This is a genomic window from Pyxidicoccus sp. MSG2, from assembly GCF_026626705.1.
Taxonomy (GTDB): Bacteria; Myxococcota; Myxococcia; order Myxococcales; family Myxococcaceae; genus Myxococcus.
On record NZ_JAPNKC010000001.1, the window covers coordinates 5,281,241 to 5,511,926 of the forward strand.

Sequence of the window (230,686 nt, forward strand, 5' to 3'; positions counted from 1 at the left end):
GGTCCGGTACTGGCGCTCGTGGCGGGGGCGACCGTCCTGGAACTCGCCCACCTCGAGGATGCCCCTCGGCCTTCCGTCCGGGGCCACTCCGGAGAACCGCCACCCCTTCCACGTCCCCACCGGCCCCTGCTCCGCGTCCACCGTGCCGGCCACCCACTGCTCGCGTGACGGAAGCCAGACGGCTTCGGCCGGAAGGAACGCTGGCCGTGGCGGCGCGGCGGGCGGCTGGAAGGGCTCACCGGGCGGCATCGAGACAATCCGCTTCGCCAGCTCCGGCTGGCTCGCGAGCGCGGCTTCCAGGGCGGCACCGGGCTCATGTCCGAAGCCCAGGGCGAGGAGCGCCTCGACGGCCTCGGTGTCGCCCTGCTCCGACGCATGGACCAGCACGTCGCCCTCACGCCGGAAGTCAGGCGAGCGGCTGCCCGTGCTCCGCCGGTTTCCCGCGTGGTACGTCACCGCGACGAGCTCGCCCTCCAGCGTCCAGCGCCGGTGAAGCCCCTCGGGCAGGCCTCCGCTCTTGAAGAGGCCCGTCCCCCACGCGCGCGCATCGTCGGTGAGCCAGGCGTCTTCCGGAAGACCGGCGGGCCGCGCCGGCGCCGGCTCGCCCCGCGGCGTCAGGGACTGGCCTGCAGCATCGAAGAGCGGGGAGGGGCCGTTCGGCGGAGGGGCGGGGAGCGACATGGTGGAGCGTGGTTGGAGCCGCCCGAAGTATAGGCCGGATGGGAGCCCTGTTGAGGATGACGGGAGGGTGAAGAGGGACCAACAAGGGCCGGAGGCGGGCCTTGACGAACATATGCACCATGGTGCATATACACGCCAATGCAACTCGATGTCTTCCAGACGCTCGCGGACCCGACGCGCCGCCGCATCATCGAGGCCCTTCGCGCTGGCGAGCAGCAGGTCAATGACGTCGTCGAGAGGGCCGGAATCCACCAGTCCGGTGTCTCGCGGCATCTGCGCATCCTCTCCGAGTCGGGCTTCGTCTCGATGCGCCCGGATGGGCAACGTCGCCTCTACGCCTTGAAGCCAGAGCCGTTCCGGGAGCTCGAGGCGTGGCTCACCCAGTACCGGGAGCTGTGGGAGGCGCGACTCGACCGCTTCGGGGCCGCACTGGAGAAGAAGCAACAACAACAGACTCGTCGAGTCAGAGAGCGGAGCAAGCAGAAATGAGCAACGCGAACGCGTCACGCAGTGAGGCGAAGGTCGTCATCGAGCGCACCTGGCGGGCGGACATCCAGGACGTATGGGAGCTCTGGACCACAAAGGAGGGCTTTGAGTCGTGGTGGGGACCGCAGGGCTTCCGCGCCGAGGTTCAAGAGCTCGACGCGCGCACGGGCGGTCCCCTTCGATACGAGATGATTGCCGACTCGCCGGAGATGATTGCCGCGATGAAGCAGATGGGCCAGCCGACCTCCCACGCAACCCGCTCCCGCTTCACCGAGGTGAAGCCTCGCTCGCGGCTCGTCCTCACGAACGTCATCGACTTCATCCCCGGCGTCGCGACCTACGAGAGCAAGATCGCCGTGGACTTCTTCCCCAGCGGCGACCGCGTTCGCATGGTCGTCACGATGGACGCGATGCACAGCGATGAGTTCACGAAGATGCAGCAGGAGGGCTTCACGAGCCAGCTCACGAAGCTCGACTCGCGGTTCGCTTGAGCCACCGGGTGGGCATGCCGGTGGGCGGGAACCACGAACCGGCGTGCCCAACGTGGCGGCGGCGCTGACCGAGGACGCCCTCGTCGCGGCCCTGGCCTCCCGGCTGATGCCCGTGGTGGAAGCGCGCGCGGAGTGAGGCGTCTCCGGGCGGCGGGATGGATGCGTCCCGCCGCTCGGGAGCACCGGGCTGTGGACCGGTGACGCCGTCGCTGGGAAGGTAGGCCCTTCGCGTCCCCGCTCGGACGCACGAAGGGAGCTGACGATGCAGGGGTACTCTGCCGAGCACACCCGAGGACGCGTGGCGTCCCGGTGGGTGGCGTTGCTCATCACCGGATTCGTTCTCACGCTGCCCGGCATCGCCGCCGCCCAGGCGTACGAGGGCAGGGCCTGTACGGCGAAGGGAAGCCTCTCCCTGAAGGGGCTCCAGGTGGGCGCGAGCCTCTCGGGCGGAATCTCCCATGGCCTCACGGGGGACTTCTCGGACTGGGCGTCATCGACGCTGCTGCCGAAGGGCAAACCTCCCGCCTGCGAGGACTGTCCACCCCAGGCCGAGGACGACCTCCGCGAGCGGGAGATGACCGCGCACGAGTGGACGTGTGGCTATTCGGCGGAAAAGGCGATGGACGGCAAGCCGGACACGGCCTGGTGCGAAGGCGCGAAGGGAACAGGCGTGGGAGAGGTGCTGCTGGCGAAGGTGGAGCCGGGCAGGCCGGTGAGCATCTGGGCGGGCTTCGGCAAGTCGGCCCAGCTCCATGCGGCGAATGCGAGGCCACGCAAGGTCCGGCTCGCCGTGCTCCAGGCGCGGAGCGCGACGGCAAGTCAGTCGAGCATCGACTACGGAGGGCTCACCGTGGCCGCCATGGGAGAAGTGGAGCTGAAGGACGTCAACGACTACCAGGAACTGAAGCTCCCCGCGTTCAAGCCCGACTCAAACGCCGCGGGCACCTTCGTTGCCATCGAGGTGCTGTCCGTCTACCCGGGCAAGAAGTTCACGGACCTGTGCATCAGCGAGGTGCGTGCCTCGGACAGGCCCTGAGGGAGGGCGCCCAGGTGGAGCTGGAGTGTCGGGAGCGACTGCTACTTTCGGAACGCAGTCCCAACCGAAAGCGGCTCCTCATGAACCCGTCGATCAAGTGTGTGTTGCTCCAGGGTGTCCTCCTTCTCTCCATCGGCGTGCTCGGGGCGTGTGGCCCCGTCGATGAAGACGGCGCGCCGGCCCTGGAGCAGGCGTCCGAGGTGAGCGCCGCAACCAGTGCCTGCTGCACCGCCCTACCAGGGACGTCCCAGGGCTTCTGTGACGGCCTTCCGCAGACCCTGGACCGGTGCAACTCGGCCAACGGCGGCACGTCCTGTCAATGGACGTGCGGGACGCCGTGCTGTCAGGCGTTGCCCGGAACTCCTCAGAGCTTCTGCAACAGCCTTCCGCGGACCCAGTTCGGGTGCAACGTGGCCAACGGTGGCAGCGCCTGCAACTGGACCTGCGCGGGTCCTCGCTGGTAGTGGCTGGACCTCACCCACGCGCATACGAAGAATGGAAGAGCACCTCATCGCGATGAATCCGTCGCGCCGCCCTCCGGGGGAAGGAAGGCGAACACCCGCGCCGGGGCGCCGCTGCCATCCTTCACGGACAGCGGAGAGACGACGAGGAAGGCCCCCACGGGTGGCAGCGCGGAGAGATCCGCGAGGTTCTCGATGTGGTAGCCGCCCCCGGGCAGGAAGTCCTTGTGCTGTTCGAAGGAGGCATTGGGCCCCGGGTCCGTGGAGAGCGTGTCGATGCCAATGGCTCGCACCTTGCGCTGGCGCAGCACCTGGCTGGCGGCCACGGAGAGTCCGGGGAAGTGCAGGACACCCGCCGCGTCCGCGTTGCGGTAGCGCTGCTCGTCGGGCCAGCGCGAGGCCCAGCCAGTGCGGATGAGCACCAGGTGCTGCGGCTGGAGTGGGCCATGGGCGCGCTCCCATGCCTCGATGTCCGTGGGGGACACCGCGTAGTCCGGGTTGCCCGCCACCTGCGCGGTGACGTCCAGCACCGCGGCCGGGCCACTCAGCATCTCGACAGGGAGTTGGTCCACGGATGCCGTGCCCGCTGCAAAGTGGGCCGGCGCATCCACATGGGTTCCCCCGTGCTCGCCGAGCTCGAGCTGCCGGATGTAGTACCCGTCACGCTCGACGGTGCCCAGCACCCTGGCATTGAAGCGCGTCCCGCCCGGGAAGAGAGGCATCTCCGGAGTGATGGGATGGCCGAGGTCAATGACACGCGCACGTGAGAGCCAGGCAGCAGGTGACTGCGCCTCGTGGCCACCAGCGCCCGAAGTGGCGCAGGCGCCCGACAACAAAGGCAGAGGGAGCAGCAGGAGCTTCCAATATCCATTCTTCATGCTGAAGCACCTCGTCAGTGGATTGAACCCGAAGCGAGGGTACTCCAGGGACACGAGACCTGGCCCGATGCATGGAGAGGCCACCCTGCCCTCGTGCTCCCCACACGCAGGCAAGTCGAACGCACGCACGGAAGCTGTTCCGGCTCACGAGGTGAGCTTCACGCCGGTCCACTCTGCGTGCTCACCCCCGAGGATGAGGGCGCCGCCCGCACGGTACACTGCCGCGCCGTGAGAGCCCCCCTGAGAGAGCTCCTCGGCCGCGCGCTGGGGGCGTTCGAGTGTCATGCCGACGAGGTCGCCCTGGGGCACCTGCTGGAGGCCTGGCGTCACTCTCGCGACGCGCGTATCGCCTCGCTCGTGGAGGGATTGTCGGAGCGGCTCACCCGGAGGCTGTCTCCGCTGGACTGTGGCCCGGGCTCCGAGTCGATGAACTGGCGCCGGCCGTTGGACCTGCCGCGGCTGCTCGCCAGCCTGCGGGAAGGCGCGGACCGTGGCTACCCCGGCTCGCTGCGCCGGGCGCTCCGGGGCTTCCGTGAGTGGCCGGAGGACCCTCGCTTCACCTCCGTGCTGCTGGAGATTGTCCGCATGCCCATCGCCACGGACGTGGGCGTGCCCGATGTGCTCTGTGAGTTGCTGGCGCACGTGAGGGACCCACGTGTGCTGGCGCCTCTGAGGGAAGTGCACGCGGGTCTTCCTCCGGGCAACGACTTCGCGGCGCGGCTCGACGCCGTCATCCAGCGCATCCTCCCGAAGGTGGGCCCGCCGCTGGACGAGGAGTCCACGCGCCTGTGCGAAGAATGGGAGACGGCCTTCTGCGCGCGCGAGGACTCGGAGGCCCGGAGCGGACCGGTGCGCGAAGCGCTGCTGGCACGCGTGTACGCGGACCCGGAGGACGTGTCCGCGCGCCTGGTGCTGGCGGACCACCTGCTGGAGCAGGGCGACCCGCTGGGAGAGTTCATCACGCAGCAGTGCGCGCCGCAGCCGGACGAGGCGCGCATCCAGGACCTGCTGAAGGAGCACCAGCTCCAATGGGAGGCGCCGCTGGGCGCGAGCGTGGTGCGGGGCTTCGTCCAGTTCGAGCGGGGCCTTCCCGTGGCCGTGCTGATGGACCACTCCCGAGGCGAGCCGCTCCCCGAGCCCGGGCCCGGCTGGTCGACGGTGCGGGAGGTTGGCTGGAGCATGGCGACGTATCCGGGCGCGGAGGTGGAGGCGTGGCTTTCGCACCCGCACCTGCGGAACGTGATGTCGCTTCGGAGTCTTGATGCGGAGATGGCGCGAGGGCTGGGCTCGCGCCCGCTGGGGTTGAGTCACCTCGACGTGTCGGGGCCCCTGGTGGAGAAGGCGCCGGACCTGTTCACCCGGTTGGATGGGTTGCCCCGGCTCACGCACGTGCTCGTGTACAACGCGGCCCCGGAGGACGTGCGCCTGTGCGCGACGTCGCGGCTGGCGTCCCGGCTGGTGCGCTTCGAGGCGCGCGGAACGGTGGCATGGGCGCTCATCGTGATGGTGCGAAAGCAACTGCCCGTGCTGGCGAAGCTGTTCAGCGCGGAGGGAGTCCCGCCGCTCGCGCATGCCATCCAGGGCGCGTCGGGCTTCGGCATCCGTGCGCTCCACATCCATGTGGAGTGCCGGCTGACGACGTCGGACCGGAGACACCTCCAGGATGCGGCCTCCCTATACGAGAGGGTGGAGTGGAGCCGGGAGGGGCCCGGGTAGAATGAAGAGAGCGGCACGGCTTCTCCACCGGCCCGGCCCACAGCACCGGCCGGCACCTCGCCCACCTTGCGGGATGGCGTTGGAGTCCAACTACCTCGCGAGTAGTCTCCCCGAGCGCGGTGCGGACCGCCTCACGAGGTAGCTCATGGAGTCTGACGTCCTCAATCCGGCAAGCCTGCTTCCCGGGACGCATATCGGCCCGTGGCGTCTGCTGGAGCAGCGCGGCCGGGGCACCTACGGTGTCGTCTACCGCGCCGAGCCCGCGGAGCCGCGGGCCGCCGACGTCGTGGCCCTCAAGCTGGCCCTGCACCCGGGGGACGCGCGCTTCGCGCGTGAGGCGGAGCTGCTCTCCCGCATCCGTCACCCCGCCGTCCCCCGCCTGCTGGACCACGGCCAATGGCAGCCCCGGGAAGGCGTGTCCTACGCCTGGCTCGTCATGGAGTGGGTGGAGGGCACGCCGCTTTATGAGTGGGCCCAGGCCTGGCGCCCATCTTCACGACAGGTGCTTCAGGTTCTCGCGCGCCTGGCCCGTGCCCTCGACGCCACCCATTCGGCCGGAGGCCTCCACCGCGATGTGAAGGGTGACAACATCCGCGTCCGACGCGAAGACGGTTTGCCCTTCCTCTTGGACTTCGGCTCCGGACACCACGTGGGAGCCGCCACGCTGACCTGGCAGCCCCTTCCTCCTGGCACTTCGGCCTACCGCTCGCCCGAGGCATGGCGCTCCATCCGCCGCCTCAGCAAGCGCTCCGCTGTCCCGTATCCCCCGGGGCCCGCGGATGACCTCTTCGCCCTGGGTGTCACCGCCTATCGATTCATCACGGCGAAGTACCCGCCGGTGGCCCACCCGGAGGATGAGGATGCCTGGCTCTGGCGTCCCGAGGAGCTCGCGCACTGGACGGCACGAGTCAGCAACTCCCGCTGCCTTCCGGAGCTGAGCGCGCTGGTGTCCCGGATGCTCTCACCCCAACCCGAAGCGCGAGGCAGCGCGCGGGAGATGGCGGAAGCGCTGGAGCAGGCTGCGCGCAGCGCGGGACGTGAGGCGGACGTGCCTCTCTTCACGGGAGAAGAGCCGCGGCCCGCGGGCCTCTTTCCCCTCCCCCAGCACTTCACGATGCAGCGCCCTCCTCGCCCGCGCAGGTGGCCCTGGTTCGCGGCCGCGGGCCTCGGAGGCGCACTGGCCGCGGGGTTGCTGAGTCGCTCCGAGGCGCCCCAACTCGCGGAGCAGGAAGAAGCAAAGGATGCCGGCACCGTGGCCGTCGGGGACTCCGCACTGACGGCACCGGTGTCGCCCGAGCGAGCCCCCTCCATGTGGCGACCCATCACGGAAGACCTGCCACCAAAGCCCCTCCCAGGGCAGCGGCGCCCGGACGGCAATGGCCGCTGTCCCGGCAAGGTGCAGGTCTCAATCAACGGCGGCTGTTGGACGAAGCTGTCCGTGGACCAGAAGGACTGTGATGAGAAGGGTGCCTTTGAATACAGGGGCGCGTGCTACTTCCCTGTCATGACTCGGCAACGCCCTGCCACCTCGAGCCCCGCGGAGCGAGACGACAGCCCATAGCCGTGTGCAACCCTCCCCACGAGGCCGGTGGGGAGGGTGAAGAACCCTCGGATACCGGGTCTAGGACGGGTTCGTACTGATGCACGTCGACATGCACGTGCCGAGCGTCCCCGGGCGGCCTACGTCATAGCAGCAGATCCAGCCGACATCGCAGTTGGCGCTGGTATCGCACGCGTACGACCTCTGGCCCTGCTCCTGCTCCCCCAGGGACTCCTCATTTGCGGCTCCGGGCTCCACGTCACCCTCGACTCCGCCACAGCCAGCCAGCAATCCAGCCATCAGCAGCGTTCCAAGAACACGTCGCATGTGCCCTCCTGGTTGTGAAGCGTTGCAATAATAACCCAACTGCTTCACCCATTTCTCCCTCCTGCCAAAACCAGGGATGAGCACCGTGGTGGGTACAGTCGCGGGCCCGCCTCACGGGGAGCGGCGGGCTCGCGGCATCGTCTCCTGCCTCGGAGCAACCGCATGAACCAGAAGCCGTCGCTGCCGTGGGACACCCGCGCCTACAACGAGGCGGAGACGCAGTTGACCGACGCGCAGAAGCCCCGGGCGCGAGAGCTCATCTCGCAGGAGCGCGAGAAGCAGTTCCATGAGCGCGAGGCCATGCGCCGGCAGATGGACAGCGTCAGCCGCTGAGCGGCCGCGTGTCAGGGCCCCCGGGGCGAAAATCCTCGCGAAAAGGGCATGTCGAAATCGCGAGCCCGGCTCCGACCTCGGGGTGAAGGGCGGGTCGCGGCCCACCAGCGGGCCGGTGCCGCCGCCCATTCCCGAGGAGGAAGCACATGTGGAGCCAGGAAGGACTTCGAGGCGGGGCGCTCTCTGGACACGGGGTGGCTGTCACGGTGGGCGGTGGTACGGCACGGCCCTCCCGTCGCGTGCTGCGCCGCGTGGGCGCGGTGTTCGCGGGCCTGCTGCTGAACGCCGTGCTCGCCACGGCCACGGACGAGCTCCTGCGCGCCACGGGCGTCTTCCCTCCCATGCAGCAGCCCATGGCGGACGCGCTCTTCGCGCTGGCGACGGCGTACCGCACCGTCTTCGGCATCGCCGGCTGCTACGTCGCTGCACGGCTCGCGCCCGACAGGCCGATGCTGCACGCGCTGTGGCTCGGAGGCGTGGGCCTCGTCCTGTGCCTCGTGGGCGTCGTGGTGGCGCTGGGGCAGGGGCCCGCGTTCGGGCCTCTCTGGTACCCGCTGCTCCTCTGCGCCACCGTGCTGCCCAGCGCGTGGGTGGGAGGGCGGCTCGCCACGCACCGCCGGCAGCGTGCCGGTGGGCACGAGGAGCGCCGTGGCGACCTCCTGCGTCCCTCTGCCACTCGGTGAGATGTTCCACACCTTGACGTAGGCCGCGGCCCACTTGCCCTGGCTCAGCGTCGTGCCCTCCAGGGTGCGCACCCTCAGCGCGTCGATGGTGCAGAGCACAGGCCGTGCAGCCCCTCTGGGCACACGCCAGCCCAAGCGGACCAGCCAGGCAGCAGGCCGCAGGGGGCGTCCAAATCTCTGTGGGGGCTTGGGGCTCAACACCCCGCGCTCCGGGGGGCCCGAAGCGCTGGGGCCCACCGCGCAGGCCGCGAGCGCCTTGCCAGGTGCTCCACAATGGCGGGCACCCCACCGGGGGCTGTCAGGGATGCCAGCGCCCACCTGCGGCCTCCACTCCGAGAGCAGGCCAAGACGTCCTGCGCGCAAGTCCGGCGCACCAGCCCAGCCCATTCCACTCGCGCCGTCCGCTCCTTCTTCGCTTCCACCTTCGCCCCCACCTCAGCCGGTGGGCTCGCCTCTTGTCGCTTCGGCCCTGCCCTCGCTTGGGGGAACACCGCCCCGCGCGCACCACCGTACAGGTCTTCGCACTACCCGACGCGGGCCTGCGGGTGGAAATCGACTGCGTCGCGTACGTGCCTTGAGAATTCGGGACGGACTGGGGCCCCCCGCGTGGTGGGTCTCTACAACCCTCGTACTCGGAATTCCTCATCCTCTGGGATTGTCGAGCACGCCCCATCAAAGACAGGCATAAAACAACACGCACACCGCCCCGGAGATATGAATCACATCCACAGAACGGCAGTAGCGTCCATTCGCGTTTGGCATTTCGGGAGCCGCACTCCACCTTGGCCTCCTCCGGTTCCCCAACCGGAGTTTCCAAGGAGAAAGCCTTGTTTCGACTGAACCCACGCTTCGCTGTGCTCATGCTGGCCGTCACTCTGGGAGGCTGCGGCCCCGAGGAGATGATGAAGGAGGAGACGGACACGGAGACCGAGGCCGTGCTGGCCACTGCCGAGCAGGAGCTGGTCGGCAGCGGGTCGTACGTATGGACGTCTTCCAGCGCCGCGACGCCCATGGGCACCTCCACGGACCGGTTCTGCTTCCTGGAAAAGGTCCGTGGCCGCCTCGATGGACCTTCGGACCACGTGCGCATCTTCGCCGCGGATGGGAGCTGGTACCTCCATGGCAACGCTGGCAGCGGCGGCCCGCTGCAGGCTGGCGCCCGGTGCGCGTACCGGAGCGGCGGCGTGCTCTCCGGCGAGTATGAGTGGACGCCGGGCCAGAACCTGCCGACGAACATGGGCACTGCGTCCGGTCGGGTGTGCTTCCTCACGCGCGTGGACGGTGAGTTCAACAGCGGAGGCCACTGGATCCGTGCCTACGTGAGCGGCGGCTCGTGGTTCCTGTTCGGCTCCTCCAGCAAGGTCTACGGACGCGCCCGGGCCCGCTGCATCACCGTGCCCTCCTACAGCGGCGAGTACGTCTGGAGCCAGGGTCAGTCCTACGGCGAGCACATGGGAACCACCACCAACCGGGTCTGCGCCCTGGTGTACATGGCGGGTGAGTTCGCCAGCTTCAACGAGTACGTCGACATCCTCCCCACCGCAGGCTCCTATTACCTCCGCGGCAGCTCGTCGACGTATGGCGTCGCCGCCCGCGCGCGCTGCTTCTGACGCGCCATCAGGACTTCGACACCTGGCCCGTCAGCCGCTGCCACTCCGGCCAGAGGTTTTCGACGGGCCTGCCCAGCTCCCGCGCATGGGCGATGGCCTCCGCGGTGCCGCCCTCCGCACCGGACCACAGCGCCACCACGTGGTCCCCTCGCGAGAGCACCCACCTGTCGCGCACGGTCCACATGGCCGGCGCGCGCTGGGAGAACGCGACGTGGACGAGTGCCGCTCGCTCCAGCAGTGACTGGAGGTGCGCGTACGCCTCTCCCGGCCAGTTGCGCCCCTGACCGGGCCACGCCAGCGCCGCCACCAGGGGCACCACCTCCTCCAGCGCGGCCTCAGCCATCGCCAGGTCCCAGCCGGGCGCCATCCCGCAAATCACCTCGACAGGCCGCGCCCGCTGGAGCCACTGGCGGGCGAAGGCGCGCAGCCGGGACGCGGACTCCTCGCTGAAGCCTCCCAGCAGGTGGGGTTGGTGACCTGTAACAGCGGCGCGCATGTGGAGGCTCCAGTCCAACAACCCAGCAGGGACTGGGCGCCTCGCGCATCCTGACAGCCGGACACAGGCCGCCAGTGCGGCCGCTCCGCGCCGGGCCAGAGCAGAGGCCGTGCAGCCCCTCTGGGCACACGCCAGCCCAAGCGGACCCGCCAGGCAGCAGACCGCTGGGGCATGAATGAGCCCCGCGGATTTGGACCGCTGGGGCATTGGCTGTCGACGCGGGCTTGAATCGCGAGCCCGCGGAAAATGCCGGCTACTGGCGTGGCGAGGCCGTTCAGGGGGAACTCGTGCTGGGAGCGACCGGCATCTGCACGGTACCCCCGGCCGACATGTACAGGTCGTTGGGAAGGGGAATGATGGACCGGGGGAGGTCGAAGGCCGCCTCCTCCTCGTCCATGACGGTGAAGGTCCAGAGCGCCGCCACGTCCTCGCGCGCAATCCCCTGCCCCATGACGAGGTCGAACACGGGGGCGTAGCGCAGGCGAAGGGCCTCCAGGGCCCGCGCCGCCGCGTCCGTCAGCCCGGAGACGGTGCTCCGTCCGGAGGCGTCCACGAGCGGCGTCGTCGAGCGGACCCGTTGCCAGGAGGGGCTCGCGGCGAGAAGCCACCCCTGCGCGTCCCTCAGGCCCGCGGCGCCACCCACCAGCACCACGACATACCGCGCGCCCTTCGGCCAGCCTTCGGGCTGCGGGGGGAAGATGCTGATGCGCAGCGTGTCCGGGTTGTAGCCGATGGTGGGCTGGGATTGGCTGGTGGCCCCCGCGAGCTGGATGACCCGGATGTTGGGCGCACGGACAGTGCCGGGGTCGAGCCGCGCCGAGGCTCTGGCGGAGGGGACGGACGACACCAGGAAGCCGTTGAGCGAGTTGAGGTAGTTCTGCGTAAACGCACGCTCCGCGGGGGAGGCATCTGGCAACAGCGGAAGGTTCAGCCGGCCGGTGACGGAGTCGAGATACACGTCATTGATGTCGGGAACGATGGGCAGCGCGCCGAGCGGCTCGAAGAGGATGGTCGTGGTTCCCGCGGGGAGGCCACCGTCACCTGCTCCGCTGTCAGGCGCCTCGCAGACGCCTTCGCCACAGGTGTCACCGGAGCGGCACGTCTGACAGGCGGCCCCGCCCGTACCGCAGGCGGAGACGCTGCTCCCTGGCTGGCAGACGCCGGCGCTGCAGCAGCCAGCACAGGTCATGGGGCCGCATGAGGAGGTATCGGGAGGCCTTGAAGGCTCGCTGCACGCGGCCACGAGCAGAAGCATCATGGCCGCACGGCCCGCGAATGGGGAGACGCGCATGAAAGAACTCTCGCTGGGCAGGTGCGGCCGGGGGAGTCGCCAATCTATCACGCATGGGCGTTCCTACCTTTGCGGTGTGGCCTCCGGGCCACACGCGTCCTTGCTGCCCACCCGGATGAAGTCGAGCGGTGCCGGCTGTCGCTGTAGGAGGCCCAGCCGCTGGTCAGCTGCGTCCCGGGATTCCTGCTGATGTCCCCGCTCTCGTACGAGAGGCGCTTCGCGTTCGAGTGCGTGTGCTGCTCGGAGGCGGGCTCGCCTCTTGTGGCTTCCGCCCTGCTCACGCTTGGTGGAACACGTGTACAATGGCAATTCCCCTACTGGAGGTTCACCGATGATTCAGAGGCTTGTCGTGACGATGTGCCTGGCGCTGGGTCTGTCCGCGTGTGGTCCGCAAACGCCCGAGGACACCGCCGCCCCGTCGGGGACCGCGGAGCAGTCCGTGGTGCTCCCTACCGGACCTACCGTTTGTGACATGGACGGCTGCCCCACGGGCATGTGTGCCATCAAGGCCGTCCCCAGTTCGAGCTGTCCGGGTGGAGCCCTGTACTACTGCACCACCATCGTTCGCGGACAGACGCACTGCATCTGATTCACGCGAGGCCCGGCCGGCTGGATTCCGTCTCCCCGGCCGGACCTCCGCCGCGCGCAAGTGGCACGCCTTCGCGCGCCGCCAGGCGGCCTTCAGTCCCACCACAGGGACCACGTGGTGGACTGCATCAGGGCGGTGGCCTCCTGCGCGGCCGTGCCCATCTCGGAAGGCTTCAGCGCCAGCTGCTCCCGCGCGAGCGCCAGCGCGGCGTCCCGGTCCTTCGCGGGCCGGTCCACCACCCACTCGACGATGCCCGGGCGGACAGAGGCGACGCGGGCGCCATGGCGCTCGTCCCTTTCGCCCGAGGCGCGTGACACTCGCTGATACGAGGTGACCTGGCGGGTCCGTCGGATGAGCCACAAGCACCTTGCCTCGGGGGTGCGGTTGCGATGGGGTGCCGGGCCATGCCTCTCTATGCACTGGAAGACGTGTCTCCCGAGGTGATTCCCGGCGCCTATTGGATTGCGCCCACTGCATCCGTCATCGGACGGGTGCGACTGGCTCGCGACGTGAGTGTGTGGTGGGGCGCGGTGCTGCGCGGGGACATGGACCTCATCGACGTGGGAGAGGGAACCAACATCCAGGACGGCTCCATCCTCCATACCGACGCGGGCATCCCCCTGGTGATTGGCGCGCACGTCACGGTGGGCCACCGCGCCATGCTCCACGGCTGCACCGTGGGGGACGGCAGCCTCATCGGCATCGGCGCCACCATCCTCAACGGCGCGCGCATCGGGAAGGGGTGTCTCATCGGCGCCCACGCGCTCGTCACCGAGGGGACGGAGATTCCGGATGGCTCGCTCGTGGTCGGCGCTCCCGCGCGCGTCTTGAAGCAGGTGAACGAGGTGCAGAAGCACGTGCTCGAAGGTTCGGGCCCCCACTACGTGCACAACGCCGACCGCTACCGGAAGACGCTGCGACACATCGGCGATTGAGCCGATATTCAGGGTCGCGCAGAACCGGGGCGGTGGCCTGAGCCAAGATGGCGCACTCCGCTCCAATCTGGCGCGCGCAGGAGCTCCAATCTGGACGGGAGTCCCCTCTTTTTGGAGCGGTTCCCGTCTGACGGAGCACTGGCACACGGCTCGCACCGCGGGGAGGTGAACTCTCACCGCTCGTGAATATTGCGCGAGCGGTAGAGCACCGGGCCGGAGACACCCATGCACGTCGTCAAATCGAAACAATTTGTATCACTGTGGCTGCTCACACTCGTGGCGCTTGGCGCTGGCTGTGGTTCGGAGCAGGGCGGAGCGCAGCCGGAGCCCCATGCGCTCGGCGAAGCACGGCAGGAGGTCGTCGAGTGGACGGGCAGTTTCTCCCCGGGGCGCTGGAACCACACGGCCACGCGGCTCGCGGACGGGCGGGTGCTGGTGGCCGGAGGTGAGACGTCGACGAGCAATTACAGCTCGGCTCAGCTCTACAACCCGGCCACGGGCACCTGGACGGCCACGGGCTCCATGAATGCCGCGCGGACCATGCACTGCGCCGTGCTGCTCGACGATGGCCGCGTCCTCGTCATGGGCGGCAACAGCAACGGCACCACCAACCTGGCCAGCGCGGAGCTCTACAACCCGGCCACGGGCACCTGGACGCTGACCGGCTCGCTCTACCAGCGCCGCCGCTACCACGCGGCCGTGAAGCTGAACAACGGCAAGGTGCTCGTCGTGGGCGGCCTCTACAATGTCAACGACACCTACCTCGCGTCGGCGGAGCTTTATGACCCCGCCACGGGCACGTGGACCTTCCTGAGCCCGGGCCTGTCCGCCACGCGGATGGGCGCCTCGGCCATTCTGCTGCCGGATGGCCGGGTGGCGGTGCTGGGCGGTCAGGCCTACTCCGGCACCACGGACGTCTCCACCCAGGTGGAGTTGTTCAATCCCGCGACGAACACCTTCAGCTCGGGAGGCTCGCTCAACCAGAGGCGCTACGAGGCGGGCTTCGTGGGGCTTCCCGACGGACGCATCCTCGGAGCGGGCGGCTGGGGCTATCTGAGCTCCGCGGAAATCTACAACCCGGCAACGCAGACCTCCCAACCCATCAACCCGATGGCGCAGGTCCGCGATTCCCCGGCGCTGGTCGCCCTCGACTCCACGCGCATCCTCGCGGTGAGTGGCAGCTTCAGCGGTAGCCCTCCCTACAGAACGCCCTCCATCGAGGCCTACGACACCACCACCGGCACCTGGAGCACCTTCGGCTCGCTGCACACCGCGCGCAGCGGGCACACCGCCACGCTGCTGACCGGCACGCCGCTGCGGGTCCTCGTGGCCGGAGGCTCCACCGACAGCACGGACCTGAACAGGGCCGAGGTCATCAAGGACGGGCCGGACACGACGCCTCCCACGTGCACGATGCTGTCCCCCTCCGCCGGGAACACCCTCAAGCAGACCTACACCCTGGCCGTCAGCGCGTCCGACAACGTGGACGTCACCTCGGTGCAGCTCTACGTGGACGGCGCCCTCCTCGGCACCGCCGCCCGCCCCTATCCCCTCTCGGACCCGAACTTCTACTCGCTCTCCTGGAACACCACGTCGGTGGCCAATGGCGCCCACACGGTGTCGGCCACCGCCCGGGATGCCGCGGGCTACGTCACGTCCACCGGCAGCGTGAGCTTCACCGTGGACAACGACCTCACGCCGCCCACCGTCAGCTTCACCTCGCCCACGGCGGGGACCGTGCTGAGCCTGACGGCCACCCTGACGGCGACCGCGTCCGACAACGTGGGCCTGGCCCGCGTCGAGTTCTACCAGGGCACCACGCTGCTGGGCTCCGACGCATACGCTCCCTACAGCTTGAGCTGGGACACGACGCTGGTGGCCAATGGCGCGTACACGCTCACCGCGAAGGCCGTCGACACCACGGGCAACGTGACGCAGTCCTCCAGCGTGGCCGTCACGGTGGCCAATGAGACGGTGCCCCCCACCGTCGCGATCACCGCTCCCGCCCCGGGCGCCGTGCTGCTCGGCACTGTCACCCTGACGGCGGATGCCACGGACAACGTGGGCGTCACCCGCGTGGAGCTCTACCGGGGCAGCACGCTCATCGCGACGGACTACACCGCGCCGTACAGCGTGACGTGGGACACGCGCACCGTGGCCAATGGCGCGTACGCGCTCACCGCGAAGGCCTACGACGCGGCCCGCAACACCACCACCTCCGCGGCCGTCAACGTCACCCTGAACAACGACCTCACGCCGCCCACCACCAGCGTCACCGCACCCTCGGCGGGGGCCTCGTTGAGCGGCAGCGTCACCGTGTCCGCGAGCGCGTCCGACAACGTGGCGGTGGCCCGTGTGGAGCTCTACCGGGACACCACGCTTCTGGGCTCGGTGGGCACCGCGCCGTACAGCGTGACGTGGGACACCACCAGCGTCGCCAACGGGAGCTACACGCTGACGAGCAAGGCCATCGACACCTCGGGCAATACCACCACCTCCGCGGGCATCGCCGTGACGGTGGACAATGACTTCGTCGTCAACGGGGGCTTCGAGGGCTCCTCCAGCCCGTGGACGCTGACCGGCCAGGCCTTCTGGCGGAACGGCGGCTCCTCGCCGCACGGCGGCTCCGGCAACCTGGAGCTGGGCCCCCTCAGTGCTGGCAGCAGTGGCTCCGCCGAGCAGTCCTTCACCCTCCCGGCCGGAAGGGCGGCGACGCTGTCCTTCTGGCTGTACATCACCAGCGGCGAGAGTTCCCTCCCCATCGACAGTCTCGCCGTGGAGATCGTGAGCAGCTCGGGCGCGCTCACGAAGCTGCAGGGCTTCTCCAACCTCCAGAAGGGAACCGGCTACGTGCAGTATTCCTACAGCCTGGCCTCGTACGCGGGACAGACGGTGCGGCTGCGCTTCCGCGCCACCAAGAGTGGCTGGTCCTCACTCATCACCGTGTTCCGGGTGGATGACGTGTCGGTGAAGTAGCCCGCCTCGTGGACCCGGAGGCCCGGGTGCTGTCGCGCGTGGACGCGTACGCGGGCCGAGCCTGACCTGGTGACCGGGTTCATGAAACCCGGCACTACCACCCCCAGGTGAGCTTCAGCTCCACGTTGCCCGAGCAACCGCGCAGGGGCTCACGTGGAACGCCGTTCTTCTCCGCTCGCGCTGCGAGACAGCGCACTCCCGTCCTTCGCTAGCCTTCGCCGCCGCAAGGCGTCCGTTGCGATACGGCTGCGTATGGTGTCCTTGGACCTATTATGAACACCCTGAAACCACAGCGGCAGACTTCTCGCCCCACCTCGGCCGTGTAGGTCGCATCGCTGTAATAGACATTGGTGTAGGCGTACGTGCAGAACTGAGGCGGCGGCACCGCCTGTGCGGTCACGGGAAGCGGCTCCTCCACATCCGCCTCCGGGCCTTCCACCCCGCCGCATCCCATCAACAACCCCGCCGTCAGCAATCCGCCGATGAGTGTCGCGCGCATTCACCCTCCAACAGAAAATCAGGTCTGGTTTGTACGACTGAACAACCTATCACACGCTACCCCAGGAGCCTGCCTGTCATTCCCCTCAGCCGCGGCTATTGCGGAGGTCGTCGCCGCAAATGCAGCTACCGGGCTCCGTGGGAAAGACATGACAACAGACGCTTGTTCTTCCTTTCGCACTCCTCGGCGCTGGGTGCTGCGTCGTGATGCAATGCCAGCGTAGTGAGGCAGGTCCGTCCCTCCAATACGGAAAAACCGCAGGTCGTGGTGAGTCAAAAGCAGAAGGCCCCGGCGCGGGAAGCACCGGGGCCTTCGGGTCAGTCCTTACATCATCGTGACGAGAACCCACTTCCTGGACGACGGAGGTTCAGCCCCGCGAGTTCCGGCCCGACCTCACGGTCGCACGGTGATCCGGAACCCGGTCCGAGAGGCGGTCTGCCGCGGCGCGTAGGAGTCCACGCACGTCAGGTCGAACACCGTGGTCCCCTCCCTCGTCGGCACACCACTGAGCACGCCGGTGGCGGCGTCCATGCTCAGTCCCGGCGGCAGGGTGCCGATGACCGTCCACGTCCACGGGGTGTTGAACGCGGCCTCGCCGTCGCGGGCGACGCGGGCCTGGTATTTCTGGCCGAGCTTGCCGTCCGGAAGCTGCTGCGACGGGATGGACGGCCCGTCGCTGAACGCCGCCGCAGCGGTCATCGCGCCGGAGGTGAGGCCGACGAGCAGGTCGATGCCGCCGACCGCCCAGGCGCGTTCCGGGCCATAGGTGCCCGGTTTCTTGGCGCCGAAGCGGACCGCCTGGAGCAGGCCAGGCACCGCCGCCAGGCCCGCCTGCGCCTTGGCGTAGTCGTTGGGCAGGCCGCCGCTGGCGGTGAAGCCAATCTGGCCGGCGGCCGCGGTGACCGCGAGGACCGGGCCCCAGGTGACATCGTCGAGGTTCTTCAGCGCCGGCACCTTCACCTGGTTGAACAGGTACAGGTACACCACGGCCCACGACAGGATGGCATTGGCCGCCGCGAACGCGAACGCGCCGGTGGCGTGTTCGTTGTCCCAGTCCTTGCCACTGACCGGCGGGCAGGCGGCGATCATTCCCGCGCTGGCGACCAGGAAGGCGTTCGAGCCTCCGACAAAGGCGGCGGTGTCGAAGCCAGGTATATGGCTGTCCGGTAGGACCGGGATGACGTCCGCCGCGGCGTTGGTGAACGCGCCCGCCATCCCCATGACGCCGCAGACGCCCTTCACGATCTTCATGTTCTTGATGAAGACCGGGTCGGCGAACAGGGCCGCCCTGGCCTCCGGGTCGTGGTCGGCGTCGCGCCCGCTCCACATCGGTGCGGGCAGCGTCGGGAACGTGCCGCCGGGGAACGGGCTGCTCTTCACGCCATGGACGAGCTTGTAGGCGGTGGTGGTCAGGAACGCGCCAATCAGGCTGATGAGGCCGCCGAGCGTCATGTCATCGCGGTCCGGCACGCCGCTCTGCTCGTGAATCCACGAGTACAGGCTGTTGACCGGCCCCAGTGGCAGCGGGAGGTCCAGCACCGCCTTCAGGCCGTCCGCCACGTCGGTGAGCAGCCCCACCGCCGCCTGCAGCACGTGGTCCACGGCCTTCAGGGCGGCGACGATGAGCTGCTCGAGGATGTCAATCAGCGCGACCATGCTCGCCTTCGCCGCCGCGGCCGGGTCCGCCGGGTTGGTGATTTGCGTCAGCAGGATGTTGAGATCGCCAAGCACCGTCTGGAACTCGTGGCTCAGGTCGGTCTCGCCGAGCCGCGCCAGGAACGTCGTCCACGCGGCATCTATCTTCGGGTCGATGGCCCCTGCGGTCGCGTTCGGGGTCAGGGTGGCGAGCATCCGGGGACTGACGGTCTGGTCGAGCAGCCAGGTCCCCTGCGGGTTGCTGTGCAGCTCCTCGGGAGAGATGACGGTCTTCGTCTCCTTGTTCGTCACGGCCGGCAGCACGTTCGCCGCGTTTCCCACCGGCTGCCCGAGGTACTGCGCCTTGATGGCCTCGAAGTAGGCGTGGGTGGCGGCTTCCTGCTTCTCGAACCAGCCGTGCAGCCGCCCGCCGTAGTGCGAGAACGTCGACGAGGCAAACGCGGCCATCTCGTGCAACCCGGACTCCAGCGCCTTCTTCGTCTCCCAGATGTCCTTGAACGAGAACAGCGCGGTCAGCCAGTCGACCATCTTCTGCACGGCCGTGACGACCAGGCTCACCACGGCCTCGACGGCCCGCACGGCGGTCTCGACGGTGTCGATGATCATGCCGACGAGCTCGACGAAGGCCTCGCCAATCTTGATGAACACGGTGGTGACCGTGTCGACGATGACCTTCGCCACCTCGATGACGCCGTTCTTGATGCCCTCCCAGACGTCGCCGACCCAGTTGGCGAAGTCGTCCCAGATTCCCTGGTACCGGGGGTGGGCGCGCATCGCGGCGCGGTGCGCCTCGGCCTCCTCGGCGGTGGTGAACTCGTGGTAGGCGATGGCGCCGACGGCCGCCGCGGGCGACAGGTCCGGCCCGATGGCGAAGCCGTGGATGGCCGGCGCGCGCCCGGCTCCGGTGTGCAGCGCGGATTTCATGGGCTGGCCGGCGGCCTGGCGGAAGACATTGCCGGTGCTGGCCACGACCTGCTTGCAGCCGTCGAGCTGGGTGCCGGGCTTCACGACAGGCTGCTTGTCGGAGGTCTTGGCGGCCAGCAGCGCCGGACCGCTGAACAGCCCGTCCTGAGAGGGCAGCGGCGAGTTGCCAGCGAGGTATTCGTGGACGGCCGCGGCCGGCTGCACGACTGCGCCGTTCTCCAGTCCCGCGGCGTCCACGTGCAGGGTGGCCGGAAGCAGGCCGTCGGCGGGAGTGGCGATGGTGACCTTCCCCAGGCCGTTGGTCGGCACCTCGACGATGTGCCCGGGCCCGACCAGGTACGAGGCACCGTCGACCTGGATCTCCACCAGCGTCTCGGCGCTGATCTGCACCGGCCGCCACGCCATCGGGTTGCCACGCCGGTCCCGCAGGGTGACGGAGCTGACGTAGTGGTTCACCAGGTGCGGGCCGCCGGTGGCGGTCAGCCGGATCTTGTCGCGAGACCAGCGGATCGACGTGACGTCCTGGGTGTGGACCGCGTACTTGTCCGCCGGCGAGGCGACGCCGGAGAGCTTCACCAACTGGCTGGGCAGGTAGTCCGGGTAGGGGTCGAGGGCGAACGAGACGACGTCGGGCACCAGCCCGACCCAGGTCGGCACGGTCGCCGGCGCGGCGGTCGTGTGTTCGGCATGCGCGTGCTCCGCGCCGCCAGGCGGCGGGGGAGTGTTCGTCGACCGCGACCACACCGGAACGCCTCCCTCGTCCCAGCTCACCTGGTGCAGCACCTTGAGCCGGCCGGTCGTCTTCTCACCATTCGGCAGCGTGTCCGGCCCTATCCCGTACACATGCATCAGACCATTGACGTCGATCCACGACTTCGCGGTGAGCACGCCCAGGCCCTCGGTGTAGCGGTACTTCCCGTCGGGCGCCCCCTCGGCCATGTTCCAACTGACCAGCTGACCGGCCGTGTCGAGGTACACCACGCCGATGTCGGGCATGTCGTAGGAGCGGTAGACACCCACGATCTCCCGCGCGTCCGAGGCAATCGCGCGGGTCTGCACCACGTCGTTCCCGGCGTGCCGAACCAGCCTGTTCCCGATCCGCCAGTACGCGATTCCATAGTACGGCAGATGCGCCACGTTCCGCGTCGAGGAGACCGTCCCGCCGACGAGCTGGTCGAGCGTGCCCGGGTTCGCCGCGACGTAGAATGTGGAGAACCGGTACTGCTGGTTCATCACCGCGTCCAGCTTGAGGACCGAGCCGTTGCCTGCGTCGATGGCGGTGACGTACGGATTCGTCCCGTCGTAGTACACGAACATGTTCCGGACCCCGGAGACCCCGGAGCCGTCCACCGAGCGGACCGCTCGCGGCACGTCCGTCCACGTGCAGAGGACGTCCCCCTTGTCGTCTGTGGAGGACAACCTCAGTGCCTGGGGGCCGTTGCCGTTCCCGCCGTTGTAGATGGCCCAGAGGGTGAAGTCCTGCGGATGCACCACCACGATGACTTCAGTGGCCCGCACCGCCGCGGCCTTCTCGCCGAGCACGGGGAGCTGCCGCCACCCGGTCTCGGACCCGGCGCGCTCCAGGTAGGTCAGATGCCCTTCGGTGTCGACGATGAGCGCCTCCTCCTTGCCGCCCCGGAACGGGTTGGCGAACAGCGCGACGGTCCCGTGGCCGTCCTTGATGGACAGCTCGTCGGCGGCCACGGCGTCCTGCATCAGCAGGCACGACACGGTGGCGGAGCCCGGCCGGCCGAGGTCGGCGTCGTCTGGGACCGGAATGGCATTCGCCCGGAGGACGGAGGAGTAGGCACGCGTAACGCTCATGGTGAGACCGCCAGTCGAAGGTTGTGAGGGGGATGGCGGTCCAGAGAGCAACTGTCGTGCCCTGCCGCCACCTCGGAGTGACAGCCAGCGCGTGAGGGCCACTGGCTGTCCCTTCGCGTCTTTCCGAAACGCTTCCGCGTCCAGCAGTCACGCCGGGCCAACGGTGCGTGAGCACGAAGACGGGCACGTTTTGAAGCCATGCGTCATGTCGCGCTGCGACGGTGAGTGTGAGTTGCATTGCGTCATTCTCAAACTCGCAGACTTCGTGACGGTCCCCTTCCATGCCCTTCGAGCCGAGAGGTAACCTTCGCACCGCGCCGAGGGAACGATTCCCCTCGACGCAGAGCGAAAGGAAAACACCATGAAGATCCTCAAGGCGTTGAGTGACCGCTTCCTGAAGTTGTTCCTGTCCGAAGTTCCCGCGGGTGCCTGTGTTCCGAACATCGGCGAGTGCTGTACGGCCAGGCGCATGTCCCACAGCTGCACGGGCCCCTGCGTCAAGTCCTCTGTCTGCTGATTTCTGACTCATGACTCCGGCTGGATGTGAGCCATTCACATCCAGTCGTGGTCTTCGCGAGGACTTCCGTTGAACGCGGTCAATCTAGGCTGTCGACTGTTGCTGGCCACGGTGTTCGCGCTCGCCGCGTTCGGAAAGGCGCGCGGACGCAAACCTTTTGATGAATTCATCCACACGCTCGAGACCTTTGGCTTTCCGCGCGCCCTGGCGGGGGCGCCGCTGGCGGCCACGTTGATCCTGGCGGAAGCCGCCTCCGCGCTGTTGCTCGTGGTGGACGTGGCGGCGGGCTATGCGCTGGCGCTGGCGCTCCTGGTGGGCTTCACGCTGGGGCTCGCGTGGGTGATGCGCCGGGGAGAGGCGGTCGCGTGCCGGTGCTTCGGTGCCAGCAACGCCCCCGTCAGCGCGGCGCACCTGGTACGCAATGGGCTGTTGCTGACAATCACTGTCGTCGGGGCGGTGAGCCACCAGGTCGCCTCGGGGGAGCTGGCGGTGGGGATGGGCGTCATCGCGGGGACGGTCGGAGTCCTGGCGGGGCTCTTCGTCACGCGCTGGGATGATCTGGTGTTCCTGCTTCGAGGACCGCAGCCGCTGGCCGCGTCTTCGCGAACCCGACGAAACTGAGGAAGCAGATGATTGAAACGCTTGTCGTGGGTGGTGTCATCCTCGCCGTGCTGGTGGTGGCCAATCTCATGCTGACCCTCGGGCTCATCGGTCGGCTGCGCACGCTTCAGGAGATGGTGAACAACCAGGTCATCGTGCGCGACCCGTTCCTGCCCCAGAAGGGGGAAGAGGTCGGTCGCTTCGAGGCCACCACCATGGATGGCGAGGCCTTCACGGATGCCGCTCTGCGGGAGGGGAAGACGCTGGTCGGCTTCTTCGCCACGGGCTGCCGGGTCTGCTCCTCGGTGCGCAAGCAGCTCCTCGAGTCGCCGCCTGGAATGCCGCTCATGGCGTTCATCGAAGGGGACCCCGGCGACCCGGACACGTTGGCGGTGGGGGCGTCACTGAAGCACATGGCCAGGGTGGCATTGCTGTCCGATGGGGACTCCGTGACGCGGGCCATCAAGCAGGCGGGCTATCCCACGCTCGTGCTCGTCGACAAGGGCGTGGTCGCGGCCTCGGGGCACTACCTGCACGAAGTCCTGTCATGAGTGAGCCGCGCAGTGGGCGGGGGCTGCTGCGCGAGTTGTCGCGCACGGTGGGCGCGGCCGTGGCGCTCCAGTGGCGCGCGGCGCCGCTGGCGTCGGGGTTCGCCTTCCTCCTCACGCTGTGCACCGGCTCCGTGGCCGCCGTGGGTGGCTGGCTCACCAAGGAGTTGCTGGATGAGTTGGGCCGCGGCGCCCTGGCCGACTCCCAGCGGGCGCTCACGCTGGCGGTGGGCGCCGCCGCGGTGGCCGGCGGCTCCATGGCCATCCTCAATGTCTCCGAGTACCTGACCGGAGTGATTCGCTGGGGCGTCACGTTGGAGGTGGAGCGCTCCCTCTTCGCGAAGGTGGCGGCGCTGGAGGGCCTGCACCACTTCGAGGACCCCGCCTTCCACGGCCGCTTGCGGCTCGCGGAGGAAGCCGCCCGGGACGCGCCCCAGCAGCTCATCGAGTTCGTGAGGGCCCTGCTGCGCATGCTCGTCTCGGTGGGGACACTGAGCGCCGTGGTCCTGATGGTGTCGCCGCCCATGGCGCTGCTGCTGCTGCTGGCGGGGGGCGTGGCACTGATGGCCCAGCTCGCGCGCAGCCGGTGGATGGTGGCGCTGTCCGTGGCGCTGGTTCCGACGTATCGCTGGCGCGATTTCTACCATTCACTGCTGGTGGACGTGCGGGCGGCGAAGGAGAGCCGACTGTTCGGCCTGGGGGAGCTGCTGCTGGACCGGATGGTGGCATCCCTGCGCAAGGCGGCGGACAGCGAACTGGCCGTGACGCGCAAGGGGCTGGCCGTGCAGGCAGCGCTGTCGCTGCTCACGGCGGCGGTGGCGGCAGCCGGGGCCTTCATCGTCGCCCGGGGCGCGCTTCAGGGCCGGCTCCAGCTCGGGGACGTCTCTCTCTTCCTCGCGGCCGTGGCTGGCATCCAGGCCGCCTTCAACGGGCTTCTCTCGCAGCTCGATTTCGCGGGCCGCAGTGTCCAGACCTTCAAGAACTACCTCGACATCATCGCCCTTCCCGTCCGCGCGCCGGAGGCTTCGCGTCCGGTGGCGCCGCTGCGGCACGGCGTGGAGTTGCGCGACGTCTGGTTCCGCTACGACGCCAGCGGACCGTGGGTGCTGCGCGGGGTGAGCCTCTTCATTCCAGCGGGGGGCTCGGTGGGACTCGTCGGCGTCAACGGCGCCGGAAAGAGCACGCTGGTGAAGCTGCTGTGCCGTCTCTATGACGTGGAGCGCGGCCAGCTCCTCTGGGACGGAGTGGACGTCCGCGAACTGGACGCCCGAGCGCTGCGGCGGCGGATGACGGCGACCTTCCAGGACTTCATGACGTATGACTTCACCGCGGCGGAGAACATCGGCCTGGGGGACCTGGACCGCCTGAAGGACGATGCGCGAATCCGCGACGTGGCACGCCTGGCGGAGATTGACGAAAAGCTCGCTTCGCTCCCCGCGGGTTACGACACGCTGCTGAGCCGCGTGCTCGAAGGCGAGGACGAGGACATGCCGGCGGGTGTCTCGCTTTCCGGAGGGCAGTGGCAGCGATTGGCGCTGGCTCGGGCCCTGATGCGCCAGGACGTCGACCTGTTGGTGCTGGACGAGCCAAACTCCGGCCTGGACGCGGCCGCCGAGTTCCAGATCCACCGGACGCTGGAGCGCCACGGCGCGGGGCGGGCCCGGCTGCTCATCTCCCACCGGATGAGCGCGCTGCGGAGCGCGGACACCCTCTTCGTCCTCTCCGAGGGCCGCATCATCGAGCAGGGGTCGCATGACACGTTGATGGCGGCGGGCGGCGAGTACGCGCGACTGTTCACGCTCCAGGCGAGCGGCTATCAGGACGAGCGCGTCGCATCACGGGCGAGCCAGAAGGAGGTCGCATGATGCTCACGGCGATGAGCCTGGGGGCCGCGCTTCTCGTGGCGGGGGCCGTGTTCGCGTCCTGGGCGCGTCACCGCTGGATTGTCGTCGCGGTGCGAGGCAACAGCATGTCGCCCACGCTGCACGATGGGCAGCGGCTCGTCGCGAGGCGGCTGGACCGTTCTGTCCTGCCCGGGAGCGGCTATGCGCGTTCAGACATCGTCGTCTTCCTGCCTCCCGCGGCGCAGCGCGCGGCGATGGACGCCGAAGCACTGCCCTATCTCGTCAAGCGGGTGGCCGCCGTGGCGGGAGACCCGGTGCCGGAGTGGGCCCGGGCGGCGCTCGGTGCCGACAGCCAGACGTGCGTCCCACCCGGCAAGGTGGTGGTGGCCGGAGACAATGCGCACAGCCAGGACTCACGGCAGCTGGGCTACATCGACGCGGAGACCGTCATCGCCATCGTGCGGCCAGGCGGGGCCTGAGTCTTCGCGAACGACGCCAGGCGTGGAACCCTGTGAATGAAATCCCCGCGCCCCCGTCATGAAGTGCATGAGGCGAGCGGGCGGCGAGAGCCACTCCTCTTCTGGAAACCTCCCACAAGGAAAGTCCCATGCTGGCATTTCGGAGTGGCTCCGAGGGTGGTCGTACGCGTGAAAACCGGTCGTCCGCGAAGGGCAAGGGATGGGTGGCGCTCGCGCTGCTGCTCCTGCCGCTGACGGCGGCGGCGGGTCCGGGTCCTGAGTACCGCTGGGACGAGTCTCGCAACCGCCCCGGGTCCAATCGCTGCCACGACAGCTCGCAATGCGATGGCGCACGCACGTGCAGCCCCGCGGGCTGGTGCCAGGGCGAGGCGCGTCCCCTGCCGCCCCCTCCGCCTCCCGAAGTCCCCAGAGGACGGGACTGGCACCCTGGCCGGGGGGAGTCGCGCGCCCAGCGCAGCACCTTCATCCGCAGCAGGCTCGCGGGGCTCGTCGTCGACATCCTGGGCGGCAACCGCTCGCCCGGCGCGGGGCTCGTCGCCTACCGGGCCAAGTCCAACCGGGAGGGCAATGACAACCAGAAGTGGGAGCTGGTGCCCACGCGAGGCGGCTACCTCATCCGCAGCCGACTCAACGGGCTCGTGCTCGACGTGCAGGGAGCCAACAAGGCTCAGAGAACCCCCGTCGTCATGTGGGAGGCCCACGGCCAGCCCCATCAGGTGTGGCAGCTCGTGCCCGGCCCGGTCCGCGGCACCTACTACATCCAGAGCCAGCTCAATGGCTTCGTGCTCGACATCGAGGGCGCCAACACGGATGGCTCGGGGCGGCTCATCACCTATCCCATGAAGCGCGAGGGAGCGGACAATCAGCTCTGGCTGCTGGACATCTGACGCGGAAGCCATGCCGCGAGGACGCGTTGGCTCAGACGGAGCGCAGGAACGACGCGGTGCTCCGTTCTCGCCCCTCAATCGCCACGGTGTCCCCCTGCCCCCTGGAACCTGGATGCTCGGGTTCGAAAAACCGAGCGGGCGCGTGCCGCCGCTGCCAGAAGGCCTCGCCCATCCAGCGCTGCTCCTGCGCGTAGTGGGCCTGGCGTGCCTCCAGGTAGCCGGAGAACTCCTCCTCCCGCTCCCGTGCGTAGTCCTCCAGCGCCTCCCGGTCCCCTCTCAGGGAGGCCAACAGCGCGCGTGCCGCCGCCTGCCCCGTGCGCAGCCCCTTGACGATGCCGCTCGAGGACAGTGGATCCCACATGGCCGCCGCGTCCCCCACGGCCGCCCAGCCTTCTCCGGCCGCGCGCTCCAGGCGGCTCGTCTCGCAGGGGCGGACATGCAGCCGCCGCACCGTCGGCAGCCCTCCCAGCCCCCGCGTCAGGTGACGGGTCCGGGCCAGCAGCGCGCTCCACCCGGCGGGGCGCAACGCGTTGTGGCGCTCCAGCACATCCACGTCGCTCATCAGGGTGAAGATGAGGCGCCCCTGGGGCAGTGGCGCCGCGTACCACCAGCCCGAAGGGGTGGCCTCCACCCGGAGCAGGTGCTCCTCGTGGCCCGGCGGCCTGTCCACGACGGCCGACACGCTGCAGAGCCTGTCATGGTTCTGCCGCCGCACGCCGCGGTATCGCGCCACCTGCGCCGAGCGTCCCGTTGCGTCCACCAACACCGTGCAGTGCAACGTCCTCGGGCCCTCGGGCGTGCTGAGCTGGAGCCGCCACCCGCGCTCCTCACGCTCCAGGTGGGTGACGCAGGCGTTCCTCCACAGCTCCACGCCCTGGGACTGCGCGTGACGCGCCAGCAGGCTGTCCAACTGCCGGCGCTCCACGTGCCAGCCCTGGCCGTAGGGGTTGGTGAGGAAGGAGTGGTGGTGGGGCTCCTCCGAGCCCCAGGTGGCTTCCAGGCCGTACGAGACCAGGAAGCCCTCCGTCTCCAACGGTTCAGGGGCGAGCCACCGCCGCAACTCGGCGAACGCCACCGGGGAGAGTGTCTCCCCAGGGCGCCAGGGCGAGTAGTCCGTGCGCTCCAACACGCAGGTGGACACCCCCGCCCTCACCAGGGTCAGCGCGGCGCTCAGCCCCGCGACCCCGCCGCCCACCACCACGGCCGTGCAGGTGGCTCGCCCGTCCATCACTTGCTCCGCTCCTGCGACTCGAAGAAGTGCTCTCCCTCCTGGAGGACGAAGCCCAGGCTCGACCACTTCTGCTGCATCTGGATGTACATGGCCAGGTCCCTGGCGGGAGTGTCCTCCGTTGCCTGGGACTGGAGCGCCGGCTTCTGCGCCTCGACTTCGGCCACCTTCTCCAGCTCGCGCGTCCAGGAGACCATGGCGAGGTCCCCCTTCTTGGCGAACACGTCATCCGGCCGGTGGGCGCACCACCACATGTGGTACATGCGCTCGCCGTCGTACGGGATGTGCGCTGCGGGGTAGAGCTGCTTCTTGCACTGGTAGAAGTCCGCCTGCCAGGGCAGCGCCATCTGCTGGGAGAAGAAGCCTGGGCGGATGGTCAGCGTGTCCGGGGCACCGGGGAAGACATTCCCCGAGTGCTTGACGCGGAAAGGCGTTCCGTACAGCTCGGGCCTGCGCACCATCCAGCTGCAGTCGATGCCGGGGAAGAAGGGGCCTCCCACCGAGTTCTCCATCGCGGCCCGGTCCAGCCCCTCGGCGGTGATGGCCTGGGGAATGGACTGGGCCGCCGCCGCATCCCAGTCCTCCACGAACTCACCCGCGGCCCAGCGCTCGAGCACCGCGTACTGCACGCGCGTGAGGGTCATGAAGTAGTCCGGTCCGGGCTGCTTCTCCAGGTCCGTGTACCTGTCTCCCAGCCCCTTGGGCATGAGCAGGGGCTCGTTGCCGGTGTTGTTGGAGGGGTTGCGCATGTAGCCGAAAATCGTCCTGCGCATGCGCCTGCCTCGGCTGGAGGACACCGAGCCCAGGTCCTGCTCCACGCCCGCGAGGCTCCCATGGAAGGACTTGGAGGCTTCGGGGTTGTGCACCTGGCGCTGCTGCAGGGCACGCTCGAGCAGCGGGTAGACCTCGTGGAGGAAGGAGGGCTTGTAGCTCTTGAACGTGTTCGCCTGGGCGTCCCAGTCCGCCCGCTGCGCCGCGAGCCGCGCGAAGAGCCCCTGGGAGAAGAGGCCATCCGTGTCGACGAGCTTCACCTCCTGGGGGAAGCGCACGGCCACGTCCCACAGGGTGTCCAGCAGGCGGACGGTGATGCCCACCGAGGGCGCGAAGTCGGGTGGCCCCACCAGGACCCAGGCCCCGGTGTCACCCTCCAGCTTCGCCACCTGCGTCTTGCCGTCCACCACGTAGGTGACCTCGGCCGACACCGGCCCGTCCGCCATGTCGTCGAACCAGTGGTCGTTGTTCACGTAGTTGTTGATGAGCGTGCCGGGCTTCGTCGTCTGGGCCTGGCCGGGCCCGCCGAGCACGAGCAGGTGGCCATTCTCATCCGTGCGCAGCTCTCCCAGGGACTTGATGGGGATGTGGCTCTTGGTGTTGGTGAAGGGGACCGGCGGGGTGTTGCGGCCCGAGATGGACTTCGCGCCCGGGTCGATGACGAGCAGCCGCTCCCGGTCCGCCGCGGGCACGTGGCTGTTGCGCAGCCGGTTCTGCGTGTCATGCACGCCCGGCTCGGTCTCCGGCCCCTTCCATTGGCCGTTCGCGCCGTCCTGCCCGTCGAACTTGAAGAAGGCGGCCTTGCGGTTGGCCAGGTGGGCCTTCCAGGTGACCTGGGTGACGCCCTGGCTGCCAGCGGTCACCTCGCGCAAGGGGACGATCTGGCTGCCTTTGAGCTCGTACTCGAAGATGCGGAAGCGGGCCGCCTGGCGCTTGACGCGGCCCTGGCTGTCCTTGAAGGGGCGGAACTTCTTCTGGGCGACGTCGTAGTTGGGCCGCTCGTTGGGCCGCTCGGGGCCGATGAAGAAATCGGTGGGGGCGTCGCCCACGCGGGCGACGCCGATGGCAGGGTGGATTCGGAAGAATCTCTGGCTCATGGTCACTGCTCCGTTCTTTCAGTGGGTTTCCTGGTCGAGCTGGTCGAGGAGATCCAACAGGCGTTGCTTGTCCTTCGCGGGCAGGTCGCGGTCGGGGGGCATCTTGAAGCCGATGACCTTGGCCTGAGCGGGGTTCGGGTCGATGCGGTCGAGCATGGGACTGGTCTGGTCGGCGATCAGGTCCTTGCTGAAGACATCGAAGCGAATGGCGCCATGACAGCGGTAGCAATACTTGTTCAGCAGCCCCAGCAGCTCCTTGTCCTGAGGCTTGGAGCTCCACGTCAGGGGAGTGGGCGTCGGCTTGCGCGTCCTGTGGAGCGGGTGGCTGAGATTGGCGAACTCGAAGCCGCGCGTGAGGAGGTCCGGCTCCGGCTGGACCGAGTTCTGGTGCAATTGCAGCCACTTGTCGGTGGCGGCGAGCTGGAAGCTCTGGTTGTTGACGCGCCGCTGCTGGTCGGCGATCTCCCGATTGACGGTGCGAAGGATGTCGAAGGCCGCGGCGTACTGGGGCGACTTCGTATCCTTGCCAGCATCGAACAGCGGAGCCGGGGCGTCGGGTCTGGCCAGGGCGGGGAAGTCGCCATCCGTGAGGCGGTCCATCCAGTGGTCCGTATCCAGGAGGTTGAGGATGGCCTGGCCCTTGAGCGAGCCGTGGCAGGTGTCACACCCATTGGGCACGAAGTACGGCGCCGCGCCGGCCGTGTCACCCGCGGCGACCAGGTTGCCCGCGTCGAAGAAGGCATCGAGCTGGTAGGAGAGCTTGTAGCCGTTCGCCGAGGGGCCGAAGTCCACCCAGTAGATGCTGTCGACCTCCGCGCACTCCTCCCTGGTGCCGGTGCAGTGGGTGACGAGGGATACCTGGGTGTTGACGGAGCTGTTCTTCAGGTTGCCGGGGAGGGTGCCGCCGAAGGGGCTATGGACGGGCGGGCTGGTGAAGTGGTTGAAGAGGATCCACGCGCTCTCCACGTGGTGCTTCGCCGCCTCGGAGTTGGGGCGGGAGTTGATGCGCACCAGCCGGCGCCAGCCGATGTTGCGCTTCTCCGGAGCCACGGCGAAGTTGACAATCTTTGGCGCGAAGAAGCGGGAGACGAGAATGTCCCCCTTCTGGCGGACAGGCGGGGTGCGCTCGACGACGGTCCACTGATTGCCAATGCCTGTGTGCCAGGAGGTGACGCCCTGGGCGGTGTCGGGGCGGTGCAGGTAGTCACCCTTCCACGACTTGAGCATGAGCTTGCCGTTGGTGGACTCGGCCTTCCAATCGATGCCGACGCCCGTGTTCCCGGTGGTGACGCCCTGCGGGCTGTCGGGGCGGTTCAGGTAGTCCCCCTTCGAGGACTTGAGCCGGACCTTGTCTCCCACGCACTCGGCGGTCCAGAGGGTGCCGGCCCCCGTGGATGCGGAGGCGACGCCCTGGGCCGTGTCGGGACGGTTCAGCGAGTCGCCCTTCCACGACTTGAGCTCGATGGACTTGCCACAGTAGGCGAAGGCCGACGCAGGGGGCGGGTTGGGGCCGCTGCGCTCGACGACGGTCCACTGATTGCCGATGCCCGTGTGCCAGGTGGTGACGCCCTGCGCGCTGTCGGGGCGGTGCAGGTAGTCACCCTTCCACGACTTGAGCATGAGCTTGCCGCTGGTGAACTCGGCCGTCCAATCGTTGCCGGGGCCCGTGTGCCAGGTGGTGATGCCCTGGTTGCTGTCGGGGCGGTGCAGGTAGTCCCCCTTCGAGGACTTGAGCCGGACCTTGTCTCCGACGCACTCGACGGCCCAGATGATGCCGGTCCCCGTGGATGCGGAGGTGACACCCTGGGCGGTGTCGGGACGGTTCAGCGAGTCGCCCTTCCACGACTTGAGCTCGATGGACTTGCCACAGTAGGGGAAGGCCGCCGCAGGGTTGGAGCCGCCGCCCATCAACTTCTCAGGGGCCTCGAACTCCACGACCTCGGGAGTGAGCTCCGAGTAGCCGAGGTAGTTGAGCAGCTCCTGCATGTTGGCCTTCGACTCGATGGTCTCCGGCGTGAGGAAGTTCAGCGTCCTGGCGAGTTTCTTGTAGTAGGCCGAGGCCTCCGCCGCGCTGCCGTTGTTGAGCGCGCTGGGCTTGGCGTCGGGGGCGGAGGGCTGGGCGGAGGCTGTCGAGCCCAGCAGCAGCAGCGCGGAACAGAGGCCCACCCACACGCGGCCACCTCGGCGGCGAGGGCGGTTGGGGGATGCGACATGGCGGGGAGGTCTATGTAAAGGCATACATTTCTCCGGCTCAGGTGCGCTGCGGAGCCGGCGTTGTGCAGGGCTTGCGCCAGGGCGCGACGCGCTGCTGGGAAGAGGGCACTCGCGAGGGAGCGCAGCGTGGTGCCCTGGGGAGGGGCCACGTGTCAGGAAGAAGGGCTGACACGCCAGCGCGACGAGTGACGCGTTAGCGGCCGCGATTGACACGTCAGCGCGGCGGGTGGCGCATCAGCGCCCCGGAGGAGGGCGTGGAGGTGGGGAGTGCGGGGAAACCCGTAGAGGGACGCAAGCGTCCGCCCCCCGGACGCTCGAGGCAGCGGCCAGGAAGGAGCGGCCTGGAGGCTTGCGGGTTCGAAGGTCGCCCGGGTCAGCCGTTCAGGGAATCGGCGCCAGGACCATCCGGCCGTACGCGATGAACGCCATGAGGAGGCCCAGCACGCCACTCATGATGATGGGCGGAACCTCGCGGTACTTGATGTGCACCCAGATGAACACGAGGCTCTCGAGCGCCAGGACCGTGGCGGCCACCACCGTGAGCGCCGGCTGCCAGTGGAAGGCAGCGGGGACGACCAGCCCGACCACGCAGACGAGCTCGAGGATGCCGAGGGCCCTCCAGGCTTCCCGCGGCAACGCACCAAAGGACGGGACCCCCTCGCTGACCTTGTCGAACATGAAGGCCTTCATGACGCCCGACGCTCCGTACACGAGCGCGGCGAGGACCTGCAGGACCCACAACAGGATGTTCATTGTGTGCATCTTCCCGGTTTCCGCGTCGGCGCGCAGCGCGGTTTCCCTCCCGCAGCCCCGCCTCCTCCCCGGCGGGAGGGCGGCACCTCAGCGGCAGGCTTCGCAGAGCCCCTGGAGTCGCCCGGCTTCCTCCGGAGCACTCGCTGCGCACCGCGAGCTCTTCCCTGGCGATGTCCAGGGCGGCTCGCGAATCGTCGGGGAGGAGCACCTGAGGGGCGAGAAGTTCAGTTGGGGAGGTAGCTGCGGGAGCCCGCAGTACCCGGCCCAGTACGCGCGCGTGTCGGCGTACGCGAGCTGGATCACCCAGAAGACCAACACCGCGCCGCTCTACTCGTACACCCTGTACAACCCCTACTTCAGTGGCACGTATATGTACCTCACTCCGAACAATGACTACGTGTCGCTCTTCCTCAACAAGTACTCGACCTTCACGGTCTGCGCACGGGAGGGCTCCGTCAGCGGAGGCCCCTTCACCCAGGGCGCGCGGTGTGGGTAGGCACTGACGAGCATGGCTGCAGCCTCAGGCGCCAGGTTCGCCTCGTGTGGCTTCGGCCCTGCCCAGGCTTGGGGGAACGCTGTAACCCGTTTGGGACGATTGGCGTACCCTGGAGTACACCGCAGAAGAGATGTACCCCTGAGTTCGGAGAGGTCCCCATGATCAGCTCGCTCATTCGCCGGCTCGTCCCCGCCGTTCCGACGACGTCCTCCCAGCCGACGACGACTGCCGCGCCGGCGGCGACTCCGCCCGCGCCGGCCTCCTACGTCCAGGACGGCTTCGACACGGCACAGGCGACCCCGATGAGCCTCGACGGTAGCGGAAAGGCGCCCCCCGTCCTTCCGCCGTTCCTCGAGCGCATCCTCCCTCCCATCGGGCCGGAGCTGGTGCACCTCGACACCGGATGGACTCCGCAGGGCCAGGGCTACGACGCCGGGCGCGGCGAGGTACTCACCACGTACTACAAGGAGAACGACGAGTCGTGCGACGGCAAGTCCGACGTGTTGCTCTCCATCCAGAACAAGAACACCGGCGAGGAGACGACCCAGGTGAAGCTGGGCGGGAGCGGTGAGTTCCCGCCGCCTTCACATGGCGGAGGCGTCTCGACGGACGGCGACTACGTCTACGTCTCCGACACGGACGCCGTGTATGTCTATACCCGCGAGGAAATCGAACAGGCCGCCAGGGATGGGACTCGCGCCGAGCCGTCGCAGGTGATGCCCGTGCCCGGTGACACGGTCGACCCCGCGGACCCGGACACCGGGCTGATCTCGAACGGCAGCTACATGACCGTGAAGGACGGCTACGCGTACGTGGGTGGGTACAGCGAAGACGGCGACGGCAAGGCTGGCGCGGTGTGGCGCTACAAAATCGACGAGACCACGGGCGAGCTCGCGCCCCACCCGGAGGGACCCATCCGCGCGCCCGACCAGGCGCAGGGGATTGCAGTCGTCGATGGTGCTTTGATGTTCACCACCGGCAAGCATCAGCTGGTGTACCAGCCGTTCGACGAGAAGACCTTCACGGCGGACATCGGCGACCGGCACGACATCAGCAACGGTTTGATCGACCCGTATGCGCAGGGCCTGAACATCATCGATGGTGAGGTCTGGGTGACGTACGAAAGCGGCTCGGACAAGTACGAGGACAAGGTCGACCACCCCCGGACGCACATCCAACGCATCCCGTTGGAGCAGCTCGACCTCGAGGCCGCGGGGCTGACGCCGGAAGACCTGGAGGACTGAGGCGCTCGGGCTCAGTCGCCGCAGGACAGCTTCAGCACCAGGGAGGTGGCAGGGAGCCTCCAGAAGCGTCGGAGAGGGGCCCACCGACTGCCCGAGCCCCCGGCCTGGTTACACGCGGACCCCTGTCCTGTTTTGTGGGGAGTCGCCCACGGGTGATGTCGAACGTCCTTCTCCAGCCGTCATTCTGGAGGAGAATCGGCGCCCGACCCATGGCCCAGCTCCATCGTCTGCGAATCCTCCACATCTCCGACCTGCACGAGAACGGCACGCGTGAAACAGCGGCCTGGCGGCGGCGCGAAGTGCTGGGAACCGAATGGGAAAGGAACCTGGATGCGCTCCGGGCCGAGGGGCCCATTGACCTGGTCTGCTTCACGGGGGACCTGGCGCAGTCGGGAGTCGCGGGGGAGTACGAGCCGCTGACGGGCTTCCTCGACGCGCTGCTCGGGCGCCTGGGGCTGACTCGCGAGCGGCTCTTCCTCGTCCCTGGCAATCACGACGTCCACCGAAAGACGGCGGAGCGCGCCTGGAAGGCGCTGCGCGAGAAGATGGGTCCGCACGAGAGCGAGGTCTTCTCACGGTGGATGGCCGGGGGTCGGGCACCGCGCGGCATGAAGAAGGCGCTGCCCGACGAGGTCCTGCAGCGCCAGTCCGCCTATCGCGAGTGGCTCCGCGACACGCTGAAGCGCGCGGACCTGCTGCCGGAGAACTCTCCTCACAAGCGGCTGGGCTACCGGGCCAGGGCGCCGCTGGGGCTTCCCTTCGATGTACACATCATCGGCCTGGACTCCGCGTGGCTCGCGGGAGACGACAGCGACAGTCGCAAGCTGTGGCTGACGGAGGACCAGGTGATGCGGCTGGTGACGGACGCGCAGGGGAACCCGCTGCCGGGCTTCCGGCTGGCGCTGATGCACCATCCCCTGACGGACCTGGCGGACGGTGAGGACTGCCGGCGGCGGCTCGCGGACCATGTGGACCTGCTGCTGCGTGGACATCTCCACGAGTCGGAACCCGAGACCTGGGCAGACCCGTCACGCACGCTGCGAGGGCTGGCGGCGGGGTGCCTCTACCAGTCCAACCGCTACCCCAACGCGTGTCATGTCCTCACCGTCACGCTGGACGAGCAGGGTCGGCCGCAGCGCTACGACGTGCACTTCCGTGCATGGTCTCCGCGCGGGCGCATCTGGCATGACGACACCAGCCTGTACCGAGAAGCGCCGCACGGGAAGCTGACGTGGTGGGTGCAGACACCGCCCGCCGAGAGCACGATTCATCCCCGCGTGGGAGATGTCTTCGTCGGGCGGAAGGAGGAGCTCGAGCGGATTGCGCAGGCGGTGCTCCCCGCGAGCGGCGCCCCGCGTCCGGTGGCCGTCTGCTCGCTGCTGGGCATGCCGGGAGTGGGAAAAAGCTACCTGGCCGACCGCTTCGCCCACGAGCACCGGGAGCGCTTCCCTGGCGGCTACGTGCGGCTGACGCTGGAGTCGAAGGAGACGCGGACGCTGGAAGGGCTGCGCGACGTGCTGCTGGATGCGCTGAAGCTGCCCGCCGGGCCCGAGGCGTGGGTGAACCTGCAGGCGCGGCTCCAGCGGCCGATGACGCTGCTGCACGTGGAGAACGTCGACAGCGAGCCACTGGCGGAGGTCGCGGTGGAGCTGGTGAAACACCTCCAGGCGTGCCCCATCGTGGTGACGGGGCGGCATCGCGCGCTTGGAGCGGATGCGGGGTGGGCTCGCATCGAAGTGGCTCCGCTGGACGAGACCACGGCCCTGCGGCAGTTGGCGGCGGAGTACCGCGAGGCGCGGACTCCCGAGGAGTCCGCGGACTTCGCAAGACTGGTGAAGGAGCTCGGGTACCTTCCCCTCGCTGTTCACCTCGCGGCGGGCTACCTGCGCGCGCACCGCCCGGTGAAGTCGCTCTTCGACTACCTGCGCCGCCAGGGCTTCCAGGTAGGGCCCGTCGACAAGGCGGACCCGCTGCTGACCGCGCAGCGCTCGCGAGCCCTCCTGAGCAGCACCTTCGAGCTCTCCCTATTGGTCTTGCGCGAGGAGCTGGAGACCGCGCTCGGACAGCCGAAGGTGGACGCGGCGATGTCCGGCCTCGCGGGCCTGGCACATGCTCCCGCATCGGGAGTGGGCGCCAGCCTGGGGATGGCCATGGCCGGGCTACCGCCGGAGGATTTCGAGGAGCTGACGGTGCGGGCCTTCGGGCTGTGCTTGCTGGAAGAAGCAACGGAGGGGAGGAAGGAGCCCGGTTGGCGCCTTCACCCGCTCCTGGCGGAGCTGCTGCGGGGCGAAGCAAGGGACAGCGCTGTCATCGGACGGATGACTGAATGGTTCGTGACCAGGCTGCCAAAGCGTGACCCGGGTCACGAGGCCGAGCAGGGACAGCACTGGCAGGCGGTGCATGAAGAAGCAGCCTCACTGGGGAGCTGGCTTCCGGAAGTACCGGATGCGGAGTGCGCACGTGTTGACCGCGCGGGTTCCATCTATGCGCAGAGCTGCGGGCCTTTCATGGCCTGGATGTCCTTCACCAGGCGTTGTGTGGCGGTGGCGAGTTCATCGAAGCATCGCTCCGACGCACTATGGACTCTCGGCAATGTGGCACTTCGCGCGGGCGAGCTGGGTGAGTCGCTCGCGGCCGCACAGGCCAAGGCCCGACTGGACAATGCCGACGGAAACGAGCGCGAATCCGCTCTCGCTCGCGGGCTGGAGGCTGACATCCTCCAATACCGGGGGCAGCTGGACGAAGCCCTTCGCATCCGCCGCGAGGAGGAACTCCCCGTCTACGAGCGGCTGGGCGACGTGCGCTCTCGCGCCGTGACGCTGGGGCAGGTGGCCGACATCCTCCAAGATCGGGGGCAGTTGGACGAAGCCCTTCGCATCCGCCGCGAGGAGGAAATCCCCGTCTACGAGCGGCTGGGCGACGTGCGCGCTCGCGCCGTAACGCTGGGGAAGGTGGCCGACATCATCCAAGATCGGGGGCAGCTGGACGAGGCCCTTCGCATCCGCCGCGAGGAGCAACTCCCTGTCTTCGAGCGGCTGAGCGACGTGCGCGCTCGCGCCGTGACGCTGGGGAAGGTGGCCGACATCCTCCAGGCCCGGGGGCAGCTGGACGAGGCCCTTCGCATCCGCCGCGAGGAGCAACTCCCCGTCTACGAGCGGCTGGGCGACGTGCGCGCTCGCGCCGTAACGCTGGGGAGGGTGGCCGACATCCTCCAAGACCGTGGGCAGTTGGACGAGGCCCTTCGCATCCACCGCGAGGAGCAACTCCCCGTCTTCGAGCGGCTGGGCGACGTGCGCTCTCGCGCCGTGACGATGGGACAGGTGGCCGACATCCTCCAAGCCCGGGGGCAGCTGGACGAAGCCCTTCGCATCCGCCGCGAGGAGCAGCTCCCCGTCTTCGAGCGGCTGGGCGACGTGCGCGAGCGCGCCGTGACGCTGGGGAGGGTGGCCGACATCCTCCAAGCCCGGGGGCAGCTGGACGAAGCCCTTCGCATCCGCCGCGAGGAGCAACTTCCCGTCTTCGAGCGGCTGGGCGACGTGCGCTCTCGCGCCGTGACGCTGGGGCAGGTGGCCGACATCCTCCAAGACCGGGGGCAGCTGGACGAGGCCCTTCGCATCCGCCGCGAGGAGGAAATCCCCGTCTACGAGCGGCTGGGCGACGTGCGCGCTCGCGCCGTGACGCTGGGGCAGGTGGCCGACATCCTCCAAGCCCGGGGGCAGCTGGACGAGGCCCTTCGCATCCGCCGCGAGGAGCAACTCCCCGTCTTCGAGCGGCTGGGCGACGTGCGCGCTCGCGCCGTGACGCAGGGGAAGGTGGCCGACATCCTCCAGGCCCGGGGGCAGCTAGACGGGGCCCTTCGCATCCGCCGCGAGGAGCAACTCCCCGTCTACGAGCGGCTGGGGCTACGCCACGACCTGATTATCGGACGGGCAAACCTGGCGATCACCTACCTCGCCCGGAATCAACCTGGAGACAAACAGCTTGCCGTCGAGCTACTGAGAGCCGCACTCCGCGAAGCGCGAGCAATGCGCTTGCCCGAAGCCGACCAGTTCATCGCAGTCATGAAACAGCTGGAGGTTGATGAATAGAGGAAGTGGTTTCCAGCCTGTCCGGTGACTGAGAACTCGTGCCATCGTCCCCGTCATGGCATCTACCCGCGCCATCAAGGGCTCTGTGGGCCGGCTCGCTGTCACCGACTCCTGTGAGGGCTGACTCCCCGTCCTCTCCCTCAATAGCAGCACCAGCAATCGCACGCAGTGGACCGCACAGCAGTTACACATGAAGCAGTGCTGTGTGTCCTTCGACCTGCGCGGCATCGATGACTCGGACCTGGACCCGTAGGGCCGCTACGCAGCCATGGACCTGCCCGGGGCACCACGCCCCACAGAGTAGACTCCCGCACCGTGGCAGAGCGCGGCGCGACTCCTCGTCGTAGGGCCAGAAGCGGGTGCGTCGTCGTTCGGGCACTGCGCCGCTCCCTGAGTCCACGGGGACACTCAGTGCCCGGACCAGGCCGCCGAGCCACCCGTGGGGTGGCTCGAACGTCCGCGCGGGATGGAGACCGTCCTCGTCCTCCACGACACTGCTCGGGCCTTCGTCATTCTCGAAGCGGCGCGCCAGCTCTTCCCGAGGAATGGCTGGAAGCAACTCCAGGAACTGGGGCACGCGAAGCGGCTCGGATGCGGGCTTGAAGAGCTTCTGCTTCAGCGCTTCGAACGGTCCGGAGGGCTCCGCATGCATCACCCCCTCGACAGCGACCCGGACCGGCGCTTTCGCCCACGGCGACACCGCGGCCGAGAAGAGCGCATCCAGCGTGTCACCGGCCTTCGCCCTGCTGACTCCCGTCTCCTGCACGGCCCGAAGCCACGCCTCGGGGGAGGGCGAGCCAAAGCCCACGCCGCAGTCCTCCGTCGACAGAATCAGCTCGAAGTACGATTTCTCGTCGGTGGTGCGGTCGGGTATCCACAGCAACTGCTCCCCGAGCCGACACGCGGACCAGGAGGTGGCGTCATCCCCGCACCAGAGCTGCCACGCCCCCCGCGCCGCCTGGGGCACCAGGCCCTTCATCCAGGTGGAGACGATGGCGCGGGCACGCTCGACAGAAAGGCCCCGCTTGCGAAGCTCCTCCAGAATCCGCGCGCCCCGCGCATCCACCTGCGCGGGCCGGGTCGGCAACCAGCGCGGCGCAACGGGCACCCAGGCCGGGCGATTGAGGGCCCGACCATCCGCCCCAAGCCGGACGGGCTCCAGCCACTCTCGCGCATTCACGTCGTACACCTCGAGCCGGCCATGCTCGACATCGAGGATGAACCACGTGAGGAACTGAATCCGGCTGTGCTCATCGTCCGGCGTGAACCAGGGCGCCCAGCCACTATCGTTAGCCTCGCGTGTCGGCAGTTTGCGCCAGCCCCAGGGAGCGGAAACGAACGCTTCCGCGACGCCCTTCGCTCCACCGTAGCGGCGCAGGAGGCGCAAGAGGAACACGCCCAGCATCTCGGGGACTCCGTCGTCGGAGACCTCGACACCTCGCCACAGGTCCCGGGTTCCCACCGCGAGAATCGCTGGTTCGCTCATGCCCGGACTCTCTCATGTCCCGGCATGCCCGCCACCATGTCCACGACAGGCATGAGGCCAGCGCGTCCCTCTCACCGCGCCCCAGCCTCCAGAACGCGAAGCCGCACACGCACGAGGCGGTGATGCGCTGGCTTCACTCCACCCCGCGAGGTGGTCGTCACCGCTCCGGAGCGCATTCTCACGTACGACTCGGACCGCGTCTTCGAGCACTACAAGGGCCCCGTCCACACCCTCGTCGTGGACGCCTTCATCCAGCCCGAGGCCTACCATCTGCTCTACCCGCACCTCCCCCACACCGTGTTCACGGGCGTGAACCATTGGCTGAGGATGGACGAGCCGGAGACGTTCAACGCCGATTCACCGAGGTGTAGACCGCACGGAAGAACCGCTTCCGGAGGGTGGAACGGCGATGCGGGAGCCTCCTATGCTCCGCGCCGTGCGCCCTGCTCCCCTTGCCGCCGTACTGATGCGCTCCCTCGGACACGGCGCGCTCCGGTCCTCGCTGCTGGCGCTGGCCCTCCTCGCCGGCTGTGGCACGAGTCGACCCACGCCCTCCTCGCCGGCCCTGGAAACACCGGCGCCCGCGCGCACCGCGCCCGCGATCTGGGGGCCGCTCGCGCCGGGCAACCATGACGTGGGCCTGCGCGTCATGGCGGTCCCCGCCGGCACGGATGCCGCGGACGCCCGCCCGCTCCAGCTCACCGTCTGGTATCCCGCGCGCGACGCGGCCTCCTCCGCGCGCCTGCACTACCGCGACTACGTGGGCCTCACCGGCTCCGAGCAACAACCGGAGTCCTCCGAGGACGCTGACGTCTCCAGGGCCGCGGTGACGCGCTACCAGAAGCTCGTGACGGGGATGGGGCTGCCAGCGGCCGCCGTGTCGGCGTGGTTGAACGCGGACGTCCTCGCGGCGCGCGGAGCCGCTCCGGCACCGGGCCGCTTCCCGCTGGTGCTCATCGCGCAGGGACGCTTCCACTCCGCCCACCATCAAGCGGTGCTGGCCGAGTACCTCGCGAGCCACGGCTACATCGTGGCCACCACGCCCTTCCCCGCGCACCTCGCGCCGCCGTTGGAGAACGAGAACGTCCTCGCCATCGCGCGGGGCCAGGCCCGGGAGCTGGTGCGTGCGCTCGACGCCATCAAGGCCGACACGCATGTGGACACCTCGCGCGTCGCGCTCGTGGGGCACAGCTTCGGAGCCCGCGCGGCCTTCCTCTTCGCGCGCGAGCACCCCGAGACGTCCGCCCTGGTCAGCCTCGACGGTGGCATCGCCAACCGCCAGGGCAAAGAGTGGCTCGCCGGCCTCACCGGCTTTCGCCTGGACGACTTCCGCGTGCCGCTGCTCCACCTCTACCAACAGGGCGACGCGGCGGTGGTGCCCGACTTCGACCTCGTGCGCTCCCTGCGCGGCGCGGACCGGTGGCTCGTGCGCATCACGGGGCTCAGGCACCTCGACTTCACCAGCGTCGGCGCCGCCACCGCCGTGGCTCCCACGCTCGCGCCCGGGGGACGGGCCACGAGCACGGCGCGAGGCTGGGCCGCCAGTGCCGACGACACGCTCCGGTTCCTGGACGCGCAGCTCCGCCAGCAGACACAGGAGCTCGACTCGCTCTCCACTCCGGCGGACGCCTCCAGCAGCACCTCGCCCGTCGTCACCGTGACGCACTGGCGCCCGGGCCAGCCCTGAGCGTGGCTCGGTGCCCCGCTGGATTCAGCTTTCCGGCAGCCGCAGGTAGGCCATCTCTTCCCTATGAGGCCGACAGTTCAATCGAGCGAAGCACCTGCCATGGACTGCCCATGACCTGCTCAATGAGACAGAGCGTATTGAAATTGATTGGCGGCAGGGTGCGCAGTCCCGCGGCACGGTCCAACGAGTTGCCCGGGGCCTGTGGGTTGCGAGGATGAGCGAGCGTGATGTGGGGCCGTTGCGGCTTCAGGTCCAAGGCCCCAAGTATCGTCTGGCGTAGAAAACGAAAGTCCTCGAGCCCTTCAATGCCGTACATCACGATTCCATGGCCATGAAAGGCTTCCGGTTCTCCAAACCGCAAAGTCACTGGCTTCAAGTGAGGCGACAGGAGGCGGGCGTCGAGCTCCATCTCGGAAAGCCTGCCGAGCTCATCTTCCCTGCACAGTGTCACGTGAGCAGGAATGAGCCGCTTCTGTATCGGGTCAACCACGTGCCGGACCGCCTCGATCTCCGCGGCAAGGGGCCCCGGCACAAACAGGGTCAACTGCCTTCTCGTTGCCTGCATTCGTCACGTCCTCGTGTACCGCACCCGTTCCTTCACGGTTCGGGAATCGAAGCCGCACGGGCGGCTTCGATTCCTACTCGAAGCACGGGGCAACTTCAGGGGATTGCTACTTCATGCGCACCGTGACGGCGCCGGTGGTGGTGTTGAGGGTGATGAAGCCCTTCTGGAATTCGCTCTCACGTCCACCGGTGACGGCGTACTCGTCCCGCACCGGGTAGCCCAGCGCTCCCGCCTCCCAGCCCATGGACTCCCACTTGTCCCGGATGGGGCCGTGCACCTCCTGCGCTCCCGTCGCCGGCGTCCAGTAGATGCTTCCATTCTGGAAGTGGTTGAAGCGCCCCACCCCATCCGGAGTCTTCGTCTCGTCCGTCAGCGGGTAGCCCAGCAGCCCCGCCTCACGGCTCAGCGCCACCCACTTCGCGTTGATGTCGCCCACCACCGCATGTGCTCCCGTCGCCGGCGTGAAGTAGACGCTTCCCTTCTGGAAGTGGTTGAAGCGCCCCACCCCGTCCGGCGCCCCCTGCTCGTCCGTCACCGGGTAGCCCAGGTAGCTCTTCTCCCACCCCAGCTCCGCCCACTTCGCATGCACGAGTCCGCGCACCTCGTGCGCTCCCGTCGCCTGCGTCCAGTAGATGCTCCCATTCTCGAAGTGGTTGTAGCGGCCCGTCTGGTCCGGCGTCGCCAACTCCCCCGTCTTCGGGTAACCCAGCGCGCTGCGCTCCCAGCCCAGCTGCTCCCACTTCGCCCGGATGTCCCCGTGGACTTCCCAGGCCCCCAGCTCCGGCGTCCAGTAGATGCTGCCGCGCTCGAAGTGGTTGAAGCGGCCGCGCCCGTCCGGCGTCGCCAGCTCATCGGTGAGGGGGTAGCCCAGCACGCCGACTTCCCAGCCCAGCTGCTCCCACTTGAGCTTGATCTGCCCCACGACCACGTGCGCGCCGAGCGTCGGAGTCCAGTAGATGCTGCCGCGCTCGAAGTGGTTGAAGCGGCCCACCCCGTCCGGCGTGGACAGCTCACCGGCCAGGCACCTGCCCAGCAGCGCCGGGCCGTTCACCGCGTCGTACTTCGCCTTGATGTCCCCTTTGAGCACGCAAGTGGAGCAGTTGTTGCTGGTGATGCTCCTGGAGCCGTAGCTGCCGGGATAGGGCGCGAGCGACACGCCGTTGAGGACGATGTCCTGGCCCACGCCGTTGAGCAGTTGCTCGTAGTGGACGTGCGCCCCGCTGCTCGCGCCGGTGCTCCCCGTCACGCCAATCTGCTGGCCTTGCGCCACCTGGGTGCCGCTCGGCACCGAGTAGGCCGACAGGTGGAAGTAGTACGTCATCCATCCGCCGCCGTGGTCGATCTTGATGTAGTTGCCCGCGCCGCCGGACTCGAAGTGGCGCGTGGCATAGCCTGCCGCGGAGGCGAGCTGCGGCTGGCCGTTGGTGCCCCCTCCATTGTTCACGAAGTCGAGCGCGCGCCGCACCTCGGCGCTGTGGTGGCTGTACGTCCAGGACTGCCCGCAGGGGAAGGGGGCCTGGAAGTTGGGTCGCGCCAAGGGCGTGATGAGGGACGCCTCCTGCGTGGGCGCCTCCTGCGTGCCTGCAATCGGGTCCTCAGAACCGCAGCCGGTGCCGCTCAGCAGCAGCGCCAATGACAGACCTGACAGCCACGTACGGGGATTCAGCCAGCCTTCGACTTTCATGGGGATGTTCATCCTGCGCCAGGGGCGCTGTCTGGGGGAGAGTCGGCGTTAAGCCCTTCCATGAGGGCCCGACCTCTCCGCCATCCCACGAAAAATAAATCAGATTGAATGAGCGCCTGGAGGCAGGAACCCTTCTGGCTCGAAAGGGGCCGGTCCTTTCCCCCCAGCGAACCGAACGTGGGGAAGGCAGCCCACTCCTGAGCGCCGGGGCCGCGTTGACGGTATGAAACGGCGGCGCGTAGGCTCCGACGCATGCTGGTGGTCCGTTCAGCGCAGGTGGCCACGCTCGCACAGGGGCGCTACGAGCTGTACCTCGACAAGGCCACGGACCTCGTGGCCGAGCACTGGCCGAGCATCCTCGCCGCCTCCGGACGGGACGACCTGCGCGCCCGCGTCCGCCGCCTGTCCGACGAGGCCCGCGGCCAGGGCTTCGAGACGCAGGAGCAGTGGCTCCGCTACGTCAACGTGGCGCTCGCGCTGGGAGACGGCTTCTCGCAGCGCCCCGCGTTCTCCGCCGTCCTCCACGGGCCGCTCACGCCCGGGGAGAAAATCGAGGAGCTCGTCGCCCTCTCCCGGAGCGAGCTGCGCAAGGATGGAGACTGAGAGCCCATGAGCCACCTGGAGACGCGGACCCTCGTCGAGTCCCATGACCTGAACGCCGTCATCGAGGAGTTTCCGCTCGGCCCGTCCAGGGCCGAGTCCTTCGAGGCGCTGGACCGCGCGGCGCAGCGGGACGACCTGACGTGGCCCGCGTCGCCAGTGACGAGCTGCCCCCTCCCCTACCTGGACCTGGTGTTCCGTCACGCGAACGGCGAGCCCATCCGCGACACCGAGTGCGTGCTCGACTTCCCGGCCGGAGCGCAGGCCCGGAAGACGACGAACGCGTCCGGGCGCGTGCACTTCGCGGACGTGGACGCGGACGCGTCCAAGCTGACGGCCACCGTCGAGCCACTCGAGCCGGCGGTGGACGGGACGCCGCGCTTCCTGCTGCGCGTCGTGGAGCAGGAGCAGGGCGCGCAGGCCGCGAAGTCCCCCGCGAAGGAGACGGCGAAGGACGCGCCGCTGCTCTACTGGGTGCGGCCCACCGCCTCGTCCGACGACGCAGACAGCGAGGAGTGAGCCGCGCCCCTCACAGGGTGATGCTGAGCTTCACCGGGTAGTGGTCGCTGACGCCCTCCGTCCACAGGTACTTCTTGCAGATGCCCTTGATGGGGCTCGGCTTCTTGTTCTTCGCGTCGGTCTCCGCGGCGACGAAGCCCGGGTCCAGGGCCACGAGGTCCACCGTGGCCACGTTGGTCACCGCGCCGCCCGGCAAGCCAATCGTGAGGATGTGGTCGAAGGCATGCGTCGTCAGGTGGTCCAGCGTGATGTTGGGCGCGGGGGGCTGCTTCGTCGCGACGTAATAGTAGGCGGCCTCCCCCGCGCCCTTGGCTGCCTTGAGGCTGCTGCGAACCATCGTCTTGTGGGAGGTGAAGCCCGCCAGGGTGAGGGCGTTGAGCGCGGTGCTCTCCGCGACGGGGTGCGTGGTGTCCTTGTAGTCCGGGTCGTTCTTCTTGCCGGGCTTCACGAGGACGCGGCACTGGGGGACGAGCGGGCAGGTGTTGAAGTCGCCGACGATGACAACCGGCTTGGTGCGCAGGGGCGGGAGGATGTCCCGGATGAGGGCGATGTTGTTCACGGCGTCCGAGTTCTCCGGCGCGCGCGCCTGGGGCGGCGCGTGGAGCCCCACGACGACGAAGCCCCGGTCCGTCGAGTCGGCGACGCTGGTGTCGAACTCGAGCTTCTTCACGGTGGGCGCGGCCCAGACGAAGGCCCCGTCGGTGGCGACGCTGCAGCCGACGGGGAGCTTGTCGGTGATTTTCTGGGGCGCGTGGATGACGCTCCGGGCCCCCGTGCCGCCGCTGGTGACGAGCAGCACGTCATAGGGCTGTCCCTCGACGGCGTCCGGCAGGGCCGCGGCCGTCTCGAAGACGAGCCCGCCGGTGACGGCGCGTGACGTGAGGGCAATGCTCTTCGTCACGTCGTTGCCGGCGCCGTCCGCCACCTTCACGTCCAGGTGGAACGCGCCCGTCACCGTGGGCGTCCCGCTCAGGACGCCACCGACGAAGTCGAGCCCCGCGGGCAGGGCCGACGTCCCCTCTTTGCTCCAGACGTATGGAGGCGTGCCGCCGCAGGCCTGGAGCGTGAAGCGGTAGGGGTGCGCATCCACCGCGTCGGGGAGCGAGCCCGTGAAGATGTCGAGGTTCGGACCGGGCAGCGCCTTGACGTCGACGGAGAACTTCCGCGCGGTGCGCTCGGGCGTATTGAACTCCACCAGGTAGGGATTGCGCCCGAAGAAGTCGACGTCGGTGCCGCCCGTGTCCTCGAAGGCGACCTTGCCCGCCTTCGTCGAGGTCGCGCCCCAGGGCAGGCTGTGGTGGGTGGGCGTCACCGTCTTGGTCACGATGGCGGTGGGGCCGACGATGTTGTCCGGCCCCGTGAAGTCGACCACCTCGGAGAAGTAGTAGACGCCAATCATGTCGGACTTCGGAGGGTCCGCCGACGCGCGCAGGGGAACGACGCGCCACGCGGGGTGCTTCGCCGCGAGCCCGAAGTAGAGCGCGAGGATGCCGTCGAGCCCCGCGCCCTCGGTGACGACGTCACCGTGCGAGAACTTGACCATCTTCGTGAGCGGCTCCACGACGACGATGATGTCGAAGAGCCGGGCACCCGCCGTCGAGTAGATGGTGTTGAGGATGGTGTTGCCGTGCTTGGTGTAGCGGTTGCCCGCGAAGTCCTTGATGTTCCACGAGAGGATGTTCAGGGTGGGCATGCGGCGCTCCTGATGCGTTCAGGCCGGCTCATTGGGCCGTCCATGACTCCAGTGTGATGCCACCCTGCGCGATGCGGAAACGGACGTGCATCGGCCGCCGCACGACGGGCGGGTCCTGGCGGCCCAGTGTCCTCCACATCTCCGTGTAGGCCTCCGCGGGCATGGCCTCGCGCAGCGCGGTGATGGCATGGGCCGGCGTGAAGGAGATGCTCGCGTCGAGCGGCTCGTCGAAGACGTTCGTCCCCTCACGGAAGTAATGCAGCTTCGCCTCGCCCTCGACGAAGACGTTCGTCAGCGACGGGTCATCCGGGAATCCGACGACCCACCGGAGGCTGATGCGGGCGAACCGCAGCCTTCCGTCCCGGGTGACCAGGTTTCCGATGCGGAGCTCGCACAGCGTGCTCGCGGTGAGGCCGTCGGACAGCTGCGTGTTCTGGTTGTACCGGCGGACCTTCGCGGTGGTCGGACGCCAGGAGGCCGGGAGCACGTCGCGCCAGAAGGAGTTGCCGCCCATGAGCGCGTCCAGCTCCGCGACGGGCACCGCGGAATCCTTCTTCATGCTCGTGCTCATGCGGAGCTGCAGCGACTCGTGCTCGGCGGGGACATCGCCGTAGAAGAGGCGCTCCTGGGAGCCCAGCGTCTTGAGGCCGTAGAGCTCGAACTTCACCTCGCGGTAGCCGTCGTCATCCTCGTCCGGCACGGAGCGCTCTCCGTCGATGAGGCCCTCGCCGCAGGTGGCCTTGAAGTAGCCCCGCTCGAGCTGGAGCGAGCCGACCTTCAGCTTGAAGAGCGGCGCGGTGAAGAACTTCACCGTCTCGTCCGCGTCATGGGGGAGCCACCCGAAGAGCGTGAGCTTCTTGCCCTCGGTCGGCACGTCCACGAGCGCGGCGAGGTGCGGGGGCATCGTCAGCGTGCAGTGGAAGAGGATGCCCCGCTTCGCCTTCACCCGCGCGTAGCGTGTCTGGATGCGCATGTCCGCCGTCGAGGCCACCAGCTCGTGGTCGCTCAGCGCGACGTTCGTGAGCTCGCCGAGATAGGGATGGCGGAAGTAGCCATTGAAGAAGTCGAGCGTCGGCTCCTGGAAGCCGGAGATGCGGGTGCACAGCTCGACGCCGCGCTCGGACTGCCAGGCCGTGCCCTGGATGCGCAGCCCGTTGCCGAAGGTCCCCTTGAACACCACGCGCTCGAGCTCCGTGCCGTACTTGCGCCGGAGGCGCCGGAGTGCTCCCTGCTTGTCGCGGGTCTCCACGAAGATGGTCACGGGCGGAGGCTCGGGCCGCTCGTCGGGGAGTTCCTCCTCCTCCACCCGGATTCGCACGCCGAGGTCCTCTCCCACCTGCTGCGCGCTCCCGGAGCCCCGCGCCTGCTCCGGCTCTCCGAAAATCTCCCGGAGCAGCTTGGGGGGCGGGCGCTCCTTCTTCACGCCTTCGAGCCGGAATTCGTCATGACCCCGCGCCACCACCTCGGGCAGTGCTTCCTCCAGGTGCTTCGTTCCGAGCGTCCTGAGGGAAATCGCCGCTCTCGTCGAGAGCGCGTCCTTCAGGTCATTGTAGAGCAGCTGGAGGGTGGACATGGCGGGCAGTCCTCTTCCCACCTGCGTGTCACGAACGCCGGAAATGAGTCAAGGGAACTTCCAGACTGAGCCAGCAACAGCACCGCTCCAATCCCTATCACATACGAGCAGGGGTGCCGGTTCGCGGGGTGGCAATGACAAACACCCGTCTTCCGCGCCGAGCCCGACCGTCCAAGGGCCCATCGGGCTCCTTTCACATCGGCCCCACGGGAGGGGTGAGAGAGACCTCGGGGGAAACCGTGACGCGGTCTGGGTTCAAATCAACCCGCACGATTAATTACAGATTGGCGAGCCAAAGTCATACCGCCGGTGCAATTCAATTTCGCTGGGGGGGGCGAGGCGAGGACAAAGGCGCCTTGGGGGCGCCGGGCCCTTCCTGCGTGTTTTTACTTGAGCAGACATTGAGAATCTTGGGGACGACCATCATGACGAGAAGCTGGCAGTGGAAGCTGGGTGCACTGGCGGGTGGCGCATTGGCGGTGTCTCTGCTGGGGGGCTGCGGAGCGAGCTCCGGACCCGGAGAGCAGGAAGGGCCGCCGCTTGGAGAACTGACGTCGAGGGCCGGTGGCAATCCGTGTGGAACCAATGGGGACCCGAGCGGGCCCGTGGAGCCCTACGCGGACTCGGTGCTGGACGGGGCGACGAACCGGGTGACGGACCAGGACAACGCGGTGGGTGCCCCGGACGGCATGGTGGCGACGCTTCAGGGGGCGGCGACGTTGACGCTCGACATGGGGACCGGAGAGGAGGGCCTGGAGTCGCTGAAGCTGTACTACGTGGGAGGTGCGCCGACCCGGGCCACGGTGGAGTTCCTCCGGGCGGACGGGGTGCTGCTGGCGACGGGGCGTGTCAGCAAGACGGGGACGGAGCAGGGGCGCCTGGTGGCGACGGTTCCGTACACGAAGAGCGCGGCCTTCCGGCTGGTGAAGGTGAAGGGGGCCTCGGGCACCACCTACCAGGTGGACGCGGTCGAGACGACGAAGCTGGGGACGGGCACGTGCGTCTTCTGCGGCGACGGCATCCTTCAGGGCCCCGAGGTCTGCGACGACAAGAACATGCTGTCGGGTGACGGCTGCAACAGCGTCTGCGAAATCGAGCCGGGCTACACCTGCAGGGGCTCGCCGAGCGTTTGTGACGACAACTGGGCGCCCACGGTGGAGGACTTCCACGGGACCACCCCTGAGGACACCCCGTTGGACATCACCCTCACCGCGGTGGACCCGGAGGGCGCCGCGCTCACCTACACCTTCACCACGCCCGGCCACGGCACGCTCACGGGGACGGGCCCGTCGGTGACGTACACCCCGGCTGGGGACTTCTCCGGAGAGGACACGTTCCAGGTCACCGTCTCCGACGGTGAGAATCAGGTGACGGCCACCGTCACAGTCACGGTCCAACCGGTCAACGACGCGCCCGTGGCCGCCTCTGCCGCGGTGACGGTGAGCTACAACACGACGACCCCCATCACGGTGTCGGCCACGGATGTGGACGGAGATGCGCTCACGTTCAGCTTCACGGCCCCCGCTCATGGGACGCTGTCCGGAACGGGCGCCCAGCTCATCTACACGCCGGCCGCGGACTTCCAGGGAGCGGACCTCTTCACCTTCACGGCCAGCGACGGCTCGCTCACCTCCGCCGTCGCCACCGTCAGCATCACCGTCAGGGGGCCGCCTGTCTGCGGCGACGGCTACATCGATTCGGGTGAGGTGTGTGACGACGGCAACCGCGTCGCGGGGGACGGCTGCCGGGCGGACTGCCGGGGCGTGGAGGTGTGCGGCGACGGCCTGGTGGACAGCACGACGGGAGAGCAGTGCGACGATGGCGGCACGACCCCCGGGGATGGCTGTGACGCCGCGTGCCAGCTGGATGCCTTCTCCAACGTGCCCCCCACGCTCATCAGCGGGACGCTGAGCTGCAGCACGGCCAACTCGAACACGGGGCGCAAGGTGGCGGTGGATGCGCTGGGGCGCTTCTACGTCGTCATGAAATGCGGTGGCGCGGTCCACGTCAGCGTGAGCGTGGACCGTGGCCAGACCTGGGTGGGGCCCACCCCCCTGGGCATCACCGGCGCGGCGGAGGTCGCGATTGAAGGCGGCCCCACGGGGGTCGCCTATGTCGCGGCGACGGCGGCCCCGGGCGTGCTGTTCTTCACCCGGACCGTCGACGCGGGGGCGAGCTGGGAGGCGCCGCGAATCCTGTCCTCGGTGGCCGGCCCCACCGTCAGCCTGGATTCCATGGGCGATGCCCTCTACATCTCCGGCACGCGAGGCAGCGTGGGGGTGCGCGTCCTCCGGAACTTCGCGCGAGGCGCGGGCGACTTCAGCGGGACGGACTCGGACCAGTCCAACATCTACCACGACGTCATCGTGGACAAGATCAGCGGAGACATCTTCTCGGTGAGCGACGACCCCTCCTTCCGCATCCGCCGCAGCAGCGACCAGGCGACCAGCTTTGGCCCGCTGAGCTCCCCGCCGGGGCAGGCCTTCTACTCGGACTGGACGGGCTCCAACGGGTTCATCTACGTCACGGGCACCTTTGGGGACAACAACGTGGACGTCATCCCGGTGTCGGCGCCTGGGACGAGCACCCAGGTGACGGGCCTCCCCACGAACATCGGCCCCGGTCCCTTCCGGTCGATTGACGCGGACGCCATCGGCAACGCCTATGTCGCCTCTCAGTTGACGACGGGCGCTGTCCAGTTGGACCGGATGCTCGTGGGGGCCGCCACGATTTCGGCCGCGGATGCCAGGACGGTGGCGCAGGGCGCCGCGCCCGCGGTCGCGGCGCTTCCGTCCAATGGCGGCGCCCTGGTGGCCTACACGAGCGGCACCAGCATCTATGCCTCGGTGGTGGTGTACTGAGCTGAAACCATGAGGTCCCTGATGCGCGCCTTCCAGGTCATGCGGGAGGCGCGCATCCAGGCCGCGGTGGGTGAGCCCACGCCACCGATTGGAGTTGCACCGAGTCCGTTCCGCCGCGAGCGCCTCACGGAGGCCGGCACGCTCAGCGCGCGGCGGAGTAGGACTTGTCCTGCTCCAGCGTGAGACCCCGGCCCTGCTGGGTGGTGAAGCGGACGGGGAATGTCTGCCATTGCGTGCCGTCCACCGCCGTGCGCACCTCGAAGTGCAGGTGCGGGCCGCGCGAGTAGCCGGTGTTGCCGGAGATACCCAGCGGCTGCCCGGCGGTGACGGACTGGCCCTCCCGCACGAAGACTCCGCCCGGCTTGAGGTGCCCGTAGTAGCCGAACGTCCCGTCGGCGTGGCGCACCAACACCCGGTTCGCCTTGTCCCGCTCGCGGTAGCTCTTGTCGGTGCCGGCCGTCTTGAAGGTGTGGATGGCATCCGCCACGACGCCGTCGCGGGCGGCGCGCACCAGCGAGCCCTCCGGCAGGTCGAAGTCCAGCGCGTGGCGCATGGGGCCGGTGTGGCTGATGCCGCCGTCGTAGCCCTGAATCACGCGGACGGCGTGGTTGGGCTCGAAGGGCAGCCGGTAGAGGACGGAGTCGTCGTGCCGCGCCCGGGCGGTGCCCCAGTTCCAGTTGTAGTGGACGTTCTTGTACCGCCAGGCCAGCCCCCGCTTCGCGCGCCTCAGCCGCACCAACGTCTTCGTCTGCGAGCCCTCGAACACGGCGGTGACAGGCAGCGGAGTCGAGAGCTCCACGTTCTCCACCTCCGCGTCGAGCGTCACCGTGAGCTCGGAGGTCGCCGTGGTGCGCAGGGTGAGCGTCGCGCTCTCGGTGTCCAGCTGCTCGATGATGAGACAGACCCGTCCGTTCTCCGAGCACGACTCGTGGCGGTAGGGAAGGGACGGCGAGGACTGCGCCCGCGCGGAGCCCCACGCCCAGAGCAGCAGCAGTCCCACGGCACAGCGAGTCGCTGACAAGGAATGACCCTCCTGCCGGCGCGTACGGTGTGCGCCGTCCGGAAGACTCTAGCCGACACCATCGACCGCCAGCTCATGCTCTCCGCGCTGAACATGGCGTTGCTCAACCGCCCTGCGCCGGACATCCACCGTCAGCCCCAAGGAGTACGAGCGGAACGCCTCAACCCGAAGTGCGGCAGCTTGACGAACCTGTCCACGAAATCGGGCAAGCCCAACTTCGTGGACACTCCACTAGCGCCTCGGACTTGGGCACCACCCGGGGCCGCAGCGCCGCGCTGGCGCCGCACCCGAAGTCCAGCGTTGTTGACCCAGTAGCACTTGCAGTGTAGTTGTGGTCTGTGAGTCTGGAAGCTTGAAATTCAAGAATAGTCTGCCAGCCACTTCGTCGGGGGCGTGAGGACTCATGTCGAGCTCCTTCCCGACTCGGGGATGGAGACTTCATGAAGCGCATTGGAAGCGGCTTGGCGTGTGCGGTGCTTTCCCTATCGCTGCGTCGCCATTCGGGGGCCCGGGAAGCCCATCAAGGACGAGTGCGCGCTGGGGAGGCACACGTGCTCCGCGAATAGGGTGTGTGTGAATACACCGAGCAGCGACGTCTGCCAGTCGCTCGGAGACGGGCGCGGGGCTGGACTCTGTCTGTTGTGAGCAGTGGTGCGATTCATTCCATGAAGGGAGACATCCAATGAGAAACCGTGCAGGTGCGCTGTTGTCGCGGGGGCTGGGAGCGACGTTGGCATTGTTACTGGGGTCTTGCGGTGTGGAGCCTCTCGACGAAGGTGTACGTCCCGGAAGCGATGGGGCGTTGCGAGGAGGTGATGCAGCGTTGACGCGTACGAGCCCGGAAGCCTCGCTGACGTGGGACCCGTATGCGGACGCTGTGGGGTCGGGCACCACGGCGACGGTGCTCAACGCGAGCGCGGCGCTGGGCGCTCCGGACGGGCAGGCCGCGACCCTGCTGGGCTTGCTCAACGCGGCGCTGGTGCTGGACCTGGGCCAGGGCGAGGAAGGCACCGGCGACCTGCGCGTCTACTACCAGGGCCTGTCATTGGCGCTGGTGGCCCAGGTGGACTTCCTGAAGGCAGATGGGACGCTCATTGGCTCCAGCTCGTTGCACCTGGTGGAGCTGGGCCTGGGGACGCATGTGGCGGTGGCGACGTACCCGGGGAACAAGCCCTATCGCTACGTGCGCCTGAAGGGCGCGGTCGCGCTCTACCTGGTGGACGCGGTGGAGACGTCGCTGCGGCCCATCTGTAGTGACGGGGTGCTGGGCGGATTCGAAATCTGTGACGACGGCAATCAACTCTCTGGAGACGGCTGCAACAGCGTCTGCGAAGTAGAGCCGGGCTACACCTGCACGGGACAGCCGAGCGTCTGCACCGACATCGACGAGTGCACCAACGGGACTGCGAACTGCCAGCCGGGTGAAATCTGCGTCAACACTCCCGGGAGCTACACCTGCGAGCCCGACCTCTGCGCGGGGGTGGTCTGCGCGCCTCTCGACGCGTGCCACATCGCGGGCACCTGTGATCCATCGACCGGGCAGTGCTCTCATCCGATAGCCCCCAACGGAACGGCGTGTAACGACGGCGACGCCTGCACCCAGCCGGACACCTGCCAGGACGGGGTCTGCTCCGGCACCCCGGCCGCCGACACGACCAACAACCTGGCCCATCGGTGGACCTTCGACGAGGACAGCGGTAGCACGGCCCTGGACTCGGCGGGGACGTCGAACGGAACGCTCGGCAGCTCGGCGTCGCGGACGGTCAGCTTCGACGGCTCCAGTGCTATCACTCTCACGCCCACCCAGCAGTGCGACCTCAACGCCCACGTCGACTTCGGCCTCGCGCCCGGGCAATTCGGGACGGCCGCCTTCACCGTGAGCTATTGGCTGAAGACGACCTTCAACGGCCCCGGCAGCGGAGATCTCATCGGGAACCGGGTGGCCGGGAGCGCAGGCAACTACCTCTCGGCAAGGCTCAACGGCAGCACCTCGACAGCGTCGCTCGAGATCTACGAGAACGCGGCAGGCACCAATGGTGCAGGCGTCAACGTCTCTCCGTCGCCGCTCAACAACGGCAGCTGGCACCACGTCGCCTATACCCGCGGCGGGACCTCGCTCAAAGTGTACATTGACGGCGTGCTCGTCGGCTCCTCGACCAGCGCCGCGCCGACAAACCTCACGGGCGCCAATTCGTTCCGCATCGGCCGCAGGCTGCCCTGCATGGGCACCTTCCCCAGCATTCCGGCTTCGTTCGACGATGTCCGGACCTACAGCCGCGAGCTCACCTCCTGCGACATCGCCGTGCTGAGCACGCACTAGCAGGCGGTTGAGAAAGTCTGAGGGGCGGGGGATCGACACCCCGCCCCTACTCATGAGAGGAGACGCGCATCGGAGGACGCGATGCGTGGGACTCCCAAGCAGCAGACGACGATGTTCAGCCTGAGGAGCCCGAGGGAGCGCGTCGCGAAGGACCATCCGCTTCGCCGGGTGAAGGACATGGCCGACGCGGCGTTGGCGGCGCTCTCCCCGACGTTCGACCGGATGTACAGCCGGATGGGCCGCCCCAGCATCCCGCCGGAGCAGTTGCTGAAGGCCTCGCTGCTGATGGCCTTCTACTCGGTGCGCGGCGAGCGGCTCTTCTGCGAGCAACTCGACTACAACCTCCTCTTCCGCTGGTTCCTCGACATGGGCATCGAGGAGGTGTCGTTCGACCACAGCACCTTCTCGGTCAACCGCACGCTGTTGCTGGAGCATGACGTCGCCCGGCAATTCTTCGCGGCCGTCGTGGGCCAGGCGCAGCGGGCGGGGCTGACGAGCAGCGAGCACTTCAGCACGGTGGACTTCCACGGCCAGAAGCGAAGCAACGCCACGCACGAGTCGAAGACGGACCCGGAGGCGAAGCTGATGCGCAAGGGGGACGGGAAGGAAGCGAAGCTGAGCTACTGCCTCAATGGGCTGATGGAGAACCGGCACGGGCTGCTCATCGACCTGCGCCTGCTGGAGGCCACGGGCACCGCGGAGCGGGATGCGGCCATTGGCATGCTGCACGAGGCGGTACCGGGCACTCGACGCGTCACCGTGGGAGCGGACAAGGGCTACGACACGAAGGACTTCGTGGCCGACTGCCGGCACCTGGTCGTCACGCCCCACGTCGCCCAGAACGCCAGCGTCCGACGCCGCTCGGCCATCGACGCACGCACGACGACGAGCGCGGGCTCGACCGCGGTGCCCCCAAGAGGGGGCAGAGCGGCAGCCACACGAGGGGGGCGCTACTTCTTCTTGTCAGCTGGGATGTGCACGTTGCTGTAGATCAGCGGGTGGTCGCTCGCGCGCCGGACCTTCTTGCTGACATCGCGGTCGTAGCCGTCGAAGTGCACGCTGGGCGACCCGAAAATCCAGTCGATTCCTACCTGGTGCGAGTGCGGGTTCTTCCCGTTCATCGCCGCCTTCATGTCGGTGCCCTTGGTGATGTGCTGCCGGGCCTCCGCCTTCTCGTTCATGTCACCCGTCAAGATCACCGGGTGGCCGGTCGTCTTCTCCAGGTGCTTGATGAACGCGATCTCCTTCGCGGTCGCGATGTCGCGGTTTCTTTCATTGTCCGGGTGCTTCTTGGTGTCGGCCGGGTTGTGGACGTTCATCACCCACACCTTCTGCCCGGTCTCCTTGTCCTTCAGCAGCACCACCGGCATCTGCTTCTTGTTGCCCTCGAAGTACGGGACGGTCACGTGCGTCCCCTTCACGAACTCGAACTTGTCCTTGCGCCACGCAATCGAGTTCACCGGGTCCGCGCCCCCGTGCTTGCCCGGGTACAATTCGAACTCGTGCTTGGTGTCGTGCATGAACGCCTGGCGCTGGCTCTTCTCGAACTCCTGGAAGCCGACGACGTCCAGCTTGTGCTTCTGGATCACCTGCGCGGCGAGCTTCATCCGCTCTACGCCGGAGGGGCGGGACGCCTTGTTCCCACCGGGCGCGGTGTGGCTGGCGCCGAGGACGTTGAACGAGCCGATCTTGAAGTCAGTCGGGCCCTTCGACTTCGAGCCGTGGTGGTGAGCCGGGGCAGCGTGATGGGCGGACGCGAGGACTCTCATGCGCAGATTCTCGGCAGGTGAGAGCCGGAGTTGCGCCCTGCTCTGCACAGGGTGTCGCCCGCTGGCGAAGAGGTGCGCCATTCACACACCTTGACCTACTTTCAATGGCCCGCCGCCTGCGAAGATGTGCCGCGCGCGACAGAGGTCTCCCCTCAACGTGCCGAGGCCGTCACCTCGCGGGCCACGTCCAGGAAGGCTCGGAACGCGGGGGACACCTGGGCGCGGCTGGGGAAGTAGAGGAAGAAGCCATCCACCTGCGCCGCGTAGGGCTCCAATACCCGCCGCAGGGTGCCGCGCTTCAGGTGCGGCTCGATGGTGGGCTCGAAGGCATACATGAGCGCGATGCCCGCCTCCGCCATGGCAATCAATGTCTGTTCGTCCGTACAGAGCAGCGGGCCGCGCACCGGGATGCGCCACTGCTTCTTCCCGCGCTCCAGCTCCCACGCATACCGCGAGCCGGTGGAGGGCTGGATGATGTTGAGGCAGTCGTGTTCCAGCAGGTCCTCCGGGCGCTGGGGCACGCCCTTGCGCTTGAGGTACGACGGCGCGCCCGCCACGACGAAGCGGTGCTTCTTCATCACCCGCACCTGCACCATGTCTCGAGCAATCGTCTCCGACGGACGGATGCCCGCGTCCAAGCCCTCCGCCACGATGTCCACGAAGCCGTCCTCGACGCGCAGCTCCACCTCCACCTGCGGGTAGCGCTCGGCGAAGCGCAGCAGGATGGGTGTGATGATGGGCGCCAGCACCACTCGGGGCACCGACAGCCGCACGCGCCCCGTCACCTCCCCCGCGCTGGCGGTGACTGTCCGCAGCGCCTCCAGCGCCAGCTCCACGGAGGGTCCCGCGCGCTCCATCAGGCGCTGGCCCGCGTCCGTCAGCGCCACGCTCCGGGTGGTGCGTGTGAGCAGCGGCACGCCCACCCGCGCCTCCAGCTGGCGTACCGACTGACTCAGCGCGGACGGTGAGACGCCCAGCTGGTGGGCCGCCGCCGCGAAGCTGAGCCGGCGTCCCACCACGAGGAAGGCACTCAGGGCATTGAGGGGCGTGAAGGCCATTCGACAGTTTTCCTACGGAGTGCGTGCGGATTCCATCCGTTTCGCAGTGGGGCTCCGGCCCCCATATTTCGTCGCGTCACGAGGGAAACCCTTCCCCAGGAGCCATGCCCATGATTCCCGTTCGCGCCTATGCCGTGCAGGACGCCCGGTCCCCCCTTGCCCCCTTCCAGTTCGAGCGCCGTGAGCCCGGCCCGCGCGACGTGCAGCTGGAAATCCTCTTCTGCGGCGTCTGCCACACGGACCTGCACATGATTCGCAACGACTGGGGCTTCTCGCCCTACCCGCTGGTGCCCGGCCACGAAATCGTCGGCCGCGTGGTGCGCGTGGGCAGCGAGGTGAAGAAGCTCCAGGTGGGCGACCTGGCGGGCGTGGGGACCATGGTCGACTCCTGCCGCACCTGCCGGAACTGCCAGGACGGCCTGGAGCAGTACTGCCGGGTCAGCAACGTCATGACCTACGGCGGGCGGGAGAAGGATGGAAGGACTGTCACCCAGGGCGGCTACTCGGAGGCCATCGTGGTGGACGAGCACTTCGCCCTCAAGGTGCCCTCGAACCTGGACCCGGCGGCGGTGGCGCCGCTGCTGTGCGCGGGCATCACCACGTACTCGCCGCTGCGCCACTGGGAGGTGGGCCCCGGCCAGCGGGTGGGCGTGGTGGGCCTGGGCGGGCTGGGCCACCTGGGCGTGAAGTTCGCGCGGGCGCTGGGCGCGCATGTCGTCGCGTTCACCCACTCCGAGCGCAAGACGCAGGACGCGCTGCGGCTGGGCGCGCACGAGGTCGTGGTGTCGACGCGCCCGGAGGAGATGGCGGCCCAGGCGGACCGGATGGACTTCATCCTGGACACCGTCTCCGCGGACCACGACGTCAACGCCTACCTGGAGCTGCTCAAGCGCGACGGGCACCTGGTCCTGGTGGGCTTCCCGGCGAAGCCGCTGCGGGTCTCCGCCATGCCCCTGCTCTCCCGGCGCGCCAGCTTCTCCGGCTCCGGCGCGGGCGGCCTCCCGGAAACGCAGGAGATGCTCGACTTCTGCGGCGAGCACGGCATCGTCTCCGACATCGAGCGCATCCGCATCCAGGACGTCAACACCGCCCTGGAGCGGCTGGAGAAGGGCGACGTGAAGTACCGCTTCGTCATCGACCTCCAGAGCCTGCGCTGACCCGGCATGCCCCGCACGCCTCGGGGGCGACGCCCGGCCGCCCGGGCTGGTCACTCCGGGTGCTTGGGGCGCACCCCCACGAGCTCTGGGGTGGCCCGAAGCGCTGGGGCCAACCGAGCAGGCCGCGAGGGCCATGCCAGGTGCTCCAGAATGAAACGGGTACGTAATCCCATACCTCGTATGAACTTCCCACCGGCTGGCGGCCAGAAGCACCACAGACGGCTGGATGCTCTCGACGAATCTGGCACGGCGCGATGATGCGTTGGATTCCCTCCATCGCATCATCATGTCCGCTGATAGGTGTCCCCCGTCGTGTAAAGGTTCACGAGGCCGGGCGCGCAGGAATGCCACGTGAAATCCCGGCGTGGGAGAGCCGCGCGTGGCGCCAGCGTTCGCGCGAGCCGATGGCGGGAGCTGCTGCATGGACACGGAGACGATGAAGCTGCGCGTGGCGAGGCCGACACGGAGCCTGGCGCAAGTGGTGCGCTTCTACCAGGAAGGGCTGGGCTTCGAGGTCCTCGGAGGCTTCGAGGACCACGCGGGCTTCGACGGCGTGATGCTCGGACATCGGGGCGCGCCATACCACCTGGAGTTCACGGTGGAGCGCGGACACGCCGCGCCGAGCGCGCCCTCGGAGGAGAACCTGCTCGTCTTCTACATCCCGGAGCGCGCCGCGTGGGAAGCCCGGGTGCGCCGCATGCAGACCGCGGGCTTCTCTCCCGTGCGCTCGCGCAACCCGTACTGGGACGTCCACGGGAAGACCTTCGAGGATCCGGACGGCTACCGCGTGGTGCTCTACCAGCGAGCTTGGGCGCTTTGACGTGCCGGATTCACACTTGATACCGGAGCCGCCGCATGGCTCCCCGGCGGACGGCAGCGGGCGTGTCGATCCGGAGCACGCTGATTCGTCATGATTCCAGAGCGAGGCACAGGGTCGAGCTCGAACCGAGGAGTGAGCTCAATGCGATTCATGGTCATGCACAAGATGACGGATGAGATGGAGAAGGGTCTCCCGCCGGAGCCGGCGATCATCGAGGGCGTCGGCAAGCTCATCGAAGAGGGCGCGAAGGAGAAGGTCTTCGTCTCGGGCGAAGGGCTCAAGCCTTCGTCACAGCGGGTGCACATCGTCTACAAGAGCGGCAAACGGACGATGACGAACGGCCCCTTCACCGATGCCCGGGAGCTCGCGGCCGGCTTCGCGCTCATGCGCGTGCGCTCGAAGGAGGAGGCAATCTCATGGTGCGACAAGCTCGCGGCCGTGCTGGGCGACGTGGAGCTCTTCCTGGGCGCGGTCAACGAGGCGTGGGACCTCGGCATGATGCCGAAGCCGGAGGATGCGCCGCTCCGCTTCCTGGCGATGCACAAGATGGACGAGCGCGCGGAGAATGAAGCGCCGCCAGATCCGCATACGAAGGCGAAGCTGGATGCGCTCATCGACCAGATGACGAAGGCGAGCGTCCTCCAGGCAACCGGAGGCCTCACGAGCACGAAGAAGGGCACGCGTATCCGATTCAAGAGCGGCAAGTACACGGTGATGGACGGGCCGTTCACGGAGTCGAAGGAGCTCATCGCCGGCTACGCGATTCTCGACCTGCCGTCGAAGGCGGCCGCCATCGATTGGGCGATTCGTTTCGGCGAGGTCGTGAAGGTGAACGAAATCGAAGTCCGGCAGATGGCGGAGGGATGAGCAGGCCCCGCCGCCGCCCCTGGCGCCCGCCCGTTACAGGAAGCGCTTGAAGAGGCCGAGCTTCCCGGCGTACGGCGGGTAGCGCAGCTTCATGTCGAGCGCGAAGGGCCGCTTCACCACGCTCTTCTTGTGGCTGAAGGCGTCGAAGCTCGACTGGCCGTGGTAGCCGCCGAGCCCCGACTCACCCACGCCGCCAAAGGGAAGCCCCTCGGCGGCGAAGTGCACGCACACGTCGTTGGTGACGGCGCCGCCGCTCGAAGTCTGCGCGAGGACGCGCTCGTTCACCGCGGCGTCGCGCGCGAAGCTGTAGAGGGCGAGCGGCTTCGGGCGCGAGCGCACGAAGCGGATGGCCTCATCGACGCTCGGACAGTCGACGAGGGGCAGCAGGGGGCCGAAGATCTCCTCCTGCATCAGCGGGCTCGACAGCGGCGCATCGGTGATGACGGTGGGCGCGAAGTAGCGGCTGGCCGCGTCGCGCTCGCCGCCGAAGGCGACCCTGCCATGGCCCGCGAGCGCGGAGATGCGCTCGAAGTGGCGGGTGCTGACGATGCGGCCGTAGTCGCTGCTCGTGCGCGCATCCGCGCCGTAGAAGTCCGTGACGGCCTTCTGGACCAGCTCGGCGAAGCGGCCCTTGAGCTCGGAGGGAATGAGCACGTAGTCCGGCGCGATGCACGTCTGTCCGGCGTTGACGTACTTGCCCCAGGCGATGCGCCGCGCCGTGACTTCGAGGTCCGCGCTCTTGTCGACGATGCAGGGACTCTTTCCACCCAGCTCCAGCACGGTGGGCGTGAGGTGCCGGGCCGCGGCCTCGGCCACGATGCGGCCCACGCTGGTTCCACCGGTGAAGAAGATGAGGTCCCAGCGCTCCGCGAGGAGCGCCTGGCTCTCGGCCACCCCTCCTTCCACGACGGAGACGACCTCCGGTGGAAAGGCCTCGCCCAGCATCCGCGCGAGCACGCTCGAAGTCGCGGGCGACAGCTCGCTGGGCTTCACCACGGCGGTGCAGCCCGCGGCGAGCGCCCCGATGAGCGGCGCAATCGCCAACTGGTAGGGGTAGTTCCACGGCGCGATGATGAGCGTCACGCCGAGCGGCTCCACGTACTGGTATGCCCGCGCCGGCTGGATGACGAGCGGCGCCGAGCCCTTCCGCGGCTTCATCCACGCCTTCACGTTCTTGAGGGCGCCCTTCAGCTCCCCGTAGATGCTGCCCACCTCCGTCAGGTAGGCCTCCTCCGCGCTCTTGGAGAGGTCCGCCTTGAGGGCGGCGAGGATTTCCGCCTCGTACTTGCGCGCCGCCCGCTCCAGCGCCTGCAACTGCTCCCGCCGCCACTCCAGCGGGAGCGTGACGCGCGTCTCGAAGTACGCGCGCTGCTTCTCAACGAGGGACTTCGCGTCGAGCAGAGGCGACGGCTCGGCGGCGAGGGGACTGGGACTCCGAGCCATCGGACTGCTCCTTGTTGTGAGAGTGGGGCTACTTCAAGAACTCGCCTTTTTCGGCCTTCTCGACGAGCGACGCGGGCGGCAGGAAGTGCTTCCCGTAGCGCTCCGCGAGCTGGCGCGCGCGGATGACGAAGCCGCGAGGCCCCGTGCCGGTCGGCCCTTCATACCCGTTGATGTACTGCACCACGCCGCCCGTCCACGCCGGGAAGCCGATGCCGAGGATGGAACCGATGTTCGCATCCGCCACGGAGCGGAGCACACCCTCGTCGAAGCACCGCACCGTGTCGATGGCCTCGGCGAACAGCATCCGCTCCTTCATGTCCTCGAAGGGAATGGTGTAGCCCGGCTTCGTGAAGTGCTGGGCGAGCCCCGGCCACAGATTGGTGCGCTTGCCATCCACGTAGTCGTAGAAACCGCCCCCGGTGGAGCGGCCCTTGCGCTGGTGCTGGTCGATGAGCGCGTCCACGACGGCGTAGCTGCCGTGCTCCGCCCACTTCTGGCCCGAGGCCTCGACGGCGGCCTTCGTCTCCAGGCGAATCTTGCGCGGCAGCGTCAGCGTGAGTTCGTCCATCAACTGGAGCGGCGCCGCGGGGTAGCCCGCCTGCTGACCCGCCTGCTCGATGGACGAGGGAGAGATGCCCTCGCCCACCATGGCGATGGCCTCGTTGAGGAAGGTGCCGATGACGCGGCTGGTGAAGAAGCCCCGGCTGTCGTTGACGACGATGGGCGTCTTCCCAATCTGCACCGCGATGTCGATGGCCTTCGCCAGCGTGGCATCGCTCGTCTTCTTGCCGGCGATGAGCTCCAGCAGCGGCATCTTGTCGACCGGAGAGAAGAAGTGCATGCCGACGAAGTCCGCCGGCCGCTTCACGCCCTCGGCAAGAAGAGTGATGGGCAGCGTGGAGGTGTTGGAAGCCAGCACCGCGTCCGGAGCGACGACGTCCTGAATCTCCGCGAACACCTTGTGCTTCAGCTCCACGCCCTCGAACACGGCCTCGATGACCAGGTCGCAGCCCGCGAGCGCCTTCGCATCCGCGGTGGGGACGATGCGCGCGAGGAGCGCGTCCCCCTTCTCCTTCGTGACCTTGCCCTTCTCGATGCCCTTCTGCACCAGCTTCACCGAGTACTGCTTGCCCTTCTCGGCCGACTCGAGGCTCACGTCCTTGAGCACCACGTCGATGCCGGCCTTGGCGCAGACGTAGGCGATGCCAGCGCCCATCATGCCCGCGCCGAGCACGCCCACCTTCTTCGCCGTGTGCTGCGGGAAGCCCTTGGGACGGCCGCCACCCGAGTTGATATGCTGCATGTCGAAGAAGAACGCCTGAATCATGTTCTTCGCGACCTGGCCGGTGGCCAGCTCGGTGAAGTAGCGCGACTCGATGGCGAACGCGGTGTCGACGTCCACCTGCGTGCTCTCGACGGCCACGGCCATGATGGCGCGCGGCGCCGGCATGTTCGCGCCCTTGAGCTGCTTGCGCAGGTTGGCGGGAAAGGCGGGCAGGTTCGCCGCGAGGCCCGGGTTGGACGGGGTGCCGCCCGGAATCTTGTAGCCCTTCACGTCCCACGGCTGCTGCGCGCTCGGGTTCGCCTTCACCCACGCCTTCGCCGCGGGCAGGAGCGCGTCCACCGACTCCACCACCTCGTGCACGAGGCCGACTTCCTTCGCCTCCTGCGGACGGAGGCGCTGGCCCTGGAGCAGGACCTTCATCAGCGCATCCACGATGCCGAGCATCCGCACCGTGCGCACCACGCCGCCGCCGCCGGGCAGCAGGCCGAGCGTCACCTCCGGCAGGCCAATCTGCGCGCCCTTCACGTCCGCGACGATGCGTCGGTGACACGCGAGCGCGATTTCGAGCCCACCTCCGAGCGCCGCGCCGTTGATGGCCGCGACGACGGGCTTGCCCAGCGTCTCCAGCGTCCGCAGCTGCGCCTTGATTTCCTGCCCCAGCTCGAAGACCTGCTGCGCGTTCTCCTTCTTCACGCTGCGCAAGTCGTTCAGGTCGCCACCGGCGAAGAAGGTCTTCTTCGCGGAGGTGATGACCACGCCGGTGATGTTGTTCTTCTCCTGGACCAGACGGTCCACCACCGCACGCATGGACTTCACGTAGGCGGCATTCATGGTGTTCGCGGACTGGCTCGGGTCATCCAACGTCAAGATGACGATGCCGTCGGCGTCTCGTTCCCAGCGGATGGTGCTTTGCTCACTCATGGGTTCGCTCGAAAGGGTGTCGAAAGAAGAGGAAGGAATCAGACGCGCTCGACGAGGGTGGCCACGCCCATGCCGCCGCCGACGCAGAGGGTGACGACCGCGCGGCGCGCCTTGCGGCGCTCCAGCTCGTCCACCACCGTGCCCAGAATCATCGCGCCCGTGGCGCCCAGCGGATGGCCCATGGCGATGGCGCCGCCGTTGACGTTGAGCTTCTCGTCCGGGATGCCGAGGTCCTTCTGGTACTTGAGGACCACGGAGGCGAAGGCCTCGTTGAGCTCGAAGAGGTCGATGTCCTTCGGCGTGAGGCCGGCGATATCGAGCAGCTTCTTCGTGGCCGGCAGCGGACCGGTGAGCATGATGGTCGGCTCCGCGCCAGACGTGGCGACGGCGGCGATACGCGCCCGCGGCGTCAGGCCGAGCGACTTGCCCACCTGCTCCGAGCCCACCAGCACCAGCGCCGCGCCGTCGACGATGCCGGACGAGTTGCCCGGCGTGTGCACGTGATGGATGCGCTCCACGGAGTGGTACTTCTGCAGCGCCACCGCGTTGAAGCCGCCCATCTCACCCATGCCCTCGAAGGACGGGTTGAGCTTGCCGAGCGAGGCCACCGTGGTGTCCGCGCGCATGTGCTCGTCGCGGTCCAGGATGGTGAGGCCGTTCTGGTCCACCACGGGGACGACGGACTTCTTGAAGTACCCGCCGGCCCAGGCCTTCGCGGCCAGCTCCTGCGAGCGCGCGGCGTAGCGGTCCACGTCCTCGCGGGTGAAGCCCTCCATCGTCGCGATGAGGTCCGCGGAGATGCCCTGCGGCACGAAGTACGTGTCGTAGTTGGTGGCGGGGTCCATGGCCCACGCGCCGCCGTCCGAGCCCATGGGCACGCGCGACATGCTCTCCACGCCGCCCGCGATGACCAGGTGCTCCCAGCCCGAGCGCACCTGCTGCGCGGCCATGTTCACCGCCGTCAGGCCGGAGGCGCAGAAGCGGTTGAGCTGCACGCCACCGACCGTCTCGGGAAGGCCCGCCGCGAGCACCAGCGTCCGGGCGATGTCCGCGCCCTGGTCACCCACGGGGGAGACGATGCCGAGCACCAGGTCGTCGATGCGCTTCGGGTCCAGGCCCGGGTTGCGCTTCTTGAGCGCATCCACCAGCCCGACGAGCAGCGAGATGGGCTTGGTCCCATGCAGCGCGCCCTTCTTGCCCTTGCCGCGAGGGGTGCGAACGGCGTCGAAGATGAAAGCTTCTTGGCTCACCAGGAGCCTCCTTGGAGGAGTGGGTGGAAGGGGTCTACAGGGAACGGGCGACGAGCTCTTTCATGACCTCGTTGGCGCCAGCAAGGATTCGCAACACTCGCGTATCCGCGAACAGGTGGGCAATGGGGTACTCCTTCATGTACCCGTAGCCGCCAAACAGCTGCAGGCACCGGTCCGCGACGATGCAGGCCTGGTCCGTCACCCAATACTTGGCCATGGCCGCCGTTGTCACATCAAGCCTGCCCGCCAGGTGGGCTTCGATGCAGTCGTCGATGAAGGTGCGACAGACACGCCTCAGGGTCGCACACTCGGCCAGCTCGAAGCGCGTGTTCTGCAGAGCGAAAAGCGGCTTGCCGAAGACGTGCCGCTGCTTCGTGTAGTCGATGGTGACCTCCACGGCGCGCTCCAGGCTCGCCATGGCGATGAGCGCCGTGCTCAGCCGCTCCTGGGGGAGTTGCTGCATGAGCTGGATGAAGCCTTTGCCCTCCTCGCCGCCGAGCAGGTTCACCGCGGGGACCTTCAGGTCATCGAAGAAGAGCTCGGTGGTGTCCTGGCCCTTCCCGCCGAGCTTCTCGAGGATGCGACCCCGCTGGAAGCCGGGCGTGGTGTCGGAGACCTCGGCACACAGCAGGGAGATGCCGGCGTGGCCCTTCGCGTCCCCCGTCCGCGCCGCGATGATGAGGAAGTCGCACACGTGGCCGTTGGAGATGAACGTCTTCGCCCCGCTCACCCGGTAGAAGTCGCCTTCACGCACCGCGCGGGTGGAAATGGCCTGGAGGTCCGAGCCCGTCCCCGGCTCCGTCATCGCGATGGCGCCCACCCACTCACCGCTGGCGAGCTTCGGCAGCCACTTCTGTTTCTGGGCCTCGGACGCGTAGGCAAGGATGTAGTGCGCGACGATGGTGCAGTGCACCGCGAAGCCCATGGACGGGTCTCCGGCGCGAATCTGCTCCTCGATGAGGACCGCCTCGTGCGCGAAGGTGCCACCGCCGCCGCCGTAGGCCTCGGGGATGGACATGCAGAGCAGCCCCAGCTCGCCCGCCCGCCGGTAGAGCGCCTTGTCCGGATACCCCTGGGCCACGTGCTTGGGCACGTTGGGGAGGACTTCCTTCGTGAAGTAGCTGGCCGCGAGGCCTCGCACCTGCTCGAGCTCGTCCGAGCTCCACCGAGAACGTGCCGTCATGTCCGTCTCTCTCCGTTCTACAGCCCGAACGTCTTGCCGATGATGTCGCGCTGGATTTCGCTCGTGCCGCCGTAGACGGTGGAGATGACCGTGGCGCGCAGGTGCGACTCCATGTCGTACTCAGTGGCGTAACCGTAGCCGCCCATCATCTGCATGCCTTCGAGCGCCACGCGCTTGGCCGTCTCGGTCGTCTTCAGCTTCGCCATGGAGGCCTCGCGAGGGAGCATCCGCTCGGGCGCCTCGTCCGCCATCGCGGCCACGCGGTAGAGGAGCAGCTCGCAGCAGTCGAGCTCGGTGGCCAGGTCCGCGATGCGGTGCTTGAGCGCCTGGAACGAGCCCACCGGCCTGCCGAACTGCTTGCGCTCCTTCACGTACGTGACGGCGTCGTCGAACGCGCGCCGGCCACGGCCGAGCATGGTGGCCGCGAGGATGAGTCGCTCGCTGTTGAGCCCCGCCATCAACTGCGGCCAGGCCTGGTCCACGGCGCCGACGACGGCGCTCTCCGGCAGGAAGCAGTCGGTGAAGAAGACGTCATTGACGTCCCTGCCCGCCATCGTGGGGATGCCGCGAATCTCCACCCCGGGCGTGCCGGTGGGGACGCAGAACATCGTGAGTCCCTCATGCCGCGAGCCCGTGGTGCTCGTGCGAGCCACGAGCAGCATGTGGTCCGCGAGGTGCGCGTTGGAGCACCAGGTCTTCTGCCCGTTGATGACGAAACCACCCTGCGTCCGCGTCGCGCGGCAGGTGATGGCGGCGGCGTCCGAGCCGGCTCCAGGCTCGGAGATGGAGATGGCCTCCACCCGGCCCTGGACGATGCCGCCGAGGACCTTCTCGCGCTGGGCCTCGGTTCCGAACTTCGCGTACGGACCGGCGGCGACCGCCGTGGTGACATAGCCCCCCACCGGGGCGAGCCCGTACGCGGTGCGCTCTGCGAAGAGGCACATGTCGGCCATGCCGCCGCCCGAGCCGCCGTACTTCAGCGGCAGGCCCACCCCGAGCCAGCCGAGCTCCGCCATCTGCGCGTAGAGGGCGGGGTTGTGGGCCTCGGTGCCGTTGCGGGTCAGCGCGTCGCGCTGCGCGCGCGTCCCCGTCTTGTCGCGGCAGAACGCGTCGATGGCGGCGGCGAAGGAGGCTTGCTCCGGGGTTCTCGCGTGCATGGGATTGGAGGCCCTTTCAGGCGTTTGCGTAGAGCGAGGCGATGCGCTCGGCGTACTTCTCGAGGATGACGCGGCGCTTGAGCTTGAGGGTGAGCGTGATTTCGCCCGTCACGGGAGACCACGCCTCGGGGACCACGTCGTAGCGCTTGAGCTGCTCCGCCCGGGAGAGCCGGGCGTTGGTCCTGGCCACGAGGGAGTCGAGCTCTGCGCGAATCGTCGGGTCGCGCATGAGGTCGACGAGCGACTGCGCCGCGAGGCCGCGGGCCCTGGCCCAGAGCGGCGCGGCTTCCGGGTCGAGGGACACAAGTGCCGTCAAGAAGGGCCGATTGTCACCAATCGCCATCGCCTGACCGACGAGCGGGTGCGCGCGCAGCATTCCCTCAATCTTCGAGGGCGCGATGTTCTTCCCGCTCGAGGTGATGATCAGCTCCTTCTTCCGGTCGGTGATGGAGAGGAAGCCGTCGGGGTCGACCGTGCCGATGTCGCCGGTGGCGAGCCAGCCATCCCTGTCCGTCGCGCTGACAATCCGGCCGTCCTCGGAGAGGTAGCCGAGGAACACCACGGGGCCGCGGACGAAGATTTCACCGTCCGGGGCCAGCCGGAGCTGCACCCCGGGGATGGTCCGCCCCACCGCGCCGACGCGGAAGTCCGTGGGCGTGTTGACGGTGGCGCAGCCGGTCGTCTCGCTCATGCCCCAGACCTCCAGCACCTTGATGCCGAAGCCGCCGAGGTACTCGAGGATGTCGACGGGGATGGGCGCCGAGCCGCTGCTCGCCCACACCAGCGCGTCCAGCCCGAGCGTCTGGCGCAGGGGCTTCAGGACTCGCGCCTCCGCCTCCTCCGCCTTCCGCTGAAGCTCCGGGGGCACGGCCCTACCGGAGCCTTCGAGCTGGAAGGCCTCCAGCGCCACCGCGTGGGCGGCGAGGATGGCCTCGCGCTTCGGCGCTTCGAGCATGTCCAGCTTCGCCCGCAGGCCCGCGGCGAGCTTCTCCCACAGGCGCGGTACGCCGAAGAACGCGGGGGCCCGCGCCCGCGCCAGCATCGGCATCACGCCCGCCGGGTCCGTGCAGATGTGCACGTGCAGCGCCTTGTAGAGTGCGCGGTAGAGGCCGAGCTCGCGCTCGCCAATGTGCGCCAGCGGGAGGTAGGCGATGGAGGAGACCCGCATCGGGACGGGGGCGCAGAGGTCCACCGCGACGGCCTCGTAGAAGGCGTTGCGGTGGCTCAGCACCACGCCCTTCGGGTCACCGGTGGTGCCCGAGGTGTAGATCATCGAGATGGGGTCCTCGGGCCGGATGGCCTTCCAGCCGTCCTCGAAGACGGCGGGGTCCGCCTCGTGCAGCCCGCGTCCCTCGGCTTCGACCTGGGCGTAGGAGACGAAGCGCGCATCCCCGGCGGGAATCGCCGAGGCGTCGACGACGATGACCCGCTTGAGCGCCCGGAGCGTGTCGAGCACCGGCAGCCACCGTGAGACTTCGTCCGCGCCCTCCAGCACCACCACCGTGGCCGCGCTGTGCCGCGCGACATAGCCTATCTGCTCGGTGCTCAGCGTCTGGTACGCGGTGCAGGGGATGGCGGCGAGGTGGGCCGCCGCATAGTCGATGACCCAGTGCTCCGGCCGGCCGGACATCATGATCATCATCCGCTCGCCGCGCTTCAGCCCGAGCGCGCCGAGCCCCCGACAGAGCACGGCTGTCTGCTCACGCAGCAAGGCCCAGGTGAGCGTCCTGTCTCCGGCGGTGAGGGCGGGCTCGCCCGCGTACTCCTCGGCATTGCGCTTGAGCAGGAGCGGCAGCGTGAGCTTGTCCGCCTGTGATTGGCACTGCGCTTCCAGGGCTGCGAGGGACGGACCCATGGGTACCTCCTCCGAGTCATTGGCCTTGCGTGCTGTGTGGGGTGTTTCTCTTCAGGGGTCGACGTAGAGGTCGAGCAGGACGTCGGGCCCGCCGCCGTAGCGCGTGAAATCGGTGACGCCCTCGGCACGGAGGACGTCCTCGTCGATGAAGGTGTGGCCGGTGCACTCGCGCGGCCGGCGCTGGAGGATGGCCACGGCCGCGTCCGCCATGATGTCCGGCGCGCGGGCCCGCTCCATCGAACTGTCGCCCCCGAGCAGGTTCTTCACCGCGGCGGTGGCGATGAGCGTCCGGGGCCAGAGCGCATTCGCGGCGATGCCAGCCTCGGCGAACTCCGCGGCCCAGCCGAGCGTGAGCAGCGTCATCCCGTACTTGGCGAGCGTGTACGCCGGGTGCTTCCCCATCCAGTGCGGCGCGAGGTTGACGGGCGGCGACAGCGAGAGGATGTGCGCCTGGGAGGAGCGCCGCAGGTGCGGCAGCGACGCGCGCGTCAGGAGGAACGTCCCGCGCAGTTGAATCTGCTGCATCAGGTCGAAGCGCTTGACGGACAGCTCGTCCGTCTTGAGCGGAGCGAGGGCGCTCGCGTTGTTCACGCAGAAGTCGATGCCGCCGAAGCGCGCCACCGTCTCGTCCACGGCCCGCTGCACGTCCGCTTCGTCGCGCACGTCGCCGACCACCGCGAGCGCCCGGCCGCCCGCGGCTTCGATTTCCGCGGCCGCCGTGTGCACCGTCCCGGGCAGCCTCGGGTCCGGGGTGTCCGTCTTCGCCAGGAGCGCGACGTTGGCGCCCAGCCGTCCCGCCGCGACGCCAATCGCCAACCCGATGCCGCGGCTTCCCCCGGACATCAACAACGTGCGTCCCGCGAGCGGCTTGAGAGTCATGGCTCTTCCCTTCCCCGCTTGGGCCCCGTCTTCGGCGCCTTCGCGTCGCCACGCTCGGGACCGGACTGGTGAGCCAATTGGGGGAACACGTCGCGCACGATGGTGATGAGCGCTTCGCTCAGGAGCAGGTGCGCGTCCTCGCGGGAGAGCGTCCCACCGCGAATCCACTCGCGGATGGTGGCCTTCACCAGGCCGGCGTAGGAGCGCATCATCGCCCGGTGCCGTGCGTCGCTTCCGACCTCCACTTTGAGGCCCAGGAACTCGAGCGTCTTCAAGGAGGCCACGTCGTCCGCCTCGGCGATGATGCGGTCCACCTCCGGGTCCGAGCCGATGCCCCCCGAACCGGTGACGGCCACGTACGTCTTTCCGTAGGTCGCCACCGTGTTGAGGTACCACTCGACGCTGCGCTCCACCCGCTGCCTCAAGCTCCCGGTCATGGGCACGTTCTCTTCCAGGCCAGGCATGAGCAGCATCCTCTTCACGACCTTCAAGTAGAGGTCCCGCTTCTGCCCGAAGTAGTGGTTGATGAGCCCCCGCGCGACGCCTGCCTCCAGGGCGATGTCCGTGGTGGAGACGTCCGCGTACGGGCGCTCGCCGAACAGCCGCGCGGCGCATTCGAGAATCTGTTCCCGGCGCGTGTCCGGCTCGAGCCGCTTCCAGCGTGGAGCTTCGGCGGAGCTCATGACTGCCCCTCCAGCCAGGGGAGGAATGCCGGCAGGTCCTCCCCGAGCGTCCGGGGGAACTTCGCGGGCCGCTTCTGCAGGAAGGACATCACGCCCTCCACCGCGTCCGCGCTCTGACCCAGGCTCGCGATGAGCCGGCTGTCGAGCGCGAAGGCGGGCTCGGGCGAAGGAAGCGCGCTCATCCGGTAGAGCTCCTGCCGGATGACGGCGACGGACACCGGCGCGGTGGTCTCCACCAATTCGCGGGCGAGCGCATGGGCGGCGTCGAGCAGGGCCTCGGGCTCGTGGAGGGAGCGCACCAGGCCCGCGCCGAGCGCCTCCTCCGCGGGGATGAGCCGGCCGCTCACCATCCAGTCGAGCGCGCGCCCCATTCCGACGATGCGCGGCAGGAACCAGCTCGAGCCCGCTTCCGGATAGATGCCACGCCGGCTGAAGACGAAGCCGAAGCGGCTGTCCTTCGCGGCGAGGCGGAAGTCCGCGGGGAGAATCATCGTCGAGCCCACACCCACGGCGGCGCCATGGACGGCGGCGATGACCGGCTTTCGCAGCGCGAACATCCGGCGCGTCACGCGGGTCGCCGGCTCAATCCAGCCGCGCGCCAGGACCTCTTCGTTCATCACCTCGAGCGATTGGCCGCTGAGGTCCGCTCCCACGCAGAAGTCCCTGCCGGCGCCGGTGAGGATGACCACGCGCACGTCTTCGTTCGCATCCGCGGCGTCGAGCGCGTGGGCGAGCTCGTCCGCCATGGTCACCGTGAAGCCATTGCGCGCTTCGGGGCGGTGCAGCTCGAGCGTGGCAATCCGGCCCGAGAGGGAAGACCGGATGTGTTGGTAGCTCATGGATGGGAACCTCCGTGCTCCCGTGAGAATGATGATGGGAGCTTATTGGCACAGTGTCAACAACAAGGGCCGCTCGGAAACCTGTCTGGCTTTCGACGTGTCGCGTCACCGCGCGGCCGTGGAATTTCTGGATGCGCTACGTAGGGTCGCATGACTCGGACCCTCGGTGCTCACGGGCCGCCCGTCTCCTCGTTGGGCCTCGGACTCGCCGCGCTCGGCCGGCCGGGCTACATCACCCTCGGCCATGGCGCGGACTTCGGTGAGGACCGCTCCGTCCCCGCCATGGAGCGCCAGGCCCATGCGGTGCTGGATGCCGCGTATGACGCCGGTGTCCGCTACTTCGACGCCGCCCGCTCGTACGGCCGCGCGGAGGCGTTCCTCGCCTCGTGGCTCGCCGCGCGCGGGCTGCGCGCCGGGGACGTCACCGTGGGCTCCAAGTGGGGCTACACGTACACCGCCGACTGGCAGGTCCGCGCCGAACACCACGAGGTGAAGGACCACACCCTGCCCACGCTCCAGCGGCAGCTCGGGGAGAGCCGCGCGCTGCTCGGCCGCCACCTGGCGCTGTACCAGATTCACTCCGCCACTTTTGAGAGCGGCGTGCTGCGAGACACCGCCGTCCTCTCCGCGCTGGCCCGGTTGAGGGAGCAGGGGCTGGCGGTGGGACTGTCCTTGAGCGGTGCCTCGCAGGCGGACGTGCTGCGGCGCGCGCTGGAGGTCCGCGTGGACGGAGCGCCGGTGTTCTCCTGCGTGCAGGCCACGTGGAACCTGCTGGAGCGCTCCGCCGGGCCCGCGCTCGCGGAGGCCCACGCCGCTGGCTGGGGTGTCATCGTCAAGGAGGCCGTGGCCAATGGCCGGCTCACCTCGCGCGACTCCAGCCCGGAGCTGCGCCCCTTGCGCGAGCTGGCTTCCGAGCACGGCGTGACACCGGATGCGCTCGCGCTCGCCGCGGTGCTCGCGCAGCCGTGGGTGTCCGTGGTGCTCAGCGGCGCTTCCACCGTGGAGCAGCTCCGGGACAACCTGGCCGCGCGCTCCGTGCCTTGGAGCGCGAAGCTGGATTCACGACTGCACGGCCTGGTGGAGGCGCCTCGCGATTACTGGGCGAAGCGCTCCTCCCTGCCGTGGAACTGAAGGCTACTTCGCGGGGGGCACGCGGTCCGCGCCCTGCCGCTCGAGCATCCACTGCGGGTACTCGTCCGGGAGCTTCGAGACGGCGTCGAGCTTCTTGAGCTGCTCGGGCGTCAGCTTCAGCGTGGTGGCCGCGAGGTTGTCCTCGAGCTGCTGCTCGTTCTTCGCGCCGATGATGATGGTGGTGACGTGCTGCTGGTGCAGCAGCCACGCGAGCGCCACGCGCGCCACGGAGACGTTGTGCTCCTTCGCCACACCGTCCATCACGTCGATGACGTCATAGGCGCGGTCCTTGTTGATGGGCGGGAAGTCGAAGTCGACGCGGCGGCTGCCCTGCGGGCCCTGCTGCTCGCGGCGGTACTTGCCGCTGAGGAAGCCACCGGCCAGCGGGCTCCACACCATGAGGCCCAGGTGCTGGTCCTTCATCAGCGGCACCAGCTCGCGCTCCAGGTCGCGCCCGGCGATGGTGTAGTAGGCCTGCAGCGACTCGAAGCGGGCCAGGCCCTTGTTCTCGCTGATGCCCAGCGCCTTCATGAGCTGCCACGCGGCCAGGTTGGACGCGCCGAGGTAGCGCACCTTGCCCTGACTGACGAGGTCGTCGAGCGCGCGCAGCGTCTCGTCCAGCGGCGTGACGGGGTCGTAGCCGTGAATCTGGTACAGGTCGATGTAGTCGGTACCCAGGCGCTTCAGGCTCGAGTGGACGGAGTCCATGATGTGGCCCCGCGACAGGCCCAGCTCGTTGGGGCCCGGACCCATGCGCCCGCGGACCTTGGTGGCCAGCACGACGTTGGAGCGCTTCGCGCCCAGCGCCTTGCCGAGGAGCTGCTCGGAGGCGCCATTGGAGTAGACGTTGGCGGTGTCGAAGAAGTTGATGCCCGCGTCCAGGGAGCGGCCCACGAGCTTGTCCGCCTCCTCCTGGCCCTGCGTGCCGACGACCTTCCAGAAGCCCTCGCCGCCGAAGGTCATGGCTCCGAAGCACAGCTCCGAGACATAGAGGCCGGTGCGGCCCAGCTGCCGGTAATTCATGTGCGTGCCACCTCGTGTGTCCTGCTTGGGGACTGAGGGCGGGAGATGTAACGGGTTGAGGTGGACGGCGCAGCACTCCCGGTGCATGAGGAGGGCGTGCGCTTCGTGGGCTGGGATTTGACGGACCCGTACTCGCGCGCGTGTCGCCCGGTGGACATCGCGGAGGTCGACACGCGCGGACGGGTGCGCTTCTCCGAGGCCCGGTGGCCCGCGCCTCCGTCAAGGGGCGGTGACTTCAACCCCGTCGTGCTGGCGGCGGCGTTCCCCGTGGGCGCGGAGGATGTGCTCGTCGTGGATGGACCGCAGGCGCTGGCACGGCCGGGGGCACAGGTGAGGGAGGCGGAGCGGCTGCTGCGGGCTCCTGGGAGGACGCCGGACGTACTGCCCGTGCCGGGGCGCCCGTTCTGTGGGTTCGTGCGCGGGAGCGTGCTGCTGTTCGCCGGACTGCGGGCCCGGGGTGGGTTGCCGATGCTGGACGTGGACACGGCATCCGTCCGTGAGGCGCGGCTGTTCGAGGCGTTCCCCGGCGCGACGTGGCGGGAGTTGGCTGTGGAGAAGTTGGGGGCAAAGGCGTCACGCGACGGGCGTGAGCGGCGGCGCGCGGTGCTGGAGGAGAACGGGCTGCGCTTTCCGGAGGGGGATTTGCCCACGCATGACCAGCTCGATGCGGCGCTGTGTGCCTGGCTGGGGTGGCTGACGCGGAAGGCGCCGGAACGAGTGGTGGCCGTGGGTGCACCGCTCACGGTGGATGCGCACGGGTGGCTTCGCGAGGGCTGCATTTTGGACCTGTCACGGGGGCGGTGACTCGCGGCACCCGCGTTGTCACCACTGTCCACGGCGTTGACAGTGACGGTGCCGTGGACCCCGTGACGCCCTGAGGTTTCGCACGGTTGGGGTACCTCGCGGCGCTGGCCGCCCCGTTGCACAGGTGCCGGGTATGACTGCCGCCTTCTACCTGCTGCTGGCGATCGGACTGCTGGGCGCCTTCGACGTCCTCTACTTCCACACGTGGCGCAGCCGCCTCCAGGAGCGCGCCGAGTGCCAGCGGGAAGTTCTCTGGCACACCGTGCGCCACGTCATCTACGGGCTCCAGTTCCTCTGGGTGCCACACCTGCGCTTCCAGGGCGCGGCGCTGGGGTTGCTCGCGGTGCTCTACGCGGCGGATGTCTTCGTCGCCTGGGCCGATGTCTGGGAGGAGCGCGACAGCCGCGCACCCCAGGGTGGCCTGCCTCGCGGCGAGTACTTCATGCACGTGGTGCTCAGCGTGCTCGTCGGGCTGTACCTCATGTCCATCTTCCACGTCGTGTGGCCCGACCGGCTCCTGCCCACCGGCCTTCGCGTGGACCCGCCCGCTGTCCCCGTGGCCCTACGCACGCTGATGACGGTGATGGGCGTGGTGGCGCTGGCCTCGTTTGCTCGGGACCTGGCGCGGTGGTTCGCGTTCCGCCGCATGCCGGTGGCTTCGCTTCCGAAGCAGCCGCCTCCGCGCCGCATCGTCGTGGAGGCGCTCATCCCCGCCCCCGTCGAGACCGTGTGGGAGCGCACGCAGGAGCCGGAGCTGCACACGCAATGGGACGTGCGCTTCACCTCCATCCGCTACCTGCCGGAGTGCGACTCGCGCGGCTTCCACCTCATGGACTACCGCACGCACCTGGGCTTCGGAATGGAGGTGAAGGGCTGGGGCCGCTACCTCGCGAACACGCCGCTGGTGCGCTCCACCTTCGAGTTCGGCTCGGACGACTTCCGCAGCCTCATCCTCAAGGGCCGCGGTCTGTGGCTCTACGAGCGCAGGGCGGAGGGAACGTTCTTCAAGACGGTGTTCGACTACCAGACGCGACACGGCGTGGTGGGCGAGTTGCTCGACGCGGTGCTGTTCCGTCCGATCATGCGGCTGGGCACGGAGTGGGGCTTCGAGACACTGCGCCAGTGGTGCGCGGGGGATGAAGGCGCGCCGGCCCGGGGCCGCTCGCGGTGGCGCTTCGCGCTGTTCGTCCTCGCGCGCGTGCTGGGCAGGGCGCCCGCTCCGGGTGCGGCACGGAGCTGGCTCGGCTCCGGCAATGAGCACCGTGAGGCGGCGCCCTCCTGTGGAGAACTTGTGGAGGTATCGCCATGAGCGGCTCGGCCTCGGCGGAGGGGGTGGAGGGATTCCGGAGGAAGGGCTTCATGAGAGCGAGTGAGACCCCGCGCGCCGTCGGTGACGACGGACCTTCCGCGCGAGGACGGCAGCACGGCGTCGGCGTGCTCCGCGATGACTGCTCGTGCCCGCTGGAACAGGGACAGGAGGATGCCGATGAGGGCATTGCCGCTGTAGAGCTCGCGGACGCACGGAAGTGGCTGCCCGGTGCATCTTCGGAAGAAGCGCTCCGGGCCTTCGTGCAGCGTCAGCGGGCATCCCGCCTGGCGGTGGCACTGCTCGCGGACTTCTACCGGGCCCACCCCTGCCGCATGGCCCGGGTGCACCTGCTCGTCGCGAGCGCCGTGGCCCTCGGCCGCTTCTGGGGCGTGTCCGCTCCGTTCGCCCGACTGGGCGCGGCGGTGCTGCCGGTGGACTCAATCGGACGGCCGCGCACTGCGGCCTGGGCCTCGTACGCGCGGGCCTGTGCCGAAGGACTTCCCCTGGAGATTCGCGACGAGCGGTGGATTGAAGCCCACCTGCAGGACGCCGCCGAGGCACGCGAAGCCGGACACGAAGCGGCCTTCCTCATGGAGGCACGGGCCCATGACGGTGAGCCGCTGTGGCGGCTGCTCGTGCAGCACCTGGAGATGACGCTCGGCTCGCGCTTCTTCGACCAGCCTGCCCTCGCTGGCGCGGTGTCGGGTGAGGCGGCGATGGCTCACGGCATGGCCGTGACACTGAGGCGACTGCTGCGCGCCGGGTGGAGCCTGCTCCAGCACTATGCGCTCGCCACCGCTCGCGCGGTGCTCTTCCCTCGCTGGCCGGAGTACCCGGGACTGGTGGACGAGCGGCGCACGGCCTGGCTGCTGCTCTCCAGTTTCGTCACCGCGTGGGCCGCGGCTGGTGTGTATCGCCGGGGCGTGCGCGCCCTCCACCGCGGCCAGCGCGTGGGCCCCGCGGAGGCATGGCCCCTGCTCGCGGCGACGCTCGGTGCGGACGTGGCGCGCGTGGACCCTCGCGTGGTGCGCTTCTACAGCAACCCCGGTGCGTGGGCCGTGAGTGCCTCCGTGGAGCTGCGCACGCGGATGGCCCGGGGCATCGCATGGGTGGCCACGCGGCTGCTCGGGCAGGGTGTCTCCGAGCACGGTGCACGGGCCTTCCCCTCGCGCTTCCGCACCTTCCGCCGCGTGGACGGCTCCATGCACTTCGTGCGTGAGCTGTACTGCGACGGCGTGCTGCGCGTGTTCGACTCCGACTTCGTCGTGCGCAAGGGCCGGCTCTACGAGGTCTTCGTCGAGCACGGACTGGAGGTGGAGCTGGACGTCCGCGTGCTGGAGGACGGCGGCGTGTCCCTGCGAGGCCACCGTGTGCGGTGGCACGGACTGCCGGTGCCGCTGTTCGGACTGTGCGTCGAGTTTCGCACCCACTCCGCCCCGGACGGCTCCGAGGCCGTGGACATCATCGGCACGCTCTCGCCCAAGGGCATGCATGAGAACCCGCTGGGCCGCATCCACTACAAGGCCTGGCGCGACGAGGTCCGCATGACCCAGAGCCCGGCGATGGCCTGAGCGAGAACCGGTCGACACGTTCTCCACAGTGCGAGGTCACGCCCTGCGCTTGCCACCGCCTCGGGTGAGTCGTCGAAGCCCATGGGCTCGCGCGGGCACGGCACGGCGGAGTCTCGGAGGCACCTGCTGCCTCTCCACGTCCTCGAACAGGAGGTCCACATAGAGCGCCCCCTGGGGAGGGGTGCTCGGCATGCACCGTGCGCGGAGTCGCGAGACTCCGTTGCCTTCGGAGATGACCGCGTACCGCTGCCTTCCGTCCGCACCTCCCACGGGAAGGATGTCATCGAGGATGTCTTCGTCCGGCGTGCCAGGGGCCCCCACCTGGAGGAAGTGCACCGGCCTCAACACGTCCTGTCTCTTCATCACCTTCCAGCTCCGCGTCCCCGCGTCTCCAGCGAAGAGCAACCGCCAGCCACGCCACTCCAGGCTGAAGACGATGCTCGTGTTCTTCGCAGCCGTGTCGATGGCGAGCAGGTCGTCTCCCATTCCCTGGCGCCGCCACTTGAGCAGGTTGTAGAAGGCGCTCGCGTCCACTCCGGCCGGAGGTCCTGGCACGTGGAGTGACAGCTCCCCTCCCGGCCGCCGCTCCAGTCCCAGCGCCACCGGGAAGACGCGCCCCACGTACTCGTGGGTCTCCACCTCGGGAGCCCAGACCTTCAGCGTCGCTTCCTTGAGCGGGTGCATCCGCTTCGGCGATGCATCCCGGCTCAGGTAGTGCGTGCGTTCCGCCGAGCTTCGCAGGAGCTCCGCGCGCGCTTCCGCCTTCCGGTAGTCATTGCCGAGAAGCAGGGACGGCACCGAGCCACGCGCCGCTTCCGGCCGCAGCCGGCAGTACTCGCGTAGGTCGTCGTACAGAGCCCTGCGCTCCGCGAGCTGCCTCGCTGACTCGCGGTGTTGCTCGGCGTAGTCCGGCGCCGCCGAGGCCGTCAGCCATGCATCCCGGAGCTTCAACGGCTCACGCGGTGGCGGCCCCTTCACATGTCCCAGGTGCTCATGTGCCAGCACGTAGAGGTCCAGGGGAGCGCCGTCCAGTTGTGCCAGCACATCCTCCAGCACGGGATGAAAGACCGGGTCCACACCGTCCTCGTCCGGCAGCAGGTTGCCCGCGTCGACGAGCACGTGCCGCACCGTCGTCAGCCCCGTGTTCACGTCGTAATCCGGCACCGAGACGAGCAGCGTGTCCCCGAACCGCGCGCTGTACGTCCTCACCCGAAGCGCGGCCATCACCCACCCCCATTCCGGTACCGGCGTTCCTCCACCATGTGCAGCATGTGCGCCGTGCCCACCACGCGGAGCACGCCGCCGGAGATCTCCGCCTGGATGGCGCCACACAGCTGCTTGCCATCCGGACCCAGCGCCTCATCCCCCACGCGCAGCAGGTCCTCGTCCATCAACTTCCGCAGCATCCCGTCCCGCTCCAGCTTGCGCGTCGGGCTCCGGTCCGACGTGAGCAGCACCCGCACCCGCCGCGTCTCGCAGTCGATGACGAGCGTCGTGCCGAAGGTCACCTGTCTCAAGTCCGGCAGCTCTCCACCGGGCACCTCGTCGGGCTCATCCACCTTCCAGGAGACCTTGAAGATGCACTCGGTGACGCGCTTCTTCGCGTGCTCACCGCCCGCATAGGACAGCTTCTTCACCACCAGCCTCGGCGCGATGTGGAACGAGCGTCCCCTCGGGATGTGCAGGAAACCGCGGTGCCGGTTGGCGAAGTCGTAGGCGGCCCAGTCACTCTTCGCCAGCGTGTCCAGGTCCACCCGCGACAGGGCGGGATGCTTGAAGCCGGTTCGCACGCGCAGCTCGCTCGGATGTTTCACGATGCCCCTGCGCACGAACTCCTGGCACAGCCACACGCGCGGCTCGCCGCTGTCCGGATGCGCGGCCTCGTCCGCGGCGAGGATGGCCCGCCCCAGGTCCGCGAACGACACCTCTCCCGGCGGCAGGTAGTCCAGCCCCCGGTACAGGCTCCGCTTGAAGCGCGAAGTGGCCACCGCCAGCGCCTTGCCGGAGACACGCCTTCGCGCCTCCTGCCATGCGTCATCGGCCACGAAGCCCTGGTGTGCCAGCGGTGGCTCGGGTGCGTCTACCGGTGTCTGCCGCGCCGTCTCCGTCGGAGCCACCAGGGACGTGCGCGCCTGGTGCTTGCGCGCGAACTCGTCCTTGAGCGCTTCGTGCAGCCTCAGCAGGACCGAGTAGAGCGCGCCGGAGAGCACCTCGCTCAGCGCGTGCGGCTCCAGTGAGGTGACGACGTCCTCCGACTTCCCTCCGTCGATGGGCTTCAGTGTCTTCTGGTTGAGCAGGTCGCGAAGGTGGCCCTTGTGTCCCAGCGCCTGACCGAACTGCTCGCCAATGGCGCTGAACGCGCCGGAGCTGGCGATGCTGCCTCCCTGCGTCCGCAGCACCTGCCGCACGAGCGGCTTGCACCGGAAGGCGGCGAGCGCCGCGGTGAGGTCCGCCACCGCCTCGTGCAGCGCGAGCGCCTGGGGCGACAGCGCGTGGTACAGGTCCGGGAGGATGCCATCCAGCACCGCGTGCGCCGTCTCGTGCGCGATGATGTCCTGCGAGTGGCAGGTATAGACGCGCTCCTCCCCGCGTCCGCTCAGCAGCGGGTGGCGGAAGTAGAAGAACTGCAGGGAGCGGGACTCGCGCTGGTAGAAGGCGTTCGCCCACTCGCCCGCCTGGGGCACGACGAGCAATTGCGAGCCCTCGAAGGCCCAGCACACCTTGCGGCCGAGCGCATCGTCCTCCTCGAACATCTCCAGCGTCCGGAGCACCGCGCCGAAGACGCTCACCTGGATGACGTCCGGTGCGTCCAGTTGCTCGGGGTCCTTCAGGAGGAACGTCCCCGGCGTGCCCTCCCGCTCGGGGGGTTGGAAGCGAGCGCCCCGCCTCAGCCGGCCGGTGCGCGCGTCCAAATCCAGCACCGCCACGCGCGGCGACACGGGCCCGTCCAGCACCACGTCCTCGCTTCGTAGATGGACCCACTCCATCAGGGGAATGCTCCGCTCACCGGCGGCGACCGGGTCCTGCACGAGCACCGGAATGCGGATGTCGACGGCCATGCCCTTCCCCCACGCGTGATTCCTCACCGGGTGGAGGCATGGTCCGCAGGATGTGATGGGCGAGCCGGCCAGGGGGCCCGCTCGACGGCAGCCTGGAGACCGCTGCTATGGTGCTGCACCCATCATGAAGCCACTGCTCCTGTCGGTGCTTTCCACCATCGCCGTCATCCTCGGCGTCGTCGGCCTGGGCGTCCTGGTCTGGGGATTCCTCCGGATGCGGCAGACCGCGCGGACGAAGAACTGGCCCACCACCCAGGGCACCATCCGCTCCTCCACCGTCACCTCGCGCGAGGCACCCTCGCTGAAGCAGGAGGAGAGCTACGACGACGACGCCCCGAAGCCCAAGCCCCAGGTCCTCTACCGCCCACGGGTGGAATACACCTACACGGTGGACGGGCAGAGCTACACGGGCACGGCCCTGGGCCGGGACGTGGTGGAGGTCAGCAGCCAGCAGCACGCGCAGACGCACGCGGCGCGTTACGTCCCCCGCGCGCCCGTCACCGTCTTCTATGACCCGAACGACCCGGGCCAGGCCCTGCTCGAGCCCGGGGTCCAGGCTGCCTCATGGGCCATCCCCGGTGCCGGCGCCGCCGGCATCATCGTCTCCACCGCCTTCTACTTCTTCATCCGCTGGTTCAGCGGCCGCTGACCGCCCCGGATGGGTGGGTGCGCACCCGGGGGGTGGAGATCCAAAAGATCCAGCCCCACGCAACCCCGCGCTACATCCCACCGACAATCGCTCAAGCTTTAATTTCCTGACCTCGGAGCGTCCCCCATGTCCACCAAGAGCCTGCAAGGCTTCAACTTCCTCGGGCTGTCGAAGGCCTTCAAGCAGCCGGAAATCGCCAAGCAGCCCCAGAAGAACCAGGTGGCGACGCAGCCGGACAAGAAGAACACCCACATCGACGAGAACGGTCGCTACAAGAACAGCTTCCAGTCGTCGGGGCAGATCAACAAGAACTACAACAAGAGCTACTCGCGCGGCGACACGAGCGACCTCTTCACCCCCAATGCCAACCAGGGCAAGTTGGGCAAGCTGGCCGGGAAGCTCCCGGGCGTGACGCTGACCGAGGGCTCCTTCGACAAGAGCGTCGTGGGCTACGGCAAGGCCGGCAGCTTCGGCAGCCCCGGTAGCATCGCCCAGGGTCAGGGCAGCTTCACGGTGGGCGAGCTGTCCGCGAGCGGCAGCGGCAAGGTCTCCTTCGAGGGTGGCGCGCTCAAGGCCGTCGGTGACATCAAGGCCAGCGCCACGCTGCTGCACGCGCAGGGCAACGTCCGCGTCGGCAAGGGCGACTACAACCTGCAGGCCTCGGGTGAGGCGTACGTCGGCGCCCAGGCCAAGGCCCACGGCGAGCTGACCATCGACCCGGCCAAGGGCATCTACGCGGCGAAGATTGGTGGCGACGCCTTCGTCGGCGCCCGTGCCGGTGTGGAGGCGCAGGCCAACCTGGGCAAGTTCGGCAGCGTCGGTGGCCGCGCCGAGGCGTGGGCGGGCGCGGGTGTCGCGTTCAACGCCGAGCTCGGCTTCAAGAACGGCCGCCTCAAGGCCCGCTTCGACATCGGCGCGGCGCTCGGCGTGGGCTTCAAGCTGGGCTTCAACGTCGACATCGACCTCAAGGGCATCAAGGACACCGTCAAGAAGGTCATCGAGAAGCCCGTCGAAATCGTGAAGGACGTTGCCAAGAGCGTCGGCAACGCGCTGAAGAAGCTGAAGTTCTGGTAGCGCTCCGCTCCAGCTCCCACACCCCCGGGCGCGAGTCGTCCGTGGTGCTCCCAAGCACCACGGGGCTCGCGCCCTCTGTTTTCAGGGCCACCCCCTCCCCTGGCATACTCTCCCGCCATGACCACCCAGAGCATGCAGGCGCTGTTGAAGGCCGGCGAGGTCGACAAGGCCCGGGCACTCGCGGAGAGCGCCCTCAAGCAGAACAAGGACGACCGGGGCGCGCTGCTGACGCTCGCCAAGCTGGCATCGGTGGACGGTGACTGGGCGCGCGCGGAGGAGTTGCTCCAGCGCGCCACCAAGGGCGGCGTGGAGGACGCGGACTCGCGCCTGGTGAAGGCCGCGCTGGCCACGGAGCGCGGTGACACCGACGGCGCCCAGGCTCTCTACACGCAGGTCATCCGCGAGGCGAAGCCCCCGCGCGCCGAGGCGCACTTCGGCCTGGGCTACCTGCTGGCCGCGAAGGAGGACTTCGCCGGGGCCCGCAAGGCCTTCGAGAAGGCCGTGGAGCTGGAGCCGGAGATGGCGGCGTACCGCTTCCACCTGGCCCGCATCCTCCTGGCCCTGGAGGAGCTGAAGCTCGCGCTGCCGCAGTTGGAGAAGTCGCTGGAGCTCAACCCGCTCAACCCGCCCACCTACGTCATCTGGAGCGTGGTGCTGCAGCAGTTGGGGGAGATGGAGACGGCGGAGAACCTGCTGCGCCAGGGCCTGAAGCTGATTCCGGACCACCCGGAGCTGCTCAACCAGCTGGGCGCGGTGCTCGCGGCGCGCGGCAACGTGGCCGAGTCGTTCAGCCTCGCCAAGCGCCTGGCCGTGCAGTTCCCCGACGACGCGTCGATGCAGGGCAACCTGGCGCGGATGATGATGGCCACCGGGCACCGCCAGGAGGCACTGGACGTGTGCCGCAGCCTCGCGCACCGCGGGCTGTCCACGGCGCAGACGAAGTCCATCGAGGCCATGGTGCTGGAGTCCATGGAGCCGCCCGACGTCGAGGGCGCGGTGACGGCCTGGCGCGAGGCGATGGACCTGGACCCGGACGACTGGGCCTGCGCCAACAACCTGGGCAACCTCCTGATGCGCTGGGAGGAGGGCAACGCCGACGAGCGCCTCACCGCCGCCTCGGAGATTCTCATGGAGGCGATCCGCCGCGCACCCTCGCGCGCGGAGCCGCTGCTCAACCTGGCCCTCGTCACCGCGCGCAAGGGTGAAACGTTGAAGGCGAAGGCGATGGCCCGCCAGGTGCTCAAGATGGCCCCCGCCGGCGAGAAGGAGCTCCGCGAGCAGGCGGAGCGGCTCATCAAGACGCTGGGCTGAGCTTCACCCCGGAGGGAGGCACCCCGGCCTCCCTCTCAGCGCACCCGGTTCTCATGGTGGCCGTGCCCCGGCCCACCGAAGGTGCCCGGCCACGGCTCGTTCGCGGGCAGCAGTCCGGGCATGGAGAAGCGCAGGAAGCGCGCCTGGCTGTAGGCGAACGGAGGGTCGCACTCGCCGCAGGTGGAGGCACCCTCCATCATCATCAGCGCCCCCGGTGCCAGCTCCAGCAACTGCGGCACCGTGCGCGGCGTGTACGCGAGGGAGCACTGGAAGGCCTCGCTCCCGTCCTTCGCATTCACGCCCACCAGCAGCCGCTGGTTGTTGCCCGTCGCGGTGGTGAGCACCAGGGTGTCCGGCGGCAGGCCCTCACCCACCGGCCACGAGGCCAGCCGCAGCTCCTTCGTGCCCAGGCTCTGTCCGGACTTCAGCGTGTACGTCCACGCCGGGCCCAGCGCCGGCAACCCGTAGCCCTTCAACTCCGTCACGGTGGCGGCTCCACCACCGGGGTTCAGCGAGGTGCCCGGCGCGCTCGGCACCACCACCTCGCGGGTGGCCACCAGGCGGCCGAACTCCTGGGGAAGGGAGCCCAGGGGCGCGCCGTCCACCGTGCTCAGCGCCTGCGTGCCGCGCTCGGGCATCAGCAGCCCGTTCACCACCGCCAGCTCGCCGGCGCGGAAGGACTCCAGCTTCTTCCAGCGCGGCACCCCGTCCGAGGAGAACGCCATCATCAGCGTGGGCGCCCCCGCCTGCAGCGGGGCTCCCACGTTCGTCGTCTTGGAGAAGGCCACGTACAAGTCCCCCACCACGTCCGACGCGAGGCCGAAGGGGTGCGGGTGGTTGCACTCGGCCAGGAGCGGGTCCGTCAATTCCTGCGCGGACACCATGCGGCCGAAGGCATCCAGCACCACCAGGAAGTACATGCGGCACAGCGTGTCGCGGGGCTGCCCGGCGGGGTAGGCCTCGAAGAGGGCGGCCAGCCGGTCCGGCGCCATCACCGCCAGCCGCGCCAGGAAGAGCGTCAGCGTCTTCTGCGCGAAGTCCGGCCGTGCCTGGGCCAGCGTGAAGGTCCACCGCGGCGCGCCCGTGGAGCGCTCCAGCAGCGACACCGTGCCGTCCTGCGGCAGGTCCATGCACAGCAGCCGGTCATTCCACAGCATGCAGCGCCGCGCCGAATCGGAAGAGCGCACCGGACTCTTGCCCGTCACGTCCAGCACCGGCGCGGCGTAGAAGCCCGACAGCGTCACGTCGCCCTCGGGCCCCACCAGCATGTCGTGCAGGCCCTGACCCTCGGCCCGCGCGTCGTAGCTCCAGTCCGCCGCCAGCTGTATCGCTTCGGGGCGCTCGCACACCGGGCCGTTGCAGCGGCCCTCGCCCTGGCACGGGCTGGCGTTCGCACACACGAAGCCGTCCGGCAAATCGCGACGCGCGCACCGGCCCTCCACGCACACGTCCGCGGCGTCACACCCGCGCGCCGAGCCGCAGAAGGTGCCATCCGGCGCGGGCGCCAGACCGCAGCCCTTCACCGGGTCGCACGTGCCCACCCTGCACTTCCCGTCCCCCGGGCATGGCGGCGCCGGCACCGTCTGGCAGCCGTCCAGCGCGTGGCACACGTCCGTGGTGCAGGCGTTGCCGTCGTCGCACACGCGCTCGCTGCCCTTGCACCGGCCCGCCTGGCAGGTGGCGTCGGTGAGACACGCGTTGCCCGGGTCGCACGCGGTGCCGTCCGGCAGCACCGTCTCCACGCACTGCTCGGTGTTCACGTCGAAGGTGGCCGTGGTGCACGTCACCGGCGTGAAGCAGTCCGGAATCGGCTTCGCCTCGGCCACGAGCACCAGGTCCACGCGACCGCCGTCGGAAGCCGTGCCCGTCACCGTGACTTCGTACGTGCCCACCGCGGACGGCGAGAAGCGCAGGCGCACCGGCACCTCGCCCGTCTCCACGCGCACGGGCAGCACGTCCATCAGCAAGAAGGGCGTCGTCACCTCCGTCCAGGTGACGTCCAGCGGCGCGCGGCCGCCATTCACGACCCGCACCTCGGCCTCGCGCATGGTGCCGGGGTACGCGGCGGGGAACTCCACGCGCTCCTGGGACAGCCGCAGCCGCCCCACGGCGCCGACCAATGGCTTCTCCCGGCAGGCCAGGCCCGCCCCGAGCACCACCGCCAGCAGGATGACCGCCCGCCCCACCCCGCCTGCTCTCGTCGCGCGCGCCATGGGTGCCTCCCCGGAGAGGTCGCATATAACCCTCGCGAGGGAAGGATGCGAGGGGGGCACCCCGGAAGCTCCTCCGCTGTCGGCCAGCCACCCTCCCGTAACGACATGCGTTTCGGTTGCTGAACGGTGCACCCTGTAGACTGGGCACCGCCTCCCACCTGGAGCCGTCTCCAATGTCCGCCCTTCGCTCCGCCTTCGCGCTCGCCATGCTCCTGCTACTGGCCGCGCCCGCCTCCCGCGCCGCGGAGGACGTGCCGCGCACCCTGGCCTTCCAGGGCCGCCTCGTGCGCGCGGACGGCACACCGGAGAACACGCCGCAGGACCTCACCTTCACCCTCTACGCCACGCCTGGCGGCGGCACGCCCCTGTGGCAGGAGCGCATGCCCTCCGTCCAGGTGACGAATGGCTATTACGCGGTGGTGCTCGGCTCCGCGCAGCCGCTGCGGTACGAGCTGACGGAGGGCAGCGCCCTGTTCCTCGGCGTCGCCATCACCGGCCAGTCGGAGCTCACCCCGCGCCTGCAGATGGCCTCCGTGCCCTTCGCCCTGCGCGCACAGGACAGCCGCCTCCTCGACGGCCGCGCCCCCGCCACCTTCGCCAACGCCAACCACGCCCACCCCGCCGCCACGCCCACCTCCGACGGCTTCCTGTCCGCCGACGACAAGGCGAAGCTGGACGAACCCGCGCCCACCTATGGCGACGGCCTCGCCGCCAGCGGCACGCCTCTCAACGTGCGCGTCGCCTTCACCACCTCCGGCGGGAACAATGGCACCTTGCGCACCGTCGCCCGTGGGGACCATGCCCACGCAGCGGCCACGACCACCACCGCCGGCTTCATGTCCCCCGCGGACAAGGCGAAGCTCGACACGCCGGCCCCCACCTTCGGGGACGGCTTGTCCGTCAGCGCCGGCACGCCGCCTACCGTGAGCGTCGCCTTCTCCACCTCTGGTGGAAGCAACGGCACCTTGCGCACCGCCGCGCGCGCGGACCACTCGCACGCGAAGCCCGTGCTGGCATGCACGTACCGCCAGGCCTCGGCCAATGACACGGGGGACAACCAGGCCTCCGTCGCGTGGTGCGCCAGCAACGAGCAGCTCAACGGAGGCGGCTGCGGCAACCTGGAGGGCCCTGGCGGCGTGGACTTCATGCCCGTGGGAGTCACGCTGGATAGCGGCGCGGTGTCCACGGGCGGCCCGGGCTACCGGTGCCGCAACAGCACCACGGGTGTGCCGGCGCCCACCGCCTACGCCATCTGCTGCCGCATCCCCTGAGGCACTCCAGGGCAGGGCGCGCGCCCACGGGAAGACAGGCTCCCCGCGAGAAGTGCTCGAGAAACCCTCCCACCTGGAGCCACAGCGGGGACTTCAAAGAGTTCAGGGCTGTGCCTGGATGTACCAGTGATTTTTTCATGTGAGTCCATGCCGAGCCTCCGCAACCGCGCGGAATGGCTGGACTGCACGGGGGTACGGTTCTGGCAATCGGGCGGGGCATGATCTCCGCCGACTCCGCTGGCACGTCACAGTCGTCGCAGGCCTTCACCGTGCTCATCCCACGTGGACTGCAGGCCACGGTGGATGGGTTGCCGTCGGAGGCCCGGCAGGAACTGCTGGCTGAGTTGTTCCGCATGGCCGCACTTGCACACCAGGAGCGGAACCTGCTCCCTTCCTCGGCGCCGTACACGCTGCGGCTGGACCTGGCGGGCTGCCACGTGAGCGTGGAGCTGGACCCGGCGCGCTCGCGCCTCACGCTCGCCGGGCTCGTCCGCGCCCGCGCACTGGCTTGAGCCCGGTGGCACGCGACGGGTTGCGATAGATGTCACGCCGGGCTGGATACGAAGAATCCTGGGACCTGACCTATCTGGTGGAACAGCTTCGCGAGCTGATCGGCCGAGACCTCCGGCTGCGCCCGGAGCTGGCCGAGGAGCTGGAAGACACGCTGGACAGCCTGGTGCTCCGCAACCAGCGCCTGCGAGGACTCCAGCGCATGGTGAACGCGGAGCGCGAGCCGGATGACCTCGCCATCCTCCGCCGCGCGCTGGAGAACATGGACCGCGAGCTGCTGGACAAGCTGCCCATGCTGCTGGAGCGCCTGCGCGCCGTGATTGCCTGAGCGACGTCCCTCGTCGCGATGTCTCGAGCGACGGCTCGCGCCGTCGCTTCAGGGAACGATGCCGGGATAGAGCGTGTGCGTCGGACCGCGCATGGGCCCTCCGCCAATGCCGCCGCCCACACTGCCCCGCCCCGACGGCAGCACGGCGCCGGCCGGAGCCACGCCCTGGGCCTCATGGCGCACGGGGCCCTCGCAACGTCCGGAGCGGCAGCCTTCGAGTCCCTGGCACGGCCGCCCCGCTCCGCACGTCACCTCCTGGCAGGCGCCCGCGCGGCACACCTGGCCGGAGGGACACGCGGGCACGGTGGAGCACGCATCGGTGACGGGCAGGCAGGTGCCGCCACGGCATGTCTCACCCGTGCCGCAGTCCGTGTCGGTGGTGCAGGCCAGCGCCGAGCACGCGCCGTCACGGCACACCTGCTGGGACGGGCAGCGTACGACCGCGCAGCCGGAGGCCGGCACGCAGCGGCCGTCCGCGCCGCAGCGCTCGTCCGGCTCGCAGTCGAAGCCGCCGCTGCACGCGACGCTCCGGCATACGCCGCCCGGCCTGCACACCGTGGACTGCGGACATGCAACGCCGATACAGGTGTCATACGCACATGCCGACTCCACGCAGCGCTCCGTCGGGAAGCACGCCACGCCAGAGCCGCAGCCCACCCGGCCGCAGGTGCCCTGCCGGCACCGCTCGCCCGGCTGGCACGTCACGCCGAGGCACGCGGGCTCCACGCACGCACCCTGCTCACAGACCTGGCCCGCGCCGCAGGCCAGGCCCCGGCACGTGGTGGCGAGGCATCGGCCCTCCACGCACGTCTGCCCGCCGGGACAGGCCACGCTCGCGCACAGGTCCGGCTCCACCAGCGTCGGAGTCTCCTCGCATGCGCCCAGCACCAGCAGCACGGCGAGGGCGAGCAGCCGCGAGGCCCATGTCATGGCAGTCGCTCCGTCCGGTCCGCTGGCGGCAGCGCGAGTGGCGGAGGCTGGCTGAGCACCACGCCCAGCACCACGCCCGCGGCCGCCGCGAGTCCCACGCCGCCCACCACGAAGGGCCACACCGGCCGCCCCTCCTCCACCTGCTCCTCCACTCCCGGCGGTGCCACCTCGAGCGCCGCCGCCACCGCCGGCGGAGGTGCCACCTGGGCATCGAACCGCAGCGGCGCCCGCATGCTGCCCTGCTCGAACAGGACGGCACCGCCGCTGTCACGCGCCATGGCATAGGCCTCCACCGCGCGCTCCGGTGCCGCCTTCACCGCCACCGGCCCGGGCGGCTTCCCCACCGCCGCGCTGAAGCCCGCCGCGCCCGGCTGCCGCACCGCCACCAGCAGCTCCACCGCCACCGGCCGGGGCTGCTCCAGCGTGGCCACCACCCGCCCGTCCTTCGCGCGCGTCACCGTCAGCACCGGCCGCTGGCCCTCGAGCGCCTTGCGTGCCGCCTCATACGGAGCGCGAATCTTCGGCCCCAGCGACGCCTGCACCCGCGCATCCGGGTCCAGCACCAGCAACATCTCGAAGGCCTCCTGGGCCTCCTGGGGCTGCCCCATGAAGGCGCGAGCCAGTGCCAGCCCCTCCCATGCCATCAGCCGCTCCGCGCGGCTCCCAGGGGCAGCCAGGGCCTCCTGGTAGGCCGCCGCGGCCGCGTCGAACTCCAGCGCGTCGAAGGCCTGCTCTGCCCGCGTCAGCGGAGGCTCCGCGCCCCAGGCGGAAGCCGCGCACAGCCAGAGCGGAAGGATGAGGGCGCGCACCGACCTGGCACTCTACAGCCCTGTGTCTCCACATCCACAGGGCGCATTGTCCCCACCCGCCGACTGCTTCTTCTATAGGTTCATAGAGGTATTGATCTAACGGTAGTAGAAGCAGGGACCCCAGACTTGGGGACAAGTCAGCAAGCTCGCGAGATGACTCAGGAATCCGCGCGCTGCTACATGTGGGTAAACTGGAGGTTTCCCCCGGGCTCCCACAGGTGTTGATCCACGCCCCCGCTTCTCCACAACCCCACCCCCTCTGTCCACAGGCCATCCACAGGCACCGAGTGGATGCGGGGCCCACGGGCCGTGCCGGCGGATTCTCACGGGACGTCCGTCCCCTACAAGCCTGTTATCGTCCGTAACGGTTGAGGGTCCCCGGGAGCGGGGCGCTGGTGGAGGGTTTCCCCATCGACTTGTATCGGGGCGAGCGCATCGGAAAGTACGAGGTCGTCACCCAGCTGTCCGTGGGCGGCATGGCCGAGCTGTTCCTCGGCTTCACCTCGGGTCCGGGTGGTTTCCGCAAGTACGTGGTCATCAAGCGCATCCTCCCGGACGTGCGGGACAACGCGCAGTTCGAGCGCATGTTCCTCGACGAGGCGCGCATCACCGCGGCCTTCAACCACCCCAACATCGCCCAGGTGTTCGACCTGGGGCAGGAGGACGACGGCCTCTACCTGTCCATGGAGTTCATCGCCGGGCAGAACCTGAACCAGATTACGAGCGCCTTCCTGCGCCGCAGGCAGCAGATGCCCATCGGCTTCACGCTGTCGGTGGCTCGCGACGTCTGCATGGCGCTGCACTACGCGCACACCTTCACCGCGCCCTCCGGAGAGCCCAGCCCCGTCATCCACCGCGACGTCGCGCAGAAGAACATCATGGTGACGTACGACGGCGTGGTGAAGCTGCTCGACTTCGGCATCGCCAAGGCGAAGGGCAGCCTGGAGCGCACCAGCGCCGGCACCGTGAAGGGCACCACCGGGTACATGTCCCCCGAGCAGGTGCGCGGCGACAAGCTGGACGGCCGCAGCGACTTGTTCTCCGTGGGGGTGATGATGCACGAGCTCATCACCGGAGCGCGCCTCTTCGCCGGCAAGGACGAGCGCGAAGAGATGGTGAAGATTCTCGAGGCGCCCATCCCCTGGCCCTCGCACGTGTCGCCGCACGTGCCGGAGGGCGTGTCCAAGGTGGTGATGCAGGCGCTGGAGCGCAGCCGAGAGAAGCGCTTCCTCAACGGCCGCGACATGGCCCGGGCGATTGAAGCGGCCGCGGCGCGGCTGCTGATGGACTCGGACCACCGGGCGTCGATGATGCAGGAGCTGTTCGCCGAGCGGATGGCGGCCACGCGCTCGCTGCTGGAGAGCGCGGAGGGCACGGCGAGCACCTCCATGGTGGACAAGGCGAAGCGCGCGCTTCGCGGGGATGACGGGCCGTACCTGCCGGAGCGGCTGGACGACTCCACGCCCCAGAGCGGCGTCGCCTCGGTGCCGCGCAAGCCGTCGCGCCGCGGACGGGGGACGGGGAAGCAGCCCGCCGTGGCCGACACGGCGAAGACGGAGAGCCCGTCGTCCCGGCTGTCCAATGCGCTGTGGGGACTGTTGCTGGTGGGCATCGTCGTGGGCGGAGGCTTCGCCGCGTGGCGCCTGTCGCAGGTGCTCAACGCGACGGTGGAGCCCGTGCCGGAGCTGCGCACCCTGGTGGACCCGCGGCTCCCCGTCTTCCGCGAGCCGGGCACGCCGGAGCCGGACGCGGGGACGGCGGTGGCGCAGGTGAAGGTGGAGCCGCCTCCGGTGCGTGAGGACAAGGGCACGAAGCCGGTGCGGACGACCGAGTCCCCGGCGCGCGGCAAGGGGAAGCTGACGCTGGTGGTGACGCCGGACGCGGACGTGTACCGCGGCAAGAAGAAGCTGGGCCGCACGCCCCTGTTCAACGTGGTGCTGCCCGCGGGCGACCACACGCTGTTCGTCATCGGCCCGGACAAGAAGAAGCGCGTGCTGGCCGTGCCCATCATGGCGGGGCAGAAGCTCCCGCTGCGCCTGAAGCTCGCGGAGATTCCCGAAGGGTGAACAGTCCCCGCGAATGAGGGGCGCTCGTGGGCGCGCTCCGCTATCTTCGCGGCCCCAACCTCCACCCCGGACAGCATGGCCGCGCTCACCATTGGCTTCCTGATGGACCCGCTCGAGACGGTGCGGGTGAACCACGACTCCACGTTCCAGCTGATGCTGGAAGCGCAGAAGCGCGGCCACCAGGTGCGCTACTTCGAGCAGGGCTGGCTGCGCTTCAACGGCACCTGCGCCGAGGCCCGCATGCGCCGCGTCACCGTGCGCGCCGAGCAGGGCCGGCACTTCGACGTGCTCGACGAGGCCGCCCACCCCCTGTCCACGCTGGACGTGCTGTTCATGCGCAAGGACCCGCCAGTGGACGCGGAGTTCCTCCACGCCACGCAATTGGTGGAGCTGTGCGGTGACAGGGCGCCCGCCTTCATCAACAGCCCCGCCGGCATCCGCGACGCCAACGAGAAGCTCTTCGCGCTGCGCTACCCGGACCTGATGCCGGACACGCGCATCACCCGCGAGCTGTCGGTGCTGCTGGACTTCATCTCTCGCAACGCGCAGGGCACCATCCTCAAGCCCATCGACGGCTTCGGCGGCAAGGGCATCCTCTTCCTGTCGCCCACGGACCGGAACGCGCGCTCGGCGGTGGAGTTGCTCACGCTGGGCGGCCGCGAGGCCGTGGTGGCGCAGGCGTACATTCCGGAGAGCCGCCTGGGTGACAAGCGCATCCTCCTGGTGGACGGCGAGCCGGTGGGCGGCGTGCTGCGCGTGCCCTCCGAGGACGACCACCGGGGCAACATGGCCGCCGGAGGAGTGCCCCGGAAGGCCGTGCTCACGGCGCGCGACCTGGAAATCTGCGAGCGGCTGAAGCCCGAGCTGCGCCGGCGCGGGCTGCTGCTGGTGGGCATCGACGTGCTCGGGGACTACCTCACCGAGGTGAACGTCACGAGCCCCACGGGCATCTACGAAGCCAACCAGTTGGACGGTGTCTGCGTGGAGGCGAAGGTGCTGGACGTGGCCGAGCGACTGGCCGCCCAGCGCAACGCGCGGTAGCCGCCGGATGCTCACGGGGTGCCTTCCCTCTGTCAGCCCATGCCGCGAGCTGAAGGGTGGTTCAGCTTTCACCCCATCTACCGACGCAACGCGCCATGGTCGGCCCTGGCGCGGTGATTTGAATGTTGGTTCATGTTTCATGCGTCCGGCGACGCGTCGCGCCTTGAATCAATGAGAGTCGAGGGAGTCAGGTCTCGCTCCTCGGCCGCCGCTCTCCCCCCACTGGCGGCCCGGGAGGCACCATGCACACGCAACACCCCCGCCGTGCTCCGTCGTGCTCGCCGTTCCCCGGTTCAAGTCTCGCGGCGCTCCTGCTCATGAGTGCCGTCGGTTGTGGTTCCCCCGAAGAAGCGTCCCCGCGCGAGGCCGCGCCCGAGGCCGTGCTGGAAGTCGAGAGCTCGCTGACGCAGGTGACGGGCTTCGGCACCAACCCGGGCAATCTCTTGATGTATCGCCACGTGCCGACGGGGATGCCCGCCAACGCGCCGCTGGTGGTGGTGATGCACGGCTGTACGCAGACGGCCGCGGCCATGGAGAACACGGGCTGGACGGCGGCGGCGAACCTCTACAAGTTCTACGTCGTCTATCCGCAGCAGCAGAGCGGCAACAACGCGAGCAGTTGCTTCAACTGGTTCGAGCCCGGTGACATCACCCGCGGCCAGGGCGAGGTGCTCTCCATCAAGCAGATGGTGGACGCGATGAAGTCCGCGTACTCCATCGACGCGTCGCGGGTGTACCTCAGTGGTTTCTCGGGCGGTGGGTACATGGCTCCGGCGCTGCTGGCCACCTACCCGGACGTCTTCTCCGCGGGCGCCATCAACTCGGGCGGCCCGTACAAGTGCGCGCTGACGATGACCGCGGGCTTCAACTGCATGAGCCCGGGCGTGGACAAGACGCCCGCCGCCTGGGGTGACCTGGCGCGCAGCGGGTACTCCGGGTACACGGGCGCGTGGCCGCGCGTCTCCATCTGGCACGGGACGAGCGACTTCACGGTGAAGCCGATGAACCTCACCGAGGCGATGGAGCAGTGGACCAACGTCCACGGCATCGACCAGACGGCGGACACCACCGAGACGGTGAGCAACTTCCCGCACAAGGTGTACCGGGACGGCTCGGGTAACGCGAAGGTGGAGACGTGGGAGATGACGGGCATGGGGCACGGCGTGCCCGTGGACGCGCAGTACAGCTTCCCGGGCAGCTCCACGGTGTGCGGCACCGCGGGCGCGTACCTGCTCGACGTGAATATCTGCGCCGTCTACTACCAGGCGCAGTTCTTCGGCCTCACGGGTGCCGTCACCCCGGGAGACACGACGCCGCCCACGGTGAATGTGACGGCGCCGGCCAACGGGGCCACGGTGAGCGGCACCGTCACGGTGACGGCGAGCGCCTCGGACGCGGTGGGCGTGGCGCGGGTGGAGTTCCTGGTGGATGGCAGCACCGTGTCCACGGACACAGCGGCGCCGTATGAGTTCGCGTGGAACAGCACGGGTGTCTCGAACGGGACGCACACGCTGGGAGCGCGGGCGTTCGATGCGGCGGGGAACCAGGCCACGGACAACGACACGAGCGTCACCGTGAGCAACAGCGGCACGCCGACGCCCGTGACGGTGAGCTTCACGAGCATCACCGGGGATGACGGCTACATCAAGGCGAACGCGGATGGCAGCGCACCGGCGCTGGGGACGCTCACGGGCCTGGCGCTGGGGCGCGGGACGGATGGGAAGTACAACCGCTCGTTCATGTCCTTCGACACGTCGAGCATTCCGGACACGGCGACGGTCACCCGTGTGTACCTGACGGTGACGTACTCGTCCGGCTCGGGTGACCCGTGGTCCACGCCGGCGGGGAACACGCTGCTCATCGACGTGAAGAACGGCACGTTCAACGCGGCCACCACGGAGACGGCGGACTGGGCCACGGCCGCCACCGCGAGCAGCGTGGCGAGCATCGGCAGCTTCACGTCGGGCACGAAGGCCTCGGGAGACTTCAGCGGCGCCGGGCTCTCCGCCATCAACCTCACGGGGAAGACGCAGCTGCGGCTGGGCTTCAGCGGGAATCAGACGGCGACGCAGTACCTGTTCGTGAAGGACGGCACGGGCGCCACGCTGACCGTCGTGTACACGCCGTAGTGTGACGTGGGGACGGCGGGCCGGAGTCTTGGTCTGGCCTGCCGTCCTGGTTCATCGCGTAGAGCCGTACTCGAACCCTTCGTAGTCGAACGCGCGTTCGATGGCCTTCACGTCGGCCTCGGTGCCGCCGCACTCCTTCACGACGTTACGCCAGCGGGCCGACACGAGGGCCTTCATCCTGTCGATGAGCTGGGTGGCTTCTTCTCTCGACAGTCGGAAGCGGCCGCACTCGCTCAGGAGGTTCTGGCGGTTGGCGCGCCGGTGCTGGGCGCTGCCCACCTCCATTGCCAGGTCACGCTCGGTGCTGGCCTGTGGCATCGGTGTGAGGTCGTAGGCGGGGGAAAGGCTCCACTCCGAGCCCGCGGCGATGAGCGCATGGTTTCGGGGATGGTCGTCGATGTTCGAGATGAGCGCGTTGAACACCATGCGTGAGAACAGCTCGAGCAGGTCCTCGTCCGGGTTGCGCACCCAGCGCTTCAGCTCGTCCCCCAGCAGGATGTACGACCACTTCGAGCGGTCCTGCGGACTCTCATCGGCGCGGAGGACCGTCAGCGCGCTGACCATGCGGTGCCGCAGGTAGCCTTCGCCGATGCGTCTCCGGTCGAACCGACGGACAAGGAGCACGTCCTGGCCCGCGACGTGGACGCGCCTGGCGAAGGCCGCGCGCAGACCGCACTCGCTGGCGAGCTGCAGCATGCCGCCTTCGACGGCTGCGTTGTTCCAGCGGTCGCTGCGGGCCGGGAACTTGGCCACCCACAAACCCTCCTCGTCCTCCACGACATTCTTGGGGCGCGCGCCTCCCATGGAGCTGCCCGGGTTCACCAGGTCGCTGACTTGTTGCACGGAGGGCGGCAGGCCCTGCTCGATTCGTTCGACTTCCTGGAGCAGGAGGCCCAGTTGGAGCACCTTGTTGAACTGATGGACGGGTGCGGGCGGTGTGGTGCTGAGTCCAAAGGACAGCGCCCCCGCCCGGTCCTCGGGTGACTGGAGGAGGAAGTCGACTTCAGTCAGGTCGGCATGACCCAGCTGGCGCTCGATGACCCTGCGTCCCCATGCATCCGGTGAGGAGTCTCGCAAGGCGCCGAAGATGCCGCCGAGCTTCGCTGTCTCGAACGTGCCCGGACGCAAGGGGAGCTCGAACTTCTCGAGCTCCACCGCGCGAGGGTTGGACAGGTAGCTTCTTCCGTAGACGAAGCGCCCCACGTCGCCTTGCTGCACGAAGCGCCCGCAGGTGACGACCTCCATGGACTCCGGGAGCTGGATGTACACGTAGCAACTGGAGTCGTCAGAAGTCGGCATCGAGGTCCGCCTTGGGGTGTACGCGCTTGGGCTGACGCGCCAGCTCCAGCGTCTTTCCCTCCTCGTCGCGGTCTGGCGAGGCGAGGTTCTCGAACTCGCGCTCGAGCCCCAGGGCCCAGAGCACCGTGAAGTAGGCGCTGAGCGCGGTGGTAGGACTGCCCTCTTCGATGCGCTTGAGGGTTCCCAGGGCGAGCCCCGTCTTCTTCGCGAGGTCCACCTGCCTCAAGCCGCGTCGGATCCGCGCGCGGGCGATGTTCTGGCCCAGGCGGGTCACCGCACGAAGGACGCTGACAGGGGTCGTGTCGGAGTTGAGGTTCTGACGGGGCATTTCAATCTATTGGCTGTAAAGATGCTTTAGATGCACTCTATTGCACCAGATGGTGCGATTCACGCATCAGTGGGTGCCTGGCTGCCCGCTCTTCGTACAGGGAAGCTTGCCGCGAATGACCCTGAGGCTCTCGAGCCTTGGGAGGCACGCGTGGCTGATTCCGTTGGTGGTGGGATGCGCGAACCCGCGAGTGGTGCGGCTGAACACGGGCAACGGGGTTCGACCCTGGAGCACACGGGCGCCACCGGCATGAAGTTCTCGGAGGTATAGGCTCACCCGCACATGTCCCAACCCACCGCTCCCGACGAAACGCTCGACTCCATCGGCACGGCGGGGGTACGGGTGCTTCAACGCCGGAACGGTTACCGCTTCACGCTGGACGCCGTGCTTCTCGCGCACTTCGCGGCGACCGAGAACACGGGCACTCCAGGTCCCATCCTGGAGCTGGGCACGGGCAGTGGCGTGGTGTCCTTCCTGCTCGTGAAACAATTCAACCTCGGGCCCGTGGACGCGCTGGAATTGCAGCCCGCGGTACACGCTCGACTGCAGCGGGCCGTGGTGCTCAACGACTGTGAGGCCCGCGTGAAGCCGCTGCTGGGTGACCTGCGGCGCATCCGTGAGCTCGTGCCCGGCGGGCACTACGCACACGTCGTGTCCAACCCACCGTTCCGCGTGGCCAACGCGGGAGTCCGCAGTCCCGACGACGAGCGCGCCGTGTCCAAGTCCGAGGTCGCCTGTGACGCGAGCGACGTGGTCGCAGCCGCCCGCTACGCGCTGATACCCGGAGGCACCGTGTGCCTCGTGTACCCGGCCTCCCGAGTCGCCGAGGTGCTCGGCCTGCTGACCCAGGCGAAGCTGTACCCCTCCGTGCTGCGCTTCGTGCACTCGCGCGTGGACTCGCCGGCCACGCGCTTCCTGGTGCAGGCATTGAGAGACCGTAACAGGGGACTCGCCGTACGCCCGCCGCTCATCGTCCACGGTGAGGCTCCGGGCGGCTACTCCGCGGAGGTGGCCGCGCTGATGGACCCACCGCTCGCGGAACGGGTGTCTCCCCTCTCGGGAGACACAGGCGATTGAGCTTCTCTACGGAGCGCGTGCCAGCGGCTTCGTGTTCGTCACCTGGAACCCTTCACCCTCCGAAGCGGTGATGAACAGCTCGCTGCCCTCACTCACATCGAGCGTGGTGCGCCTCCGGCTCCTGCCCACCGTGAAGACCACCTCCAGGTCATGCGCTCCGGGTTCCACGTCCCGGATGACCACGCTCGTCGCGTTGCTCGAACCCCGCCGCGCTCCGTCCAGCGACACCGTGCACGGCTTCTGACAACGCACGTTGAGGTGTGAACCCCCTCCCTCGCGAGCCTGCTCCGCGGCCTCCAGGCTCCGGTCCTCCGTGAGCCTCAGGTTCCCCTTCGAGTCCCCGTAGAAGGTCACCCTCGCACCCGCGGGCACCTCCACGTAGCCGACGAAGAGCCGCCGGTTGAGCAGGGCGGCATTCGCCTCCACGCGCCTGCGTCCCGGCTTCACGTCCTTGAACTCCCACGTGCGGCCATCCCGTCCAAGACCTCGGCGTCCGTCGAGCAGCACCGTGCAGTTCTCGGGACACCGCACGATGGCCACGCTCTTCTCCCCTGCTCCGACCTTCTCGCGCGGCCTCGCGCCCTCCCCTTCCGCCCACTCCGGTGTGCCGGGCGGGCTGGTGCTGCCCCGCTCCACCACGATGCGCTTGTTGCTCGCGAGGAAGACGTCCGCCTCCGCCACGTCCGGGATGTCCGCGAACCCGCTGGCGAGCGGCCGTCCCAGCAGGCCCGTGGCCTCCACGCGCCGCGTGCCCGTCGCGATGCCCTCGAACTCCCACGTCGAGTCCGTCACCCGCCGCCCGTGCTTCCCATCGAGCACCACGGTGCACTTCTCCGGGCAGCGCACTCGCACGGCGACACCGTCCTGCGCGAGGGCGGGAACGGACAGCGACAGCAACAGGAACGACCAGCGCAGGGACATGGTGGAGGGAGTCTCGCGCCAGCCGGCATCCGGGTCGAGTCACTCCGGATGCGGGGATGCCCTCGGGACGGGGGCACCCACGCGGACTCGTGAAGTGCGACGCCGGCCCGCCTGCTCGGCGAGTGAGGAGGGCGTGACTCGGGGTGCCATGGGGAGCGACCGGCCCCAACGTACCCGGGTTTCCGGACTGGCCTCAGGCCGCCTCAAGGAGGAGTGGGAATGAACGTGGCATCCCTGACCGAGCAACCGAGCATCCTGAAGTCAGCAGCCCTGCTGCCACCGCGCCTGTCACTCGGGTCGACGATGGTGGTGCACGGACTGAGCAAGCTGCGCAAGGAAGGGATGGAGCAGACCGCGGGCTTCTTCGAGCAGGTCGGACTCAAGCCGGCCCGGCCCCTGGTGCTGGCCACGGGCATCACCGAATTGATTGCGGGCGTGAGCGCCATCCTCGGCTTCGCCACCCGGCCCGCCGCGCTGGGCGTGCTCGTCACCCAGGCGTTCGCCATCGCCAAGGTCCACAGGTCCAAGGGCTTCGACAACACGAAGGGTGGCTTCGAGTTCAACCTCGCGCTGTGCTCCATCGCCCTCGGGCTGCTGCTGCGCGGGCCGGGTCAGCTCTCGGTGCACAGTGCGCTGGAGCGCAAGGTGAAGCGCAAGGAACTGCGCCGCCTGCGCCTGCTGCCGCGCCAGCGGAGCCGCTCCCTGTTGCTGGACCTGCTCGGCTGAGCCGCCTCAACCGCTGGTGTGCCTGCTCGGTGCCGCACACCCCATCACCCTGGCTGATGGGGTGTGTGTCTCCTGCCCGGCTGCCGATGGGGCGAGCGCATGCCAATCACCCCCGAACGCCCGGACGACCCGTAAGATGCGCGGGCCATGCCCTCGTCCGTCTTCCTGATGCTGGCGCTCGCCACCACGCCGGGTGCTCCCTCGGCACGCGAGCCCGCTTCCACCCACAACTTCTCCACAGCACAGGCCCGCACCGCCGAGCTGCTCTCCACCGCGGGCAGTGCGTCCGTGAAGGCCGCGCTCCGGGATGACTCCGGCTCCGAAGACACGGCCAGCGCCGCCGCGCTCGCGGGCGCCGGGTCCGTGAAGGCCGCGGTCATGGATGCGGCTCGGGCTCGCATCGCCAGTGCCGCCGTGCTCGCGGGCAGTGCATCCGTGAAGGCCGCGGTGCATGAGGATGCGCGGGCGGCCGTTGTCGCGAATGCCGCGAGGATTGCCGGCACTGCCTCGGTGAAGGCCGTGGCCCGGGATGAGGGGCACGTGGGCATCGCCGTGGCTGCCGCCCAGGTGACGGCGCCTCCGGTCATCACGCCAGAGTCCGTATCGCCCTCGCCCGCCTCGGGAACGCCCCCGACTCCTGCCACCTCGGCCGCGTCTCCGACTCCCGACGCCATCGTCTCCGACGTCGGCCGTGTCGCCGCCGAGGCCGCGGTCAGCGCCGTGCGCGCCGCCGCCGTGGCCCTGCGCACGCCACCCACCGCTCCCGCTGTGGTCGACGCGGACGCGAGCTACTCCCGCGGCCTCGCCGCGCTCCAGGCGAAGGACACCCGCACCGCCATCACCGAGCTGTCCGCCTGCGTGCAGGCCGCGCCCTCGCGCGTGGACTGCCGCTGGGAGCTGGGCTGGGCGTACCAGGTGGAAGGCCGCTGGGCGGACGCGCTCGCGCAGTGGACCGAGGTGAAGAAGCTGGACCCCGACCACGCGGACCTGGAGACGGCGCTCGCGCAGGCGCAGGGCCAGGCCGCCCTCCAGGAGAAGCTCTCCCGCGCGCCGCAGGCCAGCAACCGCCCGCCCCCGCCGCCGGGCGCGAAGGTGCGCATCCGCGCCGTGGGTGACGTCATGCTCGGCACCACCGTGCCCGAAGGCCACCTGCCTCCCGAGGGCCCCGCCGGCGTCATCGTCGGCGTGCGCCCGCTGCTCGAGGACGCGGACCTCACCTTCGCCAACCTCGAGGGCCCGCTGTGCGACGGTGGCAAGACGACCAAGTGCCGCTCCAAGGGCAACTGCTACGCGTTCCGTTCGCCCACGGCCTACGGCGTGCCGCTGAAGGAGGCGGGCGTGGACGTGGTCTCCACCGCGAACAACCACTCCGGCGACTTCGGCGAGCTGTGCCGCCGCGAGACGGAGTCCACGCTCGACGCGCTGGGCATCCCCTGGAGCGGCCCGCCGGGCTCCATCGCCACGGTGGAACGCAACGGGCTGCGCATCGGCGTAGTGGCCTTCCACACGTCGCCCTCGTGCAACCACCTCAACAACCTGGCCACGGCCACGGCCCTGGTGCGCGCGGCCGCGGCGGAGCATGACCTCGTCATCGTCTCCTTCCACGGCGGCGCCGAGGGCAGCAAGGCGCTCCACGTGCCGGAAGGCCGCGAGATGTTCTTCGGCGAGGACCGTGGTGACTTGCGCACCTTCACCCGCGCGGTGGTGGACGCGGGCGCGCACCTGGTCATCGGCCACGGGCCGCACGTGGTGCGCGGCATGGAGTTCTACAAGGGCCGGCTCATCGCCTACTCGCTGGGGAACTTCGCCACCTACGGCCGCTTCACCCTGACGGGCGCGCAGGGGCTGGGCATGGTGTTGGAGGTGGAGCTCCACGGCGACGGCCGCTTCGAGTCCGCCCGCATCCTCCCCACGAAGCAGGTGGGCGAGGGCATCGCCCAGCCGGACGCGGCGGGCGCTGTCATCCCCCTCGTCAGCCGCCTCACCGCCGAGGACTTCCCCGAGACGGGCGCACGCATCTCCGAGGACGGCACCGTGAAGCCCACGGGCAAGGGTCCCGTCAGCGCGCGCTGAGACCGACCTCCGCGCACCCGTGCCCACGGGTGCGCCGGTTTCCTTCGACACAGTTTCCGCGTGTACCGCGAGAGACCTGTCACGTCCGCGCCGTATGCGCCGTCCGTGTGCTGTCTCCCGACGCACGGTGAAGCCCGGCTGCTGGCCCCACTGCCAGTCTCGTATTTGCGGCTCAAAGCATGACGCGAGTCATGAAGGCGCGAGTCGGCTCCGTGCGATACAAGGATGTTCGCCGTGCGCGCACTCCGACTGCCACGTCTCTCCTCGCTTCGCGCCTTCGACCACCCCGGCTACTTCGCTGTCTGGCTGGGCGCGCTGGTCTCCACCATCGGCACCTGGATGGAGGCGGTCGCGATGGGCGTGTACGTCACGCAGGAGACCGGCCGCGCCGAGTGGACGGGTGGCATCGCCGCCCTCACCTTCCTGCCCTCGGTGATTCTGTCGCCGCTGGGGGGTGCGCTCGCGGACCGGTTCGACCGGCGCGCGTACGTGGCGCTGGGCACGGTGGTGCAGTTGCTGCTCGCCGGTGTGCTGACGCTGCTGGCCTTCACGCACCAGCTCAGCGTGCACGCGGTGGGTGTCGTCTCGCTGCTCAACGGCTGCGCGAGCACGCTCATCAGCCCGGCCTTCTCCGCGATGCTCGCGGAGCTGGTGCCTCCGCGGGATTTGCACAGCGCGGTGAGCCTCAACTCGGCGCAGTACAACCTGGGGCGCATCATCGGCCCGGCACTGGCGGGGCTCGTGCTGGCGACGGGTGGCGCGTCCTGGGCGCTGCTCATCAACACCCTGTCCTTCCTCGCGGTGCTGGTGGCGCTGTCGCGCGTGCGGATGCCGCCACGGGAGATGGGCAAGGTGGCGCAGAACCTGTGGAAGCAGATTGCGCATGGCTTCTCGGTGGTGCGGGCGGACCCGGACATCTCGCTGATGCTGTGGGGCACGATGCTCGTCGCGGGCCTGGTGGCGCCCTTCATCGGCCTGGTGCCGGTGTTCGCCATCCGCGAGTTCGGTCAGGGCGCCGGGGCCACGTCGATGCTCGTCTCCTGCCAGGGCGCGGGTGCGGTGACGGCGGCGCTGGTGGTGGGCACGCTGGTGGACGCGCTGGGACAGCGGCGGCTGTTGGGCATCATCTCGCTCGCGATTGGCGCGGTGTCGGCGCTGTACTGGCTGTCTCCGACGCTGCACGTGGCGGCGGTGGGCATCGTCCTGCTCGGTGCCAGCTACATGATGATGATGACGGGGCTGAACTCCTACTGTCAGTCCCGCGTGCCGCGCGAGCTGCAGGCGCGGATGAGCAGCATCTACAGCATGGTGCTCGGCGGCGGGTACGCGGCGGGCGTGTGGGGGCTGGGCGCGCTGGCGGACCGCGTGGGCCTTCGCTTCGTCATGGTCAGCTCCAGCATCCTGTTCCTCGCGCTCGTGCTGACGCTGCGCTTCATGCGGCCGCGCAGCTTCAGCGACTCCGCACCCTAGGACTTCAGGCACTCACTCCGTGAGCGCCTGGTCCTTGAGCAGGAAGAAGTCGAAGGCCCCCGCGGGAGTCTGTCCCTCGAAGGTGCCCAGCGTCTCCCCCGCGATGTAGACGCGGCCCTGGGCATCGACGGCGACGCCATCGGCGTTCTCGTCATCGATGGTGCCGAGCTGGCGTACCAGCATGGGCGAACCCTGCGGGGACAGGCGCACCAGCGCCACGTCCTGCCCACCGAGGCTTGTCTCCAACGCCCCCAGCGTGCTGCCGGTGAGCCAGGCGCCTCCGGCTCCGTCCGCGACGAGCGCGCCCGCGTATTCGTCCATTGCCGTGCCGAACCACCACCAGCCGAGAGGCTGTCCGGTGGAGGGAGAGAATAGCGCCGCGAAGAAGTCGAAGCCGCCCAGTGAGGGCTGCCCGCCGACGTCGCCGGCGGCACTCCCCACCACGAGGATGCCGGCGCTGGTCTCCACCACCCCCGCGGAGTAATCCGGACCCGTGGAGCCGAACTGGCGCTGCCACAGCCTGTTGCCCGCGGCATCGAACTTCACGAGCACGACGTCGTTGTCCCCTCGGGGCCCACCCTCGCCCATGCTCCCCGCGGTGCTGCCTGAGACGTAGACGGACCCCTGGGCATCCACGGTGACGGCCTCGGCCTCGTCATACGCCGAGGTGCCGAGCTGGCGCGTCCACACACGCGTGCCCGTTGCGCTCACCTTCGACACGAAGAAGTCGTTCTCGCCGAAGCCCGCGTTCACGTTCCCGTCGAGGTTTCCATAAGTGCCTCCCACCACGTAGGCGCCGCCGCCAGGCACCCCCGCCACCGCGCGGGCGATGTCGAACTCGGAGGAGCCGAGCTGCCAGGTCCACAGGCGCTGCCCCCCGGCGTCGTACTTGACGATGAATGAATCGAAGAGTCCCGCCGAGGTGTTGCCGTCGAGCCCCCCGCTGGTGCCCCCCGCGACGTAGAGATTTCCCTCGTCGTCCGCGGAGAGGTCGTGGACCAGTTCATCCTCTGCCGTGCCGTGTTGGCGCACCCAGCGCAGCCCTCCCGCGGTGTCATGTGATGCCAGGAAGATGTCGCCACCACCCTGGTGGGTGCTGCCGCCGAAGGCGCCGTAGGTCTCTCCCGCCACATGGATGCCGGCCGCCGTCGCCACGGCGGCAGCGGTGTTGTCGTCAGAGGCTGAGCCGAGCTGACGTACCCACCCATCCGGCCTGCGCTGGCGGCCCCAGCCGTAGCCCAGCTCGCACTGGCCCGCTGTGTTCGCCTCGCAGCCGTCGAGGTATTTCACCACCACCGCATCCTTGTCTCCCGACGGCGCGGCGCCGAGCGTGCCCTCGGTGTAGCCCGCGACATAGACGCCCCGCTGTGGGTCGGCTGCTACCGCGAGCCCCGCGTCGCTGCGCCGTGAGGGATTCGCCGTGTTGACCGAGCCGAGCTGCCGGCGGCTCTTCAGCGTGCCCGCTGCGTCCAGCTTGAGGAGCACCAGGTCGTTGCTGCCCAGGGGTGCGCCCGTCTCCAGGTCCGATGGTGTCGAGCCGGTGATGTAGACGTTGCCGCCGCCGTCGGAAGTGACGCCAAAGATTTGTTCCTCCCCTGGCGTCCCGAGCTGCCGCGTCCACTTCCGGTTGCCCGCCGCGTCGTACTTCACCACCACGAAGTCGTAGTTGCCGAGCGGGCCCTGTCCGTCCAACCCTCCCAGGGTGCGGCCCGCGAGATAGATGTCCAGCTCGCCAGAGCTTCGCCGCGACGTGGCCACCGCCTGCGCCACGTCCGTGGTGGAGGTGCCGAGCTGCCGGGTCCACTGCTTGATGCCCGCCGCGTCGTACTTCACCAGGAACAGGTCTGACGTGGCGCCGCTGGAGCCTCCCGCGTTGGCATTCCCGTCGAGCCCTCCAAAGGTGAAGCCGGTGACGTACACGGCACCATCCGGCCCCGCTGCCACCGCCCGGCCCTGGTCGTTCCGGCTGGAGCCCACCATCCGCGACCACAGCCGGTTGCCCGCCGCGTCGTACTTCGTCACGAAGGCATCCTGGCCTCCCGCATGGGGCTGGCCGTGGAGCGAGGCCGACGTGTAGCCCGTCACGTAGACACTTCCGTCCGGAGTCGTGGCCACGCCCTGGGCGAAGTCACCCGCACTGGTGCCGAGCTGCCGCGTCCACAGCCTGTTCCCCGCCACGTCATACTTGACGAGAAACGCGTCGGTGCCTCCCGCGGAGGAATTCCCATCCAGCGCGGCGGACGTGTACCCCACAGCATAGACAGAGACAGCATTTGGGTTCGCATCGTGCGCCGCAATCCCTGTCACGTAATCATTGGCCGTTGAGCCGAACTGCCTCACCCAGTCCTGTGCGCCATCTCCGCCCAGCCGTGCCACGAAGACGTCGGCACCTCCGGCGGAAGGTTCCGCTCCGAGCTGCCCCTGCGTATAGCCCGTGAGGAAGACCTTCCCGAGCGAGGCGGAGACCCCCGACACCTGCTCGTAGGAACTCGTTCCAAGCTGCCGGCTCCAATCGGGAGGGGCCAGGTGCGCGGGCGACTGCGCCAGCGCTTCCGGGGCCATGCTCGCGACCACCAGCCCCACGACACCTCGAACGCCCAGGCTCTTCAGCATTGTGAGTCCTCCTCTTCTTTGGACGCCTCGCTCAACCACTGACTGACCTTGAAAACCAATTCATATTCAATGTCAGTGACATGCAATGAAGTCGAACAATTCGGCATAAAACCGTCAAACAGGTAATGTCAGACCGCCCCTGCATCGTGGCTTCCGTCGCACGCAGAGCCTGTCGTTCTCATTCGGAGAGCGGCAGCTCCGCGTCCCCGCACTCGCGGGGGAGCCGGGCCTTCCCGCGCGGTACCGGCTGTCGCGACGCAACCACGCCGTCACAACGAGGAAGCACACCATGGAGAAGAGCATTCGTGTCAGCGGGAAGCGCCCTGGCAGCCGGAAGCCGGACTACGAGAAGGACCTGGGGCCCTTGATGAAGACCATCGACAAGGCCGTCGCGGGCATCCGCGACGAGAAGCAGCGGCTCGAGGTGCGCCAGGCCGTGGGCGAGGCCGTGCACGGAGCGCTGAGCCACCTCACCGCGGCCGGGCAGCCCAGGGGCGGCGCCTCGCTGGCCGCGCCCGCGCTGGACGCGGGGGTGAACGCCCTCAAGCAGGTCCAGAACCTGGGCTTCGTGGAGTTCACCGCGGGGCTCATCAACGGCACCTTCGACGCGGTGGTGGGCGCCACCCTCAAGCAGATGAAGGCGTACGCGGAGCTGGTGGCGGACCTGGCCAGGACGCTGGCCGAGTTCCAGGAGGAGCACGTCACCACCGCGCAGATCAACGCCCACCTCGCGCAGCGCTACCAGGACGGCGTGGGCGGCACGAGCTGCCGCACCGGCTACACCTTCCAGGCCACGCCCGCGGACCCCGACTCGGGTGCGCCCGCGAAGACGGCGCATGAGAACCTGCTGGAGGTGGTGAACGCCCTCATCGCGGAGACGGCGGACAACAAGACGCCGCTGCAGTTCGTGACGCCCAACGACATCCCCTCCAGCGCCACGTCGTTCACCGCGGCCCAGGTGACGCTCATCCGTGACGCGGTGGCGGAGATGCTCGCCATCAACATGATTTCCCACCTGCGTGCCATGGCTCGCGAGGGCATGGCGCGCATCGTGGTGTCCAACGGCGAAATCCTGTCGCGGCTCACCTTCACCGTGGCCTCGACGGACGCGCAGTCCGTGCAGCGCAGCCGCTACGAGCAGTCCAACTTCAGCGCCAGCGTCAACGGGCGGGTGGGCTTCGGAGGCTGGTTCCGGACCAACTTCGGCGCCAGCTACGGCACCCTGCAGGTGAGCTCGGTCAACGAGAGCACCTTCGACGAGGTGACGATGAACGCGGAAATCATCGGCCAGGTGCGCATCCAGTTCCGCACCGAGAGCTTCGCGCCCATCGTCACGGACGGCCCCATCTTCTGACGTGACTCCGTGAGGGCGGGCGGCACGCACGGCCGCCCGCCCTCGCGGTCTACTCGTGTCCGTGCCCATCCACTCCCATGGCTGACATCTCGCTGGGTGATTTGCTCACCCTGATTTTCGACGACCTCGCCGCATCCATCGAGCGCACCTCCGAGGAGGCCGGAATGCGGCTCCTGGTGAAGGACGTGGACCTGAGCGTCCCCGCCTATCTGCGGTTGCGCCCGGCGGGGCAGAACCCGGAGACGGAGCCCGAGCGGTTCGTGCTCACGCTGCCCAGCACCCTCGACTCGCCCGTCGTGGGGGGCCTCGGCCGCGTCTCCATCACCCTTGGCGTCCAGTCCACCGGCACGCCGCCTCCGGCCTCGGAGGGCCCATGAGCCTCGAAGACAACGTGGAGTGGCAGCTCGCGGACCTGGTCGACGCGATTGCCGCGGAGGTGGACCGTGCCGAGGACACGCTGGCGCTCAAGTCGTACGCGCGCAAGATGACCTTCGCCATCAAGAAGATTGCCCTCGACGCGGAGGTGACGCTGCGCAGGGACCCGGATGGGCGCCTCTTCTTCCGCGCGGTGGACCCGGGCCAGGACACGGACTCGCTGCTGAAGCTGGACTTCGCCCAGGTGCTGGAGAGCCAGATGTCCGGGCTGCGCCGCGCGCTGGACGACACCACCAACAACGCGCCGCTGCCCTCGCTGCCCGGCATCACCGCCCCGGAAATCCTCGCGCTCAACTCCATTGGCATCTACTCGGTGGACGACCTGCTGCGCTACACGCGCACCGCCTCCATGCTGGCCGAGGTGAGCCGCAAGGCGGCCATCCCCGAGACGCGGCTGCGGGGCTGGCGCGGCATGCCGTACATCTCCGTGGCCCGGCCGGACCGTGCGCCGCCGGGGACCACCGTGGTGCTGGAGGGCGGCAACCTGGGGCTGGTGAGGCCCGCGGGCGCGGTGGTGATGTTCCACGGGCGCGAGGCCGAGGTGCTGGAGTGGAGCCCCTCGCGGCTGACGGTGCAGGTGCCCATGGAGGCGCGCGGCGCCGGGCTGGTCTTCGTCGTGGTGGGCTCGCAGCCCAGCAACGTGCTCGCCTGGGAGTCCACCGTTCCGGAGCTCACGGTGGAGGACCTGCGGCTCAGCGAAGAGGTGCTGCTGGCGGACGAGCCCTTCGACGTGCAGGCCATCCTCGCCAACCCTGGCGGCCTCGCCACGCCCGGCTTCGCGGTGCAGTGGAGCGTGGACGGCACTCCGCTTCCGGAAGAGCCCCACGGACCGCTGCAGCCGGGCCAGCGCTCGTCGGAGAGCAGCACCCGGCGCCAGCTCCTGCTGGGCGAGGGCGTGCACACCGTGCGCTTCGTCGCCGACCCCGGCGGCACCGTGCCGGGTGAGGACCGTGCGCGGCGCACCTTCCTGCGGCGGGTGCAGGTGCGGCCCCGGCAGTCGCTGGCGCTGGGCGACTTCCGCCAGGTGCAGCGGCTGGACCCGTTGCGCGCCGGGCCGCAGGAGGCTTCCAGCGTGCTCGGGCTCGTCTTCCGCGGGCTCGGTCGCCGGGAGGGCCCGCAGGGCGAGGCCGTGCCGGACCTGGCCGAGGCCTGGAGCGCCCCGCTGCCGGTGGACGTGGGCGGCACGCGCCGCTACGCCGTCACCGTCACGCTGCGCGGGGACTCGCGCTTCCACGACGGCACCCCGGTGACGGCCGAGGACGTGCGCTTCACCTTCCAGCGCATGCGCGAGCTGGACTCGCCCTGGCGCCCGTGGGCGGCGCGCGTCCTCGACGTCACCACCGTGGGACGTCAGGTGACGTTCCTCCTGGAGGCGCCGGACGCGCTGACGCCGCTGCTGGGGGCGGGCATCGTCCCTCGCGCCACGTACGAGCCCAATCCGGACGGCTTCGGGCTCCTGCCGGTGGGCAGCGGGCCCTTCCAGGTGGAGACCTTCACGGAGGACGCGGTGGGGCTGCGCGCCTTCCGTGGCTACTTCCGGGGCGCACCCCGCTTGGACCGTGTCACGGTGGCCCTGGTGCCGGACCTGGACCGGCTGGGCGAGCGGCTGGAGCAGCAGGAGATTCTGGCGGCCGTCATGCCGTACGACGGCGCCTGGTACGAGCGGCTGCGAGATCTGGGCGAGTGGCAGCTCACCCGCGTGGTGTCCCCGGACGGGCAGGAGTTGCTGCATGCGCAGTCGCCGCTCCTGCTGGAGCGCAAGGCGGAAGCACGGGATTTCGGCGCCGCCGCGCACCTCTGGTACCTGCGCGGCTGAGCGCCTGAAGACCTTGCCTGGAGTGGCGGAGTGATCCGCCTCCTCCAGGCAGGCGGTGGGGCCCCGGGGCCGCGCGGGGCTCCGGGGCTCCACCGTTCTTCACTTCGAACCCGGGCGTGCGGCTAGTTGCAGACGCTCGGGTTGTTGTCGTTCGTGTCGTTGTTGTTGCTCACGAAGCCGAAGCCGCAGGTGCCCGGCGCGCCGCACGCCCACGAAGGAGGCGCGTTGATGTCGCCGCAGCCGTCGCCATCCCTGTCGGGGTAGTACGCCGCCTGCACGCCCTCGTCGGTCTGGCTGTTGCAGTTGTCGTCGATGTGGTTGCAGGCCTCGGTGGCCCCCGGGTTGATGGACGGGTTGCTGTCGTTGCAGTCCGTGGGCGTCAGGCTCGCCACGTACTTGCCATCGACGATGGTGTTGCCGTTCGCGTCCTTCAGGTCCGTGGGGTTGGTGCACCAGCGCAGCTTGAACGTCGTCCCCGCGTAGTTGTCCCGGTCCCCGTCGCCGTACCAGACGGGGGCGTTGGGGTCGTCGTTGGGGTCGCCGTTGCAGTTGTTGTCGATTTGCGGGCCGCTCGTCTCGCACGACTCGGCGGCGTCCGGGTGGACGTTGGCGCGCGTGTCGTCGCAGTCGCCCGAGGTGGCGGTGTGGCCCGCCGGCTGGCCGCAGCTCTGCACGGGGTCGTCCTGCAAGCCGAAGCCGTCGCCGTCCCCGTCCACGTACCAGGTGCGCGTGTTGATGGCGTCGTCCACGTCGCCATCGCAGTCGTTGTCCACCTGCGGGCCACCCACGGCCTCGCAGAGCTCCTGCCTGCCCGGGTTCATGTCGCTCCGGCCGTCATTGCAGTCCGTGGAAACAGCCGCATACCCGGTGGGCTTGAGGCAGGCCAGGGTGGTGACGCCCGGGACGCCGAAGCCGTCGTTGTCCGCGTCCTGGTACCAGGTGAGCTGCACGCCCTCGTCGATGGAGCCGTTGCAGTCGTTGTCGAGCAGGTCGCAGACCTCGGTGCCGCCCGGGTTCGCCTCGCTCCTGCGGTCATCGCAGTCGCCCGTGGTCTGGGTGTAACCCGGAGGCGCCGTGCAGGCCTCGCGGCTGTAGGAGGCGTTGGTGGTGCCGAAGCCGTCCCCATCCAGGTCCGCGTAGAAGACCGTCTTGACGCCCTCGTCGATGGCGTTGTTGCAGTTGTCGTCCACCTCGTTGCAGACCTCGGCGCGGTTGGGGGCGATGCTGCTGGAGTTGTCGTTGCAGTCCTCGTTGTTGGTGACGTAGCCGGCGGGGGCCGAGCAGACGAGCTGGAAGGCGAACGGGCTGCCGTAGCCGTCGCCGTCGTTGTCGCGGTAGTACGTCGTCTTGACGTCCTCGTCCTTGTCGAAGTCGCAGTCGTTGTCGACGCCGTCGCACACCTCGGTGTTGCCGGGGTACATGCTGGCGTTCCCGTCGTTGCAGTCGTCGCTCGAGCCCACGTGGCCGGACGGCGCGGCACAGGCCCGGGTGGACACGAGCAGCGTGCCGTGGCTGTCTCCGTCGGCGTCGCGGTACCAGAGCGTCGCGTCCACCGAGGTGTCTTCGTCGGTGACGGCGTCGCAGTCGTCGTCGCGGCCGTTGCAGAACTCGGAGGCGCCGGGATACGTGCTGTTGCGGGTGTCGTCGCAGTCGGTGTTGCCGCGGACGTGGCCGGCGGGCTGCACGCAGGACGCGACGGACGTGGTGCTGCCGTAGCCGTCCGAGTCCGTGTCCGCGTACCAGCGGGTGTTCGGGTTGAGCGTCGAGTCCGCGTCGTTGCAGTCCGTGGAGTCGGCGGTGTAGCCGGAGGGCGCCGAGCAGGCCTGGGTGGTGTTCGAGGCGTTGCCGAAGCCGTCGCCGTCCGCGTCGCGGTAGTACGTGGACTTCACGCCCTCGTCGATGCCGCCGCCGCAGTTGTCGTCGACGCCGTTGCAGACCTCGGTCTGGGCGGGCGAGACGGACGCGTTGGTGTCATTGCAGTCCGTGTTGGGGGCGACGTAGCCGGCGGGCGCGCCGGAGCAGGAGTTGACGCGCTGGGAGGGGTTGCCGAAGCCATCGCCGTCGGTGTCCTGGTACCAGTGGATTTCCGTCACGGCGGCGTTGGTGTCGTCGCAGTCCGAGGAGCCGGCGACGTAGCCGGCGGGGAGGGTGCAGGCCTTGGTGGATTCCTCCGCGTCACCGAAGCCGTCCCCGTCCGAGTCGCGGTACCACGTCGGCGGGCCGAGGATGGCGGGGTTGCGGTCGTTGCAGTCGTCCTTGTTGTTGGCATAGCCCGTGGGCGGGGGGCCGCAGGCGGGGACGACGATGGGCGCGTAGGGGAAGTCGCTGCCGAAGCCGTCCTGGTCCAGGTCCGCGTACCAGGTGGCGTTGACGTCGGTCTGGGAGTCGCAGTTGTCGTCCAGGCCGTTGCAGACCTCGGTGGCGCCCGGCTTCACGGTGTCTCGCGTGTCGTCGCAGTCCGTGTCGCTGGTGACGTAGCCTTCGGGCACGGCGCAGGCGTCGACGTAGTCGCTGGGGTCACCGAAGGTGTCCTCGTCGGCGTCCCGGTAGTAGGTCGTCGTCACGCCCTCGTCGACGGGGCCGTCGCAGTTGTTGTCCTTCGAGTCGCAGACCTCAGGGGCGCCGTCGTAGGTGTTCGGGTCGTCGTCCGTGAAGATGCCGCTGCACTCGTAGCCAAGCTCATCTCCGAAGGCGATGGTCTGCTGAGGACCGAAGCAGGCGAACGTGTAGTCCGCATCCAGGTCGATGCGGCCATCCCCGTCCAGGTCATTGAAGAAGTAGCGGGCATCGGTGATGGTGGGGTCATCGATGTCGACCAGGTCGTTGCAGTTGTCGTCGATGCCGTTGCAGACCTCCGCTGCGTCCGGGTGGACTTCATCGTTCTGGTCGTCGCAGTCGCTATCCGTCAGCACCCAGTTTCCGGGGGTCGGAGCGAAGTACGCCTCCTGAAAGTTGTTCGGGTCGCCGTAACCGTCTCCGTCAATGTCTCCGAACCACTTCCTGAGTGTCAGCACGTAGACCGTGCCCCGGGCCGCGGCGCCCGGAGCGCCAATCACGATGTCGGCCTTCCTGTCGCCATTGACGTCCACGGCGCCCGCCACCGCGGTGCCGGCCGCATCACCCGCGGCCTCGCCCTCGAACCAGGGGAAGTCGGAGAGCGGTCGGGTTCCCGTGAAGGGCGTGAGGCCGCCGTAGACGAGGTAGACCGCGCCGGCGCCCGAGCCGTAACCGGGAGCACCGACGAGGAAATCGACGCGGGTATCTCCATCGGCGTCGCCGACCCGAGCGACGGAGGTGCCGGCGAGGTCACCCGGGCTTCCGACGAACTGGGGCAGCGTGCTCAGGCCCACGGAGCCGCTGGCGCCTCCATAGGCGAGGTAGGCCCGGCCTGGAAGGGCGCCCGTGCCCGGCGCACCGATGAGGAGCTCCTCGTCACCGTCGCCGTCGAGGTCTCCCACGGATGCAACCGATGTCCCCGCGAGCTCATTCGCCGTGGCGCCCAGGAGTGTCAGGTTCGCGCTGGCGAGCGACACGGCGCCCGTGCTCAAGGGCCCGAAGAAGACGAAGACGGCGCCCATCCCGTTGTACTTGGGAGCGCCGACGACGAGGTCCGCGCGTCCGTCACCGTTGACGTCGGCGGTGGTGACGGCAGCGCCAGTCTGGCTGCCGGCGGCGCCCGTGATGACCGTCGTGCTGGAGCTGAGGTTGGCGGGGAGGCTGGCCAGGTTGATGGGGCCCGAGAGCACGTAGACGACGCCGGTGCCCGTCGTGCGGTTGGGGGCACCGACGATGATGTCGGCATCACCGCCGCCGATGACGTCACCGATGGCCACGGCGGAGCCCGCCATGTCCGGGGACGCCTGGCCCGGAATGGGTCTCGCCACGGTGGTGGAGGAGAGAGATGCACCGTTCGCGGGCAGCGGGTCGCCGTTCATCAGGTACGCGGCGCCACGGTTGAGGCCGCCCACGTTGTAGCCCGGTGCGCCGATGAGCAGGTCGCTCCGAGTCGTTCCGGTGAAGTGGCCGATGGCCAGGCTGGAGCCGGCCCGATACGCCGAGACGCCTTCGATGCGCGGGGACGCGGTCGAGATGTCAGCGTCCGCGTTCCCTTGAAGGATGTAGAGCTTGCTCACGTAGGAGCCGCTGCTCGGGCCCGGTGCCCCGACGACGATGTCGCTGAGTCCGTCGCCGTTCAGGTCGCCGGTGACGAGTGCCGAGCCCGCCCGGCTTCCACTGACACCCGGAAAGCGCTGGGGAGGCTGTACTTCGGATAGAGAAAACCCGGCGGCGGGGAGTTGAGGCGCAAGAGCCTGCTTATGCTGGCTCAGGCTCTCGTTCCCGGTCTGCCCCTCGTCGCATGCGACGAGGAACAGGGCCGAGAGGAGGCCCACACAACAGCTCTTCACATTGTTCATACGGACTCCAACTTCAACGTGGGGTGGGACTGCGGGGTGAAGCTCGTGTCTGAGGGGGCTCGCGGGGCGCACCGAGGCAACGGAGGCCTCGCGCGGCGGCAGGGAACGCGCGGCATCGTTCGATGCGGGATGAGCTGTCTTAAGAAAGGGGCGCGGGGGCTGGACCCATTCTCAGACGCGACGCTTTACCCGATAAAATCTACATAAACCAGTTAATAGTAATATTCTAATCTTGAGAGGGAATCAGGCCAGCACCTACCCGGAGTCAAGGACTGCCATGCTCCCAGGGAAGAGTGAGGATGCGGTGAGGGGAGGTGCTGAAGGCTTGCAGCCCATCTCAGGGGACGCCCACGGAGCGGGCGGGGAGCGATGTGAGGCCACCGCGGTCCACCGCTGGACACGCGGGCCCGACGGACACGTGCGGGCCTTGGCTCATCGCGTTACACCCGAGCCATGCTCACGCGTCCCCCCATCCTGGCCCTCGCGGCCCTGCTGCTGACCACCGCGCCTGCCCTCGCGCAGGAGCGCCGTGCCCCCGAGCCGCTCGGGATTGCACTGGAGGGCTTCCCCTCTCCGTTCCCCGTGCAGTTCCTCCCCGTCACGCTGGAGGGCCAGGACCTCCGCATGGCGTACCTGGACGTGAAGCCCACGGGCCGCGCCAACGGGCGCACCGTCATCCTGCTCCACGGGAAGAACTTCTTCGGCGCGTACTGGGAGGGCACCATCCGCGCCCTCACCGCCGCCGGCTACCGCGTCGTCGTCCCGGACCAGATTGGGTTCGGCCGCTCCTCCAAGCCGGACGTCCACTACAGCTTCCACACCTTCGCCTCACTGACGAAGAAGCTGCTCGACACGCTCGGCATCCAGGAGACCGCCGTCGTGGGCCACTCCATGGGCGGCATGGTCGCCACGCGCTTCGCCCTCATGTACCCGGAGGCCACCACGCACCTCGTGCTGGAGAACCCCATCGGCCTCGAGGACTACCGCGAGAAGGTCCCCTGGCAGTCCACCGAGGCCTGGTACCGCGAGCAGCTCCAGGCCACCGAGGAGGGCACCCGCAAGTACCACCAGACGTACTACGTGAAGTGGAAGCCCGAGTACGACGTCTGGGTTCAAATCTTCGCCCGGCAGCTCCAGAGCGGTGAGTACCCGCGCCTCGCCTGGGTGGCCGCCGCCACGTCGCAGATGATCTACGAGCAGCCCGTCTCCCACGAGTTCCCCCTCGTGAAGCCGCGCACCCTGCTCGTCATCGGCCAGGAGGACCGCACCTATATCGGCCGCGGCAAGGTGCCCGCGGACGTCGCCGCGACGCTGGGCCAGTACCCGCGGCTCGGCAAGGCGGTGGCGAAGGCCATCCCCAACGCCACGCTCACGGAGCTTCCCGGCGTGGGCCACATCCCCCACTTCGAGGCGCCGGAGAAGTTCCACGCCGCGCTGCTCGGCTTCCTCGGGAAGTGAACGCCTGCCTGCCCCCAGGGCTGTGGGTAACTTGGGGATACCACCCGCTCCCCGCGTGAAGGCTCCACCGCGCTAGAATCCCTCTCGCGCCAGGGCACATGGGCCCTGGCGCACTCGCAGGGGGGAGCCATGAAGAAGCTGCTCGGGCCGATGCTGTACATGACGGACGCGCAGTCCACGGACACGTGGACCTTCTCCGTCAACCTGTACCTCTCCGGCACGGACCCCACGAAGCCTCCGCCGCTGCGGCTCGTGTTCCTCGACACGAGCGCCCAGGAGCTTCCCGGCGCCGTCATCACCGACCCCAAGCTGGCCGCCGACTTCTCCGCCCTCGAGAGCCCCATGGCCGGCGTGCTGTGGAAGTGGAACGTCTCCCTTCCTCGCGCCCCCCACCCGACGCGCGTCGCCTACCGCTTCGTCCCCATGGACGGCGCCGCCCCGCTGGATGGCGTGGACGACGTGAAGGACGTCGTCGTGCCGGAGCGGGGCACCCAGCCGCGCGCGGCCTTCTTCTCCTGCAACGGCGGCGGCAGCGCCGAGGCGTGGAAGGCGGTGTCGAAGATGGGCCACCCCTTCGCCTGCTGGGAGGACATGCGCGAGCAGCACGAACAAGCCACCGGCGGCTTCCACCTGCTCATCGGCGGCGGAGACCAGGTGTACGCGGACTCCATCTGGTACGCCTCGCAGGAGCTCGTCGACTTCCGCAAGCTGCCCCTGGAGAAGAAGCTCATCTGCGAGCTGCCCGCGAACTTCCACGACGACATGGTCGCCCGCTACGTGGAGCTGTACTGCGAGCGCTGGAGCGGCACCGCCGGCATCGCCCCCATGCTGGCCCGCGTCCCCGGCCTCTTCACGTGGGATGACCACGACATCTTCGACGGCTGGGGCTCGCACGAGAGACTCCAGGCCAGCCCCTGGTACCGCGCCCTCTACAGCGCCGCGGCGCTCGCCTACGAGGCCTTCCAGCTTGGAGGCCTGCGCACCGCCGAGAAGACGCCGCGCGAGCGCAAGCCGGGAGAGACACACTACCTGCGCACCGTGCGCTTCACCGGCGACGAGTGCGACCTCGACGTGGTGATGCTGGACCTGCGCAGCGGCCGCACCAGCCGCGTGAGGTCCACCGGAAAGACCGAGCACGTGGTGATGAACGAAGCGCAGTGGTCCGACCTGGACACGTGGCGCCGCGAGCACCAGGCCGGAGCGGGCATGAAGTACCGGCACGTCATCGTCGTGTCCTCGGTGCCCCTGGTCCACCTGCGCTTCGGCCAGGCCGCCGAGAGTGTCGCGGGGATGATGGACCTGCGCGACGACATGCTGGACCAGTGGGAGTCCATCGTTCATCGCGGCGAGCGCACGCGCCTCATCATGGACCTCTTCCGGCTGGCGAAGGAGTCCTGCTGCGCGGTGACGGTCATCTCCGGCGACGTGCACGTGGGCGCGCGTGGCCTCATCCGCTCGCGCAACCCGGAGCACCTCTCCCCCGGCGTCGCCGAGGCCGCCATCGAGCAGGTGACGTCCTCCGCCATCGTCCACCCGCCCCCCGGCATGCTCGAGTTCCTCGGCATGCGCACGCTGGCGGGAGAGGGCGTGGAAGATCTGCCGTCCTTCATCCAGACGGAATTGCTCCCCGTGGGCGCCGACCACTACCTGCGCGAGCGCAACTGGCTGTCCCTGTGCGTGAAGCGGCCCACCAACGCCACCTCCCGCCCCAAGCTGTGGCTGCGCTGGGAGACCGAGCACTCCCCGCTCTCCATGCAGGTGGTGGTGGAGCCCCCGGCGCCGTCCCGGTAGGCCGCGCCGCGCTGGTTCCACGGCGTCCGGGCAGGCATGCGTCCGTGCCGCCGTGGGGAGCTTGGTAGGCAACCCGCGCGCCCCGACATTGAGCCTCGTAGGAGTGTGCCGGCGTGGGGCTCTTCCCCGCGCCCTTCGACGAGGAGCGCATCATGCCCAACCGGAAGTACGACCCCCTGAAGGGCGGCAAGGAAGCCCCCCACAAGCCCTCCTACGCGAAGGACCGCGTGGAAGGGGGACTGGAGGCGGACGACACGCTGCCGCTCTACTCCGCGGACTCCATCCACGCCACGAGCGAGGCGAAGTTCGCCCTCGACAGTGACGCGCCCGTGGGCGGCGACGTGCCCGACATCCGCAGCCCCATCGACGAAGCCGACGAGCTGGAGCGCGAGCGCATCGGCCGCGAGCGGGCCGAGGCGCGCATGGCCGGACAGGGCGAAGAGGATTAGCGCAAGCCAGCAAGGCCGCCGGGACTCGCGAGTGCTCGCGAGCCCCGGCGCTGCAACGCAAGACAACGGCCTACTTCGAGGCCCCCGGCGCGGGCGCCGCGTCCGGCTCCACCGGCGTCAGCTTGCCCAGGTTCAGCGGGCCCACCTGCTCCTGGATGGTGGAGGGGTCTCCCACGAGGACGATCTGCATCGCGTCCGGAGCCAGGTACAGCTCGGCCACGCGCTGCACCTCGGCGGCGGTGGCATTGCGCAGGCCCTCCACCGTGCGCTCCAGCTCATTCAGCGGGCGGCGCTTGAAGTAGATGGACGCGGCGGTGGCGCCCAGGCCCTCCACCGTCTCGAAGCCGGCGGGGATGGCGCGGATGAGGCCCTCGCGCGCGGACTCCAATTCCTTCTCCGTAATCGGCCGCTCCTTCAGGCCGGACAGCTCCTTCACCAGCTCGGTGAGGGCGGGGCCCGTCACGTCCTGGCGCACGGCGGTGTACGAGAGCAGCGGCCCCACGCCCAGGCGCGTGTCCATGAACGCGCCCGCGCCGTAGCTGTAGCCCTTGGCCTCGCGCAGGTTCATGTTGAGCCGGCTGCCGAAGAAGCCGCCGTACACGGTGGTGGCCAGCTCCAGCGCGTGCTCGTCCGCGTGGCCCGCGGCGAGCCCCGGCCGGCCGACCAGCATCACCGTCTGCGCCAGCTCGGGCTTGGGCACCACGTACACCTGCTGCCGCGGCGGTGCGGCGGGCGTGGGCGGCGCGGCGGGCGGCGTGCCCGGGCCCTTCCACGCACCCAGGTGCTTCTTCGCCAGCGCCACCGCCTCGTCCAGGGTGATGTCCCCGGTGAGGATGAGCGCGGCGGCGCGCGGGCCGGAGTGGCGCTGGTAGAAGCCCTTCGCGTCCGCCAGCGTCAGCGCCTGCACGGAGGCGGGCAGGCCGTCGGCCATGTGGGCGTACGGGTGGTCCGCGGTGAAGATGGCGTCCAGGGCCGCAAGCTGCGCGAGCATGATGGGCGAGCCCAACTGCCGCACGAGGTCCGCGAGCTGCTGCTTCTTGCGCCGGTCGAACGACTTCGCGTCGAACTTGGGCCGCATCACCACGTCCGCCAGCAGGGCGAGCGCCGGCTCCACGTTGCGCTTCAGCACGCGCACGCCCACCTCGGCGCCGTCCGGATTCACGTCCAGCCCGGGGGACACGCCCAGGTCGGCGAAGGCGTTGTCGAGCGCCACCGTGTCCCGCTTGCCCGCGCCTTCCAGCAGCATGCGGTAGGACAGCTCAGCCAGGCCCGCCTTGCCCTTCGGGTCCTGCGCGCTGCCCGAGGCGAAGGCCACGCCGGCGAAGACGAGCGGCAGTTCCTTGCGCGTGCTCACCAGGACGGTGAGGCCGTTGTCCAGCTTCGCGCTCTGGAACGTGGGCAGCACCAGGTCCGGCGACCTGCCGGGCTCGGGCGGCTTCTCACGGAAGGCCTCGGGGTCCTGGGCGGCCGGGGTCGGCGGAGGCGCCTCGGTGGCAGTCGCTTCCAGCGCGGGCGTGTCCGGGCTGGGCGGCGGCGGGGGCTTGGGGTTGCTGGCGCAGGCGGCCAGCGAGGCCGCGAGGAGGGCGGTGAGGAGGCGGCGCATCAGTTGCGCTCCTTCGGTTCGATGGGGGCCTGCCGGCGGGCCGGCGGTACGGCGTGGAGGATGACGCGCGCGTTGGAGGACAGCGCGTCGCGCGCGAACTGCTTCACGGACTCGGGCGTCACCTGCTCGTAGCGCGCCAGGTCCTTCGCGATGTAGCCGGGGTCGCCGACGAAGTGGTTGTAGCTCTGCAGGACGTCCGCCTTGCCGCCGCCGCCGCCCACGGACTGCAGGCCCGCGAGCATGCGCGTGTCATAGCGGGTGCGGGCGCGCTCGATTTCCTCCTGGGTGATGCCGTTCTTCCGCACCTCGTCGAGGATGGCGTCCACCTCCTTCAGCAGCAGGTCCGTGGACACGCCGGGGCGGGCCACCACGTCCAGCGTGAAGACGGACTGCGCGCCCTGGCTCTGCTGCGTGGCGCTGACGCTCTGGGCCAGTTGCTTCTCCAGCACCAGGCGGCGGTAGAGGCGGCTCGCCTTGCCGGTGGACAGCGCGGTGGCGAGCACGTCCGCGACGGCGTCGCCCTCCTGGAGGTACGGGGCGGTGAGCCACTGGATGGACAGCAGCGGCAATTGCGCCACGCGCTCCTCCTGGCGGATGACCACGGGCGCGGTGAGCTTCACCGGGGCGACCTGGGGAGGCACCGGCTTCGGGTGGCTGGGCAGCGAGCCGAAGTACTTCTCCACCAGCGCCTTCGTCTTCTCGACGTCGAAGTCACCGACGATGGTGAGCGTCGCGTTGGACGGCGCGTACCACTGGCGGAAGAAGCCCTTCACGTCGTCCACGGTGGCGGCGTTCAGGTCCTCCATCGAGCCGATGACGTCCCCGTGGTACGGGTGCGGCAGCGGGAACAGCGCATGCCACGCCTTCTCGCGAGCCTCTCCGTACGGGGCGGTCTCCGTGCCCTCGCGGCGCTCGTTCTTCACCACCTCGCGCTGGGTGTTGAGCTTCTCCAGCGTCAGGGCGTCCAGCAGGAAGCCCATGCGGTCGCTCTCCAGCCACAGCGCCGTCTCCAGTTGGTTGCTGGGGACGGTCTCGAAGTAGTTGGTGCGGTCGAAGCTGGTGGTGCCGTTGAGGTCGGTGCCACCAATCTGCTCGAGCAGCGAGATGTGCACGTCATCCGCCACGTGCTTCGAGCCCTGGAACATCATGTGCTCGAAGAGGTGCGCGAAGCCGGTGCGGCCGGGCTGCTCGTTGTATGCGCCGACGTGGTACCAGACGTTGACGGAGACAATCGGCAGCTTGCGGTCGACGGAGAGGATGACCTCCAGACCGTTGGGCAGGGTGTACTTCTCGAAGGGGATGGCGAGCGCTTCGCGGCCAGCCGCGGGCTTCGCCTCCTTGGGGGATTGGGCGAGCGCCGGTAGCCCGCTGAAGACGAGGGCTGCGGCGACGAGGGCCTTCATTCGAAACAAGGTGCCTCCGGGTCTCGATGCCATGGACTCACGTCCAGCGCATAGCATGCGACCCGGGGCCCCTGGGTAGGGAATGAAAGCAGGAATAAGAGACACCGTCTTGTGGTTGGCGCCCCCCTTTTCCGCTCAGTGTCCGCGGGCCTCACGCTCGGCGCGATACGCGTCGATGGTGAGGTTGCGGACCTTGGAGCTGCGCCCCGCCTCGTTGTGGACGAAGCCCACGCTCGCGACATACGGCTCGATGACGCGAATCTTCTGCAGCGGCGTGACGATGAGCAATTGCAGGTTCAGCCGCCGGAACAGCTCCAGCCCGTAGGACGCGGACTCGTCCGAGCCCCGGCCGAAGGCCTCGTCGATGACGACGAAGCGGAACGAGCGCGAGCGCGTCTCGCCCCACTCCAGGCCGAACTGGTAGGCGAGGCTCGCGGCCAGCACCGTGTACGCGAGCTTCTCCTTCTGGCCACCGGACTTGCCGCCCGAGTCCGTGTAGTGCTCGTGCTCGCGGTCGTCCTCGCGCCAGCGCTCGGAGGCGGAGAAGCTGAACCAGTTGCGCACGTCCGTCACCCGCCGCGTCCAGCGCGCGTCCGCCTCCGCGCTGCCCTCGCGTCCCCGGAAGCGCTCGATGATGCGCTTCACCTCCAGGAACTTCTTCTCCGAGTACGCGTCGTCCTCGGGCGCGGACAGCGTGCCTTCCGTGCACGCACGCAGGTCCGCCTGGAACTCGCGCACGTCCGCGTCCGCGCCGGGTGACGCCTCCAGGAGGATGTACCGCCCGGGGTTGTAGTCGATGGCGCGGAGCGAGCGGTTGATGGTGTCGATGCGCTCGCGGATGTCCTGGCGCTCGCGCAGCAGCTGGCCCTGGAAGTTCAGCACCTCGCGGATGGTGTTCTCCGTGAGCAGGCTCTTGAAGCGCGTCTCGAAGCGCGGCAGGTCATCCGTGCGCAGCGCCTTCAGCATGGCCGCGTACTCGCCGGCCGCGTCCAGGCTGGCGTCCACCTCCTGCGTCTCCAGCGGGAAGTCCGCGCGGTAGGTCTGCATGGCGCGGATGATGGCCTCGCGCCCGCGCTCCATCTTCCGGCCTTCCGCGTCGATGCGCTTCTGCAACTCCTCACGGAGCTGCCGCTCTCGCTCGTCGCCCGGGTCCGCCTCCAGCGCGGCGCCGCCCGTCACCTCGGCGTACAGCGCCTCCACGCGCGGGTAGCACGCGCGCACCTCCTCGGTGGCCTCCTGCCGGGCCTTCTCGTACGAGGCCAGGGCCTTGCGCGCGGACTCCTCCTGCACCTCCAGGCGGGCCTGGCGCTTCTCCACCTCCTTCAGCTTCGCCTCCGTCCGCTCCAGGGCGCGCTCCTGCTTCGCGAGCTGGCCCTCCAGCGTGTGGAGCACGTCGGACGCGGACTCCAATTCGCGCAGCCCCTCCTCCAGCCGCTGGAGGTCGGCGGCCACGGGCTTCCAGTCCAGCTCGCGGAAGGCGTCGAAGACGGCGAGCTGGCTGAGCAGCTCGCGGCGTCCCTGCAAGCCCTTGCGGCGGGACTCCAACTCCAGGGCGCGTGCGGTGACGGCGGACAGGCGCGCCTCCAGCGAGCGGGCCTCGGCTTCGAGCGCCGCGCGCTTCTGCTCGTTCGTCCAGCCGAGCACATAGCGGGAGCGGTCATCCAGCCGGAAGCGGTCGTCCTTCTCGTGCTGCTCGCCGCCGCGCTTCAATTGGCCGGAGCGGGTGAGGGCCTGCCGCTCGCGCCGGAACTGCTCCAGCGTGTCGCAGCACGCGTAGTCGAAGCGCCGCGCCAGCTCCGCCTCCAGCCACCGGTACATTCCGGAGTCCGGCTTGATGGCCAGCTTGCGCAACAGCGAGTGCGGCTGGAGCTGCGGCACGCGTGCCGTGCCCTCCTCCTTCACCCGGTAGTAGACGAGCCGCCCATCCAGGTGCGTGCGCTCCACCCACTGCGCCACCTTCGCGTAGCAGGCGTCCGACACGAGCAGCGACGTGCCGAAGCCGTGCAGCACGCGCTCGATGGTGCCCTCCCAGTCGCGCTCCTCCTCGCGCACCTGGAGCAGCTCACCCGCGAAGGGGAGCGCCTCCGCGTCCAGCCCCAGCTCGGCGCACATGCGCTCGCGCAGCGCGAGCATGCGCGACGGCAGGTTGGAGCGGCGTCGGCGCAGCGACTCCAGCTCCGCGCCCACCTCCGCGTGCTTCTGTCCCAGCCCGCGCAACTCCACGCCCACGTCGGTGAGCGCGGCATGCGTCCGCGTCAGCTCGCCCTCCCCTTCGGTGAGCAGCGTCTGGATGGCGCGCGTGTTCGAGAGGAACGTGTCCGCGTCCGCCGCCGCCGGCAGCCCCGCCGAGGTGGCGAGCTGCGCATACCGCTCCGCCTTCTGGAAGCGCGCCTCCCGCTGCCGCCGCCGCTGGGCCAGGTCCGCCTTCACCGTCTCCAGCCGCGAGCCCCCGTTGGCGGCGATGGCCTGCTTCAGCCTGTCCCGCTCCGTGCCCTGACGGCGCCGCTCGTCCGTCAGCTCTCCGGCCTCCAGGCGCGTCTGCTCACGCTCCGTGCTCCAGCCCGCGAGCTGCGCCTCCACGAGCTTCGCCTTCTGTCCCGCGAACCAGGGGCGCAGCGCCTCGCGGCTCTTGCGCAGGGTGGCCAGGTCGGCCGCCAGGGCCTCGTGCTTCTCGCAGTCGCGCACCAGTGGCTCCAACTGCGCCATCTGCTTCTTCGCCTTGAGCACGGCCTCGTGCGCGCGGTGCAGGTCATCGAAGTGGCCGATGAGCGCCGCGAGCCGGGGCTCCACCGCGGACGGTTGGAGCATGTGCTGGCGCACGAAGTCGGTGAGGTTGCCCACCGCCTTCATCGACACCGTCTGGTGGAAGAGGTCCAGCGCCTGCTCGTCCTTGATGCCGAAGCGCCGCCGGAAGGCCGCTGCGTACGGCGGGAAGGTCTCATGCACCTCGCACTTCAGCGCCTTGAGCCGCTTTCGCAGCGCGGCGATGTCCGCGCCGAAGCCCGCGAAGTGCTCGGACACGGAGAGCTTCCCGTCCGCGACGATGTACATGCGCGCCGGCTGACCTTCCGCCTCGCGCATCCACAGCACCTGGGCCAGGGTGACGTGCTGGTCATAACCCTCGTTGTAGAAGTGGCCGAGCAGCACGGAGTAGCTCGTCCCGTCGCGCAGGAAGATGGGCTTCGCGCCGTGCCCGCCCTCGCCACGCTCGGACTTGTACTGGCCGAGCACGTACGAGCGCAGCGTGCGCTCGCGCGACTCGGCACCGGCCGCCTTGTTGTAGGCGAGCTTCTGCGGCGGCACGAGCAGCGTCACCACGCCATCCACCAGCGTCGACTTGCCCGAGCCGATGTCACCGGTGAGCAGCCCGTTGTCACCGCCGAGCCCCAGGTGCCAGACGCGCTGGTGGAAGGTGCCCCAGTTGTAGGCCTCGAAGCGGTGCAGCCTGAAACCCGCGCGCGCGTCGGTGGCGCCGAGGTCGAGCAGGTCCGCCTGGTTGAAGGAAGGTGCCGTGCTCATTGCGTGGCTCCGTTCACCTCGGTGAGGTGGGCGAGCAGGTGGGCGCGGTAGTCCGCGAGCTTCTGCTGGAAGGTGTCCAACCACTGCGCGTCGACGAAGGCCTTGAGGACGCGGCGCACCTCGTAGGCGTCATCCCCGCCCCGCAGCTTGCGCAGGAAGCCCAGCTCGATGACCCGGGCCAGGTCCGCTTCCAGCTTGTCCATCATCCGCGCCTCGTTCGTCCCCTCGGGGAGGAACAGGCGCACCAGGTCCAGAATCTCCTCGCGCCGCAGCACGAGGCGGTGCACGCCCGCCGAGGCCTCGACCTCGGCGAGCTTCTTGCGGAGCAGCGCGAGCAGCAGGCTCACCCCGTAGCCGAGCTGCCTTCGCACCACGAGGTGCGGCAGCGCCGCGCCGCCCTCGGACGCAGGCTGCTGGCGCAGGTACGCATAGCCCTCCGTCTCATCGAGCACGAGTTGCAGGCCGAGCACCGCCACGTGCTCGCGCACGCGCGCCTGCACGTTGAGCAGGCCATGCCAGAGGCTGGCGTCGCCCTCCTGGTAGACGACGCCCTTCATCAGGGCGACCAGCACGAGGGACAGGGAGTCGCAGGAGTCCGCGGGACGGGGAGTGTTGTTGGGAGTCATCGGTGGAAGAGCACCAGGGGAAGGGTGATGCGGCGCGCGCGGCCTCGCGCATCCGTCCAGGTCAGCGTCTGGGTTCGTGAGTCCTCGAACAGGGCGGTCCGGTCGTCGGACGCGAGGTCGAGGTAGGCCACCAGCTCGGCAAGGCCTTGCTGGAGCGGGGCTTCGTGGAGCAACTCCGCGAGCGACACCTGCTCGCGCGTCTGGAGCGCGTGGCGGATGGTTTCTCGCAGCCGCTCCTTGTCGATGAACGCCTGGGCGAAGAGGGCTTCCGCCGGGACGTCCTCGCTGGCCTCCATCACCTCGGCGTCCGCCATGCGCAGCCGCACGGGCGGTGAGAAGAGGGGCCGCTCCAGGGGCAGCTCCACGGACGGTGACGGCTCGTCGATGGCCATGAAGGCCCGGCCCGGCGGAGGCTGGTGTCGCACCGCGAGCGCGTGCTGCTCCACCCCGCGCAACAACTGCATGATGCGGCGGTTCTCCAGCCACGCGCGGTCATCCAGGTAGCGCCGGAGCTGCTCCGACAGCCGGGCCACGGTGCGCTGGGTGTGCTCTCCCGTCTCCAGCCAGTCGAAGTGGATGCGGAGCAGGCGCGGGTCCGGCTTCAGGGCCTGCACGGCGGGCAGCGCGAAGACGCGCTCCAGCTTGCGCGTCAGCTCCTCCTGGCGCGCGGGGGACATGAGGAAGTCCCAGAAGGCGCGGAAGCTGCGCCCCTGGTCCGAGCCGCTGATGGCGTCATGCTCGGAGAGCACCGTCTCCAGCAATTCGCCCTGGGTGCCCTCCCAGGTGGCGATGCGCTCGCGCACCACGCGGTCCAGCTCGCGGAAGCCGTGCTCCAGCTCTCTGAAGTCGGACAGGAGCCCGAGCGCGGTGTCCGCCATCTGCTGGAAGCGGTCCTTGAGGGCGGCCTCGTCCATCAACTCCACATGGCCGGCGCGCACGTGCGCCATCTCCGCCTCGATGTCGGCCTTGCGGCGCTCCAGCTCGGCGAGGCGGGCCTTGGGGTCCACCTCGGTGCCCTCCGTCATCTGCTCCAGGAGTGCGAACACGGTGCGCAGCCGCGACTCCGTGCCCACGAAGGAACGGTCGGCGAGCTGTGACAGCCAGCGGATGGCGCGCTCGGCGGCGGAGGTGAGGTCGAAGTGGGGCTCGTCCGTGTCGGGCGGGTAGAACTTGCGCAGCCAGCCGCGCCCGTCCTCCGCCCAGTCGTCCAGGTACGCCGTGGCCGCGCGCGGAAACGCGTCCGCACCGAGCCGCTCGCGCAGCGTGTGGAGGTGGTCCTCCAGCTTCAGCACCAGCTCACGCTGGGGCAGCGAGCGCGCGTTGGCCTCCAGGAAGCTGTGGTGCAGGAAGCTGGCGATGAGCGGCGCGTGGTCCGCGACGAGCAGCCGCCACGCGGGGTGCTGATGTCTCAGCGAGTCGAGGGTGGCGAAATCCATCACACCTCAAGCCATACAACCCGGGACTGACATGGACATGCGGACGACCCTGGAGGGTTGATGTGCCTCTGAGGGCAGGCGAGCAGGCGTGATGTCTCTTTGACGCCCCGGCAGGTCGGACCGGTACGCCAGGCAGGCAGGCATTGATTGCCATGGAGCGCGGGAGTCGCGGCGTGGAGGGTGAGACATGTATCGGGTGTGTGGCGCGGGCCTCACACCCCGGCGGTGCTCCCGACGCTCAGTGGGCCTGACGTCCCGGGGCGGCGCCCGCCAGACCCAGGGCACGAGCTCATTCAGGACGCGGGTGTGTCCCGCGCGGAATGAGGTGCTCCCGGCGGGCGGCAGCGGCGGAATGAACGTTCCTTCCGCCGCTGCCGCCAGCCGGATGGGCGGGGTGCTGTGCTGGGCCCGTCCGCGTCCTGAATGAGCCCGTCCATGACGGAGATGTCAGGAGCCTCCCGTTGGCGAGGCAGGTCCATTCAGTCTTTTCATATGGTTACACATGGCCTGGGCCTTGCTGACTGGCCCGGGCCAATGACGTCCCCCCTGACATGGCCGCCCGTGAAGTCGCTGCCGTCCATGCCGGAGTTCCTCGCGCCGCTGCCGCTGCTGGCCGTGGGGCTGATGGCGGTGAACGACCGCTGGCTCAAGCCCGCGTTGCACAACGCGCTCACCGGGAAGGTGTCGGACGTGGCCATCTGCTTCTTCCTGCCGCTCTACCTGTCCGCGCTGCTGGCCCTGGTGACGCGCTGGCCCCGGAGCACGCGGCTGGGGCTCGGTGCCGTCGCGACGGCGCTCCTCTACACCGCGCTGAAGGTGTCGCAGCCCGCGGCGGACCTGTTCTGCGACGTCCTGCAAGTCATTGGCGCACCGCTGGGTTTCAGGGGCCCGTTCCACGCCGTCGCGGACCCCACGGACCTCGTCACCCTGCCCTTCATCGGAGCGGCGTTGCTGTACGGCCGAGCCGCCGCTTCCCGCACCCCCGGAGCTTCGACATGAGTGCCCTACTGAAGAACGTCGTCACCGCCGCCACCCTCACGGCCACCGCCCTGCTGCTCATCGCCGACTCCGAGCCGCAGGTGTGCCGACGCGCGGCGGAGGACGTCACCTTCCAGGTGACGGAGAACACCTGCGGACGGGACGGCACTCTCCGCATCAAGGTGGGGAAGGATGCGTGCGACATCGCCGAGGAGGTGGAGGTGTCGCCGGAGCTCGGCCTGCCCGACTCCTGCGGCATCCCTGACACGGGCGCTTTGTGGAACGGTGGCTGGACCCTGTGGGGCGACTTGTACGTCTCCGAGACCCCGGACGGCGGCTTCGAGCCCACGGACGAGGATCTCGGCAGCCACGTTGTCCGGACGTGCGAGAGCACCCCCGGAGTGGGGGGCACCCTGCGGCTGGATTGTCGCGGCGGGCCGGCGAGCACGGACTCCACGCAGCCGGCCCCGTCGTTGAACCACACCTGCTCGGCGGTGCTCACCCAGCAGTAGCGCGGAACACCCGGGCAGCCAGGCGGCCAGGCCCGGCGAGCCGCGGCTTCGTGCGAAACTGGGGGGCATGTCCGTGGACGTGTCCCCCAACGCGCTGGCCCGCTGTGCCACCCACCCCGACGAGCTCGCTGGCGCCACCTGTCAGCGCTGCGGCACCTTCGTCTGCGGCGCGTGCACGACGTGGCTGCTGGGTGCGCTGTACTGCCCCACGTGCGCCGCGCGCCCCGAGGTGAACTACCTGGAGACCTTCCGGCTGAGTCTCTGGGGGAAGCGTGACAGCAGCGCGTGGTTCGTGGCGGGCTGCGCCGTGGTGGCCACGATGGGGATGCAGGCGGCCTTCATCGAGAAGGACGTGCCCACGCTCCTGGGGATGCTGGTCGCCCTCGCGGTGTGCGTCTGCTTCTTCCTGGGCATGCGGTGGGCGCGCTACGCGCTGCTGCTCCTGCCTGTCGCCCTCGCCATCCAGGCCGCGCTCGCGCTCGCCATCGCCATGGTGGTGGTGTTCATCTTCCTCTTCATCTTCGCGCTGCAGATCTTCCTCGACCCGCGCAGCAAGCTCTTCTTCCGCGTGCAGGTCCCCGAGCGCGCACTGCGCCGGCTCTGGGACTTGCGGGTCAACAACCCGCTCGCGCGGCATGCGGTGTCGTTGGGCGTCCTCGGGTACTTCATGCCGCTGTTCGCGCCCGCCGCCGTCATCTGTGGAGTCATTGCGCTGCGGCGGGTGGACCCCAACGCCCGGCCTCCCATCGGCCGGCGCGCGTCCTCCCTCTTCGGCATCGTGCTCGGGATGGGCGCGATGGCGATGTGGGTGCTGGTTGTCGTGCGCTTCATCGGCTCGGGCGGCCTGCACTGGATGACGTAGTGCCGCGTGCTATTGCAACGCGCGCTTGAATAAAGCGAGCGGGCGGGCGTCGGAGGAGGCGCATCCACCACCGCACTGGTGGAGAGCACTCCCTTTCCCCGCGCAAGGTCACCGCGATGAACACTCGCATGCTCTGGAAGCTCGCCTCGCTGTCGCTCCTGCTGTCCTCCTCCGCTGCCCTGGCTGATAGCAGCTGGCGCAATGATGGATTCCGGAGGAAGGACGTCGACTACGAGGCGCAGGAGCAGTCCGCGGAGGACCGGGGGCTCTCCTTCGGGCTTCGCGCCGGGTTCGGAGCGCCCTTCGGCAAGTTCGGCAAGATGGAGGGCTCCTCCGGTGGAGACGTGAGTGACTCCGTGTCCGGTGTCATCCCCTTGCAGGTCGACGCCGGGTACTACTTCAACTCGAAGCTCTACCTGGGCGGGTCCTTCCAGTACGGCCTGGGCTCTCTCAAGGAGGACTGCCCGGAGGGCGCGAGCTGCAGCGCGCGTCAGCTCCGCTTCGGCGTCAACCTGTCCTATCACTTCCAGCCGAGCGAGACGCTCCGGCCCTGGGTGGGCGCGGGCGTGGGCTACGAAACGCTCGACCTGGGCGTCTCCGCGGAGGAGGGTCCGCTGGCCGCCAAGGTGACGACCTCCATCCGGGGCTTCGAGTTCGCCTTCCAGGGCGGTCTCGACTACCGGGTGAACAAGATGTTCTCCGTGGGTCCCTTCGTCACGCTCACGGCGGGGCAGTACGCCACCGTCAAGAGCAGCATCGAGGTCGACGGCGACGGTGGCTTCTTCGAGGACACCGAGGAGTCGGACGACATCGACGAGAAGGAGTTCCACTCCTGGCTCCAGGGCGGCGTGCGGATGCAGCTTCGCTTCTAGTGGCACGGGTTGAGCGCTCCACTTCCGCAATATCGGTCAGGTACCCACGAGGCCAGGTGGGTACCTTTTCGAGCGTCAAGGGAGGCACTTCGTTGAACGCAGCGGACGCGGACGCATACCTCGCCAGGTTCCGGAAGGTGCTCGAGCACATCGACGCGCACCTGGACGGCGACCTCAGCGTGGAAGGGCTCAGTCGCGTGGCGGCCTTCTCGAAGTTCCACTTCCACCGGCAGTTCTCCTCACTCTTCGGGATGGGCGTCTACGAGTACGTCCAACTGCAGCGCCTGAAGCGTGCCTCGTACCAGCTCGCCTTCCGCGACCAGCACTCCATCATCGAGGTCGCACTCGCGAGCGGCTACGAGGGTCCCGAGGCCTTCGCACGCGCCTTCAAGAAGCGCGTGGGACAGACGCCCTCGGAGTTCAGGAAGCAGCCGAACTGGGAGCCCTGGCGCACGACGTACCAACCGTTGAGCGAGCTCAGGAGCCGCCACATGAAGCCCTCTCCCCAGGCAGCACAGGTACAACTCATCCACTTTCCGGAGACGAAGGTCGCCGCCCTCCAACACCGAGGCGACCCACGCCGCATAGGCGACTCCGTGCGCACGTTCATCACCTGGCGCAAGCAGAACGCATTGCCGCCCCGGCTCAGCGCCACCTTCAACATCCTCCACGACAATCCCGAGGAAGTCGCGCCGGAGGACTACCGCCTCGACATCTGCGCCGCCACCGACCGCGAGGTGAAGGAGAACCCCTTCGGCGTCGTGGGCAAGGTCATCCCCGCCGGCCGGTGCGCGGTGCTGCGGCACGTCGGCTCGGATGACACGCTCGCCGCCACCGTCCGCTACCTCTACGCGGAGTGGCTCCCCCAGAGCGGTGAGGAGCTCCGCGACTTCCCCCTGTTCTTCCAGCGCGTCAGCTTCTTCCCCGACGTGCCCGAGCACGAGGCCGTCACCGACGTGTTCCTGCCGCTGAAGTGAGCGGCGAAAAAGAAGATGAAAATGGGGGCGGGAAGATTCTCCGGAGGGGGCGTTCCGTGAATGACACCTACGAAGGGGGAACGCCATGAACAAGCTGCCACTCTCTGCTCTCGCTCTCGCCGTCCTCGCCCAGATTGGATGCGGCGCCGCCGTGCCTCCTGGAGACGAGGCGCAGCCGGAGGAGCGAGACGTCCACGCCCAGGACATCATCGTCATCCCCATCCGCCCGCCGTGCACCAGCGTGACCGCGAACGAGACCCTGTACATCGGTACCGGGTACAACATCCCGTTCACCGCGCTGCCCCACTCCAGTGAGAGTGGAGACGCCTCGTACTACTACGAGGGCTGCGGCCGCTGGGTGGTGGACCTCTACGTCGGTGACACCCGCGCCAGCCCCTACAACTACGAGCTGGGAGCCACCGGCTCCGCGCATGACCTGCCCAGCTCGTCGCAGCTCGGCGGGGTACTGCCCAACAACGCCATCGACTGCGCGGCCTACCGGCTCTACCTGTCGTTCTACCGGAAGAACGCCTCCAACACCTGGGACACGCTCGGCTCCAGCAGCCAGCAGGGCGTGTGGAGCTCGGCCACCAACAAGTGCAACCTCCAGGTCTACTCCGGCTCGATGACCAGTCTCTCCGGCGTGCAGAACACCGATGGCAGCGGCTGGGACATCTACCGCGTCGCGGTGGGCGTGAAGCTCCGCTCGTCCGGACAGGAGGCCAAGGTCGTCGTCGACGGGGGCATCATCATTCCCCCGCCGAAGTGAGCCCTACTCCTTCTTCCCATCCTTCCCACCCTCCCCCGTCGGCGCCAGGTTCAGGGACACCGCCTGGCGTTGCGGAGGGATGAACGGCTCGGGGCGCGGTGCGGGACGGGTGTAGAGCTTGTCGTTGCCCGCCTGGACATCCCGGCCCTGCTGCTGGATGGCGAAGCGGTCCCTGTCCCGCTGGCGGATGTCCTCCTCGACTTCCGCCACGCGCTCCGGCGGGAGCCCCATTCCCACCAGCGCGGCCCGTCCGAAGGCGATGGCGCTCTCGAACGTCTCGCGCAGCTGGAAGTGCGCGCCGTGCTCCATCAATTCCAGCGCGTGCCCGCGGTCGTACGCGCGCACGTACACCTCCGCGAGGGGGAAGGTGGTGCGGCACAGCTCCAGGATGCGGGTGGCGGCGTCCTTGCGCTCCACGCACACGCAGATGAGCCGCGCCCGCTCCGCGCCCGCCGCGCGCAGCACGTCCAGCCGCGTGCCGTCGCCGTAGTAGACCTTGAAGCCGAACCGCTCGGCGGCCTCAATCATCTCCACGTCGATGTCGATGGTGGTGACGTCCACGCCCTCGGCCAGCAGCAGCTGGCTGACAATCTGGCCGAACCGCCCGAAGCCGACGATGAGCACCGAGCCTCGCGCTCCGGCGAAGTCCTCCTTGCGCTCGGGCGCCGTGCGCGTGCGGATGAAGCGCGGCGCCACCGCGGCGATGAGCGGCGTGAGCGCCATGGTCATCGTCACCAGCACGACGAGCAGCGTGGCCTGCTCCTGCTGCATCACCCCGGCCGCCACCGCGGTGGAGAACAGCACGAATCCAAACTCGCCACCCTGTGGCAACAGCAGCGCGGTACGGAGTGACACGTCATGCGGGTTGCGCAGCAGCCGCATCAGTCCGTAGACCACCGACGTCTTGATGACCGTGATGGTCACCAATGCGCCGAGCAGCAGACGCCAGTGGTCCACGATGACGCGCACATCCACCGTCATCCCCACGGAGATGAAGAACAGACCGAGCAGCAACCCCCGGAAGGGCTCCAGGTCCGCCTCCAGCTCGTGCCGGTAGCTCGACTCGGCGAGCAGCACGCCGGCGAGGAACGCGCCGAGCGCCGAGGACAGCCCCACGTACGTCATCAACGTGGCCGCCGCGATGACCACCAGCAGCGCGGCGGCCGTCATCACCTCGTGTGCGCCGGCATTCGCGAGCACGCGGAAGAAGGGGCTGAGCAGGTAGCGGCCCGTGAGCACCACCACCGCCACGGCGCCCAGCATCTTCGCCGCGGACAGCCACAGCGGGTCTCCTCCGGTCGAGTCCACCGGGGACAGCAGCGCCACCAGCGCGAGCAGCGGGACGATGGCCAGGTCCTGCAGGAGCAGGATGGCGAAGGCCTTCTGGCCGTGGGGGTGCTGCACCTCGCCGCGCTCGCCGAGCATCTGCATGACGAGCGCCGTGGACGACAGCGCGAGCCCCAGCCCCGCGATGAGCGACGCCTGCCACGGACGTCCCACCACGAGGAGCGGGTACACCATGGCGAGCAGTCCGGTGACGACCACCTGCGCCGTACCGAGCACGAAGATGTCGCGGCGCATGGCCCACAGCCGCGACAGGTTCAATTCCAGGCCGATGATGAAGAGGAAGAGCACCACGCCCAGCTCGGCGACGTGCATCACCGACGTGGAGTCGGAGAACAACCCGAGCCCGAAGGGACCGATGACGAGCCCCGCCGCGAGGTAGCCGAGGATGGAGCCGAGGCGCAGCTTGCGGAACAGCGGCACGGCCACGACGGCCGCTCCGAGGAAGATGAGCGCCTCGACGTAGACGGGAGTCTCGGGGCTGGCGGACATGGAGGGCACCTGGGGGCGGTGGAGCGTCCGCCCTCCTAGTCCAGACAGGCCCCCCTGCGATAGGCGTTCCCGGCACCGCCACGAGACCCCGGCCCGGGGGTTCGACGTCCCGTCCTTCCCGGGTGTCGGTCGGCTGCTCGGTGGGTGCTGGCCAACAGCGTGGGCGGGGTGCGGGTGAGCGCGGAGCCCGTCGGCGCTATCCTCGGGCCGTCACGCTGGAGGTTCCTTCCATGTCCCGAGCCCGAGCCGCCGTGCTCGCGCTGGCGCTGCTGGGTGCGCCGGCCCTCGCCGCGTCACCGAAGGCGGAGGGCAGGCGCGTCACCGTCGACATCGTCCGCGCGGACCTCCACGACGTGCTGCGCATGCTCGCGGACCTGGGGCACCTGAACCTGGTGGTGGACGACGAGGTCCAGGGCACGGTGACGCTGCGGCTGCGCAACGTGCCGTGGAAGCAGGCGTTGGAGACGGTGCTCTCCTCGCACGGCCTGGGCCGCGAGCTGCAGGGCAGCGTCATGCGCGTGGCGCCGCTGCGCAAGCTCAAGGACGAGGCGGAACTGCGCGTGAGGCTGAAGCAGGCGCGCGAGGACGTGGCGCCGCTGCGCACGTACTTCATCCCGGTGAACTACGCGCGAGCCGCGGACCTGCTGCCGCACGTGCAGGCCCAGCTCTCTCCTCGCGGCAGCGTCAGCGTGGATGCCCGCACCAACACGCTCATCGTCACCGACGTGGAGCCCGTGGCACTGCCCTGAGACGCGCGGACTTCCGCTCGGTCCCCAGGTCGTCGTCCCGGCGCGCGGGGGTGACGCGGTGCCCTCCGCCGTCACGGTGCTCACGCTCTCGGAGAGGGGCAGTGAACTGAAGGAGGGCAAGTCATGGCGAATGAGCGTGAGGGACAGGAGCAGGAAGGTGAGCGGAGGACGCCCACCCCGGACCTGCGTGCGCAGCGAAGTGAGTCCCGCACCACGCAGACCCAAGCATTGTTCCTGAAGGACCTGGAGAAGAAGGCGAACTGTGGCCGCGAGCTCGCGGAGCAGGCGGCGCAGTCCGTGCTGTGCCTGCTCGAACAGCGCCTCATCGACTCCGAGGCGAAGCACCTGGAGGCCCAGCTCCCGCGCAAGATGCGCGACCTCTTGCAGCGGTGCTCCCGGCACGAGGGCTCGATACCCCGCAAGTACAAGCTGGAGCAGTTCCTCGCGATGGTGGCCGAGGACCTGGACACCACTCCCAACGAGGCCGAGCGGCTCAGCCGCGCCGTCTTCGCCACCGTGCGTGAGCACATCTCCGAGGGTGAGGCCGAGGACGTCATGGGCCAGCTCCCCATCGACCTGCGCTCGCTGTGGATGCGGGAGGCCTGAGCCCGTCACCCCCGAACCGTCGCAGCCCGCGCACTGACGGGCTGCCGTGTGTCTGAAACAACTGTATTGCGTCAAGGGCCCGGGCCTCGAGGTGCGCCGGGCCCTTCGCAGGTTCCCCGGCGGGCCCTACCCCGCCAGCAGCGCCGCCGCCAGCCGCCGTACGCGCTCGGACGCATCGTTGTCGGCTGCGTCGCGCAGCAGTGCGGCGGACACCTCGTCCATCGCCTTCCAGCCTCCGAGCATGCGCACCACCTCCAGCCGCACCTGCTCGCTCGACTCCGCGCGCAGGGCCATGGCCACCGCGCGCAGGTGGGGACCGGCCACGCGCTGGGAGATGGCCGCCACGGCCAGGGCCCGGACTCGCGGGCTCGGGTCTCCGAGCAGCACCTGGTCCAGCAGCACGTCCACCTCCGCGCCCGGCATCGCCCGGAGCGCCTCCGTGGCCGTCCCCCGCACCATCGGCGCCGGGTGCAGGAGCGCGGACCTCGCATAGGCCAGTCCCCCCGGAGCCCCGGCGTTGGCCAGCGTCCTCAGGCACACCACCGGCCCCATCGTCCGCGCGTGGCAGCGCCGCAGCATCTGCTCCAGCAGCGCCTGGCTGCGCCCCGGCTCCATCGGCTCCAGGCCCTTCACCACCGAGCCCACCGCCAGCGCGGCCGTGTTCCGCACGTCCTCGTCCCGTGCCCCGTCCACCACCCGGTCGAGCGCCTCGGCCAGCTCGGCGGTGGGCCGCTCCACCCGGGCCGCCACCTTCGCCGCGTGCGCCAGCGTCTCCGGCCGCACCCGCGCTTCCTCCAGCACCGACGCCAGTGCCCGCTGCGCCTCGCGAGTCCCCGCGCTCCCCAGCGCCTGCACCACCTGCTCGGACAGCGCCGCGCCCGCCTCACCCTGCCGCACCCTGCGTGCCGCCCGGTCCGCCTCCGCCGGCTCCAGTCGGAACAGCGCCGCCAGCCGTGCGCGCACCGCATCCCGCGCCTCCGGCCGCATCGCGCGCGCCAGTTGCTTCAACAGGTCGTCCGGCTTCGCGTTCCCCACGAGCCGCCGGTCCTCGGATGGTGCGGGAGTCTCAGGCAGCGCTCGCTCTGACAGCCGCTCCGCTCGCAGCGAGGCCCGGACGGCCTGGAAGTCCCTGAGCGACAGGGACTGATGGTCCACGCCCACGCTCGTCAGTGCCACCCGGGTCTCCGCCCGTACGTGCCCCGGTACCGTGATTTTCTCCACCGCGCTCGAGCCCGCGTCCCCCTCGATGCGCAGGAACTTCACCGCGTCCGAGCCCGCGTCCTCCTTGATGCGCAGGAACCTCACCACGCCCGAGCCCGCGTCCTCCTTCACGGGCCCGCCTGCGATGGGCATGAAGTCCACCACGTCCGAGCCCGCGGCCTCCTTCACGTGCCCGTCCTCGAAGAGCGTGAAGGCCAGGTGTCCACGCAGCCGGGGCACGGCAGGCGGAGGAACCCGCGCTGGAGCGGAGACGCGCAGGTAGCGCCGCTTCGTCTTCGTGTACGCGTTCGCGCTGCCGCCCGCCCGGTACTCCGACTCGAAGTCACCGGTGGTGTCGGTCTCCTCGGTGCTCCAGTCCTGGCCCTGCTCGGCCACGAACTGCGTGGACGCCAGCAGCGAGCGCACGAAGCGGCGCGCCGCCACGTCGTGCACCGCGTCGAAGTGCACCGCCAGCACCCGTCCGCGCGCGTCCTGAGCCACGTAGACGGGCCGCTCGAACATGGCCTGGAACTCGCGTCGCTCCTCGTCGCCCAGCACCGGCGTCTCGTCCGTCTCCTCCTCCACGCGCAGGAGCACCACCTGGCCCTGGAACAGGTGCTGGCCGCCCTCGGCTCCCAGGTACGTGAGGGCCAGCTCGCCGCCCCATCCCGTATGGGCCGTACGCGGGCCTGCCTCCGTGTTCTCGATGGTCCGCGTGTCCAGGTCGAACGAGTACCGGTGGCGCTGCCCCGGCGTGAGCACCCGCCGCGGGCCCTTCACCCCCTGCCGGATGACCTCGACGGGCGGTGAATCCCCGGGAGGCCTCGCCCCCGGACTGGCGGTGCGTCCACCCGTCGCCCAGAGCCCCGCACGCCACAGGCCCGCCGCCGCCAGGATGGCGAGACACAGCAACAGGCTCTTCAGGCGAGGGGACACGTCACACGGAATACGTGTGCGCGGGGCATTCCTGGTCGTGGGGGACGTGGAGCGGGGTGACGGAGGGAGTAGGGTCCGCCACACCCCCCGGGAGCTGACCCGGTGCGCCGGACGTACCGCGTCATGACCGGCGCTTCAGGAACTGCTGTTCAGTTGCTACCGAGTTTCAACTCCAGCTCGGCCAGCTCACGCTGCACGGTGGTGTCCGTGGCACGTTGGCCCTCCACCTTGCGCACCGCGGAGATGACGGTGGAGTGGTCCTTGCTGAAGCGCGCGGCAATCTCCGGGAAGGAGCTCTTCGTCAGCTTGCGGCTGAGGTACATGGCCACCTGGCGAGCGTGGGCCAGCGCCTTGTGACGGCGGTCCTCCTTCAGCGCATCCACCGTCACCTTGTAGAAGCGGGCCACCTCGCGCTGGATGGCCTCGATGTCCACCGAGCGCTGTGCCGGGAGGATGTCGCGCAGCACCTCGGAGGCAAACTCCTCCGTTACCTGCTGGCGCGTCAGGCTGTGCACCGCCGACAGCTTCACCAGCGCGCCTTCCAGCTCGCGCACGTTCTTCTGGATGTGCTTGGCGATGAAGTGCGCGACGGAGTCCGGCAAGTCCAACCCCTCCGCCACGGCCTTCTTCTGGAGGATGGCCACCCGCGTCTCGTAGGTGGGCTCGCGGATGTCCGTCAGCAGTCCCATGGTGAAGCGGCTGCGCAGCCGCTCCTCCAGGCCCGGAATCTCCGCGGGCACCGTGTCGCTGGTGAGGACGATGGCCTTGTTCATCTCGTACAGCGTGTTGAAGGTGTAGAAGAACTCCTTCTGCGTCTCCTCGCGCTTGCCGAGGAACTGGATGTCGTCGATGAGGAGCACGTCGCACTCCTCGCGGAACTTCCGCCGGAACTCCGACATGCGGTGCTCGCGGACGCTCTCCACGTACTCGTTGGTGAACTGCTCGCTGGAGAGGAAGACGATGCGCTGGGACGGGTCCTTCTCCCAGATGTGGTTGCCCACCGCCTGGAGCAGGTGCGTCTTGCCCAGGCCGGTGCCGCCGTAGATGTAGAGGGGGTTGTAGGCGTGGCCCGGGCGCTCGGCCACGGCGCTGGCGGCGGCGGCGGGGAGCTGGTTGCTGTCCGCCACCACGAAGGTGTCGAAGATGAAGCGCGAGTTCAGCCGCGCCGGCCGGGCCGAGCTCGCCTTGACTGTCGGTGTGGGTGGGAAGTGGGGGTCTGGCTCAAGACCTTCGACCACCTCATAGGCGATGGTGGTGAGGCCCTCGCCCTGGAGCGCGAGCTGCGCGTCCAGCATGGGGCGGTAGTGATCATCCACCCAGTCGCGGAAGAAGCGGTCCGGAACACCCATGACGAGAGCCCCGTCACGGACCTCCAGCGGGCGCATCCGCTCCAGCCATCTCAGCGCATAGTCGAACTTCTCCCGGCGGATCTGTTCAAGCATCCGAGCCCAGATAATTCCGGCACTTGGAAGGGGGGAAGCGGCGTGAGCGAGGGCGTTCAAGTATGTCTCGACCGTGCAAAATCGGGAAGGCAGCGAGCGTTCGGCCGTGCTAACAGACGCTTCCAAATCGATCAAGGAACCGGCCCAACGCGGCGGATCTCCACGGGCTTTTCCGGACGTCACTGATCGGCAACGGGCATGCCGACCTGGCACGCTGGTAGGCGCCCCCACGCCCCTCCCCAAGCGCTGGGGGGCGGATCATCCGGCTAGGACTGGCAGTGTGACCTGCAAAGGCCCGGAGCGTTGCCTGCCCGCCTGCCCGGTCTCCAGCTGGGGAGTCCCGCGACGGTGACAAGGTGCTTTCACCCCGGTGCGTGTTCCCTTACACGTACCCGGCACCGGGGCCGGTTTCGGCCCGGCCAATACCTGGGTAAGTGTGATCCAATCCACCTTACCCAGTTTTTCGGGGCGCTTGGAAACGCGACTTTCGCAAGGAAAGTCAGGCACTTGCCAGCGCGGTAGCTGCGTAGTGGCGAGTGTGCGCGGGGTCCTTACGTTGGGCCAAAATCGGCCCTAAACCGGGGTGCCAGGCCCGCCAGGAGACTCCCTCTGCGGAGGTATGGCCCGTTCACCGGGACTGGACCTAAGGACCCCCACCAGGGGCCTGCTTCGCCCCTCTTCACGGAGGACACGCGGACATGGTGGACGGAACGCAGAGCGCGTTGGCGCAGCAGCTAGCGGCCTTGGGCATCAAGCCGGAGGACGTGCAGGCGGCGGTGATGCTCCTGGTCGCTACGGCCCGCGGGCAGACGGAGACGCTGGTGAGGCAGGGCAACGGCGGCATATTGGCCAGCTCCGTCGACCCGCTGCCCAGCGCGGAGAAAGTGCGCAAGCTCGACGAGCGCCTGGCCTCCGTGGAGCTGCGACTGAAGGAGACCAACGAGAAGCTGGACCGGGTGCTCGCGGCCCTCGAGAAGAAATAGCCCGCAGCCTTCACTGGTACGCTTCCCGCGCGCGGGAAGCGCCTGAAATCGCAAAGGAACTCAGCAGTTCGAGAATCGTGAACTCGGTTTAGATTTCTAGGCGGGAGCTTGCGGCGAGGGTTTGGGCGGTGGCAAAACGCCAGCCTCATGCCCCCTGAGACCAAGGTCTTTGCGCAGCCCGTGCTTCGCGGCCAACGGTTCGCGGACCACTCGCTCCCGCTGGAAGCCGCTGAAGGCCTGATTGCGTACCGCGAACTGGTGCGCAACCTGGCCAAGCATCTCTTCAACACGCGCAAAGGCCGCTCGCGCGCGCCGCGCGGCTTCGACAAGACGTTCGACCTCAAGCTCAAGGGTGTGCACGGCGATTGCGCCGTTCCCGTTTTGGCGCGTCCGGAGATCCCCGACGTTCCTCCCGGCGCGAACCCTGAGGACTTTGACTACGCCGAGTTCGACCACGCGCGTGACCTCATTGCGCGGACGGTCCAGGCGCTCGCTCTTGGGCAGGAACTGCCGGGAGAATTTCCGCAGGAGATGCTCGCCGACCTCGAGGCCTTCGGTGACACCTTCGAGGCGGATGAGTCCATCGAGCTGCGGGGAGTGCAGGAGACGCCAGGCCCCGTGCTCGACTACAAGGTGCGCCGGCGCATCACTCAAGAGCGGAGCAGAGGTAGCTACACCGAGACGGCAACCATCAATGGACGAATCATTGGGTTCGACAGCGACAAGTCGCAATTCAAGGTGCGGACGCTCAACCGCCGCACGGTGGAGGGCAAGTTCGAGCCCCGTCATGAGGACCGCGTACTGAAGGCACTCGCTGGGAAGAAGTGGTGCCGGGTGCGCATTACCGGGCCTGTAAGGTTCAGTGCCGGCCAGGTCCCCGTGCGTTTCGAGGAGATCGGGTCTATGGTGGTATGGACCCGCACTTCGGAGGAGGCCGTGAAGCAGGTGGAGGACAGACTGCGCGAACTGGCCTCTCTGCCTCCCGGATGGCTTGAGGGCGCGGGAAAAGCCGTGCCTGCTGGCGAGCTCGAGTGGTTCCGAACGCGGATGTTCGCGTTGATGGTGGACCATGGCCTCCCCCGTCCGAAGCTCTACGCCACCGAGGACGGCAACCTGCAGGCGGTTTGGCGGCAGCTGCCCTGGCGCATCGAAGCCGAGTTCGACCTCAGCGAGAAGAGCTGCTCGTTGCTCGCGATGAACGTCGAGTCGGATGAGGACCAGGACAAGGAGCTTGAGCTCGACCTCACCACGGAGCAAGGCGAGAAGGATCTCGCTGAGTTCCTCAAGGGATTCCTGTCGGCTGCGGACGAGGTGACGGTCGAATGAGCGAGACGAAGCTGGAGCCCACGGAGCAGGAGCTCTATCGCCAAGTGCGCGCAGGGCACATCGAGGACGGCGAGGTCAGCAGCCTCGCCTTCACGCCGATGAAGAAGGACAACGGCGAACTTTCGGTAGACCTGCAGGGACTGACGACGGCTGAAGCAGCCTGTACGGCATTCAAGGCGCGCGGCTATGACACCGTGGGCGCGTGGGCTGTCACGACGACGGAGTGCAGCGATCTCGGGCTGGGGGCGTTCCATCAGCCCAAGGACACGCCTCCTCCGCCGAATAACTCGCACGGGTTCGTGGACTTTCGCGGCGTCAATGCGAGTCAGACGAAGAGGCGTGCTGGACGCCTCGCGGAGAAGGCGAACGCGCGCAATTGCAGGCACGCGATGCCCGCCGCGCCTGCCGCGAGCGGCACATCGAGCCACACCGCCGAGCCGGGTGACGAGTCGGCCGAGAGCGCCGGCTAAACGGACGCTCTCGATTCTCGAACGGCCTGCGGGCACCTGGTGATGCCGCCGCGCTGCGGTCGCAGGTGACGTCCGTGGAGGCCGCCGCGCCGGCGGCGTGCACTACGCCGCAGCCGGCGGATAGGTAGCCCTCTCCTCGCGCGCCGCAGCCCGGGCGTTGATGACCTCAAGCGCCTGGGCCTCCGCTTCGCGGTACGCGTCCCGGGCCCGCGCCAGGCGCGTCCGGCTGGCGGGACTGCCGTCCAGCCCCGCCACCGCTGCCTGCAGCTCCACCTCCACCGCCTCCAGGCGCTTCGACAGCGCCACCCGCTGAGTCATGTCCATGCGGATGACGCAGAGCAGGCGGCGTGCCGACGAGACTTCAGCCGGGTGGCGTGGTCGCCCACGCTGGAGCATTGGGGGTGGTGGCCGGAAGGTGTCGCACCCGCAATGCCCGCAGTGATGCTGCGCTCGCGCGCGCACCTCCCCTACTTCACACGTCGCAGTTGTACCCGCTCATCCGGTGAGGGCTTCACGCCGTACTCCTGCTGAAGATCCTCGGGGTACATGGTGAGCAGCTTGCTCAACTGCTCCACGCTGTAGTTCAGCTCATCGCGATGCAGTTCGAAGAGTTCTGAAATGGCCGTCGGTTGCTCGTGCGGGAAGTCGAGTTCCGGAGGTTCCCGAATGCGGTACCCAGCTTTTGTGAGTTGGATCCAGAGGTAACGCGACCTGCCCTCTGGAATGAAGTTCAAGTCAGCGGCCCTCTTCAAAAGGGCCTGCAGCGAGACCTTCCAGTACGGCTTGAGGGTGGTGAGCTTCTGGAGTGAGTCGAGACCTTGCAGGTACGGCGCGATATCGAGCGCCGGCATGAGGAACTCGGCGGCGAACACATCTGCTTCGTCCTCCATCCCAGGACGCAGCGTCTGGTGCATCACAACGTGCCCAAGCTCGTGGCACAGGGTGTAACGGGCCCTGTCCGCAGGTATGTCCGCGTTGACGACGAAGATGGGCGGCAACCCAGGTACCCACCAGCTCACCGCGTCGACCTGTCGGGTAGGGAATCGCCATCGGAAGACGATGCCTCCCGCATCTTCGATGACGTCGACGACGTTCTTCACCGGCCCACGTGGAAGCTGAAATGCGGCCCGGACCGCACGCGCCACCTCCGCCGCCGACCCATTGAAGTCGTCGGGGTCATAGCGCGGGATGCGGCACTCCTCAGGGTCCGCGGACCTTAGAAGGCGGTCGGCATGAATGCGGCGAATGTTGATTTGAGCGTGGAGTTGCGAGAGCAGCTTGGCTGGCGTGCTGGACTTCTTGCGGTGAAAGAACTCACTCGTGCTCGGTCCGTAGACCGGGTCAGCTTGGACGAAGAACTCCATCGGGTAGCCGAGTTCCCGCGAGAGTCCCTGCAACAACGCCGGGTTGATGGGACTGAGCCCGGCTTCGACCTTGGAAAGGAGCCCTTGGGAGATCTCCAGCCTCTTCGCCAACTCGCTCTGGGTGAGTCCTCGCGCCTCGCGGGCGACGGTCACCATATCTGGATTGACCCTATGGCTATCGCTTAGGAGCTGAGTCATTGCTCTGGCCCTGGTCAGTGGGTCCCGGTTCTGCCTTCGGCTTGAAGCGGCGCTTCGTGCGCGTCGGCTTTTCCTTCTCCTGAGCGGTGGTGTCCAGCGGGACGACGACCCCGTCGGTCTCGGCCGTGATTTCCCACGACCAGCCCTCCTCTGCCCCAGGGCAAACGATCCACACCTTGGAACTGGTGAGCGCGATACCAAGGAGCTGGTAGCCGACGTGGAGGTTGGTCGGGGCAGGCGGCATCCCTGGCAACTCCGCTTGAAAGGGCTCCTTCGCCTGCGTCTGGTTGTTGAAGTCGAACACCGCCTGCGTGGGGATGTTGGCGGCCCGGAGGTTCTTATCGAGCTTCTTCAGCTTGATGAGGTAGCCGGACGCGAAATTGACCAAGAACGACCCCCGCTTCTTCACCACCTTAACTTCCGGATTCTCCGCGAAACGCTCTTTGCTGAGAAACACCATCAGGTCGTTGATGATGGAGGACTGGGAGCGCGCGGAGAGCTTATGGCGGAGCTGCGCATAATCGCGCACATACTCCTCCAGCGCACCTTGCACGATGGCACACATCGTCTTCACGTGAGGAGCCAACTCGGCTTCAGCTTGCGGACGCGTCTTGAGCATCGTCTCTCCGGTGCGCTTACAGGCCGCAACATAGACCCTCAACGTACAAACGGTAAAGAAATTATTCCAAAGCTATTCCTTGTCCACATGCGCCTACATGACGATGCGTACTGCCGGAAAGGTGCAGTTCAGTCGCCGCACCTGGGGCGGGACTCTTGGAGCTGAAGCGAAAGTCGGGATTCAGCGGGCTAAGGGCGTTTGGGCGGCCTGAGTAGACGAGTCACGTCCACCCCAAAGCCGTCGCATAGCCGGGCCAACGAAGTGAAGGTGAGGTTGACCTCCTCTCCCTCCACGCGCTGGTAGAGGCGCGTCGTCATTCCGCACTGGTGGGCTGCCTCTTCCTGCGTCCAGCCCTTCTCTTCGCGGAGGCGCCGCACGGCGGCTGCCAGGCGCCGCTGCAACTCGCGGTACGCGTCCGACTCGTACTGCTCAGCCCGCTCAGGCCGGCGTTTTCTCTCGGCGCGGGGCCCCATCTTGCGGCCGGACCGTAGGAGCGCCTACAAGGTACCTGCCACGTCGCTAGAGACGTGTCCCTAGCGCCGTAATAGTGGCGCTCGGTTCTTTCGTAGGGAGAAGGCGAATGGCACTGGCGAAGTGCGGGAAGTGCGGCAGCGAGCTGGCTCCGCAGGCGACGGCGTGCGCGCAATGCGGGACTCCGGTGTCCAAGCCGGGCCTGTCGACGAACAAGATTCTCCTCATCGTCTTCGGGAGCCTCGGCATGTGCTGCTTCGGCACCTGCGCCCTCGGTACTGTGGGCTCGATGGTGAACCAGAGCGGGGGGAGTCCGCCCGCCGCGAGTTCCACCTCGAGCGCCTCGGCATCAGCGAGGTGGGTGGAGATCAGCACCCTGCTGGACGAGTACCGCGACAACGAGGTGCGCGCCGACTCCAGCTTCAAGGGCACGTGGATCCAGACCACGGGCTACGTCGACGACGTGAAGAAGGATTTCCTCAGTTCCATCTACGTCACCCTCGGCACTGGGCGGCAGTTCGAGATTCCGCAGGTGCAGTGCTTCTTCGCGGACTCAGAGGCGAAGAAGGCGGCGGCTCTTTCCAAGGGGGCGCGAGTCACTGTCCGCGGGCGCGTCGAGGGCCTGATGATGAACGTGCTGGTGAAGCGCTGCGAGTTCGTGGGCCTCTAGCGTCGTGCTCGACTCTCGGTACCGGTTTCCGCTGCTAGCGGTGCTCCTGGCGAGCGCCGCAGCCGCCCAGCCGCAGCCTGGCAGCGAGCGCAAGTTGCGCCAGCGGACCATCACCCTCCCCGCCAAGGCGGATGAGGCCGCTATACGAGTAGCTCGAGGGGCTCTCACCACCCTCACCTTCGACTCTGCGCTGGCGGCCAAGGGCGTGCAGCTTGAGGGGAGAGAGACGCACTTCGAGCGGGTGGACGAGGACCAGCGGCTCGTTTCGTTCAAGCCCAGGGTGGATCTAGCGCCAGGCGAGCGGCTGCTGCTCACCGTGCGCTTCGGGGATGGTGCGGCCCCGCAGGAGGCAACCTTCGAACTCGTTGCCGCGGATGAGGCGGTGGACGCGTCCGTGGAGGTGGTGCGCCGCGCACGCTCAGCGGAGGCCCTCCAGGCGGAGCTGCGGGAGTTGAAGGCGAAGTACGAAGCGCTGCAGGACCGGAGTGGCGAGGGCGGCCCCGAGGGCATGGTGCTCTCCGGGTGGCTCACGCAGGACATCCGCGCCAGACGATTCGACGCGCGGGTGGCGGCAAACAACGCCAGCGGCCTCAAGGTGGAGTACGGCGTGGGCTACCGCACGGGCAAATGGGCGCTGGTGGAGGTTCGGCTGCGCAGCCTGCCTGGCACTCGACGATGGGCGCTGGGCGAGGTGAAGCTGACGTCCGCTCGCGGAGCGCCCGTGAAGGTGCTCTCGGTGCACATGGATAGGCCCCAGCTCTCCCCGGGCGAGGAGGGCCTCTTGCTGGTGCGCACCGAGGCGCCCTGGTGGGAGCGGGACGAGGAACTCCTCCTGGAGCTGAAGGACAGGGAGGGCGGCCGTCCGCTGCCCTTGAGCGGAGTGGTTTTCTGAGCGCACCGCGCTCGACACGGGGACTCTGGCCATGGCGACAACCCCTATTCATCCCGACCAGCTCGTTCCTGGTAGCCGCGTGGGCCCCTGGCGCGTGCTGGCATCTCTGGGCGCCGGCGGCTTCGGGCGTGCCTTCCAGGTGGAGCGAGAGGAGCAGCCCGGACGGACGTACACGATGAAGGTGGCCCTGCGGCCCGCCAATCCTCACGCCCTTGAAGAAGAGGACGTGGAGGGGCGCATGTCGCGCGAGGTGGCCATCCACATGGCCTACGACACGGGGTTGAAGATCCATGCCGTGGACCACTGGCCCATCCTCAGTGGCTTCCTCTACTTCGTCACCGACTACGTCGAGGGAGAGACGTTCCACGAGTGGCGCTGGCGCACCCAACCCTCCGCAGCGCGCCTGCTCACCGTCTTCACCGAGGTGGTCCGCCAGGTGGGGGTTCTGCACCGGCGCGGCATGTGCCACCGCGACTTGAAGGCCGACAACGTCCTCATCCGGAAGGCGGACGAAACGCCGCTCGTCATGGACTACGGCGTGGCGCGAATGCCGGGCATGGCGACGGTGACGGTAGGAGTGCCGCCAACGTCGCCGTACCTGTTGCCGCCCGAGTGCGTGGACTTCCTGGGCCAGGAGACGTGGCGGCAGGGAGCTCGCTTCGACCCTGGCGTGCCCGGAGACCTCTACGCACTGGGCATGCTGCTCTTCGAGGCACTCACGGACGGCTACGCCTTCCACCCGAAGCTGCCGTACGACCTACTGATGGCGGCCATCGTGACGCGGGTGCCGGCCGCGCCGTACATGCTCAATCCGAAGGCCCCCCGCGCGTTGAGCGACATCGCCATGCGGTTGCTGGAGAAGCGGCCCGAGGCGCGTTACCCCAGCGTCGACGCGCTGCTACAGGCCCTCTGGGAGGCGGCCAAGGAGCGGAAGCAGCCCGAGTGGCAGGTGTCCCTGGCGTTGCCGCCTCCTGACGACCAGTCCGCGTCAGCTGGAGTGAGCGGACAAAGTGACGACGCGGATCCACCCCCGCGCCCTTTTGGTGAGGAAGCGCCAGCGGCCGTCGCGTTGGAGGCTCCTTTGGAGCCGGCGGGGGTGGATCTGCACGCGCCAGCTCCCGAAAGGGCTGATGGCGCTCCTGTCCCCGTTCGCCCGCAGAGGCGCCGATGGCTGTGGGCGTTGCGCGCCGTGCTCGTGCTTTTTCTGGCCCTGTGGCTGGGGCTGAGCACACTTGCGCCTACACCGGAGAAAGGAAGCCCGCACGTGCCCACCGCCACGCCCGAAGCCCCTCTTGCTGATGCCCTGCGCTCGGGGCCCGCCACGTTCCTGGCTGCCGCGCTCTGCGCTGTCGCGGGCATGGCCTGCCCTGCGGCCCAGGTGAGGCCAGAGCCTGCCGAGTGCCCGGACGAGGCTCGGGAGGCCATGTTCCGCGTCCTGGGCGTAGACACCACGAAGGGGTTGAAGGCGGTCGTCGACATCAACCAGCCCGGAGACCAGAGTCAGCTCGGCACGTACAGCAACGGGAAGGTGGTGGGCCGCGTTGCTGGCTACTCCTGGGCGGACCCAGCGCTACCGGACGGAACCCTGCTGTACGGCCAGCTCTGGACGGGGCTCGTCGATGAGTACGGTCGGCCGGCCGCGATGGCCCGGTACTCCGAGGCGAAGCTGCCGGACGGGCGTACCTTCCCGGTGTGCATCGTGCTCGGAAATCCGGACGGCCGTGTCCGGACGCAGCCAGGCTCCAGTGGGGATGCCGCCGTGCTGCCGCGGGAACTGCCGGTAAGCGCCGTGGAGCGGTGGCCCTGAGCTTCGTGCGGTCCCCCTACTGGGGTGCGAAGTTCTGCTTGTAGCGGCAGCCGCTTCCGTCCTTCTTATAACGTGAGCAGGACCAGAAGACTCCATAGACACTCGTGCGGCGCTTGAGCGAGCCCATGAGGCACTCTGGGCAGGGGTGCGTCACGAAAGGGTTCTGGTCGGCGCCCAGGCATACGATGTGGACGTTGCCCGCGCGGCTAGCTTTCAGCACGCGAGCGCACTCGCCACTGGTCGCGCCAGAAGTCAGGACGTCATCCAACAAGAGGACGTTGCCGTTAGCCCACGAGGGTATCTTCGATGCGAAGGCATCGTTGATGAGGGCCTCCCTCAAGTCGTAGTTCGCCTGCTTGTAGCCCTCCACGTTCTTCGTGGTCCTCAATCCATCCGGAACTATGTTCTCGGTGCGCGAGTAGTGGGCTTTGCCGTAGGTATTCATCTGCTGCAGCGTGGCCGCAAACCGGATGCGCGGCTTACCCGGCTTGGGCGGTACGCACGTCACATGGCTGAACTGCGTATTCGTCCCGAACTTGAGGTAGCTGGCCAGGGCGCGGCCGAAAAGCTTGGCCGGGGCGTCATCTTCCTTCAGCGTCAGGATGAGCTGGGTGAGGCGATCCTCCGCGTGCCGCGGGTCCTTCGACGAAAAGTAGCGCCCAAGGGCAACCCGGTCCGGTGCTCCACACTGCAAGACGCTGCCCGGATGGATGGTGGCGCTATGTCCGGCTGCAATTACCTCGGCTAAGTAGCCGCGCGTGTGGAGCGTACTAGGGTCCAACAAGGGACGTGGGTAGTGCAGCCAGATGTCCGGGGCCGTCTTCCAGAGGTCGGCCATCTCGGGGTTCCAGCCAGCTCCGATAGAGCGGACGCCCGCGCGGTAACTGGCCTCGAAGTCCTCGTAGGCATCCCCTACGTAGTAAGCGTTGGCAGGCTTCACCTTCAGGTCCTTCAGAGCCTTCTGGATGGGGTCCGGATTGGGCTTTGCCGGGACCTCTGTGCCCGCCACCAGGGCGTCGTACGGCACCTGGAAGCGCTTGAGTAGGGCCTTCGCGTACGGGCGCGGTGACGAGGTGACGATGCCCACAGGGTGTCCCATGGCCTTCAGCTGGCCAGGCACCTCGTGGACGGTAGGTCCATTGGGGAACGAATACGGCTTCGCCAGATGGAGGTTGGCCGCGACAAACTGCCACTTCTGCTGCTTCCGCGCGTCCTGCAACGCGGACGTGTCCAGCAGCGTCATGTCCAGGTCGAAAAGAAATGCAGGCTTCGCCACGATGTTCCCCCCCCACAGGGAGCGCATCAAAGCGAGCTAGGCTTCTGACTGCAACAACCGCCCCTTCAGAGCTTGGCCTGCTTCCTCAAGCTGCGAGAGGAGAACCTCGTAGTCCTGCCGGCCCTCAATGGCCCGCGCTGGAGGCCGCGTGGCGAAGCTGCGCTCAAGGAGGTCCGCGTACTCGGACTCGTGCGAGAAGATGCGGGCCAGCTCGCGCCCTGGCTTCTGGCAGAGCGCCAGAATCCCCTGGCTCTTCGGCTCCGCTGCATGGACGCCAGGAGGCGGTAGCGGGGCCCAGAGCTGTCGTCCCTGCGTGAGGCAGAAGCGGACGGTGTGCATGGATCCACCCTCGATGTCCGTCTGCATGACGATGATGCCGACGGACATGCCGCTCTGCAGCCTGTCACGCTGGACCAGGTTGCGCGGAACAGCGGGTGCTCCGAAGGGCTGCTCACTCACCCACGCCCCACCGCGGGCAAGGATTTGCTCGGCGAGCTGCGCGTTCTTCTTCGGGTAAACCGCGTCCAGCCCGTTCGCGAGGATGGCGACCGTGTGGCCCGAAGCATCAAGGGCGGCTTGGTGCGCCAGGGCGTCCACGCCCAGGGCCAACCCGCTGACGATGCTCCAGCCACGCGAGGCCAGGAACCCGGTAATGCGCTTCGTCACCTCCGTGCCGAACGTGGAGGGCTCGCGAGTGCCGATGCACGCGATGGTGCGGTGGTCCGGAGGAAGGGTCCCCTTCACGTAGAGGACGGACGGCCTGTCCGGGATGGCCTTCAGGAAGAGCGGGTACTCCGGGTCAGCAAACGAGAGCACGCGGACGTCGACAGCGGACGCCTTCTCGAGTGCTGCCCGCGCTCTTGAGTGGGCCCCCTCCCATGCGCTCGACTCGAGCAGGGAGGCACGCGACTGGGCAGGTACATGCGCTGCGAGCGTCGTGGGAGCTGCCTCGCGGATGTGCCTCAGTGTTGGACACGCCCGGGCGAGCCGCTGAGCCGTGGCGGGGCCAATACCCCGGAGGGCAAGCAGCGTCAGTTGGCCGACCGCGCTCTTCGTAGGGGTGTCGAGGTTCATGATGCCTGGGGCTGGAACGTAACAAACCCCACCCCCTCATGCGTAAGCACGCAGGTTTGAGGTGGAGGTTCCCTATGGAGCAGCCGGCTGGTCATCGGTGGTGCTTATGCATAAGTGCCCGATAGGACAGGCGGAACCCCCCGTCCTCCCCTGAAGTACCGATGCAGTCGGTAGGCACGTGTAGGACTCTCCAGGTGGTCTTGCGTACAAACAAGCGTGCGCGGCGTGGACTACCTAGGGAGCCGGACGCAGAAGCCTGGAGCAGTCGCTGAGAGCTGGGCTGGCAGCCCGCGCCGGTGCCTCCGCCCGAACAGCCGAAAGGGCCCTGCAGGTCGCTCCAAAATTGGACCTGAAGCGTCAGCCACAGTTGGAGGGGAGCCGCGCGAGAAATGCCGGGCCTGGAAAGTGTAACCGACGCTTCTGACATGGCCGGTTGCGGTGCTGGAAAGCGTCCACCGATACCCTGCCCGAATGCGTCATTTTCAGAGGGAAGGCCCCCTCTAACTTGCGGTGCTGAGGCGACGTGGTGGAGTGCGGGGTGCTGGACCTGACTCGTAGGACCAAGGTTCCCTACCCTGAACTAGCCCGAGACCGTACCGCTAGGGTCGTGACCAACCGCGTACATATGCCCTTAGGTTTCCGCCCTGGTGAGTCTAATCCGAGTTGACTAGGGCTAGCCCGCAGGGGATGGTGCGGGGGAATAGAACGCTTGCTAGGTCGCCATGCTTGGCGCCAGCCACGTAGGCGTTCTGTTCGGGGATTTCTGGGCTACTTGTGCAGTAGGCCCAAAAAGAAAAGGCCGGGCATTTGCCCGGCCTTCACCAGGTCCGGCGGCAACCGGACCTACAACCAGCACCTCACCGTGTGACCGGAAGGAGCCAGCTTGCTCACTGAATCATCGTAAACGGCTAGTTCTACCTGGTCAACGCGCGTGACGTGCGAAGGAGAGGCACGTTGAAAAAGCGCAGTGACCGTAGACGCAGAGACCCAAGACCCATCGTCGGCTGGGCGAAGTCGATTCGCCTCCGGAACGGGCGCGTACTGCATGCCGAGGACTACGGCTTGTCGTACTTCCCCATCCGCGGCCGCCGCAGCTACTGGGACAAGAGACGCCGGCAGCGGAAGCCTGTCCAGCCGCAGCAGTTGAAGTTGAACCTGCAGCCCAAGCAGCGAAACCCCGAGCCGATGCGGGCCAGGCGTCGCGACAAGAAGTGAAGCAGTGCGCGGGCCGCCCTGGAGCCCCAGGGCGGCCCGCGCCGTATTACCCGTCCGTCAGCGCCATGTCCGCGTCGAGGTCACCCGTGCACGTGTACTCCCGGTGCACTGGCAGCCTGTAGCGGATGTACCGCCCCGTGATGGGGTTGAAGTGCCCATCACGGCGCTCCAGGACCATCCCCTCCGTCACGGGCGGCAAGACCTCACGTGGAGGCCCTGCGCGGTACATCTCCTCTGCGGACGGCAGCTGTACCCGCCGCGCCCTCATGGAACGCGGCGGGGAGCTTGGCTCCATCGCGAACGAAAACTGCTGCTGCGACGAACTACGGCGACGGTGATGCCGCGCCCGTTTGGGCGCAGGTGTAGCGGAGCAGGGCATTTTAGGCCCTCCCTTGGTGACACTCTCCGCGCCGGGTCATTGACGGCACCCCAGGTGAGGCTTAATCCTAGGGCCTGTTCAGTGCGTCTCTCGCAGCGCTGGAGAGTCGAGTGATGTAGTTCGCGATTGGTTCAGCCGACGCTTCGCGGGCGCCGGCTGGACCTTTCGCTTTTCTGGGGTGGTTGTGCCGTCTACATGGCCCACCTCCAGTTTCTCGAGCTGACAGGGGGGCCGCAGACGTCTGCGGCTACCTGGAGAGCGCGGCTTGGCGACGGGTTGTCGACGTTTGCAACGCGAGCAACAACGCGCATCCTGCATGCCCGCAGACGCTCGCAATGCGAGGGACAATGCCCAGAAATCATCCGTTGATTCGGACGCTTAGCTGACTCGGCTTGGGGCGTGAGCGGCGCCGCGATGCTGCGGTCGCACCAGGACATCCGCAGGCAGATGTCATCTGAATAGTTGACGTTGGTCCGTGGTGAACGTACAAGTGCGCCAGTCTGTTGCTGCATCCGGACCCTCCTTAACAGGGTTCGCCATGGGGCCCTCGTGACGTGACAGCGTCCGGGGGCTTCGCACTTTCCCTTCAGTGTTGGTCGACTACACTGAAAGTGCGTGCATGTGTACTGCGAGCATCCAGGCAGGCACGCTCGCATGCGGGGAGTGACGGATCAACTTCCTTCCATGTCATTTCCGCAGATCTACGCTGATCTCCGTGCGCATGAAGCGCCGCAGGGAGGTCTCCATGGCGATGACGTGTGGTCGGTGCGGTGGGTACGTGACGGTGGAGAGTCTGACGCGCGCTACCCGCCCGGTGTGCGACGCCTGTCGCGAGGCGCCCCCTCCCACGTTGCCCCCTCTCCCCAGGGAGGTACGCGAGTTCCGAACGACCTCCGAGTCTGGACGCGAGCGTGACCTGCGCCTCGGCTTCCGGCGCGGGGGACGGTAGCCCTCAGGGGCCGCCGTCCATGGTGCGGCGGAGAAGTCGGCCGATGCCCTCGAGGAGCCGGTAGTAGAGGTACGTGGGCACCGGGCCGAATGCCTTGAAGGTGGCGGCGATGCGCTCCGTCTGCTCCCGCGGCCCGTGCACCAACTGCGCGAGGAAGCCGTAAGCTAGGTAGACGAGCTGCGCCATCCGCTTCACCCCCGTCCACGTCAGGGCCCGGAGGTTCTCTAAATCGAAGCCCTGCTTCGCGAAGCGGTTGGCTTCCTCGACGCCCCACCGCTCGAGGTAGATGTCGACGATGCGCCCCGCGTCCTCTGCGGTGCGCACGTCCTCGTTGGTGAGAATGGCCAGCGGCTCCTTGCCGAGCAGTCCGTGGCCGCTGGCGAACACCACCGAGTAGCGCGTCGTCTCCGACTTGTTGAGGACGGTGTTGCCGTCGGGCCGGTAGTACTGGGTGTAGACGTCCGACACCCAGCCAATTTTCAGCTCGGTCGAAGACGAGCGGCCTTGTTTCCGCGTGCGGTGTCGGTGCGTCGGAGGGCACTTCTCCACCAACGCGCTGGGCGTCATCGCGCCCACCGGCGTGAAGAGCTTCCGCTTGCCCTGAAGGGTGAGTCGAATCGCGTACCGCAGGCCCAACTCGTTGAAGCGCTCGAAGAAGGTCCGTCCGTCGAAGCCCGAGTCGAAGGCCCAGAAGGCGTCCTTGGGGACGTACGGAATCGTGGCCCGTATCGCGGCCATGATGGAGGCGTTGTTGCTCGTGTACTCAGGGGACGTGCTCGAGAAGAGCCGGGTCATCAAGGGAAGGCGACGGCCTCGAGCTCCGACGGCCTCCAGGCAGATGAGGTTGTAGCCAAGCCCGAGCTGCCCGGTGCTGCCGTCGCGCACTCCGGCCAGGTAGGGCATCTTCCGCGCCTTCGGCTTGGTGATGTCCGTCACGTCCACGGCGATGGTGGGCCTCGGGAAGCGCTCGTCCCGGAGGGTCGGTGCCACCAGCTTCAGGTACTCGGCCTCCACTGCGTCGTCGTTGTAGCGCCGGGAGGCGAGGCCCCGAGAGAGGCGCTTCTCGGTGTGGATGAGGCGGCGCGGCTCATTCAGCGCGCGGCCGATTTCCGAGAGGAGCGTGCTCCTGTTTTCCAGGAGGCCGAAGAGGGCGTCCCGCAGAAAGCGGAGGTTGGGCTTGTGCAGCCGCGCACCCACCGCTTCCACGTACGCCTCGAAGCGCTCGGCAATGGACTTCTCCCGAGGCACACCCCTCCCGGCACTGGACGGGCCGGTCGGTGGTGCCTACCCTGCGCTCGTCCACCCAGGATGAGCGCGGCCCCACGGCCTCGTTCCAGTTGTCTCGGGGGTGCAGGCTGTTGGCGCAGCCGGCACCCCCATTCTCTTTTCCTGCCGGCCCTATTCGGACCGACTCCCCTCACCCTCGATTCGCTTCTCGTCGCCTCGCTGGTTGCCCCTCGTGCTTCCCACGCCAGGCGTGGATCTCCGGCGCACACGGTGCGCGGCCTAGCTGCCAAGCTGGGGACGAGGCTGGGAGGGTCAATGCCGGGTGGTCATCAGTCCGCCGGGTGGTCATCAGTCCGCCGGCTGGTGGACACCCCGCGCGGGGAAAAAGCGCCCAGTAAACAGACACTTGCAACGCAAGCGATTAAACGGACTGAACACTTCGTTGCTTTGGCGGCGCCCAACTCACGCGGAGGGGGCCGTTCAAGCCAGCAGGGCCACCAATGCCTTCATCCACCCACATCCCCCGAGCCTCCTGTCCGGCCGGAACGGATTCTGGGAAAGGTCGAGGTGATCCAACGTTGACTTACCCTGGAAAGAGGGTTACGGACCCGCCCCTTTCCCCAGTTCAGGTCGCGCCGGAGCGGTAGGAGGCGCCGCCGTCATCAAGGAGTTAGAGCCGTGTCCAAGCGCACGTACCAGCCGTCGAAGGTCCGCCGCAATCGCGCCCACGGGTTCCGCAAGCGGAACGCCACCAAGGGCGGCCGTGACGTCCTCAAGCGCCGCCGCGCCAAGGGCCGTAAGCGGCTCGTCGTTTCCGCCGCGAAGAAGTAAGCGAGTCCGAGTGTGAGGGCCGAGGGTGCGACGCCGGGCCAGTCTGGCCCGGCAGACCAGCGCTTCCCCAAGGCCCTGCGCCTGCTTCAGCGGCGCGAATTCCTGGAGGTTCAGGAAGGCGGGCAGAAGGTTCCTTCCGACTGCCTCCTGGCCCTCATCAAGCGCAATGGCCGGACGTACTCCCGTGTTGGCCTCACCGTGTCGAGCAAGGTGGGCAACGCGGTGGTACGGGCGCGCTTGAGGCGCGTGCTGCGCGAGCTGTACCGCAAGCGCCGCACGCAATGGCCCTCGGGCCTGGACGTGGTGCTGGTGGTGCGCTCGTCCGGAAAGGACGCGTCCTTCCCGGAGCTGTCGCGTGCCTTCGACGGTGTCACCCGTAAGCTGCAGCGGCTCGCGCCGGCCGCAGAGACGAAGCCGAAGGAGCCTCCCAGATGAGCCCGCTCGCCTTCGTCATCTCCCTGCCCATCCGCTTCTACCGGAAGTTCCTCGGCCCCCTCCTGCCGAAGGTCTGCCGGTTCCACCCGTCATGCTCCACCTACGCCATGGAAGCGCTGGAGAAGCACGGCGGTTTCAAGGGCTCCTGGCTCACCGCGTGGCGGCTCATGCGCTGCCAGCCCTTCCACCCCGGCGGCATCGACCCGGTGCCGTGACGGGGCCTTCCACCCCCTGCAGCCCTCTCCCTCTCGGAGGGGGGAGTCTATGAACGATCCGCTCTCGCCCCAGTCGAACGATTCGCAGAAGCGACTGCTGGCCGCTTTGGCCCTCTCGTTCGTGGCCACCGCCTTCTACACCTTCTTCCTCGCCCCCAAGCCGGCTCCTGAAGCGGCCATGGGCGCGGACGCGGGTGTGGTGGTCGCCGCCCCCGCTGATGCCGGCACCGCCCCCGTCGCCGCGGTCCCCGCGCCCGGTGACGGCAGCGGCACCCCCGTCGCCGCCAGTGACGTCCCGGCGCTCCCCGAGCGCAAGGTGGACGTGGCCCGCCAGGAGGTCCACTACGGCTTCTCCTCGGAGGGCGGCGGCCTCACCGCGGCCGTGCTCCAGGGCTCGAAGATGCGTGAGCAGCAGTCGCTCACCATCGAGCAGGGCTTCCAGAAGCTCATCGGCAAGGAGATTCCCCCGCCGCCGCAGATGAACGTGGCGCAGCCGGTGCCGGGCCAGCCGCTGCCGCTGTCCGTGTCCATCGCGGGCAATAGCCCCCTGCCCGCGGGCCTGCGCTACGCGGTGACGGAGGGTGCCGGCGGCAACGCCAACGGCCTCACCTTCACCGGCCGCCAGGGCCCGTGGGAGGTGGTGAAGACGCTCCAGTGGCCCACCCAGGGCTTCGAGCTGGTGTACGCCGTGCAGGTCCGCAACACCTCCGGCCAGGCGCAGAACGGCGAGCTGCAGCTGCACTACAGCCGCGCGGTGGACCCCAACTTCGAGCACGCGCCGTCCTTCTTCGGCGGCGTGGGCAACCTGAGCCGCGCGGCCTGCTTCGTGGACGAGAAGCTCCACAAGATGAGCCCGGGCGACGACAAGCCCAAGGAAGAGGACACCAAGGGCGAGCTGCACTTCTTCGGCATCGACCAGCAGTACTTCGTGTCCGCGCTCTACCCGCTGGACGGGCCGCGCGCCGGGCACTGCACGCTCAACGCGTCGCCCACCGCGCGCGAGGTGACGGCGTCCTTCCCGCTCAGCGTGGCCGCGGGTGAGACGGTGACGCTGCGCTTCGGCGGCTACCTGGGCCCCAAGGACCCGGACCTGCTCGCCGTGGTGCCCGGCCCCGCGCTGCGCCAGGCCGCCTCGCTGGGTGACACCGCGTTCCATCCCAAGCTGGAGGACACGGTCGACTTCGGCATCTGGGCCGTCATCTGCAAGCTGCTGCTGGCCATCATGAAGTTCTTCCACGGCATCACCGGCAACTGGGGCGTGGCCATCATCCTGCTCACCGTGGTGGTGAAGCTGGTGCTGCTGCCGCTCACCTACCGCTCCATGGTCAGCATGGAAGAGGTGAAGAAGCTCCAGCCGCGCATGGAGGAGATTCGCAAGAAGCACGCGGACAACCGTGAGCAGCAGAACCTGGAAATCATGAAGCTGTACCAGGAGGCGAAGGTGAACCCGCTGGGCGGGTGCCTGCCGCTGCTCATCCAGATGCCGGTGTGGATTGCGCTCTTCACGGCGCTGCGCAACAGCTTCGACATCTACGGCGAGCCCTTCATCGGGCCCATCTGGCGCGACCTGACGTACAAGGACCCCACGTACCTGCTGCCGCTGGCGCTGGGCGTGTCCATGGTCATCACCCAGAAGATGCAGCCGCAGATGATGGATGCGGCCCAGGCGAAGATGATGACCTGGTTCATGCCCATCATCTTCACGGCCACGCTGCTCCAGTATCCGGCCGGTCTGTCGCTCTACATCTTCACCAACAACCTGCTGTCGATTGCCCAGCAGTACGGCCTGCGCAAGTGGCTGGACCGGAACAAGTCGAACATGGGCGGCGGGACGCCGGCGGTGGTGACGGCGGGAGGCAGACGCAAGTGAGTGAGCAGCAGGTTCCGCAGCAGGCACCGGGGGCTCCGGCCTCCGGCAGCGCTGCCTCTGGCGACTTCCGGGCGCGGGTGGAGAAGCTGCTCGGCGACATCCTCGGGCTGATGGGCTTCCCGGCGCGCCTGGACATGCAGGACGCCGCGGATGGCAGCCTCTCCGTGGCGCTCCACTTCGAGGCGGGCCCTCCTCCCGGCGTGGAGAACGGGCGGCGCAGCCAGGTGGTGGACTCGCTCCAGTTCCTGCTCAACAAGATGATGCACCGGCCCGGCGTGGAGCGGCGCTGGGTGGTGCTCGGCGCGGGTGCCCACCCGGAGCCTCGTCAGCGTCGTGAGCCGCAGGCGGCACAGGCGGCACAGGCCGTGGCGCCGGCTCCGGCGGCTCCGGCCCCCGCCGCGCCCAGGCCCCCGCCTCCGCAGGCGGCGGCTGTGGCGCAGGCTCCCGCGAAGGCTCCGCGGGGGGGCGCGCAGGCCCCCGCCGCTCGGGCTGCTCCGGCGGCTCGCTCCGACATGGATGAGCGCACGGTGACGGTGGAAGAGGATGCGGTGCTTCGGGAGGCCGCCCGTCAGCTCGCGGTGAAGTCAGGCAACCTGGGCCGCTTCTACGCGCTTGCCGCGATGAAGCTGGAAGACCGCGCGCGCGTCCTCAGGGCAGTAGAAGGAGTGGCAGGGACGAAGGTGACGGTGGAAGGCGAAGGCCGCAACCGCCGTGTGGTGTTCACTCCGGAGAAGCCGGCTCCGCTGCCCAAGAAGAGCCTGCTGCCGGACGACGACGAGGACGACTTCGACGAGTGAGGCGGTTCGCGCCGCACGCGTTGGAGCCTTCCGGAAGAGAGACGAGGGATGGGCAAGGCGAAAGCTCTCAAGGACAAGCTGTACGGCGCGGCGGTGCTGAAGATGAGCTTCCGCCTGCGAGGGGACGAGGACTCCCCTGCCTTCCGGTTCGTCTATCCGGGCGTGCTGCGCGATTTGGAGCTCGAGGACGACGCGGTGGAGCGCTACATCGACGAGAATCGCGAGGCCGTGGAGAAGGCCGCCCGCGGTTCCACGCCACCGATGGGGCCTCGCTGACGCGGGGTCGGTTTCCTGCTCGCGGGGCACTCCGCTCCGCATGACGTCCGGTGGACGCGGGCTGCCTGTTCCGCCACCGTGCCGACGATGACGTCCGACTCCCCCACCATCGCCGCCCTGGCCACCGCGCCCACCGCCGGGGCCGTGGGCATCCTCCGGCTCTCCGGCCCGGCCGCACTGGACGTGGGCCGACTGCTGGCTCCGGGCGTGCCCGCGCAGCCGACTCCGCGTCACGCGTACCTCGCGACCTTCGTCGACGGAGCGGGCCACGCCCTGGATGAGGGGTTGTTCCTCTACTTCCGCGCGCCGGCCTCGTTCACGGGCGAGGACGTGGTGGAGCTGCAGGCGCACGGAAGCCCGCGCCTCTTGAGCCTGCTGCTGGCCCGAGCGCTGGAGGACGAGCGCGTGCGCCCGGCCGCTCCGGGGGAGTTCACCCGCCGCGCCTTCCTCAACGGGAGGCTGGACCTCACGCGCGCGGAGGCGGTGGCGGACCTGGTGGCGGCGGACTCGGAGGCGGCGGTGCGCGCGGCGGCCGCGGGCCTGTCCGGAGTGCTGGCCTCTCGCGTGCGCGCGCTCGAGGAGCCGCTGCGCGAGCTCCATGCGGACCTCGAAGGAGTCCTCAACTTCCCCGACGAGGCGGAAGGAGCGGACGCGGCCTCGGGCGAGCGTGTCGCCGCGTTGCGGGCGCAGGCGGAGGCGTTGCTCGCCGAGGCCGGACGTGGCCGGCTGGTGCGACGGGGCGCGCGCGTGGCGCTGTTCGGCCCCGTCAACGCGGGCAAGTCCACCCTCTTCAACCGGCTGGTGGGCGAGGCGCGCGCACTGGTGGACGACGAGCCCGGGACGACGCGTGACGCGCTGGAGGCCCGAGTCGAGTGGAACGGGCTGGGCGTGACGTTGTTCGACACCGCCGGGCTGCGCGAGGCGCCGGGACGGGTGGAGGCGCTCGGCATCGCCCGCACGCGTGAACTGCTCGCGGGCGTGGACCTGGCCGTGCTCGTGCTGCCGCCGGAAGCCACGGAGACGGAGGCCGAGGCGTGGCTTCGCGACGTCGGTGCCACGCCCGTGCTGGCGGTGGATGGCAAGTGCGATGTCGCGGCCGGGCAGGAGGGTGTCACGCCCACGCCACGCCCGCGTGTCAGCGGGCTCACGGGCGAAGGCGTGGAGTCCCTCCGCGCCGCCATGCTCGGTCAACTCTGGGGCGGCGGCACGCCCTCCGCGGTGGCCCTTGTCTCCGAGCGCCACGCCGATGCCCTGCGTCGCGCCGCCGAGGCACTGGCCCGCGCCGGTGCCGCGTCACACGCCTCCACGCTTGAGGTCGTCTCCGGCGAGGTCGGCCTCGCGCTCGAGGCCCTCGGCGAGGTCTCCGGCACCACCGTTTCCGAAGCGCTCCTGGACGCAATCTTCCAGCGTTTCTGCATCGGGAAATGACACGGCGTCGGCACGCGGGGGAGTGTCAGACCGCTCCCTAGAATGCCCGCCCTGACCCGGTGATTCTCGGAGGCGTTGTGACGGAAGGCATCATCCCCCTGGCGCGGTACTCCATGCTCTCGGCCCTGCCCTCGGGCTGGGTGGGGGAAATTCTGGACGAGGAGCTCGTGGCCTCGCCCCGCCCCTCCGCCGCGCAGACGCGCGCGGCCTTCATGCTGGGCGTGGAGCTGGGAGAGCAGCTCGACCGACGCCGGGGTGGCAGCGGCCGCTGGTGCTTCCTGCGCGCGCCCGAGCTGCACCTGGGCCAGGACATGCTCGTCCCCGACGTGGCCGGCTGGCGCCGCGAGCGCGTGGCCTCCCCGCCCGACCCGGACGTGCCCTTCCTCACGGTGGCGCCGGACTGGGTGTGCGAGGTGCTCGCGCCCTCCACCGCCGCGCTGGACCGCACGCGCAAGCTGCCGCTCTACGCGCGCGCGGGCGTCTCCCACGTCTGGCTGGTGGACCCCGCCGCGCGCACGCTGGAGGTGTACCAGCGCGTCAAGCGCGGCTGGCTCCTCACCGGCAGCTACGAGTCGGACTCGGTGGTGCGCGCCGAGCCCTTCCCGTCTTCGTCACTGGAGCTTGCTTCACTCTGGCTGCCAGAGGGCTCGGACAAGCCCACGTTGTTGGCAGCCGTACCCTGAGGGTCGCGCCGGTCAGCCGGCGCGCTTGAGAAAGGTGCCGTCGGTGGGCCGGGCCAGCCGGCGCACCGCGCGCAGCAACAGGTCCGGGTCCACCGGCGCCGCGAGGAAGCCCCTCGCGCCCACCGCCTGGGCCCGGGGCAAATCCAGCTCCGGCATCTTGCCGGCCACCAGCACCTGCGCCAGCACCTTGCGGCCCAGCGCCTCCATGGACGGCAGCGGCGCCACCACCACCTGCGCCTCGCTCGCCGCCAGCAGCTCCTCGGTGCTGGCCACCTGCGCCTTCAGCCCCGAAGCCTCCAGCACCCGCACCAGCCCCGTCGATGCCTCCACGCCCCAGCCGTACACCAGCACCTGCGCCACCTGCTCCGGCCGGGCCGGCGTCAGCATGGGAATCTTCACCTGAGTGGGCGTGGGCCGCCGCGGGGCCACCGCCGCCACGGGCGCGGGAGTGGGCTTCACGGGCGCGGGCGTCGGCCGCGTGGCCTCCTCCAGCGAGGAGAGCATGGGCAGCCCATCCTTCGTGGAGGGGGCTTCCATGTTCGTCAGGTCCGCCATGGTGCCGCCCAGCAGCATGGGCATGCTGTCGTCCGCCTCGGGGAGGGAGAAGCCCTCCAGGCCGGGACGGCGCGGAACAGCCTCACCCGTCTCACCGCGGTACATGCGGCCGATGGCGCGGCGGATGGCCGCGTCCGTGGCCAGCTTCGCCACCACGCGCGACTTGCCGGACACGCTCTTCACCGCGTCCAGCGACGCCAGGCTGGCCGGAGCGGCGATGGCCACCACCAGCACCGAGTCCCGGCCGCCCTTGCCCTCCAGCCGCAGCGGCACCACCCGGTGCGCCTCGGCCACCTTCTCCGGAATCAGGTACGTGAGGTTGGAGTCCGGCGGCTGGGCGTCCAGCTCCACCGTCTGCATCCCCACCTGCGCCGCCAGCGCCTCGAGGACCTGCTGCGCCGTGCAGAAGCGCTGATCCACCACCACCTGCCCCAGCGGCACCCCCCACTTGCGCTGATACGCCAGCGCCGAGTGGAGCTGCAGTGCATCAATCACACCGCGCTCCACGAGGATGTCACCCAGTCGCTTCTTCATGTTCGGTTCCTCGGCCCCCACCTTGGCGGCTCCTCGACAACAGGAACGGCTTCGGTCCAGGAAATTGACTCTCTCTGTACGCTTCACACCGGCTCGCGGCTTCCTCGCGCGCGCCAGATGGTTCAGTGTCCGCGCCAGGATGCAAACCCGGGGCCGCCCTTGCATCCAGGCGTGCCCAGAGTGGAGGATGTCGTCTATTCGATGAGGTGCCTGTCCTCAAGTGCGCGCCGTGCGCCCGTCCGTGCCCCATCCAACATGCTAATAGGCACGGTGTCGGTGCCTTACCTAGGTTCTCCCCCATGGGCGTCATGACCCTCGAGGCGTTGGTGGGGCTCCTTCGGGAGGAGCCGGGCGGGCAGCCGGGTCTGCTGGCCGTGGGCGAGAGGCTGGCGGGGCTCGTGGTGGAGCCGTCCAGTCTGCAGCCGTACCTGCATTTCAGCCGGGGCCGGTACACGCGCAACCTCGTCTACCGGGATGCGCGGCTGGAGGTGCTGCTCAACTGCTGGGAGGAGGGCGCCGTCTCGCCCATCCATGACCACGACGGGCAGGAGTGCTGGTTCAGCATCCAGTCCGGCACCTTCATCCTGGAGAACTACGGGCGGGTGTCGGGCGGGCTGGAGCCGGGGCCGGCGCGGCTGGGGCCTCCGGTGGTGGTGGGGCCCGTGGGCGCGGGTTACGTGGACTTCCGCTGCCCCGACGCGTCCATCCACCGCGTCGTCAACCAGCAGGGCCCCGCCGTCTCGCTGCACGTGTACGCGGGGCCGGTGGAGCGCTGTCTCGTCTTCGATTCGAAGCGCCAGCGGTGCGCCGTGCAGCAGCTGCGCTACCACTCCGTCTTCGGCCGCCCGCTGTCGCTCCCGGCGCCCGCGCACCCGCGGATCCGCGTCTGAGTCTTCGCTTTCACGGAGTCGCGGTCTTCCGTGGATCCACGCCCGAGGCACCCGGGCCGACCTGGAAGTCCGGGCCCGGCGTCCGGTGAAGACGCTCCTGCGTCCCGGGGTGACGCGAAGGCTCGCGTCCAGGGCGCTGCCCGACGTGCTCGCGCCGGTGTGCCACCGAAGGCCGGGCCCATGCCTGGCGCCCTGCCCTCGCGGCCCACCCGGGCGTCCTGATGCGCCCGGGCGAGCGGTGCGTCACTCCCAGCTCGCGTGGGGCATGGGGGCGTAGAGCGAGCCGCGTGGGTGCTCGAACAGGCCCATCCGCGCGCCGAATGCGTACACCCCGCGCACACCCTCCAGCAGGGGGGCCCACGGGGACAGGGCGCTCACCGCGGCGGCGTCGTCCTCGCTGTTGTCGCCCGTCTGGCCGAGCAGCTCGGACAGCACCTCGGACGTGGCCTTCTTGCGCGGGTACACCTCCACATTCACGCGGGCGTCGGCGGGCAGCTTCGCCAGCTCCTTCGCAATCGCGAGCGCCTTCGGGTAGCCGCCCAGCGCGTCCACCAGGCCGTTGGCCAGTGCGTCCTCGCCCGTCCACACACGGCCCTTCGCCAGCCCCTGGAGCTTCTCCAGTGGCATCTTCCGCCCGGCCGCCGCGCGCCGCGTGAAGTCCGAATAGATGGTGTCCATCGCCGCCTCCGCGCGAGCCTCCTGCTCCGGCGTGAAGTCCTCGTCCGTGCCGTACATGGCGGCGTTGCGGCCCGCGGCAATCGTCTCGAAGTTGACCCCCAGCTTCTCCCAGAAGGCCTGCGTCACGAACTTGCCCGAGTACACGCCGATGCTGCCGGTGAGCGTGCCCGGCTGCGCGACGATGCGGTCCGCGTCCATGGCGACGAAGTAGCCGCCGCTCGCGGCGTAGGTGCCCATGGTGACGATGACGGGCTTGCCCGCCTCCTTCGCGCGCTGCACCTCGCGGCGCACGGTGTCGCTGGCCGTGTAGCTGCCTCCGGGGCTGTCCACGCGGAAGACAATCGCCTTCACCCGCGGGTCCTCGGCGGCCTTGCGCAGCGCGGCCGCCACGCTGTCACCGCCCATGACCTGCCCGCCGCCCAGCGGGCTGTCCTGGCTCTTCCCTCGCGACACGCCGCCCACGCCATAGACGAGGGCAATGGTGTCTCCGGAGGTGTGCGGCCGGCCGGCGCGCTCCAGGTACTTGTGCGCGTAGAGCAGCTCGGCGCCGTCGCCCGCGTCCTTCTTCACCGAGGCCATGACCTCGTCGCGGTAGCGCAGCCCGTCCACCAGCTTCGAGTCCACCGCCTCCTGGCCGAACAGCGGCGCCTTGTCGATGAGGCCGCGCACGACGTCCTCGGTCAGCTTCCGGTCCTCGGCGATGCCGCGCACCACCTGGCCGAAGAGGCTCTGCGTGAAGCGCTCGGTGGCCTCGCGGTGGGGCGCGTTGTAGCCCTGCTCCGTGTACGTGTTGACCGCGTTCTTGTACTCGGCGCGCTTGTGGTAGCGCGGCGTCACGCCCAGCTTCGCGAAGGCGTCGCGCGCGAAGGGCGTCTCGAAGGACAGGCCGGTGATGGTCAGGTCACCGGACGGCTGGATGTAGACTTCGTCGAAGGCGGACGCGACGTAGTAGCCCATGGTGCCGTTGCCCTCCTCTCCGAAGGTGTCCGCATAGGCCACGGCCTTCTTGCCCTTGGCGCGGAAGGCCTTCACCGCGTCGCGCAGCTCCTGCGCCGCGGCGGCGCTGCCGGGGTTGCCCACGCGCGCCACCAGCGACTTCACGCGCGGGTCGTCGCCGGCCTTCTCCAGCGCGTCCACCACGTCGCGCACCGTGGTCGGGTCCTCGCCGAAGGCGCCGCTGAGCGAGTTGCTCAGCACGTACTCGGGCAGCGGGCCCTCCAAATCCAGCTCCAGCACGAGGTTGGACGGCACCGTCGGAGCGCTCGCCGAGGCGAGCACCATCAGGCCGATGAGGCCCACCACGAAGAGGACGGACATCGCGCCGATGAAGGCCAGCGTGCCGATGATGAATCGTTTCATCCGATGGGACTCCTGGTACGCGCGAAACGGGGCACGGCCCTGCGCACGCGGTGCTTACTACTAACGCGCGGTGGCGACGATGCTTGCACGTCGTCCCCGGGGGCGGTGTCCGGGCGGCCACGTTCCCGCGAGCCCCAGGCTCCTCGCAGGGCGGAAGGGCGGGCATGAGCGGCTCCCGCCCCGGCCGGTGGAAGGGCGGGCACGAGGCGCCCCGGGCTCACGCCACGGACGCCCCACCCTGCCCCGGGCCTCCCTCCGTCGTGGAGCGGGGCTCCATCTCCACCACGACGGGCGGGCGGACGCCAAAGGGCATCAGGCGGCAGTTGGAGACATTGAGGAAGCGCGTGGCGAGGCCGGGCAGTGTGTACTCGCCATGTGCCTCGTGGATGTGGCCGAAGACGTGGAGCCGGGGGCGCACCTGGCGCACGCGAGCCAGCAGGTCCGCGCAGCCAGCGGAAACGTTCGACCAGGTCCGGTCTCCCAGCCCGCTCGGTGGGCCGTGGGTGATGAGGATGTCGAGGCCCTCGGGGATGCGCTGCCAGTGGGCGGCGAGGTCCGGGCCCCTGTCCAGGTTGAAGGCCCAGTGTCCGAACCGGGGTGTTATCGGGGAGCCCCAGATGCGCAGCCCCGCGACGTGGGCCTCCTCGTCCTGGAGGTAGCGCACGCCGGCGTCCTGGATGAGCGCGTGGGCCAGGTCCGGTGCCTCTTCACAGAGGAAGTCGTGGTTGCCGGCGACGAGGACCTTCTCGCGCGCCTCGCAGAGGGAGAACCAGCGGAGGAACTCCTCGACCTCCTGTCGCCGTCCGCGGCGGGTGAAGTCCCCGGCGTGGATGAGCACGTCACACGCGGGCACCGTCAGGGCCTCGTGGTGCATGTGCGTATCGGAGAGGAGCACCAGCCGCATCCCGTGTCCCTTCGCTTCCGGCCGTGGCTCCCTGGCCGGGGGAGTCACGTTAACAGGTCGGCGCTCAATCCCTGACGCGCGGGACGACCTTGCCTTGTGCGTGTCTCGTTTCAAGCTGCTCGTGGGTGAGGGCTCGTCTTGGAGGTCGAAGGGCGACTTCATGGCGAGTCGCCCTCCCCTTCTGAGCTCAGGCCTGTTCGAGCAGACACAGACGGCGCTCGTGGTCTCCGAGCCTTTCCCTGTCCTGATGCTGCTGTTCGATGAGCATGTTCAGCGTACGGCCCATCCTCTCGAAGTAGCCCTCGTGGGTGGTCTTGGTGGAGCGGAAGGCCTGCGTGAGGCCGGTGAGACCTTCTCCGAGGACTTCGACGGTCCGGCCCTGCGAATTCACCTTCTGGTCCAGCACGTTCAGGTTCTGCCCCAGCACGCCAACGGTCTCACTGAGTGAGTCCACCCGTTGATCTACGACTTTGAAGGAGTCGCTGAGTGAGTCCACGCGCCGACCCATCACGTCTACCGTCTCGCTGAGTGAGTCCATGCGCTGTCCCAGCGCGCCGACCGTTTCGCTGACGGAATCCACGCGCTGCCCCAGCACTCCGACGGTCTCGCTGAGCGAGTCAACCCGCTGCCCCAGCACGCCGACCGTTTCGCTGACGGAATCCACGCGCTGCCCCAGCACGCCGACGGTCTCGCTGAGCGAGTCAACCCGCTGCCCCAGCACGCCGACCGTTTCGCTGACGGAATCCACGCGCTGCCCCAGCACGCCGACGGTCTCGCTGAGCGAGTCAACCCGCTGCCCCAGCACGCCGACGGTCTCGCTGAGCGAGTCAACCCGCTGCCCCAGCACGCCGACCGTTTCGCTGACGGAGTCGACCCGCTGGTTCACCTCTTTGACGGACTCGCTGAGTGAGTCCACCCGCTGGTTCGCCACCTTGAGGGAGTCGCTGAGCGAGTCCACCCGCTGGCCCAACTCCCCCACGTCCTGCTTCACCGTCCCCATGGCCTGTTTCATCTCGCCCACGCCATGCCGGACCTGATTCAGGTTCTCCGCGACCTCGTCCAGCTTTGCGTCGACGCGCGCATTCGCGGCCAGCACCTCCTGATGCGCTTCGTTCAACTCCCGCATGCTCTGCTTGATGAGCAGGTCCCCACCTGTCGCCATCGCCATCGACTCCTCCCTCCCGCCGAAGTCCATTCTCCGGTTGGATGTCATGCACCCTACCAAGCACGTCTGACGCGGCAGCCAACCCATGGAAGACCTGTAAGGTCGTATGCCTGGGGCACCGCCGGACCGCACACGCCAGCCCATCAGGTCGCCGCCTGCGGATCCGCGGATCAGCACCCGTGCGCCACTGCTCCCGGCCCGATGCGACACCCATGGTACGTCGACTTCGCCCGCAGTCAACCTCACAGGGTGTCAACTTCGCGAAGTACCTATCAGGTTATACGGCGTCGTCACGCTCCTCCCGGATGTCGCGCCTCGGACGCCCGGCCGGCCGGACTCGCGCCGTTCGGGATGGCGAGCGGGGCATACCGGGTTAGAAGCCGGTGCACTTCCAGACGACTCGCGAGGACCGCATGAAGCGTCGTACCCCGCTCTCCCTGCTGGCCGCCGTGCTGTTGGCCGCCACCCCGGTATGGGCTCAGGCCCCTGCTCCCACCGCGAAGCCCGCGGCCACCTCCAGGGCCACCTCCGCGAAGGGCTCGGCGCTCGCCCCGGTGACGAGCGTGGAGGGCATCACCGAGTACCGCCTGCCCAATGGCCTGCGCGTGCTCCTCTTCCCGGACCCCACCAAGCCCAACGTCACCGTCAACGTGACGTACTTCGTCGGCAGCAAGCACGAGGGCTACGGCGAGACAGGCATGGCCCACCTGCTCGAGCACCTGATGTTCAAGGGCACGCCCACCACCAAGAACGTCCCCCAGGCCCTCACCGAGCGCGGCGCCCGTCCCAACGGCACCACCTGGATGGACCGCACCAACTACTACGAGACGCTCCCCGCCTCGGACGACAACCTGCGCTGGGCCCTCTCCTTCGAGGCCGACCGCATGGTCAACAGCTTCATCGCTCGCAAGGACCTCGACAGCGAGATGACCGTCGTCCGCAACGAGTTCGAGTCCGGTGAGAACGACCCGCGCGGCATCCTCTTCGAGCGCGTCATGTCCGCCGCGTACATCTGGCACAGCTACGGCAAGGCCACCATCGGCGCGCGCTCGGACCTGGAGAACGTGCCCATCGACCGGCTCCAGGACTTCTACCGGAAGTACTACCGCCCGGATAACGCCATGCTCGTCGTCGCCGGCCGCTTCGACGAGCGCAAGGCCCTGTCCATGATTCAGGACACCTTCGGCCGGCTGAAGAAGCCCGCGAAGCCCGTGCCCTCCACGTACACCGCCGAGCCTGTCCAGGACGGTGAGCGCGAAGTCACCCTGCACCGCGTGGGTGACACCTCCATCCTCACCAGCCTCTACCATGTGCCCGAGGGCGCCCACCCCGACTTCGCCGCCATCGACGTGCTCACGCTCATCATGGGCAACAACCCGTCCGGCCGCCTCTACAAGGCCCTCGTCGAAACGAAGCAGGCCGCGCGTGCCGGCGCCTCCAACCTGCAGCTCAGGGACCCCGGCGTCCTCACCTTCTCCGTGGAGCTGCGCGAGGGCCAGCCCGTGGCCGCCGCGCGCGAGACGTTCCTCAAGACGGTGGAGGACGCGTCCAAGACGCCCTTCACCGAAGAGGAAGTCACCCGTGCGAAGACGCAGCTGAGCAAGGCCATCGAGCTGACGCTCAACAACTCCGAGCGCGCCGCCATCCAGCTCTCCGAGTGGGCCGCCACCGGCGACTGGCGCCTGTTCTTCATGCACAGGGACCGCATCGAGGCGGTGAAGCCCGACGACGTGACGCGCGTTGCGGCCACGTACCTCAAGGCCTCCAACCGCACCCTGGGCACCTTCATCCCCACGCCGAAGCCCGAGCGCTCGGAGATGCCGCCACCGGTGGACATGGCGAAGATGATGGACGGCTACAAGGGCCGCGAGGCGGTGGCGCAGGGCGAGGTCTTCGACCCGTCTCCCGCCAACGTCGAGGCGCGCGTGCAGCGCGGCGAGCTGCCGGGCGGCATGAAGTACGCGCTGCTCTCCAAGAAGACGCGCGGGGAGATGGTCAACCTGTCCCTCAACCTGCGCTGGGGCACCGAGGACGCGTTGCGAGGCCGCACGGACGCGGCGCAGTACGCGGGCCGCATGCTGATGCGCGGCACCGCGAAGCGCGGCCGGCAGCAGCTCCAGGACGCGTTCGACAAGCTCAAGGCGCGCGTGGGTGTGGATGGCGGCCTCAGCGGGGCGAGCATCTCCATCGAGTGCCCGCGCGCCAGCCTGTCCGAGGCACTCAAGCTGGTGGCCGAGGTGCTGCGCGAGCCCGCCTTCGACGCCAACGAGTTCGCCCTGCTGAAGCAGGAGCGGCTGGCCGCGCTGGAGTCGCAGCGCAGTGAGCCGGAGACGCAGGGCAGCATCGCCTTCTGGCGCGCCCTGTCCGCGCAGTACCCGAAGGGGCACCCGTACTACGTGCCCACGCTGGAGGAGCGCCTCACCGGCGTGAAGGACACCCCGCTGGAGGACGTGCGCGCCTTCCACAAGGCCTTCTACGGCGCGTCCAACGGCGAGCTGGCCGTGGTGGGCGACTTCGAGGCGAAGGACGTGGTGGCGCTCGCCGGGGACTTGTTCGGCGGCTGGAAGAGCCCGGCCCCCTTCAAGCGCGTTCCGCAGGTCTTCACCGAGGGTGGCGCGAAGGTGGTGGCGCTGGAGACGCCGGACAAGGCGAACGCGTACTACCTGGCGGGCCAGTCGCTGAAGCTGCGCAAGGATGACGCGGACTGGCCGGCGCTGATGCTTGGGAACTTCGTGCTGGGCGGCGGCTTCCTCAACTCGCGGCTGGCCACGCGCATCCGCCAGCAGGACGGCCTGTCCTACGGCGTGGGCAGCAGCCTGGACGCGGGCGACATCGACACGGTGGGCAACTTCGTCACCTACGCCATCTACGCGCCGGAGAACGCGGCGAAGCTGGAGGCGGCGATGAGCCAGGAGGTGTCTCGCGCGGTGAAGCAGGGCTTCACGGCGGAGGAGCTGGAGAAGGCGCGCGCGGGCCTGTTGGAGTACCGCCAGGCGGCGCGCTCGCAGGACGGTGGCCTGGCGCGGCAGCTCGCCAGCTACCTGTACCTGGGGCGCACGCTGGCCTTCGACGCGACGATTGAGGAGAAGCTCGCGAAGCTCAAGCCCGAGGACGTGCGCAAGGCGATGGAGCGGCACGTGGACTGGGCGAAGGTGCTGCAGGTGAAGGCGGGTGACTTCGCCAACGCGGAGAAGAAGGCCAAGGCCCCCGTCAAGGCACCGGCCGCGCCGTGACGCGGTAGCGCCTCACGCATGAAGCTCCGGGCCCCGCGGTGCCTTGCTGGCGCCGCGGGGCTCTGTTTTTTCTCGCACACCCGCACGGTGTCCACGGCGTGACGGAACCGGCGTCCCCGAGGTGTGGGGTGGGCGCCTCCTCGGTGAGTGATGCCCGTGTGTCACGCAGTGGCTACCTTCCTGCATGGAATGGAGGGGAATGCGGAGAGGGGGCGGACATATCGCGAGCGTGCTGCCGTGGCTGCTCGTCCTGTGCGCGGCGGCAGTGGCCTGCGCCCCGACGAGCGGCTGGAGCGTGCCCCCGCCGGAGTGTGAAGGCGCGGACAGTGCCTCGCTCGTCAGGGGCTTCGAGGCGCGAAGTGACGGCGCTCCAGACCCCTTCACGTACGTCGAGGAGGACGGGCTGCCGGTCCTCCACCTCTTCATGTCGTCCTCGCTGCCGGATGACGACGGTTACCGCCCGGCGCGGCTCGTCCATCACGGGCGCTGCTACCTCGCGGAGACGCGCTACCGTGGGGAAACCTCGCTGGGCTTCCCCAAGCGCAGCCTGACGGTGGAGCTCGACGAGGGGCAGACCTTCGATGAGCCCGAGCACGCCGGTGGCTTCATGGGCCGCCGCAAGCTGGTGCTCACCAGCCCGTTCAATGACAACTCATACCTCCGCGCCCGGCTCGCGTTCGAGGTGTGGAACCGCATGTCCCCGGACCACCTCCAGCTGAAGGCCTACAGCGCGGTCGTCTACGTGAATGGCGAGTACCAGGGCCTCTACACGGTGATGGACCACGTGGACCGCGACTACCTCTCTGATTGGGGACTGGACTCGAGCGGGGACCTCTTCAAGGCCGTGGACGGGGACGCGAACTTCTCGCGCCTGGACGCCATGGGCCTGCCCAAGGTGAAGCTGCGCCAGGGCTACGAGAAGAAGGTGGGCGAGCCGGAGGACGGGGACGAAGCGTTCCGCACCATCGACGCGCTCACCGCCTTCGTGGCGGACGCCAGTCCGGAGCAGTTCGCCGCCGAGCGGGGCGGGTGGATGAACGTGCGCGACTACGAGGACTGGTGGATTCTGTCCAACCTCGCGTACACGAAGGACTCGGTGGCGAAGAACGCCTACCACTTCCGGGCGCGCGGGCCGGGGACGCGCTTCCGCTTCATCCCCTGGGATTTGGACGCCAGCTTCGGGCAGGACTGGAACACGCTGCGCCTGAATGCGGAGGACCTGTACCCCTTCACGCGGGAGAACCTCGTCTTCGCGCGCATGCTGGAGGACCCGGCCATCACCGGCCCCCTGCGCGAGCGCTACCGCGAGCTGCTCCAGGGGCTGCTGCACCGGGACGTGGTGCTCGGGCTCATCGACGGGTACGCGCGCGAATTGGGCCCGGCGGCGCTCAAGGACGAGGCGCGCTGGGGCGCGCAGTACAAGGACTTCCCCCGCTGGCGCGGACGCACGGACCTGAACGACTTCGCCGGAGAGGTGGCGTACCTGCGCGCCTGGGTGGACATGCGCTGGCGGGCCTTGGAGGAGTCGCTTCGCTGAAGCGCGGGGTGCGCGTTGTGCGGCGCGGACTCGAGGGCCCCGTTATGAGGCGCACCCATGATTGACCTCTACACGTGGACGACGCCGAACGGTTACAAGGTCTCGATAGCGCTGGAGGAACTGGGCCTGCCCTACACGGTGCACGGGGTGGACCTCGGCAAGGGTGTGCAGAAGCAGCCGGAGTTCCTGCGCATCAACCCCAACGGGCGCATCCCCGCCATCGTCGACCGGGCCGAGGGTGACTTCGCCGTGTTCGAGTCGGGCGCCATCCTCCTGTACCTCGCGGAGAAGACGGGCCGGCTGATGCCCACGGATGCGAAGGGCCGCTCTCGCGTCATCCAGTGGCTGATGTTCCAGATGGGCGGCGTGGGCCCCATGCAGGGACAGGCCAACGTCTTCTTCCGCTACTTTCCGGAGAAGCTCCAGCCCGCCATCGACCGCTACCAGAACGAGACGCGGCGGCTGTACACGGTGCTCGACACGCGGCTGAAGGAGAGCGAGTACCTCGCGGGCGACTACAGCATCGCGGACATCGCGACGTGGCCGTGGGTGCGCGTCCACGACTGGGCCGGAGTGTCCGTGGACGGGCTGCCCCACCTGCAACGGTGGCTGAAGGCGATTGCGGAACGCCCCGCCGTGAAGCGCGGAGTCGACGTTCCCTTCCCCCTGAACAAGGACACGACCGACGAGGAGCGCGCGAAGTCGGTGCAGTCGATACTGCAGCGGTAGCACGCACTGACCGGTATGCGTCGGACACGTGGGGCGATGGACCGTTTCGCCATCGCCCCGTGTCTAGGATTCACGACGCATGTCCCACCCTCCCCTGCCCCAGCCGCGCTTCGGTGCCCCGTGTTTCCCATGCGCCGTGGCTCCTGGCGCGGTGGGTCCGGACTCGGTGCGGCTGTGGTTGCGCTCGGATGTCCCAGGTCCGCATCGGCTGGAGGTCTGGCCGCTCGACGGTGAAGGCCCTCGCCACTCCGTGTCCTGGCACTTCGCGGCGGACGCGGATGCGGACGGCACGGGCACCCTCCTCTACCCCAGCGACTTCCCCGGTGAACCACCGCTCTCGCCGCTGCGGCGCCATGGCTTCCGCATCACCCGCGAACAGGATGGCGTCCTCGTCGGCGAGGGCCGCTTCGAGACACTGCCCGCGCGTCCCGAAGACACTCCCGCCTCCTTCACCTTCGGCCTGCTGAGCTGCCACCAGCCCTTCGCTGACTCCGGCGAAGCGCGGCCCCTCTCCGTGGCCATGCTGGAGGCCACTCGCAACACCTTGGCGGCACACGACGCGCGCTTCCTGCTGATGGGCGGCGACCAGGTCTACGTGGACGAGCCTTCGTCGCTGTCCCTCTTCTCACCCGCGTACTTCCGCGACGTGGCACCAGCGGGACGGACACGGCTGCTGGACTGCTCGGCCGAAGAGGTGCGGCGCCTGTACCAGCTCCGCTATCGCCAGTTCAGGGACGTGCCCGGCTGGCGCGCCCTGCAGGCGGAGTACGCCTCGTGGCCCATGCTCGATGACCACGAGGTGGTGAACAACTGGGGCGCCGAGCCCGAGCACTCGGACCCCGAGTGGCAGCGGCTCCACCACGGTGCTCGCGCGGCGTACCACGACTACCAGAGCTCTCGCGTGCTCGGCCGTGGTGGGCCTCCCGCTTCCTTCGACTTCAGCTTCGACTACGGCAACACCGGCTTCTACGCCATGGACCTGCGCAGCCAGCGCCGGGGTGGAGAGCACCCTCGCGTGTATTCGCCCGAGCAGCTCGCGCGCCTGTCCTCGTGGTTGGACACGCACCGCGACAGCCGCGTGGTGTTCCTCATGTTGAGCGTGCCCATGGTGTACGTGCCGTCATGGGCGTCGGCGGTCATTTCTCTGCTGCGCAGCCACCGGGGCGACGCGCGGGACCGCTGGACGCATCCATGGAACCTTCCGGACCGGGACAGACTGTTGGCACTGCTGCTCGCGCACCAGCGCTGCTGTCCGGGACAACGCGTGGTGCTGCTCAGCGGCGATGTGCACCTGGGCTGCGCGTTCGCCATCGACTGGCTCGGTGACGGCGCGGGCTCGCTGTACCAGTTCACCTCCAGCGCGGTGACGCACGTGACTCGCGGGTTCTCCGCGTGGGCGGCCGGGTACCTGCCTCGCGCGGAGCTGCTGCTGAAGCTGGAGGACGGACCCGCCGCCCGACTGGTGCGGCTGGATGGCGTGGGCGGCGCGGACCGGAACCCCTACAACGCCCTGAACGTGGGCGTGGTGGAGGTGAATGACCGGGGCACTCACTCCACCGTGCGCTTCAAGCTGATGGGGCAGGACGCTCGCCACCCGGACCAGCCCGTCACGGTGTTCGACTCGGGAGAGCTGTGACGCCCTGCCCTGCCCTGCTCGTCACTTCCCCGGCAGCGTGGTGAGGAACGCATCGAGCGCGGCGTTGAACTCCTCGGGCTTGTCCATCATCAGCCAGTGGCTCACGCCGGTGAACACCGTGTGCGGAATGCGCGGGTAGAGCAGGTGATAGGAATTGGGCTGGATGAAGGCATCCACCACGAGCGTCTGGACGGGGCCCTTGTAGCGCTCGAAGACCCGGTCCGAGTTGTACGTGAGGATGCTCTTCAGCGCGCCGTAGACGACTTCGCGCGGCGTGGCGCGCAGCCAGCGCATCACCGCCTCGTGCGTGTGCGGCTTCGCGTTCTTCAGGATGGGCGCGAACCAGCCGTCCATGAAGTCGCGGTACTTCTCCGGGCGAAAGCCGTCCTGGAACCAGGCGACCTGCTCGGGCGGCAGCGGCGGCATGGTGCCCGCCGTGTCCACGAGGACGAGCCCGGCGAGTCGCTCGGGCCAGCGGATGGCGTACTCGCCCGCGACGGCGCCGCCGAAGCTGTGCCCCACGAGCACGAAGCGCTCCAGGCCCAGTGCGTTCGCCACCGCATTCACGTCCTCCGCCATGTCCGGGGCGCCGTAGCGGCCTTGCGGGTCGAGGTCCGATTCGCCCATGCCGCGCAGGTCGAAGGACACGGAGCGCGTCGTGAGATGTGCCTGCTGCGCGGCCCACTGCTCGCGGCGGCCGGCGTTGCTGTTGACGAAGAGGGCGGGGAGCCCGCCCGCACCGGAGTCGGTGACGGCGAGCCGGCCCGCGGGGCCCTGGATGGTGCGGGAGGTGGATGCCATGGCCGGGGACGATGCCATGACTCCTCGCACCGTGAGCGGACGGTGTTGCTCGCGATGGCCGGCGTGTCGGGTTTCCGGAAGGCACGAGGGCCTCGCGGGAGCGGTGCGGGACCGTGCTGTTCGGAAATGTCGGGACATTTCGCGCCGCAAGCCCCCGACCTTGGCGAACAGGTCCTCACCGGGGAGCACCCGACCCACGGGGCAGGAAGGAGCTTCTCTCTCCAGGAACAGCCCGGCTGTCCGGCCCCCCCACCGGGCACCGGCCCCCCGCCAGCCGGCATGTCAGACCCCTCGGCTATTCATATCCCCGTCGCGCACACGGAGGCGTCGGACCCTTGAGGCCCGAGCTCGCGTCCATCCTTGCGCCCTCACCGCACGGACTGGTCCGCCTTCCGTGTCGCGCGACACCAGACTCTCGCCGCGCGGGCCGGGGATGCCTCGCGTGGAGACGGCGCACGTCTTTTCCGGTCCTTGGGGGGACTCCGGAGCGGGCGCCAGCGCGGGCGGACCCTCGGGGCCGCACTGACGGCAGGTGTGTCGCCCACCGGGGGAGGGTGACGCCACATCCGTCCCGCGAAACATTTCAAGACGCCGTCCAGGCCGGGGGGCCGAAGCCAGCAGGTCTGGCTCGGCCTTCCGGAGGGTGGCCGGTGCGCGCGAGGCAGGCAGGCCTCAACCCCTCCCACTGCCTGCCTCGTGCGCTCCCGTAAAATCTCACCGGAGAGGGAAGGGCGGGGCGCTCGTCCCGTCGGACGCCCCGCGGAGGCGGGCCTTTGCTTGCCAAGGGCTCGCGCCGGAGACATACGGAGGCGCGAAAGGTCGCGGTGCTCGGAGCCAGGGTGCCCGGGTGCCAGGACGGATGCCGGGGCGCTGTCAGGTGCCGGTGTCCCTCGGCGACCCTCGTGAGCGATGGGACTCCGATACGACGTCATCGTGGTGGGCCTGGGCCATGCGGGCTGTGAGGCGGCGCTCGCCTGCGCGCGGATGGGACTGGCCACGCTGGGCCTCACCCTCAAGAAGGACCGCGCGGCGGTGATGAGCTGCAACCCCGCCGTGGGTGGCACCGCCAAGGGCCACTTGGTGCGCGAGTTGGACGCGCTGGGTGGGGAGATGGGCCGCGCCGCGGACCAGGCCGGCACGCACTTCAAGACGCTCAACGCCTCCAAGGGCCCGGCCGTGCAGGCCACGCGCGTGCTGTGCGACCGCGAGGCGTACTCGGCGGGGATGCGGGCCGTCCTCTTCTCGCAGCCGAACCTCACGGTGCGCGAGGGCGAGGTGTCCGCCATCGTCGCCGAGGGCGGCCGGGTGGCGGGCGTGGTGCTGGGAGACGGCACGCAGGTGGAGGCCCCGGCGGTGCTGCTCACCACCGGCACCTTCCTGCAGGCGCTGATGCACGTGGGCGAGAAGAAGGAGGTCGGCGGGCGCCTGGGTGACGACGCCGCGCGCGGCCTGTCCGACTCGCTGCGCGCGCTGGGCTTCACGCTGGGCCGCTTCAAGACGGGCACGCCGGCGCGGCTGGCGCGCGCGAGCATCGACTGGGACGCGGTGGAACCGCAGCCCGGGGACTTCCCGCCGCGCCCGTTCTCCTGGCGTACGAAGGGGGAAGTCTCAACGGGCGCGCCGTTTCCGAGGCAGCCCGACGTCGTCTGCGGAATCACCGCGACGACGCTGGAGACGCACCAGGTGCTGCGCGACAACCTGCACCGCTCGCCGCTGTACCAGGGGGAGATTGTCGGCCGGGGCCCGCGCTACTGCCCGTCGCTGGAGGACAAGGTGGTGCGCTTCGCCGCGCGCGAGCGTCACCAGGTCTTCCTGGAGCCGGAGGGCCCCACGTCGCCGCTGGTGTACCCCGCGGGCCTGTCCACCAGCCTGCCGGCGGACGTGCAGCTCACCTTCCTGCGCACCATTCCGGGGCTGGAGCAGGTGGAGGTGGTCCGCTACGGCTACGCGGTGGAGTACGACTACGCGCCGCCCACGCAGCTCAAGTCCACGCTGGAGACGAAGGCCGTGGCGGGCCTGTACTTCGCGGGGCAGCTCAACGGCACCTCGGGCTACGAGGAGGCCGCCTTCCAGGGGCTGTGGGCCGGCATCAACGCGGCCCTCGCGGTGAAGGGAGAGCCGCCGCTGCTGCCCGGGCGCGACGAGGCGCACGGCGCGGTGCTGGTGGACGACCTGGTGACGAAGGGCGTGGACGAGCCGTTCCGCATGTTCACCAGCCGCTCGGAGCACCGGCTGAAGCTGCGCGAGGGCAACGCGGACCTGCGGCTCGCTCGTCATGGGCACCGCGTGGGGCTGCTCCCCCGCGAGGCGCTGGAGCGAGCCGATGCGCGAGCGCGCGCGGTGGCGGACGAGGTGGCGCGGCTGAAGCGCTCGGGCCTGGCGGCGCGGCTGAAGCGGCCGGAGGTGACGTACGCGCAACTGGGGGAGGGGAGGGCGGAGTGGCCCGTGCTGCCGGAGGACGTCGCCGGGGAGGTGGAGGTGGAGGTGAAGTACGAGGGCTACATCGCCCAGGCGGCGAGGGCGGCGGCGCGCGAGGCGGAGTCGACGGACCGGTGGCGGATTCCGGAGGGCTTCGCCTTCCGCGAGGTGCGCGGGTTGAGCTTGGAGGCGGTGGAGAAGCTCACGGCGCACCGGCCTGGAACGGTGGGGCAGGCGCGGCGGATTCCGGGGGTGACGCCGGCCGCGGTGTCGCTGCTGTTGGTGGCGCTGAAGCGGGGCAGCGGGGCGGCGGATGGCTGTGGACAGCCGGTGGAGTGATCAGGAACCGGGCTGTGGATAACGTGTGGGAAACTTTGAGGGCCTTCGCCACCTGAGTGATTCCGGGAGGTTGTGGGCCTGTTTGCTGTGGAGGCGTTGTGGATAACGCGCGGTTCGTAGATCTGCTGGCATCCGGGAGCCGGGCGCTGGGCGTGGTGGTGCCGGAGGGCGTGGGGCCCCAGCTGCAGCGGCTGATGGCCGAGCTGCTGAAGTGGAACGCGAAGGTGAACCTCACGGCGATTACCGCGCCGGAGGAGGTGCTGGAGAAGCACTTCCTGGACTCGTTGGCGGTGTTGCCGGAGGTGACGGGCGCGGCGACGTTGCTCGATCTGGGCGCGGGCGCGGGCTTCCCGGGGCTGCCGCTGAAGCTGGCGCTGCCGGCGCTGGGCGTGACGCTGGTGGACGCGGTGGGGAAGAAGGTGGCGTTCATCAAGGCGGCGGCGGCGAGCCTCGGGTTGCAGGGCGTGCGCGGGCTGCATGCGCGAGCGGAGGGCAAGCCGGAGGCGGAGGGGATTCCGCGCGCGGAGCTGCTGATTGCGCGCGCGTTCATGGACCTGCCGGACTGGCTCGCACTGGCGCCGGGGTACGTGGCGCCGGGCGGGCGCGTGGTGGCGATGCTCGGCAAGGCGCAATCGGACGCGGAGCTGGCGGCGCGCGCGGCGGAGCGGCAGTTGCGCGTCGTGTCCGCGCGGGCGTACCGGCTGCCGTTCTCCGGAGCGGAGCGGCAGGTCGCCGTGTTCGCGAAGGAGTAGGGCAGGGCGCGGTGCCCGTCGTGGAAGGAACGTTCCTTCCGGTGCCCACGCTGGAGCGGGGGAGGGCGGTGCCGGCGTGGAAGGCGCGTTCCTTCCGGTGCCCACGCCGGAGCGGGGGAGGGCGGTGCCGGCGTGGAAGGAACGTTCCTTCCGGTGCCCACGCTGGAGCAGGGCAGGGCGGCGCCCGTCGCGGAATGAGCGTTCCTTCCAGTGCCCACGCTGGAGCAGGGCAGGGTGGTGTCGGCGTGGAAGGAGCGTTCCTTCCGGTGCCTACGCTGGAGCAGGGCAGGGCGGTCGCCAACCGGGAACCCTGCCCCGAGGCTCGCGGATGCCCGCTTCGTGGAACAAACCCGGGCCCTTGCATGACGGCGAAGACCCGGGCCGCTTCCCCACGCGGTGTGCCGCTCAGTGCCGGCGCGTTCCCTCGGGATGCTCGGTCCACGCCTCGTTGCCCTCGCGAGGTGTGACGAACAGGAGGTGGACCTCGGGCGTGTGCAGCCGCGCCGAGTGGGCCACGCCTCTCGGTATCAGTAACGCGTCTCCCGCACCGAGGTCATGCGCCTGGTCCGGTTCGCTCGCCGGCCGGAGCGTCATCGTCATGTGCCCGGAGACGAGCACGAGCAGCTCGTCTCCTCCGTCATGGCGCTCCCAGAAACCCTCCGTTCCCTTCACGCCAATCCGGATGACGCCGAGCATCGCGTCGCGCAGCGCTGCGAAGTCACCGAGCATCCTCGCATGTCGAGGGTCGCCAATCGCCGCAAGCTCCGTGGCGATGGTGAAGGACGTGCCCGTCATCATCGCCTCCTCAGGCCGCGGCCGTGTCGGTGTCGAGCTGGAGGGCCGTGGCCAGCAGCCTGCCGAACTCCACCTCGGACAAGGTGCGGCGGGCCTCGATGAGCCGCTTCGCCCCCTCGCCGATGGCGATGCGCAGCGGCGGCGCGCTGTCTTCGATGACCTGTTCCACGACGCGGGCCAGCAGGTCGGGGTCATTCCCTTCCTCGCGCGTCGCCCGCTCCAACAGTGACACCAGTCGCTTGCGCCGGGGCGCGAGCTCCGGGTGCTCGGCGCGCGGATGATGGAATCCGATGCGCGTGCGCATGCCGTCGGGCTCGAGAAGCGTGACGCGGAGTCGCGTGTCGCGCAGCTCGTGCGCGAGCGCCTCCGACATGGCTTCCAGCGCGTGCTTGCTCGCCGCATACGCACCGAGGAACGGCACCGCCACCGCGCCCGACAGCGAGCTGATGTTGACGATGTGCCCCGAGCCCCGCGCGCGCATGGCCGGCAACACCGCGAGCATCATCCGCAGCGCGCCGAAGAAGTTCGTCTCCAGCTGCGCGCGCGCTTCCTCCAGGCGCGTCTCCTCCACCGCACCGATGAAGGCGTAGCCGGCGTTGTTCACCAGGGCATCGATGCGCCCCTCTCGAGCGAGCACCTCACCGACGCACGCCTCCACCGAGTCATCCGAGCACACGTCGAGCGCAAGCATGGGCCAGTCCGTCCCACCCGCCGGCTGCCGGCTGGTGCCGTAGACACGGTGGCCGCGCTGGACGAGCCGCGCCGCCGTGGCCCGGCCGAGGCCCGAGGATGCGCCCGTCACCAGGACGACCTTGTTGCCGTTGTTGTTCCCAGCTTCCGAAGTGCTTCGACCTTCCATGCGTGCCTCCGTTGTTGACGCGGAAGCAATATGCGAATGTTTCGTCACATTCGGTATTCGCATTCAGGAGCGCCCGAAACGCATGACTTCCGTCGAGACAACCCCTCGGAAACTGCCGCGTCAGGCGCGCTCGCGGGCGACGGTGGACGCGCTGCTCGAAGCGGCGGCTCAGGTTCTGGTGGAGCACGGTTACGAAAAGGCGACCACCGCGCGAGTCGCCGAGCGGGCCGGCGTGAGCGTGGGCTCGCTCTATCAATACTTCCCGAGCAAGGAGGCCCTGGTCGCCGCGCTCATCGAGCGTCACGCCGGAGAGATGGTGCAGGTCGCGGAGGAAGCCTTCGCCGGGTTGGGGAGCGCATCGCTCGAGGACGGACTGCGCGCCATCATCCGCGTCGGCGTGGACACGCACCGCATCTCTCCCGAACTCCACAAAATCCTCTTCGAGCAGGTGCCTCGCGTGGGGCGCATCGCGGAGGTGATGGACACGAACCGGCGCATCACGGAATTGATTGAGCGGTTCCTTCGCGTCCACGCGCGGCGTCTGCCCAGGGGCATGCAGCCCGCGGTCGCGGCGGTGATTCTCGAAACAGCGCTCGAAGCGCTGACCCACAAGGCCGTCACCGAGCGCCCCGAATTGCTCGAGGGCGGACTGCTGGAGCGGGAGCTGTACCAGCTCGCGACCGGCTACCTGTTCCACGCGGGGAAGTGACAGGTGAGGTGCGGCGCTGTGCCCGTTCGCGAAACTGCTGGCACGGTTCAGCGGAGGGCGTGACGGAGCGCCGCATCGGTGGCGCGGTCCGGGTCCACCGTTAGTTTCGTGGCGGGGGTGCCACGGATGAAGCCGCTGCGCACGGAAGGGCCACTCGTCTGGATGTACGACCGCAACCACGACGTGCTCGCGCGCGAGTCGCGTGCCGGCTTCGAGCGACGCCTCGGCCCGCCGCACGGAAGGGACGTGCAAGGTGACGGGCTCGGGCCGACGGAGTTCTGGCTCTGGCGCGCGGACTGCGGCCTGACGGTGGTGGCCCTCTACCGCGAGCGCACTGACTCGTTCCATGTCTTCACGGACGCGGAGGAAATCGACCACGCGCTCGCGCACCTCGGCTGGTGGAGCGCGGAAGTGGAGTGGCGCGCGGACGAAGGAAGGCCTCGTGCGAGGAACGGCTGGGCCGTCTACCGGCAGGACGACACGGGCAATCGCCATGATGTCTGTGTGATGCAGGTCCGCGCCCGTGCGGAGTGCCTCGCACGGCTGATGGAGGCTCGGGCCCACAAGCAGTGGTACGCCGTCGAGGCGCGTGGAACACCGCCGTCGGCGCGGGCGAATCCGCCGCGAAGTGGCTGGGCCGTCATCCGCCAGGACGAGCACGGCAACCGTGTCGAAGTGGCCGTGCACCCGAGCGAGGACGTCGCCCGCAAGCTCGCCGCGGCGTACGACGCCGAGCCTCGACACAAGCAGGCCTACTTCGTGGAACCCGTGGCGCCGCGCGCCTGAGTCGGAGCCGCGACGTCGAAGGCGGGCCCCGCGACGGGGAGCTCCACGATGAAGGCTGCGCCGTCGCCGACCGCGCTGCGCACGCGCAACGTGCCTCCGTGTGCCTCGACGATGTGCCGGGCGATGTGCAGTCCCAGCCCGAGCCCGCTGACCTCGCTGGCGCTCACGAGCCGCTCGAAGCGCTCGAAGATGCGGTGCTGGAACTCGGGAGCGATACCCGGTCCGCTGTCCTGCACCTCCAGCAGTGCCGAGCTCCCCACCGCTCGCGCCGTCACCTTCAGCGGCGTGCCCGGCGCGTACTTGAGCGCGTTGGTGAGCAGGTTCGCCAGCACCTGCTCCAGCCGGTAGCGGTCCCACCGGCCAACGACTCCGGACGCCAGGTGCAGCTCGAGCGCATGGCCGGCCGCGGTGAGTTGTTGCTGGAAGCGCTCCACCACGTCACCGGTGAGCTCGGCGAGGTCCACCGGCTCGGGCTGGATGTTCAGCCGCCCCGTGGCGATGCGGGAGATGTCGAGCATGTCCTCGACGAGCCGGCTGAGCCTGTCGATGGAGCGCTCCGTCTGCTCGACGAGCCGCGTGACGCGCTCGGGCTCGAAGGCGGCCGGGTCGGCCGCTGCGATGCGCCTGCGCACGTACTGCGCCTGCATCTTCATGGAGGTGATGGGCGTGCGCAGCTCATGCGAGGCGATGGACAGGAACGTGTCGCGTGAAGCGATGGCCTCCTGCGCGCGCTGGAACAGCCGGGCGTTGTCCATGGCCACGGCGACCTGGGCCGCGAGCCCCGCGACGAGCGTCTCCTCGCGAGCCGTGAAGGTACCCGGGGTGGGGTGGCCGAAGAACAGGCCGCCAATCACCTCGCCCGAGCGCGAGATGACGGGCACGGCGAGGTAGCTGCGCACGGGCAGGTGGCCCTCGGGCATTCCGCGGCGCGGCGGGTTGTGGCCGTAGCGTGGGTCCTTCGTGATGTCATCGCTGCGGACGATGCCCGTGCCCTTGAAGGTGGGCTCGAACACGGGCGTCGAGCGAGGCATGGGGAACTTCGAGAACGCCTCCTTCTCCACGCCGGAGAGCGTGTACAGCATGTACGACTCACCGCGCTCGTTGAGCACGTTGTAGAAGAACGCGCCGAACGCGGCCCTGGACAGCCGCGTCGCCGCGTCCGTCACGCCCTGCACCAGCTTCTCGAGCTGGAGCTCCGCGGCCAGCGCCTGCCCCGTCGAGTTCACCACCTCCAGCGTCTGGAGGGACTCGTTCTTCTCCTGCAGCGTCTGGCGCAGGGACTCCTCGAGCTGCTGCTCGGCGGTGACGTCGCGCGTGAGTCCGTCGAACCGCTTCGGCTTGCCGTGCGCGTCGAAGAAGACACGGCCCTGGGCGTGGACCCACCGGACCTGGACGCCGCCGCCCTCGCCGCGCGGCACGAGCACGCGGTAGCGGACGTCATACGGCACCTGCTCCGAGCGTGCGCGGTGGAAGGCTCCGACGACCCGGGCCACGTCCTCCGGGTGGACGCACTGGCGCACGCGCTCGCGTGACACCGGGCCTTCGGGGGAAAGGCCGTGCTGCTCACGGTAGATGGCGTTGCAGTCGATGACCTCGAGCGGCAGGTCGCAGTACCAGAGCCCGAGTCCGGCGGTCTGCACGAGGTGCTCGAAGCGGGCCTCCTGCGTCTTGCGCTCGTCGATGTTGGCGACGGTGCCGGCCATGCGCAGGGGCAGGCCCGTCACCGCGTCGTAGTACGCGCGGCCGAGGGCCTGGACCCAGTGGATGCCGCCGTCGCGCCAGACGGTGCGGTACTCGAGGCGGTAGGAGGAGTGCTCGCGGACGCTGGCCTCGACCTGCGCGATGACGCGGGCGCGGTCGTCGGGGTGGACGAACTGGATGAAGTCCGTATGGAAGGTGCCGCGGAACGAGCCCGGCGCCATGCCGAAGACCTGCTCGCAGCGCGGGTCGAAGCGCAGCGTGTCGGTGGCGATGTCCCAGTCCCAGGTGCCCAGATACGAGGACTCGAGCGCCAGGGCCAGCCGCTGCTCGCTTTCCTCGAGCCGGCTGCGTGCGAGCCGTTGTTCATGGATGTCGATGGCGGTGCCCAGCCGGAAGCGGACGGAGCCGTCCGGGTTCGTCACCGGCATGGACTGGGTGTGGTGCCAGCGCCAGGTGCCGTCCGCGCGGCGGAGGCGCAGCTCGAGCGAGAAGGGCGAGCCCGTGGCATCGGCCTGCTTGCAGGTGTCCACCGCGGTGCCGAGCTCATCGGGGTGGAGCGCGGCATTCCAGGCCGCCGCGCCGAGCAGGTGCGTGGACAGGCCGGTGAAGGCGTGCCATGCGGGGTTGAAGTAGTTCGTCTCGCCGGAGGCCGTGGCGGTCCAGACAATCTGGGGCATGGCCGCGGAGAAGGTGCGGAAGTGCAGCTCGTCGTCTGTCGGAGGTTCGGGCGGGGCTGAGCGCTCAGGCATTCGGTCCCGAGGTGACCCGACGCGAACGACGCCGTCAACGACGGGCACGGGCGCTCCCGTCAGGGAGAAGACGGTGGCGCGCAGTGGACTGCGAGGTGTTCCTGGCGTGTGCACGGATGCGAGCGTTCGATGGCGTCCTGCTGTTCCACGTGGAACGTGGGTGGCTCCGTTCTCAAACGCCTCAGGTCGAATCACGAGCACGCGCGGCATCACGTCCCGCGTGAAGCGCGATGGCCTGGCGTGTTCCGCGAGAGCACCTGGTCGAACCGGTGCTGGGTGAACGACGCGGCCGCACGTCCCACGTGGAACGCTGGCGGCTTCATCAGGCACGCCGGTTCGCAGGCGCGGCCTCTCATGCGTGACTGACTTCACGTTCCACGTGGAACACGGAGGCCTCTTCGGTTCCGTAGGCGCAACGGTTCGGACAGCGCTCGCGCTGGCGTGGGTGACGCCTGGTTCCACGTGGAACACGACGAAGCATCCGGTCTCCCATGCGCAGCGGTTCGCACCGCGTGCGCACTGGCGTGAGCGACGGCAGGTTCCACGTGGAACAAGGCCGTTCCATGCGCACTTCCGGGCGCCGCAACTCAGACCACGCTCGCACGGCGCGCAAGTGCCTCCCGCGTTCCACGTGGAACGCGGGTGGTTCATCCGCACCTTCGTGCACAGCGAGTCGAACCGCGTTCGCGAGAGTGCCTCCCGCGTTCCACGTGGAACGCGGGAGGCTCCACTCGGTCCTTCAGGCCATCCACCGCGTGCCGCTTCCGACCGGCCATGTGCGGGGTCATGTGCTGGGAAGAGGAGCGGGGCAGATGTGGACTCACGCCTGCCGGTTCAAGCCATCACCGCCTCAGCTCGCGCGGCATCACGTTCCACGTGGAACGCGGCCACGTGCATCGGGTGATTCATGCACATCGCTTCAAGCCGTCATCACGCCCACCCGCACGGCATCGCGCTCCAAGCGTCGCGCTACCAGCTTCAGCACGTGTGTCGTGCTCACCGGTCGAGCCTCACGCGCGGCTGAGTCGTGCGTGAGCACGAGCCTCGCGGAGCGTGATGCGCAACAGCGAGTGGTTCACGCGCACCGACTCCAGTTGCCCGCGGAACCGGGCCCGTGACCTCGCGTTCCACGTGGAACGTGGCCAGCGTCACCTGGTGCTTCATGGCTACTGGTTCAGACCGCTGCTGGGCGGACCCGTGTGACGATGCACCCATGACGATGCATCCATGTGGAGCGTGAGTTGCGCGAGGGAGCTCGACGGCGACGCGGGTTCGAACCGCCGCTGAACTGAACCTCGCGGCATCACATTCCACGTGGAACGCGGATGGCTTCACTTCGCGCTTCATGCGGACCGAAGGAAGTCAGCGATGGCCTCGCGGTGTGGCCCGCGGAAGCGGAAGCGCGGCCGTGTTCCACGTGGAACGCAGCAGCGCCCCTGAGCCGCGCCGTCATGCAGACAAGGGCAGGTGCAGTGGCCACGGCTCGGGGTTGCGGACTTGAGGAAACGGGGCTGTTCCACGTGGAACCTCGCCGCTTCGTGGTCGCGACTTCATGCGGACCCGTGGAGCCCGTGCGCGGACCTGGAGAACGACGAGGCCACGTTCCACGTGGAACGCGAGGGCTCATCACCGGCACCACCGTGGAGTCGGGCCGGTGCTCACGATGCCTGGATGGGTGATGTGCACGGCGTTCGGTTCCACGTGGAACAGGGAGGCTCGTCGCCATCGACTCAGCGCGGACACTCCGCGTGGTGGTGAGGGCAGGGTGCTCTCTTCTCTATCTGGAGCATGGCAGCCCGACACCGCAGCTTCGTGCGGAGGCGCGATACAGGGCCGGGAGGTCGGGGCGAGTTCAACGTGGAACGTGGATGCCGTTGGCGGTCGCTTCGCGCGGAGACACCGCGCGCGGTGGTCGGGGGCACGAAGCGGTCCACGTGAAGCGTGGAGGCCTATCGCTCATGCCTTGCGCGGAGGCACCGCGCAGCGGCGAGAAGTCAGGGGCATGTGCCGCGTTGAGCGTGAATGCCGTTGGCTGTCGCTTCACGCGGAGACACCGCGCGGTATCGAGAGGTCAGGGCGAGTTCCACGTGGAACGTGGATGCCGTTGGCGGTCGCTTCGCGCGGAGACTCCATGCGGCGGCAAGAGGTCTGGGTTCGTGACTTGCGGGGCGTGGAGGTCTGGCGCCGCCGGTTTGCGCGGAGACTGCGCGCAGCGACCCGCTCCACGTGGAACATGGGGTCCCGCCGCAGTCGCTCCACATGGAGACAGCGTGCAGCGACTCGTTCCACGTGGAACGTGGGGTCCTGCCGCAGTCGCTCCACATGGAGACAGCGCGCAGCGACTCGTTCCACGTGGAACGTGGGGTCCCGCCGCAGTCGCTCCACATGGAGACAGCGCGCAGCGACTCGTTCCACGTGGAACGTGGAGACCTGCTGCTTCTCATGGCGACACCGGGTGGTGTTGGCGGGACAGGGAGCGGTCCATGTGCGGACCTGGTGGAGGTCCATGGAAGCGCTCGCGCGAAGTCCGGAGGCGGGGCCGCCACGGTGGAGTGGAAGGCGGGAAGGCGGAGCTGGGTTCCACGTGGAACGGGGAGCCCATCCGCCTGCGCCTGCCGACACATCACGTTCGTGGCGATGACGTTGCGGTCGGAGTGATGCGGCCATGATGCCGCTCTCGGTGTCGCGACCGGCCCGGTGGATGACGGGACTCCATCAAGAGTTTCCGGCATGCCGACGGTGCTCCCATCCACTGGCGCCTGTCGCGCTGAAGCGAAGACAGCGCTACCGAGGGTCCCCGCGCGTTCCACGTGGAACGTGGAGCCACTGCCGGTCCGCACGGCTCGACAGGCCCGTTGCCACCGAACCACGGCATGCCGCATTTCAGGCGGGCGGAGTCGGCCAACGTGAAGCTCCGAGGCTCATGCCTCATCCGCCATGCGGTTCGCATGAAGCGGTAGGGACTGCATGCCCCAGGCTGCTTCTGCGCGGATGCTCTGGCCAGGGGACGCAACGCATCGCCGTGCGGGCTCATGGGGCCCGAACGGGGACACGCCGAACATGGGTGCACGGCACGGGATGCCCCATGGAAGCGACCGCGACTTGCGGCGGAGTCGTGCAGCGCAGTGAGGGCACTGTCGCCGCGGTCGACCACGGGCTCGGCGCAAGCGTAGTGCCCCGGCCCTCGCGGGAGAGAACCGCGCATGTGCAGGGGCCTTCGGTGCCGGAGAGCGACGGTGGTCCTCAGTCCGCGCGAAGTGCCCTGCGGACGTCCCATGGTGGGAAGGTGGTTGGGCCGAGAGGTGTGGTGGCGGAAGCACGCTTCACCCGGGACCGGAGCCTGCGCTTCGAGCCTGAGTCCGGGTCCTCCAGGCACGGAACTCCGTCATGCATGGGCCTCCGTCGCCGTGGTGTCCGCATCGGTGTTGGCTCGGTCCATTCCTGGCGGAACCCTTGGACTGCACCCGGGTGTCTCAGGCCCGTGCGGCTTGTGGATGCGTCAGCCGTTGACCTGACTGCACGCGGGAGCCTGGTCCGGCGCGCGAACGCGGCTCGCATGGAACCGGGGATGACGTCACCTCGGCACTGCGTGACGTGAAGCCTGTTCATGCGCAGGGCGCTGGCTGATGGAGCGCGCGGCTCGGGCTCACCCTCGTGCGCTGGTCGGCAGCGGTTGCGCGCGAGCCGAACCCAAGAAGGGAAGGGGCGGGAACTCACGACCCAATCCCGGCAGCGAATCACCCTGCTCAGGGAGCGCCCCGCATGCAGGAGCCAGCACAGGGGCGCATGACGCGCGACCGGGCACGGCTCATCTCGCCGTCACGGCCACTGACGTGACACCACTGTGGCGACCCGCGCGCGGGCTTCAGCGGAGTTCAGGTGCAGCGGCATCCCTGCCGTGTCCGCCCATGCGGCTCGCTGCGCGGGGAAGGGGACCGCAGGTGCTGCCGGGCATGGGCTCCCCGCTTGCCGTTTGGAGACCTGGACTGGCTGGCAATGAGCTGCATCGCCGCGCTTGAGTCCGCGCATGGACGTCACGCCCGATGGACCGGGAGATGCGAGCTTCATCGGAGCGCGTTGCGCGAGGGCCCGGCGGACGGACGCGGAGGCGCAGCTGCCGCCGAGTGAGGAGCCAATGCTTCACCGCGCTCGCTCGAACTCGAGACCGCACAGGCCCAACCGGCAGCCGGGGGAACGGCGTGGGGCCTCCACGCCACGCCTCCACTTGAGTCCGCATGCTGCGCAGGTCTCACAGGTCCGAAGCCTGAATCACACGGAGCCGAGCCTCACGCGGTCCATCGAACCGACAGGCCGTGAGCTTGCCTGGCACACCCGACCCCTGGCGCCACGCATCGAGCCCCCTGCGATGAAGTTCCTCCGCGTGGACTCCGTGCGCGGCAGCCCCTCCCTCGCGAGTCCGTGCGACGAAGCCGTCCATCGGGCAGTTCCTCAACGGCGCGCTCGGACGCACTGAACCGCCAACGGCTCACAGGACCTCGCCTGCTTCCCTGGTCGGCCCCACAGCCGGCGAGCCAACCCAGGCACCGCCGCACCCGGAGCAGACCGCACGGCCGCATCCTTATAGAGGGGCCTGACATGGGACCCCTCCCGGTCCAGGCAGGCAGTCGTACCGACCCGCCATGGGCCACCGATTCCCGGCCCAGTCGCTCCTGCCTCCCCAGCATCCAGGCCAGCGACCCGTGGAACCCTGCCTCCAGCCACGAGGACGGGAACGGGCGCCACCTCCTTTATATAGGGAGCGGGAATCGACCCATCCCGGCACCCACGGCGCGCCCCATCGCGGGTCCTCCGAACCGCCCACCCGGAACCCGCGAACCCTCAACCCGGGTCGGCCACCGCGCACGTGCTCACGTGCGGCATGCCGTGGACAGCTCCACCCCACCCGACTCCGTCACCGAATCGAGACCCAACGCCGCCCCTCCACCGTGCCCCATTCCCCTGGCGCCGCCCGCGTCCACCCTCGCGGAAACACGGCGAAGAGAGCAGGGAGGCGAGGCTCGCCGACAATTTGATCCTCCCCCGAAGCGGGTGCTAGGAGCGTGGATCAGCGCGCAACCGTGCACTGCTTCACGCGCGGGGCCCTGGCACCGGCCGGGGAAGAGAGAGGATGGGCCACGTGGGTCGTATCATCTGCATCTCCAACCAGAAGGGCGGCGTGGGGAAGACCACCACCGCCATCAACCTCGCCGCGAGCCTGGCCTCCGCCGAGCGCCGCACGCTCCTGGTGGACATGGACCCGCAGGGCAACGCCGGCAGCGGGCTCGGCCTCAAGCGCGACGACCTCCACGGCACCATCTACGAAGCGCTCCTCAATGGCCGCCCCATGAAGGAGCTGCTCCACCCCACCGAGCTGCGCTACCTCCAGGTCATCCCCGCCACGCCGGACCTCACCGGCGCTGAAGTCGAGCTCGTCAACCAGGAGCGCCGCGAGTTCCGCCTCCGCGAGGCCCTGCGCCCCCTCGCCGCCGAGTACGACTACGTCATCATCGACTGCCCGCCGTCGCTCGGCCTGCTCACCCTCAACGCGCTCGCCGCCGCGGACACCGTCCTCATCCCCCTGCAGTGCGAGTACTACGCGCTCGAGGGCCTCTCGCAGCTCACGCACACCATCGACCTGGTGAAGCAGGGCCTCAACCCGGACCTGAAGATGGAGGGCATCCTCCTCACCATGTTCGACTCGCGCGCGAACATCGCCCACCAGGTCGTCGACGAGGTGCGCGGCTACTTCAAGAAGCAGGTCTTCGAAGTCGTGGTGCCGCGCAACGTGCGCCTGTCCGAGTGCCCGTCCTTCGGCAAGCCCATCATCCTCTACGACATCAAGTCGAAGGGCTGCGAGAGCTACCTGGCGCTCGGCCGCGAGCTCATGAAGCGCGACGCCCCCAAGTCGCCGCGCCGTCGCGTGGCCTGAAGTGAGCCGAAGTCTTCCGGAAGCAGCGGGGGCTCTCCGAGGTTGCCGGGGAGCCTTTGTCGTTCATGGCCGCCGTGAAAGTCGCCGCGGCGCTGGAGTCACGACGTGGTGAAAGCAGACACGCAGAAGCGGGCGCTCGGCCGTGGGCTCTCCGCCCTCATCCCCCAGGCCGCCCCCTCGTCCGGTGGCAAGGGCAGCGAGCAGGCAGCCAACAAGGCCGGCGTCCTCAAGCTGCCCATCGAGTCCATCCACCGCGACAAGGAGCAGCCGCGCCAGCACTTCGACGAGGTGAAGCTCAAGGAGCTCGCCGACTCCATCAAGGCGCAGGGCGTGCTCCAGCCCATCCTCGTCCGCAAGGACGGAGACGGCTACCGCATCATCGCCGGTGAGCGCCGCTGGCGGGCCTCCCAGGCCGCGGGCCTCAAGGAAGTGCCCGCAATCGTCAAGGATGTGACGGAGGTCCAGGCCTTCGAGTTGGCCCTCGTCGAAAATCTCCAGCGCTCGGACCTCAACCCGATTGAAGAGGCCCTGGGATACAAGCGGCTCGTCGAGGAGTTCAAGCTCACGCAGGAGCAGGTCAGTCAGCGCGTGGGCAAGGAGCGCTCGACGGTGGCCAACGCGCTGCGGCTGCTCGCGCTGCCCGACGACGTGAAGGTCATGGTGGCGGACGGCTCGCTGAGCATGGGCCATGCGCGGGCGTTGCTCGGGGTGCCTCGGCTGCCGGAGCTGCAGAACCTGGCGAAGCAGGTAGCGGACAAGAAGCTCTCCGTGCGTGACACGGAGCGGCTCGTCCAGCAGAGTCGCTCCTCGGGCAAGAAGGATGCGGGCAAGTCGCCGCCCAAGCAGAGCCCGCAGGTGAAGTCACTGGTGGAGGAGCTTCAGCGGCGACTGGGGACGAAGGTTCGGCTCACTGAACGCAGCCCAGGAAAGGGCACCATCGAGGTGGACTTCTTTTCGTACGATGACCTCGACCGGCTCTTGAAGCTTCTCAGGAAGGAGTAGGACGTGGCGCTCCTTGGCGGGAAAAAAGACGAAGCACCCAGCAAGCCTCTGTTCAGGCGGGAGGAGGAATCCGTGTCGCAGCGTTCCGGTGAGGTGCATACGCTCCTGGGCAAGGGGAGCGAGTTCGAGGGGAAGCTCACGTTCGAGGGACAGGTCCGCATCGACGGAAAGTTCAACGGGCAGATTGTCACCAAGGACGTGCTCGTCATCGGTGACGGCGCCAAGGTGAACGCTGAAATCCAGGCCGGCACCGTCATCATCAACGGCCAGGTCGAAGGCAACGTGAAGGCCACCCAGGTCATCGAGCTCAAGACGCCCGGCCGCGTGAAGGGCAACCTCGAGACGCCGTCGCTGTCCATGGACCGCGGCGTCATCTTCGAGGGCTCGCTGAAGATGGAGAACATCGGCGGTGGCGGGAAGCCGCCTCCTCCGGGTGGCGAAAAGAAGTAGTGCGCTCGCGGAAGCACATCGCGTGGGTGCTCGCGCTCGGCCTCCTGCCCGGCTGCAAGGGCTGCAAGCAGGAGGACGCCGCGCCGGCTGATACTGCTCCGGACGCCTCGGCGCATGGCTCGTCCATGCGCTCGGGCGTGAAGGTGCCGCTGCCGGACGGCTGGTCCGCGCAGGTGGCGCCCGACGACAGCTTCCAGGCGGGCCCGCCCGGCCGCCCGGTGCTGCGGGTGGACCTGCGGCGCGGGCAGGGCGCGCAGAAGCCCTCGGTGGATGACCTCGCGGACCGCGTGCGCGGGGAGCTGAAGGGCTACGAGGTGTCGCTGGACCAGGAGGAGGAGACGGAGGGCTACACCCTCCTGCGCATCACCATGGCGCCGAAGCTGGCGGATGGTGGCCTGGGACTCCAGACGCCCGGCTTCTTCGGCGCGCGGCGGCTGGGGGATGACCTGTTCCTCTGCGCCAGCCTGCCCGGTGCCTCGCCGGAGGACGTGCTCGAGGCCAACGAGGCGTGCCGCAAAATCGAGGTCCAGGCCGCGCCGAAGTAGGCCCCGCCTGGGGGCTCGGGTGACGTGCTCCCTCGCCGCCGGGCCCGGCCGTGGCAACCTTCCGTCGAGGGAGGCAGTCATGGACTGGAAGGACAACCTCGTCGAGGACGATGCCGGAGTACAGGAGGTCCTCGCGAGCAGCCGGCGCGTGGCGGTGTTGGGCATCCGCTCGGAGAGCCAGGCGCACAAGCCGGCCTACGCGGTGCCGCACTTTCTGCAGGCGCACGGCTACGACATCGTCCCGGTGTCGGTGCACGGGGAGAAGGGGCCCATTCTCGGCCAGCCCGTGTACTCGGCGGTGGCGGACGTGCCCGGGGCGGTGGACGTGGTGCAGGTGTTCCGCAAGCCCGAGGACATCGACGGGCACGTGGACGATTTGCTCAAGAAGAAGCCGCGCGCCGTGTGGTTCCAGCTCGGCATCCGCAACGACGCGGCCGCGGAGAAGCTGGCCCGCGCCGGCATCCGCGTGGTGCAGGACCGGTGCATGAAGGTGGAGTTCATGAAGCGCGAGCGAGCGCGGGAGGAGTCCGCGGGCTCGGGGGCTCGGACCTGACGCAGGCTTCGTGCGCGCGTTGCCGCCGCTCGAAAAGGTGCACTGGCGCTGGCGTCCGGCAAGCTCGGGCGCTCATTCCCATTGCTGGGGGAGTGTGCGCGGGCTCCCGGTTGTCGGAGCCCGTGCGCTCAATGCCTGCCGCGTCCGAAGAGCGTGGCGAGCGAGAGCTTGAGCTTCGGCAGGGTCGGTGTGGTCAACGTGTCCTCCACGCCGAGCAGATGGACCGTCCGGTAGCGCGCCTCGCGTCGGGCGGTGGGCTCGGTGTGGACCTCGACCGTGCGCGCGGCCACGTCCACCAGCCAGTACTCGGGGATGCCTGCCCTGGCGTAGATGGCCGACTTGAGCCTGTCCCGCGCAAGCGAGCTGTCCGCGACCTCCACCACCAGGAACGCCTTTCGCGGCAGTCGGTCGTCCCGGTCCTCCGAGAGAGGAAGGACGGCAAGGTCCGGCTGAGGGCGACTGTCACCACAATCCAGCGGGCTCTGTGGGCTCACCAGCGCCTTGCCCTGCGTGGCCGATACCAAGGCGTAGTTCAACCGCGCGATGAGGTTGGTGTGGGCGGGGCCGGGCGGCGTCATCGGGACCAGGCTTCCTTCGAGCAGCTCGACACGTTCGTCCTCCGCGAGGATGCCGGAGCGGACAAGCGCGTCGTACTCCTCGGGGGTCCAGCGCCTGCCGGGGAAGGTCAGAAACGCGCTCGCGAGGTCGGACGGCATGAGGCTCAGGATAGGCCGGCGCCGCGAGACGCGCGAGAGAGGAGGCAGGCAGGCGTGGCGCCCGCGTGAACATCCGGCGTGCGCCGCGTGTCCAACCGATTATGAAATTCGTGACGGGGAGGAAGCCCCGCGGGACAGGACGAGGGGTGCACTTCCGTGCACGCCGCGTCGCCATCGTCGCTGAGGGACTTCCACATTCTGTCACGGTTACTTAACCTGCACTTCCCCGGCCCGCGTTGGGTGCCTAGCCGGACCCATCAGGACCTCCCACGCAGTGCCTTGCCAGGAGTCCCCGCATGTCGTTCTCCGGAATGCTCCCCCTTCCACTCGCCACCGTGGACCTTGGACCTCTGGGGGAGCAGGTGATTGTCGCGGGCGGCGTCATCGCCACCGTCGTCGCCGGGCTCTGGGCCGCGTGGACGCGCCCCACCGCGCAGCCCGTGCCGGTGCCCGTGCGCGCGCCGTCGCGCCGCAACCCGCCGCGTCGCTGACGCGCGCAACGTCGTTCCCGGCGCGGCCCTCGCTTCCGGCCGCGTCCCACCTCACCGCCTCGTGGTGAGGGCGCTCTTCCCGGGCCCGCCGCTCCAGCTCGAGCGGCACGCACGAAGTCCATCCGCGTGAGCACTTCCGTGGAACGTGGTGCATGCACCCGGCAGCCCCGCAAGACATCGGGCGTGGCGGCGGGTTGAAGCCCAGCCACCCGCCCGATGCTCCCCCCGGCGGGATGTGTTGGCCAACCCTTCCCTCGGTGGTGCGCGAACGGGTCGAGAAGACCCCGGGAGCCTCCGTTGCCAGGAGGCAAAACGTCAGGCTCCCGATGCTCCCTCTCCGGCAGGAGGAAGGAGTGTCACCCCGACGCGCGAACCCACTTCAGGAAGGCGACCAGAAGGGTCCCCGGCCCTGGACCCCGATTGCCGGCCACACCCGTCCGGCATCGAACGATTCTCGGCCCCAGCGTCGCCAAGTTGCGACGCCCGCGCGAGATTATTCTCAGATTTCAACGTTTGAGCGCCAAGGACAGCGCGAAGTCGCCCGCGGTGTCCGTCCACCACTCGGCGAGGGTGAGGCCGGCCTCCGCCAGCTCCGCCTCCACCTGGCGCCGCTCGAACTTGCAGCTCACCTCGGTGCGCAGCACCTCGCCCTCGGCGAAGTCCACGCGCCGCCGCAGCGTGGACAGCCACACCGCCTGCGCGCGCTTGGACACCAGGCGCATTTCGATCCACGCGTTCTTCTCGTCGAAGGGCGCGAAGTGCTCGAAGGCGTCCGGCTCGAAGTCCGCGCCCAGCTCGCGGTTGAGCACCTTGAGCACGTTGCGGTTGAACTCGGCGGTGACGCCCGCGCTGTCGTTGTAGGCGGCGTACAGCCGCTCGCGGTCCTTGATGAGGTCCGTGCCCAGGAGCAGCCCGTCACCCGGCTGGAGCCCCGCGGACAGCTCGCGCAGGAAGAGCGCGCGCTCCGCCGGCTTGAAGTTGCCGATGGTGCCCCCCAGGAAGGCCACGAGCCGCCGCCCGCCGCCGGGCAGTTGGCCCAGGTGCCGCTCGAAGTCGCCCACCACCGCGTGCACGCTGATGCCCGGGTACTCGCGGGCCAGCGAGTCCGCCGCGCGCCGCAGGAAGCTCTCGCTCACGTCGAAGGGGACGAAGCGCGACAGCGCGCCCGCCTCCTCCATGGCGTCCAGCAGCAGGCGCGTCTTCTCGCTGGTGCCGCTGCCCAACTCAATCAGCGTGTCCGCGCCGCTCAGCCGCGCCACGTCGCCGGCATGGGCGAGCAGGATTTCGCGCTCGCGCCGCGTCGGGTAGTACTCCGGCAGCCGGGTGATGTCGTCGAAGAGCTGGCTGCCGCGCTCGTCGTAGAGCCACTTCGGAGACAGCTCCTTGGGATTGCCGCACAGTCCCTGGAGCGCTTCCGCGCGGAGCGCGCGCTTCGCGTCGCCCGGCCGCACGTACACGTCCACCCTCACCCCCGGGGCGCGCTGCGTGCCGCCGCCCGGAGTCCCCGTCGTCTGCGCCGTCCTCACCCGCATCGCCTCACCTCACGTCACGTGCACAGCGGAAGCCGGCGAAAATCTGCCGGCGGTGGGGGAAGTCCCAGTTGCGGAAGCCATTGCGCACCGCCACCGGCGCACTGGCCCACGCTCCTCCCCTCAGAACCTTGTAGTCCTCTCCGAAGAACACCTCGGAGTACTCGCGGTAGGGGAAGGCGGCGAAGCCCGCGTACGGGCGGAAGTCGCTCGCCGTCCATTCCCAGACATCGCCCAGCAGTCCCCAGACGCCGTCATGGCTGACGCCCGCGGGGTAGCTGCCCACCGGCGCCGGGCCCCACGTGTCCCCGCCCAGGTTGGCGTGCGCCTCGGTGGGCGCCGCGTCTCCCCACGGGTGCTCGCGCGGCGTGCCGTCGCTGCCGCGCGCGGCCTTCTCCCACTCGGCCTCCGTGGGCAGGCGCTTGCCGGCCCAACGCGCGTACGCGTCCGCCTCGTACCAGCACACGTGCTGCACCGGCTCGTCCTTCGGCAGCGGCTCCACCAGGCCGAAGCGCCGCCGAAGCCAGACATGGTGGCCCTGAGGCAGCCAGAACTGAGGGTGGCGCAGCCCTTCCTTCTGGATGAAGTCCCAGCCCTTCGGGTGCCACCAGCGCGCGTCCTCGTAGCCGCCGGACTCGACGAAGACGAGGTAGTCGCCATTCGTCACCGGGTGCGCGTCCAGCAGGAAGGGGCGCACGTCGGTGACGAAGGCGGGGCGCTCGTTGTCGTAGGCCCACGGGTGCTCGCTGCCCAGGCGCACCGGGCCGCCGGGGATGAGCACCTCCGACAGCGCCGCCGCGCCAGGACGCGGGCGCGCGCGGGGCGACGGCATGCGGTACTCCACCGCCGTCATGAGCTGCAGCGTGGCGGCGAGCGTCTCCGCGTGCTGCTGCTCGTGCTGCGCCACCATGCCGAAGACGTAGCCGCCCACGAGCAGGGGCTCCGTGCTGGCGTCGGGCAGCGAGTCCAGGTGCTCGCGCACCGCCTCGCGCACGCGGGCGGCGTAGGCGAAGGCGGAGCCGGGCCCCATCAGCGGCAACTCCGAGCGCGTGGCGCGTGGATGCCGGAAGGCGTCGTAGATGGCGTCGAACGCCGGGTCCGTGAGGGCCGGAGCGCCGAGCGCGCGCAGCAGCCACTGCTCCTCGTAGTTGGCGACATGGGCCACGTCCCAGACGAGCGGCGACATGAGCGGCGAGTGCTGGCGCAGCAGCTCGGCTTCCGGCAGCCCGGCGAGCATCCGCAGCACGCGCGCCCGGGCCGTCTCCAGCTCCGCCCAGGCCCGTGCCTTCCACGGCCGTGCCTCGCCGCCTCCCTGTCCGCGCACCCTGGTGCCCTCTGCCATACGGGACATGACCGCTCCAAGGTAGGGAGGCGCCCCACGCGGAGGTAACCCCTGGCCCACCGCCGCCCGAGCCTCCCGTGAGGGACTGCACGCTCCTCGGACCCCGGCGTGGCCTTCTGGATGAACAAGCCTCACTCGCGTTTCGAGCTCAAACTAAAAAAGCGTCGTTTCGAGGCCTGGCGGAAATTTGTGTTGGGGAGGCGGCTCTCCGCGTCCGGGTGGTGGATTTCTGTCCACTAATGCTGGCTCGGGGGGCGCTCCCGGTCGCGGCGCGGCTTGCGGGGCTTCTATGCTTTCGCACATGGCCACCGCTGCGCCGCGCAGGTCCGTGCTCGTCGTGGAGGATGACGAGGACATCCGGGCCGCCATCGCGGAAATCCTGGAGGGGGAGGGCTACGACGTCGTCATCGCCGCCAATGGCAGCGAGGCGCTCGACGAGCTCCAGCACATGCGCCGGCCGTGCCTCATCCTGCTGGACTTGATGATGCCGGTGATGAACGGCCACGAGTTCCTCGCGCGCATCCGCGAGACGCCGAAGTGGCAGGGCGTGCCGGTGTTGGTGCTCACCGCCGTCTCCACGGAGGCGCCGCCGGGCGCGCGCGGGCTGCTGCGCAAGCCCTTCATCGTCGAGGAGCTGCTGGACGCGGTGCAGAGCCTCTGCGGCACGGTGGCCTGAGGGCGCGGCCGGGGCCGCTCACGGCTTGCGCGGAACGCGCACGAGCGACAGCAGCGTCAGGGTGCGCGAGCGCTCGTCCCAGGTGTACTCGAGCTCCAGCCCGTGCTGCGGCAGCGCGTGCCGGGCGAGGCCGTTGGTGGTGGCCGCGGGGTCACGCCCGGTGGCTTCGCCGAGCCCCTCCAGCACCTCCTGGAGCGCGAGGAAGGTCTCCGCCGACATGCGCCCCACTTCGCGCCAGGCCTGGGGCGCATAGTGCACGCGGTACGGACCCTGGTTGTGGTGGCGGAGCTGCGGCATACCCGGCTTCGTCGTTCCTTTCCGGGTTCGCTCCTTGCCAATGGCGTGCCTGCCCGCACTCGCCGGGAGTCCGGGTGGATGCCCAGGTGTGCCGCGACTCAGGGTGAAGGAGTTACAGGCCGTGGCGCGGAGCGGCGGAAGAAACGACAGGAGGGGCCGTCCTGGTGGGGAGACGTGCCCCGGGGCCGGCCCCGGGTGTGGGGGCGAGGCCACGCTCCGCGCGGGGGGCGGCGCGGCCTGGGGTGTCGCTACGGCGCACCGCAGATGAGCCACTCGGAGAGCTGGCGTCGCTCGGCGTCGGACGGGCGCGGGTCGTTCAGGGGCATCTCGGTATTCACGCTGCCGTCCGCGTTGGCGCCGGCCTCTTCGTTCATCTGCTCCGCGTGCGCGCGCACGGAGGCGATGAGGTCCCAGTCGAAGCCCACGGGCGCTCCGTTGCGCGCGGCCCCGGTGAGCGTGGAGCTGTGGCAGCGCGTGCAGTAGGTGTCCAGGAAGGCCCGGCCGAAGTTCTGCTCGGTGAGCTGGGTGCCTCCCGTCGGGCACTCCAGCGTGTCGTCATCGCCGCCGTCATCGTCGTCATCGTCCCCGCAGCCGGGCACGAGGGTGAGGCAGGCCAGTACGGCCAGACAGCCAATCAAGCGTGACATGGGGTCTCCCCTGGCGGGCGCCCGGTCCCCGGGAGCGGGGGAGGGCTCGCCTGTCTCCCGGATAGCGGAGCGGGGGGGCCGGCCGTCAGTGGCCGCGGGTGTCGTCCCCCGTCCGGCAGCGGACTGCCCGCGCGGCCGCTGGGGAAGCGGAGCCCCGAGCACCCGCCGCGCACCGGCTGCCCGCCCGCGCGCCGCATGCCCACGTTGACGCCTGGGGCCGAGCGTGCGGCGGCCCCGACAAGGAGGCGCGATGGCTCGGCGGAAGTACACCCCCTGGTCGGCGACGAATGGACTGCTCTTCGGCGTCGCGGCGGGCGTGGTGCTGGCGCTGGCGGAGGTGGTGCTGGCCGTGGCGTCGGGTGACAGCGCCATGCGGCCCGTCCGCATGTCCGCGGGCGTGGCGCTGGGGCCGACCGCCTTCACCCCGCAGGTGTCCGCCGCCACGGCGCTGCTCGTGGGGTTCGGCGTCCACGTGGTGCTGTCCGCCCTCTCCGGACTGCTCTATTCCTTCCTGGACGCGATGCTGACGCCGGACGGGCGGGGCCGCTGGGAGTTCCAGGCCGCGGTGGGAATGCTCTTCGGCATGTTCATCTGGCTGGTGAGCTTCCAGTTCGTCGGGCGCGGCTACTACCCGTGGTTCCTCGACGTGCCGCAGTTCCCCCAGGTGGTGCTGCACGCCGTCTTCCTCGGCCTGCCGCTGGCCATGCTCTTCACCGCGGCCGAGCGCAGGCGCGCGCTGCTGGATGCGGAGGACACGGCCACGGCCGAGGCACGCGGCGTGGACACGTGAAGCCGTGGTGACGGGCGTCACTCGGAGAAGGCGATGGTCGTCATCAGCGCGTTCTCCGCCTGGCGCGAGTCCAGCCGCGTGTGCTGCACGACGATGGGCACGTCGGAGAGGATGACGCTGGCGTAGTCGGTGTCGCGGGGAACGGGCTCCGGGTCCTTCAAGTCGTTGAAGCGCAGGTGGAGGGTGCGGCGCGCGGGCACGGTGACGCGGTAGGGCCCCACGGGCTCGCGGTCCTTGAAGAAGAGCGTCACCTCCACGTGGGCGTCGCGCGCTCCCGTGTTGAGGAGGCAGGCCGTCTCGTGGCTCGCCATCTCAGGAGCGGGCCCGGTGCTCTGGCTGGGAATCCAGCCCTCGGCGATGGCCCACCTGCGGCGTCCGATGGAATCCATATGCGTGGGCTCCGTGCGTGAGGACTGGAATGCGCCGCGAGCCTGGACATGCGGCGCTCCGCGAGGAATCGCCCTCGGCGCCGTTCGTGGAAAAGGCGACGGGCGGACGCTGGAGTCGCGTGACTCCGCACAATGCACGCAGCGCCCGCAACGGGCCGTGGTGCGGGGCCGAGCCTTGTTTGAAAAAACGCTGAAGGTATGGTGAAAGTACCCGACCTTGAGGGTTATCTAAGGGCCTCCGAGGCGCCTGGAACGGGGCCCCTCCTTTCGTGGACTGACACACGCATGGACACAGAATTGGCGAGCATGCTGGGAGCCGCGTCGAGGGCCGCCCGGGTGCGCATGGGACTGACGCAGGCCGATGTCGCGGAGCGGATTGGCATGGCGTCGGAGGTGTACGGGCGGCTGGAGCGCGGGCACATGCTGCCCAGCGTGCAGAACCTGCGTCGGCTGTGCGTGGTGCTCCACGTGCCACCGCACGAGCTGCTCGGCCTGGGCGAGGACCTGTCCGCCCCGCCGCCCGCGAAGGACAAGGCGGCGCCCAACGTCGCCAACAAGGCCCGTGAGGACGACACGCCGGAGATGCGCCGGCTGATGCGCAACCTTCGCAAGCTGTCGCCGGTGCAGCTCAAGCTGATGAACCTGGTGGCCTCGGCCATGCACCAGAAGAAGAAGTAGCGGGGCGCGGGCCGCCGAGAGGGTGGCGCGCACAGGTCCGCGCGTCACCACCGGTCCACCACCACGTATTCATCGGTCCGCACCCAGATGGGGTCCTTCGGAGTGGAGCCCGGTGCGTGGCGCACCGTCCGGCGCTGCGGGTTCCCCACCCGGGCGCAGATGGTGATGCGGGTGGCGGACTCCTTCCCGTGGCGAGGGATGTCGGCTTCGAACCATTGGATTTCGGCGTCCTCGCCATTCACCCACACCCAGCCATGCAGCACGGTGTTGGAGGGGAACGCGCCGGGGTTCCGGACGATGCTGCTGATGGAGCCCGTCCTCAGGCCGCCGATGAGCACGTCGCCGTCGGCGTAGTCCTGGTGGAAGTCGAGCTGGGCGGTGGCAATCAGCGGAAGGCGGTACGGCCCTCGGAACCCCCGCAGCACTTCATCCATGCTGCGCATGGCATCGGTCGAGCAGGGTTGGTTTCGGCGGGGCCGCTCGCCCACCGGAGTCGCATAGGTGGTGCTCGCGCAGTGGAGGCTGGCGGCCGCGGCGACTCCCGCGAGACAGCGCGGAAGCGCGCGCTTCAGTGCTCCCGGTGCGGAAGGCTTGGGGGTTCCAGGCGTCGTCGGGTTCGTCACAGGCTCTTCTCTCGTGGTGGGGGAGGGCTCCAGCAGCCCCTCTTCCATACCCGCATCCATCGTCGTCGTCGGCTGCTCAGCGGCGGAGTGGCTCGCTCCTGGATGCGCGGTGGGCGTCGGGGCCAGGAGCTGTTCCGAAGCGTGTGGCGCTCCCGCGCTCTTCCAGCCGAGCATGGCCAGCAGTCCAAGCAGGACTCCCGCTCCCAGCAGGTGCCAGGAAGCGGGCCGCCGGGCAGCGGCGTGGGCGTCGGGAGCAGGATGTGGACCGGAGGCGGGGGCGGAGGCTTTGCCGGCGGAGGGTGCTTCGGGATGCGGGCCCGATGAGCTGCCCGTTGCGTCATTGCGCGCCGGTGTCGTCGGGGGCGGCGCTGCTCCTGGGAACAGGGGCTTGTCCCACTCGGGTCCGGCGGAGCGCAGCGCTTCCTCGAAGGCCGCGTGCAGGGCCTCTCCGTGGGGGAACCGCTCCCGGGCTCGCTTGCGCAGCAGTCGCAGGGTGATGGCCTCCAGCGCAGCGGGAACCCGGGGATTCACTCCGGAAGGCAGGGGTGGCAGCCGCTCCTCGATGTGCTCGATGAGGACCTCCCGAGGCAGGGTCGGTGAGAACGCGGGCGCGCCCGTCAGCACCTCATGGAGCGTCACGCCCAGGGCGTAGAGGTCATCTGTGGCGCGGAAGGGGTAGCGCGCGTCAGGCCGGTCATGGTGCTCGCGGTGGAAGCGGAGCGCCTCCGGGCTGCGGTACCGCGTCGTACCGGGAGGAAGCGTGCCTTCGGTGAGTGGCGGTGCCTCGGCATGGTCCGCGCTGCCGAAGTCCACCAGCACGGGCTCATCGTCGTCGGCGCGCACGAGGATGTTGGATGGCTTGAGGTCGCGATGGAAGACGTCGCGCGCGTGCAGCTCGCCCAGGGCCCGAGCCAGGCGCGCGAAGAGGCGGGCCACCCGGCGGGCCGACGGGCGCGCTCGCTTCACCCAGCCGTCCAGCGTGGAGCCGTCCACGAAGTCCATGACGACGTAGTGGTAGCCCGTTCTCGAATCCGGCCACCGGCCATGGGCCCAGACCCGCGCCACGTTGGGGTGGACGGCCTGGAGCAGGCAGGCCAGTTCCTTCGCCGCGCGAGCGTCGGTGTGGTTGAGGTCGTCGCTGCCGGGGCCTCGCAGGGCGAACTTGAGGGCATGGCGCTGCCCCGCGTGCTCGACCTGGAACACGATGCCGAAGGAGCCCGAGCCCAGCGGCGCGAGGATGCGCCAGGGGCCTACCGTCATGCCCGGGCGGAGCGTGAGTGGATGCGCCACCGTCAATGGGCCACTCCGGGCGGCGGACGTGGAAGGCGCACGCCCTTCAACTTCAGGATGCGTGAGCCACCCTGCTCGTGGACGTGGATTCGCACCCGCTCGGCGGTGGATGCGGGGCCCGCGCGGAGCTCCAGGACGAGCCTCCCCATGACTCCGGGCCGGAGTGTCTGCACATCCAGGTCCGCCGCGCGCACCGGAATCTGTTCCACGGTTTGCTCGTCGAGCACCTCCACCCGGCCGGGCCGCCAGTGGGGCTGACCCTCGGCGAGGAGGAGGGTGACCGCGAGGGCCATGAGGCCAGGGGCGACGAACGCCCGGAGGTCGGCCACGTGGAAGTGCGGCGAGTCCTCGTCGCCCGCGACACGGGAGTTCAGCTGCTCCGCGACGATGCCGTTCCCCAAATCCCGGGAGAAGAGCAGGTTGGAGAAGCGTCCCGAGTCCTCGCAGCGGGCCTGCACGGCGCCCAGTTGTTCCACGAGTGCCTCGGGTGCGAGCGCGGTGCGGAAGACGCGGACCTGGAGGTCCACCTCTCCCGGCTCGGTCGTGAGCGCGAAGGTCGCCCGGTTGGGGAAGTGGCCGTCCGCGAAGCGCACCGTGAGGGGAATGCGCTCGTGGGGCGTGAGCTCCATGCGGGGCAGGAGGATGAGGGCGCGCTCGGTGATGTCGATGCGCTCGAAGCGCTCACGCGACGCGCCCAACTCCACGCTGGCGGGGAGCACGGGGGAGTCGAACAGCAGCACGGTGGCGGTGCCGGCCGCGACGTGCACTCCGTGCGTCGTCGCCGGATTCTCCGCGGAGAGGGTGATGTGCCGTTGACGCATCTGCCGCTCCACACCGGTTTCTCCCGCGACCGCCGTCATACCTGCCAAGGTGGTAAGCACCAGCATGACCCGAGGAAATGGTTGGAGCAAGTCCTGACTACCTCCTGGGTCGCTACCCTAACAGGGAGGGGCGACACACGGGGACCCGCGAGGTTGGAGTCCCGACCGGCCGCTGGAGGCCCGCAAGCACGGAGAATGAGGCAGGATTTTCCGGTGATTGGGTCGGGGCGCGGCCATGCTCGGCCCTGGAGCCGGGCTTCCAGACACGCGCGCTGTGTGTACCGGCAAGCTCCTCTGCGCGGCTCCCCTCAGGCGCGGTCGGCGGCTCAGCCGTAACCGGGGCCGTGTTCGCGGCGTAGTGGGCACAGCCGCCATCGCGGGCCGTGCATCCCAGCTCCGTCACGAGGTCCCTTCCATGCGACTGTTGCCCGTTGTCGTCACCGTGCTGCTCGCGGCCTGTGGTCCCTCGTCCTCGGTCGATGAGCACGTGGGACTGGTGGGGGACCTGGACACGTCGGAGGCGGGCATCACCGCCTTCGTGCGCGAGGGGCGCTACACGACGTGGCTCGCCGAGCCGGCGCCTCGTGACTCCGTGCGCTCACATGGCCCCAAGGTCCGCGTGTTCTTCAACGACGTGCTGGTGGAGTCGATGCGCGCGGGCAACGCCACGCACCCTCCAGGCAGCATCACCGTGAAGGAGCTGTACGACTCGGAGGGGAGGACGCTGCGGGGCCATGCGCTCGACGTGAAGGTGGTCGAGGGGGCAGGGAAGGACACGTGGATTTTCTTCGAGGGGCTGGGGCCGGACTACGGCGACAACTACTACGGCCGGGGCCACTCGACGTGCCATGGCTGTCATGAGGACAGCGGCCGGGACTACGTCGCCACGCCGCTGCCGGAGTGAGGCACGGGACGCTTACACTGCGCGGCCATGGTCGATGAGCTCGTGCGCAGGCTGGGGCTGGTGCCGCATCCCGAGGGTGGCTTCTACAAGGAGACGTACCGTGCGGCGCTGGCGGTGGAGACGCCGCGAGGCGTGCGCTCGGCGGGCACGGCCATCTACTACCTGTTGCCGCGAGGCTCGTTCGCGGCGTGGCACCGGGTGACCTCGGACGAGGTGTGGCACTTCTACGACGGGCATCCGTTGGAGCTGCTCCTCGTGGGAGCGAGTGGCCGGGTGGAGACGGTGGTGCTCGGGAGGGATGTGACGAAGGGCGAGCAGCCGCAGGTGGTGGTGCACGCGGGCGTCTTGCAGGCGGCGGTGCCGAGTGGGGAGTACACGCTCGTGGGCTGCACCGTGTCGCCGGGTTTCGACTTCGCGGACTGGGAGATGCCGTCCGCGGAGTCCCTGGTGAAGCTGTACCCGGAACAGGCGGAGCTGATGCGGCAGCTCGCGAAGGGGAGTGCGTAGGCCGCGCGAGCACGGGGGCGGTGCGCCACGGCATCCGAAATTTCCTGAGCCGCTGTGCCCACTGAATGGAGAAGCGCCGCGGAAGTGCGCGTCAGGGGTGTGTCGTGCAAGCTGCCCGCGCATGAGGACAGCTCCCCCGCTGTTACGCATGGCCCTGGTCTGCTGCTCGGTGTTGGTGGCCTCGTGCGCCTCGTCACCGGACGGGCGTGCGGGTGACGGAGGCAGTCTTGCCCGGCCTGAAGTCGTGCGGACGACGCGGCTGTCGGGAGACCGGGTGCAACTCTTCTTCACTCCGCTGGCCCCCGTGCCCGCCTGGGAGACGTTGAGTCCGGAAGAAGCCCGCGCGGTGCTGGCCGGCTTCCACCAGGCCTTGCGCCACATGCCTGCGCCCCGCTTCCAGCGAGCACTGGCGACCGAGGGAGGACCAGCCGAGTGGGAGCTGCGGCTCCGGCAAGAGTTCCTTGCGAAGTACGGCCCTTCGCCGTTGCCGCTGCCGGGCTCCTTGGCGCACAGCCGGCTCTACCTCGCGCTGCAGCGCTCTCCCCGGTACATGGGGCCCGGCATCCGGGACGCGGCGGAGGAGCTGTTCCGCTCCCCGGCCTTCCTGGCCAGCGTGACGCTGTCGGTGGTGGTGTACCTGGCGGCGTGGGCGCTGCCGGAGCCAGTCTTCTCCAAGGCCTTCGCGGCGGCGCTGACGGTGAGGCTGGCGATTGCGGTGGGGCTGCTGGAGCTGCGCAACCTGGGGCTGGCCTGCTACCAGCTCTACAAGGACGCGGAGGCGGCGAGGACGGTGGAGGAGTTGGAGGCGGTGGCCGAGCGCTTCGGGAGGGCGATGGGAGGCACGGCGCTGAGGGCGGTGGTGCTGGTGGCCACCTTCGGAGTGGGCAAGGCGCTGCCGAAGGTGCCCGAGGGCGGACTGTGGTCGCTGCTCACGCCGTCGAGGTACGCGATGCCCGGAGGGTTGACGTGGCAGAGCGCGACGACGGCGCAGATGGTGGCGGACGGCACGCTGGTGGTCAGCGGCGTAGCGGTGGGCACGGCGGCCAGCACTGCTTCAGGCGGAGCGGGCAGTGCGTGCACGGACGGCACGGTGAAGAAGGACGGCCACCAGTGGCACCATCTCGCCACGAACAAGAACAACAGCGCTGAAGTACGCGGCGGACCGTGGACGCCTCGTTTCGAGGAACTCTTCGCGAGGGCGGGGATGAGCTTGGAGGACCCGGCGAACCTCGTCTATCTGAAGGGCCACCTGGGCCCTCACCCCGAGGCGTATCACGCAGAGATATTCGATCGGCTCCAGACCGCGCTCGGACCCTGCCGGACCCATGACCAATGCCGCGGCAACCTGTTGCGGGAACTGAGGCGCGTAGCGGATGAACTCTGCACGCATGGCTCTTCGCTCCACCAACTCGTTACGAGATGATGGTGAGAGAGATGCCCACGAATCGCTACTTCAGGCTGACGGACGACATGCGCATCCGACAGCGGTGGCACTTGAGAGCCCCTCGGAATGAGCAGGGGCTGGAGGTGCATCACTGGCAGTTCTTCGAGGGTCGCAGGCTCGAGCAGCAGGGCACGATCCGCTTTCCCGTGAGACCCACTGGCCAGGTTCTCGATTTCACCCTGGACTCCTTTGCTACGCCAGTCGTCCACGAGCGAGTCGTCGACCTCTTCCAGCACCAGCGCATCCAGGACGTCCAGTTCATCCCCGTCCAGGTCGAGGGCCACGAAGGGCCCTACTTCATCCTCAACACGCTCCGCACCATCCGCTGCATCGACGATGCCCGCAGCAAGGAGGTGCGGTACTTCACCCCAGAGGACGAACAACCGGAGCGGGTGGGCGAGTACCGCCTCGTCGTCGGCATGCGCATCGACCCGACGCAGGTCGGCGACGCGCACATCTTCCGCCCGTGGGGTTGGAACGTGGCCCTCATCGTCTCCGAGGACCTCAAGGACGCGATGGACGCCGTGGGCATCACCGGCACGAAGTTCGAACCGGTGTAACCCCACTCAGCAGACGGCTACGGCCGGTTCATCGTGGAGAACGGGAACGACCGGATGACGAAGTTCCCCGCGTCATCCGTCATCCACACCTCCACCGTGTGCTCCCCGTCCACCAACTCCCGCGTATCCAGCTCCGCGGTCCACGTGCCATCCGGTTGCAGCTCCGCCCCTCGGATGCCAGAGCCATCCCGCGTGTACGCCACGCCCTGCACCCCGGTCAGTGAATCCGTCACCCGCGCCGTGAGCGTCACCACCCCGCTGTACGTCCCGCCCGGCACCGGCACCAGCAGCTCCGCCTCCGGAGGCGAGTTGTCGTAGCGCACGGTGCGCGTCAGCGACGTCTTCAATCCCGTCTCGCCCGTCACGTCAATCGTGAAGGTATTGACGCCCGGCACCAGGTGAAGCGTCGCGTCCACTCCGCCACCCCCGCGAGGCAGCGTGTACGTCCCGCCCGACGACACCTTCACCCGCGTCGCGGACGCCGCGTACACGCCGATGCCGTACCACATCGAATCCCCAGGCTGCGGCCCCACGAGCCACCCGTCCGGAAGCCCCGTGCCCACGAACGGCGCCTGGGCGTCCACCCAGACATTCACTTCCTTCTCCGTGACATGGCCCACCGAGTCCGTCGCCCGCACCAGGATGACGTTCTCCCCCGGGCCCAGCCACACCGTGTGCGTCACCGTGCCTCCGCCCGCGGGCAGCTCGCTGACGTGCACCCAGTTCGTCTCCACGCGCACCGGCGACCAGTCCTGCACCACCACCTGCACGTCCACGCTGTACACCGTCAGCCCCAAGCCCTGCACGGGCGAGACGATGTTCAGCTCCGGCCCGGTGCTGTCCACCATCACCAGCGCCTCTTCGCTCGCGATGCCACCGAACGTGTCCACGGCCACCAACTGGATGAAGTTGGGCCCGTCCGTCAGCGGCAGCTCGGCCATCACCAATCCACCGCTGGGGTCCGGCACCACGGGGTAGCGCTGCCCGTGGATGATGAAGACCGCTGACTCGATGCTCGCGTCCGAGCCCGCCGTCGTCGTGTAGCCGCAGACCTCGATGGAGCTCTCCTCCGTGAAGCCCGGCAGTCCGCACAGCGTCACCGACGGATTCGGGAACGGTGAAGGCAGCACCTCCACCTGCCGCGAGTCCGTGCTGCCCAGCCGGTTGTCCCGGTCCGGCTGCAGCGTCACGCCCGAGTACACCGCGCGCACGTCCTGGAGGCCCAGGTCGTCCCACGTCGCGGTCCTCGGACGCCACACCATCGAATAGACGCCATCCCCATCCGCGTCGTTGTCCGCGCCCACCGTGACGCCCGCCACCACGAAGGTCACCACGCCCATGCCGGGGCCCCGCGCCTGCCAGCCCCGGTCATCCACCACGCGCGCGGACAGCGGGTTGTTCAGCGCCACCGTGAGCGGGGTGCCGTCCGCGGGCGTCAGCAGCGTCGTCGTCGTCGCCACGCCCTCGGTGGGCGGCGGCGGGGTGGTGTACGTCGTCAGCCGCGCCGAGCCCTTCACGCTGGCCGCACCGACCGACGCCGCCACCACCATGACCTCCGAGGTCAGCGACGGCGCCAGCCCCGCGGGCGCGGTGACGGTGAGGGTGACAGTGGCCGATTCGTCCGGCCCCAACTCCAGCGTCGTCCTGTCCAGCGACGCCGTCCACCCGGGCAGCCCGCCCTGGGTCGCCAGCGTGTACGCGTCCGTCTTGTACCCGTTGTTGCGCACGGTGAGCACGTAGGAGGCGCTCTGCACGCTCGGCAGGTCGTGCTCGAACGGCTTGCGCGAGGCTCCGACCGCGGAGACGCCGACGCTGAAGTCACCGAAGCACGCCAGCCCCATGGCCGCGAAGGTGGTGGGGATGTCCGGGTAGCGCGTGCCCACGCCCCAGCTCCCGTTGGAGGCCTGGCGCGACTTGAGCCAGTCGAGGGCCCCGGCCATGCGCCCGTCGGCGCCGGGCTTCCGGCCCGCGACGCACAGCGCGTACAGGGTGACGCTGGTGGCGTACTCGTCCGGGGCCTCGCCCGCGAGCCCGCCCCAGCCCGGCGCGTCCCCGAGCGCGCGCGTGGCGAGCAGCCGCGCGGCCAGCGTGTTCATGGCCGTGGTGTTCTGTCCGCTCGCACCCGGCCCCGCGGCCTTCAGCCCGACGATGGCCCACGCCACCTGGTGCGTGTAGCGCTGGCCGTCCTTGTCCGGACCGTCCGTCAAATCGTTCATGTGCGCGATGACGTAGGCGGCGGCCTGGTCCAGCGCGGCCTGGTACTGCGCGGCCTTCGCCGGGTCCACGCGCTGCTTCGCCTGCGCAATGGCCGTCATCAGCCGCGCGGTGGTGCCCACGTTGCCGTAGCCCACCGGGTAGAAGGGAAAGTCCTCCTTCCAGCGGCCACCGGCCTGCGTGCCCACCGCCCAGTCCGCGGCGCGCACCAGCGCGTCCGAGTACTGCGTGCCCACGTTCGCGTCGTAGCCCGCGAGGCCGAAGGCGGAGTAGCTCGTCTTGGCGGAGGGATACCAGTTGCCCAGGTGAATCCAGGAGCCGTCCGCGCGCTGCTCGGACTGCATGCGCGCGGCGATGGCCTCCAGGTTCTGCCGGTTGGTGCGCTGGTTGTACGTCAGCGCATCCAGGTCATAGCCGTTGGCGCGCGCCGTCGAGAGCGCGAACATCGTCGCGCCGTGGCGGTGGCACGACGTGCAGCCGAACTGCGTCGCCCAGTTGGCGGCGTCCGCGCTGAGGAAGTTGATGGCCCGCTGCGCGGCCTCGGCGTTGGTGGCTGCCCGCGCTGGCGGCACGACGAGCAGCACCAGCAGCGCGGTAACGAGGCGCACACCCCGCGTGAGCAGGGTGCGAGGTGAAGGCAATGACTCGGCGCTTGAGGGCATGGGGGCACGGTGGCGTTGGCGTCCCGTGCGCGCCCCCCGCGCTCAAGAGACGGACCGCCTGGAATGAGAGGATACCGCCGCGAGTCCAGACACACGCAAAGGGCTACGAAGAAATGTGCATGCCTGTCAGTCTGGGCACCGGCCGCTCAGGCGAGCCGCGCGAGTCCATGTCTACCCCGAGGCACTCGCGACACGCGCATGGGCAGGGATGACCCGCACACTTCCTCGGTAGCACGTGCGGAGTGACTGTCCACTGTCTGGCCTCTGGGCGGGCGCGTCATGCCCCGTAAGGGGCGGGTTGTATGTGTTTAACCGGCGTGCCAGACAGACATTGGCGGAGGTGCGGTCCTCGCTCGGATGAAAGACTTCTCCGTCTTCACGCGCCTTCGGTGCGATGCACTGGTGCATTCGGACCCACCCCGGGCCGGCGCTGCTCATGCGGAAATGGCAGTCACTCCGCATTGCCGCGAGCCGTCAAAAACGAACGGAGCGCGCCTCAGGGGTGCGAGTCGTGGTCGGGCGGCTCCTGACCGGCGTCGCGCTGTCCCGTGCCGGCGGGAAGTTGCGGCAGCGGCCAACCCTGGAACAGGGGCCATGCGCGGTACATGGCCCGCCGCTGCTCGTCGGTGAGGGGCGTGGAGGTGTCGGGCTCGTCGGGGACGGGCGGCGGCGGCGGCGTGGGCGGCCCCGGGTGGCGCAGCAGCACCACCGTCAGCACCGTGCACAGCAGCGACATGAGCACGATGCTCCAGATGCGCGCCGGGCCCTTGGGCATCTGCCTGGGTTCCACGTTCGCCTCCTCAGAACGTTCCCTGCTTCAACACGTCCCGCTTGGAGATGGTGCCGAGCAGCCGGAAGTCCCCATCCACCACGGGAAGGCGCTCGAGCGCCGTCTCGGAGAAACGCCGCGCCACCTCGGCGAGGGACAGGTCCGGAGTGATGGGACTCACGCGCGTGTCGAGGATGTCCTCGGCGATGATGGCCTGCAGCAGCGAGTGGTCCGGCAGGTGGCCCTTGAGCGAGTCGAGCACCAGCGCGCCCCGGTACCGGCCCTGCGCGTCGGTGACGTAGAGGTCCTCGCCCGCGGGGAGTTCGAGCAGCAGGGCCACCACTTCCTGGAACGGAGCCGAGGGTGAGACGCGCTGGTGCACGGGCATGAGCAGCGCGCGGGCGCCCTCCTGGCGCAGCCACTGGGGCACGGTGGCCGGCATGCGCACGTTGCGGCGGTTGAGCACGGACGTGTAGAGCGACTCGGGCTCCAGCCTCCGGCTCACCGCCGCGGCCACCACCGTGCTGAGCATCAGCGGCAGCACCAGCGGGTAGTCGCCGGTGAGCTCGAAGATGATGAGCACGGCGGACACCGACGCGTGCGTGGTGCCCGCGAGCACCGCCCCCATGCCCAGCAGCGCGTACGCCCCGCTGGGCGCGCCTCCCGGCGCAACGTACCCGGTCAGCACGCCGAAGGCGCCTCCCAGGAGCGCGCCGAAGAAGAGCGACGGGGTGAAGAGTCCGCCGGGCACGCCCGCGCCCGCGCACAGCGAGGTGAGCGCCAGCTTCACCAGGGGCAGGAGCAGCAACATCACCAGGGGCACGTGGCCCAGCAGCGCCGCGTTCACCGCGTCGTAGCCGTTGCCCATGATTTGCGGCAGCCACACCGCCACCACGCCCACCACCGTCATGGCCACCAGCGGGAGGAAGGCGGAGAACCAGCCGGCCGCGCGGTCCAGCAAATCCGACAGCAGGTTGATGCCCCGCACGTACAGGGCGGAGGCGACGCCCATCACCAGTCCGAGCACGATGGCCAGCACCAACTCGCGCGGGTGCGTGAGCGCGTAGTGGGGGATGACGTAGCTGGGGTGGTCCGCGATGAGCACGCGCGACACCAGCGTCGCCACCACGCACGAGACGACGATGGGGCCGAACATCTCCAGCGCGAAGCTGCCCAGCAGCACCTCCAGCCCGAAGAGCGCTGCGCCAATGGGCACGTTGTAGGCCGAGGCCATGCCGGCCGAAGCGCCACACGCCACCAGCAGGCGGGCCTGTCCGGGCCCCAGCCTCAGTGCGCGGGACAGCGCCGAGCCGCTCGCGGCGCCCGTGGACAGCAGCGCGCCCTCGCGGCCCAGCGGAGCGCCCAGTGCGACGGCCATGATGGAGACGAGTCCGCGCAGGAGCGCGCGAGGGAGCGACAGCCAGCCGGACTTCACCCAGATGGACTCGATGATGCCGGCGGTGCCGTGGCCGCGCAGGGGCTGGCCGACGACGAGCGACACCAGGGTGACGAGCGCTCCGCCGAGAATCGGGATGAGCACGCGACGCCAGGTGGGCGCGGCCGCCACGCCGGCGAGGAACTCCTCCCCGCCGTTGCGCCAGAAGAGGTGCTGGGTGAAGCGAAGCACCTCGAGCAGCGCCACCGCGCCCAGCCCCGCGATGAGCCCCACCGTCACCACCAGAATCCAGAAGCGCTTCTCCGGCCCGGTGAGGCCCTGAAGGAAGCCCAGCACCGAGTGGTAGAAGCGGCGGTTGACGTCCACGCCGGGAGGCTGGTGGACGTCGTTGGATGGGTCGACGCGGCTCACGTCACTCCAGGTGAGAGGGTGCCAGTCCCCCGGGCGGAGACCCGAGGTCGTCCGGTCGCCCCGCGGGGAAGCAGGAACGGCGCCGCCGAAAGTGGCACCTCCTTCGCGCGCTGTCCCGACCCCGTGCCGCGGAGTGTCGCTCGCGGACGTTCCCGCGTCCCGAAGGGTCCCCGAGGTGACGGACCCGGAGCGGACCCACGGGTCCTCGACGGGGGCTGAGAGGACCCCTGAAACGCGGAACGGGACGCCGCGAGCTTCCGCGGCGTCCCGTCCCCACTTCACCCGCGCGAGGCGGGGCTCACGTCAGTTGTCGACGTTGAAGTTGAAGCTCTGCACGGTGAAGTTGTTGACGCCGTCGTTCATCCAGACGTCCACGGTGTGCGCGCCGTCCACCAGCTCGCGCGTGTCGAGCTCGGCGGTCCACGTGCCGTTCGGCTGCAGCGTGCCGGAGCGGATGCCGGACATGTCGCGGCTGAAGCCCACGAAGCCGATGGGCCCGTAGTTGTCGGTGACGCGGGCGGTCAGGGTGATGGTGCCGCTGACGGTGCTCCCCGCGACGGGGCTGAGCAGCGTGGCCTGGGGCGGCGCCACGTCGTAGTTCACCCGGCGGGTGGTGGTGGTGGTGACGCCCGTCTCGCTCGTCACGGTGATGTTGAACGTGTTGACGCCCGGCAGCAGCGCCGCCGTCGTCTGGATTTGACCGCCGCCGCGGGGCAGGTTCATCACCGGCCCGCCGTTGACGCGCACGGTGGTGGCGGAAATCGTCTGCACGTTGATGGCGTAGTTGAACGTGTCATTCAGCATCGGGCCGTAGAGCTGGCCGTCCGCGAAGTTGGTGCTCACCACCGGCGTGCCGGGGTCCGACCAGATGATGATGAACTTCTCGGTGACGTTGCCCGCGCTGTCCGTGGCGCGCACCATGATGCCCTGGTCGCCGTAGTTCACCGTCACGTTGTGGGTGACGGAGCCGTTGCCGAACTCGAGCAGCGACACGTTGGCCCACTGGGTCTCCACGCGCACCGGCGTCTGGTCCTGCACCGACGACGTCACCGCCACCACCGACGAGCCGATGGCCGCGCCAGGCGCGGGCGACACGATGGTGAGGATGGGGGCCACGCGGTCCACCGTGAGGTTGACCTGCTTGGTGGTGACGCCGCCGAAGCTGTCGCGCGCCGTCATGGTGATGATGTTCGGGCCTTCCACCAGGGTGATGGTGGTGAAGATGAGGCCGCCGTTGCCCGGGGTGAGGACGATGGGCGCGCCGCCATTCACGATGAAGGCCGCGTAGGTGACGTAGGCGCCGGGGGCGCGCGGCGTGGCGTAGCCCCAGATGTCCAGGGTCGTCTCGCGGGTGTAGGCCGGCGGGTTGCCGATGGTGACCATCGGCGTCTCGTGCGGGAACGGGTCGATGATGATGGTGCGCGCGTCGGTGCTGCCCAGCAGGTTGGCCAGCGGCGCCTGCAGCTCCACGCCGGAGTACACCGCGCGGTAGTCCTGCGCGCCCGTCACCGTCCAGCTGTCCACGGCGGGATTCCACGGGGTGGTGAAGAGGCCGTCGCCGTCCAGGTCCTGGTCCGCGCCCACGGGCACGCCCGCGACGTAGAAGGTGACGACGCCCTTGCCCGGGCCGACGATGGGAGCGCCCGCGTCCGTCACGCGCGCCGACAGCGTGGCACCCTGGCCGATGATGACGTGCGCGTTGAGGGCGGGCGTCTGGATGGCGGTGACGGTGGGACGGCCCGTCACGGGAGGCAGCGGCGGGGTGTACGCGTTGACGCGGGCCTTGTCGGACACGCCCGGCGCGCCACCCGAGGCGGCGGTGAGGGTGAACTCGGAGGTGAGCGCCGGGAACAGGTCCGGGGGCGCGGTGATGGTGATGCTGACGGTGCCCTCGTCACCCGCGGCGAGGAACAGCGTGGGCTGGCTCACCACGGACGTCCACCCGGGCAGGCCGCCCTGGGTGCTCAGCGCGTACGTGTCCGCCTGGTAGCCGTGGTTCTTCACGCGGAAGGTGAACGTCGCCGTCTGCGAAGGGTTGGGGCCAATGAGCAGCTCCTTGCGGTCCGAGCCCACCACGGACACCTTCACGCTGAAGTCGCCGAAGCACGACAGGCCCAGGGCCGCGAAGGTGGTGGGGATGTCGAACGTCGCGGAGCCGGTGCGCCAGCTGCCGTCGGGGGACTGGCGCGTCTTCATCCACTCAATCGCGCTGCGCAGGCGCGGGTCCGTGGCGGGCTCGCGGCCGGCGAGGCACAGGCCGTAGATGGCGCTGCCGGTGGCGAAGTCGTTGGCGGCCTCGTTGGCCAGGTTGCCCCAGCCCGGGACGCCGGCGGTGGAGGCGCGCGCGATGAGGCGGTCGGCCAGGGTGTTGATGGCGGCGGTGTTCTCGCCGTTGGGGCCGGGGCCCGCGACCTTCAGGCCGACGATGGCCCAGGCCACCTCGAAGGTGTAGGGCATGCCGTTGCCGGTGGCGGAGGTGTCACCGTTGTTGAGGTTGGCGCGCAGGAAGGCGGCGGCCTTGTCCAGCGCGGCCTGGTACTGCGCGGCCTTCGCCGGGTCCACGCGCTGCTTCGCCTGGGCGATGCCCGTCATGACGCGCGCGGTGGTGGGCACGCTGCCGTGGTCCACCGGGAAGTTGGCGTGGTCCGACGGCCACCGGCCGCTGGCCTCCTGCGTGGTCAGCGCCCAGTTGGCCGCGGCGGTGAGCCCCGCGCTGTACTGGGTGGAGACGTTCTGGTCGTACCCGGCCAGGCCGAAGGTGGAGAAGGACGTCTTCTCGTTGCGGAACGACGTGCCCTCGTGAATCCACGAGCCGTTCGCCAGCTGGTCCACCTTGATGCGCTGGGCGAGGAACTCCAGGTTCTGGGTGTTGGTGCGGTTGTTTCCGACGACGACGTTCATGTCGTAGCCGTTGGCCTTGGCGTTGGCCATGCCGTAGACGACGGCGCCCTGGCGGTGGCACGCCACGCAGTTGTTGGCGTTGGTCCAGTTCGTCACGTCCGCGCTGAGGAAGTTGATGGCGCGCTGCGTGGCCTGGGTGTTGGTCTGCGTCTGGGCGGACGCGGGAAGGGCGAGGACGGACACCACCAGCGCCACCAGGCCGAGCAGGCCGGTGTGACGCGGCGCGGGCCGCCGTGAGGAATTGGGATGCATGACTCTCCGAAGGAACGCCGGGTGTCAGGAATTGACACCGCGCGCCAATCCTCCGGGGCGGTCTACAAGACGCAGCACGGCCCTCGCGGGGGAGACACCGTCTCCCTCCAGCGGGTGCTCTTGCTGCGAAATGGAAGGACTTCCCCCTCAGTCAGCGCGTATTGGCGGAATACTCCAGATTGGCTGGAAGTGTCCAGTAGCCGGATTTCGGACACTTCCCTGGTCGCTTGGGGTTGGATTGACCCCGGTATCCCGAGACACGTCTGTGACAGGGATTGGGCCGCGCCAGGCGAGGCTTCAGCCTCCGACGATGTCGAGCTGCTGGCCGACGCCGCGCTCGAGGGCGACGTCGTAGAGGGCGCGGGCGAGGGCCACGTCCTGGAGCGCGAGGCCGGTGGAGTCGAAGACGGTGATTTCGTCCCCGGAGCGGCCGGGCTTCTTGCCGGCGACGACTTCGCCGAGGGTGCCGGCAAGCTGCTCCTCCTTGAAGAGGCCGTCATGGAGGGGGACGTTGACCTCGCCGGAGTGGGTGGCCTGCTCGGTGTCGTCGATGAAGACGCGGCCGTCGGTGAGGATGCGCGCGTCCAGCTCCTGCTTGCCGGGGGCGTCGGCGCCCATGGCGTTGATGTGCGTGCCGGGGCGGATCCACTCGCGCTTCACGATGGGGGAGCGCACGGGGGTGGAGGTGCAGACGATGTCGGCGCCGCAGGCCTCCTGGAGGCTGACCACCCGGCCACCCTTCTCGGCCTGGAGGGCCCTGGCGGCGTCGTCGGAGGCGTCGGCGAGGAGCAGCTCGAGCTCGCCGTAGATGGCGCGGTGGGCGTCGATGAAGACGCGGGCCTGCACGCCGCAGCCGACGAGGCCGAGGGTGCGCGGGGCCTTCTTCGCGAGGAACCTGGACGCGACGCCACCCGCGGCGCCGGTGCGCCAGGCGGTGAGGAGGGTGCCGTCGAGGATGGCGAGGGGAGAGGCGGTGTCCGGGTCGCTGAGGATGTAGAGGGCGCGGACGGTGGGGAGGTGGTGCTTCTCGGGGTTGCGCGGATGGGCGTTGACCCACTTCACGCCGGCCGAGCCGTCGAGGAACGCGGGCATGGCGCGGAAGTCGCCGTCGTACTGGGGGAGGGAGAGGTAGACCTTGGGAGGCATGAGGGCCTCGCCGAGGCCGTGGGCGCGGAAGGCGCGCTCGACGGCGGAGAGGGCGAGCTCGACGGTGTAGAGGCCGCGCAGGTCCTTCGCGGTGAGGATGAGGGTGGGCATGGCGCGGCTATATAGCGGGGGCGCACGGGCGGGGGAGCCACGTCAGAAGCGTGTTCGGTTCACCGCTGTTCGAGTGGCTGCATGTGCGCACCGCGAGGACAGGTGGCGGCTTCGCCGGAGCGGTGGCGCTCCAGTACGCTCGGAAGTGGAGGCGCCATCCACTCGTGAGCGAGCGATATGAAGCAGAGCTGCGCCACGCTCTCGCGGAGGGCGTGCTGTCCCGTGACGAGGTGGATGCCCTGCGCACCGAGGCCGCGCGCAGGGGACTGGGCCCGCTGGAGTTGCTGCGCGAGCAGGGACGTCTCTCCGAGGACTCGCTCATCGCGCTGCGCGGCGAAGCCCGGGCCGATGCAGGCAAGGCCTCTGGAACGGTGGGCGCGGACACGCTGGCACCTGCCGCCGTGCGTCCCATGGCTCCGCAGGAGGCGCTTCGCTCCGCCGACACGCCCGCTCCAGGCACCGCCGCCGTGAGCCCCGCGCCCCCACCCGCTGAGACCACCGGCCGTGAGCCCGAGGCCGCGCTGGCCCCCCGCGCCGACGAGCCCGCGTTCCCCGTCCCCGGCTGGGACCGCTACCAACCCGTGCGCTTCCTCGGGCAGGGCGGCATGGGGCGTGTGTTCCTCGCGTGGGACCCGCGCCTGCGCCGCCAGGTCGCGCTCAAGTTCGTCCGTGACGATGACCCCGAGCTCGCCCGCCGCTTCGTCTCCGAGGCCCGCGCCCAGGCCCGCGTGGACCACGCGCACGTGTGCCGCGTGTACGAGGTCGGCGAAGTCCAGGGCCGCGTCTACATCGCCATGCAGTACGTGGACGGGCAGCCGCTCAACGTGCTCGTGGACGCGCTCACCGTGGAGCAGAAGGCCATGCTCCTCCGCGACGCCGCCGAGGGCGTCCACGCCGCCCACCGTGCGGGGCTCATCCACCGCGACATCAAGCCCTCCAACGTCCTCGTCGAGCGCACCGCCGAAGGCCACCTGAAGCCCTACGTCATGGACTTCGGCCTCGCTCGCGACTGGAAGGAGGGCGTCACCGCCACCGGCACGGTGCTCGGCACGCCGCACTACATGTCCCCCGAGCAGGCCCGGGGCGAAGTCACACGGCTGGACCGCCGCGCGGATGTCTACAGCCTCGGCGCCACCCTCTACGCGCTGCTCACCGGCCAATCTCCTGTCCCCGGTGACAACGGATTGGAGGTGCTCAGCAACATCGCCACCGCCGAGCCCCGCCCGCCGCGCGCGCTCGACGCGGACATCCCCGGCGACCTGGAGGCCATCACCCTCAAGTGTCTGGAGAAGGACCGCTCCGCCCGCTACGGCTCCGCGCGCGAGCTGGCCGAGGACCTGGGCCGCTTCCTCGACGGCGCGCCCGTCCTCGCACGCACCGGCCCCGGCTACCGCGCGCGCAAGTGGCTGCGCAGGCACCGCCGCGCCGTGGCCACCGCATCCGTCGCGCTGCTCGCCGTGTCGCTCGCGCTGGGGCAGGCCGTGCTCGCCCGCCGTGAAGTCACGCAGCGCGAGACACTGGCCCGCCGCTTCACGGAGGGCGTGGAGCGAATCGAAGCGCAGGCCCGCTACTCCGGCACCGCCCCGCTGCACGACACGCGCACGGACCGCGAGGCCCTCCGCGCGCGGATGCGCGACATCGAGTCCGCCATGCGCGACGCGGGCCCCGTGGCGGAAGGGCCGGGGCACTACGCGCTGGGCCGCGGCTTCCTCGCGCTCGGAGACGAGGCCCGCGCTCGCGAGCACCTGGAGGCCGCATGGGCGCGGGGCTACCAGGAGCCGCGCGTGGCGTATGCGCTGGCACTGGTGCTGGGCCACCTCTACCAGGAGCAGCGCCTGGAGGCGGAGCGCCTGCGGGACGCCACCCGCCGTGAGGCCCGCCTGCGCGAGGTGGAGGCCCGCTACCGCGCCCCCACGCTGGACTTCCTCCGGCGCAGCGACGGCGCGGAGGTGCCCGCCCCCGAGTACGTCGAGGCCCTGCGCGCCTCGCATGAGGACCGCACTGACGACGCGCTCGCGAAACTGGCCGCGCTCGGCACACGGCTGCCCGGCTTCCACGAGGCGCCGCTGTTGCGCGGAGACATCCACCTCACGCGGGCCCTGCGGCGCTGGAACGCGGGAGACCGCGAGGGCGCGCGCGAGGACTTCGACGCCGGCCGCCGCGCCTATGCGGAAGCCGCGGACATCGGCCGCAGCGTGCCCGCGGTACACCGGGCGCTGACGCTGCTCGAGTACGAGTCGCTCGTCGTGGAGGTGTACGGGCAGGGCGACGTGCTGCCTCCGTACACGCGCGGCGTGGAGGCGGTGGGACGTGCGCTCACGGCGGCTCGCGACGATGCGATGAGCCACGTGCTGGAGTCCGCGCTCCACCGTCGTCTCGCCGAGCAGCACTCGCGGCAGGGCGGAGAGGTGGAGCCCCTGTTGGACAAGGCGCTGGCGGCGGCGCGAGAGGCCGTGGCGCTCGCGCCGTCGGAGCCGAAGGCGCTGACGGAATTGGCGCTGGACTCGTGGCAGCGCGCCAACTACCGCCAGGAGCAGGGGCAGGACGTGCGCGAATTGCTCCGCGACGCCGCCGCCACCTTCGAGCGCATTCCCACGGAAGCGCGCGACTTCGACTTCCACATCAACCTGGGCCTCGTCTTCAAGGTGTGGGCCGACTCCGAGGACGGCGCGGGCGGAGATGCGCTCCCGTATCGGAACCGCGGCGTGGACGCCTTCCGCACCGCCGTGGACCTGGACGCGCGCCGCGCCGAGGCGTGGACCAACCTGGGCCAGGCGTACGTGTCCCGCGCCTCGCACCCGCGCGCGCCGGACGCGGACGGTGACCTGTCCCGCGCGGCGGAGGCGATGGAGCGCGCGTGCGCCCTCAATCCGAGCCTCCTCTCCTCCTGGTTCTACGCGGGCGAGGCCTACGAAGCGCGAGCCCGACGACTGCGTGACTCGGGACGGGACGCGGGGCCGGAGTGGGCGCGAGCCCTGGCGGCCTACCGCCGGGGCGTCTCCATCAACGCGAAGCTGCCGCCGCTGCACAACGGCGTGGGCACCATCCTCTTCGAGCAGGCGAAGGACGCGTGGGACAGGGGCGACGACGCGGAGCCGCTGCTGCGCCAGGCGGTGGCCGCCTTCGAGCAGGCCATCGCCGTGGCACCTGGCCAGGGCTTCGCCCACAACAACATCGGTGAAGTCCAGGCGTGGCACGCGGAGGTCCTGCTCGCTGGCACCGACTCTCCGCTGCCCGCCGTGCGCGCCGCGGAAGTGGCGCTCCAGCGGGCGGTGACGCTGCTGCCGGACGTGCCCCAGCCGTGGATGTGGCTGGGCGCGGTGCATCGGGTGGAGGCAGCGGACGCGCTGCGACGCAATGCCGACACGGCACGCCCCCTGAAGCAGTCCACGGAGGCGCTGCGCCGGGCGCTCGCGCTCAACCCGGGGCTGGCGCAGGCGTGGCTGCTGCTGGGCGAGACGCAGGCCGTCGAGGCGCGGGCGCGCAGGGGACAGGGCCGCGACGAGGACTTCGAGGCCGCGGCCCAATCCTTCCAGAAGGCCGTGGACCTGGAGCCCGCGCGCCCGGAGTTCCGCACCGCCTTCGCCCGGTTCTGCCTCACCTGGAGCGAGTGGCGCTCGCGCTCCGGGCGGGACGCCGCGCCGATGCTGGAGCGGGGCCTGACGCTGGCGGAGGCGGCGGTGGCGGCGCGGCCCGCGTGGGCGGAGGCGCTGGCCGTGCGCGGCGCCCTGCTGGCCGAGCGGGTGGAACTGCCCGACCCTTCGGAGCCCCGGCTCCAGGAGCAGTGGCGCGTGGCCCGGGAGGAGCTCACGCGCATGCTGTCGGGCGGTGACTCGAGGAAGCGGGCCCTGATGCGAGAGCAGGCCCGCCTGACTCGCGCTACCCCGAGGTGACGACGCTGAGGTTGCCCTTGATGGTGTCGGTGATGCCTCCGCCCTGCTGCGTGTCCGTCATGTGCGCGCATCCGCTCGAGCAGTCGCTGCCGTTCTGCTGGCAGACGCCGAGCGTGTAGTCGCCGTCCGCTGGCGCGCCGATATCCGCCTTCCCCCCCGAGGCCGACACGCTCTTCGGCGTCACGGCGTTCTTGCCTTCGGAGTCGACGATGACGAGGCAGGCCGCGTACGACAGGTCGTTCGTCACGGTCATCGTGCCGGTGTTGCACAGCAGCCAATCGGAAGAACCCGGGGAGGGGTCGAACTTCTTCCTGCCCGAGTCATCCAGCTTCACGGTGATGGGCAGGCTCTCCTTGCAGAGCGTCCCGTTCCGCGCTCCAGCGCCCTGGGACTCCATGGTGACGGTCCCCGGCTCACCGGCCTCCGCGCCCTTCGAGCGCGTCGCGCAGGCGCTTCCCCAGACCACGGCCACCACTGCCACGAAGACGTATCGCTTGTGCATGTGCGGTTCCCTCCCGTTTCACGACGAGGCACCAGCGTACAGGGCCCGGCGTGAGCCCCGCGCGAAAGTCGTGCGACCTGTCCGGTGCACCCGCGTCCGGGACGTGTCCGTGCACTTCCCGCGCCGTCAACGCACCGGATGGTTCGTTGATTGCGGAGAGGGTGGGGGCTAGGGAAGGGGGACATGGCCTCTTCCCTGGAACGGACCTTCAACTGTCCCGTCGAGCTCGCGCTGGAGGTGCTCGGGGGCAAGTGGAAGGTCGTGATGCTCGCGCGGCTGAAGGAAGGGCCGCTGCGCTACGCGGAGCTGCGGAGGCTGACGCCGCGCATGAGCGAGAAGATGCTCACCCAGCGGCTGCGCGAGCTGGAGGAGCAGGGGCTCATCCAGCGCGTCACGCGGCCCGGCGCGGGGAAGCAGGTCTTCTACGCGCTGACACCCCGGGGCGAGTCCGCGCGCCCCACGCTCCAGGCGCTCTACGACTGGGGCCTGCGCCTCGCCGATGAAGTGGGCGCCCGTATCGAAGCACCCCGACCCGCACCCCGAAGGAAGACCGCATGATTGTCGAATACATCCGCTACACGATTCCCGAGTCCGAAGCAGAGGCGTTCATCGCCAGCTACACGCGGGCGCAGGACTCGCTCCTCGCGTCGTCCCACTGCCTGGGCTGGGAGCTGTCGCGCTGCACGGAGGACGCCACGCGCTTCATCCTCCGCATCCAGTGGGACTCGGCCGAGGGCCACATGCAGGGCTTCCGCAAGAGCCCGGAGTTCGCGCGCTTCTTCGCGGAGATTCGTCCCTACGTCGGCCGCATCGAGGAGATGCGCCACTACGCGCTCACGCCCGTCGCGGGAGTGAAGCGCTGACGGACGTGGAGGCCGCGCGCCCGGACGCGCACGCGTGAAGGACGCCGACGACGCCTGTCACGGACTGCGCCCCCGACGGCGCATCACCCGTTGCGCGGCGTGAGGCCCAGCTCCTTCAGGCGCCGGCCCAGCGCGCGGCGGGACACCTCCAGCCGGCGCACCATGGAGTCCAGGTCCCCGTCGCACTCCTGGAAGCAGCGGGTGATTTCCTCCGTGCTCAAGTCCCCGGCGGTGCGCAGGTTCGGGCTCTTGTCGATGAGGTCATACAGCGAGGGCCGCGCAATCCCGAGCGCCTCCGCCGTGGCCTTGAGGTCCCAGTCGTTCTCCCGCAGCGCGGCGAGCAACTCCTGCTCGGTGAGCTGTGACGCCTTCTTGCGTGCCGAGGTCTTCTCGGGAGCCGGCTCGGAGGAGGTCACCCCGGTGCTCGGGGACGCAGCCACCCTGTCCGCTGGTAGAGCATTGACGGACGTCGAGGAAGCGCCGGGCATCACATTGGCCGGCGCCTTCCGGGCCGCGGCCTCCAGTTCCTGCTCCAGCCGGGGCTCCACGAGCAGGCGGGGCTGACCCCGGCTTCCGATGACGAGCTGCCGCGCCAGGTTGCGAAGCTGGCGGATGTTGCCCGGCCACGCGAAGCGCACCAGTCGCACCGCGAGCGGCGCGGGCAACCACGGCTCCGCGTACGCGTCGTCATTGTCCAGTCGATGCGACTCGCCGATGGACTCCAGCTCCTCGCGGGCGAAGTGGAGGAACAGGCGGCCGATGTCCTCGCGACGCTCGCGCAGCGGGGGCACGTGGATGTCATAGCCGGCGAGCCGGTGCATCAGCGGCGCCTTGAAGCGGCCGTCTCGAATCTGCTCCTCCAGGTTCGCGTCCGTGGCGGCGAGCAGACGCACGTCCACGGTGACGGGGGTGCTGCCGCCGACGGGGTACAGCTCGCCCGTCTCCAGCACGCGCAGCAGCATCACCTGCACCTCGGGCGGGGCCTCGCCCACCTCGTCGAGGAACAGCGTGCCGCCGTGCGCGGCGCGGAAGAAGCCCTCGCGGCTCTGGGTGGCACCCGTGTACGCGCCCTTCTGCGTGCCGAACAGCTCGGCGGCGGCCAGCTCCTTGGGGATGGCGCCCAGGTTGACGCTGAGGAACGTCCCGTCCCGGCGCCGGCTGCGCTGGTGGATGGCCTGGGCCACGCGCTCCTTGCCCGTGCCCGTCTCGCCGCGAATCAGCACCGGCACGTCCAGGTCCGCCACGCGCTCGATGTGCCGGCGCAGGCGCCGCACACCGGTGCTCTCGCCCACCATGCCCAGCGTGTCGGCGGCGGGCGCTTCCTCGGAGAGGTCCGTCAGGTGCAGCAGCACCACCACGTGCCCGCCCAGCTCCAGCGGGACACCGTCGGCCAGCTCCTCGCGGGACAGCTCCCAGGAGCCCTGCATCGGCGTGCCGGCGATGCTCACCTGCGTGCCGCCGTCGCTGTTGGTCAGCCGCACGCTGCCGGGCAGCATGCCTGGGGACAGGTGCAGCGGCTTGCGGCTGATGAACGGGTCCAGCAGCGGCTCGCCCAGCGCGGAGCCGGGACGCGTGAAGTCCGGGCCGTTGCGAGACAGGTCCACCTCCCTGCCGGCGGTGACGGCGTCGAGCAGCAGTCGCTCGCCGACGCGCCGGGACAGGGGATGCGACACGACGGTCAGCGCCGGGACGGTGCGGGGCTCCTTCGGGCCGCCGCTGCGTTGCGGGAGGGCGGCGGTGGAGACATCGGCGAGCGAGCGGGACATGGGGGGCCTCGGGCCAGTCGTCTCACTCTACTCCAGCACCGGGAGCAGGCCCGGTTGCGCTCAGGAGATGAACCACGCGGCCGACACGTTCCAGCCGTCGAGCGAGCCGCTCTCCTGCGCGGACAGGCCCCCTTCGGCCTGCCAGGTGATGCTGTTCTTGCCGATGGAGGGGATGGCCCACTCGAGGGTGAACGTCGCGCCATTCGCCGCCTGGTAGACGACGTAGCCGTTGGCGGCGTTGGAGAAGTCTCCCGGGCTGACGAACTGCCCGGACTGGCCGGCCGCGATGGTGCCCGGCGGCGACTGCACCCACGGCCGGGCCGTGGCCGACTTCACGAGGGTGAGGACCCCCGAGGTCTGGTTGACGAGCGTGGCCTGGAGGCTCTCGGTCGTCTGCGGCGAGGGCTGCTCGTTCGTGGGCTTGGGGACGGACACGGTGGGCATGACACGGCTCCTTCTCGCCGGGAGGCGAAGGTGGGTGGGAGCGCGTCGGGAGCCCGAAGGCCCTTCGTTCGCGCCTGCCTTCCCCCTGTGCAGCGCATGTGCCAGGGGCCTCCACCGCGCTTCCTCCTCTGACGCCCGTGCTTCCGTCCGTTCCGTCACACCGGGCGTGCGCGGGCGACGTGTCGGGAGCCGCGTGCCGACATGTCGGAAGCGTGTCGGGGCGCTACCTGCCGCGCACCCAGGGCCGGAGGACTTCGTAGACGGGCACGGCGGTGAGGCTGGCGCGCTCGGCCTTCACCAGCCGACGCTGCTTGAGCAGGCGCAGCGCACCCTGCACCGCGCTCTTGGACAGGCCCGTGTCCTCGGCGACCTGCGCCAGGCTCGCGGAGACGGACCTGTCCCTCGCACCCGCCGTGCGGTGCCACAGGTGCAGGTACACGAGGAACGCGGAGGGCGAGCGGTCATGCCCCACCAGGTCCGGCATCAGTGTCTGGAGGACGTAGGCATCCACGGGGACGGTGCTCATGTGCTGTAGTCCCTATCGCTATAGTTGCTCGCACTATAGTGCATACGCGGCGCCTTTCGCTGGCGCGCAATCCGCGCTACCTGACGTTCCGCGTGCCCGGGGCGTGGCGCGCGTGGAGACAGCGGACATGATCAAGATGGTGAAGTTCGTCAGCATCCCGGTGAGCGACCAGGACCGGGCCCTCGCGTTCTACACGGAGAAGCTCGGGTTCAAGGTGGCCACGGACCAGCGGTTCAACGAGAAGCAGCGTTGGATCGAGCTGAAGATTCCCGGCGCCGAGACGGGCGTCGTCCTCTTCACGCCCGAGGGCCATGAGGACCGCATCGGCGGCTTCTTCAACGGCTCGTTCGCGTGCGACGACGCGATGAAGACCTACGAGACGCTGAGCGCGCGCGGGGTGGAGTTCGACGGGCCGCCGCAGAAGCAGCCCTGGGGGACCTTCCTGAAGTTCAAGGACCCGGACGGCAACCAGTTCGTCCTCTCGTCGCGCTGAGCTACTCGGCGCAGGGGAAGGACGTGTCCAGTGTCTTGCTGCTCTTGATGCCGGTCCCCGTCAGCGTGACGGTGAGCTTCACCTTCGAGGCGCACACGTAGGGAATCAGGAAGGGCACCTGGGTGACGCCCTTCTCCGCGAGCGCGTGCAGCTCGCGCGTCTGCGTCACCTTGAAGCCGGGGCTCTCCCCGGCCTCGGAGGACTCCTTCGGCGCGGTGGCCTGGAGCTTGAGCTTCAGCGGCGCGCTCCCGTCGTAGGTGCCCTGCAGCTTCACGACGATGAAGGCGTCCACGTTCATCCCGTACGGGTCTGACGCGGCGTCCATGGCCACGACGGCGCCCTGCTGCCGGTCATAGACCTGGGCCTCGATGCTGGCGATGGAGACACCCGGCGCGGCGGGCTTCGAGGCGGCGGGAGCGCTCCCCGCGGCGGGTGCGAGGAGCAGGGAGCAGCCCAGGGCGAGGGCGCGCAGGTGGAGTCGTGCGGTCATACCCGCAGTGTAGTCCTACCGGCGTGCCTTCTTCGCGGGCTGTGCGTTCACCCACTCGGAGAGGACGTCCGCGTGGCAGGGGCCGGGCTTGCAGAAGCAGCCCAGGCGCTTGCCGCGCAGGCCGAGCACGGCGGCGCGGTAGTCCGCGTCGTGCCGGGCGCGCAGCTCCAGGTACCAGCGGAAGGACTTGAAGGCGTCCTCGTCGGGGCCCATGCGGTGCAGGGCCTCCTCGCGGATGCGCGCCTGTTCATCTTCCGGCAGCGTCGCGAGCCACGGGGCGAAGTAGGTGCGGAACATCGCGCCCGGAGTGCGCACGCCTCCGGGCTTGAAGGGATTGCCGAAGCGGCCGGGCACCGGGTTGATGGGGCTCGGCTTCGCGTAGGCGCGGAAGGCCCGGCCCACGTACACGTCACAGCCGTCGTGCACGTGGACCGCGGTGGTGCGCTGGGTTCCGCTCATCCACGGGGCTCCCTCGCGCCTACTTCTTCCCGCGCTTCTTGCCGGCGGCCGGGACGGCGGCCGGGACGGTCTGCTGCTCGGCGGCGACCTTCAATTCGTCGCGCTCCTTCGTCACGGAGGCGACCTCACCCTCCAGCTCGGTGACCTTCTCCTTGAGCGCCTTGTTCTCCGCGCGGAGCGAGTCCGCGTCCTTGCGCGCCGTGTTCGCCTCGATGCGGGCCTTGTTCAGCTCGCGCGAGGAACCGCACCCGACGAGGGGAACCACCGCCAGCGCCACCACAGCCATCCATGCCTTCATCTGTTACTCCTGGTTGTCTCGGGCCCGCGGTGCCGCGGGCCCGGAAGTCCTGCGTGACTCAGTGATAGTAGCTGACGAGCCCACGCCCCTGCGCCGCCGCGTCGCGGAACCAGCCCCGGACACACTCCACGATGCCTGCCTCCTCGCCCTTGGGTGTCTTCGCGCCCTCGAAAGCGGCGGCCACCTTCTTCACCGTGGCCTCGTCGACCCAGCCGGCGAGGGGGAAGTCGTCGGGGTAGGGGAGCTTGACGGGGAGGCTGACGCCGTAGAGCGAGTCCACCTCGAAGGGCACGCCCATCTTCTTCAGCACTGCGTTGACCGGGGCGAAGTCGGGCCTGTTCCACGGGTACACGGCGCCGTTGTCGAGGAAGCGTCCGAAGTGCTCGACGAGGAGCTTGAAGGCGTAGAAGTAGATGCCGCCGCGAGCGCCGTCCGGCACGGTGCCGTCGATGATCTGCCGCAGGGCTTCGTACGTGTTCGGCCCGCCAGAGGAGAAGGTGTGCTCGAACAGCTCATCCAGACTGGCGAGGTCGCGCTTGAAGCGTCCGCCAATCATGCGGCGGAGCTTCTCGTCCTTCGAGCCGGCCGCCTGCCGCAGCTTGTTCGTGTCCACCGCCCACACCATGAAGCCGTAGCCCACGCAGTGCCCCCCTCTGCGAAAGTCGTCCCGGATGTAGGCACCACTCGCGGCGGACTGCAACACCCGTCGAGGCTCAGCCCCGGTACTCGTGAACCCACACGTGCTCGAGCCCCCAGGTGAAGAGCATCCGGTGACGGGAAAGGACGGTGAATCCTTGGGACTCCACGGGTCTCGTCACGGTGAGGATGCGTGTGCCGGGGCGGCAGGTGCGGAAGCGCTCGACGAGGCGGGCCCGCGTCTCCGGGGTGAGGGCCGTCCAGTTGGTGAAGACATGGGTGGCGTCCGCGAGGTCCGCGTGGGTCGCGTCACCGACGACGAGCTGTGCGCCCGCGCGCTGCAGCGGCCCGGCGGCGAGGGCGACATGGCCCGGGAGCAACTCCACGCCGCGGGCCTTCGCGCCCAGCCACCGCGCGGCGAGCAGCGTGCGCCCGCGCCCCGCGCCCAGGTCCACCAGGTGCCCGTCCTTCCCGAGCCCGGCCTTGCGGAAGAGCCACAGCGCGGTGTGCACGGGCGTCTCGCCGTACATCAGCTCGTTGAAGGTCTGCCCGCTGGCCTGGAGCAGGCGCGTCAGCTCGAAGGAGCGGCGCAGCCGGTAGGGGGACACGAGGGCTTCGCGCAGCCACAGGCCCAGGTAGGGCCCGAGCAGCCGGGGACGCCACACCAGCACCGCGAGGTCCCCGAGCCGCGTGAGCAGCTCGAGGACCATGGACCACAGGCGGATGAGGATGAGCCGGGGGAGGGACACGGCGAGGTCGTCGTCGTGAGGTGCCTTCACCGGCGGGCTGGAGGGCTCCTGTGCCATGGCTTCGAGGTGCGCAGGATAGCACCCGTGCTGCGTGCGCTCGTGCCAGGGGAATGGGGCTACTCGGGACGCCGCGGGTGCCGTCCCGCGCGCAGGAAGGCGAGGATGGTGGCCTTGTCGCCGGTGGCCAGCTCGTAGGGAATGCCCGGGGCGATGACGCCCGGACGCGCGGCGAGGGCGTCCACGGCCTGCTGCGCCTGGGTGAGCTGGATGCCGGCTCCACCGCCGCCGAGCACGAGGGGCGCACCCAGCTTGAGGTCCAGCACGACGACCCAGCGCCGTGCGGGGCATGGCTCGGACATGTCGACGACGACGAAGTCCCCCGCGAAGCGGCGCTGGTCACAGCGGAAGACCCACATGTTCCGCTTGCGGCTGAGCAGCTCGCGCACGAAGGGCTTCTCGTCACTCTTCAGGGCGTAGCGCTCGGACAGGAGCGAGGCGGTGGAGAGGGAATGGCCCTCCTCCTTCGCGAGGAGCAGTGCCCATGGGTTGGCGTGCCCGAGCAACCGCAGGGTGACGGGCAGGACGATGGGTGGCTCGCGAGGCATGCGTCGGATGGGTCCGCCAGCGGCAATCCACGATTGTGCTGCGTGGACCGCATCCACGACCATTGTCTCCGCAGTGCGTAGACAATTGCGAGCGCCCGCAGCGGAGTCCCCTTTGACACGACTTTGGGCAGTGCCACTGCTCCTGTTGTTCGTTGGGTCGGGTTGTTCGACGGCCCGAGTCGTACGCCTCCAGGCGGACCATGACGTCACGCTCGTCACCGACGGGGCAGCCCCGTAGGTTTCACCCATGTCCCGGCGCTTCTTCGAGCTACACGATGACGTCCATGTACCCGGACGCTGGCACCTGGACGCGCCCACTGACAGCAGGGGCCGTGAGGTGAAGGACCCTGACAGGTTCAGGCAGGGGACCCCGGTCCACGTGAAGGGGCGGCTGCGCATTCCCATTGAAGAGCCGGGACGCTCCCTCGACTTCACCGAGGCGGGGCTGCGCATCCCCGTCGTTCACGTCAGGGTGGCGACGCTCTTCTCGGAGCTGGCCCCCGAGGACGTGCAGCTCATCCCCGTGGACATCGAGGGACATCCAGACCAGTACCTGCTCCTGGTGGCCACCCGCCTCATTCGCTGCATCGACGAGAAGGCGTCCCGGATTCAGCGCTGGACGCATGAGGACGGAGTGCCCGAGAAGGTTGGCCAGTACGCCTTCGTGCGCGGCCTACGAATCGACAAGTCGAAGGTGGGCGATGCCAGGGTGCTCCGGCCCGAGGGGTGGACTGGAGCACTCATCATCTCCGAGGCCCTCAAGACTGAGCTGGAGCGCATCCAGGCCACGGGCGTGAAGCTCACGGAGGTGTAGTCCGCATCTCGCCAATGCAGGAGGAGCCCCTCGCGCGTTCCACGTCGTGGAGACTGCCCCTCGGGAATCTACTGGTTCCGCAGGTACTTCTTTTCCCATGCCTTGCGCGCGTCTTTGAGCGCGAGGCGTTCTTCCCGGGTCTGCATGCGCCTGGCTTTCTCGAACAGTTCCTCAAGCTCCTTCATCGCCTCTGAATCGACAGGGGATGAACCTGCCTGCTCCTGCAGCTTCTTCTTGTCCTTTTCGAGGAAGTCGAGCTGGCCCTGTTTGAAGGGGTCTGGCTTCTCGTCTGTCTCGGCGGAATGCGCAGGTCCCGTCGCTGACTGCGGGGAAGGCTTCTTGTCGACGTCAGGAGTCCCCGTGGCTCGCTTCTCCTGGACGTAGCCATTCAGCCTCACCTGGAGCGCGTCGAGCTCGGCCTGCAATTTCTGGAGGTCATCGACGCTGTTCACCTTCGGCGCGAGTTCGCTTACCCGTTTCAGGTCCCGCCCGATATCCAGCCCCTCTCCGGACGGGATGCTCTTCTCTACTTCAGGGAACATCTTCTCCAAGCGGGACAATTGCTCCAGTTGTTCTGGAGTCGCGGTCTGGCGTGAGCTGGACGAGCCCTTGGACGTCTGCGCTGATTCCCTGCTGGGGCCTTGGAGCGGAGCCTTCTTGGCCGCCGAGGGCTGGCTCGCGGCCGTGGGGGCGGGCGGGTCCAGGGGCTGGCCCGCGTCTGGAGGCATTGCTTCCGGACCCTGTGATGGCACCGCCACGTCAGGCTCATTCGCCGCTGGTGGAAGCACCTCAGGAGTCGGCTGCGCCGTGGGCGCGTCGGGGCGAAGGACTTCTGCCCTCACTTCAGGCTGTGCCTTCGTCGTGGGCACTGCTTCGTCTGGCGTCCTGGGCCAGACAAAATATGTGCTTCCGCCCAGTGTCGCGAGCAGCAACGCTCCAGCCAGCCATCTCCGCCCATGTCTCGCGTTGGAAGGGCGGGACGGTGTCTCGACCTGCAGCGTCGAGGTCTCTGCTTCCGATACGGGCGTGACGGGGAGCGAAGCCCTGGGCACTACACCCTGTGACAACGGCACACGCTGTAACGCCTGGCGCACGGCCTCAGCGGACTGCGGGCGCAGCGCGGGCTCTTTCGCCAGGAGGTGGAGCACGAGGGTGTCGAGCTCTGGCGGAATGCCCGGTGCCTTGGACGAAGGCACAGGCGCAGGCTGCTCCACATGGGCGAACAACACCTGGAACGGCTCGCCCTTGAAGGGGCGCTCGCCGGTCAGCATCTGGAAGGCGATGACGCCCACCGCGTAGAGGTCCGCCGAGGGGCTGCTGGGCGCTCCGCGAATCTGCTCGGGCGCCATGAACTCTGGCGTTCCGAGGATGGTGCCCTCGAGCGTGGTGGGACCGTCATGGGACTGCACCAGCTTGGCGATGCCGAAGTCGACCAGCTTGACGGAGTGGCTTCCGTCCCGGCCCTCGACCATGAACACGTTGCCGGGCTTCAGGTCGCGGTGGACCACGCCCGCCTGATGGGCGGCGCCCAGCGCGGCGAGCATCTCATCCAGGATGCGGATCGTGGTGCTGACGTCCAGCCGCCCCTGCTTGCGGATGAGCGCCGAGAGGGAGTGGCCCCGCAGCAGCTCCATGGTGATGTAGGGGCGCCCATCCGGGAGGTCACCGAACCCGAAGATGTCGATGATGCCCGGGTGGTGGATGGCATTGACCGCACGGCCCTCGATCAGCAGCCGCTCCACCTGCTGCTGAGAGACGAGCTCCGCGCGCAGCACCTTGATGGCCACCTGCTTGCCAATCAGCGGATGGACCGCGCGGTAGACGACGCCCATTCCTCCAGAGCCGATGCGCTCCTGGACGATGTACTCGCCCACCTTCGTCGACAGCAGCGGGTCCGTGGCGGAATCTGCCACGCCACTCGACATCTTTTCGCTTGCGGACATGACCTTGGTCAGGGGCTTTCAAATGAAAGCCACGAGGACGGTTATATCGCCTGAGCAGGGAATCGCATGGGGGTCAGTCCAGACACGGGCTGCGCTTTGAGGAGCAAGCGGTCCTGTGGAAGAGCGTACCCGAGGGGTACCCGCTACTCCGCCTTCCCACCCGTCCGCTGCCAGAACTCGCGCAGCAGAATCGTGGCGAAGCGCGAGTCATTCAGGATGTACCGGCGCCACAGTCGCTTCGGCTCATTGGCCAACCGGTACAGCCACTCGAAGCCCGCCTTCGCAATCCACTGCGGCGCGCGCTTCGCCGTGCCGGCGATGAAGTCGAACCCCGCGCCCACGCCAATCGCCACGGTGGGCCCCAGCTTGTGCGCCACCTGCGAAATCCACACCTCCTGCTTCGGGCTGCCCAGCGCCACGAAGAGCAGGTGCGGGTCCTTCTCGCGAATCTTCGCCACAATCGGGTCGTTCTGCGCGTCGCCCGCGTCCAGCTTCACCATGGGCGAGTCCCAGCCCACGACCTCAATCCCGTACTTCTCGCGGACGGTGTTCGCCACCTTCTCCGCCACGCCCGGGCCCGCGCCCATCAGGTACACGCGCCACTTGCGCTCCGCCCCCGCCTGCATCAGCGGAAGAATCAGGTCCGAGCCCGCGATCCGCTCCGGCAGCGACACGTCCATCGCCTTGGACGCCCAGACAATGGGCATCCCATCCACCACCGAAATCGTGGCGCGCGAGTACGCCTCGCGGAACTCCGCGTTGTCCTCGGCCAGCACCACGTGGTCCACGTTGGCCGTGAAGACGTAGCCACCCTGGTGCAAATCCACCAGGCGGCCAATCTCGCGGATGGCCTCCTCGAAGGTGAGCTGGTCGATGGCGAGCTGGCCAATGCGCAGGCGCGGCTTGCCGGTGGAGAAGGAGGACGTCGAAGGGGACGCGGCGTTCATGGCTTCTTCACCGTCAGGTCGAGCACCGTCATGGAATAGGGCGGCAGGCGCTGCGTCAGCGAGCCCTCCGCCTTCGCACCGGGAGTCTGCTCGGCGAAGCCCCCCGGCGCGCCCGAGTAACCCAGCACGCGCACGCTGTCGAGCGTACCGCAGCCCTTCAGCTCAATCTGGGCCTGCGCGGCCTCGTCGGGGTTGAAGTTGAGGACCACCGCCACCAGCTTCTTCCCCGAGTCGTCCCGCGAGACGAACAGGCTGGTGCCGTCCGCCGCCTTCGCCGGCACCCAGTTGTCCTGGAAGCGGCTGCCCTTGCCGTCGAAGTCGCGGTACGCGCGGAACGCCCAGAACACCGGCGAGCCGTCGGGCGGGTACTGCCAGAAGAAGGCGGAGAGGATGTTCTCCTGCGCGAAGCGGCCCAGGGCCTCGGCCTGCGCCAGGCCGCCGCTCATGTGCCTGAAGGCGCCGAAGTTGTACTCGCCAATGGAGATGCCCCGGCCCGGGTAGTTCGCCGCAATCCACTCCTTCATCCGGGGGATGAGGCGCACGGGCTCGCCAATCCAGGACTCGTCCTTGTAGGTCGGGTCCCACAGCCCGCGCACGCTGCGGATGCGGCGCGCGTTGGTGTCCTTGTCCGTGTTGCCGTCCAGCCCCACGCCCACGTTGGTCTGCGGGTAGAAGTGCAGGTCCACCACGTCAAGGATGCGCGTGCCCGTCTTCTTCTCGTGCTCGCGCAGCTGCCGCAGGTACCAGGGCAGCAGCGGCTCGTTGCCGTGCGCGAGCCGGTCCGAGTGGTTCATCTTCCCCGGCGCGAAGTCGGCCGCGGACCAGAGGTAGTTCGTCCAGCCCCACTCGGCCGGGCCGGCGATGACGGCCTCGGGGTCCGTCTTCCGCACCGCGGTGCCGTACGCAATCGTCCGCTTGAGCAGCTCGTCATAGCCGAGCGGCTCGGGGAACACGTCGCGGTGCGTGGAGTTCCAGAGCATCGGCTCGTTGTCCAGGATGTACATCTGGACGCCGCGCGCACCGCGGGCCTTGTCCTTCTCGCGGATGGACGCAATCCACTCGGCGATGAACTCGGGCGGCGCCTCCACGCTGGTGAGCGAGGGCTCGCCGGGCTTCAGCGGGGTGCCGTCCCGGCTGGTGCCATTCCCGTTGCCGTTGTCATCGCGTTGCTGCTCGCCGAAGCGGGACACCGGGAAGCCGGCGGACTTCGTGTCCTTGGCCACCCAGCCCAGCATGGGCACGGTGAGGGCGGACTGGATGCCGCGCTTGCGGTTGGTCTCCAGGAAGTCGTCGGAGGAGACGCCGATGTCGACGTTCTCGTAGTACCAGTCGTTGGCGGTGTTCCACGCGCCGCCCAGCTTCCAGTTGTAGCGGGACGTGGGGTTGCCGCCCCAGCGGCGCGCGCTGGCGCCCATGCGGAACTGGTGCGTGTCCTGCTTCTCGTGCAGGCCGTCGAAGGCGATGCCGTAGATGAGCG

General features: G+C 69.2%; 189 protein-coding genes (2 of these 189 cut by a window edge). 100 read left to right on the plus strand and 89 right to left on the minus strand.

Features of this window, described 5'->3' with window-relative positions:
• On the minus strand, positions 1-681 hold the beginning of the coding sequence (locus OV427_RS20450) for a hypothetical protein (protein WP_267857812.1). The gene continues 1,608 nt to the left of window position 1, outside the view; only the first 681 of its 2,289 coding nucleotides appear in the window; the start codon lies at positions 679-681; its stop codon lies beyond the left edge, outside the window.
• Positions 682-819: 138 nt separating this feature from the next.
• On the opposite strand from OV427_RS20450, the gene OV427_RS20455 reads away from it, so the two are divergent.
• The 3 genes from OV427_RS20455 to OV427_RS20465 all read left to right on the plus strand — a co-directional run bounded on the left by OV427_RS20455 (position 820) and on the right by OV427_RS20465 (position 2,694).
• Entirely contained in the window at positions 820-1,170 is a 351-nt protein-coding gene (locus OV427_RS20455; protein ID WP_267857813.1) for an ArsR/SmtB family transcription factor, read from the plus strand.
• Positions 1,167-1,658, plus strand: coding sequence for an SRPBCC family protein (locus tag OV427_RS20460; RefSeq protein ID WP_267857814.1), 492 nt, complete (start codon positions 1,167-1,169; stop codon positions 1,656-1,658). The genes OV427_RS20455 and OV427_RS20460 overlap by 4 nt, the downstream gene beginning before the upstream one ends.
• Positions 1,659-1,920: 262 nt before the next feature.
• Positions 1,921-2,694 (plus strand): NADase-type glycan-binding domain-containing protein, encoded by a 774-nt coding sequence (locus tag OV427_RS20465; RefSeq protein WP_267857815.1) that lies wholly within the window; start codon positions 1,921-1,923, stop codon positions 2,692-2,694.
• Positions 2,695-3,202: 508 nt separating this feature from the next.
• On the opposite strand, the gene OV427_RS20470 is transcribed toward OV427_RS20465, so the two are convergent.
• Positions 3,203-4,033: a cyclase family protein gene (locus OV427_RS20470; protein ID WP_267857816.1), complete on the minus strand. Its 831-nt coding sequence runs from the start codon at positions 4,031-4,033 to the stop codon at positions 3,203-3,205.
• Positions 4,034-4,261: 228 nt separating this feature from the next.
• Between OV427_RS20470 and OV427_RS20475 the strand changes: the two genes are divergently transcribed.
• The 5 genes from OV427_RS20475 to OV427_RS20495 all read left to right on the plus strand — a co-directional run bounded on the left by OV427_RS20475 (position 4,262) and on the right by OV427_RS20495 (position 10,242).
• Positions 4,262-5,749, plus strand: a complete 1,488-nt coding sequence (locus OV427_RS20475) for a TIGR02996 domain-containing protein (RefSeq protein WP_267857817.1) — start codon at positions 4,262-4,264, stop codon at positions 5,747-5,749.
• Between the two features lie 145 nt (positions 5,750-5,894).
• Complete coding sequence (locus OV427_RS20480; RefSeq protein WP_267857818.1) at positions 5,895-7,310, plus strand: serine/threonine-protein kinase; 1,416 nt, start codon at positions 5,895-5,897, stop codon at positions 7,308-7,310.
• 468 nt (positions 7,311-7,778) lie between these two features.
• Positions 7,779-7,949, plus strand: a complete 171-nt coding sequence (locus OV427_RS20485; RefSeq protein WP_267857819.1) for a hypothetical protein — start codon at positions 7,779-7,781, stop codon at positions 7,947-7,949.
• Between the two features lie 194 nt (positions 7,950-8,143).
• Complete coding sequence (locus tag OV427_RS20490; protein WP_267857820.1) at positions 8,144-8,632, plus strand: hypothetical protein; 489 nt, start codon at positions 8,144-8,146, stop codon at positions 8,630-8,632.
• 827 nt (positions 8,633-9,459) lie between these two features.
• On the plus strand, positions 9,460-10,242 hold the full coding sequence (locus OV427_RS20495) for a hypothetical protein (protein ID WP_267857821.1): 783 nt from the start codon (positions 9,460-9,462) through the stop codon (positions 10,240-10,242).
• A gap of 7 nt (positions 10,243-10,249) precedes the next feature.
• Here OV427_RS20495 and OV427_RS20500 read toward each other — a convergent pair whose 3' ends face one another.
• Positions 10,250-10,738 (minus strand): hypothetical protein, encoded by a 489-nt coding sequence (locus OV427_RS20500; RefSeq protein WP_267857822.1) that lies wholly within the window; start codon positions 10,736-10,738, stop codon positions 10,250-10,252.
• Between the two features lie 274 nt (positions 10,739-11,012).
• On the minus strand, positions 11,013-11,927 hold the full coding sequence (locus OV427_RS20505) for a hypothetical protein (protein WP_267857823.1): 915 nt from the start codon (positions 11,925-11,927) through the stop codon (positions 11,013-11,015).
• Positions 11,928-12,360: 433 nt separating this feature from the next.
• On the opposite strand from OV427_RS20505, the gene OV427_RS20510 reads away from it, so the two are divergent.
• A complete protein-coding gene (locus tag OV427_RS20510) occupies positions 12,361-12,618 on the plus strand; it encodes a hypothetical protein (protein WP_267857824.1) in 258 nt (85 codons plus the stop codon).
• A 92-nt stretch (positions 12,619-12,710) separates the two neighbouring features.
• Here the strand turns inward: OV427_RS20510 and OV427_RS20515 are convergent, their stop codons facing one another.
• Positions 12,711-12,980: a DUF4253 domain-containing protein gene (locus OV427_RS20515; RefSeq protein WP_267857825.1), complete on the minus strand. Its 270-nt coding sequence runs from the start codon at positions 12,978-12,980 to the stop codon at positions 12,711-12,713.
• 42 nt (positions 12,981-13,022) lie between these two features.
• Between OV427_RS20515 and OV427_RS20520 the strand changes: the two genes are divergently transcribed.
• Both OV427_RS20520 and OV427_RS20525 read left to right on the plus strand, forming a co-directional pair.
• On the plus strand, positions 13,023-13,553 hold the full coding sequence (locus OV427_RS20520) for a gamma carbonic anhydrase family protein (RefSeq protein ID WP_267857826.1): 531 nt from the start codon (positions 13,023-13,025) through the stop codon (positions 13,551-13,553).
• Between the two features lie 225 nt (positions 13,554-13,778).
• Positions 13,779-16,529, plus strand: coding sequence for an Ig-like domain-containing protein (locus tag OV427_RS20525; RefSeq protein ID WP_267857827.1), 2,751 nt, complete (start codon positions 13,779-13,781; stop codon positions 16,527-16,529).
• A 208-nt stretch (positions 16,530-16,737) separates the two neighbouring features.
• Here the strand turns inward: OV427_RS20525 and OV427_RS20530 are convergent, their stop codons facing one another.
• Entirely contained in the window at positions 16,738-17,028 is a 291-nt protein-coding gene (locus OV427_RS20530) for a hypothetical protein (protein ID WP_267857828.1), read from the minus strand.
• Between the two features lie 393 nt (positions 17,029-17,421).
• Positions 17,422-21,432, minus strand: a complete 4,011-nt coding sequence (locus OV427_RS20535; RefSeq protein ID WP_267857829.1) for an Ig domain-containing protein — start codon at positions 21,430-21,432, stop codon at positions 17,422-17,424.
• Positions 21,433-22,018: 586 nt separating this feature from the next.
• Here OV427_RS20535 and OV427_RS20540 point away from each other — a divergent pair.
• From OV427_RS20540 to OV427_RS20560, 5 genes are all read left to right on the plus strand, one after another.
• Positions 22,019-22,570 carry a MauE/DoxX family redox-associated membrane protein gene (locus tag OV427_RS20540; RefSeq protein ID WP_324289975.1) on the plus strand — a complete coding sequence of 184 codons (552 nt, stop codon included), beginning with the start codon at positions 22,019-22,021 and terminating at the stop codon, positions 22,568-22,570.
• A gap of 8 nt (positions 22,571-22,578) precedes the next feature.
• A complete protein-coding gene (locus OV427_RS20545; RefSeq protein ID WP_267857831.1) occupies positions 22,579-23,100 on the plus strand; it encodes a TlpA family protein disulfide reductase in 522 nt (173 codons plus the stop codon).
• On the plus strand, positions 23,097-24,962 hold the full coding sequence (locus OV427_RS20550) for an ABC transporter ATP-binding protein (protein WP_267857832.1): 1,866 nt from the start codon (positions 23,097-23,099) through the stop codon (positions 24,960-24,962). Before OV427_RS20545 ends, OV427_RS20550 begins: the two co-directional genes overlap by 4 nt.
• Complete coding sequence (locus OV427_RS20555; protein ID WP_267857833.1) at positions 24,959-25,420, plus strand: S26 family signal peptidase; 462 nt, start codon at positions 24,959-24,961, stop codon at positions 25,418-25,420. The genes OV427_RS20550 and OV427_RS20555 overlap by 4 nt, the downstream gene beginning before the upstream one ends.
• A gap of 128 nt (positions 25,421-25,548) precedes the next feature.
• Positions 25,549-26,307 carry an RICIN domain-containing protein gene (locus OV427_RS20560; protein ID WP_267857834.1) on the plus strand — a complete coding sequence of 253 codons (759 nt, stop codon included), beginning with the start codon at positions 25,549-25,551 and terminating at the stop codon, positions 26,305-26,307.
• 31 nt (positions 26,308-26,338) lie between these two features.
• On the opposite strand, the gene OV427_RS20565 is transcribed toward OV427_RS20560, so the two are convergent.
• The 4 genes from OV427_RS20565 to OV427_RS20580 all read right to left on the minus strand — a co-directional run bounded on the left by OV427_RS20565 (position 26,339) and on the right by OV427_RS20580 (position 32,370).
• Entirely contained in the window at positions 26,339-27,535 is a 1,197-nt protein-coding gene (locus OV427_RS20565; protein WP_267857835.1) for an FAD-dependent oxidoreductase, read from the minus strand.
• Positions 27,535-29,403, minus strand: a complete 1,869-nt coding sequence (locus OV427_RS20570) for a LodA/GoxA family CTQ-dependent oxidase (RefSeq protein ID WP_267857836.1) — start codon at positions 29,401-29,403, stop codon at positions 27,535-27,537. The genes OV427_RS20565 and OV427_RS20570 overlap by 1 nt, the downstream gene beginning before the upstream one ends.
• An 18-nt stretch (positions 29,404-29,421) precedes the next feature.
• Positions 29,422-31,569, minus strand: coding sequence for a hypothetical protein (locus OV427_RS20575; protein ID WP_267857837.1), 2,148 nt, complete (start codon positions 31,567-31,569; stop codon positions 29,422-29,424).
• A 429-nt stretch (positions 31,570-31,998) separates the two neighbouring features.
• Positions 31,999-32,370 carry a DoxX family protein gene (locus OV427_RS20580; RefSeq protein WP_267857838.1) on the minus strand — a complete coding sequence of 124 codons (372 nt, stop codon included), beginning with the start codon at positions 32,368-32,370 and terminating at the stop codon, positions 31,999-32,001.
• 277 nt (positions 32,371-32,647) lie between these two features.
• Here OV427_RS20580 and OV427_RS20585 point away from each other — a divergent pair, with 277 nt between their 5' ends.
• The 3 genes from OV427_RS20585 to OV427_RS20595 all read left to right on the plus strand — a co-directional run bounded on the left by OV427_RS20585 (position 32,648) and on the right by OV427_RS20595 (position 38,198).
• On the plus strand, positions 32,648-32,866 hold the full coding sequence (locus OV427_RS20585; protein WP_267857839.1) for a hypothetical protein: 219 nt from the start codon (positions 32,648-32,650) through the stop codon (positions 32,864-32,866).
• 158 nt (positions 32,867-33,024) lie between these two features.
• The gene (locus OV427_RS20590) at positions 33,025-34,110 is read left to right on the plus strand and encodes a hypothetical protein (RefSeq protein ID WP_267857840.1); all 1,086 of its coding nucleotides are present in this window, start codon (positions 33,025-33,027) and stop codon (positions 34,108-34,110) included.
• Between the two features lie 209 nt (positions 34,111-34,319).
• On the plus strand, positions 34,320-38,198 hold the full coding sequence (locus OV427_RS20595; RefSeq protein ID WP_267857841.1) for a metallophosphoesterase: 3,879 nt from the start codon (positions 34,320-34,322) through the stop codon (positions 38,196-38,198).
• Between the two features lie 184 nt (positions 38,199-38,382).
• Here the strand turns inward: OV427_RS20595 and OV427_RS20600 are convergent, their stop codons facing one another.
• The gene (locus tag OV427_RS20600; RefSeq protein ID WP_267857842.1) at positions 38,383-39,684 is read right to left on the minus strand and encodes a hypothetical protein; all 1,302 of its coding nucleotides are present in this window, start codon (positions 39,682-39,684) and stop codon (positions 38,383-38,385) included.
• A 466-nt stretch (positions 39,685-40,150) separates the two neighbouring features.
• Here OV427_RS20600 and OV427_RS20605 point away from each other — a divergent pair, with 466 nt between their 5' ends.
• On the plus strand, positions 40,151-41,371 hold the full coding sequence (locus OV427_RS20605; RefSeq protein ID WP_267857843.1) for a chlorophyllase/cutinase-like alpha/beta fold protein: 1,221 nt from the start codon (positions 40,151-40,153) through the stop codon (positions 41,369-41,371).
• 61 nt (positions 41,372-41,432) lie between these two features.
• On the opposite strand, the gene OV427_RS20610 is transcribed toward OV427_RS20605, so the two are convergent.
• Together OV427_RS20610 and OV427_RS20615 are read right to left on the minus strand one after the other, a co-directional pair.
• A complete protein-coding gene (locus OV427_RS20610) occupies positions 41,433-41,915 on the minus strand; it encodes a 2'-5' RNA ligase family protein (protein WP_267857844.1) in 483 nt (160 codons plus the stop codon).
• A gap of 127 nt (positions 41,916-42,042) precedes the next feature.
• Positions 42,043-43,620 (minus strand): peptidoglycan DD-metalloendopeptidase family protein, encoded by a 1,578-nt coding sequence (locus tag OV427_RS20615; RefSeq protein ID WP_267857845.1) that lies wholly within the window; start codon positions 43,618-43,620, stop codon positions 42,043-42,045.
• A gap of 252 nt (positions 43,621-43,872) precedes the next feature.
• On the opposite strand from OV427_RS20615, the gene OV427_RS20620 reads away from it, so the two are divergent.
• Positions 43,873-44,223, plus strand: coding sequence for a hypothetical protein (locus OV427_RS20620; protein ID WP_267857846.1), 351 nt, complete (start codon positions 43,873-43,875; stop codon positions 44,221-44,223).
• Between the two features lie 6 nt (positions 44,224-44,229).
• A complete protein-coding gene (locus OV427_RS20625; RefSeq protein ID WP_267857847.1) occupies positions 44,230-44,739 on the plus strand; it encodes a hypothetical protein in 510 nt (169 codons plus the stop codon).
• 10 nt (positions 44,740-44,749) lie between these two features.
• Here OV427_RS20625 and OV427_RS20630 read toward each other — a convergent pair whose 3' ends face one another.
• Positions 44,750-46,432 carry a putative Ig domain-containing protein gene (locus tag OV427_RS20630; protein WP_267857848.1) on the minus strand — a complete coding sequence of 561 codons (1,683 nt, stop codon included), beginning with the start codon at positions 46,430-46,432 and terminating at the stop codon, positions 44,750-44,752.
• Positions 46,433-46,460: 28 nt separating this feature from the next.
• Positions 46,461-48,005 (minus strand): hypothetical protein, encoded by a 1,545-nt coding sequence (locus OV427_RS20635; RefSeq protein WP_267857849.1) that lies wholly within the window; start codon positions 48,003-48,005, stop codon positions 46,461-46,463.
• A 425-nt stretch (positions 48,006-48,430) separates the two neighbouring features.
• On the opposite strand from OV427_RS20635, the gene OV427_RS20640 reads away from it, so the two are divergent.
• Entirely contained in the window at positions 48,431-50,866 is a 2,436-nt protein-coding gene (locus tag OV427_RS20640; RefSeq protein WP_267857850.1) for a myxococcus cysteine-rich repeat containing protein, read from the plus strand.
• Between the two features lie 142 nt (positions 50,867-51,008).
• Here the strand turns inward: OV427_RS20640 and OV427_RS20645 are convergent, their stop codons facing one another.
• Positions 51,009-51,887 (minus strand): M23 family metallopeptidase, encoded by an 879-nt coding sequence (locus tag OV427_RS20645; RefSeq protein WP_267857851.1) that lies wholly within the window; start codon positions 51,885-51,887, stop codon positions 51,009-51,011.
• 823 nt (positions 51,888-52,710) lie between these two features.
• On the opposite strand from OV427_RS20645, the gene OV427_RS20650 reads away from it, so the two are divergent.
• Both OV427_RS20650 and OV427_RS20655 read left to right on the plus strand, forming a co-directional pair.
• Positions 52,711-54,207, plus strand: coding sequence for a LamG-like jellyroll fold domain-containing protein (locus OV427_RS20650; RefSeq protein WP_267857852.1), 1,497 nt, complete (start codon positions 52,711-52,713; stop codon positions 54,205-54,207).
• 81 nt (positions 54,208-54,288) lie between these two features.
• Positions 54,289-55,197 carry an IS5 family transposase gene (locus OV427_RS20655; RefSeq protein ID WP_267857853.1) on the plus strand — a complete coding sequence of 303 codons (909 nt, stop codon included), beginning with the start codon at positions 54,289-54,291 and terminating at the stop codon, positions 55,195-55,197.
• Here the strand turns inward: OV427_RS20655 and OV427_RS20660 are convergent.
• Together OV427_RS20660 and OV427_RS20665 are read right to left on the minus strand one after the other, a co-directional pair.
• Positions 55,158-55,976 (minus strand): endonuclease/exonuclease/phosphatase family protein, encoded by an 819-nt coding sequence (locus OV427_RS20660; protein WP_267857854.1) that lies wholly within the window; start codon positions 55,974-55,976, stop codon positions 55,158-55,160. The genes OV427_RS20655 and OV427_RS20660 overlap by 40 nt on opposite strands.
• 152 nt (positions 55,977-56,128) lie before the next feature.
• Positions 56,129-57,034 carry a LysR family transcriptional regulator gene (locus OV427_RS20665; RefSeq protein WP_267857855.1) on the minus strand — a complete coding sequence of 302 codons (906 nt, stop codon included), beginning with the start codon at positions 57,032-57,034 and terminating at the stop codon, positions 56,129-56,131.
• A 110-nt stretch (positions 57,035-57,144) separates the two neighbouring features.
• On the opposite strand from OV427_RS20665, the gene OV427_RS20670 reads away from it, so the two are divergent.
• The 3 genes from OV427_RS20670 to OV427_RS20680 all read left to right on the plus strand — a co-directional run bounded on the left by OV427_RS20670 (position 57,145) and on the right by OV427_RS20680 (position 59,878).
• Entirely contained in the window at positions 57,145-58,191 is a 1,047-nt protein-coding gene (locus tag OV427_RS20670; protein ID WP_267857856.1) for an NAD(P)-dependent alcohol dehydrogenase, read from the plus strand.
• Between the two features lie 421 nt (positions 58,192-58,612).
• On the plus strand, positions 58,613-59,011 hold the full coding sequence (locus OV427_RS20675; protein WP_267857857.1) for a VOC family protein: 399 nt from the start codon (positions 58,613-58,615) through the stop codon (positions 59,009-59,011).
• Between the two features lie 141 nt (positions 59,012-59,152).
• Positions 59,153-59,878: a YciI family protein gene (locus tag OV427_RS20680; protein ID WP_267857858.1), complete on the plus strand. Its 726-nt coding sequence runs from the start codon at positions 59,153-59,155 to the stop codon at positions 59,876-59,878.
• A gap of 33 nt (positions 59,879-59,911) precedes the next feature.
• Here the strand turns inward: OV427_RS20680 and OV427_RS20685 are convergent, their stop codons facing one another.
• From OV427_RS20685 to OV427_RS20725, 9 genes are read right to left on the minus strand one after another with little or no spacing between them, the layout of a single operon-like run.
• Positions 59,912-61,321 carry an aldehyde dehydrogenase family protein gene (locus tag OV427_RS20685; RefSeq protein ID WP_267857859.1) on the minus strand — a complete coding sequence of 470 codons (1,410 nt, stop codon included), beginning with the start codon at positions 61,319-61,321 and terminating at the stop codon, positions 59,912-59,914.
• Positions 61,322-61,349: 28 nt separating this feature from the next.
• The gene (locus OV427_RS20690; RefSeq protein ID WP_267857860.1) at positions 61,350-63,527 is read right to left on the minus strand and encodes a 3-hydroxyacyl-CoA dehydrogenase NAD-binding domain-containing protein; all 2,178 of its coding nucleotides are present in this window, start codon (positions 63,525-63,527) and stop codon (positions 61,350-61,352) included.
• A gap of 38 nt (positions 63,528-63,565) precedes the next feature.
• On the minus strand, positions 63,566-64,777 hold the full coding sequence (locus OV427_RS20695) for an acetyl-CoA C-acetyltransferase (protein WP_267857861.1): 1,212 nt from the start codon (positions 64,775-64,777) through the stop codon (positions 63,566-63,568).
• Positions 64,778-64,811: 34 nt separating this feature from the next.
• Positions 64,812-65,960 carry an acyl-CoA dehydrogenase family protein gene (locus OV427_RS20700; RefSeq protein ID WP_267857862.1) on the minus strand — a complete coding sequence of 383 codons (1,149 nt, stop codon included), beginning with the start codon at positions 65,958-65,960 and terminating at the stop codon, positions 64,812-64,814.
• 17 nt (positions 65,961-65,977) lie between these two features.
• Complete coding sequence (locus OV427_RS20705) at positions 65,978-67,117, minus strand: acyl-CoA dehydrogenase family protein (protein ID WP_267857863.1); 1,140 nt, start codon at positions 67,115-67,117, stop codon at positions 65,978-65,980.
• A 16-nt stretch (positions 67,118-67,133) separates the two neighbouring features.
• Positions 67,134-68,972 (minus strand): AMP-dependent synthetase/ligase, encoded by a 1,839-nt coding sequence (locus OV427_RS20710; RefSeq protein WP_267857864.1) that lies wholly within the window; start codon positions 68,970-68,972, stop codon positions 67,134-67,136.
• 51 nt (positions 68,973-69,023) lie between these two features.
• Complete coding sequence (locus OV427_RS20715) at positions 69,024-69,851, minus strand: SDR family oxidoreductase (protein WP_267857865.1); 828 nt, start codon at positions 69,849-69,851, stop codon at positions 69,024-69,026.
• Positions 69,848-70,534 (minus strand): TetR/AcrR family transcriptional regulator, encoded by a 687-nt coding sequence (locus OV427_RS20720; protein ID WP_267857866.1) that lies wholly within the window; start codon positions 70,532-70,534, stop codon positions 69,848-69,850. Before OV427_RS20720 ends, OV427_RS20715 begins: the two co-directional genes overlap by 4 nt.
• Positions 70,531-71,373, minus strand: coding sequence for an enoyl-CoA hydratase-related protein (locus OV427_RS20725; protein WP_267857867.1), 843 nt, complete (start codon positions 71,371-71,373; stop codon positions 70,531-70,533). Before OV427_RS20725 ends, OV427_RS20720 begins: the two co-directional genes overlap by 4 nt.
• Before the next feature lie 150 nt (positions 71,374-71,523).
• Between OV427_RS20725 and OV427_RS20730 the strand changes: the two genes are divergently transcribed.
• Entirely contained in the window at positions 71,524-72,504 is a 981-nt protein-coding gene (locus OV427_RS20730; RefSeq protein WP_267857868.1) for an aldo/keto reductase, read from the plus strand.
• A gap of 3 nt (positions 72,505-72,507) precedes the next feature.
• On the opposite strand, the gene OV427_RS20735 is transcribed toward OV427_RS20730, so the two are convergent.
• The gene (locus OV427_RS20735) at positions 72,508-73,527 is read right to left on the minus strand and encodes an aldo/keto reductase (RefSeq protein ID WP_267857869.1); all 1,020 of its coding nucleotides are present in this window, start codon (positions 73,525-73,527) and stop codon (positions 72,508-72,510) included.
• Positions 73,528-73,587: 60 nt separating this feature from the next.
• Here OV427_RS20735 and OV427_RS20740 point away from each other — a divergent pair, with 60 nt between their 5' ends.
• The 3 genes from OV427_RS20740 (at position 73,588) to OV427_RS20750 (ending at position 77,211) form a co-directional block, all read left to right on the plus strand.
• Positions 73,588-74,331 carry a DUF429 domain-containing protein gene (locus OV427_RS20740; protein WP_267857870.1) on the plus strand — a complete coding sequence of 248 codons (744 nt, stop codon included), beginning with the start codon at positions 73,588-73,590 and terminating at the stop codon, positions 74,329-74,331.
• Positions 74,332-74,464: 133 nt separating this feature from the next.
• On the plus strand, positions 74,465-75,640 hold the full coding sequence (locus tag OV427_RS20745) for an SRPBCC family protein (RefSeq protein ID WP_267857871.1): 1,176 nt from the start codon (positions 74,465-74,467) through the stop codon (positions 75,638-75,640).
• Between the two features lie 50 nt (positions 75,641-75,690).
• On the plus strand, positions 75,691-77,211 hold the full coding sequence (locus OV427_RS20750) for a DUF4166 domain-containing protein (protein ID WP_267857872.1): 1,521 nt from the start codon (positions 75,691-75,693) through the stop codon (positions 77,209-77,211).
• Between the two features lie 36 nt (positions 77,212-77,247).
• On the opposite strand, the gene OV427_RS20755 is transcribed toward OV427_RS20750, so the two are convergent.
• Both OV427_RS20755 and OV427_RS20760 read right to left on the minus strand, forming a co-directional pair.
• Positions 77,248-78,435, minus strand: coding sequence for a hypothetical protein (locus OV427_RS20755; RefSeq protein WP_267857873.1), 1,188 nt, complete (start codon positions 78,433-78,435; stop codon positions 77,248-77,250).
• A complete protein-coding gene (locus OV427_RS20760; RefSeq protein ID WP_267857874.1) occupies positions 78,435-80,270 on the minus strand; it encodes a hypothetical protein in 1,836 nt (611 codons plus the stop codon). Before OV427_RS20760 ends, OV427_RS20755 begins: the two co-directional genes overlap by 1 nt.
• A 124-nt stretch (positions 80,271-80,394) precedes the next feature.
• Between OV427_RS20760 and OV427_RS20765 the strand changes: the two genes are divergently transcribed.
• From OV427_RS20765 to OV427_RS20775, 3 genes are all read left to right on the plus strand, one after another.
• Positions 80,395-80,919, plus strand: a complete 525-nt coding sequence (locus OV427_RS20765) for a DUF3592 domain-containing protein (RefSeq protein WP_267857875.1) — start codon at positions 80,395-80,397, stop codon at positions 80,917-80,919.
• A gap of 126 nt (positions 80,920-81,045) precedes the next feature.
• The gene (locus OV427_RS20770; protein WP_267857876.1) at positions 81,046-81,993 is read left to right on the plus strand and encodes a hypothetical protein; all 948 of its coding nucleotides are present in this window, start codon (positions 81,046-81,048) and stop codon (positions 81,991-81,993) included.
• A gap of 117 nt (positions 81,994-82,110) precedes the next feature.
• Positions 82,111-83,304 (plus strand): tetratricopeptide repeat protein, encoded by a 1,194-nt coding sequence (locus OV427_RS20775; protein WP_267857877.1) that lies wholly within the window; start codon positions 82,111-82,113, stop codon positions 83,302-83,304.
• Positions 83,305-83,339: 35 nt separating this feature from the next.
• Here OV427_RS20775 and OV427_RS20780 read toward each other — a convergent pair whose 3' ends face one another.
• On the minus strand, positions 83,340-85,517 hold the full coding sequence (locus tag OV427_RS20780) for a tenascin-X (RefSeq protein ID WP_267857878.1): 2,178 nt from the start codon (positions 85,515-85,517) through the stop codon (positions 83,340-83,342).
• A 173-nt stretch (positions 85,518-85,690) separates the two neighbouring features.
• On the opposite strand from OV427_RS20780, the gene OV427_RS20785 reads away from it, so the two are divergent.
• The 3 genes from OV427_RS20785 (at position 85,691) to OV427_RS20795 (ending at position 87,626) form a co-directional block, all read left to right on the plus strand.
• Positions 85,691-86,788, plus strand: a complete 1,098-nt coding sequence (locus tag OV427_RS20785) for a hypothetical protein (protein ID WP_267857879.1) — start codon at positions 85,691-85,693, stop codon at positions 86,786-86,788.
• Between the two features lie 218 nt (positions 86,789-87,006).
• Positions 87,007-87,300 carry a hypothetical protein gene (locus tag OV427_RS20790; protein ID WP_267857880.1) on the plus strand — a complete coding sequence of 98 codons (294 nt, stop codon included), beginning with the start codon at positions 87,007-87,009 and terminating at the stop codon, positions 87,298-87,300.
• A gap of 29 nt (positions 87,301-87,329) precedes the next feature.
• Positions 87,330-87,626 carry a hypothetical protein gene (locus OV427_RS20795; protein WP_267857881.1) on the plus strand — a complete coding sequence of 99 codons (297 nt, stop codon included), beginning with the start codon at positions 87,330-87,332 and terminating at the stop codon, positions 87,624-87,626.
• Positions 87,627-87,674: 48 nt separating this feature from the next.
• Here the strand turns inward: OV427_RS20795 and OV427_RS20800 are convergent, their stop codons facing one another.
• Both OV427_RS20800 and OV427_RS20805 read right to left on the minus strand, forming a co-directional pair.
• A complete protein-coding gene (locus OV427_RS20800; RefSeq protein WP_267857882.1) occupies positions 87,675-88,556 on the minus strand; it encodes a hypothetical protein in 882 nt (293 codons plus the stop codon).
• Positions 88,553-89,365, minus strand: a complete 813-nt coding sequence (locus OV427_RS20805; protein ID WP_267857883.1) for a hypothetical protein — start codon at positions 89,363-89,365, stop codon at positions 88,553-88,555. Before OV427_RS20805 ends, OV427_RS20800 begins: the two co-directional genes overlap by 4 nt.
• 476 nt (positions 89,366-89,841) lie before the next feature.
• Here OV427_RS20805 and OV427_RS20810 point away from each other — a divergent pair, with 476 nt between their 5' ends.
• From OV427_RS20810 to OV427_RS20820, 3 genes are all read left to right on the plus strand, one after another.
• Positions 89,842-91,431, plus strand: a complete 1,590-nt coding sequence (locus tag OV427_RS20810) for a serine/threonine protein kinase (RefSeq protein WP_420718363.1) — start codon at positions 89,842-89,844, stop codon at positions 91,429-91,431.
• A 75-nt stretch (positions 91,432-91,506) separates the two neighbouring features.
• Entirely contained in the window at positions 91,507-92,472 is a 966-nt protein-coding gene (gshB, locus tag OV427_RS20815) for a glutathione synthase (RefSeq protein WP_267857885.1), read from the plus strand.
• Positions 92,473-92,789: 317 nt separating this feature from the next.
• Positions 92,790-94,601, plus strand: a complete 1,812-nt coding sequence (locus tag OV427_RS20820; protein WP_267857886.1) for a PHB depolymerase family esterase — start codon at positions 92,790-92,792, stop codon at positions 94,599-94,601.
• A gap of 51 nt (positions 94,602-94,652) precedes the next feature.
• Here OV427_RS20820 and OV427_RS20825 read toward each other — a convergent pair whose 3' ends face one another.
• Together OV427_RS20825 and OV427_RS20830 are read right to left on the minus strand one after the other, a co-directional pair.
• Positions 94,653-95,900, minus strand: a complete 1,248-nt coding sequence (locus OV427_RS20825; protein WP_267857887.1) for a type II toxin-antitoxin system HipA family toxin — start codon at positions 95,898-95,900, stop codon at positions 94,653-94,655.
• Positions 95,887-96,228 (minus strand): helix-turn-helix domain-containing protein, encoded by a 342-nt coding sequence (locus OV427_RS20830; protein WP_267857888.1) that lies wholly within the window; start codon positions 96,226-96,228, stop codon positions 95,887-95,889. Before OV427_RS20830 ends, OV427_RS20825 begins: the two co-directional genes overlap by 14 nt.
• A gap of 282 nt (positions 96,229-96,510) precedes the next feature.
• On the opposite strand from OV427_RS20830, the gene OV427_RS20835 reads away from it, so the two are divergent.
• Positions 96,511-97,305 (plus strand): tRNA1(Val) (adenine(37)-N6)-methyltransferase, encoded by a 795-nt coding sequence (locus OV427_RS20835; RefSeq protein WP_267857889.1) that lies wholly within the window; start codon positions 96,511-96,513, stop codon positions 97,303-97,305.
• A 6-nt stretch (positions 97,306-97,311) separates the two neighbouring features.
• Here the strand turns inward: OV427_RS20835 and OV427_RS20840 are convergent, their stop codons facing one another.
• Positions 97,312-98,226, minus strand: coding sequence for a hypothetical protein (locus OV427_RS20840; RefSeq protein WP_267857890.1), 915 nt, complete (start codon positions 98,224-98,226; stop codon positions 97,312-97,314).
• Positions 98,227-98,445: 219 nt separating this feature from the next.
• On the opposite strand from OV427_RS20840, the gene OV427_RS20845 reads away from it, so the two are divergent.
• The 3 genes from OV427_RS20845 to OV427_RS20855 all read left to right on the plus strand — a co-directional run bounded on the left by OV427_RS20845 (position 98,446) and on the right by OV427_RS20855 (position 102,495).
• Complete coding sequence (locus OV427_RS20845; RefSeq protein ID WP_267857891.1) at positions 98,446-98,952, plus strand: DoxX family protein; 507 nt, start codon at positions 98,446-98,448, stop codon at positions 98,950-98,952.
• 147 nt (positions 98,953-99,099) lie between these two features.
• Complete coding sequence (locus tag OV427_RS20850) at positions 99,100-101,025, plus strand: CapA family protein (RefSeq protein ID WP_267857892.1); 1,926 nt, start codon at positions 99,100-99,102, stop codon at positions 101,023-101,025.
• A 234-nt stretch (positions 101,026-101,259) separates the two neighbouring features.
• Complete coding sequence (locus tag OV427_RS20855; protein WP_267857893.1) at positions 101,260-102,495, plus strand: MFS transporter; 1,236 nt, start codon at positions 101,260-101,262, stop codon at positions 102,493-102,495.
• A 12-nt stretch (positions 102,496-102,507) separates the two neighbouring features.
• On the opposite strand, the gene OV427_RS20860 is transcribed toward OV427_RS20855, so the two are convergent.
• The gene (locus tag OV427_RS20860; RefSeq protein WP_267857894.1) at positions 102,508-105,108 is read right to left on the minus strand and encodes an SBBP repeat-containing protein; all 2,601 of its coding nucleotides are present in this window, start codon (positions 105,106-105,108) and stop codon (positions 102,508-102,510) included.
• 289 nt (positions 105,109-105,397) lie between these two features.
• Between OV427_RS20860 and OV427_RS20865 the strand changes: the two genes are divergently transcribed.
• The 3 genes from OV427_RS20865 (at position 105,398) to OV427_RS20875 (ending at position 108,713) form a co-directional block, all read left to right on the plus strand.
• Positions 105,398-106,462, plus strand: a complete 1,065-nt coding sequence (locus tag OV427_RS20865; protein WP_267857895.1) for a hypothetical protein — start codon at positions 105,398-105,400, stop codon at positions 106,460-106,462.
• A gap of 77 nt (positions 106,463-106,539) precedes the next feature.
• Positions 106,540-106,839 (plus strand): hypothetical protein, encoded by a 300-nt coding sequence (locus OV427_RS20870; RefSeq protein ID WP_267857896.1) that lies wholly within the window; start codon positions 106,540-106,542, stop codon positions 106,837-106,839.
• Positions 106,836-108,713: an ABC transporter substrate-binding protein gene (locus OV427_RS20875; RefSeq protein ID WP_267857897.1), complete on the plus strand. Its 1,878-nt coding sequence runs from the start codon at positions 106,836-106,838 to the stop codon at positions 108,711-108,713. The genes OV427_RS20870 and OV427_RS20875 overlap by 4 nt, the downstream gene beginning before the upstream one ends.
• 122 nt (positions 108,714-108,835) lie before the next feature.
• Here the strand turns inward: OV427_RS20875 and OV427_RS20880 are convergent, their stop codons facing one another.
• Positions 108,836-113,128: a MopE-related protein gene (locus OV427_RS20880; RefSeq protein WP_267857898.1), complete on the minus strand. Its 4,293-nt coding sequence runs from the start codon at positions 113,126-113,128 to the stop codon at positions 108,836-108,838.
• A gap of 453 nt (positions 113,129-113,581) precedes the next feature.
• On the opposite strand from OV427_RS20880, the gene OV427_RS20885 reads away from it, so the two are divergent.
• From OV427_RS20885 to OV427_RS20895, 3 genes are all read left to right on the plus strand, one after another.
• On the plus strand, positions 113,582-114,586 hold the full coding sequence (locus OV427_RS20885) for an alpha/beta fold hydrolase (RefSeq protein ID WP_267857899.1): 1,005 nt from the start codon (positions 113,582-113,584) through the stop codon (positions 114,584-114,586).
• 129 nt (positions 114,587-114,715) lie between these two features.
• On the plus strand, positions 114,716-116,377 hold the full coding sequence (locus OV427_RS20890; RefSeq protein ID WP_267857900.1) for an alkaline phosphatase D family protein: 1,662 nt from the start codon (positions 114,716-114,718) through the stop codon (positions 116,375-116,377).
• Between the two features lie 152 nt (positions 116,378-116,529).
• Positions 116,530-116,826 (plus strand): hypothetical protein, encoded by a 297-nt coding sequence (locus tag OV427_RS20895; protein WP_267863454.1) that lies wholly within the window; start codon positions 116,530-116,532, stop codon positions 116,824-116,826.
• Positions 116,827-116,896: 70 nt separating this feature from the next.
• Here the strand turns inward: OV427_RS20895 and OV427_RS20900 are convergent, their stop codons facing one another.
• The 5 genes from OV427_RS20900 to OV427_RS20920 form a co-directional block, all read right to left on the minus strand.
• A complete protein-coding gene (locus OV427_RS20900; RefSeq protein ID WP_267857901.1) occupies positions 116,897-118,429 on the minus strand; it encodes a M16 family metallopeptidase in 1,533 nt (510 codons plus the stop codon).
• Positions 118,429-119,832, minus strand: coding sequence for a M16 family metallopeptidase (locus tag OV427_RS20905; RefSeq protein WP_267857902.1), 1,404 nt, complete (start codon positions 119,830-119,832; stop codon positions 118,429-118,431). Before OV427_RS20905 ends, OV427_RS20900 begins: the two co-directional genes overlap by 1 nt.
• A 135-nt stretch (positions 119,833-119,967) precedes the next feature.
• A complete protein-coding gene (locus tag OV427_RS20910) occupies positions 119,968-123,351 on the minus strand; it encodes an ATP-binding protein (RefSeq protein WP_267857903.1) in 3,384 nt (1,127 codons plus the stop codon).
• Positions 123,348-123,977 (minus strand): DUF4194 domain-containing protein, encoded by a 630-nt coding sequence (locus tag OV427_RS20915; protein WP_267857904.1) that lies wholly within the window; start codon positions 123,975-123,977, stop codon positions 123,348-123,350. Before OV427_RS20915 ends, OV427_RS20910 begins: the two co-directional genes overlap by 4 nt.
• The gene (locus tag OV427_RS20920) at positions 123,974-125,413 is read right to left on the minus strand and encodes a DUF3375 domain-containing protein (RefSeq protein WP_267857905.1); all 1,440 of its coding nucleotides are present in this window, start codon (positions 125,411-125,413) and stop codon (positions 123,974-123,976) included. Before OV427_RS20920 ends, OV427_RS20915 begins: the two co-directional genes overlap by 4 nt.
• Before the next feature lie 534 nt (positions 125,414-125,947).
• Between OV427_RS20920 and OV427_RS20925 the strand changes: the two genes are divergently transcribed.
• From OV427_RS20925 to OV427_RS20950, 6 genes are all read left to right on the plus strand, one after another.
• On the plus strand, positions 125,948-126,412 hold the full coding sequence (locus OV427_RS20925) for a hypothetical protein (RefSeq protein WP_267857906.1): 465 nt from the start codon (positions 125,948-125,950) through the stop codon (positions 126,410-126,412).
• On the plus strand, positions 126,409-126,903 hold the full coding sequence (locus tag OV427_RS20930) for a hypothetical protein (RefSeq protein WP_267857907.1): 495 nt from the start codon (positions 126,409-126,411) through the stop codon (positions 126,901-126,903). The genes OV427_RS20925 and OV427_RS20930 overlap by 4 nt, the downstream gene beginning before the upstream one ends.
• A gap of 67 nt (positions 126,904-126,970) precedes the next feature.
• Complete coding sequence (locus tag OV427_RS20935) at positions 126,971-127,765, plus strand: hypothetical protein (RefSeq protein ID WP_267857908.1); 795 nt, start codon at positions 126,971-126,973, stop codon at positions 127,763-127,765.
• Between the two features lie 128 nt (positions 127,766-127,893).
• Positions 127,894-128,637, plus strand: coding sequence for an outer membrane beta-barrel protein (locus OV427_RS20940; protein ID WP_267857909.1), 744 nt, complete (start codon positions 127,894-127,896; stop codon positions 128,635-128,637).
• Between the two features lie 92 nt (positions 128,638-128,729).
• Positions 128,730-129,614: an AraC family transcriptional regulator gene (locus OV427_RS20945; RefSeq protein WP_267857910.1), complete on the plus strand. Its 885-nt coding sequence runs from the start codon at positions 128,730-128,732 to the stop codon at positions 129,612-129,614.
• A gap of 85 nt (positions 129,615-129,699) precedes the next feature.
• Positions 129,700-130,383 carry a hypothetical protein gene (locus OV427_RS20950; RefSeq protein ID WP_267857911.1) on the plus strand — a complete coding sequence of 228 codons (684 nt, stop codon included), beginning with the start codon at positions 129,700-129,702 and terminating at the stop codon, positions 130,381-130,383.
• Between the two features lie 3 nt (positions 130,384-130,386).
• On the opposite strand, the gene OV427_RS20955 is transcribed toward OV427_RS20950, so the two are convergent.
• A complete protein-coding gene (locus OV427_RS20955) occupies positions 130,387-132,219 on the minus strand; it encodes a monovalent cation:proton antiporter-2 (CPA2) family protein (protein WP_267857912.1) in 1,833 nt (610 codons plus the stop codon).
• Between the two features lie 230 nt (positions 132,220-132,449).
• Between OV427_RS20955 and OV427_RS20960 the strand changes: the two genes are divergently transcribed.
• A complete protein-coding gene (locus tag OV427_RS20960; protein WP_267857913.1) occupies positions 132,450-132,968 on the plus strand; it encodes a secretin and TonB N-terminal domain-containing protein in 519 nt (172 codons plus the stop codon).
• A 123-nt stretch (positions 132,969-133,091) separates the two neighbouring features.
• Entirely contained in the window at positions 133,092-133,574 is a 483-nt protein-coding gene (locus tag OV427_RS20965) for a DUF2267 domain-containing protein (protein ID WP_267857914.1), read from the plus strand.
• A 126-nt stretch (positions 133,575-133,700) separates the two neighbouring features.
• Here OV427_RS20965 and OV427_RS20970 read toward each other — a convergent pair whose 3' ends face one another.
• Complete coding sequence (locus tag OV427_RS20970) at positions 133,701-135,710, minus strand: HEAT repeat domain-containing protein (protein WP_267857915.1); 2,010 nt, start codon at positions 135,708-135,710, stop codon at positions 133,701-133,703.
• A 149-nt stretch (positions 135,711-135,859) separates the two neighbouring features.
• The gene (gene dnaA / locus OV427_RS20975) at positions 135,860-137,212 is read right to left on the minus strand and encodes a chromosomal replication initiator protein DnaA (RefSeq protein WP_267857916.1); all 1,353 of its coding nucleotides are present in this window, start codon (positions 137,210-137,212) and stop codon (positions 135,860-135,862) included.
• 638 nt (positions 137,213-137,850) lie between these two features.
• On the opposite strand from dnaA, the gene OV427_RS20980 reads away from it, so the two are divergent.
• From OV427_RS20980 to OV427_RS20990, 3 genes are all read left to right on the plus strand, one after another.
• Positions 137,851-138,135 carry a hypothetical protein gene (locus OV427_RS20980; protein ID WP_267857917.1) on the plus strand — a complete coding sequence of 95 codons (285 nt, stop codon included), beginning with the start codon at positions 137,851-137,853 and terminating at the stop codon, positions 138,133-138,135.
• 147 nt (positions 138,136-138,282) lie between these two features.
• Positions 138,283-139,461, plus strand: a complete 1,179-nt coding sequence (locus tag OV427_RS20985) for a hypothetical protein (RefSeq protein WP_267857918.1) — start codon at positions 138,283-138,285, stop codon at positions 139,459-139,461.
• The gene (locus OV427_RS20990) at positions 139,458-139,931 is read left to right on the plus strand and encodes a hypothetical protein (protein ID WP_267857919.1); all 474 of its coding nucleotides are present in this window, start codon (positions 139,458-139,460) and stop codon (positions 139,929-139,931) included. The genes OV427_RS20985 and OV427_RS20990 overlap by 4 nt, the downstream gene beginning before the upstream one ends.
• Positions 139,932-140,033: 102 nt before the next feature.
• Here OV427_RS20990 and OV427_RS20995 read toward each other — a convergent pair whose 3' ends face one another.
• The 4 genes from OV427_RS20995 to OV427_RS50805 all read right to left on the minus strand — a co-directional run bounded on the left by OV427_RS20995 (position 140,034) and on the right by OV427_RS50805 (position 142,585).
• The gene (locus OV427_RS20995; RefSeq protein WP_267857920.1) at positions 140,034-140,255 is read right to left on the minus strand and encodes a hypothetical protein; all 222 of its coding nucleotides are present in this window, start codon (positions 140,253-140,255) and stop codon (positions 140,034-140,036) included.
• Positions 140,256-140,398: 143 nt separating this feature from the next.
• Entirely contained in the window at positions 140,399-141,451 is a 1,053-nt protein-coding gene (locus OV427_RS21000) for a helix-turn-helix domain-containing protein (protein ID WP_267857921.1), read from the minus strand.
• A 19-nt stretch (positions 141,452-141,470) separates the two neighbouring features.
• Positions 141,471-142,112, minus strand: a complete 642-nt coding sequence (locus OV427_RS21005) for a hypothetical protein (RefSeq protein ID WP_267857922.1) — start codon at positions 142,110-142,112, stop codon at positions 141,471-141,473.
• Positions 142,113-142,300: 188 nt separating this feature from the next.
• On the minus strand, positions 142,301-142,585 hold the full coding sequence (locus tag OV427_RS50805) for a helix-turn-helix domain-containing protein (RefSeq protein WP_420718272.1): 285 nt from the start codon (positions 142,583-142,585) through the stop codon (positions 142,301-142,303).
• A 107-nt stretch (positions 142,586-142,692) separates the two neighbouring features.
• Here OV427_RS50805 and OV427_RS21010 point away from each other — a divergent pair, with 107 nt between their 5' ends.
• Genes OV427_RS21010 through OV427_RS21020 form a run of 3 tightly spaced genes read left to right on the plus strand, consistent with a single transcriptional unit; the run spans position 142,693 to position 145,952 of the window.
• A complete protein-coding gene (locus OV427_RS21010; RefSeq protein ID WP_267857923.1) occupies positions 142,693-143,253 on the plus strand; it encodes an OB-fold protein in 561 nt (186 codons plus the stop codon).
• 4 nt (positions 143,254-143,257) lie between these two features.
• Positions 143,258-144,145: a DUF2381 family protein gene (locus tag OV427_RS21015; RefSeq protein ID WP_267857924.1), complete on the plus strand. Its 888-nt coding sequence runs from the start codon at positions 143,258-143,260 to the stop codon at positions 144,143-144,145.
• Between the two features lie 31 nt (positions 144,146-144,176).
• Positions 144,177-145,952 carry a serine/threonine protein kinase gene (locus OV427_RS21020; protein WP_267857925.1) on the plus strand — a complete coding sequence of 592 codons (1,776 nt, stop codon included), beginning with the start codon at positions 144,177-144,179 and terminating at the stop codon, positions 145,950-145,952.
• Positions 145,953-145,968: 16 nt separating this feature from the next.
• Here OV427_RS21020 and OV427_RS21025 read toward each other — a convergent pair whose 3' ends face one another.
• The 4 genes from OV427_RS21025 to OV427_RS21040 all read right to left on the minus strand — a co-directional run bounded on the left by OV427_RS21025 (position 145,969) and on the right by OV427_RS21040 (position 152,093).
• Positions 145,969-147,228, minus strand: coding sequence for an HAD-IA family hydrolase (locus OV427_RS21025; RefSeq protein WP_267857926.1), 1,260 nt, complete (start codon positions 147,226-147,228; stop codon positions 145,969-145,971).
• 36 nt (positions 147,229-147,264) lie between these two features.
• On the minus strand, positions 147,265-148,044 hold the full coding sequence (locus tag OV427_RS21030) for a DNA-processing protein DprA (protein ID WP_267857927.1): 780 nt from the start codon (positions 148,042-148,044) through the stop codon (positions 147,265-147,267).
• Between the two features lie 1,519 nt (positions 148,045-149,563).
• Positions 149,564-149,707: a hypothetical protein gene (locus OV427_RS21035; RefSeq protein ID WP_267857928.1), complete on the minus strand. Its 144-nt coding sequence runs from the start codon at positions 149,705-149,707 to the stop codon at positions 149,564-149,566.
• A 1,141-nt stretch (positions 149,708-150,848) separates the two neighbouring features.
• Positions 150,849-152,093, minus strand: a complete 1,245-nt coding sequence (locus OV427_RS21040) for a transposase (RefSeq protein WP_267857929.1) — start codon at positions 152,091-152,093, stop codon at positions 150,849-150,851.
• Positions 152,094-152,750: 657 nt separating this feature from the next.
• Between OV427_RS21040 and rpmH the strand changes: the two genes are divergently transcribed.
• The 8 genes from rpmH (at position 152,751) to OV427_RS21080 (ending at position 158,607) form a co-directional block, all read left to right on the plus strand.
• Positions 152,751-152,903 (plus strand): 50S ribosomal protein L34, encoded by a 153-nt coding sequence (gene rpmH, locus OV427_RS21045; RefSeq protein WP_163993305.1) that lies wholly within the window; start codon positions 152,751-152,753, stop codon positions 152,901-152,903.
• Positions 152,904-152,915: 12 nt separating this feature from the next.
• Positions 152,916-153,338 carry a ribonuclease P protein component gene (gene rnpA, locus OV427_RS21050; RefSeq protein ID WP_163993302.1) on the plus strand — a complete coding sequence of 141 codons (423 nt, stop codon included), beginning with the start codon at positions 152,916-152,918 and terminating at the stop codon, positions 153,336-153,338.
• Positions 153,335-153,553, plus strand: coding sequence for a membrane protein insertion efficiency factor YidD (gene yidD / locus OV427_RS21055; RefSeq protein WP_163993300.1), 219 nt, complete (start codon positions 153,335-153,337; stop codon positions 153,551-153,553). The genes rnpA and yidD overlap by 4 nt, the downstream gene beginning before the upstream one ends.
• A gap of 49 nt (positions 153,554-153,602) precedes the next feature.
• Entirely contained in the window at positions 153,603-155,423 is a 1,821-nt protein-coding gene (gene yidC, locus OV427_RS21060; protein WP_267857930.1) for a membrane protein insertase YidC, read from the plus strand.
• The gene (locus tag OV427_RS21065; protein WP_267857931.1) at positions 155,420-156,220 is read left to right on the plus strand and encodes a hypothetical protein; all 801 of its coding nucleotides are present in this window, start codon (positions 155,420-155,422) and stop codon (positions 156,218-156,220) included. The genes yidC and OV427_RS21065 overlap by 4 nt, the downstream gene beginning before the upstream one ends.
• 48 nt (positions 156,221-156,268) lie before the next feature.
• A complete protein-coding gene (locus tag OV427_RS21070) occupies positions 156,269-156,496 on the plus strand; it encodes a hypothetical protein (RefSeq protein WP_163993295.1) in 228 nt (75 codons plus the stop codon).
• Between the two features lie 87 nt (positions 156,497-156,583).
• Positions 156,584-157,924 carry a tRNA uridine-5-carboxymethylaminomethyl(34) synthesis GTPase MnmE gene (mnmE, locus tag OV427_RS21075; protein ID WP_267857932.1) on the plus strand — a complete coding sequence of 447 codons (1,341 nt, stop codon included), beginning with the start codon at positions 156,584-156,586 and terminating at the stop codon, positions 157,922-157,924.
• A gap of 77 nt (positions 157,925-158,001) precedes the next feature.
• The gene (locus OV427_RS21080) at positions 158,002-158,607 is read left to right on the plus strand and encodes a Uma2 family endonuclease (RefSeq protein ID WP_267857933.1); all 606 of its coding nucleotides are present in this window, start codon (positions 158,002-158,004) and stop codon (positions 158,605-158,607) included.
• A gap of 12 nt (positions 158,608-158,619) precedes the next feature.
• Here OV427_RS21080 and OV427_RS21085 read toward each other — a convergent pair whose 3' ends face one another.
• On the minus strand, positions 158,620-159,696 hold the full coding sequence (locus OV427_RS21085; protein ID WP_267857934.1) for a general secretion pathway protein GspE: 1,077 nt from the start codon (positions 159,694-159,696) through the stop codon (positions 158,620-158,622).
• A gap of 299 nt (positions 159,697-159,995) precedes the next feature.
• Between OV427_RS21085 and OV427_RS21090 the strand changes: the two genes are divergently transcribed.
• Positions 159,996-160,586, plus strand: coding sequence for a cysteine dioxygenase (locus OV427_RS21090; RefSeq protein ID WP_267857935.1), 591 nt, complete (start codon positions 159,996-159,998; stop codon positions 160,584-160,586).
• A 243-nt stretch (positions 160,587-160,829) separates the two neighbouring features.
• Here the strand turns inward: OV427_RS21090 and sppA are convergent, their stop codons facing one another.
• The 3 genes from sppA to OV427_RS21105 all read right to left on the minus strand — a co-directional run bounded on the left by sppA (position 160,830) and on the right by OV427_RS21105 (position 164,695).
• Positions 160,830-162,623 carry a signal peptide peptidase SppA gene (gene sppA, locus OV427_RS21095; RefSeq protein ID WP_267857936.1) on the minus strand — a complete coding sequence of 598 codons (1,794 nt, stop codon included), beginning with the start codon at positions 162,621-162,623 and terminating at the stop codon, positions 160,830-160,832.
• A 217-nt stretch (positions 162,624-162,840) separates the two neighbouring features.
• Positions 162,841-163,527: a metallophosphatase domain-containing protein gene (locus OV427_RS21100; RefSeq protein ID WP_267857937.1), complete on the minus strand. Its 687-nt coding sequence runs from the start codon at positions 163,525-163,527 to the stop codon at positions 162,841-162,843.
• Between the two features lie 187 nt (positions 163,528-163,714).
• Positions 163,715-164,695 carry a hypothetical protein gene (locus OV427_RS21105; RefSeq protein ID WP_267857938.1) on the minus strand — a complete coding sequence of 327 codons (981 nt, stop codon included), beginning with the start codon at positions 164,693-164,695 and terminating at the stop codon, positions 163,715-163,717.
• A gap of 410 nt (positions 164,696-165,105) precedes the next feature.
• Between OV427_RS21105 and OV427_RS21110 the strand changes: the two genes are divergently transcribed.
• The 4 genes from OV427_RS21110 (at position 165,106) to OV427_RS21125 (ending at position 171,827) form a co-directional block, all read left to right on the plus strand.
• Positions 165,106-167,925 (plus strand): M16 family metallopeptidase, encoded by a 2,820-nt coding sequence (locus OV427_RS21110; RefSeq protein WP_267857939.1) that lies wholly within the window; start codon positions 165,106-165,108, stop codon positions 167,923-167,925.
• Between the two features lie 199 nt (positions 167,926-168,124).
• On the plus strand, positions 168,125-169,462 hold the full coding sequence (locus OV427_RS21115) for a CotH kinase family protein (protein WP_267857940.1): 1,338 nt from the start codon (positions 168,125-168,127) through the stop codon (positions 169,460-169,462).
• A gap of 57 nt (positions 169,463-169,519) precedes the next feature.
• Complete coding sequence (locus tag OV427_RS21120; protein ID WP_267857941.1) at positions 169,520-170,191, plus strand: glutathione S-transferase family protein; 672 nt, start codon at positions 169,520-169,522, stop codon at positions 170,189-170,191.
• Between the two features lie 79 nt (positions 170,192-170,270).
• Positions 170,271-171,827 (plus strand): alkaline phosphatase D family protein, encoded by a 1,557-nt coding sequence (locus OV427_RS21125; protein WP_267857942.1) that lies wholly within the window; start codon positions 170,271-170,273, stop codon positions 171,825-171,827.
• Between the two features lie 21 nt (positions 171,828-171,848).
• On the opposite strand, the gene OV427_RS21130 is transcribed toward OV427_RS21125, so the two are convergent.
• Positions 171,849-172,646 carry an alpha/beta fold hydrolase gene (locus OV427_RS21130; RefSeq protein ID WP_267857943.1) on the minus strand — a complete coding sequence of 266 codons (798 nt, stop codon included), beginning with the start codon at positions 172,644-172,646 and terminating at the stop codon, positions 171,849-171,851.
• 891 nt (positions 172,647-173,537) lie between these two features.
• On the opposite strand from OV427_RS21130, the gene mnmG reads away from it, so the two are divergent.
• Complete coding sequence (mnmG, locus tag OV427_RS21135) at positions 173,538-175,385, plus strand: tRNA uridine-5-carboxymethylaminomethyl(34) synthesis enzyme MnmG (protein WP_267857944.1); 1,848 nt, start codon at positions 173,538-173,540, stop codon at positions 175,383-175,385.
• Between the two features lie 98 nt (positions 175,386-175,483).
• Positions 175,484-176,137 (plus strand): 16S rRNA (guanine(527)-N(7))-methyltransferase RsmG, encoded by a 654-nt coding sequence (gene rsmG, locus OV427_RS21140; protein WP_267857945.1) that lies wholly within the window; start codon positions 175,484-175,486, stop codon positions 176,135-176,137.
• Positions 176,138-176,542: 405 nt separating this feature from the next.
• Here the strand turns inward: rsmG and OV427_RS21145 are convergent, their stop codons facing one another.
• Positions 176,543-176,932: a cupin domain-containing protein gene (locus OV427_RS21145; RefSeq protein WP_267857946.1), complete on the minus strand. Its 390-nt coding sequence runs from the start codon at positions 176,930-176,932 to the stop codon at positions 176,543-176,545.
• Between the two features lie 10 nt (positions 176,933-176,942).
• Complete coding sequence (locus OV427_RS21150) at positions 176,943-177,791, minus strand: SDR family oxidoreductase (protein ID WP_267857947.1); 849 nt, start codon at positions 177,789-177,791, stop codon at positions 176,943-176,945.
• An 82-nt stretch (positions 177,792-177,873) separates the two neighbouring features.
• On the opposite strand from OV427_RS21150, the gene OV427_RS21155 reads away from it, so the two are divergent.
• Both OV427_RS21155 and OV427_RS21160 read left to right on the plus strand, forming a co-directional pair.
• On the plus strand, positions 177,874-178,500 hold the full coding sequence (locus OV427_RS21155; protein ID WP_267857948.1) for a TetR/AcrR family transcriptional regulator: 627 nt from the start codon (positions 177,874-177,876) through the stop codon (positions 178,498-178,500).
• 126 nt (positions 178,501-178,626) lie between these two features.
• Positions 178,627-179,286, plus strand: coding sequence for a hypothetical protein (locus OV427_RS21160; protein WP_267857949.1), 660 nt, complete (start codon positions 178,627-178,629; stop codon positions 179,284-179,286).
• Here OV427_RS21160 and OV427_RS21165 read toward each other — a convergent pair.
• A complete protein-coding gene (locus OV427_RS21165; RefSeq protein WP_267857950.1) occupies positions 179,253-181,736 on the minus strand; it encodes a PAS domain-containing protein in 2,484 nt (827 codons plus the stop codon). The two genes, OV427_RS21160 and OV427_RS21165, sit on opposite strands and share 34 nt — an antisense overlap.
• Positions 181,737-186,873: 5,137 nt before the next feature.
• On the opposite strand from OV427_RS21165, the gene OV427_RS21170 reads away from it, so the two are divergent.
• The 5 genes from OV427_RS21170 to OV427_RS21190 all read left to right on the plus strand — a co-directional run bounded on the left by OV427_RS21170 (position 186,874) and on the right by OV427_RS21190 (position 190,215).
• On the plus strand, positions 186,874-187,665 hold the full coding sequence (locus OV427_RS21170) for an AAA family ATPase (RefSeq protein ID WP_267857951.1): 792 nt from the start codon (positions 186,874-186,876) through the stop codon (positions 187,663-187,665).
• Positions 187,666-187,770: 105 nt separating this feature from the next.
• Positions 187,771-188,667, plus strand: coding sequence for a ParB/RepB/Spo0J family partition protein (locus tag OV427_RS21175; RefSeq protein ID WP_267857952.1), 897 nt, complete (start codon positions 187,771-187,773; stop codon positions 188,665-188,667).
• A gap of 3 nt (positions 188,668-188,670) precedes the next feature.
• Positions 188,671-189,117, plus strand: coding sequence for a bactofilin BacM (gene bacM / locus OV427_RS21180; RefSeq protein ID WP_163999212.1), 447 nt, complete (start codon positions 188,671-188,673; stop codon positions 189,115-189,117).
• Complete coding sequence (locus OV427_RS21185; RefSeq protein WP_267857953.1) at positions 189,117-189,662, plus strand: hypothetical protein; 546 nt, start codon at positions 189,117-189,119, stop codon at positions 189,660-189,662. Before bacM ends, OV427_RS21185 begins: the two co-directional genes overlap by 1 nt.
• Before the next feature lie 79 nt (positions 189,663-189,741).
• On the plus strand, positions 189,742-190,215 hold the full coding sequence (locus OV427_RS21190) for a CoA-binding protein (protein WP_267857954.1): 474 nt from the start codon (positions 189,742-189,744) through the stop codon (positions 190,213-190,215).
• 128 nt (positions 190,216-190,343) lie between these two features.
• Here OV427_RS21190 and OV427_RS21195 read toward each other — a convergent pair whose 3' ends face one another.
• A complete protein-coding gene (locus OV427_RS21195) occupies positions 190,344-190,931 on the minus strand; it encodes a Uma2 family endonuclease (RefSeq protein WP_267857955.1) in 588 nt (195 codons plus the stop codon).
• A 296-nt stretch (positions 190,932-191,227) separates the two neighbouring features.
• Here OV427_RS21195 and OV427_RS21200 point away from each other — a divergent pair, with 296 nt between their 5' ends.
• Positions 191,228-191,422: a hypothetical protein gene (locus tag OV427_RS21200; protein WP_267857956.1), complete on the plus strand. Its 195-nt coding sequence runs from the start codon at positions 191,228-191,230 to the stop codon at positions 191,420-191,422.
• A 506-nt stretch (positions 191,423-191,928) separates the two neighbouring features.
• Here OV427_RS21200 and egtD read toward each other — a convergent pair.
• Both egtD and egtB read right to left on the minus strand, forming a co-directional pair.
• A complete protein-coding gene (egtD, locus tag OV427_RS21205) occupies positions 191,929-192,954 on the minus strand; it encodes an L-histidine N(alpha)-methyltransferase (RefSeq protein WP_267857957.1) in 1,026 nt (341 codons plus the stop codon).
• A 4-nt stretch (positions 192,955-192,958) separates the two neighbouring features.
• Positions 192,959-194,293, minus strand: a complete 1,335-nt coding sequence (egtB, locus tag OV427_RS21210) for an ergothioneine biosynthesis protein EgtB (protein WP_420718364.1) — start codon at positions 194,291-194,293, stop codon at positions 192,959-192,961.
• A 301-nt stretch (positions 194,294-194,594) separates the two neighbouring features.
• On the opposite strand from egtB, the gene OV427_RS21215 reads away from it, so the two are divergent.
• A complete protein-coding gene (locus OV427_RS21215) occupies positions 194,595-194,969 on the plus strand; it encodes a response regulator (protein WP_267857959.1) in 375 nt (124 codons plus the stop codon).
• A gap of 18 nt (positions 194,970-194,987) precedes the next feature.
• Here the strand turns inward: OV427_RS21215 and OV427_RS21220 are convergent, their stop codons facing one another.
• On the minus strand, positions 194,988-195,266 hold the full coding sequence (locus OV427_RS21220) for a hypothetical protein (protein WP_267857960.1): 279 nt from the start codon (positions 195,264-195,266) through the stop codon (positions 194,988-194,990).
• A gap of 248 nt (positions 195,267-195,514) precedes the next feature.
• A complete protein-coding gene (locus OV427_RS21225) occupies positions 195,515-195,913 on the minus strand; it encodes a c-type cytochrome (RefSeq protein ID WP_267857961.1) in 399 nt (132 codons plus the stop codon).
• A gap of 250 nt (positions 195,914-196,163) precedes the next feature.
• Here OV427_RS21225 and OV427_RS21230 point away from each other — a divergent pair, with 250 nt between their 5' ends.
• Positions 196,164-196,703 carry a hypothetical protein gene (locus tag OV427_RS21230; RefSeq protein ID WP_267857962.1) on the plus strand — a complete coding sequence of 180 codons (540 nt, stop codon included), beginning with the start codon at positions 196,164-196,166 and terminating at the stop codon, positions 196,701-196,703.
• A 17-nt stretch (positions 196,704-196,720) separates the two neighbouring features.
• On the opposite strand, the gene OV427_RS21235 is transcribed toward OV427_RS21230, so the two are convergent.
• Complete coding sequence (locus OV427_RS21235; protein ID WP_267857963.1) at positions 196,721-197,092, minus strand: sensory rhodopsin transducer; 372 nt, start codon at positions 197,090-197,092, stop codon at positions 196,721-196,723.
• A gap of 285 nt (positions 197,093-197,377) precedes the next feature.
• On the opposite strand from OV427_RS21235, the gene OV427_RS21240 reads away from it, so the two are divergent.
• A complete protein-coding gene (locus tag OV427_RS21240) occupies positions 197,378-197,770 on the plus strand; it encodes a helix-turn-helix domain-containing protein (protein ID WP_267857964.1) in 393 nt (130 codons plus the stop codon).
• Between the two features lie 44 nt (positions 197,771-197,814).
• Here OV427_RS21240 and OV427_RS21245 read toward each other — a convergent pair whose 3' ends face one another.
• Together OV427_RS21245 and OV427_RS21250 are read right to left on the minus strand one after the other, a co-directional pair.
• Positions 197,815-199,683: a serine/threonine protein kinase gene (locus tag OV427_RS21245; RefSeq protein WP_267857965.1), complete on the minus strand. Its 1,869-nt coding sequence runs from the start codon at positions 199,681-199,683 to the stop codon at positions 197,815-197,817.
• A gap of 2 nt (positions 199,684-199,685) precedes the next feature.
• Complete coding sequence (locus OV427_RS21250) at positions 199,686-200,570, minus strand: DUF2381 family protein (protein ID WP_267857966.1); 885 nt, start codon at positions 200,568-200,570, stop codon at positions 199,686-199,688.
• Between the two features lie 349 nt (positions 200,571-200,919).
• Here OV427_RS21250 and OV427_RS21255 point away from each other — a divergent pair, with 349 nt between their 5' ends.
• The 4 genes from OV427_RS21255 to OV427_RS21270 all read left to right on the plus strand — a co-directional run bounded on the left by OV427_RS21255 (position 200,920) and on the right by OV427_RS21270 (position 203,919).
• Positions 200,920-201,408: a hypothetical protein gene (locus OV427_RS21255; RefSeq protein ID WP_267857967.1), complete on the plus strand. Its 489-nt coding sequence runs from the start codon at positions 200,920-200,922 to the stop codon at positions 201,406-201,408.
• 27 nt (positions 201,409-201,435) lie between these two features.
• Complete coding sequence (locus OV427_RS21260; protein ID WP_267857968.1) at positions 201,436-201,915, plus strand: cupin domain-containing protein; 480 nt, start codon at positions 201,436-201,438, stop codon at positions 201,913-201,915.
• A 148-nt stretch (positions 201,916-202,063) separates the two neighbouring features.
• The gene (locus OV427_RS21265) at positions 202,064-203,338 is read left to right on the plus strand and encodes an AHH domain-containing protein (protein WP_267857969.1); all 1,275 of its coding nucleotides are present in this window, start codon (positions 202,064-202,066) and stop codon (positions 203,336-203,338) included.
• Positions 203,339-203,349: 11 nt separating this feature from the next.
• On the plus strand, positions 203,350-203,919 hold the full coding sequence (locus OV427_RS21270; protein ID WP_267857970.1) for an imm11 family protein: 570 nt from the start codon (positions 203,350-203,352) through the stop codon (positions 203,917-203,919).
• A gap of 17 nt (positions 203,920-203,936) precedes the next feature.
• Here OV427_RS21270 and OV427_RS21275 read toward each other — a convergent pair whose 3' ends face one another.
• The 5 genes from OV427_RS21275 to OV427_RS21295 form a co-directional block, all read right to left on the minus strand.
• On the minus strand, positions 203,937-206,795 hold the full coding sequence (locus OV427_RS21275) for an Ig-like domain-containing protein (protein WP_267857971.1): 2,859 nt from the start codon (positions 206,793-206,795) through the stop codon (positions 203,937-203,939).
• Between the two features lie 496 nt (positions 206,796-207,291).
• Complete coding sequence (locus OV427_RS21280) at positions 207,292-207,585, minus strand: hypothetical protein (RefSeq protein ID WP_267857972.1); 294 nt, start codon at positions 207,583-207,585, stop codon at positions 207,292-207,294.
• A 10-nt stretch (positions 207,586-207,595) separates the two neighbouring features.
• Positions 207,596-209,326 (minus strand): chloride channel protein, encoded by a 1,731-nt coding sequence (locus OV427_RS21285; protein ID WP_324290065.1) that lies wholly within the window; start codon positions 209,324-209,326, stop codon positions 207,596-207,598.
• A 348-nt stretch (positions 209,327-209,674) separates the two neighbouring features.
• Positions 209,675-212,524 (minus strand): Ig-like domain-containing protein, encoded by a 2,850-nt coding sequence (locus OV427_RS21290; protein ID WP_267857973.1) that lies wholly within the window; start codon positions 212,522-212,524, stop codon positions 209,675-209,677.
• Between the two features lie 297 nt (positions 212,525-212,821).
• Positions 212,822-213,781 (minus strand): ornithine cyclodeaminase family protein, encoded by a 960-nt coding sequence (locus OV427_RS21295; protein ID WP_267857974.1) that lies wholly within the window; start codon positions 213,779-213,781, stop codon positions 212,822-212,824.
• 164 nt (positions 213,782-213,945) lie between these two features.
• Between OV427_RS21295 and OV427_RS21300 the strand changes: the two genes are divergently transcribed.
• The gene (locus OV427_RS21300; protein WP_267857975.1) at positions 213,946-217,674 is read left to right on the plus strand and encodes a protein kinase domain-containing protein; all 3,729 of its coding nucleotides are present in this window, start codon (positions 213,946-213,948) and stop codon (positions 217,672-217,674) included.
• Here the strand turns inward: OV427_RS21300 and OV427_RS21305 are convergent.
• Complete coding sequence (locus tag OV427_RS21305) at positions 217,661-218,176, minus strand: hypothetical protein (RefSeq protein ID WP_267857976.1); 516 nt, start codon at positions 218,174-218,176, stop codon at positions 217,661-217,663. The two genes, OV427_RS21300 and OV427_RS21305, sit on opposite strands and share 14 nt — an antisense overlap.
• 183 nt (positions 218,177-218,359) lie before the next feature.
• Here OV427_RS21305 and OV427_RS21310 point away from each other — a divergent pair, with 183 nt between their 5' ends.
• Together OV427_RS21310 and OV427_RS21315 are read left to right on the plus strand one after the other, a co-directional pair.
• On the plus strand, positions 218,360-218,734 hold the full coding sequence (locus OV427_RS21310; protein ID WP_267857977.1) for a winged helix-turn-helix transcriptional regulator: 375 nt from the start codon (positions 218,360-218,362) through the stop codon (positions 218,732-218,734).
• A complete protein-coding gene (locus OV427_RS21315) occupies positions 218,731-219,039 on the plus strand; it encodes a putative quinol monooxygenase (RefSeq protein ID WP_267857978.1) in 309 nt (102 codons plus the stop codon). The genes OV427_RS21310 and OV427_RS21315 overlap by 4 nt, the downstream gene beginning before the upstream one ends.
• Before the next feature lie 83 nt (positions 219,040-219,122).
• On the opposite strand, the gene OV427_RS21320 is transcribed toward OV427_RS21315, so the two are convergent.
• The 3 genes from OV427_RS21320 to OV427_RS21330 form a co-directional block, all read right to left on the minus strand.
• Positions 219,123-220,805 (minus strand): sigma 54-interacting transcriptional regulator, encoded by a 1,683-nt coding sequence (locus OV427_RS21320; RefSeq protein WP_267857979.1) that lies wholly within the window; start codon positions 220,803-220,805, stop codon positions 219,123-219,125.
• 60 nt (positions 220,806-220,865) lie between these two features.
• Positions 220,866-221,249 carry a hypothetical protein gene (locus OV427_RS21325; RefSeq protein WP_267857980.1) on the minus strand — a complete coding sequence of 128 codons (384 nt, stop codon included), beginning with the start codon at positions 221,247-221,249 and terminating at the stop codon, positions 220,866-220,868.
• A 223-nt stretch (positions 221,250-221,472) separates the two neighbouring features.
• Complete coding sequence (locus tag OV427_RS21330) at positions 221,473-221,775, minus strand: helix-turn-helix domain-containing protein (RefSeq protein WP_267857981.1); 303 nt, start codon at positions 221,773-221,775, stop codon at positions 221,473-221,475.
• 127 nt (positions 221,776-221,902) lie between these two features.
• Between OV427_RS21330 and OV427_RS21335 the strand changes: the two genes are divergently transcribed.
• Entirely contained in the window at positions 221,903-222,268 is a 366-nt protein-coding gene (locus OV427_RS21335; RefSeq protein ID WP_267857982.1) for a VOC family protein, read from the plus strand.
• A gap of 1 nt (position 222,269) precedes the next feature.
• Here the strand turns inward: OV427_RS21335 and OV427_RS21340 are convergent, their stop codons facing one another.
• From OV427_RS21340 to OV427_RS21365, 6 genes are all read right to left on the minus strand, one after another.
• The gene (locus tag OV427_RS21340) at positions 222,270-222,758 is read right to left on the minus strand and encodes a hypothetical protein (protein ID WP_267857983.1); all 489 of its coding nucleotides are present in this window, start codon (positions 222,756-222,758) and stop codon (positions 222,270-222,272) included.
• Positions 222,759-222,773: 15 nt separating this feature from the next.
• Complete coding sequence (locus OV427_RS21345) at positions 222,774-223,217, minus strand: DUF4326 domain-containing protein (RefSeq protein WP_267857984.1); 444 nt, start codon at positions 223,215-223,217, stop codon at positions 222,774-222,776.
• 19 nt (positions 223,218-223,236) lie between these two features.
• Entirely contained in the window at positions 223,237-223,515 is a 279-nt protein-coding gene (locus tag OV427_RS21350) for a hypothetical protein (protein WP_267857985.1), read from the minus strand.
• Positions 223,516-223,573: 58 nt separating this feature from the next.
• Complete coding sequence (locus OV427_RS21355; RefSeq protein ID WP_267857986.1) at positions 223,574-224,155, minus strand: DUF7691 family protein; 582 nt, start codon at positions 224,153-224,155, stop codon at positions 223,574-223,576.
• Between the two features lie 73 nt (positions 224,156-224,228).
• On the minus strand, positions 224,229-224,957 hold the full coding sequence (locus OV427_RS21360; protein ID WP_267857987.1) for a class I SAM-dependent methyltransferase: 729 nt from the start codon (positions 224,955-224,957) through the stop codon (positions 224,229-224,231).
• Positions 224,958-225,016: 59 nt separating this feature from the next.
• Positions 225,017-225,505 carry a hypothetical protein gene (locus tag OV427_RS21365; RefSeq protein ID WP_267857988.1) on the minus strand — a complete coding sequence of 163 codons (489 nt, stop codon included), beginning with the start codon at positions 225,503-225,505 and terminating at the stop codon, positions 225,017-225,019.
• Between the two features lie 247 nt (positions 225,506-225,752).
• Here OV427_RS21365 and OV427_RS21370 point away from each other — a divergent pair, with 247 nt between their 5' ends.
• On the plus strand, positions 225,753-226,319 hold the full coding sequence (locus OV427_RS21370; protein ID WP_267857989.1) for an imm11 family protein: 567 nt from the start codon (positions 225,753-225,755) through the stop codon (positions 226,317-226,319).
• Positions 226,320-226,387: 68 nt separating this feature from the next.
• Here OV427_RS21370 and OV427_RS21375 read toward each other — a convergent pair whose 3' ends face one another.
• From OV427_RS21375 to epsB, 3 genes are all read right to left on the minus strand, one after another.
• The gene (locus tag OV427_RS21375; RefSeq protein ID WP_267857990.1) at positions 226,388-228,232 is read right to left on the minus strand and encodes a serine/threonine-protein kinase; all 1,845 of its coding nucleotides are present in this window, start codon (positions 228,230-228,232) and stop codon (positions 226,388-226,390) included.
• 173 nt (positions 228,233-228,405) lie between these two features.
• Positions 228,406-229,209, minus strand: a complete 804-nt coding sequence (gene epsA, locus OV427_RS21380) for an exopolysaccharide biosynthesis glycosyltransferase EpsA (RefSeq protein WP_267857991.1) — start codon at positions 229,207-229,209, stop codon at positions 228,406-228,408.
• A protein-coding gene (gene epsB / locus OV427_RS21385; RefSeq protein ID WP_267863456.1) for a GH44 family glycoside hydrolase EpsB crosses the window boundary here: on the minus strand, positions 229,206-230,686 show its 3' portion. Its footprint extends 706 nt past the window's final position; the window shows 1,481 of its 2,187 coding nt (coding positions 707-2,187); its start codon lies beyond the right edge, outside the window; the stop codon is at positions 229,206-229,208. Before epsB ends, epsA begins: the two co-directional genes overlap by 4 nt.

Bases quoted from the DNA above. Each gene is read 5' to 3' on its own strand.
- OV427_RS20455 (WP_267857813.1), top strand. From the start codon at position 820: ATGCAACTCGATGTCTTCCAGACGCTCGCGGACCCGACGCGCCGCCGC.
- OV427_RS20460 (WP_267857814.1), top strand. From the start codon at position 1,167: ATGAGCAACGCGAACGCGTCACGCAGTGAGGCGAAGGTCGTCATCGAG.
- OV427_RS20465 (WP_267857815.1), top strand. From the start codon at position 1,921: ATGCAGGGGTACTCTGCCGAGCACACCCGAGGACGCGTGGCGTCCCGG.
- OV427_RS20470 (WP_267857816.1), bottom strand. From the start codon at position 4,033: ATGAAGAATGGATATTGGAAGCTCCTGCTGCTCCCTCTGCCTTTGTTG.
- OV427_RS20480 (WP_267857818.1), top strand. From the start codon at position 5,895: ATGGAGTCTGACGTCCTCAATCCGGCAAGCCTGCTTCCCGGGACGCAT.
- OV427_RS20485 (WP_267857819.1), top strand. From the start codon at position 7,779: ATGAACCAGAAGCCGTCGCTGCCGTGGGACACCCGCGCCTACAACGAG.
- OV427_RS20500 (WP_267857822.1), bottom strand. From the start codon at position 10,738: ATGCGCGCCGCTGTTACAGGTCACCAACCCCACCTGCTGGGAGGCTTC.
- OV427_RS20505 (WP_267857823.1), bottom strand. From the start codon at position 11,927: ATGACCTGTGCTGGCTGCTGCAGCGCCGGCGTCTGCCAGCCAGGGAGC.
- OV427_RS20510 (WP_267857824.1), top strand. From the start codon at position 12,361: ATGATTCAGAGGCTTGTCGTGACGATGTGCCTGGCGCTGGGTCTGTCC.
- OV427_RS20520 (WP_267857826.1), top strand. From the start codon at position 13,023: ATGCCTCTCTATGCACTGGAAGACGTGTCTCCCGAGGTGATTCCCGGC.
- OV427_RS20525 (WP_267857827.1), top strand. From the start codon at position 13,779: ATGCACGTCGTCAAATCGAAACAATTTGTATCACTGTGGCTGCTCACA.
- OV427_RS20530 (WP_267857828.1), bottom strand. From the start codon at position 17,028: ATGCGCGCGACACTCATCGGCGGATTGCTGACGGCGGGGTTGTTGATG.
- OV427_RS20535 (WP_267857829.1), bottom strand. From the start codon at position 21,432: ATGAGCGTTACGCGTGCCTACTCCTCCGTCCTCCGGGCGAATGCCATT.
- OV427_RS20545 (WP_267857831.1), top strand. From the start codon at position 22,579: ATGATTGAAACGCTTGTCGTGGGTGGTGTCATCCTCGCCGTGCTGGTG.
- OV427_RS20550 (WP_267857832.1), top strand. From the start codon at position 23,097: ATGAGTGAGCCGCGCAGTGGGCGGGGGCTGCTGCGCGAGTTGTCGCGC.
- OV427_RS20555 (WP_267857833.1), top strand. From the start codon at position 24,959: ATGATGCTCACGGCGATGAGCCTGGGGGCCGCGCTTCTCGTGGCGGGG.
- OV427_RS20560 (WP_267857834.1), top strand. From the start codon at position 25,549: ATGCTGGCATTTCGGAGTGGCTCCGAGGGTGGTCGTACGCGTGAAAAC.
- OV427_RS20565 (WP_267857835.1), bottom strand. From the start codon at position 27,535: ATGGACGGGCGAGCCACCTGCACGGCCGTGGTGGTGGGCGGCGGGGTC.
- OV427_RS20570 (WP_267857836.1), bottom strand. From the start codon at position 29,403: ATGAGCCAGAGATTCTTCCGAATCCACCCTGCCATCGGCGTCGCCCGC.
- OV427_RS20580 (WP_267857838.1), bottom strand. From the start codon at position 32,370: ATGAACATCCTGTTGTGGGTCCTGCAGGTCCTCGCCGCGCTCGTGTAC.
- OV427_RS20590 (WP_267857840.1), top strand. From the start codon at position 33,025: ATGATCAGCTCGCTCATTCGCCGGCTCGTCCCCGCCGTTCCGACGACG.
- OV427_RS20595 (WP_267857841.1), top strand. From the start codon at position 34,320: ATGGCCCAGCTCCATCGTCTGCGAATCCTCCACATCTCCGACCTGCAC.
- OV427_RS20600 (WP_267857842.1), bottom strand. From the start codon at position 39,684: ATGAGCGAACCAGCGATTCTCGCGGTGGGAACCCGGGACCTGTGGCGA.
- OV427_RS20605 (WP_267857843.1), top strand. From the start codon at position 40,151: ATGCGCTCCCTCGGACACGGCGCGCTCCGGTCCTCGCTGCTGGCGCTG.
- OV427_RS20615 (WP_267857845.1), bottom strand. From the start codon at position 43,620: ATGAAAGTCGAAGGCTGGCTGAATCCCCGTACGTGGCTGTCAGGTCTG.
- OV427_RS20620 (WP_267857846.1), top strand. From the start codon at position 43,873: ATGCTGGTGGTCCGTTCAGCGCAGGTGGCCACGCTCGCACAGGGGCGC.
- OV427_RS20625 (WP_267857847.1), top strand. From the start codon at position 44,230: ATGAGCCACCTGGAGACGCGGACCCTCGTCGAGTCCCATGACCTGAAC.
- OV427_RS20630 (WP_267857848.1), bottom strand. From the start codon at position 46,432: ATGCCCACCCTGAACATCCTCTCGTGGAACATCAAGGACTTCGCGGGC.
- OV427_RS20635 (WP_267857849.1), bottom strand. From the start codon at position 48,005: ATGTCCACCCTCCAGCTGCTCTACAATGACCTGAAGGACGCGCTCTCG.
- OV427_RS20640 (WP_267857850.1), top strand. From the start codon at position 48,431: ATGACGAGAAGCTGGCAGTGGAAGCTGGGTGCACTGGCGGGTGGCGCA.
- OV427_RS20655 (WP_267857853.1), top strand. From the start codon at position 54,289: ATGCGTGGGACTCCCAAGCAGCAGACGACGATGTTCAGCCTGAGGAGC.
- OV427_RS20660 (WP_267857854.1), bottom strand. From the start codon at position 55,976: ATGAGAGTCCTCGCGTCCGCCCATCACGCTGCCCCGGCTCACCACCAC.
- OV427_RS20665 (WP_267857855.1), bottom strand. From the start codon at position 57,034: ATGGCCTTCACGCCCCTCAATGCCCTGAGTGCCTTCCTCGTGGTGGGA.
- OV427_RS20670 (WP_267857856.1), top strand. From the start codon at position 57,145: ATGATTCCCGTTCGCGCCTATGCCGTGCAGGACGCCCGGTCCCCCCTT.
- OV427_RS20675 (WP_267857857.1), top strand. From the start codon at position 58,613: ATGGACACGGAGACGATGAAGCTGCGCGTGGCGAGGCCGACACGGAGC.
- OV427_RS20680 (WP_267857858.1), top strand. From the start codon at position 59,153: ATGCGATTCATGGTCATGCACAAGATGACGGATGAGATGGAGAAGGGT.
- OV427_RS20685 (WP_267857859.1), bottom strand. From the start codon at position 61,321: ATGGCTCGGAGTCCCAGTCCCCTCGCCGCCGAGCCGTCGCCTCTGCTC.
- OV427_RS20690 (WP_267857860.1), bottom strand. From the start codon at position 63,527: ATGAGTGAGCAAAGCACCATCCGCTGGGAACGAGACGCCGACGGCATC.
- OV427_RS20700 (WP_267857862.1), bottom strand. From the start codon at position 65,960: ATGACGGCACGTTCTCGGTGGAGCTCGGACGAGCTCGAGCAGGTGCGA.
- OV427_RS20705 (WP_267857863.1), bottom strand. From the start codon at position 67,117: ATGCACGCGAGAACCCCGGAGCAAGCCTCCTTCGCCGCCGCCATCGAC.
- OV427_RS20710 (WP_267857864.1), bottom strand. From the start codon at position 68,972: ATGGGTCCGTCCCTCGCAGCCCTGGAAGCGCAGTGCCAATCACAGGCG.
- OV427_RS20715 (WP_267857865.1), bottom strand. From the start codon at position 69,851: ATGACTCTCAAGCCGCTCGCGGGACGCACGTTGTTGATGTCCGGGGGA.
- OV427_RS20720 (WP_267857866.1), bottom strand. From the start codon at position 70,534: ATGAGCTCCGCCGAAGCTCCACGCTGGAAGCGGCTCGAGCCGGACACG.
- OV427_RS20725 (WP_267857867.1), bottom strand. From the start codon at position 71,373: ATGAGCTACCAACACATCCGGTCTTCCCTCTCGGGCCGGATTGCCACG.
- OV427_RS20730 (WP_267857868.1), top strand. From the start codon at position 71,524: ATGACTCGGACCCTCGGTGCTCACGGGCCGCCCGTCTCCTCGTTGGGC.
- OV427_RS20735 (WP_267857869.1), bottom strand. From the start codon at position 73,527: ATGAATTACCGGCAGCTGGGCCGCACCGGCCTCTATGTCTCGGAGCTG.
- OV427_RS20745 (WP_267857871.1), top strand. From the start codon at position 74,465: ATGACTGCCGCCTTCTACCTGCTGCTGGCGATCGGACTGCTGGGCGCC.
- OV427_RS20750 (WP_267857872.1), top strand. From the start codon at position 75,691: ATGAGAGCGAGTGAGACCCCGCGCGCCGTCGGTGACGACGGACCTTCC.
- OV427_RS20755 (WP_267857873.1), bottom strand. From the start codon at position 78,435: ATGGCCGCGCTTCGGGTGAGGACGTACAGCGCGCGGTTCGGGGACACG.
- OV427_RS20760 (WP_267857874.1), bottom strand. From the start codon at position 80,270: ATGGCCGTCGACATCCGCATTCCGGTGCTCGTGCAGGACCCGGTCGCC.
- OV427_RS20765 (WP_267857875.1), top strand. From the start codon at position 80,395: ATGAAGCCACTGCTCCTGTCGGTGCTTTCCACCATCGCCGTCATCCTC.
- OV427_RS20770 (WP_267857876.1), top strand. From the start codon at position 81,046: ATGTCCACCAAGAGCCTGCAAGGCTTCAACTTCCTCGGGCTGTCGAAG.
- OV427_RS20775 (WP_267857877.1), top strand. From the start codon at position 82,111: ATGACCACCCAGAGCATGCAGGCGCTGTTGAAGGCCGGCGAGGTCGAC.
- OV427_RS20780 (WP_267857878.1), bottom strand. From the start codon at position 85,517: ATGGCGCGCGCGACGAGAGCAGGCGGGGTGGGGCGGGCGGTCATCCTG.
- OV427_RS20785 (WP_267857879.1), top strand. From the start codon at position 85,691: ATGTCCGCCCTTCGCTCCGCCTTCGCGCTCGCCATGCTCCTGCTACTG.
- OV427_RS20790 (WP_267857880.1), top strand. From the start codon at position 87,007: ATGATCTCCGCCGACTCCGCTGGCACGTCACAGTCGTCGCAGGCCTTC.
- OV427_RS20795 (WP_267857881.1), top strand. From the start codon at position 87,330: ATGTCACGCCGGGCTGGATACGAAGAATCCTGGGACCTGACCTATCTG.
- OV427_RS20800 (WP_267857882.1), bottom strand. From the start codon at position 88,556: ATGACATGGGCCTCGCGGCTGCTCGCCCTCGCCGTGCTGCTGGTGCTG.
- OV427_RS20810 (WP_420718363.1), top strand. From the start codon at position 89,842: ATGGCCGAGCTGTTCCTCGGCTTCACCTCGGGTCCGGGTGGTTTCCGC.
- gshB (WP_267857885.1), top strand. From the start codon at position 91,507: ATGGCCGCGCTCACCATTGGCTTCCTGATGGACCCGCTCGAGACGGTG.
- OV427_RS20820 (WP_267857886.1), top strand. From the start codon at position 92,790: ATGAGTGCCGTCGGTTGTGGTTCCCCCGAAGAAGCGTCCCCGCGCGAG.
- OV427_RS20825 (WP_267857887.1), bottom strand. From the start codon at position 95,900: ATGCCGACTTCTGACGACTCCAGTTGCTACGTGTACATCCAGCTCCCG.
- OV427_RS20830 (WP_267857888.1), bottom strand. From the start codon at position 96,228: ATGCCCCGTCAGAACCTCAACTCCGACACGACCCCTGTCAGCGTCCTT.
- OV427_RS20835 (WP_267857889.1), top strand. From the start codon at position 96,511: ATGTCCCAACCCACCGCTCCCGACGAAACGCTCGACTCCATCGGCACG.
- OV427_RS20840 (WP_267857890.1), bottom strand. From the start codon at position 98,226: ATGTCCCTGCGCTGGTCGTTCCTGTTGCTGTCGCTGTCCGTTCCCGCC.
- OV427_RS20845 (WP_267857891.1), top strand. From the start codon at position 98,446: ATGAACGTGGCATCCCTGACCGAGCAACCGAGCATCCTGAAGTCAGCA.
- OV427_RS20850 (WP_267857892.1), top strand. From the start codon at position 99,100: ATGCCCTCGTCCGTCTTCCTGATGCTGGCGCTCGCCACCACGCCGGGT.
- OV427_RS20860 (WP_267857894.1), bottom strand. From the start codon at position 105,108: ATGCTGAAGAGCCTGGGCGTTCGAGGTGTCGTGGGGCTGGTGGTCGCG.
- OV427_RS20865 (WP_267857895.1), top strand. From the start codon at position 105,398: ATGGAGAAGAGCATTCGTGTCAGCGGGAAGCGCCCTGGCAGCCGGAAG.
- OV427_RS20870 (WP_267857896.1), top strand. From the start codon at position 106,540: ATGGCTGACATCTCGCTGGGTGATTTGCTCACCCTGATTTTCGACGAC.
- OV427_RS20875 (WP_267857897.1), top strand. From the start codon at position 106,836: ATGAGCCTCGAAGACAACGTGGAGTGGCAGCTCGCGGACCTGGTCGAC.
- OV427_RS20880 (WP_267857898.1), bottom strand. From the start codon at position 113,128: ATGAACAATGTGAAGAGCTGTTGTGTGGGCCTCCTCTCGGCCCTGTTC.
- OV427_RS20885 (WP_267857899.1), top strand. From the start codon at position 113,582: ATGCTCACGCGTCCCCCCATCCTGGCCCTCGCGGCCCTGCTGCTGACC.
- OV427_RS20890 (WP_267857900.1), top strand. From the start codon at position 114,716: ATGAAGAAGCTGCTCGGGCCGATGCTGTACATGACGGACGCGCAGTCC.
- OV427_RS20895 (WP_267863454.1), top strand. From the start codon at position 116,530: ATGCCCAACCGGAAGTACGACCCCCTGAAGGGCGGCAAGGAAGCCCCC.
- OV427_RS20900 (WP_267857901.1), bottom strand. From the start codon at position 118,429: ATGCGCCGCCTCCTCACCGCCCTCCTCGCGGCCTCGCTGGCCGCCTGC.
- OV427_RS20905 (WP_267857902.1), bottom strand. From the start codon at position 119,832: ATGAAGGCCCTCGTCGCCGCAGCCCTCGTCTTCAGCGGGCTACCGGCG.
- OV427_RS20910 (WP_267857903.1), bottom strand. From the start codon at position 123,351: ATGAGCACGGCACCTTCCTTCAACCAGGCGGACCTGCTCGACCTCGGC.
- OV427_RS20915 (WP_267857904.1), bottom strand. From the start codon at position 123,977: ATGACTCCCAACAACACTCCCCGTCCCGCGGACTCCTGCGACTCCCTG.
- OV427_RS20920 (WP_267857905.1), bottom strand. From the start codon at position 125,413: ATGGATTTCGCCACCCTCGACTCGCTGAGACATCAGCACCCCGCGTGG.
- OV427_RS20925 (WP_267857906.1), top strand. From the start codon at position 125,948: ATGACGTCCCCCCTGACATGGCCGCCCGTGAAGTCGCTGCCGTCCATG.
- OV427_RS20930 (WP_267857907.1), top strand. From the start codon at position 126,409: ATGAGTGCCCTACTGAAGAACGTCGTCACCGCCGCCACCCTCACGGCC.
- OV427_RS20935 (WP_267857908.1), top strand. From the start codon at position 126,971: ATGTCCGTGGACGTGTCCCCCAACGCGCTGGCCCGCTGTGCCACCCAC.
- OV427_RS20940 (WP_267857909.1), top strand. From the start codon at position 127,894: ATGCTCTGGAAGCTCGCCTCGCTGTCGCTCCTGCTGTCCTCCTCCGCT.
- OV427_RS20950 (WP_267857911.1), top strand. From the start codon at position 129,700: ATGAACAAGCTGCCACTCTCTGCTCTCGCTCTCGCCGTCCTCGCCCAG.
- OV427_RS20955 (WP_267857912.1), bottom strand. From the start codon at position 132,219: ATGTCCGCCAGCCCCGAGACTCCCGTCTACGTCGAGGCGCTCATCTTC.
- OV427_RS20960 (WP_267857913.1), top strand. From the start codon at position 132,450: ATGTCCCGAGCCCGAGCCGCCGTGCTCGCGCTGGCGCTGCTGGGTGCG.
- OV427_RS20965 (WP_267857914.1), top strand. From the start codon at position 133,092: ATGGCGAATGAGCGTGAGGGACAGGAGCAGGAAGGTGAGCGGAGGACG.
- OV427_RS20980 (WP_267857917.1), top strand. From the start codon at position 137,851: ATGGTGGACGGAACGCAGAGCGCGTTGGCGCAGCAGCTAGCGGCCTTG.
- OV427_RS20985 (WP_267857918.1), top strand. From the start codon at position 138,283: ATGCCCCCTGAGACCAAGGTCTTTGCGCAGCCCGTGCTTCGCGGCCAA.
- OV427_RS20990 (WP_267857919.1), top strand. From the start codon at position 139,458: ATGAGCGAGACGAAGCTGGAGCCCACGGAGCAGGAGCTCTATCGCCAA.
- OV427_RS20995 (WP_267857920.1), bottom strand. From the start codon at position 140,255: ATGGACATGACTCAGCGGGTGGCGCTGTCGAAGCGCCTGGAGGCGGTG.
- OV427_RS21000 (WP_267857921.1), bottom strand. From the start codon at position 141,451: ATGGTGACCGTCGCCCGCGAGGCGCGAGGACTCACCCAGAGCGAGTTG.
- OV427_RS21005 (WP_267857922.1), bottom strand. From the start codon at position 142,112: ATGCTCAAGACGCGTCCGCAAGCTGAAGCCGAGTTGGCTCCTCACGTG.
- OV427_RS50805 (WP_420718272.1), bottom strand. From the start codon at position 142,585: ATGGGGCCCCGCGCCGAGAGAAAACGCCGGCCTGAGCGGGCTGAGCAG.
- OV427_RS21010 (WP_267857923.1), top strand. From the start codon at position 142,693: ATGGCACTGGCGAAGTGCGGGAAGTGCGGCAGCGAGCTGGCTCCGCAG.
- OV427_RS21020 (WP_267857925.1), top strand. From the start codon at position 144,177: ATGGCGACAACCCCTATTCATCCCGACCAGCTCGTTCCTGGTAGCCGC.
- yidD (WP_163993300.1), top strand. From the start codon at position 153,335: ATGAGCCCGCTCGCCTTCGTCATCTCCCTGCCCATCCGCTTCTACCGG.
- yidC (WP_267857930.1), top strand. From the start codon at position 153,603: ATGAACGATCCGCTCTCGCCCCAGTCGAACGATTCGCAGAAGCGACTG.
- OV427_RS21070 (WP_163993295.1), top strand. From the start codon at position 156,269: ATGGGCAAGGCGAAAGCTCTCAAGGACAAGCTGTACGGCGCGGCGGTG.
- mnmE (WP_267857932.1), top strand. From the start codon at position 156,584: ATGACGTCCGACTCCCCCACCATCGCCGCCCTGGCCACCGCGCCCACC.
- OV427_RS21085 (WP_267857934.1), bottom strand. From the start codon at position 159,696: ATGAAGAAGCGACTGGGTGACATCCTCGTGGAGCGCGGTGTGATTGAT.
- OV427_RS21090 (WP_267857935.1), top strand. From the start codon at position 159,996: ATGGGCGTCATGACCCTCGAGGCGTTGGTGGGGCTCCTTCGGGAGGAG.
- sppA (WP_267857936.1), bottom strand. From the start codon at position 162,623: ATGAAACGATTCATCATCGGCACGCTGGCCTTCATCGGCGCGATGTCC.
- OV427_RS21100 (WP_267857937.1), bottom strand. From the start codon at position 163,527: ATGCGGCTGGTGCTCCTCTCCGATACGCACATGCACCACGAGGCCCTG.
- OV427_RS21105 (WP_267857938.1), bottom strand. From the start codon at position 164,695: ATGGCGATGGCGACAGGTGGGGACCTGCTCATCAAGCAGAGCATGCGG.
- OV427_RS21110 (WP_267857939.1), top strand. From the start codon at position 165,106: ATGAAGCGTCGTACCCCGCTCTCCCTGCTGGCCGCCGTGCTGTTGGCC.
- OV427_RS21115 (WP_267857940.1), top strand. From the start codon at position 168,125: ATGCGGAGAGGGGGCGGACATATCGCGAGCGTGCTGCCGTGGCTGCTC.
- OV427_RS21120 (WP_267857941.1), top strand. From the start codon at position 169,520: ATGATTGACCTCTACACGTGGACGACGCCGAACGGTTACAAGGTCTCG.
- OV427_RS21125 (WP_267857942.1), top strand. From the start codon at position 170,271: ATGTCCCACCCTCCCCTGCCCCAGCCGCGCTTCGGTGCCCCGTGTTTC.
- OV427_RS21130 (WP_267857943.1), bottom strand. From the start codon at position 172,646: ATGGCATCGTCCCCGGCCATGGCATCCACCTCCCGCACCATCCAGGGC.
- mnmG (WP_267857944.1), top strand. From the start codon at position 173,538: ATGGGACTCCGATACGACGTCATCGTGGTGGGCCTGGGCCATGCGGGC.
- OV427_RS21145 (WP_267857946.1), bottom strand. From the start codon at position 176,932: ATGACGGGCACGTCCTTCACCATCGCCACGGAGCTTGCGGCGATTGGC.
- OV427_RS21150 (WP_267857947.1), bottom strand. From the start codon at position 177,791: ATGGAAGGTCGAAGCACTTCGGAAGCTGGGAACAACAACGGCAACAAG.
- OV427_RS21155 (WP_267857948.1), top strand. From the start codon at position 177,874: ATGACTTCCGTCGAGACAACCCCTCGGAAACTGCCGCGTCAGGCGCGC.
- OV427_RS21160 (WP_267857949.1), top strand. From the start codon at position 178,627: ATGAAGCCGCTGCGCACGGAAGGGCCACTCGTCTGGATGTACGACCGC.
- OV427_RS21165 (WP_267857950.1), bottom strand. From the start codon at position 181,736: ATGCCTGAGCGCTCAGCCCCGCCCGAACCTCCGACAGACGACGAGCTG.
- OV427_RS21190 (WP_267857954.1), top strand. From the start codon at position 189,742: ATGGACTGGAAGGACAACCTCGTCGAGGACGATGCCGGAGTACAGGAG.
- OV427_RS21195 (WP_267857955.1), bottom strand. From the start codon at position 190,931: ATGCCGTCCGACCTCGCGAGCGCGTTTCTGACCTTCCCCGGCAGGCGC.
- OV427_RS21200 (WP_267857956.1), top strand. From the start codon at position 191,228: ATGTCGTTCTCCGGAATGCTCCCCCTTCCACTCGCCACCGTGGACCTT.
- egtD (WP_267857957.1), bottom strand. From the start codon at position 192,954: ATGCGGGTGAGGACGGCGCAGACGACGGGGACTCCGGGCGGCGGCACG.
- egtB (WP_420718364.1), bottom strand. From the start codon at position 194,293: ATGGCAGAGGGCACCAGGGTGCGCGGACAGGGAGGCGGCGAGGCACGG.
- OV427_RS21215 (WP_267857959.1), top strand. From the start codon at position 194,595: ATGGCCACCGCTGCGCCGCGCAGGTCCGTGCTCGTCGTGGAGGATGAC.
- OV427_RS21220 (WP_267857960.1), bottom strand. From the start codon at position 195,266: ATGCCGCAGCTCCGCCACCACAACCAGGGTCCGTACCGCGTGCACTAT.
- OV427_RS21225 (WP_267857961.1), bottom strand. From the start codon at position 195,913: ATGTCACGCTTGATTGGCTGTCTGGCCGTACTGGCCTGCCTCACCCTC.
- OV427_RS21230 (WP_267857962.1), top strand. From the start codon at position 196,164: ATGGCTCGGCGGAAGTACACCCCCTGGTCGGCGACGAATGGACTGCTC.
- OV427_RS21235 (WP_267857963.1), bottom strand. From the start codon at position 197,092: ATGGATTCCATCGGACGCCGCAGGTGGGCCATCGCCGAGGGCTGGATT.
- OV427_RS21240 (WP_267857964.1), top strand. From the start codon at position 197,378: ATGGACACAGAATTGGCGAGCATGCTGGGAGCCGCGTCGAGGGCCGCC.
- OV427_RS21250 (WP_267857966.1), bottom strand. From the start codon at position 200,570: ATGCTGGTGCTTACCACCTTGGCAGGTATGACGGCGGTCGCGGGAGAA.
- OV427_RS21255 (WP_267857967.1), top strand. From the start codon at position 200,920: ATGCGACTGTTGCCCGTTGTCGTCACCGTGCTGCTCGCGGCCTGTGGT.
- OV427_RS21260 (WP_267857968.1), top strand. From the start codon at position 201,436: ATGGTCGATGAGCTCGTGCGCAGGCTGGGGCTGGTGCCGCATCCCGAG.
- OV427_RS21265 (WP_267857969.1), top strand. From the start codon at position 202,064: ATGGCCCTGGTCTGCTGCTCGGTGTTGGTGGCCTCGTGCGCCTCGTCA.
- OV427_RS21270 (WP_267857970.1), top strand. From the start codon at position 203,350: ATGCCCACGAATCGCTACTTCAGGCTGACGGACGACATGCGCATCCGA.
- OV427_RS21275 (WP_267857971.1), bottom strand. From the start codon at position 206,795: ATGCCCTCAAGCGCCGAGTCATTGCCTTCACCTCGCACCCTGCTCACG.
- OV427_RS21290 (WP_267857973.1), bottom strand. From the start codon at position 212,524: ATGCATCCCAATTCCTCACGGCGGCCCGCGCCGCGTCACACCGGCCTG.
- OV427_RS21295 (WP_267857974.1), bottom strand. From the start codon at position 213,781: ATGCCCACCCTCATCCTCACCGCGAAGGACCTGCGCGGCCTCTACACC.
- OV427_RS21305 (WP_267857976.1), bottom strand. From the start codon at position 218,176: ATGCACAAGCGATACGTCTTCGTGGCAGTGGTGGCCGTGGTCTGGGGA.
- OV427_RS21310 (WP_267857977.1), top strand. From the start codon at position 218,360: ATGGCCTCTTCCCTGGAACGGACCTTCAACTGTCCCGTCGAGCTCGCG.
- OV427_RS21315 (WP_267857978.1), top strand. From the start codon at position 218,731: ATGATTGTCGAATACATCCGCTACACGATTCCCGAGTCCGAAGCAGAG.
- OV427_RS21320 (WP_267857979.1), bottom strand. From the start codon at position 220,805: ATGTCCCGCTCGCTCGCCGATGTCTCCACCGCCGCCCTCCCGCAACGC.
- OV427_RS21325 (WP_267857980.1), bottom strand. From the start codon at position 221,249: ATGCCCACCGTGTCCGTCCCCAAGCCCACGAACGAGCAGCCCTCGCCG.
- OV427_RS21330 (WP_267857981.1), bottom strand. From the start codon at position 221,775: ATGAGCACCGTCCCCGTGGATGCCTACGTCCTCCAGACACTGATGCCG.
- OV427_RS21335 (WP_267857982.1), top strand. From the start codon at position 221,903: ATGATCAAGATGGTGAAGTTCGTCAGCATCCCGGTGAGCGACCAGGAC.
- OV427_RS21340 (WP_267857983.1), bottom strand. From the start codon at position 222,758: ATGACCGCACGACTCCACCTGCGCGCCCTCGCCCTGGGCTGCTCCCTG.
- OV427_RS21345 (WP_267857984.1), bottom strand. From the start codon at position 223,217: ATGAGCGGAACCCAGCGCACCACCGCGGTCCACGTGCACGACGGCTGT.
- OV427_RS21350 (WP_267857985.1), bottom strand. From the start codon at position 223,515: ATGAAGGCATGGATGGCTGTGGTGGCGCTGGCGGTGGTTCCCCTCGTC.
- OV427_RS21360 (WP_267857987.1), bottom strand. From the start codon at position 224,957: ATGGCACAGGAGCCCTCCAGCCCGCCGGTGAAGGCACCTCACGACGAC.
- OV427_RS21365 (WP_267857988.1), bottom strand. From the start codon at position 225,505: ATGCCTCGCGAGCCACCCATCGTCCTGCCCGTCACCCTGCGGTTGCTC.
- OV427_RS21370 (WP_267857989.1), top strand. From the start codon at position 225,753: ATGTCCCGGCGCTTCTTCGAGCTACACGATGACGTCCATGTACCCGGA.
- epsA (WP_267857991.1), bottom strand. From the start codon at position 229,209: ATGAACGCCGCGTCCCCTTCGACGTCCTCCTTCTCCACCGGCAAGCCG.